This window comes from Streptomyces sp. NPDC028289 (assembly GCF_055565975.1).
In genome coordinates this window covers 697114-925485 of sequence record NZ_JBVHTI010000001.1, presented here as the reverse complement: position 1 = coordinate 925485, position 228372 = coordinate 697114, and the positions used below count along the sequence as shown (strand labels likewise).

The window sequence follows — 228372 nt, the reverse complement described above, 5'->3', positions numbered from 1 at the left end:
GACATTCCGGTCAAGGGCGTCACCGAGGGGCCCAACGGGCTCGAACCGGAGGCCGTGGCCGCCGCGGTGCGCGCCGTGCGCGCCGAGGGCAAGCGGCCCGCCGCGCTCTACCTGGTCCCCGACTTCTCCAACCCGTCCGGCACGGTCGTACCTCTGGAGGCGCGGCGGCGGCTGCTCGCGCTGGCCGCCGAGGAGGGGTTCACCATCCTGGAGGACAACCCCTACGGGTTGTTCGCGAGCGCCGAGGAGCGGCTGCCCACGCTGAAGTCGCTGGACACCCGGGGGGACGTCGTCTACCTCGGTTCCTTCGCCAAGTCCGCCTTCCCCGGCGCCCGGCTCGGCTATCTGGTCGGCGACCGCGAGGTGGTCGGCGAGGACGGCGTCCGGCGCACCCTCGCCCAGGAACTCTCCAAGGCCAAGGCGATGTTCACGGTGGGCTCGTCGTCGCTCTCCCAGGCGGCGATCGGCGGCATCCTCGTCGACGCCGGCCACGACCTGCGCGCCGCCACCCGCGATCTGGCCGCCGTCTACCAGAAGCGGCTAGCCGCCACCCTCGACGCCCTCGCCGAGCACTTCCCGCCCGAGCGGTACGCCGAGCACGGCGTGCGCTGGAACCGGCCGCGCGGCGGATTCTTCCTGGTCGTCGAGGTGCCCTTCGAGGCCGACCTGGCCGCCATGGAACGGTCGGCGCGCGACTACGCCGTCAGTTGGGCGCCGATGAGCATGTTCCACCTCGAAGGCGGCGGCGAACGCGCCCTGCGCCTCGGCTTCAGCAACCTCACCCCCGCCGCGATCCGCGAGGGCATCGCCCGCCTGGCCCGCTTCATCGAGGACGAGTCCACGTCCACCCCGGAGGCCGTCTCATGAACAGGACACCCACCCGCCCCGTCGCCGTCGTCGTCGACGGCTACTCCGCCGGCAACTTCTACCCCGCCGCCTTCGCCGCGTACGGCACGGACGTCGTCCACGTCCAGTCCACCCCGGCGCTGATCCCGACAATGGCGCCGCCGGACCTCGCCGCGTACACGGAGAACATCGCCGGCCACGGCGACGAGTCCGCCCTTGCCGAGCGGTTGCGCGCCCTGCACCCCGTGTGCGTGATCGCCGGGCAGGAGTCGTCGGTGCCGCTCGCCGACCGGCTGAGCGAGGCGGTCGGTGTCCCCTCCAACGGCTCGGCGCTGTCACCGGCCCGCCGTGACAAGTACGAGATGATCGAGACGCTGCGCCGGGCCGGGGTGCGCTGCGCGCGGCAGTTCAAGACCGACGACCCGGACGCGGCGGTCAACTGGGCCGAGGAACACGGCAGTTACCCGGTCGTCGTCAAGCCGCTCAGCTCGGCGGCCTCCGACGGTGTCGTCGTCTGCGACGGCCCCGACGCGGTGCGCGCCGCGGCCCGGACCGTGCTCGACGCGCCGAACATGTTCGGCCTCGCCAACACCGAGATCCTCGTGCAGTCCTATCTCAAGGGCACCGAGTACATCGTCGACACGGTCAGCTGCGGCGGCGAGCGGTACGTCTGCGGCGTCTGGGAGTACGAGAAGACGCTGCTGCCGTCCGGGAAGAACATCTACAACCGCGACCTCCTCGCCGACCCGGACGACAACCCGGTGGTCGCGGCGCTCACCGGGTACGTCGACGAGGTCCTCGCCGCGCTCGGCGTCGCCTGGGGACCCGCCCACGCCGAGGTCATCGTCACCGACGAGGGCCCCGTCCTGGTCGAGATCGGCACCCGGCTCAACGGCAACATCAACGCCCCCTTCCACGACCTGTGCCTCGGCCACAACCAGGCCGCGCTCACCGCGCAGGCGTACACCCGGCCCGAAGAGTTCCGCGCCGAGCGCGCCGGCCGGACGTACGCCCGGCTGCAGCCCGCCGTCGTCTACAACACCCCGACCGAGCTGGACGGTGTCGTGGAGTCCGTCGACGAGACGGCCGTCGCGGAGATCCGGTCCCTGGAGAGCGTGTTCTTCGCGGCCGTCAAGTTCGGCCCCGGCGCCCGCATCAAGCCCACGGTCGACCTGCTGACCAGCTCCCTGCGGGTGTTCCTCACCGCACCGGACGAGGCGACCCTGGCGGCCGACTACGAGAAGGTCCGCTCGCTGAAGGACGCGGTGTACCGCGTCGCCTGACCGTCGCCCTGCTCCCTGTGTTCCTCGCACCTCTCCCGCGCACTTCCCGCGCGCACTTCTCGCGCGCACGACTCACTTCGCGTCACTTCCCGTCACATCCCGGAGGCTTCTGTCATGCACAGCCGTATCGGTCTCTTCCTGTCCCCCGTCCACGAGACCGGCCAGGACCCGCACCTGGCGATCCGCCGCAACCTGGACCTCGTCGAGTACGTCGACGACCTCAACTTCGACGAGGCGTGGTTCGGTGAGCACCACACCCTGGGCTGGGGGCTGGTCGGGGCGCCCGAGACGCTGATAGCCGCCGCCTCGCAGCGCACCACCCAGATCAAGCTGGCCCACGGTGTCGTACCGCTCTCCGGCCACCACCCCTTCCACGTGGCGAGCCGCGCCGTCCACCTCGACCACCTCACGCGCGGCCGTTACATCCTGGGCGTCGGCCCGGGCGTGCCCTTCGACGCGAAGATGTTCGGCCTGGAGCAGCCGGTGCAGCGCCGCCGCCTGGAGGAGGCCCTGCCGACGGTCCTGGAACTCGTCAACGGCGACGAGCGGATCACCCAGCAGACCGACTGGTTCGACCTGCGCGACGCCAAGCTCCAGCTGCCCCGGTTCAGTCCGCAGGGCATCGAGGTCGCCGTCGCCACCTCCGGGACCTCGCAGTCCAGCCCGCGCCTGATCGGCCGGTACGGGCTGAGCATGACGTCGTTCGCGCTCCCCTTCGCGCTGCTCACGCCGGGCGCGCCCGCCCACATCAACCTCGCCCACCAGTGGAAGTACGCGGAGGAGGCCGCCGCCGAGCACGGGCAGACCCTGGACCGCGACAAGTGGCGCATCGCGCTGCCGGTGCACGTGGCCGAGACCCGCGAGGAGGCGTACGCGGACGTCCGCGAGGGGTACGACCGCTGGCTGTTCGAGTACTTCGGCAAGGCGGCCGGGCGTGACGTCCTCAGCCCCGACGTGCCGCGCGAGAAGGCACTGGAGGCCCGGGTCGAGGCGGGCGGCGCGCTCGTCGGCTCGGTGGACGACGTGGTCGCCGGCATCGAGCGGCTGCACGAGATCACCGGCGGCTTCGGCACGCTGCTCGTCTACGTCGCCGACTGGACGTCCTGGGAGAAGACCAACCGCAGCATGCAGCTGCTGGCCCGGCACGTCGCGCCGCGCATCACCGGTTCGGCGGTGCGCCCGCAGGAGGCGGTGGACTTCGCGATCGCCAGCCGCGGGAAGTAGCCGGGCCGACGGGCCCGACGAGGCAGGCGCGCCCCTCACGTCACTCACGTCGCGTCCGGCCGGGCCGTCTCGCCGGCCCGGCCGGGCATCCCACCCGATCGGAAAGAACTCATGCTGGAGCAACGCTCGTTCCGCGACATACTCGGCCGGTTCACCACGGGGGTGGTACTGGTCACCGCAGACACGACCGAGGGCCCCAAGGGCATGGCCGTGAACTCCTTCACCTCCGTCTCGCTGACCCCGCCGCTGGTCGCCCTGTGCGCCGCGGACACCTCCTCCACCTGGCCGGCCATCCGCGACACCGGTTCCTTCGCGGTGACGATCCTCGGCGACCGGCACGCGGAACTGTGCCGCCTGTTCAGCACGAAGGGCGCCGACCGCTTCGCCGCCGGCGACTGGTCGACGACCCGTGCCGGGCACCCCATCCCGGCCGACGGCCTCGCCTGGCTGGACTGCCGTATCACCGCGGTCCATCCGGCGGGCGACCACGAACTGGTCATCGCCGAGGCTCTGGAGGGGTCCCTGAGCGAACAGGCGGACCCCCTGGTGTTCCACGCCGGCCGCTTCACGGCCCTGGCAGTGGCCTGAGCCGGACGAACACCGACGCGATTCGGGTCGATTCGCCTCAGTTCTCCGACGCGGGGTACGTGTCCGGCCGCCCGGCCGGGTCCGGGCCTCGGCCCGCGGCCCGGTCCGGCTCCTGGCGCGGCGACCCGGCGACCGGCCCGGGGCCCGGCTCAGGTCGTGGTCTCCGTCCGGGTTCCGGTTCCGGCTCGGCGGCCCGGTTCGGTTCCGTCGCGGCCCCGTGGTCCGGCGGCCGGTGCCGGCCTCCGAGCCGGCTCGGAGCCCGGCTTCGTGCCCGGCCCGGCGGCCCGGTGTGGTTCCGGTCCCGGGGCCGGCGGTCCGGGGATCTGGCGGTGTCCGGCGATCCGGGTCGGTGCGGGACCCGGCCGACGGCCGCCCGTCACCGCCCGGCTCCTCCCGTCCACCGGGCCGAGGCCACCGGAGTCCTCGGCCCGACCCGGCCCGGTCCGGTCCGCCCGGCAGGGCATCCGCACCGCTTCCGGTCCGTGCCCCCGCGTCGACGCCCACGAGAAAGGCAACCTGCGTGTCCTTCACCGATCCCACACTTACCGTGCCTCTGCCGCCGGATGCCCTGGACGAGGCCGACCTTCACTTCGTGCGGACCGCCCCACGCCATCTCGTCGACCGCAGCGCGGTGGCCGAGGTGCTGATCACGGACTGGCGGCGGCTGGGCCCCGACGCCTTCCGGCTGGGCGCGCAGTGGCCGCGCGGGCACCACTTCTACGTGCCCATCGCCGGTGCCTGGTACGACCCCCTGCTCGCCGCGGAGTCGCTGCGGCAGGCGTCCGTCCTGGTCGGTCAGACGTACTACGGAGTCCCGGCGGACCACGGCTTCACCATCGCAGAACTGGAGTTCGAGGTGGTGCCGGGTGTCATCCTGCTCGGCACCCGCCCCGCCGAGGTGCGCCTCGACGTCGCGGTCATGGACCTGCGGCATCACCACGGCACCCCGAGCGCGCTCACCCTGGAGGCCGACCTGCTGCGCGGCGCCGACTTCGCCGGCGCCGGGCGGCTGACCCTGCACACGAAGGCGCCCCGCGACCCCGCCGCAGGGGAGGGCGGCGGGTACCCGCCCCTGCCCGACCCCGTTCCGCCGGCGATCGTGGGGCGGCTCGACGAACGCGACGTCGTCCTCGGCGTCCCCGGCTCCGCCGGTGCCCGCCGGGGGCTGGCCTGGGACCTGCGGATCGACCCCGGTCACCCGGTCCTCTTCGACCATCCCACCGACGAAATCCCCGGGATGGTCCTCCTGGAGGCGGCCCGCCAGGCCGTCCAGGCGGCCTGCGCCCCGTACCGTGTCCTCCCGGTGGAACTGCGCAGCGCCTTCCACTTCCCCCTGTCCCTGTCCGCTCCCTGCCGCATCTCCGCGACCCGGCTGCCCGCCCAGGACGCGAGCGAGGACGCCGCCGTCCGGGTCACCGCCTGGCAGTCCGGCCGCCTGGCCTTCGACAGCCTGGTGGTGGCGAGCCTGTGCGACTGAGCACGGGCCCGGGCGCTACCGGCGGCGGGGCGCGGCCGGGTGGGTGACCGCCTTCGCCGTCGGCGGCCACCGGACCGCGACCCGCCCGCCCCCGCCGTCGACGTCGGCCACCGGTCCGGCACCGCGCACGGCCCGTCGGGTCTCCTGAAGAGGCGCCCGACGGGTCTTTGCCGTCGTGCGCCCGCTCGGTGTCCGCGACGTCGGCCCGGCGCTGAACTCGCGACGGCCCCGTGTTACGTTGCGCCCCATTGATCGTGAGGGTTGTGTGGGGGGCCTTTCATGAAATCCGTGCGGTTCTTGCCGTCCGTCGCCGTCTCCGTCGCCGGGGCGCTGGTCCTCGGGGCGACCGCCGTGACCGTCGTCGGTCCCGGTGCGGGGGACTCGTACGCGGCGTCGGACGTGGCACTGCCGATCACGCACTTCGCGCACCTGGTCGTGGACGCCCCGCACGGGCACCTGTACATCAGCGGCGGCGCCGGTACCGACGGCATCCTCGTCACCGATCTCGACGGCGGCGACCCGACGACGATCAGCGGTGAGCCGGGGGCGACCGGGCTCGCCCTGTCCGCCGACGGATCCGTGCTGTACGCGGCTCTCCCGGGCGAGGACGCCATCGCGGCGATCAGTACGGCGGACCTGACCGAGTCGGCCCGCTACGGCACGGGCGCCGGTACCCGCCCGGACTCGCTGGCCGTCGCCGGGGGCACCCTCTGGTTCGGGTACGGCGCCGCGGGTGCCGGCGGCATCGGTTCCGTCGACGCGGCCGGGGCGGTGCACCTCGGGCGGGATCCGGGAGGTTGGGCGGCGGCGCCGACGCTGGCGACGACCCCGGTGCCCTCCGGCGCCCTCGCGGCCGCCGTGCAGACGGGCGACACCTCCGCCGTCGTCACGTACGCGGCCGAGGGCGGCGCGCTGACCCGCCGGGCGGCGAAGTCGCTGCCCGTGCCCGACCTGAGCGACCTCGCGGTCACGGCGGACGGGCAGCATCTGGCGATCCCGTCGTTCCACGGCGCCGTCGCCAACCGGTACCGCACCTCGGACCTGGCGGTGGACGGGCAGTTCGCCACCGCGGTGTACGGCAGGGCCGTCGCCGTGGCCCCGGACGGGACCATGGCCGGTGGCGACCGCGCACTCACCACGTTCCCGGAAACCGGCGAGGGCCGGTACACCGAGTACTACTACGCCCGCGAGCTGAACTCCGCCGCGCACGGTGTCGCCTGGGCGCCGGACGAGAGCCGGGTCTACGGCGTGGCCGTCGACGGCTCCGGGGGAACGCCGACGCTCCACATCTCCCGCGACCCGGAAACCGCGCCGGTCATGCTCTACGGAGGCCCGACCACCCCGCTCGCCCCCGGCGAGACCTACTCGTTCGCGGTGTCGCCCGATTCGCCCCTCGCCCTCGGCGCCGGCGAGTCCGTGCTCCCCGGCACCGTCCGCGTCACGCGCTACGACGACGCCGATCCGGACGGAGTGCCCGTCCCGGACCCGACGGCCACCCCGGCCCGCCCCCCGGTCGACTTCTTCGGTACCTACCAGGTCTCCGGCACCGCTCCCCGCACCGGCACCCTGGGCTTCCGGGTCGACTACTCCGGCGGCGGCCACTACGGCCCGGCCACCCGGACCTTCGACGTCCCCGTCGCGAAGTACGCGCCCACCATGACGCTGAGCGGGCCGGACACCGCGGGCCGGGCCGCGCCGCTGACCGTCACCGGGCGGCTCGGCTGGCCGCACGCACACGTGGACACCGGTGCCGTGCACGTCGTCAGGACCGACCCGGCGCACCCCTCGGGCTACTCGCTGGGCACCGTGCCCGTCGCCGCCGACGGCACCTTCGCCCTCCACGACACCCCGCAGACCGGCGGCACGAACACCTACTCCTTCAGCTACGACGGCGGCACCTCCTACCTCCCGGTCACCGCGGCGCGCACGGTCCAGGTGTCCCGGGCCATCCCGGCCCTGACCGTGGCGACCGACGCGAAGTCGTACCGCTCCGGCGCGACCGTCAAGGTCACCGCGCACCTGGGGACCACGTACAACTCCCGCAGCCTGACGCTGTACGCCCAGCCCGCGGGGAAGCCGCGGACGGTCCTCAAGACCGGCGGGGCCGACGCGCACGGGAACCTCGTCGCGTCCTACAAGATCACCCGCAACACCGTCTTCACCGCGGCCTTCGCGGGCGACTACCGCTACGCACCGCGCACGGTGACCACCGGCGCGACCCTCACCCCGACGGTCCGGACGAAGCTGCAGAACGCGCTCGGGACCACCCGCATCGGATCCACCGCCTACCAGGTCTTCTACAAGTCCGAAGTCACCATGGGCTTCGAGCTCCAGGTCACCCCCCGGCAGTCCGGAGGCTGCGCGTCGGTGTACGTCGAGCACTACTCCTCGGGCGCCTGGCACCAGGCCGCCTCGCAGAAGTGCGTGGCCCTGTACTCCGACGGCTGGTACGGCTACAGCCGCGCGCTGAAGCTCTTCACGAGCAACGACCGGTACCGCGTCCGCGGTCTCTACGCGCCGCCGGCCGGGGGCGCGCAGACCGGCGGTGCGCAGAGCGGGTGGACCTACTTCACCGTCCGGCCGGGCACCGTGAAGTAGCCCGGCCGGTCCGGCTCGTCCGGCGTCGCTTGACAAAACGGGACGCTGTTCCGGATAGTAATCGGGACAGTGTTCCGTTTCGCCTGCCCGTGGCCGGACGCAGAAGGGAACCGCTCATCATGAGTGCATCCACCGACATCGCCACCGACACCACCGCCGGCTTCGGCGCGCCCGCTCCCGTCCTGTCGTACAGTCCGGTGACCCTGTCCGTGCCCGGACGGCCCGTGGACCTCCAGGTCCGTGTCTCCGTGCCCGCGACCGGGGTCGGCCTGCCCGTCGTCCTGCTCTCCCACGGGCACGGCGGCTCCAACAACCTCTCCTCGCTGAACGGGTACGCCCCCCTCGCCAACCTCTGGGCGGCCGCCGGATTCGCCGTCGTCCAGCCCACCCACCTCAGCTCCCGGACCCTGGCCCGGCGCGTCGCCGACGCCCCGGGAGCCCCGTTCTTCTGGCGCTCGCGCGCCGAGGACATGAGCCGCATCCTCGACCGGCTCGACGAGATCGAGAAGACCGTGCCGCAGCTCGCCGGGCGCCTCGACCACGACCGGATCGCGGTCGCCGGACACTCCCTCGGCGGCCACACCGCGAGCCTCCTGCTGGGTGCCCGGACCACCGACCCTGACACCGGGGCGGAAGCGGACCTGCGCGAGCCCCGGATCAAGGCGGGCGTGCTGCTGGCCGCACCCGGCAGGGGCGGCGACGTCCTCAACGGGTGGATGGCCGAGAAGGTGCCGTTCTTCCATGCCACCGACTTCTCCACGATGGCCGCGCCCACCCTGGTCGTCGCCGGTGACAAGGACGAGTCCCCGCACTTCACCGACATCGGCCCCGGCTGGCATGCCGACCCCTACCACCTCGCCCCCGCCCCCAAGACCCTGCTCACCCTCTTCGGCGCCGAGCACCTGCTCGGCGGCATATCGGGATACGACGCCGACGAAACCACCGACGAGAACCCCGAGCGCGTCGCCGCTCTCGCCCACCTCACCTCGGCCTACCTGCGCACCCAGCTCCAGTCCGACCCCTACGCCTGGCAGGCGGCGTGCGAGACGTGGACGACCGGAACCGCTCCGGCCGGACGGGTCGAGTGCAAGTAGGCCGTGCGGGGGAGTGGCGAGTTTGTTTGACGGCGTGTCAAATTCCTTGACTGAAAAGGTCATTGTCGGTCGCATCAGGGCAACGGAAGAACGTACGCGCTCCATTTCCGCGGTGTAGCTTCTACCCGTCAGTAGAGGCTTGAGCAACGGGGGACGACGCGTGGTTGCCTCTCCGCATACCGAGAAGTTCGCCGCCCGTCTTCGGATGCTGAAGGACCGCAGCGGCCGGGGATACGACCGCCTCGGCAAGGAGGCGGGCGTCAGCGGTTCCAGCCTGCATCGGTACTGCTCCGGCCTCAGCGTCCCGGTGGACTACCGCGTGGTGCACGCCTTCGCCAAGGTGTGCGGCGCCGGCCCGGAGGAACTCCGCGAACTCCACAGGCTGTGGGCCCTGGCGGACACCGACCGGGACGTGCCGGCCGCCGCGGCCGAGGCGAGCGAGCCGGACAGCGTGCCGGAGAGCGTGCAGGCGGGCGCCGTACCCGGCGACCTTCCCCCGCCGGAGGCCGAGGTCACCGCGCCGGAGACCGGGCGGCCGCGGCGGTTCCGGGTGCCCGAGAAGCTGTCCCCGCGTGTCGCGGTGCTGGCCGCCGTGGTCGCGGTGGTGCTGGTGGCCGGCTTCGTGTGGCTGCCCGGCAGCACTCCTGATGGTGCCGCGCCGGCGTCCGGTGACAGGCTGCTGGACTCCCCGGCGTGCAAGACCGTGAGCATGGGGCAGCACGACGCCTGTGTGCGCGAGGTCCAGACCCTGCTCACGCGGGCGAAGGGCAAGCTCGCCGTCGACGGCGACTTCGGGCCGGAGACCCTGCGCAGAGTGACCGCGTTCCAGGTCCTGGCCGGGCTGCCGGCCACCAACGTGGTCGACGACGCCACCAAGAAGGCTCTCTACGCGCACCAGGTGAGCATGACCACCTGGCCGCCGGCCAGGGTGGCGAAGCGGATCCGCGAGGTGTTCGTCGAGGATCCCGGCACCGCCGTGGCCGTCGCCCGCTGCGCGTCGTTCCTCGACCCGCTGTACGTACTGCCGAACACCAACGGCAGCCGCAACTGGGGCGTCTTCCAGATCTCCGACGCCCGGCTGCAGGACCTCGACGGCACCCCGCTGCGGGCGTTCGACCCGGACTGGAACATCAGGGCCGCCCACCGGCTGTGGAGCGTCCGGCACGACTTCCACGACTGGCCCTCCTGCGAGGCGGCGCTGAAGAGCACACCCGACAGCACACCCAAGAGCACACCGACGGGCTGAAGCCCGGAGCTCCGGGTACCGAAGCGGCGGTACCCGGAGCTCCGCTCCCCCGGAAGCGGCGTCAGACCGTGCCGTCCTCCCACCACCAGTCACGGCCGAGGTCGGCCCTGCTGTCGACGTGCTGGTGGTCGACGGTGTACGTCTCCAGCCCGGAGAACCCGCAGGTCTCCGCCTTCTGGTAGACGGTCTTGGTGGCCACCCCGGGCACGTCGAGGTCGGCCGCCGTGCCGTACAGGTGCATGCTGTCGCTGGCCCCGCCGATCTCGGCGTTGTGCGCGATGCTGCGGAAGCCGGAGTTGACCGTGATCGGCTTGTCGCCGAGCTTCTTGCGCAGCGCCTCCAGCTTGTACATGCAGCGCCGGACGTTCTCCTTCACCTGGGAGGCGCTCAGCTTGCCGCCGTTGAAAGTGCCGTCCGACTGGTTCACGAACTCGCTCCAGTTGAAGTGGAGCGTGGAGCCGTCCGACTGCTCCAGGGAGTTGAGCTTCGCCTGGGTGTTGGGGCCGACCTCGGCGTCGACGCTGAGACCGTACGCCGCCTGGAACCGGCGTACGGCCGCCGCGGTACCGGAGCCGAAGTCCCCGTCGATGCTCACCCGGCTGTGGCCGGCGCTGTCCGCCGCCCAGCCCGCTATCCGGATCTGCAGTTCGGTCACGTCGGCGCCGGTGGCGCCCTGGGTCAGGGTGCGTGACCAGGAATAGGCCTGAGCGGTGCCCGAGAACAGCAGCTGGCCGAAGGCGACGCCGGCGCCGGCGGCCAGCGTGCCGCGCAGCATGGTGCGGCGGTCCAGGGGACGGGAGGAGGAGGTCATGGTCGTCCTTTCGAATGCGAAGAGGTCAGTAGGCGATCTGGAACGTCACGTTCTGGGCGTCGATGTCGTAGGCGTGCACGCGCAGGACGAAGTGGGTGCCGTCCTTGACGTCGGTGGCGACGGTTCCCCACTCGGTACCGTGCGTGGTGTAGGCGTCACCGTTGTTGCACTTGCTGGTGTGGTCGACGAACACCACGCAAGCGTCCAGGTACACGCCCGGCTCGTCCGTGATGAGGCGCAGGTTGATGTCGTTGCACCGCGAGGACGTGGTGTAGGTGCCGTACTCCTTGGCGGCCGCCTGGTAGTGGTACGTCAGGGTCTTCGCGCCGCCGTAGCAGCTGGTGGCGGCGGCCGAGGCGGCCGACGTCTGTGCCGAGGCGGGCACGGCGCCCACGCCCAGCAGGGCGGCCGCGGTGCACAGGGCCGAGGCGAGCGTTCTGTTGCGGATCATGGTGGTCTCCGTACGGCCGGCGGGTCAGAAGGCGATCTGCATGACGGCGTCGTCGCCCTCCAGGGGCACGCCGTTGGGCACCGTGAACTTGGTGCCGTCCAGCACGTCGGTGGCGATGGTCGTCCAGCTCCGGCCGACCTTGGTCCAGCGGTTGCAGGTACCGGTCTTCGCGAACTTCACGCAGGCGTTCACGTAGTCCGCGGTGCCGCCGGTGACGCGCATGTTGATGTCGTTGCAGCGGCTGGTGGTCCAGTAGGGCCCGAAGTCGACGACGTCCCCGTAGCGCACCGTGACCGCCCCGCCGTAGCAGGTCGTCGCGGCCGGGGCCACCGACGCCGCGGTGGTGAGGCCGGTGGTGAGGCCCGTGGTGAGGCCGGTGGTGCGGTTGGCCAGCCGGTCCAGGTCGGCCTGGGTGCCGTTGAACACGTCCGCGGTCGCCGGGGCCTTGATGCCCGGGAACAGCGCGGCGTCGGTGTACTGCCACATCCCCCAGGTCGTCGAGCCGTTCGGCAGCGGCGGCTGGGTGATCGACTGGCGGTAGTCCGCGAGTTGCATCGGATACCGGGCGAAGGCGGTCGTCGACCCCAGGCAGTCGTCCAGGAAGGACTTCTGGGTGTAGATGATCGGAGTACGTCCGAAGGCCGCCTCCACCTTGTCGAGCCAGGCCTTGGCGTCCGCCACCGTGGCGTAGGTGGGACAGCGTCCGGTGCCGTCGTCCATGCGCTCCAGGTCGAACACCGGCGGCAGGTCGCCCGCGCGCTGCCCGGTGTAGCCGGTCGCCCGCACCGCGGCGATGAACCGGTCGGCCTGCGCGCCGCCTGTGTCGGGCGCGCTGCCCGTGTAGAAGTGGTAGGGCGCGACGGCGAGTCCCGCGGCCCTGGCCGCCGGCAGGTCGGTGGCGAGGTACTCGTCGGTGACGTTCAGGCCGCGGGTGGCCTTGACCGTCGCGAACTCGACGCCCGAGGCCCGTACGGCCTTCCAGTCGATCGGCGCACCGCCCGGGTGCTGGTACTTGGCCGTGTCCAGACCGTCGACCGGGTAGCCGGCCGGGCGCGGCGGTGTGCAGTACGCATGACGGCTCGACCAGTCCACCAGCTTCGCCCAGGTGTTGGGGCCCACGACGCCGTCGGCGCTGAGGCCCGCACAGTGCTGGAGCTCGACGACCCGGCCCTCGGTGCCGCCCCCGAAGTCGCCGTCGATCGTCAGCGGCGGGTAGTGGAAGGGCTCCATGGCCAGGTTCAGCCGGCACTGCAGTTCCTTGACCTCGACGCCGTTCGCGCCCTCGCGCAGGGTCGGGCGCGTGTCGGTGTGACCGCACACGGTCGCCTGCGCCGTGGCCGACGTGCCCTGGGTCGCGCAGGTGTGCGGCTGTGCGGCCCAGGTGTTCAGCGCGGCCCAGGTCTGCGGCCCGAGCACACCGTCCACGCTCAGCCCGGCACACGCCTGGAACTCCTTGACCCGCGTCTCCGTCGCCGGACCGAACGAACCGTCCGCCGCGATCGGCGTGTACCGGCTCGGCTTCGTCGCGAGATCGAGTTCGCACTGCGCCTCGACCGTCGGGTCCCCCGTCGATCCCCGCTGCAGCGTGGGCTGTTCGCTCGTGTGCCCGCAGACCGCGACCGCGGTGGCGGTGGTGGTCGCCGCGGACTGCGCCGCGTGCACCGCCGTGGGTCCGTACAGGGGCAGGACCGCTGCCACGGCGAGGGTCAGACCCCGCAGTAGCGTCCTCCGTCCCATCTGTGTTCCCCCTCTGTGAGTGGCCGGGAGCTCCCGGCGGGGGACATGCTGGCAGCGCCCGTCCCGAACTCCGGCCCCCTCGCCCCGGATCGGGACGCCGGGACGGTCGCGCGCCGGTGACCTGCGGGGACGGAGTGCCGCTGGGACGGGCATGGGACACGGCGGGATGTGACGGGCTGCGGAGGGAGTGGGTACATCGCGCAACTGCGTGGACGACGGGCGGAGACGACCCGGGCCGGGGGATGAGTGGGGCGCGGCTCAGGCGGTCGGACGGCGGTACCGGTTCCGCAGGGCGGTGCGGACCGGGCCCGGGCGGAGGGTGGTCTTCGCCAGGTGGAAGAGAGCGTCGTTGAGCTGCTCCGCTTCCTGGTCGTCCCGACGCACGATCCCGATCACGCTCGTCAACGACCAGAACATGTCGGTGACGCGCCACGCCTGCCGTTGCGCGGTGGCGACCGCCAACAGGATCACGCTCGCCCGGCCGCGCGTGTCGTTCTCCGGCAGACCGGACAGCACCCAGTGGTACGCGGCCATGGTCCGCTCGGCCCGTGGCGCGTCCCGGGCGGGCAGGCCCAGGTCGCCCAGTGCCCTCCGCTCGCACCAGGTGTCCTCCAGTTCGCGGTAGCGGCCGATCGCCGCGGCGGAGGCTTCCAGGGCTCGCGCCCGCCGGCGCCCGCTGCGCAGCGTCGTCGCGAGGCGTTCCAGTGCCTCGGCCTCCTTGTGCAGGTCACCACAGGCCTGGAACAGCGCGATCTCCCGTTCGTGCACCTCGGCGGCCTCGGTGAACCGGCCGGCCGCGCACAGGGCGCTGCCGAGGTCGCGGAGCACGCCGGTCAACTGGGTCTCCTCGTCGCGCTCCTCGTGGATGGCCGCCGCCCTGCGGTGGGCCGTGACGGCCTCGTCGTACCGGCCGAGCCGCTGGAGCCTGTCGGCCAGGGCTCTCAGGGCCAGGGCCTCCAGCGGGCGGTCGCAGACCTTGTGGCAGATGGCGACGACCTTCTCGTAGTTGTCCACCGCCTCCTCCGGGTCCATGTCGCTCACCCTCCACAGGTGCTGCATGGCGATGGCCTGGTGGTGTTCGTCGCCGCGCTCCTGGTAGACCGCGAGGGCGCGGCGGTAGGAGGCGACGGCGTCGTCCGACCTCTTCAACGCGAGCAACGTGTCCCCGAGCCCCAGGAGGTTGAGGCCCTCGGCATGCCAGTCACCGGTCTCGGTGAAGTGCCGTACGGCCTCGGTGAGCAGGCCGGCGGCCTCCTCGTGCTCCTGGCGGTCGCGCAGGGTGTCGGCAAGGCCCACGAGCGCCCGGCCGATCAGGTCCCGGTCGCCGAGTTCCTCGCAGAGGGCCAGGCTCTCGGTATGGGCCTTGACGGCCTCCTCGAACCGCTCGGCGCGGCGGAGCGAGGTGCCGAGCACCCGCAGCGCCGTGATCTGGCGCTTCCGGTCGGCGCGGGCCCGTGCGATGTCCAGGCTCCTGGTGGCGGCCTCCACCGCCTCGGGCAGCCGTCCGCAGTCGCCGAGGGCCTGGCTGAGGTGCTCCAGGGCGGTTGCCTCACAGCAGGTGTGACCGATCGCGCGTGCGCTGTCGACGGCGTGCTGCGCGGCCGTCACCGCCTCGCCGGCGTACCTGCGCCGTTCCAGCAGGAACAGACGTATGTGCTCCTCCAGGTCCAGCACCGCATGCGGGTGTCCGGTGGCCGCGGCCCGGGTGACGAGGGCCACCAGGTTCGCCCGTTCCGCCTCCAGCCACTGCACGGCGTGCGCGCGGTCCGGGAAGTCACCCGGCAGGGGCCCGTCGTCGTGGGTGTGCCGATGCGCGTCGGCCGCGCGCGCGAGCTTCCCGCAGTGCGTCAGCAGCCGGATGAAGGCGGCGTCCCGCCACTTGGCGCTGTCCTTCTCGACCAGCGCGGCCGCGTAGACACGGAGCAGGTCGTGCATCCGCCAGCGTCCCGAGAGCACCGGCTGCTCCGCCAGCAGCCCGGCGCGGGCGAGCGCGGCCAGGGAGTCCCGGGTCCGGCCCCGGGACCGTCCCGCGAGTGCCGCCGCGGCGTCCGTGCCGATGTCCGGACCGGGGCTGAGGGCGAGTTGCCGGAACAGTTGGCGGTGGAGCGGTGGCAGCCGCTGGTACGAGAGGTGGAACGCCGCCTGGACCGCCGTCGTGTGCCCGCCGTCCTCGAAGCTCAGCACGTCGAGGCGGGTCCGGGCGTCGGCCAGGTCGGCGGCGAGGGCGGCGATGGACCGGCCCGCGTCGGTGGTGAGCAGGCAGGCGGCGATCCGCAGGGCGAGCGGATGGTGGCCGCAGTGTCCGGCGAGCTCGGCCAGCGCGTCGGCCTCCCGCCGCGGACGCGGATCGTCGGGCCGGGCGTGCCGCAGTGCCTCGGCGATCAGGTCGGCGGCGCCCTGCGGCGTCAGTTCGTCCAGGCCGATCAGCCGCGGCTGGAAGGCGGGGCTGGTGAGCAGGTGACGGGAGGTCACCAGCAGCCGGTGCGCGGAGCGGGCGGGGACGAGCCGCTCGATCTGTGCGGCGTCGGCCGCGTCGTCGGCGATGAGCAGGACCGCCCTGTCCTCGTCGGCGAGCCGGTTCAGCGCGGCCTGGCAGAGACCCGTCTGCTCGTCCGGTGTCCTCGCGTCCTCCACGCACAGCGCCCGTGCCAGCGCGCCGACCGCCTCGTCCGCGCCGACCGGCCCGGCCGGGTCGTAGCCCCGCAGGTGCAGGAAGACCGCGCCGCCCGGGAACCAGCCCCGGGCCACGGCCCGGTGGGCGACATGGAGGGCCAGGGCGGTCTTGCCGATGCCGGGGAGCCCGGACAGCAACGAGACGACGGCGTCGGGCCGGCCGCGGGACACGGGGGCGAGCAGCGCCAGTACGGCCTCGGCCTCCTTCTCCCGGCCGGCCAGCCGCGTCGGCTCCGCCGGGAGGTGCAGCACCGGTGACCGGTGCTCGGCGCCGGACGCGCAGACCTGGTTTCCGCTGCCGCTGATCTGGATGACATGGCCGTGCCCGGAGGCCGCGGCGGCCTGTGCCTGCGCGGCCCTGCGCCTACCGGTCACCACGCCCGGGACCTGCCGTGCCGTCGTCCCCGCCGACCTGGGTGACCCGGGACCTGCCCGCCGCCCTGACGCGCTGGGCCAGCCTTCCGGGGCGTTCCGCGGGGACGCCGGGCCCGGGGTGCCGGTGCCCCGCGACCTGCGTGACCCGGGCGTCGTCCGACACCGTGGCCTCCTGCCGCACGGCCCCGGCTTCCTCGGCCCCCGCCCCCGCCCACCACCCGGCCGCCGCCCCGACCAGCGCGGCCACCGTCGTCGCGAACGCCGTCGCCACCACCCACCGGTCGGCCTCCGCGCGGGGCAGAAACCCGAACGACGCGGCCCGCGCCGCCCACAGACAGCCCACGAACGACCCGGCCCCCGCGCACACCGCGACAACCCAACGTCCTGCGCGTTGCATACGTCCCCCCTTGCCTCGACGCGTGCTGCCAGAGGTACAGCGGGGAACGCCCCATCGGGGGCGGAACATGGAAAGCGAGGACAGAGACGTCTTCTTGGGGTATATCGCTCGGTGGGTGTGGGTGTGGGTGTGGGTGTGGGTGTGGGTGGTGTTGGCGGGGTGCGTGCAGGTGGCCTTGGCGGGTGCGGGTGCGGGTGCGGGTGCGGACGGTGGGTGGGTGGCGGTGAGAGGTGGGTGGTGGTGGGACGGTGGGTGGCGGTGAGAGGTGGGTGGTGGTGGGACGGTGGGTGGCGGTGAGAGGTGGGGGATGGTGGGTGGTGGTGGGACGGTGGGTGGCGGTGAGAGGTGGGGGATGGTGGGTGGTGGTGGGACGGTGGGTGGCGGTGGGAGGTGGGGGATGGTGGGTGGTGGTGGGACGGTGGGTGGCGGTGAGAGGTGGGGGATGGTGGGTGGTGGTGGGACGGTGGGTGGCGGGGAGAGGTGGGGGATGGTGGGTGGTGGCGGGATGGTGGTGGGGTCGGCGGCGGTGGTGGGTGATGGCTGCCGGGGTCGTCTGCGGCGGCGTCGTGCGTGCGCGCAGTTCCCCGCGCCCCTGTGGGGCACGGCACGGCAGCGCCCGGAAGGGGCGCGGGGAACTGCGCGACCAGCCCCCACGGACCCGCGGACGACCGCGGCGGCCACGGCGGTGCGAGATGGCGGTGAGGCCCGCGCGGACCCAACGGCCCTTGCCGCCGCAGCGGTTCGCAGGCGTGATCTCCCTCCCCCTCGGGTAGCAACGTCCTGCTTCGCAGCCGTGTGCGGGGACGTGTGGAGGGGGATCACAGGGTGTCGGACGACGGCCCGCCGGACGGCTGGGAGGCGCACGAGCGTCGGCTGTGGGAGGCGTACCGGCGGGGCGAGTGGTGCGAGGACGTGCCGGTGGTGCGGGCCGAGGCCCTGCGGTGGCTGCTGGTCGCCGCGCCGCGCCCCGTGCCCGGGCGGCTGGCCCGGCTCCGGCTCCGCGGTGCCCGGATCACCGGCACCCTGGATCTGGCAGAGGCGGCCGTCCGGGGCGCGATCCGTCTCGACTCCTGCCGCTTCGACGACGTGCCCTGCTTCGACGGCGGGCAGTTCGGTGTGCTGCAGCTGAAGGACTGCGCCCTGCCGGGGCTGAGCGCGGCCGGGGCGCGGGTGGGCCAGGAGTGCGAGTTCGTGGGCTGCGCCTTCGACGGCACCCTGAACCTCCGCTCCCTGACCGTCGGTACGCATCTGCTGCTCGACCGCTCGACGGTGCACGCGCCCGACGGCACCGCGGCCGTCGACGCGCAGTCGCTCGCCGTCGAGGAACACTTCTCGGCGACCGGCCTGGTGTGCACCGGCCCCGTCCGGCTCATGAGCTCCCGGGTGCAGGACACCCTCGGCTTCCGCGGTGCCCGGCTCCAGGGCGACCGGGCCTGCCTCCAGGCTCCCGAACTGACCGTGGGCGGCGGCCTCTACCTCGACCGGGGGTTCTCCAGCGACGGGGGGATCAACCTCTACGGCGCCTCGGTGGGCGGTTCGCTGCACCTGGAGGACGCCACCCTCACCGGCCCGGACGCGCAGGGCGCAGAACCCGCCCTGCAGCTGCTCTGCGCATCGGTCGGCGGCGACATACAGGCCGGCTCGGGGCTCGCCGTGCGGGGGAGCGTCGACATGCGCGACACCTCGGTGCGGGGCAGCGTCGTGCTGCGGCGGGCCCGGCTGCACCATCCGGCCGGCACCGCGCTCAGGGCCCACCGGCTGCACGTCGGCGGCGACCTCGACTGCCGGGACGGCTTCGTCTCGCAGGGCACCGTGGACCTCTGCGACGCCCGGGTCGGCGGCTCGGCCCTCTTCGAGGGCGCCGAGCTGACCGGCCGCGCCGGGGCCGCCGCCCTGCGGGCCAACGGCATAGAGGTGGGGGCGGAGTTCAACTGCTGCGACGGGCTGACCGCACACGGCCGGATCTCCCTCAGCAGCATCACCGTACGGGCCAGGCTCTGTTTCGAGAACGCCCTGCTGGACGTCCCGGCGGGGGAGCGGGCCCTGATCTGCCGGCGGTCCGCGGCCGCCGAGCTGACCCTGAAGCCCCGCGAGGCACCGCACGGCATCGTCGACCTCAGCCACACCCGGGTCGGCGTGCTCCGCGACGCCCCGGCCGGCTGGCCCCGCTCGCTGGTCCTGGAGGGCCTCGCCTACGACAGCACCAAGCCGGCACTGCCCGGGCGCCGTCGGCTGACCTGGCTCGACCGCGACCCGGCCGGCTTCGCACCGCAGCCCTACGAGCAACTGGCCGCCAACTACCGGCGCCACGGCCGGGACGCCGACGCCCGCCTCGTTCTGCTCGCCAAACAGCGCCGCAGGCGGGCCACCCTGGCCTGGCCCGCCCGGATCTGGAGCCTCCTGCAGGACCTCACCGTCGGCTACGGCTACCGGCCGCTGCGCGCGGTGCTGCTGCTCGCCGTCTTCTTCACCGTCGGCACCGTGCTGTTCGCGACCTGGCCGCCGCTGCCCTACGGCGACGGCACACCCCCGGACTTCCAGCCGGCCGTGTACACCCTCGACCTGCTGCTTCCGGTGGTCGACTTCGGGCAGGAGCGGTCGTACAGCTCCCACGGCGCCATGCAGTGGGTGGTGGTCGTCCTGGTCAGCGTGGGCTGGGTCCTCGCGTCCACGGTCGTGGCGGGGGCCAACCGCGTCCTGCGCAGATCCTGATCCCCGAAAGAGCGGTGGCACCCGGCCGCCCGCTGTGAACACAGTGGGAACAACGGGGCAACCATGGCGGTCCTTCACATGTCCAGCAGACGTGACACAGCATCAGGACTCGCCGTACGGAGGCGGCGAGCCGTCGATCCCGAAGGGGGATCCCATGCGCATCCGCCCGGCCGTCGCCGCCGTATCCCTTGCCACCGGCCTCTCCGCCCTGACCGCGTCGGTGCTCCCGGCAGCCGCCCAGGCGGCGGACCGGGCCGCGCCCAGTGACACGGTGTTCTCGCACGTCGTCGTCAACGGCGGCAAGGACATCGTCCTCGGCCTCACCACCAAGAAGACCGTCACCATCACCTGGACGGCCACGGACCCGGACGGCGTCGTCGCCTCCTGGGCCTACCTGTGGCACGGCCCGAACACCGACGACGAGGACGGCATGCTGCCGCAGTACCCGCCGACGGGCACGTGCACGGTGTCGGCCACCGACCCCACCACCTCCACCTGCGCGGTGAGCATCGCCGTGGACGCCGCGCGGGACCTCGACCACAACGGTCTCGCCGGTACCTGGAAGGTGCTCGCCGGGGCCCAGGACCGCACCGACGACTGGACGGAGATCGACGAGGCCGGCACGGCCCGGGTCAAGCGGCTGGCCAAGGTGACGGTGAACGCCTCGCCCGAGCCGGTGAAGAAGGGCAGAACCGTCACCGTCACCGGCAAACTGAGCCGGGCGAACTGGGAGAGCGGCAGCTACACCGGCTACCAGGGGCAGTCCGTCAAGCTGCAGTTCCGCAAGAAGGGCAGCAGCACCTACACCACCCTGAGGACCGTCACCAGCGGCAGCGCCGGAGCCCTGCGGACCACCACCAAGGCCAAGACCGACGGGTACTTCCGGTTCGTCTTCGCCGGTACCGCCACCACCGGTCCGGCCACGGCGGCCGGCGACTTCGTCGACGTCCGGTGAGAACGGCGTCAGGGGAGAACGGCTGCCCCCGCGTGGGCCGGGAAGTGGTCCCGGTCCACGCGGGGGCGGTTCGCCGTTCGGCGGGTGGCGTCAGCCGAGGAGCTTCGTCGCCAGCGTCGAGGCGTTGTACGAGCCCCAGCCGGTGGTGAAGTCCCAGCCGGTGGCCGCGGAGTAGGCGCCGTTGCTGCCGCTGGTGATGTCGTGGAACCCGGTGCCGCTCGCCGCGTAGAGGGCGGGGTTGGCGAAGCCGAGGTTGGCCTTGCCGGCCGCCGCGGCCTGCTGGTTGTAGAGGGCCGCGAACGCCGCCCACTCGGGGGCCGCGGCGCTGGTGCCGCCGACCGAGGACCAGGAGCCCTGCGAGTAGATGGAGACACCGGGGCTCGGGTTGGCGTGCGCCGAGACGTCCGGGACCTGGCGGTAGCCGCCGCCCGCGCTCTTCTGGACGGCCGTCTGCCAGCTCGGGATCTTGAAGACGGAGGACTTGCCGCCACCGCCGCCGGACCAGGCCACCTCCTTGCTGAAGGCGTTGGCGGAGGTGACGGTCAGCTTGGTGCCGCCGACGCCCGTGACGTACGGGTCGCTGGCCGGGTAGTCGACGGAGGTGCCGCCGTCGCCCGCGTCGTCGGAGCCGTCGTCACCGGAGGCCGCGTAGAAGCCGAGGCCCTCGGCGGCGCCCGCCTTGAAGACCGCGTCCACCGCGTTGATGTTGGAGGTGGTGCGGGCGGACTCGGCCGCGCCCCAGCTGATCGAGGTGGTCGGGATGCCGCTGTCGACGATGGCCTGGTACGTGTCTACCTCGCCGGCGTCCGAGTTGGGGCCCTCGAAGACCGTCACGTTCGCCTTCGGGGCGATCGCGTGCAGGACCTCGATGTCCAGCTCGACCTCGACCTGGCCGTCGCCGAGCGCACCGGAGCCGCCGTCGACCTTGGACACGGTCGGGGTGGGCGAGCCGAGGCTGTAGTTGGTGTCGTACTTGGTGATGTTGGACTGCTGGAAGCCGTCGAACTCCAGCAGCGCGATCTTCTGGCCGCTGCCGGTGTACGTGCCGGAGACGTTGTAGCCGCCCTTGAGCTGGGCCGGGGTGTAGCCGCCGCCGGGGCCGTTGTGCGGGGAGACGGTGTGCGGGGTCGCCTGGTGGTGCAGCTGGACGCGGTTGTTGAGGCCGGCCACGTCGCTGACGATGGCGGCGAGGGAGGACGGGAGCGTCGGCGCGCTGTCGTTGGCGTAGAAGGAGCGGCCCGTCGCGGCGTCCTTCCAGGTCGACAGCCGGGTGCCGAACGCCTTCTGCAGCTGGGCGGCGGTGCCGCTGGCGTCGACCAGCAGGTTGCCGGAGTGCACCTTGCCGACGGTGACGCCCTGCGCCCGCAGGTAGTCCTTGAGCTGCCTGACCTCGGCGTCGGTCCGGCCGAACCGGGCCGCGAACTGGCCCTTCGTCAGGTAGTGGCCGTAGGCGGCCGAGTGCGGGTCGCTGACCTTCGCGATGAAGGTGTCGAGGGCGCTGCCGCCTCGGGGCGTCAGGCTGATCGCCACCGATATGCGCTTGCCCGAGGCGACCTCGCCGGTGCGGGACGCGTCGTGCTTCAGGCCGGGCAGGACGTCCCCGGCGACGGCGGCACGGGCGGTGTGCGGGGCGTCGGCCGCGTAGGCGGCGGGGACGACCGCCGTGATCAGCGCCGGCGCGGCGACCAGACCGAGCAGTTTCAGGCGTGACTTCACCGAAGTTCCTCCGGAGGGTGGGGGGTGGGGAGTGTTCCGGAAGCGGAACGGGATCACCGTAGGAACTCCGGTCCCACCCCCGTAAGCGGGGGAACCCTTGCGTTCTGTGTTAACTGCCCATGTCACGTCAACGGCGTGTGTCGAGCGGACGGGGGAGCCGGGCCCGCGCGGTCTGATTTACCGTCACCGACTGTGCGGTGGGTGCGGGTTGGTCGTCGTCGCCGGTGTCCACCGCCGCGCCGGCGGCGATGACGGCGACCGCCATCGCGTGCGCCAGCGCGGTGCGGGAGCGGACACCGACCTTGCGGTAGACCCGGGACAGCGCGCCCTCGACCGTCTTGACACTGATGAACAGCTCTGCGGCGACCTCCCTGTTGGTCGCCCCGCCGCCGACCAGTTCGGCGATCCTCGCCTCCGTGGGCGTGAGGTCGGGCCCGGCCGCGCCCGCCTCGCCGCCGCGTTCCCCGGCCGCCAGCCGGGCCAGTTCGTCCCTCGCCCGGGCCGCGAGCGGGGCCGCGCCGATCCGGGTCGCCGTCTCCAGGGCCTCGGCGAGGGCTGCGCGGGCCGCGTTCCGGCGGCGGGCGCGGCGCTCGACCGCGCCGAGCGCGATCAGGGTGCGTACCAGTTCGACGGGGAGCGGCAGCGGGCGCAGCCGGTCGACGGCGGTACGCAGCCGTACCGCGCCCTCCCGGGCCCGGCCGATCCCCGCCTCGCGCAGCCCCTCCGCCCGGTCCAGCGCCGCCAGGACGCTGCCGGGCGCCCCGTCCGGCACCCGGGCGCGGGCGTCGTGGAGCACCGCCCCGGCCGCCTCCGTCTCGCCGAGCACGACCAGGGCCTCGGCCAGGTCGCCGTACCAGTGCAGCAGCGGCGGGTCGGCGGCGCACATGGCCTCGCCGAGTTCCTTGACGCGTTGCAGCGCCTCGACGGCGGCCGCCGCCCCGCGCGGATCGCCGCCGAGGAGTTCGGCCTGCCCGAGGACGGCGAGGGCGCGCAGCAGGAACAGCCGGTCGCCGTCGGCCTCCGAGGCGCGGACCGCCCGTGCGGCCAGCTGCCGGGCCTCTTCGGGGGTGCCGCCGGTGGTCGCGGCGAGGGCCGCCGCGTAGAGCGCCGGAGCCGCCTCGGCCAGGGCGCGCGAGCAGCGGGCCGCGGTGCGCAGCGCCTCCCGGCAGTGCCCGGCGCGCACCTGGATCCGGGTCAGCGCCACCAGGGTCGCGACGGTCTCCTCGGCTCCCGCCGGTTCGCCGGTCGCGGCGAGTAGCGCGACGACCTGGTCGCGGGCCTCGGTCACCCGGTCGGAGTCCAGGGCGAGGATCGCCCGCATCCGGATCAGCCGCCTGCTCTCCGGGCCGCCGAAGCGCTCCGCTGGGAGCGCCGCGACGTGCTGTGTGTCGACTGCGGCGCCGTCGTGGTCGGCTGCGCGCACGCGGCGGCAGCCGCATATCGGATAGGGCCCCGCGCCCCTGGAGGGTGCTGCTGGGTCCGGGTGGACTTCGACTGCGGCGCCGTCGTGGCTGGTCGCGCCCACGCGGTGGCAGCCGCATATCGGATAGGGCCCCGCGCCCCTTTGGGGCGCTGCCGGGCCCGGGTGGACTTCGGGTGCGGCGTCGTTGGGGCTGGTCGCGCCCACGCGGTGGCAGCCGCATATCGGATACGGCCCCGCGCCCCTTCGGGGTGCTGCCAGCAGGGACAGGGCCTCTGTCAGGGCGGCGTCGGCGCTGGCCGGGTCGCCGGCCAGGGACTGCACCCGGGCCAGGGTGGCGAGCGCGTCGATTCTGGTCCCGGTGTCGCCCGCCGCGGCCGCCCGCCGGGCGTGCGCGGCCGCCTCGGTCAACTCCCCGCACAGCAGGCCCCGGACGGCGGCCCAGTGGTGCAGCCGGGCCTCGGAGCGCGGATCGCCGGCCGCGTCGCGCAGGCCGTCCGCGATCAGGTCCTCGGCGCCCTCCAGCGCCTGCCCGGCGCCGCGCAGCAGCACCAGCCGGGCCTGCACCCGCTGTGCCGCCGAGCCGGACCGGGCGAGTACGGCCCCGGCGGCCTCGGCCGCCTCCTCGGTGCGCCCGGCGTCGCAGGCGTACTCGGCTGCGGCCAGCAGCCGTTCGGCACGTTCCGCCGGGTGGGCGGCCGGGGTGCGGCGGGCGGCGAGGGCGGCCAGTTCGAAGGCGGTGCCGGGGGCGCCGTCGTGGCGCGCGGAGCCGGCCGCCGCCATCAGGGTGCGGGCCGTGTCCTCGTCCTCGTACGGGTGGGCGAGCGCGAGATGGCGGGCCCGCTCCACCGGCTCGGGCACCGCGCGGAGCAGCAGCGCGTGCGCCTGCCGCCGCCCGTGCTCGGAGGCGTCGGCGTGCACGGCCGCCCGCAGCACGGGGTGGTGGAAACGTACGACCCCGTCGGCGTCGGCCGTCGCGATGCCGAGCCGTTCCGCCTCCGCGAGGTCCGCGGCCGGATCCGGGAGCCCGGCGGCGCGCAGCAGGGTGAGGCTGGGGCGGGCGGCGGCGCTCGCGACGAGGAGGGTGCGCCGCACCGGCTCCGGCAGTGCACGGGCCCGCTCCAGCAGGCGGGTGCGCAGCCCCGGGGGCACCGGCGGCAGCGTGCCGAACCCGGCGGACGGCGGGGCGGTCCGGGCGGCGCGTCCCAACTCCCGTGCGTAGTAAGGGTTTCCGGCGGCGGTCCGCTGGATCGCCCGGAGCAGCGCCGGGGGCAGGTCGGCGCCGAGGTCGGTGCGGACCAGGTGGGCGGTCTCGCCGTCCGTCAGGGGCGGCACCGGGAGTTCGACGGTGCCCGGCGGGCAGCAGTGCAGCCGCTCGGGCCGGCCGCCGTCCGGCACCCGCTCGGCGGCGAGCATCCGGACTCCGGGGTCGTCGAGCCGGCGTACGGCGAAGGCGAGGACCTCGGCGGTCGGCCCGTCGAGCCACTGCAGGCCGTCGACGACCAGCAGGACGGGACCCGCGGCGGCCAGGGCGCGCAGTGCGTCGAGGACGGCGACGCGCACGGCGAGCAGGCCGCGGTCGTCCGCCGGTCCGCCGCCGCGCAGCAGGGCCGCCCGTAGCGCCGCCCGGGGCTCCGGCGGCAGGTTCTCCAGGTGGCTGTCCGGGACCCGCGCGAACAGGTCGACGAGCCCGGCGAAGGGCAGCCGGGCGTCCGCCTCGGCGGGCGAGCAGTGCAGGACGGTCCCGGCGGCCGGGTCCGCCGCGAGGGCCGCCACGAGCGCGGACTTGCCGATGCCGGCGGGACCGTGGAGGAGCAGTCCGGGGCGGGCCGCCGCCTGGCCCCGGGCGGCGTCGAGCAGCGCTCGGCGCCCGGTCAGTTGCATGTGTTCATGACAACCTTCGGTGATCGGTGTGTCAATGACGTCCGTCACTCCGCGGCGGCGGCCCCGTTGCCCGACATGGCGTAACAGGTCATGTCTTCTTCCTGAATCCCTCGTTACGGAACGCGGAAGGCTCTTCCGCCCTCCTCCTGTGCGGAAGCAACGGAGCACGGGCAGGGAAAACAGGGACTGAGTGACATGGGTTTGACCAGTCGAACGACCGTATACGCGCTGGCGGCGCTGTCCGCCCTGTGTGTGGCGCTGCTGGTCTGGCTGTGGCCGCGGCTCGCCAGGCCGGGGCTGTGGCAGGTGCTGGGGCGGCTCGGGGCCGTCGCGGTGACACAGGTGACGATCGTCGCGGCGTTCGCCTGCGCGGTGAACTCGTCGTACCAGTTCTTCGGCTCCTGGAACGAGCTGTTCGGGAACGTCGACACCGCTCCGGTCGGCGTGACCCAGGCGGCCGGCGGGAACGGCGGCGGCTCGGTGAACGGCATAAGCAGCGTCCACGGGGCGTCGCTCGTGCAGCCCGCCGGGGACCAGCAGCTGAGCAGGGTCAGCGGATTGCCCGACGGGCCGGCGGCGACCGTCGGCCGGGTGGAGTCCGTGAAGATCATCGGCCGGCGCACCGGCGTGGTCGACCCGGCCTTCGTCTACCTCCCGCCGCAGTACTTCCAGAAGGCGTACCACCGCATGCGGTTCCCGGTGATCGTCGCGCTCAGCGGCTACCCGGGCAGCATCTACAACCTCGCCCAGCACCTGCGGGTCTCCCAGACCGCGGGCGAACTCCAGCGCAAGGGCCAGATGCAGCCGACGATCATCGTGATGATCCGGCCCACCATCGCCCCGCCGCGCGACACCGAGTGCGTGGACGTCCCCGGCGGACCGCAGACCGAGACGTTCCTGGCCAAGGACCTCCCGGACGCCGTCAAGTCCGTCTACCGGGCCGGCCACGACGCCAGCTCCTGGGGCGTCATGGGGTACTCGTCCGGCGGCAGTTGCGCCCTTCAGCTCACGATGCGCGACCCCGGCGTCTACACCACGGCCGCCGCCCTGTCGCCCGACTACCGGGTCAAGGACGACCCCACCACGGGCAACCTCTTCGGCAGCGGTCCCGGCCGCCAGGCCCGGATCGACGGCCACGACCTGATGTGGCGCCTGAAGCACCTGCCCGCGCCCCAGGTGTCGGTCCTGGTCGCCAACAGCAAGCACGGTGAGAAGGGCTACGCGCAGACCGAGGCCTTCATCAAGGCCGTCAAGGCGCCCATGCGGGTCGTCTCCATCCTCCCCGAGAACGGCAGCCACAACTTCCCCACCTGGGTACGGGAGATGCCCGCCGCCCTGAAGTGGATGAACGGGCAGCTGACCTTCCCCCAGGACGTCGTGCCCCGGCACCACGCCGGGAAGCCGGTGACCGAGGCGGCGGGCACACCCACCCCCGGCCCCACTCCCGCCCACGGCCACCGCTCGCTGCGCGCGGAGGGCCCGGAGCCCAGCCCCACGGCCACGGCCCACCGCTGACCGGCCGGGTCACGGCACCGCGGCGGCCGTGGCGGAGCCCGTAGAGTGGGCAGCCGGTGCCGGACCGGTGGAGCAGGGAGTGGGGAGTGGCGATGCAGGTAGCCGTGGTCACCTTCGACGGGTTCAACGAGCTGGACTCCTTCATCGCCGCCGCGCTCGTCAACCGGTGCCGCAAGAACGGGCTGGAGGCGTTCATCACGACGCCCACCCCCGTCGTCACGTCCATGAACGGCGTCGAGGTGACCGGGCAGCGGCCGCTAGAGTTCGTGGCCGAGGCCGACGTCGTGCTGGTCGGCAGCGGGGTGCGGACCCGGGACGTCGTCGCCGACGACCGGCTGGTCTCCCGGCTGCCGCTCGACCCCGGGCGCCAGCTGATCGGCGCACAGTGCTCCGGCGCCCTGGTGCTGGCCCGGCTCGGTCTGCTGGACGGCAGGCCCGCGTGCACGGACACGGTCAGCCGGCCCTTCGTCGAGGCCCGCGGGGTCACCGTGCTGGACGCGCCGTTCCACAGCGAGGGGAACATCGCCACGGCCGGCGGCTGCATGGCCTCGCAGTACCTCGGCGCCTGGGTGATCTCCCGGACCCTCGGCGACGAGGCCGTGCGCGAGGTCATCGGCTACACGGCACCCGTCGGCGAGAAGCAGGAGACCGTCGACCGCGTCCTGCGCGCCGTCCGCACGGGCGAGGCCGCCGCACTGCGCTGAGCGCCGCAGCCGGCCCGGGCCTCAGATCCAGGTGTCGAGCCACATCCTGGACTGCCAGCCGCTGTAGGGAATCGTCTGCCCGGTGTAGATCGGGTAGAAGTAGACGAAGTTCCAGGCGATGAGGAGCACCAGCACCCCGGCCGCCACCGCGCCCCGCAGCCGCCGCCGCTCCGTCGCACCCGGCGGCCCGAGCAGGGCCCCGATCATCATCGCCACGGCCAGGCACAGGTACGGCACGAAGACCACGGCGTAGAAGGAGAACACCGTACGGTCCTGGTACAGGAACCAGGGGAGGTAACCGGCCGCCACCGCGCAGAGGATCGCACCGGCCCGCCAGTCGCGGCGCAGGGCCCACCGGTAGAGCAGGTAGGCGAGGGCGAAGCAGGCCGACCACCACAGCATCGGGGTGCCGAGGGCGAGGACCGTGCGGGTGCAGGCGGTCGCGGTGGAGCAGCCGTCCTGGCCGGGCTGCGGGGAGTCGTAGGCGAACAGCACGGGACGGCCGAGGACCAGCCAGCTCCACGGGTTGGACTGGTACTTGTGCGGCGTGTGCAGGCCCACGTTGAACTGGTACACCAGGTACTCGTAGTGCCAGAAGCTGCGCAGCGGGGCCGGTATCCACGACCAGGTGCCGCCGCGGCCGTCCGCCCAGTGCCGGCCCCAGCCGTCGTCGGACAGGAACCAGCCGGTCCAGGAGAGCAGGTACGTCAGGAGCGCGGTCGGGACGAGGGAGAGGACCGACCGGCCGAGGTCCCGGCGCAGGACCGCCCGGTACGGGTGGCGGGCCCCGGCGACGCGGCGGGCGCCGACGTCCCACAGCAGCGTCAGGACCACGAAGAACACCAGGACGTACAGGCCGTTCCACTTCGTCGAGGACGCGAGGCCGAGCAGCACGCCGGCCGCGAGGCGCCAGGGCCGCCGGCCCGTCCCGGCCCGGTCGCCGGTGTCCGCGTCCGGGCGCACCCGGCCCGCCGCGTCGGCCGGCAGCGCTGCCGCCAGCCGGGCCCGGAACCGGTCCCGGTCGATCAGCAGGCAGCCGAACGCCGCCAGCACGAAGAACATGACGACGAGGTCGAGCAGCGCGGTGCGGCTCATCACCAGGTGCAGGCCGTCGATCGCCATCAGCACCCCGGCCAGGCAGCCCAGGAACGTCGAACGGAACAGGCGGCGGCCGATCCGGCACAGCATGAACACCGACAGGGTGCCCAGGGCCGCCGTCATGAAGCGCCAGCCGACCGGGTCGAGGCCGAACAGCCACTCGCCGATGGCGATCACCCACTTGCCGGTCGGCGGGTGCGCGACGAAGGAGCCGGTGTCCGAGAGCGAGATCACCTGGGGGTGCGCCAGGATCTGCGGGTCGGCGATCTTGCGGTCCGGCCAGGTGCCCTCGTAACCGAGGTGCAGCAGTGCCCAGGCGTCCTTGGCGTAGTACGTCTCGTCGAAGATGAGGTCCCGCGGCCGGCCGAGGTGCCAGAAACGCAGGACGCCGGCCAGGACGGCGACGAGCAGTGGCCCCAGCCACTCCGTCGCCCTCGCGAGCCGCCGCGCCCGGGTTGGGCCGAGGCCCAGGAACTGCCAGAGCCGGGCGGTGGGCTCGGGGAAGGGCGGGACCAGGCGTTCCCGGACACCGGCGGGCGGGCCCGTGCGGGTGCCGGTGCGCGGAGGCCCGGCGTAACCGAACCGGCGCAGCCGGGCCGGCCACGCCGGGGACTCCGGCGCCGGACGTATGCCGTCGAGGTCGTGGGAACGCGTCGCGCTGCTGTTCGTCACCGGACGACCTTAGGCCGTGGCCGCATCCGGCCGCGAAGCGGTGGCCGGGCAGCGAGTTCCGTGCCTGTGATTGACCGTACCGGGGTGGCCACGTGTAAGGCCTGGGCCATACCCTGGACCCAGGGCTACGGCACCCGGACTGCCTTGCAACGGAAGGGACTTGGGGGGCACAGGAGCCGTGAACGGGGGACGCTTGTTCAGTGTGAGAAACGGCGGTCATGCGGCGGGGTTCGAGCATGAGCTGGTAGACCAGATGTGCGCGGTGTCGGGACTCGATGCACCGGGAGGGCGCGATCTCTTGATCGACATGCTGTCGGGCCGGTTACCCGAGTTGGCCAACGTACGGCGACACGACCGGAAGCGGCACGACATCCTGGAGATAGCCCGAGCCTGCTGGCAGCAGCCCGCGGGACTGTCGGTGTTGGTGGACACCCTCCAGGTGTACGACCCCGGGTCGATTCCCGTGCTGAGGATCGTCGAGCTCGTCTCCGGCTCGCCGGTTCTGGCGGTCCTGCCCGATGCCGAACTCCGCAGGGCCCGCACGCTGCTGGGCCGGTTACCGTATCCCGACGCGCAGGGCCTGCTGTACGCGGCGGCCGGCGACCTTCCGCTCCCGGTGCACCCGGTCACCTCCCTCCAGGAGGCCTTCGACTTCCTCGCCGGGGCCAACGCCCGCCCCGACGGCCTGCTTCCCGTGCTGGTCCTGGTGGAGCACGCGATCGCGGCGGGCACGGCGGCCGACGCCGACCGGCAGGTCGTCGACGGCCTGCGCGGCTGGATCGACGATCAGAGCACCCGACTCGACCTGGTGAAACCTCTCGAAGCGCTCCGCTCGCAGATAGCGCGCGGAGCGGCGGAACCGGCTCCCGCCTGTCTCGTTGTCCAGTTGAGCAGACACGGGATGAGTTCGGACGAGTACCTGCTGTCCCACTGGCGCCAGCGGCGGCCCGGCTCGTGGCGGCCGGAGCGAGGAGAGGACCGGATCGTGGCCTTGGACGACGTCGAGGCCGCGGTGGAGCAGCTGGTGGAGAGCGTCGAGGAGGACTGGGGCGAGCAACCCGGCCGGCCGGTCCTCGAGTTCGTACTGCCGCTCCACCTGCTGAACCGTCCCATGGAATGGCTGCCGACCGCCTCGCACTCGCCCTCCGCGACCGCCCTGTGCCTGGACTACCCGGTGGCGCTGCGGAGCCTGGAGCGGATGCGGGCCCGCCGGTACCACCGGCGCTGGCGCAACCGCTGGCAGCAGCTGGCGGCCGGTCCCCGGATCGTCTGCCACTGGGACACGACGGGGGAGCGCGGCCACGACCCCGAGCAGTGGAACAGTGCCCTCGCCGCCGACGAGCGGCTCGTGTCGGTCGCGCTCACCGGGCCCCCGCTGCCCGGACCCGGCGGCCGCCAGACCACGCTCGAAGCCGCGCTGCAGGCCGGGGTGCCGTTGGCGGTCTGGGACCGCCGGCCCACGCCCCCGGGCGACTTCCGGAAACGGGTCGACAGACTGCTGAAGGGAACGGTCGCCGAACTGCCGCAGCGCGTGAAGAAGTTGCGCAGCGAGGCGGCCACCGCAGCCGCCCCGCAACGCGATGCGCACGCAGGACGTCACCTCGCGGTGCTCCTGGACAACCCGAACCGGATGGTGGACTGGTCCGAATACCCGGCGTCGGATCCCGGCAGTGTGCGCGGCGGACACGACGACGAGGGGACCTCATGAACGGCGTCCAGCACCCGGTGGAGAACAGCCGCAACGGCGGCCCGGTCAGCCGCAGTTGGTGGATCTACCGGGGCACCGGGCAGCCGCTGCCCGACATCCGCCTGGCCGACGTGCTGCCTCCGCCGCCCGGCTGGCGGACCTTCGACGGCGGCCCGGTGCTGCCGCCCGTACCGGCCGAGAGCGCCGAGACCGACCGCCGGCTCGGCAGCGTGGGCCGCACCACCTCCCGGCAGAACCCGCACGACATCGACATGATCAACACGGCCCTGCTGCTGCGCAGGCCGCTGCTGGTGACCGGCCGGCCCGGCATCGGGAAGTCCACGCTGGCCTACCTGGTCGCCCGCGAACTGGGCCTGGGCCGCGTCCTGCACTGGGGGATCACCTCGCGCAGCACCCTGCGCTCCGGACTGTACGAGTACGACGCCATCGGCCGGGCCCAGGCCTCCCTGGGGCGGCGACCGGCAGCCGTCCCCGACGGCGAGGACACCGCCGAGGCGCCGCCGGACGGTGGCACCGGCGCCCGGATCGGGGACTTCGTGCGGCTGGGCCCGCTGGGCACCGCCCTGCTCCCGTACGAGCTGCCCCGCGTCCTGCTCATCGACGAACTGGACAAGAGCGACATCGACCTGCCCAGCGACCTCCTCCACGTGCTGGAGAACGGCTCGTACGACATCCCGGAACTGGTCCGCGCCCGTCATCACGAGGGCCGGGCACGGGTGTTCACCGACGACCCGGACACCACGGTCACGGTGACGGACGGCCGGGTACGGTGCCGGGCCTTCCCGTTCGTCGTCATCACCAGCAACGGCGAACGGCAGTTCCCGCCGGCCTTCCTGCGCCGCTGCGTCCGGCTGGACGTCTCCCCGCCCCGCGAGGACCAGCTGGCCACCATGATCGCCGCGCACTTCCGGGACCAGGAGGGCCGGCACGACGACATGATCCGGGCGTTCGTGGAACGCAGCCGGCAGAACGGCGGACTGGCGACCGACCAGTTGCTCAACGCCATCTTCCTGCGGACGGCCGGGGTCCGGGAGGACGACGAGTCCTGGGGCGAGCTGCTGGAGGCCCTCTGGCGCGAGCTGTCGGGGGCGCCCTGATGGGTGACGACCCGCGTGCCCGTCCGGAGGCCTTCGAAGTGGCGGAGGGCCTCTGGCTGCACGCGTACCAGACGCTGGCGGCCCGGCTGCCGGCGTCGGACCGCCCGCCCCAGCCCCGGCCGACCGCGCTGTCGGGGCTCTCCGGGCTGCCCGAACCGCTCGACAGGCCGCCGGTGTCCGGTGGGACGGGCGGCCGTACGACGGGTGGGACGGGCGGCGGTACGACAGCCGGGACCGGTGGCGGTGCGACGGACGGGACCGCCGGAGGTACGGCGGGCGGGGCCGCCGGTACGGCGAACGGGACCGGAGGCGGCAGTTCGGCGGAGACCGGGGACGGCACGACGGACGGGACCGCCGACGGCGCGGTGCGGGAGCCGTCCGGTGACCTGGCCGAGGTGCTGTTCCTGCCGTTGCCGCCCGCCGGAGCGGAGGGGGCCGGACCCGGTTCCGCGCCGGAGCGGGCGACCCGGTGGCTCCGTGCCGAGGCGGTCGTACCGGCCGAGCCGGCCGAGGCCGTGCCGGACCTGCGGGACGCGACGGGGATCACCCGTGCGCTGCGAGTGCTGAAGCAGCTGGTGCCCTCGGCGTCCGAGGTCGAGCTGGACGAGGAGACCACCGCCGAACGCGCCGCCGAAGACGGCCTGTGGGTGCCCTACACCCGGTCGGCGGACGAGCGCCGCTTCGATCTGGTGCTGGTGGTGGACGACCACCCGACCATGGTGATCTGGGAGCAGACGGTCGCCGAGTTCACCACCGTGGCGGAACGGCTGGGCGCCTTCCGCGACGTACGGGTGCGCCGGCTCGGCCTGCGCGAGACCCTGCGGGGGCCGGAGGCGGTGCTGCGCGGGCCGTATCCGGACCACGACGTCCTCGGCGTCCCCGGCGAACTGGTGGACCGCACCGGCCGCCGGATCATCCTCGTCCTCACCGACGGCCTGGGACCGCTGTGGCGGACCGGGGCCGGCCGGCAGGCGCTGGAGCTCTGGGCGGCGGCCGGGCCGGCGGCGGTGGTGCATCTGCTCTCCCAGCGGGACTGGCACCGCACCGCGCTCACCCCCCGGCCCGCACGGCTGCGCAGCCCCCGCGCGGGGGCCCGCACCGACGAACTGGCCGTGGACTTCCCGGCCGAGTGGCGCGACCCCTTCGATCCGCCGCCCGGCACCTGGACGGCGGCGGTCCCGGTCCTGGAGCTGGACGCCCGGTGGCTGGGCCGCTGGGCCGGTCTGGTGGCCGGTGCGGAGCCCGGCTGGGTCGAGGCCCCGGTGCTGTTACTGGGCGCGCCCGATGTGCCCGAGGAGGATGTCGACGAGCCGCCGGCCGTCGTCCCGCCCCCCTCGGTACAGGAGCGCATCCGGCGCTTCCGCAGCCATGCCACCCCCACCGCCTTCCGGCTGGCCACGCATCTGGCCGCCGCGATCCTGGAGCCCCGCCTGGTGCGGGACGTCCAGCGCAGGCTGGTGCCCGAGGCGCAGCCGGCCCATCTGGCCGAGCTCTTTCTGAGCGGCCTGCTGGAGCAGCCGACGCCCGCCGGTGCGCGCAGCGCCACCGCGCCCGCGCCGCTGGAGTTCGTCGACGGGGCGCGCGAGGCGCTGCTGGCGGGCGCGATGCGTGCGGACACCGCCCGGGTGGTGAGCTCGGTGTCCGAGTTCTACGGCGACCGGTTCGAGGCGGCCCGCGGGCTGCACGGCGCGCTGCTCGCCCCTGACGAGGAGCCGGTTCCACAAGTGACGGCGGAGAGTCTGCCGTTCGTGCGTGTCGAGCTGGCCGTGCTGCGCGCCCTGTCCGGGCCCTACCTGCTGCGCGCCCGCCGGGTCGGCGCGGCGTTGGAAGGGGCTCCTTCGGGTGCGTCGATCACTGAGAATTCGCGGCAAATGAGCCACGATATCCGTAATAAAGATGTTGTAAATTCAGACTTGGGCGGCCTGGACATGACCGACACCACTGCCAGTGAGCACCAGCATGCAGCGGGAGAATCCGCGAGCGGGACTCCAGTGCGGGAGATTCCCGTTCCGAGCACCGACGGGCTGCCGGGCGCCGACCTCTCGTCACCCGGCAGGACGGTCCCCGGGCCGGCCGCACCCCAGTCACGCTCGGCCCCGCAGCGCGCCTCCGTACCGGTGGTCTGGGGCAACGTGCCACCGAACAACCCCAATTTCACCGGGCGGGAGGAACTCCTCGCGCAGGTGCACGAGCAGTTGCTGACGGGCGACACCTCGGCGGTGCTGCCGCACACCCTGCACGGCATGGGCGGGGTCGGGAAGTCCCAGATCGCCATCGAGTACGTCTACCGGCACTCCTCCGAATACGACGTCATCTGGTGGATCCCGTCCGAACAGCCGACGATGATCCTCACCGCGCTCACCGAACTCGCCCACCGGCTCGGTCTGAACGTGGGCGCGGAAGCCAACAGGGCGGTCCCGGCGGTCCGCGAGGCGCTGCGCCGCGGGGAGCCCTTCGGCCGATGGCTCCTGGTCTTCGACAACGCCGAGAACGTCGAGGCCGTACGCCCCTACTTCCCGACCGGCGGCACCGGGAAGATCCTCATCACCTCGCGGAACCAGGAATGGGACCGGGTGGCCAGGACCCTCTCCGTGGACGTCTTCACCCGCGAGGAGAGCAAGGCCCTGCTCCGCCGGCGGGCCCGTGACCTGAGCGACTCCGACGCCGACCGACTCGCCGAGGAGCTGGGCGACCTGCCGCTCGCCATCGAGCAGGCCGCGGCCTGGCAGGCCGTCACCGGTATGGCCGTGTCCGAGTATCTGGGGCTGATCAGGGAGAAGATCGCCGAGCTGATGCTCGAACTGGTCCCCTCGCCGGACTACCCCATGTCGGTGGCCGCCGCCTGGGACGTCTCGCTACGCCAGCTCGAACAGCGCAACCCCGCCGCGCTCCAGCTCCTCCAGGTCTGCTCCTTCTTCGCTCCCGAGCCGATCTCGCGCGCCCTCTTCAACAACTCGCGCAGCACCATCTCCCCGGAGCTCGACGAGGCCCTGCGCCACCCGATCAGGCTCGGCCGGGCCATCCGCGAGATCAACGTCTACGCCCTGGCGCGTATCGAGCACCGGCACGACACCATCCAGCTGCACCGTCTGGTCCAGGCGGTCCTGGTCAACCGCATGTCCCCGCAGCAGCAGGCGGACATGCGGCACGGCGCGCACCTGCTCCTCGCCGACGCCAACCCCAACAGTCCCGGCTCCAGGGAACTGTGGCCGCGCTACCAGCAGTTGCTGCCGCACATCGTGGTGTCGCGGGCCGTGGAGTGCGACTCGCCCTGGGTGCGCAGCCTGATCCGGGACGCCGTGGACTTCCTCTACATCTGGGGCGACCACGACGGCGCGGTCGCCATGGCGCGCGAGGCGGTCCAGCTGTGGACCGGGAAGTTCGGCGCCGAGGACCAGCAGACACTGGAGATGGCGAAGACGCTGGCCTTCCTGCTGCGTACGATCGGTGAGTACGAGGAAGCCGCCGCCATGATGCAGCGCACCGCGGACACGTACATCCGGATCGCCGGCGAGGACGACGAAGGCACCCTCGACGCCCTCATCCAGCTGACCAGCGGACTGCGGCTGCGGGCCGAGATGGCCCGGGCCCTGGAGATCAACCGATCGGTCTACTCGCGCGCTCTGCGGGCCTTCGGCGACGACGACCCGGCCACCCTCCGCGCGGCCCACAGCCTGGGCGTCGGCCTGCGCCTGATGGGCCTCTACCAGGAGGCCCGGGAATACGACACGGAGACGGCCCGGCTGCGTGCCCTCGCCCTCGGCGAGAACCACCTCGACACGCTGAACACCCTGAGCGCCCTGTCCCTCGACATCCGGGAGACCGGTGACTACCTGGGATCCGTGGTCCACCAGGAGGACGTCTACGCCCGTTACGTCGCCGCCTACGGCGAGGACAACCCCGCCACCATCAGCTGCGCCCGGGTGCTCGCGGTGTGCCGGCGGCGCGCCGGCGACCACGACGGGGCGGTGCGGCTCAGCGAACTGGCGATGGCGCGGTTCGAGACCCGCTACGGCGCGGACCACCCGGACACCATCGCCTGCGCGGCCAACCTGGTCGTCGACCTCCGGCAGGACGGCCAGCTGAGGCGTTCGGCGGAACTGGGCGAGGCGACCGTCTCGCGCTACGAGGCCAAACTCGGCGCCACCCATCCCTACACCCTGTCGGCCCGTACGAACGTGGCCATCACCCTGCGCCACCTGGGCGAGCTCGACGCCGCCGGGGAACACCTGGACAAGGCGCTCGGCGGCATGCGCGAGTCGCTGACCGACGAGCACATCCTCACCGTGACCACGGCCCTCGGCATGGCCAACCACCACAGCGCGCTCGGGCGCCACACGGAGGCCCTGGAAGCGGACCGGCAGAGCCTGGACATCCTTCGGCGGACACTCGGCCCGGACCACCCGACCACCCTGGCCTGCGCCAACAACGTGGCCCTGGACCTGCGCGCGCTGGACCGCGTGGACGAGGCGACGGTGCTGCACACCGACACCCTGACCCGGTTCCGCCGGACGCTGGGCGAGAGCCACCCGGCGACCGTCGCCGCCGCCAGCAGCCAGCGGGCCGAGGCGGACATCGCTCCGGTGCCGTTCTAGCCAAGGGCTGCCGGTCGGGCGCTGGGCGCCCGACCGGCTCGGCCCGGTGGAGTCACGGCAGCGGAGTCACGGCTGTGGCCTCACGGCTGTGGCGTCGGCTCGGCGTCCACGGCCTGCCCGGTGTCCGGCGTCTGCTCGCCACCGGGGTCCGCCTCGGTGCCGGCGCGTTCGGCCGGTGAGGTGCCCTCCGGGCGATGGAGCGGGCCGATCAGCGGTCCGGCGGCGGCCGTGGTGAGCAGCGCCATCACGACCAGCAGCGCATACAGCCGGGGTCCGATCACCCCGGCCTGCAACCCCACGTTGAGCACGATGAGTTCGGTGAGCCCTCGGGTGTTGAGCAGCACACCGATCAGCAGGGAGTCACGCCAGGGCAGCCGGGCGGCGCCCCGGGCCGACAGGGCGCCGGCGGCCACCTTGCCCGCCACCGCGGCGGCACATATCACCAGCAGGAGCAGCAGGTCGGAGGCGTGCAGCCCGGTGAGCTGGACCGACATCCCGGAGATCGCGAAGAACACCGGAAGCAGCAGGCCGCCGGTCTCCTGGAGCGGGCGCAGCACCTGGCTGTCCGGAGCGCCGTCGGACTGGCGGGGCATGATGATCCCGGCCAGCAGCGCACCGAAGATCACATGCAGTCCGAGCGCGCTGGTGACCCAGGCCGAGGCCAGCGCCAGGGCGGCGGCGACCGGGACGTGATTGGTCATCAGGGCGCCGGACCGGTTCATCCACCACTTGAGCACCGGCCGCACCACCACGAACATCGCCAGCACGTAGGCCGCCAGGAGCGCCACCTTGACGGTCCAGCCGCCCAGTGAGCCGTCCTCGCCGCCGATCAGGGCGACGGCCAGTACCGGCCAGCTCAACGCGTCGATGACACCGGCGGCCGCCATCGCGATCGTGGCGGGCCTGGTGCCGGCCAGCCCCTGGTCCCTGATGATGCTGGCCAGCACGGGCACCGCCGTGATGGACAGGGCGACCGCCATATACAGGGTGAATGTCGCGTCGACCGGATGTCCGCCGTTGGCGGAATGGAAACCTCCGGGATAGAGCAGAACGATGCCCGCCCCGATCAGCATGGGAATCGCGAACCCGCTCAGCGAGACGGCGGTCACCGCGCCGCGATTGCGCAGCTGGCCGAGGTCGAGTTCATAACCGACCGCGAAGAGGAAGAGCACCAGCGCGACTTGGGCCACGGAAGTCAGAATTGGCTTGATCTGGTCCGGGAAGATGGTTTCATACACCCCGCCGGGGGCCAGTCCCAGCAGACTGGGGCCGAGGGCGATGCCGGCGAATAACTGCCCGATGACCGGCGGCTGGCGGAGCTTGCGGGCCGCCGCTCCCAAGAGCGAGGAGAGCGCGATCACCACCGCGAGAGCTGCGACGACGTGAGTGACAGTGGAGTCGATGCTCACCGGCATCCCCCTTCGGCAAGTGCCTCACCCTGTGGCGTTGTTCATACGCAGTGTAGCCGGTGTGGGGGCAACTGATCTATTCTTGCATGCGTTTGGAATATGCCGTCAGAGGGCGGGGGGTCGACGGTGGCAACGGTCTTATTCGTACACGGCACCGGCGTACGCGAGCCGGGATTCAGCGGAACCGTGGAGACCGTACGGCAAGGATTGCGGCCGTTACGGCCCGAAGTCCGTATATCTTCCTGTTATTGGGGGGGAACTGCCGGATCGGTACTGCATTCGAACGGTATTTCCGTGCCGGGGTACGCGACGGGGCGTGAATTGCCGGGAGCGGTCGCCCCCGGCGCACCGGGAGAGGACCTCGACGAGGACGTCGAATTCTGGGGCCTCCTCTATCTGGACCCGCTGCTCGAACTGCGCCTGCTCACCGCGGAAACCACCGGGAGAGCCGAGTCGGCCCCCGGCACCCGGCCGCCGGGCGAGGTCCTCTCGGCGGCGGCTTCGGCGCTCACCGCGGACGACCGGTTGCGCCGACTGCTGGACGCGGCGGGCCTCGCGGAGGACTTCGCCGCCGCCGTGTCCGCCGTGCTGACCGCCGACGACTGCCGCCGTTTCCTCCGTGCCCCGGCCGAGGGCACCGGCCCGGCCGAACTGGCCCGGGCCTTCGTGGCCGAGGCGGTACGCCGCCGGACCGAGCGGCAGGGACCGGCGACGGCCCTCGACGGCACCGCCCGCGACGAGGCGGTCGCCCGGATCGCCGGCCTGCTCCCCGGCCCCTCCGCGACCGGGGACGAGCCCGGCACACACCGCGGCCCCGTGACCCGGCGGATCAAGCGGCTGACGGGACGGCTGGCCCTCGGCCTGGCCTCCGCCCAGGCGGTCAGACGGCGTTCGGCGCTCACCGACGCGGCCCATCCGGCAGCCGGGGACGTGCTGCTCTACCTGGCCCGCGGCGGCCCGATCCGCGAGTTCGTCGCGGCGGCCGTCGCGGAGGCGGAGCCGCCGGTGGTCCTGCTCGCGCACAGCCTCGGCGGGATAGCCGCGCTGGACCTGCTGGTGCTGCGGCCGCTGCCGCAGGTCGAGCTGCTGGTGACCGTCGGCTCGCAGGCGCCGTTCCTGTACGAACTCGGGGCCCTGCCCAGCCTGGAGCCGGGCAGCCCGCTGCCCGCCCACGTACCGCGCTGGCTGAACGTCTACGACCGGCGGGACCTGCTCAGCTACCTCGGCGCCGGCGTCTTCCCCGGCCGGGTCCGGGACATCGCCCTCGACAGCCGCCAGCCCTTCCCGCTCTCCCACAGCGCCTACTGGAGCAACCCCGAGCTGTACCGCGTCCTGGCCGAGGAGCTGCCGTGACCGCCGCCCGCCCGGACCGGACCCACGCCGTCGTCGTCGGTGTGGAACGCTATGCCGCCGGCCCGTCCTGGGACCTGCCGGGTCCGGCGGCCGACGCCCGCCGCTTCACCGCCTGGCTGCGCGGCCGCGGCGTGCCCGCGGCCCACATCTCCCTGCTGCTGGGCGCCCTGCCCGGGACCGGCGGGCCCGAGGTGGACGTGACCGCCGGCAGCGCCGGTCGGGAGGCCGTGCAGGAGGTGCTGACACGCCGGCTGCCCGCGCTGGAGGGCGACCTGCTGTTCGTCGTCTGGGGCGGTCACGGGGTCACCGATCCGCAGGGACACCGAAGGCTCTTCTACGCCGACGCCACGGCCGACGACAAGCGCAACCTCGACCTGGACGCCTGGCTGACCACCCTCACCACCGACGCGCTGCCCGGCTTCCGGCGCCAGATCTGGCTGGTGGACTCCTGCCAGACCTTCGTCGAGGACCTCGGCTTCGTCCGCTCACTGCCCGGCGAACTCCCGTCCCGCGGCGACCGGTTGCCGGGCCGGGAGCAGTTCGTGCTGCTGGCCTCGGGACCGGGACAGCGAGCGGCCAACGATCCCGTGCGGCGGACCGGGGCGTTCTCCCGGGCCGTGCTGGCCGTACTGGAGGCCGCGGACGACGAGAACTGGCCACCGGACATGGGTACGGTGGCGGACACCGTGATCGGACGGTTCACCGAGGGGGGACAGCGGCCCACCTCGCTCTGGTACCGGTCCGGGGCCGGCGACGTACGCCACTACGACTTCCCGGCCACCCGGCGCCGGGCGGAACCGGTACCGGACTCGGCCCTGGCCGAACTGATCGCCCTGCTCGCGGGGTGGCCCGGCATGGCCGACCGCGACCAGCGGCAGCTCGTCATCGACATGCTGCCGGTCGACCTGGGCGGTGCCATCCCCAGGCTGGGTGCGGCACGGGCCGACATCATCAGCATCGTGCGTACCTGCCGTCTGCACCCGGGCGGCCTGGCCGCCCTCGTCGACGTACTCGCCATGATCGATCCGGGCTCGCTCGCGCGGCGCGACCTGAAGGACTGGGCGGCCCGCTGGCTGGCGCCCGAATAGGAGGCTGACCGGCCTGATCACGGCCTTCACGGCACCTGGAGCATGCGTCATCATGAAGTCAACGGGAGGACGTCCTCAGGGGGATGGCACATGAACACGCCCACGGAATCCGTGTGGTCCGAACTGCCCGATCTCAGCGAGACCACCCTTGCCGGCCTACGGGTCCAGAGCACGGACGTCTACGCGCGTGCACTGGACCGGTTGCTGCGGCAGGTCGAGCGGCCGCGGGTCAACTTCGCCGGTGACGGACCGCCCAAGCGGGCCGACTGACGACCGTCGTGGAAGGAGCCGTGTGCAGCCGGACGGACGCTCCGCACTCGCCCATGCCGCTCACCACGTCGTTCCCACGGCGTGTTTCGACGATCTGGCCGCGGGCCGGGGCGGTCCGGAGACCGTTCGTTTCCTGTGGAGCACCGAGTACAGCAGGCGCCTGCTGCTACTGAGGGCCCTGCTCGACACCGCCGCCGCGACCCCCGGAGCGCTGGGCCCGCTGCCGCCCGTGGACGACGCGTGGGACATCCTCACGGCGGCCCAGCAGCGCGCCCCGCGCGCGTTCGGGGAACTGCTGCTGCACCCGCAGATCGGCACCTGGCTGGGGCACGGCCTGCGCCGGCTCAGGCACACGGCCTGGGGCGACGGGCCGCTCTGGACCGACCTCGGCCATCTGCACGCGGTGTGCGCGGTCGCCGCGCTGCGCGCCGGGCTGCCCCTGCGCACCACCGTGCCGTTGCGGGACGGCACCGCGATGTTCCCCGCCCTCGGACTGGCCCGCCTGCCGGGCCGCCCACGGTGGGGGACGGCGGAGGTGGCGGTGGAGGCGGGGCGGCTGCGGGTCGACCCGCACGGCGCCGGCGTGGGCCCGCCCGAGCCGCCCGGAGGCCCCGACGGCGATGCCCCCGGCTGGCAGGGGCTGCGCAGCCTGCGGGCCGGGCCGGCGGAGCGGCTGGTGACCGTCTGGCTGGACGACATCGACCCGTACCGGGACCTGAGTGAGCCACTGCCCCCGCAGCGCCTCGGCAAGGACGAACTCGCCCGCTGGCAGGAGCGGTTCGGTCTCGCCGTGGACCTGCTCGGGGCCAGCGATCCGGGCATGGCCGCCGCCATGGCGGAGGGACTGCGCACGGTCGCAGAGGTCCGGTCGGCACACACCTGGACGGTTGCCAGCGCCTCCTCCGGCGACGCCTTCGGCGGCCTGCTCTCCTCGCTGCCCCCGGACCCGGTCAGTTTCGCGGTCACCCTCGTCCACGAGTTCCAGCACACCAAACTGGGCGCGCTGCTCCACCTGCTGACGCTGGAGCGGGACGGCGGGGCCGAACGGCACTACGCCCCCTGGCGCAACGACCCGCGCCCGCTGAGCGGCCTGCTCCAGGGCGCCTACGCCTTCCTGGGCATCACCGACTTCTGGTGCAGGTACCTGGACCACGCACCGCCGGCCGCGCGCCAGGAGGCGGAGTTCGAGTTCGCGCTGCGCCGGCGGCAGACCCAGGAGGCGGTACAGGCCCTGCGCGCGGACCCCGGCCTGACCGCGCACGGGCGCCGTTTCCTGCGGGGCATGGCAGCGCGGTTGCCGGCCTGGTGGTCGGACCCCCGGGTCCGGCCGGACGTCGCCGCGCTGGCCGAGCTGGCGGCCACCGACCACCGCACCGGCTGGCGGCTCCGGCACCTGGCCCCCGCCCCGGACGACGTCCGCGCCCTGGCCAGGGCCTTCACCGCCGGTGCCGCGGCCGACGGGCCCATCGCCGCGTCCGCCGTCGTCCCCGATCCCGCCGCGCCCTGGTCCCAGGCCCGCAACGGACTGATCCGGCAGCGCCTCGCCGTGCCGGACGCCGGCGACTGGCCCGTACCGTCCGCCGCCGACCGTGCCCTGGTCGCCGGGGACCCCGACGCCTCCGACGCCTACGCCCGCCTGCTGGCGGGCGACCCCGAGGACGCCGACGCGTGGACCGGCCTCGTCCTCGCCCTCGCCGAGCGCCCGCTGCTGCAGCGTCCGGAGCTGCCGCGCGCGGTGCACCGCGAACTCCGCCTGACCGGCACGGCCGCCGACCCGCGCGACGTCGCGCGCTGGCTGGCGGCCGGCCCGGCCGTCTGAGAACAGTGTCGACACCGCGCCCGCCCGGAGCACGGTCTCGATGGCGGCCGACGGGGAGCCGACCGCCATCGAGCCGGGCGGGGACTGCAGCGGGGCGATCTCCCTGGCCGTGTCCTGACGGCCTGGCGTGATCAGCCGCACGAGCCGGTGAGCACGTCCACCGCGTCGTCGCTGCTGCTCGCCACCAGCAGGTCCTTGGTGCCGTCTGACGTCACGTCGGCGGCGGCCGCCTCGCAGGCGCCGCCCGCCGACAGTTCGGTCAGTTCGGTCAGCTCGCTCAGCGAGCCGCCCGAGGTGCCGGTGCAGACCGAGACCGAGTTGCCGTTGAGGGACGACACCAGGACGTCCGGGATGCCGTCGCCGTTGACGTCGGCCGAGTTTGGCACGGGAACCTACGGGCGCCGCCTGGGAGTCACGTGTTGTCGGACCGCGGTTTCCCGGAGTTCCGTGGCCGGAGGGGTACGGCGACGGTGGCCGTCCCTCCGTCGTCGTCGCTGACGGTGACCACCGGCCGGTGCCCGCCGGGCCTCCGGTACAGGTGCTCGGCACGGCAGACGGAGCCGCGGACCTTGCCCTGCGTCGGGCGGGTGCCGTCCTTCCAGTCGACGACGCAGGTGTGGGTGTCGGAGGCGCCTGGGTCGGTGAAGCGGACGGTGACGGTCACCCGCCGGTCGCCGTGGCCGTGCGCGTCGGTGATGGTCGGCGGGGCGTTGGAGACGGCCACGGTCGTGGTGTCGGTGCTGCGGCCGCCGGTCAGGGTGAGGGTGAAGGTGCCGTTGTCGGTGCAGGTGACGGTGGTGGCGGCCGATCCGGGGTCCGCGATCGTGCAGGGGGCACCCGCGGGGAGGGTCCACTTGCCGGGACCGGCCCCCGACACCGTGCCGGCGAGTGGGATCGCGTCCCCTTCCGTCCCGTCGGCGTCCGGTCCCGCGTGCACGACGGTCACCGGATCGATGCTCGTCAGCGTCGGGACGACGGGCTTGATCAACCCGTCCGCGTCGAACTCCAGCTTGTCGACGGTGGTTTCGCGGTGGGTGCCGTCGCCGCCGGGGATGGCGAACCGGTGGTAGGCGATGTACCAGTCGTCGGTGTTCGGGACGTGTACGACGCTGTGGTGGCCGGTGCCCTTGATGCCCAGGGAGAGGTCCTTGGAGAGGATCACGCCCCGCTTGGTCCAGGGGCCGGTGGGGGAGGGCCCGGTGGCGTAGGCGACGCGGTAGTTCTCGTCCCGGGTGTCGTTCTCGGACCACATGAAGTAGTAGATCCCGTTGCGCTTGATGACGAACGAGCCCTCGTTGTAGCCGCTCGGCGTGATGTCCCTGACCTTCGCCGTGTCGATGGACGTCATGTCGGCGTTCAGCGGGACCACGTAGGCGTGGCCGTTGCCGAAGTAGAGGTACGACTGCCCGTCGTCGTCCGTGAAGACGGCCGGGTCGATCATCTGGCCGCTGAAGTCACCGGACTTGAGGAGGGGTTTGCCCAGGGCGTCCTTGAACGGGCCGGTCGGCGAATCGGCCACCGCCACCCCGATGTTCGCGTCGGCGCAGAAGTAGAAGTAGTACTTGCCGTCCTTCTCGGTGATCGTCGGCGCCCAGGCCCTGCTGTCCGCCCAGCTGACGTCGGGACCGAGGTCGAGGACGACGCCGTGGTCCGTCCAGTGGACGAGGTCGGTGGAGGAGTACGCCTTGAACTGGGTGCCGCTCCAGCCGTCGTAGCCGTCGGTGGTCGGGTAGAGGTAGAAGGTGTCGCCGAAGCGGACGATGTTCGGGTCGGCGTTGAGCCCCGGCAGCACCGGGCTCTTCATGATGAGAGCCGAGACCGTCCAGGTGCGCTTCCTGCCGTCGGAGCCCGTCACCTCGTAGGTCACCGGCTTGCTGAAGTCCTGCACGCTCCCGGAGGCCGGGCTGATCGCGGCGCCGTGGGCGAGGGTGAACTCCGGTGCCAGAGAGGTGAGATCGGTGCCCTCGGTCATCGGCAGCGTGATCCTGCTCTCCGCGTCGTCGACGATGGCGTCGACCTTCAGACCGGTCTCGGCCGCCTTGGCGATCCCGGCAGTGTTGCCGCTGAGCTCCATCACCTCGGCGGCCGAGAGGGCCCGGTCGTAGATGCGGAAGTCGTCGACCTCACCGCCGAAGTACGGGTCGGCCGAGTACAGGGAGCGGCCGATGTAGCCGGTGTAGTCCTTGCTCGCGTCGTACAGCTCGGACGGCTTGATGGTGGTCGTCGTGCGGGCGGCCTGGATGCCGTCGACGTAGAGGACCATCGTGCCGGTCGCGCCGTCCAGGGTGACGGTGACGTGCTTCCACTCGCCGGGCGTGAGCTGCGAGCCGGCCGTCAGCTTGGACTCCGCCGACCAACTGGCTTTCGTGATGGCCGAGTAGAGGCTGGAGCCGCCGTTGGACGGGGTCGCGAAGAGATACCTGTCGCTGTCGGGGCCCAGCCCGAACAGCCACTGGAAGCTGTCGCCGCCCTTCCACTTGGCGTACGTCGACACGGTCACGCTGTCGGCGTTCTCCAGCACCCCGTTCGGGATCTTCACGTACGGCGAACTCGTCGCGTCCCCCGACATCTTGAAGGAGCCGCCCTTCACCCCCGTACTGAACGCGGGCGTGCGGACGTACGTGCCGTGGTAGCCGTGCCCGCTGGAGTCGACGGCGATGTTGCCGCCGGTGTCGTCGAAGTCGTAGTGCAGCAGCAGGTCGGCCGGGACGTCGGGACCCTCCTCCGACACGGTGACCTCGGCCTGGACCGGGATGGCGGTGCCGTCCGGGAGGCTGCCGGTGACGGTGAAGGTGCCGGGCTGCGCGTACGCGGACGCCGGGACGTCGTCCCAGGTGACGGCCACGGGCCGGTCGACGCCGTCGGCGTAGGTCGCGATGACGGTGGCGGGGAGGACCGGGGCCTGCCCTGTCCTCGTCTTCACCCTCACGCTCGCCACGCTCTCCACCAACTGGTCCGGCTGGTAGGCGCGGAGGAGCCGGTCGTACTCGGCCTGGGTGACCGGGAGCACGGTGCCGTGGCGGGGCTTGGCGGGCAGGTCGTAGTCGGCGACCGGGGTCCAGACCCCGGAGTCGAGATCGTCGGTCTCGAACGGGATGTATCCGCGCCCGCCGAACTCGTCGAGGAACGCGTACCACTTGTCCTCCGTGTTCGACTTGAACACCAACGGTCCCTCGGCCGCGCTCATGGCCCCCTTGCCGATGCCCTCCGCGACCGGGGTCCAGTCGGTGCTGAGGATCGAGTCGCTCTTCTCCTCGAAGATGAACTTGCTGTTGGGGGTCGAGGAGGTGTTGTTCCGCTCGTCCTTGGAGAGCCGGTAGTAGGTCCCGTCCTTCTGGATCATCGTGGAGTCGATGACCGACCAGCCGCGGTCGATCCACACCTTGGGCTCGCTGAAGGTGTAGAAGTCCCGGGTGGTGGCGTACATCATGCGGTTGTACGTGTCGCCGGAGTGCGCCTCGTCGTCGTACAGCTTCGACGCCCAGAAGACGACGTACTCGCCGAGCTTCGCGTCGTAGAACGCCTCGGGCGCCCAGGTGTTGCCCGCGCTGTCCGGGGCGACCTTCACCAGCCGCTGGTCCGTCCAGTGCACGAGGTCGGTGGACTCCCAGACCATGATGGACCTGCTGCCGGTGCGCTGGGCGGCGTCCCAGTCGCCGTTGCCGTAGATCCTGAGGTCGGTGGCGATCTGGTAGAACTTGTCGCCCTCGGGGGAGCGGATGATGAACGGGTCGCGCAGGCCCTTCTCGCCGAGCGTGGAGGTCAGGACGGGCTTCCCGTCGTTCAACTCCCGCCAGTTCAGCGGGTCGTTCCCCTTGCTGAGGGCCGCGTAGAGCTGCTCGCCGTCGGCGGTGCCCTCGCCGGTGAAGTAGCTGAACATGTAGCCCTTGAGGGTTTCCCTGGCGGGGAGTTCGGGGACCCGGGCGGTGAAGGTGCGGGTGCTGTGCGCCTCGCCCCTGGTGACGGTCGCGGTCAGGTCGACCGTCGTGGCTCCGGCGCCGTGCGCGGGGCGGTGGACCGTGCCGTCGGCGGCGATGACGTCCGGGTCGGCGGAGGACCAGGTGACGGCGGTGCCGTAGGGGCCGTCGGCGGGCAGGGTGAGGTTGCCGCGGACGTCGTCGACGTTGTGGACGGTGAGGGCGCCGGCGGCCTGCTCGGCGGCGGTGGGGTCGTCGAAGTCGGCGCGGACGGTGATGTCGAAGGTCCTGGTGTCGGTGACCGTGCCCTTGGTGAGGGTCGCGGTGAGCGTGGCACGGGCGTCGGGGGAGCCGGCGGCGGGCCGGGTCACCTTGCCGGAATCCGACACGGCCTCGGGGTTGTCGCTGGACCAGCTGATGGCCGACCCGCCCGCCGTACCGGTCTTCGGCAGGTCCAGGTCGGCGGTCACGGCACCGGTGTCACCGAGGCTGAGGGCCGCCTTGTCGTCGGCGACGCCCTGGGTGTCGACGGGCAGGGCGAGCTGCCCGACCTCGGAGCCGTCGAGGGCGCGGTCGTATACGCGGAAGTCGCGGATGCGGCCCTTGAAGAGCTTGTCGCCGGAGTAGACCGACTTTCCGATGTAGTTGGCGACGGTGCTGCCCGACCCGATGGCGCCCGGGGTGATGGTGACCGAGGTGTTGCGGCCGACCTCGACGCCGTCCTCGTAGAGCACGCCCGTGGTGCCGGTCTGGGTGTAGGCGACGTGCTTCCACACCGCGCGGGTGAGGTTGTGGGAGTCGGACGGCCTGGTCGTCTGCTCGGTCGACCAGTTGCCGGTGGCGAGGGAGGTGCGGAAGGAGTTGCCGGTGGTGAAGAGGTAGCCGTTGCCGCTGCTGCCGCTGGAGTTGCCGAAGCCGTAGAGGAAGTACGGGGTGGACTGGGCGGAGTCGATCCGCACGTCCATGGACACCGTGATGGCGTCCATGCCCTTCATGACGTCGTCCGGGACCTTGACGTAGGTGCCGGAGCCGTCGAAGCCGAGGCCCTGGCCGGAGGCCGACCAGTCGGCGGTGCCGTTGAGGGTGCCGTCACGGCCGTTGCCGGAGGCGTCGGGGACGGTGGTGCCGGTGTCGGCGTCCAGGGGGTACCAGAGGGCGAGGCCGTCGGTGAGAGCGGCGGGATCGGCGACGGCCTCGGTGGTGGCCCGGGCCGGAAGGGCGGGGCCGAGGAGTGCCAGGAGGGTCGAGGCGGCGGTCAGTCCGGCGAGCTGCCCCGCCCGGCGTCTCGCGCGGCCGCGCAGGCGTGAGGTGTGCGTCATGTGCGGCTCCCTGCCAAGTCCTCAGCGGTTACACGGAGATGACATTGCGTTGCGAGAGTGTCAAACGATGTCCACGGGGCCGTCAAGAGTTTTCGAACAACGTCCGACTGGTCGAACGTCCTGTCCGGCCCCCGCCTCGGTGGCCCCGCCAACTTTGCTGCCCCGCACGAGGCTTGGACCTGCCATGCGCGGGGCAGAGCCCTCCTACCGGACAGCAGGCACCGGTCAGGGCTCGGCAAGAGGAGGGCGTCATGGACGGTCGGATCCGCGTACGCGTTGTTCGTCGGCCCGCTCCCCGCGGGCAGGAGATCGACCGCAGGACGCCTTCCGGGCGCATCCTGCCGTACTAGTGCGGGTGTGCGGGCGGGCGGTACGCGCCGGCCGCACCCGCGCCCCGCGCCCGTGGCCGCGCGGGCCGGTTTGGACCGGCGGCCACGGGGCACGTGTGTGAGCCGGCGGCAGGAAGGCGGGCACCGTGACCATCCGGGAGCCGGTACGGCGTGCGGCGACGCCGTCATGACCGGCACGCCCGGCCCCTTCGCCCACCCCGCCCTGTTCTACGGCGACGAGGGCGAGTACCTGGCCGGGACGGTGTCCTTCGTCCGGGCCGCACTGGCTGCCGGCGATCCGGTGACCGTCGCCGTGCCCGGCGAGAACCTCCGCCTCATCCAGGACGCGCTGGGCGCCGACGCCGGGCCGGTGCGCTTCCTCGACATGCGGGAGGCCGGCCGCAACCCGGGGCGGATCATCCCCGGCGTCCTGCACGCCTTCGCCGACGCACAGCCGCCCGGCCGCCGCGTCCGCATCATCGGCGAACCCGTCTGGCCCGGCCGCACCACCGCCGAGTACCCGGCCTGCGTCCAGCACGAGGCCCTGATCAACGCGGCCTTCCGGGACCGTACGGCGACCGTCCTGTGCCCGTACGACACCCGGCGCCTCGACCCGCAGGCCATCGCCGACGCCCACGTCACCCACCCCACGCTGCGGCAGGCCGGCGGCGGACCGGACCAGGACAGCCACGCCTACGCCCCCGCCGACGCCCTCGCCCGCTACAACGAACCCCTGCCGCCGCCCGACGCCGTCCCGGCGGTCTGCTTCGAGCCGGGCTCCCTCTCCGAGGCCCGCCACCTCGCCGCCGCCGAGGCCGCCCGGCTCGGCCTGACCGGCGGCCGGCTTGCCGACCTGACGCTCGCCGTCGCCGAGCTGGCCACCAACAGCGTGGTGCACGGCGGGGGTTCGGGCACGCTCGCGGTGTGGGCCGAGGACGGCGTCGTGGTGTGCGAGGTCCGCGACAAGGGCCACCTCTCCGACCCCCTGGCCGGCCGCCGCCCGGCCTCCCGCGACCGCTCCGGCGGCCGCGGCCTGCTCCTCGTCAACGTCGTGGCCGACCTGGTCCGCCTGCACACCGGGCCGGAGGGGACGACGGTGCGGTGCTGGTTCGCGCGCTGAGCGGCGGGGACCGACCCCGGGGGGCTCACACGCCCAGCGGCTCCAGGACCCGGTACACCCGCCGTTCCTCCAGCACGAAGCGGGTGATGCCGTTGTTCTCGCCGAGCTGCCGGCGCAGCCCCTGCAGCCTCCCGACCGCTTCGTCGCGCAGCGCGCGGGCCTCGTCCGGGCGGCCGAGGGCGGTCAGGGTGAGGGCGCCGTTGCTGACGACGGCGAGGGTTTCGGGATGCCGGGCGCCGAGGTCGGCGCGGAGCGCGTCGGCGCTGCGCTGCTCCCGCTCCCAGGCCTCCTCCGGGCGGCCGGTCTCGGCGAGCACGATCGCGTAGTTGGCGGAGCAGAACCGGGTGTGCGGGTGGTGGGCGCCGAGTACGGCGGTCATGCGGTCGAGCACCTTCAGGAAGACCTCCTCGGCCTGCGCACTGTCACCGCAACCCCAGTGGAAGACAGCGAGGTTGTTCATCGCGGCCTGCGTGTAGGGGTGGGCCTCGCCCGGCGTCTTCACGTACTCGGCGAGCACTTTCTGGGCGACGTCGCGCGCGCCTTCCCGGTCCTCGGCCGCGAACAGGTCGGCGGCGAGGTTCAGTTCGCAGGCGAGCGAGTCCGGGGTGGGCGCGGTGTACTGTGCCCGGTACTGCTCCAGGGTCGCGGAGGTCAGCCGCCGCGCGTCCTCCAGCTCGCCTGCCCTGCGCAGCGACACCGCGAGCGACCGCGCGCACCGCAGGGTGCCCGGGAAGTCCTTGCCGAGCACGCGCTTGTGCTGTTCGTACGCGCGGGACAGCACGGCCACGGACTCGGTGTACTCGCCGACCTCGCGCAGGTCGCGGCCGAGGTTCTCGGCGGACGAGAGCGTGTAGATGTGATCGGCGCCGTGCACCTGGGTGCGGCGGGCGAGGGTGAGCTCGTCGATCTGCCGGGCGTCCCGGTACCTGCCGGCCATGCGCAGTGCCAGGGCGAGATTGCCGGCCGCGTTCAGGGTGCGCGGGTGGGCCTCGTAGAGGAGGTCGCTGAAGCCGTCGTGCGCTTCCTTCGCCAGCTCCACGGCCCTGGTGTACTCACCGAGCGCCGCGAGGTCGCCGGAGAGGCCGGAGGTGGTGATCAAGGTGTGCGGGTGCCGGTCGCCGAGCAGCCGGCGCTGCCGCCCCAGCACGTCGTCGTCCAGCTCCCGCGCCTCGACGTACAGCCCCTGGGAACGCAGCACGTGGGCGAGCTGGCAGCGCAGGTACAGGTACTGCTCGTCGTCCTCGCCGAGGGGCTCCCTCCAGTGGTCGAGGAGTTCCTCGGCGAGTCGCCGCGCCCGCGGGAACTCGCCGCGCTTCCACAGGTAGCGGACGCGGTCGATCAGCAGCCGGCGCGGTTCCGCCTCGGTGCAGTTGCGGAGGTCGGAGGCACCGAGATGCGGCCAGATGATGTCGAACCGCGGCCAGTTCTGCCGGTCGTCGACCGGCTCGTCGCCCCTGGGACGGGCTCCTCCGAGGATTTCGTGCACCGTGTGCCGGGCGATGCGCCGCTCATCCTCCGACATCTGGGAGCGGACCACCGCCTGCACGAGCCGGTGCACCTGGATCGAGCAGGAGATCTGGTCGACCTTGGCGAGGGCGAGCCGGCCGATCTCCCGTACCAGCCGACCGATCAGCAGGCTCTCCGTCAGGGTGGGGTCGAAGGGGCGCAGCGCGGCGAGCATCTCGTCGCTGCCGTAGAGCAGTCCGGAGGAGATCGGCTCCGCGGCGAGGAACGCGCACAGCTGCAGCAGCCGTACCGAGGCGGGCGACCGCTCCTTCAGCCGCTCGATGGAGACGTTCCAGGTGGCGGCCACCGTATCGGGGTGGTCGGCGGGCTGGTTGAGCCCCATCACCGCGGCCGTCTCCTCGGTGAGGCGGCGCAGGTACTCGGCCGTCGGCATGGCGGTCTCGGCCAGCCAGGACCCGGCCTGCTCCACCGCGAGCGGCAGGTCGCCCACGGCGTCCGCGACCTGGTCGGCCTCCGCCGGGGTCAGGCCCGGGGCGCGCCGGGACAGGTGCTCGACGCTCTCCTGCCGTGGGAAGACGTCCACCTGCAGCGTCTCGCCCGTGTCCGACCACGCCTGGTTCCGCGAGGTGATGAGGATGTGCCCGACGCCGGTGCTGGGCATGTACCCGGCGAGGCCGTCCGGGTCGTCGGCGTTGTCGAAGACCAGGATCCACCGCTGGGTGGGGTTGCCCCGGGAGAGCATGCGGACGGTTTCCTTGCCGACCAGCGCCATGTCCTCGCCGCCGGGCGCGCCGATGCGGGAACCGAGTTCGGCGAGCGAGGCCACCACGCTCTCGACGCTTTCGGCCGGCACCCACCACACCAGGTCGTAATCGGCGCTGAACCGGTGCACGTACTCCAGCGCGATCTGCGTCTTGCCGACCCCGCCCGTCCCGAACAGCGCCTGGTGCTGGGGCAGTACGGCGGTCGTGCCGCTGCGCAGCTGCTCCCGCAGCCTTTCGATGATGTAACCCCGGCCGGTGAAGGTGCTGTTGCGCTGCGGCACGTTCCAGTGATCCGGTTCGTGGCCGGGGAACCGGGGCGCCGCCGGTCCGCCCTTCGGCACCTGTCCGGGCAGCCCGAGCGCGCCGAGCAGCGCGTCCTCGCAGCCCGCTTCGTCGAGTCCGTGCAGGTCGATGACGAGATCGGTCCGGTCCCGGTACGACTCCGGCAGCCGGACCTCGTCGACCTGCACCGGCACCAGTGATCCCGGTGCCCCGCTGTCGGCCGCAGGGTCCAGCAGGCTCCCGGTGTGCCGGGAGCCGTACAGTGCCTTGGACCACAGCACCAGGGTGCGGGTGCCGGGAATGGCGGGGCTGTCGGGCGCCCCGGCGGCCACGTCGTGCGGCGTGACGGTGCAGCCCGCCCGCTTCAGCAGCGACTCGATCCAGTCGGCCCACATCCGGTTCTCCGCCGCGTACACGATCGCCACCCGCGCCCCGTTGGCCTGCGGCCGGCGCCGGGTGAACGCGTCCCGGCCGCGCAGCCGCGCCTGTTCCGGGATCTGCGGCAGCGCGGTGACCTCGTCGTCGGTCACGGCCGCGGTGAGTCGTTCGAAGGCGGCCAGCAGCGACTTGGGATCGCCTTTCCTGTCCCCGACGACGGCGAGGGTCTCCTCGTACGCGTAGTACGGCTTGTACGGAATTTCGACGCTGCCCCAGTAGGCGGTGACCTCGTCGGCGCTCAGCCGCTCCCCGTCCGGGCCCTTCGGCAGCCCGGCGAACTTCAGCCGGGCCACCGCGCGGCCCGCCTCGACCTTGTCCTTCTCGCCGTCGTCGACGCGCATCGGTACGGGCAGCACCCGGATCCGCCGCTCGCGGTGCTCGTCGGCGACGCTGTGCGCGACCTCGGCGGCGCCGTCGATGGACTGGTCGCTGAGGGTGAAGCAGTCCACGAGGACGTCGGGCATCTGGCGGGTGCAGATGTCCGCGGTGTCCGACAGGCCGGTGCGCGAGTCGATCAGGACGTAGTCGTAGCGCCCTTTCATGTTGTCGCGCAGCGCCTCCAGGAACATGCCGCCGTCGAGGCGGTCGTAGAAGTTGTCCCACTCCAGGGAGGAGGCCGTGCCGGTGTAGGCGCGGAACCGGCGGCCCGCGGACAGGAAGTCGAGCGAGCCGCCGGGCCCGAAGGCGAGTCCCTGGCGTTCCGGGGAGAGCGAGACGGCGTGCTGCTCCACGTCCGCGAACTCCAGGTGCCACGGGCCCGTGCGGCTGATTCCGTCGGTCGCCGCCCAGGCGTAGTCCTGCAGGATGTCGATGACGCCGCCGGTGGCGGTGAGCACGTCGGGGTCCAGGAACGGATGGAAGAAACGATGCAGCCCCGGGGCCTCCAGGTCCCAGTCCACGGCGAGGACCCGCTTGCCGTTGGCGGCGAGGATCCACGCCGTGTTGGCCAGCGCCATCGTCCGTCCGGTGCCGCCCCTGTACGAGTAGAAGGTGATGATGCGTCCGTCCCCTGCGGCCGTCATGCCTCTCCTCCGGGATCGTCTCCCGCGTCCGGGCCGGACGGCAGGTAGGGGTCCGTCAGACGGGGTCCGGGGAAGTGCGGGCCCGGCGGCAGCCGGACCTCCGCGCCGCTCCAGTTCCTCGTCGGTGGTCCCGTCGTCGAAGGCGGCCATGGCCGGCCGGATCCGCCGGGGGCCGGTGCCGTGTGATCCGAAGGCGCTTGGGGTGTTCTCGTACTCCCGGGGGCGCCCGGGCGGCAGCCGGGTCTCATGGGCCGCCTGCACGATGCGCTCGGCGAGGCCGAACACGGTCTCGTCGTACTCGTCGCGCAGCCGGCCGAGCTTGATCAGTCCGTAGATCCCTCTGCTGCGGCTGCGTCCGCCGGACGAGAGGTCCTCGATACCGATGTGCCTCACGGAGTCCGGAAGTTCGTGTCTTTCGACGCGTGTCCACAGGACGGGCACGATGGCCGGGGCGGTGGCCGTCCCGGTGGTCCCGGCGCTCTGCATCCGCTCGTGGAACGCGTACCACTCGCGGCCGCACTTCTCGCTGGAGAAGTAGTGCGGCGAGAACAGCGGCACGAACACCCGGCAGACCGCGAGGTTCTCGCTCAGCTTCTCGGGCCGGCCCTCCCCGGAGCGCGTCTCCCGGTCCATGAAGCCGGCCGGGGAACCCGCGGGCAGGCCGATGAGCGCCCCGACGTGGTTGCACAGGTCGTCGAAGAGGACGCGCACCCAGTGGTCCGGGTCGCCGCCGTCCGGGCCCCACTGCGGGGTGTGGGCGTACGACAGGAAGAAACAGGGCCGGTTGCCCGCAACCCGATCCTGCACCCGTTCGCCTGTACCCACGCATCCCCCTGTCCGCTGACAGGCCGTCGCCTGTTCCCGCCGACGGTGCCCCACGGCCGGAACCAACAATGTGCCCGACCGCACGTCATACGGTTGGTTGCTTTCAGGACAAAGGATGGCCATATCTGGACATGTGGATCCTTACCTGTTCAGGCAGGACGGTCCGCCCACTGCGCCCACATGCGGGCCACCAGCACGGCGCCGGTCAGCGTCAGCTCGTTCTCCGGCAGCAGGGTGAGTGCGGTGAGGGCCGCTGCCGCCCTCTCGTACGCCTCCCGGCCGAGTTCCTCGTCCGCCAGATCCAGCAGGGAGCCAGCGGGGCTGCCAGGCCGGTGCAGGTCGGCCGTCTCGCGCAACGCCGTGAGGCGGGCCCGGCGGCCGACGCGCGGGAGGTCCCGGGCGAACTCCTCGGGGGTCACGTCGACCGCCACGCCCAGCGCCCCGAACCCGTGGCTGCCGAGGACCAGGCCGCCGCCCGCCGCCAGCGGGGTGAGGACGGTGGGGCGGAACGCGTCCGGGCCGGAGTGCCGGTCCGGTGCGTCCTTGGCCAGCAACTCGTAGGCACGCGCCATCCGTTCGGCGAACTCGCCGCACTCCAGCGGCGGGGCGACGGGGCAGGGATAGCAGTCGCGGTAGGGGTCGGCGTCGTCGACCAGCGGGCCGTCCCGGACCGGCAGCCGGTCGACGGGGCGCCAGCGCGTGGAGACGGGGACCTCGTCGAGGCGCACCCAGCTGCCGTCGGCCGCGTGCTCTGCGCGCACCCGGAAGGCGTCCGGCGCCACGGTGACCTCGATACGGCCGGGGGCGTCCAGGCGGTAGGTGCCCCAGGTCGGCAGGTGCAGCCGGGTGCCGGGCTGGTCCCAGGACAGCGTGGCAGGTACCCCTGCCCGCAGGGCCGCCGCGGCGGCCAGCGACATGAACCGGGCCGTGTCGGCGGGGCCGCGCAGGGACCGCCGGAGGCTGGTGCGCACATAGGGGTGCGCCAGCACCTCGTCCAGGTGCGGGGCGGTGCCGGGGTCGGCGTCCAGGGCCAGCAGCAGCCGCCAGGCCTCCGCCCAGTCCGGTTCGGACGCCAGGTGCTCCTGCGTCCGGCGCAGCAGCACCCGGTCCAACTCCAGCTGGGCCCAGGCGAGCCGGTCCGAGCCCAGCACCGCGGGCGAGAACGCGTGGTCGGTCATCCGGTCCGCGATGCCCTCGACCAGGGAGCGAAGGTCGCCGCAGAAGACACTGGGGTTGTCGAAGCCGTTCTCCGGGCGGTACCGGTGCCCGTACAGGCCGCCGCCGCAGGACCCCACCACCGGGCAGCCGCGGCAGGTGTCGCTGAGTCCGTCGACGCCCCGCTGCCGGGCCTGCACACCGGGGTGCGCGGCGAACTCCGCGAAACCGTGCCGGAAGACGTCGTAACCCGTCTCGGGAGCGCCCGCGTAGGCGGTCTTCAGCCAGTCGGCCTGCTCGAAGGTGCCGTCCGTCTCGATCACGGCGAGGTCGCTGGGCGCCAGCCCCAGCGCCTCGGTCAGGGGCGGTCCGCCGCGCAGCGTGCTGAGCACCGAGTCGAAGGTCCGCACCGGCATCGGACGGCCCTGCTGCTCCCAGCGGTCGAAGACCGCGAGCAGCCAGTCGGCGTACGGCGTCGGCGTCCCGGCCGGGTTGGGCGGCGGGCTGTCCCAGGTGGAGTGCGGAAGCAGGTAGTCGATCCGCGGCGGGTCCAGCCCGGTGAGGGCGTCGTGCACGGCGACCGGGTCGTTCGCCACGTCCACCGTGCACAGCACTCCGCTGAACAGGTGACGGTACTCGGGCTCCTGGAGCAGCCGGATGCCGCGGACCACGCGGTCGTGGCTGCTGCGGCCCCTGCGGTCGAGCCGGTGCCGGTCGTTGGCCGCGCGGTCGCCGTCGAGCGACACGCTGACCCGGACCCCGAACTCCCGGCAGACGTCCAGGTGCCGCCGGTTCAGGGTGACCGCGTTGGTGTGCATGCGCAGGTCGAGCGCGGTCACCGGGGAGAGGGCGCGGGTGAGTTCCGCGCAGATGTCCCGCAGCCGGGCCGGGCCCACCAGCAGCGGTTCGCCGCCGTGCAGGATCACCGACACGGAGTCGAGGGCCCGGGATTCCACGTGCTCGGCCAGCCGGGCGGCGACGGCGCGCACGGTCTCCGGACGGATGAAGGTCGGGCGGGACCGCCAGCTCTGGTCGGCGTGCTGGTACACGTAACAGTGGTCACAGAGCAGATCGCACCTGCTGTGGATCTTGAGGACCAGCTGTCTCAGAGGCGGGCTGCCGGGAAGCTCCGGGCGTCCCGCGGCTGTTGATGCCCCGTCGGCGCGTTGCCCCACGTCAGCCCTCCCCGCTCAGCAGGCCGAGTTGAACGTGACGGGTCGGTTCGGACGGTTGTCGGGGCAGGTCACGCGGCCCGCGGTGCGCGCGGCGGCGGCCGTGCACGGTCCGATGTCCCTCAGGTGTGTGCGTCCCGACGTGTTCGTGGTGGTGGGGGAAGGGCGCCTCGCCGGCGTCACCGCAAGGATCATGGTGTCTCTCAGCTCCGGTTCGGATGGGTGCAGCCGCTGTCGTCCCAGTGACTGTCGCACACGCAACTCCTCGGCGGCTCACAGGATTTACGGACGTCCGCGCCAGTCTGGTCGTGCTGACGCGGAACCATATATCAGGAATGCCTCACTTGTGCGCGGGACTGGTTTCCGCACCCGGGGACTTCTTACGCTGGTTCTTCGGAGGCGCGCGGAAGACTGTCGGGGGCGCGCAGCGAATCCAGGGGGCGTCATGGGGGCGGCTGTCACTCCTGTACCGCGGACCACGTTGAGCGACGGGGACCTGCCACCGCTGTTCCAGGTGAGTGACCGGTGGGCGTTACGCCACCAGAGTGACTCGTTCCGGGCGGTGCGTACGCATCTGATCCTGCTTCTGCTGGCCACCACGGCGGCGGTCCTGACCGAACAGGCGTCGGGGCACGTCATGACGGTGCTCGCCGCCGTGCTCTACGGGCTGACGATAGCCCTCGGCCTGAGCACCTCGCGCCGCCGGTCCCGCGCGCACTGGCAGGCGCACCGGGCGGCCGCCGAACTGCTCAAGTCGCTGGCCTGGGAGTACATGGTGCACGGCGGCCCCCTGCACTCCCATGTCGCCGACCCGGACGCGGTGTTCGCCGAACGCCTCGAACAACGCCTGCGCGAGCTGCGCACCTGCGGCTGGGAGGACTCCCGCGAACCCGGGGAGCGGGGGAAGGGGCAGATCACCCCGCGGATGCGCGCGGAGCGCGCCAAGTCCTACGCGGCCCGCCGGGACCTCTACCTGCGCGACCGGCTCCTCGAACAGGCGGTCTGGTACAAGAACCGGGCCGCCCGCGCGCACCGCGCCGCCGCCCGCTGGTCCTCCGTCACCGCGGCGCTGACCCTGTGCGCCCTCGCGGCCGCCCTGCTGCGCACCGTCGGTCTGCTCGGCGGCGCCGACCTCGCGGGGCTGCTCAGCGCGGCCGCCGCGGCGGGTGTCGCCTGGCAGGAGGTACGCCGGCACGGCCCGCTGACGCAGGCCCACTCCCTCATCGAACAGGATCTGGAGACCACCCGGATCGCCATGGCCACGACGGTGACGGAGGCGGGCTGGGCCGAGGCGGTGGGGGAGGCGGAGCGCCTGATGTCCCCGGCGCACACCGAGTGGCTGGTGCGCTTCGGCACCTGACGCCCCCCGCACGCCCGCCCGCAGCCCCGCACGCCCGCGCCACGGCGGGCGGGCCGGCGTCAGTCCCGCCGTACCCCCGCCTGCCACAGCACCGTCACCGGCACTCCCTTGCGCCGCGCGTAGGCCACCACGTCGCCGGTGCCGCCGAGGCCGCGCGCCGGGCGGCCGTCCCAGACGGCGATCAGGTGGTCGGAGTGGTCCACGACCCAGCAGCCCGCCGCGAAGTACGCCTGCTCGTGCGTCGGCTGGACGGGCAGCTCGACGCGGTTCCGGCAGGACCGCAGGAGCCTGCGGTACGCGGTCCGGGCCTCCTCGTCGCCCAGGTGGGCCTCGTAGTCCATGCCGGGGATCACGGCCGTCACCGGGACGCCGTGGGCCAGGGCGATGTCGGCGAACAGCTGGTCGGCGCCGGCCGCGAGACAGCTGAGGGCCTCCCACCGCACGTCGCTGCGGCTGAACTGGCGGCGCAGGGCGGAGCGGACGAAGGGCAGGACGGACGGTGGGATCGCGCGGTGTCCGGTCACGCCGACGCGGGTGACGGCGAGGCGGGGGACCGGTGCCGTCTCGGCGAGGTACTCGGTGAACATGGCGATATCGGCTGTCACGGAACGTCCCCTCCCGTCACCATCGGTGAGTCCACCCTAATCGAGGGGCGCCAAGGTGCGCAGGGGGCGCGTCGACTCACGTCGGTGCCGCGCGCGGCATACGGGGTGTTCAGGCGGCCAGCGGGTCCAGCACCAGGGGCTCGATCCGGCCCTCCAGCATCGCTCCGATGCCCTGGACGGCGCACACGTCCGGCCGCTCCGCGATGTGCACCGGCATGCCGGTGGCCTCCCGCAGCAACTGGTCGAAGCCGGGCAGCAGCGCCGATCCGCCGACCATCATGATGCCCCGGTCGGCGAGATCGGCGACCAGGTCGGGCGGGCAGTCGCGGAGCACCTTGCCGATCCCGTCCAGGACGGACATGAGGGGCGTCTGGATGGCGTCCCGGACGGCGGCGGTGTCGACCCGCACGCTGCGGGCGAGCCCGGTGACCACGTCCCGTCCGTGGATCTCCGTGGAGGCCGGGCCGTACGGGGTGAGGCCGTTGTCGTCCAGGGCCAGCTGCAGGGGCCGTACCGACTGGTTCGGCAGCATCAGCTCGTGCTCGTGGCGCAGGTGCTGGACGATCGCGTGGTCCACGGCCTCCCCGCCGACGGGCATCCGCTCGGCGCAGACGATCGAACCGAGGGAGAGCACGGCGACCTGCGTCGCGGCGGCCCCGCAGACGAGGATCATGCTCGCTTCCGGCCGCTCGACCGGCAGCCCGCACCCCACGGCGGCGGCGATCAGCGTGTCGACCAGCTCCACCCGCCGCGCCCCCAGCCCCACCAGCGTCTCGATGGTCGCCCGCTGGGCCAGCGGGTCGGCGTCGTGCGGGGTGCAGGCCGCCGCCCGCAGCCGGGGCCTGCGGCGCAGCGAACGGCGGATCTTGTCGCCGAGCAGATGGCGCAGCATGCGCTGGGCCATCTCGATGTCGACGACGGTCCCGCCGGAGACGGGCCGCACGACACGGATGTAGTCGGGGGTACGGCCCGTCATCTTCTCCGCGAACTCGCCGACGGCGATCAGGGCGCCGGTACGTGTGTTCATCGCGGCGACGGAAGGCTGGTCGACGACCAGGCCCATGCCCCTCACGTACACCCGGGTGCGTGCGGCCCCCAGATCGACGGCGAAATGGCAGCGGCGCAACTGCTCCAGACTGACGGTCACGGCAGATCCTCCCGGTGCGCGGGCCGTGTGGGGTGGTACCGCCGGTCGGCGGCCTGCTTCGCATCCTCCGGGGGATCCGAGCGGCGCGCCTGCGGGGAGGGGCCGGGCGGGGCGCGGCTGAACGGGGGGTTTCGGGCCGGCCGGGCCGCCCCGGAGGTCAGCCGGGCGGGGTGAGGCCGTCCGTGGAGTGGCCCACGATGCCGCGGACCACCCCCAGCTCCACCAGGTCCTGGGGGCGGATGCGCAACTGGCCGGCGGTGGTCTCGACGTCCTCCGGGGGGCGCTTCAGGATCGCCGCCGCCAGTTCCGGGGCGATGACGGAGAAGTAGCTGTCCGGGGTGGCCCAGGTGTTGCCGGGCGCGGCCAGTGCCAGGGCGCCGCCCGAGCCGCCCTCCCCGACGACGAGGGTGGTGATCGGCGTCCGGGCCGCCGCGACCTCGCCGAAGAGCTCCGCGATGGCGGCACCCGCGCCCTGGCGTTCCGCCTCGGCGTCGTTCGCGGCGCCCGGCGTGTCGACGAGGGTCAGCACGGGGATGCCCAGCCGGTCCGCGAGCCGTATCAGGCGGGCGGCGGTGCGGTACCCGGCGGGCCTGGTCGCCGTCCCGGTCTGCGCGGCGAAGGCGACCGTACGGCCGTCCGCCCGCTCGCCGAACCCGCACAGCATCCCGCCCGGGTCCGCCCCGCCGCACCGGTCGCCGGTCAGGGCGACCCGGCGGGTGAAGTACGCGTCCAGGTAGGCCTCGGCGCGCGGGCGGTGCGGGGCGCGGGCGCGCCGTACGGCCTCCCAGCCGGTGGCGGGCAGCGCGGCGGAGCCGAGGGCGGCCGGCGGGTCGGCGGGTATCGGGGCGGGGGCGGTCAGCAGCCGCAGCCACAGTCCGAGCGTCGCCTTCAGCTCCGCCGGGGGCACCACGGCGTCCGCCGACCCCGCCGCGAGCTGCGCCTCCGCCGTGTACGCGGCCGGGTCGGCGTCCGGCGGGCGGACCCGGGAGCCGGCGAAGCCCACCTGGGCGCCGGGCAGCGCCAGGATCACGTCGGCGCCGGCGCCCAGGGTGGCCCAGCCGCCGCCGGTCGTCGGGTCGCGCAGGACCGCGACCTGCGCCAGCCCCGCCTCCCGGGTGAGCGCCGACTGGCGGGCCACGCGCTGGAGCTGGGACAGGGCGAGCATGCCCTCCTGCATCCGGCTGCCGCCGGTGGCGACCAGCGGCACGACCGGGAGCCGGTGGGCGCGGGCATGGACGTACGCCGCCTCCAGCCGGTCCCCGGTCCGCTCGCCGAGCGAGCCGCCGAGGAAGCCGAACTCGAACGCGATCAGCACCGCCGCCGTGCCCTCGACGCGCGCGGTGCCGACGACGACGGACTCCTCCTCGCCGATGCGCTCGGCGGCGCGGGCGCGCGAGGCGTCGTACCCCTGCCAGCCGAGCGGGCCGTCGGGCGGCGACTGCAGGGCCGGATGCGGGAGTTCGGCGAAGGTACCGGGGTCGGTGACGAGGCCGAGGACCTGCCGGGCGGAGAGCCGCTCGGGCGTCGGCTCAGGCACCGAGGGCCCGCTTCATGATCTTCCCCATGTCGTTGCGGGGGAGGGCGTCGAGGTAGTGGACGACACGGGGCCGCTTGTGCGGCGCGAGCCGCCCGGCCACGTGGTCCGCCAGCTCCTCGGCGGAAGGCGGCGACTGGGGCTCCGCCGGTACGACCCAGGCGACGACCCGCTCGCCCAGGTCCGCGTCCGGCTCCCCGGTGACCGCGGCCTCCCGCACCCCCGGATGTTCCAGCAGCGCGTTCTCGATCTCCCCGGCGCCGATCTTGTAACCCCCGCTCTTGATCAGGTCGGTGGCCTTGCGCCCGACGATCCGCACATAGCCGTCCGGCTCGCGCACCGCCATGTCCCCGGTGCGGAACCAGCCGTCGGCGGTGAAGGCGGCGGCGGTCGCGTCGGGCCGGTTGAGGTACTCGGTGAACAGGTTCGGGCCGCGCACCTGGATCTCCCCGACGCTCTCCCCGTCGTACGCCGCGATCGCCGTCCCGTCCTCCTCCACCAGCCGCAGCTCCACCCCCGGCAGCGGCACGCCCACGGTCCCCGCCCGGGCCTCCCCGTCCGCGCGCACGCTGGTGTTCATCAGCGTCTCCGTCATGCCGTACCGCTCGACGACCCGCCGCCCGGTCGCCGCCGCGATCCGCTCGTGGTCGTGGACGGGCAGCGCGGCGGAGCCGGAGACCAGCAGCCGGGCCCGGCCGAGCGCCTTCGCCAGGCCGGGGTCGGCGGGCAGCGCCTCGGCGATGCGGTGGTACATGGTCGGGACGCCGAAGAGCATGGTCGCCCCGTCGTTCAGCTCGCGCGCGACCCCGTCGGTGTCGAACCGCCCCAGGTGCCGGACCGAGCCGCCGCGCCGCAGCGGCCCGAGGATCCCCAGCACGAGCCCGTGGACGTGGAAGAGCGGGAGGCCGTGCACGAGGACGTCCTCCCCGGTCCACTGCCAGGCGTCGGCGAGCGCGTCCAGGGTGGCGGCGAGCGCCCGGCGCGGGATGACGGCGCCCTTGGGCGGGCCGGTGGTGCCGGAGGTGTAGACGACGAGGGCCGGGTCGGACTCGGCGGTACGGTCCTCGGGCAGCACCCCCACGGCCGCCGCGTCGACCTCGATCCGCTCCAATCCGGCCAGCGCGGCCGGGAGTTCGGCGCCGGGCGCGGCCAGCACCGCGGCCGGCGCACTGTCGGCGAGGATGTGCGCGAGTTCCTTCTCGCCCGACTTCGGGTTGAGCGGCACGGCCGCCCGCCCGGCCAGCAGCGTGCCGACGACGGCCACCGCCGTCTCCAGCTCCGGCGTCGCCCACACCGCGACCCGCTCGGCGCCCCGGACCCGGCCGGCGACGGCCCCGGCCGCGGCGGCGAGCTGTCCGTACGTCAACGACCGCGCCCCGAACCGCAGGGCCAACCGCTCGCCCGGACCGTCCACCAGGGCCGGAAACAGAAACGACACGCGACGACTCCTCACCGTCCGGAACCTCGACAGCCTCTTCCTACACCAGCCGCCACCCTCCAGGGCCGCCCCACTCGCGTTCCGCACCACGACGTTGATCACATCACCCGGCCCGCACCGCCGCCGCGTCCCGACGACCGCGCACAAATCGGGCGCGAGCCGCACCTCCACCGCCCACGGCCCGCGAGCTCCAGCCAGTGCAGCCGCGCCCGGTCGACCCTCCGGCCCACGGTCGGCGTGCTCGCCCCGCGGTCGCCCTCCCGCCCCGGTCCCCCCGGCCCTGCGGTCGGCGCGCTCGCTCCGCGGCCTGTCGTCGGTCGGGCCGGGGGGCCTGGGCGGCGGCTTTTCACTCCGGTCGGGTCTCGTTCTGCCCTGGACTCCTGTCCGACCGAGACGGGTGGGTGGGCGACACGACGTCGGCGACGACCGCGCTCACGTTGTCGGTGCCGCCCGCCTCGTTGGCCGCCCCGACCAGTACCCGCACCGCGTCCCCCGGCTCGCCCCCGCCCAGCAACTCCCTGATCCGCTCCTCCGAGACCTCCCTGGTCAGCCCGTCCGAGCAGACCAGGTACCGGTCGCCTGCCCGGGCCTCGTGCAGTTTCAGGTCCGGGGTGTCGGCGGTGTCACCCGGCAGGGCCTTCGCCAGCAGCATCCGCTGCGGATGGCTCTCGGCCTCCTCCGGCGTCAGCCGGCCCTCGTCGATCAGCGTCTGCACCACACTGTGGTCGTGCGTGATCCGGAACAGCTCCCCGTCCCGCAGCAGATACGCCCGCGAGTCCCCGATGTGCACCAGGGCCAGCCGGGACCCGGTCCACAGCAGCGCGGTGAGTGTCGTACCCACATCCGCACTTCCCTCCGCCACCCCCCGTACGGCCTCGGCCGCCGAACGCACCGCGTCCTCCAGGAGGTTCAGCACGTTCCCGGCCGGAAGCTCCGCCTCCTCCAGGGGCTTGAGCGCCGCCACGGCGGCGGCACTGGCCGATGCCCCGGCCGGCCCGCACCCGTCGGCGACGGCCAGCAGCCGGCGCCCCGCGTACGCGGTGTCCTGGTTGGACGGCCGGACATGCCCCCGGTCCGAGTGGGCGGCATAACGCAGTTCCAGCATGTTCGTCGTGTCCCTTCTCGACTCTCCGGACAGGTGGTCGACGAGGAACGCGGCCAGGTCCCGCCGTACGGCGGTCTCCGCCTCGACGCGGGCCCAGTACGCCCGCACCTCGCGGGCGGCCGGTCCGGGCGGCAGCGCGCACACCTCCCGGATCCGCGCCAGCGGCATGCCCAGCCGCCGCAGCCAGGCCACCAGCCGGGCGCGTTCCAGCTGCGCGCCGGCGTAGTACCGGTAGCCGGTCTCCGGATCGACCCGGGCGGGCTTCAGCAGGTCCAGCTCGTCGTACAGCCGCAACGCCTTCGGCGACAGCCGGCACGCCTTCGCGAAGGCCCCGATGGTCAGCCACTCCATGCCGTCTCCCCGCCCGTCTCACGTTCCTCGACGTCCGCCACCGATGCTGGGGCTTCACCGAAGGTGAAGGTCAACAGCGTTCCCGTTAGCCTGCCGGGGATACGCGGTCGCCGTCAGCCAAGGGAGCTCCACCGTGCCTCGCATAGCCCTCGCCACCTACGACCCCGGCACGGAACTGAACAGGGACCAGGACCTGCCGGTACTGCTGCGGGCGTTGGCCGACGCGGGGGCCGAGGCCGTCGCCCGCCCGTGGGACGACCCGGAGACGGAGTGGGGCGCCCACGACCTGGTCGTCATCCGCTCCGCCTGGGACTACAGCTGGCGCGCCGACGAGTTCGTGCCGTGGGCGGAGCGGGTGGGGAAGGCGACCCGGATCGCGAACCCGGCGGAGGTCGTGCGGTGGAACACCGACAAGCGGTATCTCGGTGACCTCGCGGCGGCCGGTGTGCCCGTCGTGCCGACCCGGTACCTGGCCCCCGGTGACCCGGCCGGTCCCGCCCTCCCCGCCGACCGCGACTTCGTCGTCAAGCCCACCTTCGGCGCCGGTGCCCGGTTCGCCGCCCGCTACACGCCCGGCGAGCACGGTACGGCTGTACGGCACCTCGCCCGGATGCACGAGGAGGGGCTGACCGCGATGGTCCAGCCGTACGTCTCCGGGATCGACGTCAGCGGGGAGCGGGCGCTGCAGTTCTTCGGCGGGCGGCTGCTGCACGCCAGCCGCAAGCGGGCGGTGCTCACGCCGGGCACGGCGTACGACGCGGACAAGGTCGCCCACCCCGATCTGGAGACCTGGACTCCGACTCCGGCCGAACTCGCCGTGGCGGAACGCGCGTTGGCCGCCGTACCGGATGCGCCCGAGCTGCTGTACGCCAGGGTGGACCTGGTCGACGGCGCGGACGGGCAGCCGCAGGTGATGGAGCTGGAGCTGGTCGAACCGAACCTGTTCCTGTTCCTGCACCCGGGATCGGTGGCCGGGGTGACCGAGGCGATCCTCACCGCGGCTCGTCGGTGACGGCGGTGCGCTGCAGCAGGCCCCAGGTGAACTCGGCGACCACCTGACGGCCGTCGGGCACCTTGAAGGTGAGCCCTGGGGGTCCCCCCACGAAGTGGGGGAGGGCCGGGGCCGTGCCCTCCAGGGGGCGGGCGGGGGCGAAGGCGCGGGCGGCCTCGTCGACCGTGCAGGACCAGGGGGTGAGGTCGTCATAGGTCTCCAGCCTCGGGGCGGGGGCGCCGGGTGCGCGGACCAGCCATTCGTTCCAGACCGCGCCGCCGGGGCCGACCACGACCTCGAAGCGCAGGGTGGGCCAGAGGGGGAGCGGCCACTGCCAGGCCGCGCACTCCAGGTCTCCGACGGTGAGTTTGGTCTCCCGCTCGGGCGGCCCGAGGACCGACCGGTAGCGGGCCGCCGCCGAGCGGGAACGGGGCGAGCGGGCCATCGCCTGCCAGCGTTTGTTGGCCTCCCGCATGTCCGCGATCGACGCGCCCAGCGTGCGCCGGGCGTCCTCGACCAGGTCCGGGTTGTGGTCGGCCATGCGGCGCAGCAGCACCAGCTGGAAGTCCAGTTGCATGCCACCCATGGTGCACGCGCCGCTACCCGGCTTCTTCCAGGCCATTGCCCGTGGAATCCCAGATGGCTAGCCTGTGTTCGTCATGCCGATCGCCTGTTGATATCTCGAACGGCTCCGCAGCTGAGACGCGCGCCGCACCGATATCCGGCGCCTAGACCCAAGGGAGGGGGCCGGACGTGGGACGCCTCGTGCCTGCCGTGACCCGGGCTCTCGACATTCTTGAGCTCTTCCTCGACGGGGACGGGACCCTCTCCGCCCCCGACATAGTCCGCAAACTCCAGCTGCCGCGGACCACCGTGCACGAGCTGGTGACCACGCTCTCCGCCCGGTCGTACATCGTGCCCGTACCCGGACAGCCCGGACGTTACCGGCTCGGCGTCCGTCCGTACCAGCTCGGCAGCCGGTACGCCGAGCAGCTCGACCTCGCCGCCGAGGGCCAGCAGGTGGCCCGGTCCGTCGCCGAGACCTGCGACGAGACCGTCCACGTGGCGATCCTCGAGGGCACCGACGTCATCTACATCGCCAAGGTCGACTCCACGCACGCGGTCCGCATGGTCTCGGCGGCCGGCCGCCGGCTGCCCGCCCACTGCACCTCGGTCGGCAAGATGCTGCTGGCCTCGCTGCCGGAGCCGGAGCTGACCGCGCGCATCCCGGACGACGCCGACCTCGTCGCGATGACCCCGAACAGCATCACCGAGCCGGGCGCCCTGCGCGAGGCCCTCACGGAGATCCGCGCGCGCGGTATCGCCGTGGAGAGCCGCGAGTCCAACCCGGACGTCTCCTGCGTCGCCGCGCCGGTCCGCGACCGCACCGGCCAGGTCGTCGCGGCGCTCTCCATCTCCGTCCCGATGATCCGCTGGAGCGACGAGCGCCGCGCCGAGCTGGAGCAGCTCGCGGCCAAGGGCGCCGCCGAACTCTCCGAGCGCCTCGGCCACCGGAGCGTGGCATGACGACGGTGACGACGACGGCGTACGAGGTCGCGGTCGCCACGGAGGCGACCCTCGGCGAGGGTCCCACCTGGGACCCGGCGACCGGACGCCTGATATGGATCGACGTCCTCGGCTCACGGATCCACACGTACGACCCCGCCACCGGGCGCCGCACGATCCGTACGACGGACCAGCACGTCGGCGCGGTCAAGCCCCGCGCGGGCGGCGGCCTGGTCCTCAACCTCCGGGACGGCGTCGGCCTCCTCGACCCCGACGGCACGTTCCGCTGGCTGCACCGCGAGCCGGTCCCGGGCCGCCGCGCCAACGACGCGGCCGTCGCGCCCGACGGCTCCCTGTGGGCGGGCACGATGCGCTACGACGAGGCGACCGGGGGCGGCACGCTTTCCCGGGTGGCACCCGACGGCACGGTGACGACGCTGCTGCCGGACGTCACCGTCAGCAACGGCATCGGCTGGAGCCCGGACGGCAGCCGCGTCTACTACGTCGACACGCCGACCCGCCGGGTGGACGTCTTCGACCACGCCGACGGACTCCCCACCAACCGCCGCCCGCTGGTGACGATCGAGGAGGACGCCGGTTTCCCGGACGGCCTGACGGTCGACGCGGACGGCTGCGTCTGGGTGGCGTTGTGGGGTGGGGGAGCGGTACGGCGTTACACGCCCGACGGCGACCTGGACCGGATCATCGCCCTGCCCGCCACGCTCACGACGGCGTGCGCGTTCGGCGGCGCCGATCTGACCGACCTGTACGTCACGACGGCCCGCGTGGGGCAGAAGGCGCCGCACCCGACGGCCGGGTCCCTGCTGGTGATCCCGGACGCGGGCAGGGGCGTGGCCCAGCCGGCCTTCCAGGGCTGACCTAACGGCAGCGCCCCGTCAGGGGTGCGGGGCCGCATGTGATGTGCGGCTGCGGCCGCGTGGCCGCGATCAGCCCCCGCAGGCTGCCGACGGCCGTTCGGCAGGCTCCGTCAGGGGTGCGGGGCTGCGTGTGATGTGCGGCTGCCGCCGCGTGGCCGCGATCAGCCCCCGCAGGCTGCCGACGGCCGTTCGGCAGGCTCCGTCAGGGGTGCGGGGCTGCAATGAATGTGCGGCTGCGGCCGCGTGGCCGCGATCAGCTCCCGCAGGCTGCCGACGGTCGTGCGACAGCGCCCCGTCAGGGGCGCTGGGGGTACCCCCGGCCGAAGGCTGGGGGAGGAACTGCGCGATCAGCCACGACGGCGCCGCAGACGGTCGACTGCCCAGCGCGGCAGGGTGGTCTTTCGCCTGCGGGTGCGTGGGGGCTGGTCGCGCCCACGCGGCGGCAGCCGCACATTCACCACAGCCCCGCGCCCCTGACGGGGCGCCTCGCAGCGGCTCTACTGCAAGCCCGCCCTCTTCAACTCCTCCGCGGTGAGCGGTGGGCCGGTCAGGGCCGGTTTCAGGGGGCCCGCCAGGGCTGCCAGCAGGACGGACGGGGTGAGGAGTACCTCTGCGCGGCGCTCGAGTGAGGTCACGTCCGTGACGCGGCGGGCGATGCGGCCGTTGCCCGTGGCCGTGTACATGAGGCGGGAGACGTAGGCGGACAGGATGCGGTCCCGGGCCGTCGGCCCGTTCTCCGTCGCGCCGGGATAGAACACGTCCTGCCCGATGGCGAGGTCCCAGGCCGCCCCGACCGGCCGGGCGACCGCCTTCTGGACGCGCCGGGACAGGCCGGGCGTGCCGAGGCCGTGACGCCGGGTCAGGTCCCGCAGCAGCAGGGCGCTCTGCGCGCCCACGGCCAGTCCGTGGCCGTAGACGGGGTTGTACGCGGCCAGGGCGTCGCCGAGGACCGTGAAGTTGTCGGGCCAGGCGCGCATGCGTTCGTAGAAGTACCGGCGGTTGACGGTGGCGCGGGTGACGGCGACGTCGGAGAGCGGCTCGGCCTGTGCGAGCAGCTCGCCGATGAGCGGGTGCCGCAGCCGGTCGCGGGCGAACGGGACGAAGTCGTCGGCGGAGGAGCTCGGTTCGCCCCCGCGGGTGCCGTTGAGGGTGACGATCCAGCGGCCGTCCTCGATGGGCAGCAAAAAGCCCGCCCGGCCGGGGCCGGGGTCCCGCGGGTCCGGCTGCACGTTGATCACCGGGAAGCCGGCGCGGGCCTGCTCGGGTGCGAGGTAGAGCCGGCTGGCGTAGGCGAGACCGGTGTCGACCTCGCGGCGCTCCGGCGCGGGCAGCCCGAGCGCCGCGAGCCAGCGGGAGGCTCCGGAACCCCGGCCGGTGGCGTCGACGACCAGGTCCGCCTCGACGGTCCGCTCCCGGCCTTCGCGGTCCCGCACCCGGACCCCGGTGACCGCCGCCGCGCCGCCCGTGAGCCCGAGCACCTCGGTGCCTCCGAGCACCTCGACGCGCCCGTCCGCGAGGACCCGCGCGCGGACCGTCGCGTCCAGCAGGTCCCGCCCGGCCAGCAGCACGTGGTGGGACTCGGGCCAGCGGCGGAACCAGCCCTGTGCCGAGAGGGCGACCATGTCCGTGGTGACCGGGGCCCGGCGCGCCCCGGCGTCCAGGAGGGCCGCGGTGACGCCCGGCAGCAGTTCCTCCATCGCCCGTACGCCGCCCGACCAGAGCATGTGGGCGTGCCGGGCCTGCGGAAGTCCCTTGCGGGGAGCCGGCGTCACGGGCAGCTCGTCGCGTTCCACGACGACGACCCGCTCGGCGAGGCCGGCCAGGGCCCGGGCCGCGAGCATGCCGGTGTGTGATCCCCCCAGGACCACGGCGGCTCTGGCGGGGGAGGGACGTTCACTCATGCGCGGACATGCTCTCTGCCGGGACGGTCGCACGGGTGCGTACCGCCGTGATCTCGTCGGGGTGGCCCAGGACCTCGGAAACGGCCTGGATCTCCTGGAGCAGGTACGAGGTGTCGGTCTCGCCCGTGCCGCCGTCGTCCGGGGCGTGCCGTCCGCTCGCGACGGCCTCCAGGATCGCCACGGCGGCGGCGAGGGACTGGGCCCGGCCGGGTTCGTGGCCGAGGGCGAGAGCGGCGTCGTAGGCCCGGCCGCGGAGCTTCTCGTCGAGGAACCGGGACAGTTGCAGGAGCGCGTCCCGGATGTACGTCTCGCGGCGGATCAGGCGCATCTCGGCGGTGGCGCGCAGCGCGAGCGGTTCGCGGTCGCCGGTGACGGTCCGCATCAGCCGGGCGAGCGGCTTCAGGGCGCGGTGCCGGCGGCGCAGCAGCCAGCGGTCGTGGAAGTACTGGCCGGCGTGCGGGACGATGAAGCCGATCGCGACGAACGTGGCGGCGATGCAGGCGGCCGACGGTGCGATGTTGGTGTTGAGCCAGTCCAGGTCGTGACCGGTCCAACGGGCCACCACGGCCGTGAACTTGGCCGCGCTGAAGAGCAGGTTCGTCGCGTAGCCGATGCCCAGGAACCTGAGTCCCCAGCGCAGCCAGGCGTCGAGGCCGTCGGTGCGGATCCAGTTCCACACCAGCCGGGTGGTGATCGCGCAGGCCACGGTGTGGGCGAGGAGGTAGAGCAGGATCTCCTCGCGCATGAACGGCGTACTGGCGTAGTAGGTGTCCAGGTTCCGGACCTGTTCCACGGGCACGTCGGAGAGCGCGAACAGCACCCAGAGCGCGACGACCACGGCGGCGTAGACGCAGACCACCCAGCGGGTCGCGCGCCGGGTCTGCTCCCGGCGGTCGGTGTGGCCGTTGCGCCAGTGCACGACCAGCAGCAGCCAGGACGCGGACAGCGCGGTGATCAGGGAGTACACCAGGGGCGCCGAGATGTTCGGCACGCCGGTGACCCGGTTCGTCCAGGCGATGGTGGCCGGGGCGGCGAAGGCGAACACCGCGCAGGCGAACAGCAGCAGGCCGCCGACGGCACGCAGCAGCGGGTCCCGCCAGAGTTTGAGGATGCTGGGCAGCTTGATCACCAGGGCCGCGGTGAGCACGAGGCCCGGCAGCCAGAAGGAGACGTACAGACCGGTGAAGAACGCGGTCGGGCCCTCGGCCAGTGGGGAGTACGTCACCGCGGTCCGCCTTCACGTCCGGGGTAGCCGAGGGACCGCTGGACCGGGTCGGGCGCGGCCTCGCCGCCCCGTCCGGGCAGGAAGGGCCGGAGCGCGGCCGCGAGCCGGTGCCCGAAGTCGTCGGCCTCGGCCTCGTCGGCTTCCCGGGAGCCGTTGCGGGCGGCCACGGTCAGGGCGACGGAGTTCCAGTCCGGCCGCCCGGCGAGGGCGTTCGCCGCGGCCGAGCGGTGATGCGTGTGACGCGCGTGCATGTGCCACAGCTCATGGCCGAGGATGACCAGTTGCTGTACGGCCTCGGCCCGCTCCTCGACGATCACCAGGTCGAAGTCCTGGAACTCCACCCACACTCCGGTGACCTCGATCTCGTCGGGGAACCGTTCGAACCGCAGCTCGACGGGCCGGCCCTCGCGTCCGAGGCTCATCTCGTCGCACAGCGCCCGGCACAACTCCCGTACCCCGTCCGGCTTCTGGGACCTGGTGCGGACGGCGGCGGTGAGGTCGGCGGCGAGCCGGCGCATCCGCGTGTTCGCCCGGGACCGCCGCAGCCCCGCGGCCGGCCGGGAGCGCCGCAGCCCCGCGGCGATCCGGGCCCACCGGTGCCGCGCGCCGGCCAAGTCCATCGCTCCCCCTTCGCACCGCCCCGACGGCGGTCACCGCGCTGCGTCGGCTCGTCCGAGACTACGCGGCCGGATGTGTCCGCGTCATGCCATCCGGGGCCGGTAGTTCGAGCGGTAGTTCATATGGCAACAGCTGCCCGATGCACGAAAGTCACGCGCGACCCATTGACGCGCAAGCGCTTCGATTTTACGGTCCCGTTCGAAGTTACGAGCATGAGCCGATATTTCGAACAAGGATCACGCACGAGTACGACGGATCCCGAAGGTAAGGGCAGGCAATGGGACGACCTGGCCTCAGTCGCAGGCACCTACTGGGCACGGCGGGAGGGTTGGCGGTGGCGGCGAGCTTCGGCTTCGCGGCCCTCGGCACCGGCGCCGACGCACTGACATCGAGCGCGCGCACCCGCGTCCGCTACTGGAACCTCTTCTCCGGCGGCGACGGCGCCAACATGCGGGCCATGGTGGACGCCTTCCACACGGCCCACCCGGACACGGACGTCAAGGCGTCCACCCTCACGTGGGGCGACCCCTACTACACCAAGCTCGCCATGGCGGCCGCCGGCAACCGCGCCCCCGACCTGGCCGTCATGCACCAGGGCCGGGTCACCGGCTTCGCGCCGGGGCGCCTCCTCGACCCCTGGGACATCGGCAAGCTCGCCGAACACGGCGTCCACGAGGCCGACTTCAACCCCACCCTGTGGAAACGCGGCATCGTCGGCGGCCAGTTGTACGCGCTGCCCCTGGACGTCCACGTCCAGCTGAACTTCTACCGCAAGGACGTCTGCCGGAAGGCGGGCCTGCTCGACGCGGACGGCAGGCTCCCGCACGCCACCTCCGAGGACGACTGGTTCGCCATGCTCAAGGCCGCCAAGTCCAAGCTCAAGGGCGGCCTGCAGACCCTCGGCATGCACGCCAACGACCAGAACTTCTCCTGGTGGTTCTTCGTCGCCTTCTACCAGCAGCTCGGCGGCGGCTATTTCAACGCCGACCAGACCGGCGTGGTCTTCGACACCGACAAGGCCACCCGGGTCCTGGAGTTCTTCCGCAAGCACGTCACCGACGGCTACGCGATCGCGGGCTCGGACGACGCCGCGATGTTCCTGGCCGGGGCCCCCTTCGTCTGGGAGGGCGACTGGTCGGTCCCGGTCTACACCCCCGCGAAGATCGACTACGGCGCCACGCCCCTGCCCCCGGTCTTCGGCACCCCCGGCACCCACGCCGAGTCCCACTCCTTCGTCCTGCCCCACCAGGCCGACCGCGGCGGCGCCGCGAACGAGGGCGCCTACGCGCTCGCCGCCTACCTGGTGAAGAACGCGGCGACCTGGGCCCAGGGCGGCCACGTCCCCGCCTACCTGCCGACCTTCAAGGACCCGGCGTACACGAAGCTCTCGCCGCAGCGCGAGTACTCCCAGGACGCCATGCAGCACCTCGCGACCGAGCCGCACATCTGGTTCGCCGGCTCCACCGGCACCCTCTCCAAACGGGTGGGCCCCCTCATCGCCGGCTCGAACCTCGGCTCCACCAAGCCCGACGCCACCGCCCGCGCCATGAAGAGCGCCCTGGAGGCCCTGCTCGCCTCGAAGAACCCGATGGACGGCAAGACCGCCGCCCAGGAGCTGAAGGGAGCCGGCGCATGAGCTCCACCGCCTCCACCACGGCCCTGCCCTCCGCCACCCGCGCGGCCCGCACCGCCACCGGCACCGACACCCTGCGCCTGCGCTGGGGCCGCCGCCTCCAGCACGGCGGCTGGTTCGTCACCCCGTTCTTCGTCCTCTACGGCCTCTTCGTCCTCGTCCCCATCGTCCGAGGGCTGTACCTCTCCTTCACCGACGCCAACATCTCCGGCGACCACACCAGCTTCATCGGCCTCGACAACTACCGGGAGGCCCTCCAGGACGACCTGGTCTGGCAGTCCCTCTGGCACAGCGTGAAGTTCACCCTGTGGGTCGTCCCGCTGATCGTCGTCATGGCCCTCCTGATGGCGCTGATCGCCCACCACACCGTGCACTTCAAGTGGCTGTGGCGGTTCTGCTTCTTCGCCCCGTTCCTGCTCCCGTCGGCCGTCGTCGCCAATCTCTGGTGGTGGCTCTTCCAGCCGGTCAACGGCCTGGTCAACCACACCCTCGGCCTCGACACCCCCTGGCTCACCCAGAAGTCCACGGCCCTGCTGGCGAGCGTCATCGCCACCCTCTGGTGGACCGTCGGCTTCTCCTTCCTCCTCTACCTGGCCGCCCTCCAGAACATCCCCCAGCACCTCTACGAGGCGGCCGAACTGGACGGCGCCAACGCCCTCCAGCGCATGATCCACATCACGGTCCCGAACCTGCGCAACATCACCGGCCTGGTCATCGCGCTCCAGATACTGGCCTCGCTCCAGGTCTACGACCAGGTCGTCATCATGTTCCAGTTCGGCTCCGGGCCCGAGAACTCCACCCGCACCTTCGTCCAGTACATGATCGAACAGGGCTTCACCGGCTACCGCGTGGGCTACGCCTCCGCGATCTCCATGATCCTCTTCATCATCATCGCCGCCGTCGCCCTGGCCCGCATGTGGCTGCTGCGCACCCGCGAGGAGGCCACCCGATGACCAGCCCCACGCCCCCCGTCCTGCGCACACCGCGCTCCACGTGGACCCCGGCCCAGATCGCCCTCACGATCGTCGCCGCCGGCCTCTCCCTGGTCTGGATCGCCCCGCTCTTCTGGGCCCTGTCGACCTCGCTCAAGACCTCCACCGAGTCGGTCGCCTCCCCGCACTGGATCCCGGACCACCTCACCTGGGACTCCTGGAAGGGCATCTTCGACGCCGGCAACATCCCCAACTGGTTCGTCAACTCGGTCGTCGTCTCGGTCTGCGTCACCTTCATCGTGCTGCTCGTCGCGTCCCTCGCCGGATACGGCTTCGCCCGCACGGAGTTCCGCGGCAAGGGCGTCCTGCTCTCGCTCACCATGGCGGGCCTGATGTTCTCCCCGGCCATCCTCGGCGTCCCGCTGTTCACCACGGTCCAGTCGCTCGGCATGGTGGACACCTACTGGGGCATGATCCTTCCCCAGTGCGCCCCGGCCGCGATGGTCTACATCCTCTACAAGTTCTTCCAGTCGCTCCCCAAGGAACTGGAGGAGGCCGCGTTCATCGACGGCGCCGGCCGCTGGCGCATCTTCTTCACCATCGTCCTCCCGCTCTCCAAGCCGTCCCTCTCGGCGGTCGGCATCTTCACCTTCATCGCCTCCTGGAACAACTTCCTGTGGCCGTACATGGTGACCAACAACCCCGACCTGATGACGATGCCCAACGGCATCGCGACCGTGCAGAACGCCTTCGGCATCATCTGGCCGCAGCTGATGGCCGGCGGCCTGATCGCGGGCCTCCCGCTGATCATCGTGTTCGTCTTCTTCCAGAGCCAGATCGTGCGCGGCGTGGCCCACACGGGCCTGGCCGGCCAGTGAGGAGCCGGAGTTGAAGCGCTTCCCCAGACTCGCCGCGCTGCTCGCGGCCGCGACCATCGCCCTCCTCCCCACCACCGCGACCGCCGACGTCACCTACCCCGACCCGCTGCCCCTCACCGGCCAGCAGATCATCCACGACCCGACGGTCCACCAGCTCAAGAACGGCCAGTACGTCGCCTACTCCACCGGCGGCATCATCGGTGCCCGCCTCTCCCCGAACCTCCGCGACTGGACCGACGCGGGCAACGCGTTCACCACGCCCCCGAGCTGGTGGTACGACTACAACTCCACCGCCGACCCCTGGGCCCCCGACCTCTCCTACCGCGACGGCCGCTACTGGCTCTACTACGCGGTCTCCTCCTGGGGCACCAACCACTCCGCGATCGGCGTCGCCACCTCCCCGACCGGCCTCCCCGGCACCTGGACCGACCACGGCCCCGCCTTCACCTCCGACACGACCGACTCCTGGAACGCCATCGACCCGGCCCTCGTCCGAGCCGACGGCAAGCTGTGGATGGCGTTCGGCTCGTACTGGACCGGCATCCGCATGGTCGAACTCGACCGGAGGACGGGCAAGGCGATACCGGGCGCCCCGGTCGCCCACCTGGCCACCCGCCCGGACGCCCCCTACGCCGTCGAAGGCGCCTCGATCCTCCACCACGGCCGCTACTACTACCTCTTCGCCTCGTACGACGCCTGTTGCGCGGGCGTGAACTCGACGTACAAGATCAGAGTGGGCCGCTCGACGACGGTGACGGGCCCGTACGTGGACAGCACGGGGGCACCCATGCTCCAGGGCGGCGGCGACCTCCTCCTCGCCTCCCACGGCCGCTACATCGGCCCCGGCGGCGAGTCCACCTTCCGCACCCACGGCAAGACCTGGCTGGCGTACCACTACTACGACGCCGACGACAACGGCACGCCAAAGCTGGGTCTGAACCCTTTGGGTTGGACAAGGAACGGCTGGCCACAACTCACTTAGGGGCAGCCAACCCAGGGGCGCGGGGAACTGCGCGACCAGCCACAGACCACCCGTACTCGCCCACGATTCAGCAACAACCCACCCCGAAAGGCGAACATTGCGCACCGCCCGCTTCACCCTCGACCCCGCCTTCACCACCGGCGAAGTCACCCCCCGCCTCTTCGGCTCCTTCGTCGAGCACCTAGGCCGCTGCGTCTACACCGGCATCTACGAGCCGACCCACCCCACGGCCGACGCCGAAGGCCTCCGCACGGACGTCCTCGACCTCGTCCGCGAACTCGGCGTCACCACCATCCGCTACCCCGGCGGCAACTTCGTCTCCGGCTACAAGTGGGAAGACTCCGTCGGCCCCGTCGAGGACCGCCCCCGCCGCCTCGACCTCGCCTGGCGGTCGACGGAGACCAACCGCTTCGGACTCGCCGAGTACATCGCCTTCCTGAAGAAGGTCGGCCCGCAGGCCGAGCCCATGATGGCGATCAACCTCGGCACGCGGGGCGTGGCGGAGGCCCTGGAACTCCAGGAGTACGCCAACCACCCCTCCGGAACCGCCCTCTCCGACCTCCGCGCCGCCCACGGCGACAAGGACCCCTTCGGCATCAAGGTCTGGTGCCTGGGCAACGAGATGGACGGCCCCTGGCAGACCGGACACAAGACGGCGGAGGAATACGGCCGCATCGCCGCCGAGACCGCCCGCGCCATGCGCCAGATGGACCCGTCCGTGGAACTGGTCGCCTGCGGTTCCTCCAGCCAGTCCATGCCGACCTTCGCGGAGTGGGAGGCGACGGTCCTCGCGGAGACGTACGACCTGGTCGACTACATCTCCCTGCACGCCTACTACGAGCCCCAGGACGGCGATCTCGACTCCTTCCTGGCCTCCGCCGTCGACATGGAGTCGTTCATCGAGAACGTGGTCGCCACCTGTGACCACGTGGGCGCCAGGCTGAAGTCCCAGAAGAAGATCAACCTCTCCTTCGACGAGTGGAATGTCTGGTACACGTCGAGGTGGCACGAGATCGAGAACTCCGCCGCGCGGGACTGGGCCGAGGCCCCCCGCCTCCTGGAGGACAACTACAGCGTCCTGGACGCGGTGGTCTTCGGCTCCCTCCTCATCGCCCTGCTCCGCCACGCCGACCGCGTCACCGTCGCCTGCCTGGCCCAGCTGGTCAACGTCATCGCCCCGATCATGACCGAGCCCGGCGGCCCGGCCTGGCGCCAGACGACGTTCTTCCCCTTCGCCCAGGCGTCGCGGTACGGCAGGGGCCAGGTCCTGGACGTCCGGGTCGACTCCCCGACCCACGAGACGAAGAAGTACGGCGAGACCGACCTGCTGCACGCCACCGCCGTCCGCGCCGACGACGGCACGGTCACCGTCTTCGCCGTGAACCGCAGCCGGACGGAACCGCTGCCGCTGGAAATCGCCCTGAACGGCCTCGACCTGACGCAGGTCACGGAACACAGCGTCCTCGCGGACGCCGACACCGACGCCCGCAACACCTTGGCGGAGCCGGAGCGGGTGACGCCTCACCCGGCCGAGGGCACATCGCTGGACGACGGCACGCTCACGGCCCTTCTTGAGCCCTTGTCATGGAACGTGATCCGACTGGCCTAAGGGGCAGCGCCCCTTGCTTTTAGGGGCGCTGGGGGTACCCCCGGCCGAAGGCTGGGGGAGGAACTGAGCGAGCACCCCCCCCACAACCCGCAGTCAACGGCCGGGGGAGTCCACCCCCACAACCTCGACTCCTCCGACCGCACTCCCCAGCAACTCCAGCCGCACAACCCCCGGCCCGACCTCGCTCGTCCCATCCGAAAGCACGGCCAGCGCCAACGTGTTGGAACCCCGGGTCCGCAGAATCCCGTTCGGCAGCACGAACGTATGCTGCGGCCCCACGTCATTGACGTACTGCCCGAGGTTCCACCCGTTCAAGAAGATCTGCACCCGATACGCCCGCGCCGGATCGTCCTCCAGCACCAGCCCCACCGACGCGTCCACCCCGCCCGGCACGGACAGCCGGAACCCGGTCCGGTACCAGGTGACCCCCATCCCCTGGTCGGCGCGGGGAAACGCGGCCGCCTCCCACCCCGCGTCCGCGAACCCGGGCAGGTGCCAGCCCTCCCGCTCCCCGTACAACCCGCCGTTGTTCTGCGGCCCCCGCACCGGATCCGGTGCCGCGGCCCCCTGGATCCGCCAGCTCACCTTCGGCGTGACGCCCTTGAAGGAGACGGCGGTCAGTCCACGCGCCACCTTGTGCGTGTCCAGCGACCCGCCGTCCATGTCGTGCTGCATCCGCCGCACCAGCACGGACAGCACGTGTCCCGGCTTCTTCCGCCGCTTCTTCTTCAGCCCCTCGGCGGAGAACTCGGCCGTGGCCGCCCAGCTCCCCTTCCGTACCGTCCTCGCATCCGGCACCGGCATCCGGTGCGAGCCCAGCGGCACCCCGTCCAGCCAGGCCATCAGCATGCCCTGGGTGCCCGTGCTGTAGGCGAGCGAGACCGACTCCAGGTCCGTCAGGTCGCCCTCCACCCGTCCCCGGTACCAGACGTCCCCGTAGTGGAAGCCGTAGTCGTCGGCGAAGAGCACCGGCTGACCCGCCGGGACGGCCGTCGTGCTGAACGACGTCTTCTTGTCGGCGGCCGTCCACGCCGAGTCGTCGAAGCCGCTCGCGGCCTCGGGGTTCTCGGTCTTCCGGCGCCAGCCGGCGAGGACCGGCAGCGCCGGCCGCGGCGCCGCCGGCATCTCCGACAGGGCGACCAGGCTCTCCGAGACGGTCACCCGCGTCGGTACCGGCTGCCCGTTCCAGGTGACCGAGGTGATCCCGCGGGGCCCCCAGACCTCCACGCCGCTCGTCCCGACGATGTCCCCGGTGAGCCGGACGGCCGACCCGTCGAGCTTCGCGTGGCGCAGCAGCGCCGGGCCGTAGACCAGGAGCGTGCCGGACGGGGTGTCGTACGGGAACAGCCGTACGGAGGTCGTGTCGTCGGCGAAGAGGAGGAGCAGCGGGGTGTCGGACTCGCCGCGCTGGACCAGGACCCGGGTGAGGCCGCCCTGCCCGAGCGGAGCGGTGACGTGCAGGACGCCCTGGTCGTAGACCCAGGCCGCCTCGGCGTCGAGGCGTTGGACGAACGGCTCGGTCGGGCACTCCAGCACGAGGTGCGCCATCTCGCCGTAGCGGCCGGTGAACAGGGCGATGTCCTGGCGTCCCGCGGTGAGCACGAACATCGGCTGGGCGGTGCAGTAGCGCAGCTTCCGCTTGCCGAGGGAGAGGCCGGTGGTGACGAGCCGGGCGTCGTGGGCCGCGACGGTCAGTTCGACGTCGTCGCCGTCGGCGGTCCGCAGCGTGGAGGTGACCTCGTCGGCGCCGTCGTTGCGCAGGACGTAGACGTGCGCCTGGGTGTCGGGGTTGGTGAGGTGGTACGCCTTCAGCCCGGCCACGTGGACGTCGGCCGCGCGGTCCAGCTTCGCGAAGTCCGGGACGCGTTGCAGGAGATGGCCGAGCTGGTGCATCGGCGCGATCTTCGTGGTGACGTTGCGGGCCTCGTCGATGGCGGCGCCGTAGTCGTACGACGTGTAGACGACCGGCGCCGGCAGCCAGCCCCAGGTGGTGCCGCCGTAGGTCATGTAGACGTTGTGGAGGGTGAGGCCGTTGGCGAGGTTGGTGAGGTAGAAGCGGCGTTCGTAGGCCGCGTCCCGGGTGCGGCGGGACTCGGCGTACCCCTTGCCGCCGAACTCGACGCCGCCCCACGGGTCGAACCAGCCGCCCCCGTACTCCGGCACGAACCCGGGCGTACGCGGGCTGGCGGTCGCGCCGCCCTTGAGGCCGCCGATCCCGAAGTCGCCCCAGTCCGGCGGGGGCTGGGAGGGCGACGGGTAGCCGTCGAAGCCGTACAGCCACTTGCCCTTCTCGCCGCCGGTGTCGAAGGAGCCGGGGATCCAGTAGCCGTTGCGGCCCTTGTCGTTGTGGAAGAGGGGGACGTGGATGCCGTCGGCCCGCACCTTCCGGTAGAGGTGGGACATGTAGGCGGGGCCGCTGGGGTCCGTGACGTGGCCGTCGTACTCGTTCTCGATCTGGTAGAGCAGGACGGTGCCGCCGCCGTCGGTGTGCTGGTGGCGGCGGACGATGCGGTTGACGGCCGTCAGCCACTGGTCGACGTGGCCGAGGTAGGTGGGGTCGGTGCCCCGGGCGGCGCCCTCGGTGGCGGTGAGCCAGCCGGGGAAGCCGCCGGCGTCGACCTCGGCGTTGATGTAGGGGCCGGGGCGGACGATGACGTACAGGCCGGTCTCGGCGGCGGTGCGCAGGAACAGGTCGAGGTCGCGGACGCCGGTGAAGTCGTACGTGCCGGGTGCGGGGGAGTGGTAGTTCCACGCCACGTAGATGCTGACGGTGTTGTAGCCGTGCGCCCGCATCTTCTCCAGGACGTCCCGCCACAGGGAGGGGCTCGGGAGGCGGAAGGGGTGCATCTCGCCGGACCAGACCACCAGCCGCCGCCCGTCCACCACGAGGGAGTGGTGGTCGTAGCCGATGGTGTGCCGCTGTCCGTCGGCTCTCGGCGCGGCCGGTGCCGGGCCGGTCGGCACACTGCGTGCCGCGTAGGCCGCGGGCGCCCCGGGGCCGCCGCTGCCGCCCAGGGCGAAACCGAGCGCGGCCGAGCCGGCGAGGGCACTGAAGGTACGTCTGCTGAGCGCCAAGGGATCCTCCCGGGCGATCTTACGGGGCGCGGGTGCGGCCATTGTCCACGGGAGGACGCCCCACAATGGACGCATGAGGATCTCGGCACGAGCGGATTACGCGGTACGGGCGGTTCTGGAGCTCGCCGTACGGCAGGGTGAGGGCCCCGTGAAGGCGGAGGAGATCGCCGGCGCCCAGGACATCCCGCACAAGTTCCTTGAGGGCATTCTGGGTGACCTCCGGCGCGCCGGGATCGTCGACAGCCGGCGGGGCGGGGGCGGCGGCTACCGGCTGGCGCGGGAGGCGTCCGCGATCACCGTGGCCGACCTGATCCGCGCGGTGGACGGCCCGATCGTCTCGGTGCGCGGCGAGCGCCCGACGGGGCTGGCCTACACCGGCACCGCCCAGCCGCTGCTGCCCCTGTGGATCGCCCTGCGCGCCAACGTCCGCAGGATCCTCGAAGGTGTCACGGTGGCGGACATCGCGGCGGACGCCCTGCCGGAGCCGGTCCGGGCGCTGGCGGCGGAACCGGCGGCCTGGGAGAACCCCTGAGCCTTCGGCGAGGTGTGAAATCCGGCGTTGTGAATGGCCGGAGTTCACCCTGACCGGTTCGCGTGGGGCTTCCTACGATGCGAGCGCCCCGGCCTTCACAGGAAACTCACAGTTTCTTCAAAGATGAACTACGGACGGCCGCGGGTGCAACCCCCCACTCGATCACCGAACCGGAGAAACCATGGGATCCAGGAGGCACGGACTCCTGCTCGGCGGAGCGCTCGCCGCGCTGCTCACCACCGGGCTGCCCGCTCAGGCCCAGGCCTCGTCGTCGCCCGTCTTCGACGACCCGCCGCCGGACAAGATCGTCATCAACGTCGCCACGGTGAACGGCTCCGGCTGTCCGCAGGGGACCACGGCGGTCGCCGTGTCCGAGGACAACGAGGCCTTCACCGTCACCTACAGCGCCTACCTCGCCCAGGCCGGCGGCAACTCCGACCCGACCGTCTTCCGCCGCAACTGCCAGCTCAACCTGGTCGTCCACGTGCCGGGCGGCTTCACCTACGCCATCGCCAGCGCCGACTACCGCGGCTTCGCGTCGCTCCAGCCGGGCGCCACCGGCACCCAGCGGGCCTCGTACTACTTCCAGGGCTCCTCGAACACCGCGTTCGCCAACCACCCCTTCACCGGCCCCTACAACGACAACTGGCAGGCCACCGACACCACCGACTGGGCCCAGCTGGTCTGGGCGCCCTGCGGGGTCCAGCGCAACTTCAACATCAACACCGAGCTGCGGGTGAACGCCGGGAGCGCGAACCCCGGCAAGGTCAGCTTCATGACCATGGACTCCACCGACGGCGAGATCAGCACCGTCTACCACCTCGCCTGGAAGCAGTGCCCGGGCAAGTAGCCCGCCGGCCCGAGTCCGGCTCGCCCCGGCGCGACGCGTCCCGGTGACGGGACCTCGCGCCGGGGCGAGTCCCTGCCCGCTCAGGCCTTGCTCACCGCCGTGGCCCGGAACGTGTTCCGGTAGGCCTGCGGGGAGACCCCGATCGCCGCGTGCAGGTGCTGCCGCAGCGACGTGCCCGTGGCGAAACCGACCTCGGCGGCGATGCGGTCGACCGACAGCTCGCTGGTCTCCAGGAGGTCGCGGGCGCGCCGTACCCGCTGCTGGATCAGCCAGCGCCCGGGGCTCGTCCCCGTCTCCTCCTGGAAGCGGCGGGCGAAGGTGCGCCGGCTCATCCGGGCGTGCTCGGCCAGCTCCTGCAGCGCCAGCGGCCGTTCCAGGTTCTCCAGGGCCCACGCCCGGGTGGCCGCCGTACCCGTGGCCCCCTCGTCCGGCACCGGCAGCTCGATGTACTGCGCCTGGCCGCCGTCCCGCCACGGCGGTACGACACACTGCCGGGCCACGCTGTTGGCGACCGCGCTGCCGTGGTCGGAGCGCACGATGTGCAGGCACACGTCGACGCCGGAGGCTGCTCCCGCCGAGGTCAGGACGTCCCCGTCGTCGATGAACAGCACATCCGGATCCAGCGCCACCTGCGGGAACATCCGCCGGAACCGCGGCGCCAGCGCCCAGTGCGTCGTCGCCGGCCGCCCGTCGAGCATCCCGGCCGCCGCGAGCGCGAACGCCCCCGTACAGATGGACACGATCCGGGCCCCGGGCCGGATCCGCGCCAGCGCGGCGGCGACGGGCGCGGACAGCTCCTGTGAGATCCGCGCCATGTCGTACGGCGGCACGACCACGGTGTCCGCACTCTCCAGCGCCTCGGGCCCGTGCCCGACGGTGACGCTGAAGTCGGCGCTGGTCGCCACCGTACGGTCCGCCGTCGCCGCGCACGTCACCACGTCGTAGGCACCGGGCACGCAGGGAAAGACCCGGTTCGGGATCCCCAGCTCGAAGGGGTAGACCCCGTCGAGAGCGAGCACGACGACGCGGTGCGGGCGGCTGGGCAGGAAGTCGATGTCGGCGGACATGGCACGATCCTATCGCTTGCGGCCTATCCTGCCATCGGACGGGTGACCCTACTCAGCGGGGGCTTGATGAAACTGCTCCTCACCGACTCCGGTGTCCGGAACGAAAGCATCCGGGCGGCGCTGGTCGATCTCCTCGGCAAACCGATCGCCGAGGCCGACGCCCTCTGCATCCCCACCGCCGGCTACGGAGGCCCGTACGGCGATCCGGGCGGCCCGTGGCATTTCATCAGCGGCCGGTCTCCCAGTCCCATGACCGGGCTGGGGTGGCGGTCGGTGGGCGTGCTGGAGCTCACCGCACTGCCCGGCATCGACCGGGAACGCTGGGTCTCCTGGGTCCGGGCGGCGGACGCCCTGCTGGTGAACGGCGGCGACGCGCTGTACCTGTGCCACTGGATGCGGGAGTCCGGACTCGCCGACCTCTTCCCGTCGCTGCGCGACACGGTCTACGTGGGGCTCAGCGCCGGGAGCATGGCGCTGACGCCCCGCGTGGGGGAGTTCTTCGTCGGCTGGGAGCCGCCCACCGGCGACGACGCCGCGTTGGGAGTCGTCGACTTCTCCCTCTTCCCGCACGTGGGCAGCCCGGACTGCCCGGAGAACACCATGGCCGCGGCGGAACGGTGGGCCGCCGGTCTGGCGGGTCCGGCGTACGCCATCGACGCCCAGACGGCCATCAAGGTGACCGACAGCGGCGTGGCCGAGGTCGTTTCCGAGGGGAACTGGAAGCTGTTCGACCCGGCGGGATGAACCTCGGCGCGGCTCTCTCTGGCCGCCTATCCGGCCATCGCGCGCAGCAGTGCCGCCGTACGCGCGTCCGCCGGGAAGAACGTCTCGACGGCGATCTCGTCCAGTGTCACGTCCCTCGGTGATCCGAACACCGTGGTGGTGTAGAGCAGGGCGAGGTCGCCGTGCTCGGACGACAGCCGCAGCGGAACCACCAGATCGTCGTGGAACGATCCGCCGTCCCGGGCCTCGTCCCTCCCGGGCGCCGGGTAGCCCTCCAGCTCCGCGAGCAGTTCGGCGAGCCCCGTGGCCGACGTCCGGTCCAGCTGGCGGCGGACCCGGCGCAGTACGTGCGCACGCCACTGCGCGAGGTTCCGGATGCGTCCGGACAGGCCGTCGGGGTGCAGGGTCGCCCGCAGTACGTTCAGCGGCGGCCCGGTCACGTCCGCCGGGACGTCACCGAGGAACAGTCCCATGGCGCGGTTCGCGGCCAGCAGCTCCCACCGCACGTTGACGGCGAGCGCCGGATTCGGCTCGTGCCCGGCGAGCACGGCCTCCACCGCCTCGCGCGCCGCGCCCAGATCGGCGTAGGCACGTTCTTTGTGCACCGGAGCGAACCCGGCTGCCAGGTAGAGCGCGTTGCGTTCCCGCAGCGGCACGTCCAGCTCCTCGCACAGCCGCCGGACCATGTCCCGGCTGGGGTTCGCCCGCCCGGTCTCGATGCAGCTCAGGTGCCGGGTCGACAACTCGGCGGCGAGGGACACGTCGAGCTGCGAACGCCGGCGCCGCTCCCGCCAGCGGCGCACCAGCACCCCGACCGGTTCGGTGGTGGTCGTCGTCATGTCCCTCAGGCTGCCCGGCGGCACGGGCCACGGCAATGACCTCGCAGGTCATCGACAGCGCGCGCCTCTCGCCCGCAAAGTCGGGACGAGGCAACGCAGTTCGCAGCGAAGGGAAAGTCACCATGACCGAAACCGCCGAACAGCTGGAGCAGTACGTACGGTTCTGGAACACCGGCACGGAGCAGGAGCAGCGCGCCTACGCGGAAGCCGCCTTCACCGACGGCGTCGAGTACCGCGCCCGGATCGGAATCCTCAGCGGGGCACAGGCGTTGATCGACTTCCGCAACCAGTTCGCCGCCCACATGGGCACGGTCACGTTCCGCCTGCGCGAACAGCCCCAGGTCCACCACAGCCGCGCGAGGCTCCAGTGGGAGATCCTGACCGGCGAGGACGAGGGCACGCCCTTCGCCACCGGAACCGACGTCCTGCACCTCGACGAGGACGGCCGGATCAGCTCCGTCACGGTCTTCCTGGACCGGGCGCCCGAGGGTTTCGACCCCGCGGCGCACGACTAGACCGCGTTGTGCCGCCGGGTCCGTACGAGTACGGCCCTACGCCCAGCGCCCTAGTCCCGCCGCCGGATGTGACCGGGTGCGTCACGTCATAGCCTCGCCGCATGGCATCAGTTGACTCTCGCCGCAGCGAACCCCGAAGCCAGGAGCAGCGCAAGCACGAGGCCCTGGAACGGCTCGCGCGGGACAATGACGTATGGGTCGCCACGGCCGACGGCACCGGCGAGCCGTGCCTCGTTCCGCTCGCCTTCTGGTGGGACGGCGAGAGCGTGTGGCTGGCCACCCGCGACACCAACCCGACCGGGCGCAACCTCCGTGCCTCGGGCCGGGTCCGGCTCTCCTTCGGCCATACCCGGGACGTGGTCCTGGTCCACGGCACCGCGCGCATGCTGACCAGGGAGGAGCTTCCGGTCGGGGTGGGCGACGCCTTCGCCGCCAAGGACGGCTGGGACCCTCGCGAGGACCACCCGTCGTACGTCTTCTTCCAGGTCACCCCGCAGGTCCTGCAGGCATGGGGAACCGTTCCCGAACTGGCCGGGCGGACCCTGATGCGCGACGGGAAGTGGCTGGTCTAGGGCTTCAGCCGGTCACGGGCTTGCCGAGGCGGATCCGGGTGTCGCAGCCGATGTCCTCGTGGTGCGTGGTGGAGCCCTGCCGGTACTCGTAGCGGCAGTTGGTCAGGTCACCGTGCACGGTGCCGGTCACCTTGATCCGGGCCTCGTAGTAGAGGTGCGACAGGGTGTGCGCCGGGATCCGGAACGAACTGCCCTTGTGAGCGAGGGCGCTGTCGTCCGTGACGCCTACGGGTACCACCCCGATGGGATGAGGGCCGGCGCCGTCGCTGACCACCCGGTACGTCGTGATCCGCAGCCCGGCCGGCACGTGAACGATCTTCCCGCTGAGGACGCTGAGCGGCTTCCCCGACGTGTTCTCCATCTGCGGCATGGTCACCCAGTACTCCTTGCCGACCTGGGTGTGCTCGTACCCGACCAGGTTGCTGCTCTTCCCGGCACCGTCCAGGGCCGTCCCCCCGCCGTCGGAGCACGAGGTGAGGGTGGCGGCGCTCAGCGCCAGGAACACGGTGAAAAGGCGTCTGGACATGGCTGGATCTCCCCCGGTGGACTCGCAGTACCGGGATCAAATCACGCCGTTCGCGACATGTGCAGGTCGGATGGGGGAAGAGTGTGCACGCCCGTTGGAGAAGGACCGTCGGGCAGCCCGCTTCTCCGGCCAGTGTCGTGCTTCCGCGCACCGAGTAAAGGGCGCTGCGCGTCGCCTTCGGCGATGGGCCTGCGGCCCACCCTTGACTCGGTGCGCTCCAGCACGGGAGAGAAGCGCGCGGGCGGCCGGAGGGGAACGGTGGCCGACCGGGGTGTTCCCAGCCGTGGGCCAGGTCCGCATCGGAGGTTAGGGGGCGCGGTAGCGCCTCGCCGGCACGCCGGGCGGGCAAAGCGGCGAACGGCCGGTGGGGGAGGTGGGAGGCGGACCGCTCTGCCCGCCTGCGGGCCCCCGCCGTTCCGGCGTCACGGGTGGATTGGAGGATTCGTGCCATCCGCACCCCGGTCCATCCCCGCCTCACCTGGGAAAACACCGCCCCTGCCTGGCACATATCCTCCACTCGCCACTCCGGACGGTGCGGGAGGGGGTGCGACGGCCGATGCGGAGCCGATGGCTCCGGCTCTTGCTCCGGCCCTGGGCTGCGGCCACTCGCCACCCGCCGTTCGCCGCTTGGCCGGCCCGGCGTGCCGCCGAGGCGCGATCGCGTCCCTTCACGCCGGGCGCGTACGCAGCCGACCGTGGGGCCCTGTTGGCCTGAGCCGCCCACTTTCCCGGGCTGCCCGCTCGCTTCTTCCCCGTGGTGGAGCGACCCGTGTCAAGGGTGGGCCGCAGGCCCATCGCCGAAGGCGACGCGCAGCGCCCTTTACTCGGGTCGTGGAGACACGACCATGAAAGAGAAGCGGGCGTCCCCGCGGTCACTTTCCGGCGTGCGTAAGGAAGTCGGCCCAGGCGTCGGGGGAGACGGCGAGCCGGGGGCCCTGGCGGTTCTTCGAGTCGCGGATGTGGATGGTGGTGGGATGGGTGGCGACGTCGACGCAGTCGCCGGAACCGCTGATGCTGTAGATGGACTTGCGCCAGGAGAGGGCCACTTCGACGCAGTCGTCGCCCGAGCCGCCGCTGTAACTGCTCTTGAACCAGGCCAGGTTGGTGGTGCTCATAAGTCCCCTCGCATCCGCTTCAGCAGGCCGACTGAGTCTCTAATAGTGTGAGCCTGCGAGCGCATCCTGGCATACCGCATCTGGAGCATGCTGACCACTTTTGGATCAGCGATCAACTGGCCGCTCTCCTGACCCTCGCAGTACGCGAACCAGCGGTTCTCCGATGTCTCCAGGAGCCGCATGGGGCCGTCGAGGCCAGCGTGCGTCTCCTGCACCTGCGGCATGACCTGAACCTCGACATTCCGCAGCTCCGCCAGCCGCAGCACATGATCGATGAGCTCCCGGGTGACCTCCGCCCCGCCGGTCCGGCGCAGGAAGACCCCCTCCTCCAGGATGAAGCTGAACGCCGTGTTGGGGCGCTCGTGCAACAGTCGCTGCCGGTCCGCTCGGGCCATCCACTGCGCCTCGATCTGCTCGTCGTCCAGCGGTGGCAGCTGCTGTGTGAACAACGTGCGCGCGTATGCCTCCGTCTGCAACAGGCCCGGAAGCAACCGGCATTCGTACGTATACAGCGTGATCGCCGTCGCCTCCATCCGCGCCCACCGCCGAAACCAAGCCGCCAACCCCGGCTGCCGAGCCACATGCCCCGCCGCCCGCCGTAAGGCCCCCGTGTTGCCGAGCGCGTCCTCCGCCGCCTCCACGAACGACTCGTCCGGCATGCGGCGGCCCAGCTCCACGGACGCCACCGTGTGTTTCGAGAACCGCACCCGTTCCCCGAACTCCTCCCGGCTCAGCCCGGCGTGTTCGCGCAACGCCTGGACCACCGCCCCGAAGGTCCGCAGACTGTCCGACGACTCCGGCTCCGCTCCATCGCCCACGTAGGCCACCTCCCGGCCCCATGGTGACGGCGAGTCACCAGTACGGTCCAGTCCGTGACCGCGTACGCGGGCCCGGCGTACGTGGCTCTCACCTGGAGAACCGCCCGTTCCAGGCGGCAGATTGGGGGCATGGACGCACCCCCCACCACCGTCACCGTCAGTCGAACACTCGCCCAGCGGCTCAGTGGCACCCCGCGGGGTGCCCGGCTCGCGCGGCATCTCGCCGTGGCCCAACTCCACGCGTGGGGCGGTCGGTTCGCGGCGGCGGAGGTGATCGACAAGGTGTCGGTGATCGTCGCGGAGCTGGCCGCGAACGCCGTGACGCACGGGCGCGTGCCGGGGCGGGACTTCGAGCTGCGGCTCTCGCTGGTGACGGGGAGCGTGCGGGTCGAGGTCACCGACACGCGGGCCGAACGGCGGCCGCCCGGCCCCCGGGACGTGCGGCCGTCGGGGCCGCTGGACGCCGGGGGGCGCGGGCTCGTGCTCGTGGACGCGCTGGCCGATCGGTGGGAGGTGCTGGAGCGGGACTGCGACGGCGCACCGGGCAAGACCGTACGGGCCGAGGTGGACCTGCCGCTTCGTCGCAGACCCTGAGCGGGCCCCGGGGTGCGCATGCCCCCCCGGGGCCCGGGGGCGTCAGGTCGAGACGCCCAGGGTGAGGGTGCCGGTGTAGCCGGCGGACGTGGAGCCGGTGACGGTCATGAGGCCCGACGAGGCGCCTCCGTCGTCGTAGATCCCGTCCTGGGCGAGCGTCGTGCGGGTGACCGTGTTGGTCGAGTAGGGCGAGACCTTGGCGACCGCCGTGGTGATGGTCTCGTTGATGAAGAGCTGGCCCGTGTGCAGGGTCGAACCGCCGGTGAAGGAGCCGTCGGAGGTCAGGGTGACGCCCGTGTGGACCTTCACGTGGATGTGGACGCAGCGGCCCCGGTACCAGCCCGGGTAGATGGTGGTGATGTTGGCGACGCCGTTGGAGTTGGTGAGGACACCGCCGCGCAGGAAGGTGCCGTCGTCGGTCTCGTTGTGGCCGTTGGCGCCGACGTAGCCGGAGTACTCGCCGAGCGCGTCGGCGTGCCACACCTCCACGAGGGCGTTGGGGATGACGGTGCAGGCGGAGTCGACGACGGTGAGGGCGAGGTTGAGGGTGATGCCGGACTTGGCCTCGGTGATGTTGGAGCGGATCAGCGCGCCGTCGAGGTAGTAGGGGCCTTGGGTCTGTTCCTCCGTGAGCGTGCAGACCGCCGCCGCGGCGGCCGGCCGGAGGTCGGGGGCGGCGGCTGCCGCGGGGGCCTCGGTCGAGACCGCTGCGCCTACGGCCAGGGCAGCGGCGGTCGTCCCGGTGGCGACGAGTACGGTACGGCGGCCGACGGAGCGGGCGCCGTCTGAGGTGTCTGTCATGAGCACGGCACCGTAGGAACGGCACCTGTCGGTGAGCTGTCAGTTCCGTAAAACGGCCTTCCGTCAAGTCCCGTGTTGAGACAGGTGAGTTGACGCGTGATGCCTGTGAAGACCGTTGACGGCAAAACGATTCGATTCTACGGTCCGTCCGAATTGACGATCGACGTTCGGCATGTCGAACAAAGTCACAAGGAGGCCCAGCGTGCCCCGCACCCGCACCGCACTCCTCGCCCTCCCCGCCGCGATCCTGCTCGCCCTGGTCCCGACGAGCGCGTCGGCCTACCCCAACCCCGGCACGGTCGCCGGTGACGTCGTCGTCCACGACCCGACGATGATCCGTACCTCCGCCGGCCGCTACCTGCTCTACTCCACCGGCGGCGGCCTGGCCTACAGGACCTCCACCGACCGTGTCGCCTTCACGGCGGGCTCCGACGCGTTCACCACCAAGCCGAGCTGGTGGTCGACGTACGCCACGGAGGCGTGGGCGCCGGACATCTCGTACCACGGCGGCAAGTACCTGATGTACTACGCCGTCTCCACCTTCGGCTCCAACACCTCGGCCATCGGACTGGCCGGTTCCACCACGGGCCTGCCCGGCTCCTGGTCGGACTACGGCATCGTCTACACGTCGAACTCCGCCAGCGACTACAACGCCATCGACCCCAACCTCTTCGTCGACGACGACGGCACCTGGTGGCTGTCGTTCGGCAGCTGGTGGACGGGCATCAAGATGATCCGCATCGACCCGTCGACCGGGAAGCAGTACGCGGGCAACACCACCCGCTACTCCCTCGCCGCGCGCCCCACCGGCAGCAAGGCGGTCGAGGCGCCGTACGTCGTCAAACGCAACGGCTACTACTACCTCTTCGCCTCCTACGACCTGTGCTGCCAGGGCACGAGTTCGACGTACAAGGTGAAGGTGGGGCGGGCGACGTCGGTCACCGGGCCCTACTACGACAAGAGCGGCGTGGCGATGACCGGCAACGGCGGCACGGCGGTCCTGGAGTCCCACGGCAGTGTCATCGGCCCCGGCGGCGAGTCCGTCATGAACGACGTCGACGGCGACCTGATCGTCTACCACTACTACGACGGCAACGACGGCGGGACCCCCAAGCTGGGCATCAACCTGCTGGACTGGAGCTCGGGATGGCCGGTGGCGTACTGAGACGTCACCCGCACGTCGCCCGGACGAAGCGTCCCCGGCAGTCGGCGTTTCCCCGGTGGCACAGCCTGCGTTGATACCGTCCCGGTACCTCGTCCCCTTGTCGTCCGACCGAGAGAGACCTGATGTCCCCGACGATCCGCAGGGCCGTGATCCCCGCCGCAGGACTGGGCTCCCGCCTGCTGCCCCTGACCAAGGCCACGCCGAAGGAGATGCTCCCGGTCGGTGACAAGCCGGTGATCGAGCACACCGTGCGGGAGCTGGTGGACTCCGGGATCACCGACATCACCATCGTCGTCTCGGGCGGCAAGAGCCTGATCCAGGACCACTTCCGGCCCAACCCGGCCCTCGTCGAGCAGCTGCGCAGCGACGGCAAGACCGCCTACGCGGACGCCGTCGAGGAGGTCGCCGAGCTGGCCCGCAAGGGGCACATCACCTACCTCGACCAGTACGGGCCGTACGGCAACGGCACGCCCGTGCTGAACGCCGCCCGTTCCTTCGGCGACGAGCCCGTCCTCGTGCTCTGGCCCGACGACGTGTTCGTCGCCGAGGTGCCCCGCGCCCAGCAGCTGATCCGCGCCTACGAGCAGACCGGCTGCCCGGTGCTGGCCCTGCTGCCGATGGACCCCGCCGACTCTCAGCGCTACGGCGTGCCCATCGTCAAGGAGGACCTCGGCGACGGCCAGCTGCGCATCACCGGCCTGGTCGAGAAGCCCGCGCCGGCCGACGCGCCGTCGCCGTACGCGGCCATCGGCGGCTATGTCGTCACCCCCGGCATCATCGACGAGCTGCGCGAGCAGACCCGCCGCTGGTACGAGCACCGCACCGGCGAGGTGTACCTCACCGACGCCATCAACGCCTACGCCGGCAGCCGGGCCGTGTACGGGCAGGTCATCCAGGGCCGCTGGTACGACACCGGCAACCCGGCCGACTACCTCGTCGCGCAGATGGCCTTCGCCCTCGCCCACCCCGAGTACGGGCCCGTGCTGCGCGGTCTGGTCAGCAAGCTCGACGAGGGCGGGAGCCAGGGCGAGTTGCAGGGCGACGTGCAGCGTACGGTATGATCGTTTCAGAGCTGGTCGCCGTAACTCACGGTGGCTGGTGCTGCGTTGGTGGTCCAAGGAAAGACGCCCCGCTTCCTGCGGGGAAATGCAGGTGCAAGGCCTGCCCGGCGCTCGATCCGGTGCCCGTTCGCATTCGATGCGGACGGGCACCGTGCCGTTTCCCCCGGTTTTCGGCAGCTCTCGTCACCTCAGGCAACCCTTTAGGGGTAATTAGTCCGCTTCTTCCCCTTATGTAAGGGATGTGGCTGATAAGAAACCTTCTGGACAGAGGGCAACTCCAGGGGTGGGGAATGACAACAGCACAGGTCGGTGTAGTGATCGTCGGCGCCGGCCCGGCAGGGCTCGTACTGGGGAACCTGCTGCTGGACCGGGGCATCGACTGCGTGATCCTGGAGCGGCGCGACCGTGCCGCGGTGGAGGGCAGGGCCCGCGCCGGATACCTCGCGGCCCACTCCGTGCGCGTGCTGACGGAACACGGCCTGGCCGGTGGCCTGTCGGCCCGCGGAAAGACCCACAGCACCTGTCTGTTCCGCAGCGACCGCGGCGAATTCACCCTGGACTACGGCAAGTCGGGCCTCGGTGAACCGCACACCGTCTACCCGCAGCAGGAACTCGTACGGGACCTGGTCGCCGAGTACCTGCGGCGCGGCGGGGAGATCCGGTTCGGCGCCGAGGCCGCGGAAGTGGCCGAGGAGTTCGCGGCGGCCCGGGTGCGGGTGCGCGGCGGTGCGGACGTCACCGGGCGGTACGTCGCCGGCTGCGACGGGCACCGGGGGATCGGCCGCGCCGCACTGACGGCCCGCGGCACCCGGACCGCCCGCCGGGACCACCGGGTCTCCTGGCTGGCCGTACTGGTCGCGGCACCGCCCAGCCTGGCGGCCGTCGGATACGCCCTGCACGAGCGCGGGTTCGCCGGCCACATGGCGCGCACGGACACCGTCACCCGGTACTACCTCCAGTGCCCGCGCGGCACCGATCCCGCCGACTGGAGCGCGGACCGGATCTGGACGGAGCTGGCGACCCGGCTGCGGACCGCCGAGTTCGGGCCGCTGCGGCACGGCCCCGTCCTGGAGAAGGCGGTCGTCGACCTGCGCTCCGACGTCCTGGAGTCCCCGGGCACCGGACGGCTGTGGCTGGCCGGCGACGCCGCCGGACTCATCAGCCCCTCGGCCGCCAAGGGCGCCAACCTCGCCGTCCTCCAGGCCGAGTTGCTGGCCCGCGCCCTCGAAGGGGCGCTGGCCCACGGCGACGGGACCGGCCTCGCCCGCTACGCCGCCGACTGCCTGCCCCGCGTCTGGCGGGCCCACGAGTTCTCGCACTGGATGGGCGGCCTGCTGCACGGCCCGGCCGGCGAGGACGACGAGGCCCGCTACGGGCGTGCGCTGCAGTACGCCCGCCTGGAGAGCCTGCGCACCTCCCGCGCCCACCAGGACTTCTTCGCCGAGAACTACACCGGCATCTGACCCCCGGGGCCCCTAGTCCCCGGTTCTTCCTGCCCCACGATCACCGGGAATTCTTCATGAACCTCTCCGTCGTACAGGCATGTCTGACGGAAACCGACCTGGACCGGATCCGGCGCGCGGCCGACCACGTCCGCGACCACGACACGGACCAGGTCCTCGCCGGGCTGCTGCCCGGCCTGACGGACGACGAGCGGGCCGACGCCGCCCGCCACCTCGGCTACGACCACACCGCCGTACTGGTCTTCCCCGCCGCCCTCGACGGGCTCCGCGACGAACTGCGCGGCGCCGGCCTCGACCCGGGCCCCGTCACCCCCAGCGTGGTGGTGCGCGGACGGCTGGCCCGCCGCTACGGCGCCGCCCTCGCCGACAGCCAGGTCGGAATCGTGCACGTGCCGGTGGCCGGGCGGACCGTGGAGATCTTCGCGCTGCCCGTGCCGCCCGGCTCCCCGCTGGAGACGGTCGCCGCCGACGAGCGGACCAACGGCCACGAGTCGCACCACGCCTTCGCCGTGACCGCACCGGGCCGGGTGATCCCCGCCGGACTGCGCACCCTGCTGACGGAACGCGGCGGCGCGGTCCCGGACGGCGGCGGCTACAACAACCACGAGAACGTCACCGTCCTCTACTTCCGCACCACCGACCACCGGCGCTTCGAACTCCGCCTCCCCGGCCGCCAGGAACCCCTCCCCGACCCCACCCTCGCGCTCCTCGGCGTCATGACCGGCGCCTGGGCCACCCAGGCCGTCCGCACCATGGCCGAACTGGGCATCGCCGACCACCTGGCCGCCCACCCCGCCCTCGACACCACCACCCTCGCGAGCCTCACCGGCACCGACGCCGACGCCCTCCGCCGCCTCCTCCGCTACCTCGCCACCCTCGGCCTGCTGACGTCCTCCCCCGACGGCACCCACCACCTCACCGCCCTGGGCGAACCTCTCCGCACCAGCGCCGAGCACTCCCTCCACCCGCTCGCACTGCTCTACGGCGGCCCGTTCTACGACTCCTTCGCCGGGCTCCCGTACGCCGTCAGCACTGGGAAGGAAGCTTTCGCCCACCGCTACGGCGAGCACCACTTCCCCTACTTCGCCGCCCGCCCCGAACTCGGCGACCTCTTCCACCGGGCGATGGCGGCGAGCGCGGAGATGTTCACGCCGGTACCGGCCCTCGTCGACTTCTCCGCGGTACGACGTGTCGTCGACGTCGGCGGCGGCAACGGCGCCCTGCTCGGCCGCATCCTCCGCGCCCACGGCCATCTGGACGGCGTCCTGCTGGAACGCCCCGAGGCCCTGGCGGCGGCCCGCCCGGAACTGGCCGACCTGTCCGGCCGCTGCACGTTCCTCGCCGGGGATTTCACGGAGGGCGTCCCGCCCGGCGGCGACGTCTACCTGCTCTCCCGCGTCCTGCACGACTGGACCGACGACCGCTGCCGCACCATCCTCCACCGCTGCGCGGAGGCGATGCGCCCGGGCGCCGAACTCCTCGTCGTGGAACGCCTCCTGCCCAGCGACACGGCCGCGGCCTGGGACCTGCACATGCTGTGCAACGTGGGCGGCCGGGAACGCGATGAGCCCCACTACGGCCGCCTCCTGAAGGAAGCAGGCTTCAAGCCGACGTCCTGCCACGCCCTGCCCCTGGGAGCCGCGCTCCTACGGGCCACGCGCAGCTGAACGCTCCGCTGGTTGCGGCCGGTTCCTTCACCGCGGGCCGGTGGGGGGCCGGCCGCGCAGTTCCCCGCGCCCCTGAAGGGGCGCGATTCCGCAGCCGACGTCATCCGGTGGGACGGAGCTGATCAGCACGCGGTTCGTTCCCCGCGGGCCGGTGGGGGCTGGTCGCGCAGTTTCCCGCGCCCCTGAGGGGCGCGGCGCTCCGTTCGTCCACCGCGGGCCGGTGGGGGCCGAGCGCACAGTTCCCCGCGCCCCTTTCGGGGCGCTTGATCCCGCCGGCATCACCAGTCACCGTGGCTGGTCGCGCCCCTTCAGGGGCGCGGGGAACTGCGCGACCAGCCACGATGGTGGTGCACCCGGCAGCGCACCGGATCCCTGCGGCGGCTAGCCGGCCTGTCCCATCCCCGCCGCGTTGGGCCAGCTCTGGGCGTTCGGCCAGCCGGTGGCCGGGGCGGGGGCCAGGTTGGGGGCCGGGGGCGCGGGGGCCGTCATGCCTCGTACCTGGGCGGCCGTGAGACCACCACGCGCGGGGACCCCGGGCGGGGTAGGCCCGGCCGGGGCCGGGGCCGGGGCCGGGGCCGGGGGCTGCATCTGCATGGGCATCGGGGCCGGGGCGGGAGCCGGTGCCGGTGTCATCGGAGTCACCGGCGCCATCATCGGCTGCTGCATCTGCTGAGGCTGCTGCATCTGCATGGCTGCCGCCGGCATCGGCATCCCGACGCCCTGCTGCGCGGCGACGGGGAGCGGCATGCCGACACCGGCGGCGGGAGCGGCGGCGAGCCCCGGGACGGGCCCCGCGCCGACGGCCTGCGCGAGCTGGATGCCCGCCCCGTTGGTCTCGCTCACCAGCCGGTCCACCGCCGCCGTACCCGAGCTGTAGCTGGTCCCGGTGCTCAGCTCGGGCACGGCGGCTCCCCTCCTGGTCCCGTAGAGCACCTGTTCCATGGCGGACACCAGGCGACGCACGTCCACTTCGGGGCGCACCACGAGACGCAGGAAGCGGCTGGAAGACCCGATCTTGTTGCCGCACTCACGGACCAGGATCCGGTGCTCGGTGAGCATCCGGTCCCGCACCACGGTGCCCTCGGCGCCGACGGGAAGGCGCACGAAGAGGAAGTTGCCCTGCGAGGGGTAGACCGTCAGGCCGGGCAGGGTGGCGAGCTGGCTGGCCATCTCCAGCCGGTCCTTGCGGACCTGCAGCAGGCTCTGCGCGTACTCGGCGCCGTGCTCCTTGAGCATGAAGACGACGTACTCGGCGAACGCGTTGAGGTTCCACTTCGGGAGCATCGAGCGGACCTTGCCGGCCAGCGAGGGGTTGGCCACCATGTAGCCGAAGCGGACGCCGTGCAGGCCGAAGTTCTTGCCGAGGCTGCGCAGGACTATGACGTTCGGGCGGAGCATCGCCTCCTGGACGACGCTGGGCTCGGCCTCGGCGTCGGCGAACTCCAGGAACGACTCGTCGATGACGATCAGGTCCAGGTCGGCCATGGCGTCCATGAACTGCACGAGGGCCTGCTTGTGGATGAAGCCGCCGTCGGGGTTGTTGGGATTGCAGATGACCGCGACCTTGGTGCCCCGCTTGCGGATGAACTCGGCGTACTGCGCGAGGTCGAGCGCGAAGCCGTTGGACTCCTGGAGCGGGAACATGTCGACGCGCTTGCCGGTCTCCATCGGCTGGTCGGTCCAGCGGCCGAAGGTGGGGACGGGGACGGCGAGGGACTCGCGGACCAGCAGGTGGTCGATCCAGGTGATCAGCTCGGTGGACCCGTTGCCCATGGCCACGGCCTGCGGCGGGAGCTGGAGGAGGTTGCAGAGCTCGGCGGTGATGGTGTCGGCGCTGCTCGGGTAGAAGGTGATGATGTCCTTCAGCCGGGCCGCCATCGTTTCCATCATGGCCGGGGTGGGGAAGTAGGGGTTGCAGGGAATGCAGAAGTCGACCGGGCCGGTTCCGTCGCCCCCCTCGCGTGCCAGCGCCGCCATCGACGGGCTGTGCGCACCGCTGCGGAACAACGAGGTGACGTTGCCGGCCATTTAACCTCCGTATGAGGCGGGCCCGATGGGGACGTCCGGGCCCGTCGTCTTGGGCGGCCCGCGCGGGGGAGCACGGGCCGCCCTTGAGTACGGGGGCGGGTGCGGCGCTGTTCAACCGGTGTGAAAAAAGTGTGAGTTTACGTTTCTTCCCCGGCGTGGGCGCGACCAGCCCCTTACCGGCCGCGCCCACGCGCCTCAGGCGTCGAACGAATGAACCGTCCGCGTCCTGTAGACCTGCCCCGGCCGCAGCACCGTCGACGGGAAGTTCGCGTGGTTCGGAGAGTCCGGGAAGTGCTGGGTCTCCAGGCACAACCCGTCGCCCTGCCGGTAGGTGCGCCCGGAGGTGCCGATGAGGGTGCCGTCGAGGAAGTTGCCCGAGTAGAACTGCAGGCCCGGCTGGTCCGTGGCGATCTTCAGGGTGCGGCCGGAGCGCGGGTCGCGCAGCGTGGCGATGTGCTCCGGCTTGGCCGTGACGCCCTTGTCGAGGACCCAGTTGTGGTCGAAGCCCTTGGCCTGCACCTGCTGGGGGTGACCCGCGCGGATGTCCCGGCCGACCGGCTTGCCCTTGCGGAAGTCGAAGGGGGTGCCGGAGACCGTGGCCAGCTCGCCCGTCGGGATCAGGCCCGAGTCGGTGGGCGTGTAGCGGCCGGCGGCGATCGTCAGCTCGTGGTCCTCGATCGTGCCGTTGCCCTCACCGGCGAGGTTCCAGTAGGTGTGGTTGGTGAGGTTGACCACGGTCGCCTTGTCGGTGGTGGCCTCGTAGTCGATGATCCAGTCGCCGTGCCGGTTCAGCGTGAAGGTCACCTTGGTCTTGAGGGTGCCCGGGTAGCCCATCTCGCCGTCGACACTCGTGTAGTGCAGGTGCAGGCCGACGTCCGAGCCCGAGGTGAAGCCCTCGATGTCCCAGACCTTCGTGTTGAAGCCCTTGGCACCGCCGTGCAGGCTGTTCACGCCGTCGTTGACGGAGAGCTGGTAGGTCTTGCCGTCGAGGGTGAACTGTCCCTTGGCGATCCTGTTCCCGTACCGGCCGATGGTCGCGCCGAAGAAGGTGGTCCCGGCGACGTACGCGGCGAGGTTGTCGTAGCCGAGCGACACGTTGGTGTACCTGCCGTGCCGGTCGGGGATCTCCAGGGACTGGATGATGCCGCCGTAGGAGAGGACCTTGAGGCGGGTGCCGCCGTTCTCCAGGGACCAGCGGTAGACCTTGGTCCCGTCGGCGAGGGTGCCGAAGAGCTCCTTCACCGGCTTCCTGCCTCCCGAGGCGGCCTCGGCGGTACCCGTGCCGAGGGTGGTGGCGGCGATACCCGCCGCCGCGGCTCCTGCGATGACCGTGCGTCTGTTCAGTTCCATGTGCGGCTCCCACAAAGGTGGGGCCCCGCCTTCCGGCGGGGCCCGAGCGACTTACGAACCGGACTTGCGCTTGTTCCACACGTCGAAGCCGACCGCCGCGAGGAGGGCGAGGCCCTTGATGACCTGTTGCCAGTCGGTGCCGACGCTGAGGAGGTTCATGCCGTTGTTCAGCACGCCGAGGACGAGACCGCCGATGATGGCACCGAGGATGGTGCCGACACCGCCGCTCATGGAGGCGCCGCCGATGAACGAGGAGGCGATCGCCTCCAGTTCGAAGCCGTCGCCCGCCTTCGGCGAGGCCGCGTTCAGCCGGGCCGCTACCACCAGGCCGGCCAGGGCCGCGAGCACGCCCATGTTCAGGAAGACGTAGAAGGAGACCTTCTTGTCCTTGACGCCGGACAGCTTGGCCGCCGGCAGGTTGCCGCCGATGGCGTAGATGTGCCGGCCGAAGACCGCGTTGCGCATCACGTAGCCGTAGCCGACGACCAGCGCGCCCAGGACGATCAGGATGATCGGGGCGCCCTTGTAGCTGGCGAGCAGCATGGTGAGGACGAGGATCGCGGCGACCAGCGCGGTCAGCTTCAGCAGGAACAGCCGGGTGGGCGGCACCTCCAGGGCGAACTCCTGCTGGCGGCGCCGGTCCCGGAACTCCTGCCAGACCACGGCGGCGATCAGCACGATGCCCAGCAGCAGCGTGATGTTGTGGTAGTTGGTGTTCGGGCCCACCTCGGGGAGGAAGCCGTTGCCCAGGTTCTGCAGCCCGTTCGGGAACGGGCCGATGGTCTGGCCCTGGAGCAGGATCTCCGTCAGACCGCGGAAGAGCAGCATTCCGGCGAGGGTGACGATGAACGACGGTATGCCCAGGTAGGCGATCAGGAACCCTTGCAGCGAGCCGGCCACCGCACCCATCACCAGGCACAGGATCAACGCGACCGGCCACGGCACGCCGTGGTTGACCGTCAGTACGGCCGCGAAGGCGCCCACGAACGCGGTCAGCGAGCCGACCGAGAGGTCGATGTGCCCGGCGATGATCACCATCATCATGCCGATGGCCAGGATCAGGATGTAGCTGTTCTGGAGGACCAGGTTGGAGACGTTGCGCGGCAGCAGCAGGTCGCCGTCGGTCCAGACCGCGAACAGGGCGACGATCAGACCGAGCGCGATCAGCATGCCGTACTGGCGCATGTTGCGGCGCAGCCCGTCCAGGACCAGCTGGAGCAGGTTCCCGTCGGCGGCCGATCCGCTCTTGCCCGGCGGCGCGGGCGCCGGGCTCTTGGCGGTGACATCCGTGCTCATCGCGTTACCTCTTTGTCCTTCGTCATATGGCGCATCAGCACTTCCTGCGTGGCCTCGGCCCTGGGCACCTCACCGGTCAGGCGGCCCGCGGCCATGGTGTAGATGCGGTCGCACATGCCGAGCAGTTCGGGCAGCTCGGAGGAGATGAAGACGACCGCCTTGCCCTGGGCGGCGAGCTGGTCGATGACCGTGTAGATCTCGTACTTGGCGCCGACGTCGATGCCGCGGGTCGGCTCGTCGAGGATCAGCACGTCCGGACCCGCGAAGATCCACTTGCTGAGGACGACCTTCTGCTGGTTGCCGCCCGACAGCTTGCCCACCGGCTCGAAGACCGTGGGCGCCTTGATGTTCATGGACTTGCGGTAGCCCTCGGAGACCTGCCGCTCCTCGTGCTCGTCCACGATCCCGCGCCGGGCGACCTTGTTCAGCGCGGTCAGCGAGATGTTGCGGTTGATGGTGTCGATGAGGTTGAGGCCGTAGTGCTTGCGGTCCTCGGTGACGTAGGCGATGCCGTGCCGGACCGCCTCGGCGACCGACTTGGTACGGATCTCCGTGCCGTCCTTGAGGACCGTGCCGCCGTCGTAGCGGCCGTAGGTCCGCCCGAAGACGTTCATCGCGAGTTCGGTGCGGCCGGCGCCCATCAGGCCCGCGATGCCGACGATCTCGCCGCGCCGGACGTGGATCGACACGTCGTCGACGACCTTGCGCTCGTGGTCGATCGGGTGCCGCACGGTCCAGTCGCGGATCTCCAGGGCCGGCGCCGCGTCCTCCTCGCCCTCGTAGGGGGTGCGCTCGGGGAAGCGGTGGTCCAGGTCGCGGCCGACCATGCCCGCGATGATCCGCTCCTCCGTCGTCTCCTTCGACTTCACGTCGAGGGTCTCGATGGAGTGGCCGTCCCGGATGATCGTCACCGAGTCGGCGACCCGGCGGATCTCGTTGAGCTTGTGCGAGATGATGATCGAGGTGATGCCCTGGTTCTTCAACTCCAGGATCAGGTCGAGGAGTTTGCCGCTGTCCTCGTCGTTCAGAGCCGCGGTCGGCTCATCGAGGATGAGCAGTTTCACCTTCTTCGACAGCGCCTTCGCGATCTCCACCAGCTGCTGCTTGCCCACGCCGATGTCGGTGACGCGGGTCTCCGGGTGGTCGTCGAGACCGACCCGGCGCAGCAGCTCGGTGGCGTGCCGCAGGGTCTCCCGCCAGTCGATGAACCCGCCCTTGGCGTGTTCGTTGCCGAGGAAGATGTTCTCCGCCAGCGAGAGGTACGGCGACAGCGCCAGCTCCTGGTGGATGATGACGATGCCGCGCTGCTCGCTCGCCCGGATGTCACCGAACTTGCAGAGCTCACCCTCGAAGAGGATGTCGCCCTCGTAACTGCCGTGCGGGTGGACGCCGGAGAGGACCTTCATCAGGGTCGACTTGCCGGCGCCGTTCTCCCCGCAGATGGCGTGGACCTCGCCCTGGCGGACGGTCAGCGTGACGTCCGACAGCGCCTTGACGCCGGGAAAGGTCTTGACGATCGAGCGCATTTCCAGGACGGGTCCCGCCATGGTCTGCCTTCCAATCAGTGCTTGTCGATCAGGGGTCGGCGGATTACTTGAGCTCGGCGTCCGTGTAGTAGCCGCCCTTGACCAGGACGTCCTCGTAGTTGGTCTTGTCGACGCTCACCGGCTGCAGCAGGTAGGCGGGGACGACCTTGGACCCGTTGTCGTACGTCTTGGTGTCGTTGACCTGCGGGGTCTTCTTGTTCAGGACGTCGTCGACCATGGTCGCGGCGACCTTGGCGAGCTGCCGGGTGTCCTTGTAGACGGTCTGCGTCTGCTCACCCGCGATGATCGACTTCACCGAGGCCAGCTCGGCGTCCTGGCCGGTGATGACGGGCAGCGGCTGGCTGCTGGAGCCGTAGCCGTCCGACTTCAGCGCGGCGATGATGCCGATCGAGATGCCGTCGTACGGCGAGAGCACCGCGTCGACCTTGGCGGACTTGTACGAGGAGGTGAGGATGTCCTCCATGCGGGACTGCGCGGTCGCACCGTCCCAGCGCAGGGTGGTGACCTTGTTCAGCGCGGTCTGGCCGGACTTGACCACCAGCTGCTTCTTGTCGATGTACGGCTGGAGCACGCTCATCGCGCCGTTGAAGAAGTACTTGGTGTTGTTGTCGTCGTTCGAGCCGGCGAACAGCTCGATGTTGAACGGGCCCTTCTTGCCGCTGTCCAGGCCCAGCTTGTGCACGATGTACGTGCCCTGTTCGACACCGACCTTCTCGTTGTCGAAGGACGCGTAGTAGTCGACGTTCTTGGTGCCGAGGATCAGGCGGTCGTAGGCGATGACCGGGATGTTGGCGTCCGCGGCCTCCTGGAGCACGTTGTTCAGGGACTTGTTGTCGATGGCCGCGATGATCAGGCCCTTGACGCCCTGCGTGATCAGGTTCTCGATCTGGGAGACCTGGGTGTCCGGGTCGTCCTCGCCGTAGACCAGCTTGGTCTTGTAGCCCTTGGACTCCAGGTCCTTGACGACGTTCTTGCCGTCCGCGATCCAGCGCTCGGAGGACTTGGTCGGCATCGCGATGCCGATCGTGCCGCCCTTGGCACTGCCGCTGTCCTCCTTGCTGCCACCCTCGCTGCTCTGTCCGCACGCGGACAGGGTCAGAGCGAGCGAGGCGGCCCCGGCTATGAGGGTGAGGGCGCTTCTGCGAGTACGCATGGTGATCGATCCCTGTTCTTCTCGTCGTTGAGAGGTTTCAAGCAAGGTCGGTGGAGCGCCCCGTAAGGGGCGCGGGGCTGCGATTGATTTGCGGCTCCGCCGCGCGGGCGCGACCAGCCACGGTGGACTCGCAGTCCCCAACGTTCGTCAGGCAGAACCCTCGGTGGGGAACCGGCGGAGAGAACCCGGCAACCGCGACCCCAGCGGTGCCATCTCCCCGTCCGCCCCGTGCCGCGCCAGCAGGTCCAGGGCGAGCCGCCCCCGCCGCACCCGCTCCTTGGCGGTGCTGAGGGTCACGTCCCGCAGGTGGTTGCCCCACGGGTAGATGCCGGGGGCCTTGGACAGGCCGAACTTCAGGTACACCGGCGCGCCGCGCCGGATCAGCTCGGCGACCTCGTACATCCGGATGTAGCCGCCGAGGTCGTCGGGAGCCTCGATGTACATGTCCATGGGGGCACCCGACACCCGCCGGATCTCGGTGAGGTGATCGAGCGTCAGGTCGCTCGGCACGTTGATGGAGTCGGCGCCCAGGTGCTCGAAGACGGAGTACGAGGCGGGGTTGACGGGACCGACCAGCGCCGAGACCTTCAGGGTCGTGTCGGCCGGGATGATCCCCGACTGCCGGGCCCGGTGCAGCGTCCACAGCACGCCTTCGTCGGCGACCAGCAGGCACTTGACGCCCAACTCGGTCGCCCGGACCGCGTCCTCGACGCAGCCGGCGACGGCGTCGTGGCCGCGGGCACGCAGTCCGGCCCCCCGCGAGTCGGAGCGCACCGAGCCGCCGATGTCCCAGGTGCCGCGCGGTCCGGTGAACAGGCAGAGCTCGATGTCCCGTTCGTTCGTCGCCTCGACCATCTCGGTGATCTCGGCGTCGGTGAGCATCCACACCCCGCTGCCCTGGCTGATCCGGTGGATCGGCACGTCGAGCCGCGAGGACTCCTTGAGGACGACGGCCAGCGCCTCGGGCCCCTCGCAGGAGGGGATCTCGGTGCGCCACTTGCCGCCGCCCGGGAAGCTGTGGGCGGAGGCGTCGGCGGGGTCGAGAGCGGGCGCGCCCAGGCCGAGGGCGGCGAGCGCCTGCTCACCGGGGCGGCGGGCCGCCGTAACGGAAGCGTCGGTCGTCACAAGCTGTCCTTCGTGTTCGGTATTTCGGACAAGGTTCGCGGCTCGGGGCAGAAAAAGGCTTTGGTGGTACGCCGGTCACGGCGAGGTCAGGGCACGCCGCGACCGGCGTACGACTAGGGGCGGAGCAGCACCTTGCCCACCTTCGGATCACCGGCCCCCACCAGCTCGATGGCCTGCGGGAACTCGGTCAGCGGCAGCTCGTGCGTGACCAGCGGCAAAGGGTCGAGGAGGCCGGCCCCGAAGACGCGGACCGTGTGCGACCAGGCGTCCGGCGGTGCCCCGAAGACGGTGTGCACCTCCAGTTGCCGTACGACGAGATCGGTCGGGTCCAGGCCGTCGGCGCCCGCGGCCGGGATCCCGGTCAGGACCAGGCGTCCGCCGCGCCTGAGCAGGGAGGCGGCGGTGCGCGCGGCGGACGCGGACCCGGCGGTCTCGATGACGACGTCGAAGTCGTCGGGAAGTTCCTGGTCCTTGGTGCGGAAGTCGGTGGCCCCGAACTGCCGGGACAGCGCCTCCCGGTCGTTGCGCGTCCCGACCACCAGCAGTTCACTCGGCGAGATCGCGCGCAGGAACTGCACGGCGAACATCCCGAGCGTCCCGGTGCCGACCACCGCGACCCGCTCGCCCGGCTGCGCGTTGCCCTTGAGCGCGGCGGCCGCGATGCAGGCGGCCGGCTCGAGCAGGGCGGCGGCGGTGAGGTCGGCGTCGTCCGGGAGGGCGTGCAGCAGGCGGGCGGGGAGGGTGAGGGTGGCGGCCATGGCGCCCGGCTGGGTGAAGCCGGTCTCCTCGTAGCCGTCGGTGCACAGGGTGGTCTCCCCGGCGTGACAGCGGTCGCACACCTGGCAGTTCCGGAACCCCTCGCCGACCACCTTGCGGCCGACGAGCGAGGCGGGCACTCCGGCGCCGACCGCCCGTACCGTCCCCGACCACTCGTGGCCCGGCGTCAACGGGTAGCGCACATACCCCTCGGGCCGGTTCCCCTGGTACACCTCACGGTCGCTTCCGCAAATCCCGACCGCGTGCACGGCGACCAGCGCCTCGCCGGGACCCGGCTCGCGGGGCGTGTGCTCCTCGACCCGGTGGGCGCCCGGAGCCTCGACGACGACCTGGGAGCTCACTTCGACGTCCCCTTGGGCTTGCGCTGCTCCCAGCCCTCGGCCCACAGGTCGAACCGGGCCTGCTGCTGCGGGAACTCGGCGGCCGCGTCGGCGTCGAACTCGACCCCGAGCCCCGGCTCGTCGGACAGGTGGAAGTAGCCGTCCACGACCTCCGGCGCCCCCTTGACTACCTTCTTGATCTCGGCGTCGGCGAAGTCGTTGAAGTGCTCCAGGATCTTGAAGTTCGGGGAGGTGAACCCGACCTGGAGGGAGGCGGCGGTGAGCACGGAGCCGCCGACGTTGTGCGGGGCGACCAGTACGTAGTGCGTCTCGGCGGTCGCGGCGAGCTTCCGGGTCTCCCAGATTCCGCCGATATGGCCGACGTCCGGCTGGATGATGTCGACGGCCTGGCTCTCGAAGAGCTCGCGGAACTCGATGCGGTCGTGGATGCGCTCACCGGTGGCGACCGGGATGTCCACCTTGGCGGCGACCTTCTCCAGCGCCTTCAGGTTCTCCGGCGGGCACGGCTCCTCCAGCCAGGCCGGCTTGAAGGGCGCGAGCTCGCGCACGAGCCGTACCGCGGTGGAGGGCGAGAACCGGCCGTGCATCTCCAGCATCAGCTCGGCGTCCGGCCCGATGGCGTCCCGGACGGCCTCGATGAGCGACACGGCGTACAGGGTCTGCTCGTGGTCCAGCTCGAAGTGCCCGGTGCCGAACGGGTCGATCTTCAGCGCCTTGTACCCGCGCTCCATGACCCCCTGCGCGGCCTTGTGGTAGGCCTCCGGGGTCCGCTCGGTGGTGTACCAGCCGTTGGCGTACGCCTTGACCTTGTCGGTCACCTTCCCGCCGAGCAGCTGCCACACGGGCACGCCCAGCGCCTTGCCCTTGATGTCCCAGCAGGCCATCTCGATCACGGCGATCCCGGACATCACGATTTCACCCGCCCGGCCGTAGTCGCCGTACTTCATCCGGCGTACCAGGTCTTCCACCGCGAACGGGTCCGAACCGAGAATGTGGTTGGCCTCGGCCTCTCGCAGGTAGCCGATCAGCGCGTCGGTGTGACCGAGCATCCGGGTCTCGCCGACTCCGGTGATCCCCTCGTCGGTGTGCACCTGGACGTACGTCAGGTTGCGCCACGGCGTCCCGACCACGTGTGTGCTGATTCCGGTGATGCGCACGGCGGTTGCCCCTCAGCTGTTCGAGATTTCGTCACACGTTCGAAATGCTGGCGTGACAGTAAGGACGGGGCGGCGGGGGTGTCAATGGGTCGAACAGGTAACGGTTTCGGCAAGGCTTTCGACAGCTTTTTCGGTCCCCCACAGAACCTTCACAGAGGTGCCTGGTTATGTGACCGGTGGGGAACTTAGTCTTCCCGCGTCATGGACTACTGCCACCCGTGCCGACGGCACCTCAACGGCGCCCTCGCCTGCCCGGGGTGCGGCACCGCCGCCGAAACACTACGCGCGTCAGCGCCGGGGGCGGCCCCCTCCGGATCGGTCACGCCCGGTGAAGCGCCGTACACGGAGCCGGAGTTCGCCGACGGCGGATACGGCCCCGGACCGGCCGGCGACGAGGACGCCGAGGCCGACGGACCGTCGGCGGGCGGCCGGGCCGAGCGGCGGCGGGCGGCGCGCGGGCGCGGCGGCCGGAGCCGGGGGCAGACCGCCGAGAGTTTCGCCGGGGATCCCGAGGAGCCGCTGTCCGCCCCCGACGGAAGCCGTCGCGACCGCAAGGCCGCGGCCCATCGCCGACGGCGCCGCAGGGTCCTGCTGGTGGCCGCGGCGTGCGTGCTGGCGGCGGGCGGGCTGAGCCTCGCCGAACTCGGCACGGACGCGATACCGTTCACCAGCCCCGGCCCGGCCTCGGCGGGCGGCGACACGACCGACGGCGGCACGTCGACGTCGTCCCCCGGCGCGACGGCCCAGCCCCTGGACGACACCTCCGGCACGACGGGCGCCACGGGCTCCGCCTCGGCCACCCCCTCCACGTCCCCGTCCCCCTCCTCCTCGAAGGACAAGGCGTCCGGCTCCCCGTCGGCGTCCCCGAAGGACACGGACGCCCAGTCGGCGACGACGGGCCCGGTCAGCAGCAAGCCGACGGCGACGGCGACATCCACGGCGGGCTCCACCCCGACGGCGAACCCGACGACGTCGGACCCGTCCCCGGCCCCGTCTCCGAGCGAGACGTGCAACCGGTTCTTGTGGTGGTGTACCTGAAAGAAGCGCCCGCTGGAGCGCCCCGTAAGGGGCGCGGGGCTGTATCGATCTGCGGCTCCGCCGCGTGGGCGCTACCAGCCCCCACCGGCCCGCACCCAAAGAACCCACCAAAGCAAATCCAGCAAACGTGTCACATTCGACGAACCCGCTCCGTCGTAGGGGTGCAACCCACTGAGCCACACCACAGGGAGCACCCCATGGAAGCCCGTCTGAATCTCTTCGCCGGCCCCGCCGGCAACAGGCTGATCAAGGCCTTCAACGGCGCGGGCAAGGCCGCCGAGGGGACGTCGATCCCCGCCGCCACCCTGGAACTGGTCAAGATCCGCGCCAGCCAGATCAACGGCTGCGGCTTCTGTCTCGACATGCACACCAAGGACGCGGCCGAAGCCGGCGAGACCCAGCAGCGCCTCCACATGGTCGGCGCCTGGCGCGAGGCGGCCGTCTTCACCGAGGCCGAGCGCGCCGCCCTGGAACTCGCCGAGCAGGGCACCCGGATCGCCGACGCGGCGGGCGGTGTCCCCGACGAGGTGTGGGAGAACGCGGCCAAGCACTACACCGAAGAGGAACTCGTCGCGCTGGTGGCGACGATCGCCCTGATCAACGCCTACAACCGGCTGAACGTCATCTTCCGGCAGCCGGCCGGCGACTACCGGCCCGGCCAGTTCGCGTAACCCGCTCCGAGAGGGCCGGCACCGTGAGGGGCCGGCCCCTAGGCGTCCAGCATCCTGCGCAGCAGATCCCGCAAGGACAGCCGCTCCTCGTCCGACAGCCCGGCCAGCGGCTCGCGCGCGAAGCGCAACCCCTCGCGCAGGTCACGGGCGACCCGGCGCCCCTCGTCCGTCGCCGCGGCCAGCTTCACCCGGCGGTCGGCCGGGTCGGGCCGCCGCTCCACGAGTCCGCGCGCCTCCAGCCGGTCCACGATCCCCGTCACGTTGGACGGCTCGCACTTCAGCTTCTGCGCCAGCTTCCGCATCGGCAGCGGCTCCAGCGAGAGCAGGCTGAGCAGCCGCGCCTGCGCCCCGGTGAGCGCGTGCTCGCCCGCCGCCTCCTCGTAGTCCGCGTAGAAACGGGCCACGACGTCCCCGATGAGCTCGACGACCTCCAGGGTCAGGGCGTCGGGGCGGCGGGTCTGCGCTGGGGTGGACTGTGTGGAGGACATGCGCTCCAGGGTACCGCGTTACTTGACATCCTGAAATATTCAGGAGCATGGTTGTTTCAGGTACTGAAGTAATTTTGGAAAGGCGCATGTCATGATCAACCGCGAGTGGCACCTGCTCAGCCGTCCCGTCGGCTGGCCGAAGCCCGAGGACTTCGCCCTGGTCGAGGCGGAGGTCCCCACGCCGGGTGAGGGGCAGGTGCTGGTACGGAACAAGTACCTCTCCGTCGACCCGTACATGCGCGGCCGGATGAGTGCCGCGAAGTCGTACGTCGCCCCCTTCGAGCTGGGCAAGGTCATGCAGGGCGGCGCGGTCGGCGAGGTCGTCGAGTCGAACGCCGAGGGCCTCGCGGCCGGCGACCACGTCCTGCACTTCTTCGGCTGGCGCGAGTACGCGGTCGTGGACGCGAAGAACGCGGTCAAGGTCGACGCCGGCGCCGCGCCCCTGTCGACGTACCTCGGCGTCCTCGGCATGACCGGCCTCACCGCCTACGCGGGCCTGCTGCGCACCGCCTCCTTCAAGGAGGGCGACTCCGTCTTCGTCTCCGGCGCGGCCGGCGCGGTCGGCAGCCAGGTCGGCCAGATCGCCAAGCTCAAGGGCGCCTCGCGGGTGATCGGCTCGGCCGGCTCCGACGAGAAGGTGAAGCTGCTGGTCGAGGAGTACGGCTTCGACGCGGCCTTCAACTACAAGAACGGCCCGGTCGGCGAGCAGCTCCGCGCGGCGGCGCCCGACGGCGTCGACGTCTACTTCGACAACGTCGGCGGCGACCACCTGGAGGCGGCGATCGGGCAGCTGAACCGGGACGGCCGGATCGCCGTCTGCGGCATGATCTCCGTCTACAACAGCACCGAGCCCGTCCCCGGCCCGAAGAACCTCGCCCGCCTCATCCAGACCCGCGGTCGGATCGAGGGCTTCCTGGTCGGCGACCACTACGACCTGCAGCCGCAGTTCGTCGCCGAGGTCGGCCCGTGGGTGGCCTCCGGACAGCTCAAGTACCGCGAGACGGTCGTCGAGGGCATCGAGAACAACCTGGAGGCGTTCCTCGGGGTCCTGCGCGGCGACAACACCGGAAAGATGATCGTCAAGCTGTAGGCGGAGATTCCGGGCGTCGGCGAGGGGGTGCTCGGGTCTGCCTCTACTCGAAGGCGACGCGGGAACATCAGCGTGACGCCGGCCTGACGGTTGTCGTTGGCGTAGTGCGGAGGCCGCACCCTTGGACGTGGGGTGCGGTCTCTCGTCTGCCGGGTGCGGGTGCGTTGTGGCTCTCGCGCAGTTCCTCCCCAGCCTTCGGCCGGGGGTACCCCCAGCGCCCCTTGGGCGGGTTGCGCTCAGCGGGTTTCAAGTGCGGCCCTGTTGACGGCCAGCGCCAAGCGGTCGTTCTCCGGTGCGGCGCCGCCTGGGAAGGCGAAACGGCGCCGCGTGTAGCCGTAGGCGATGCCGCTCCTCGGGTCCGCGAACGCCTGCGAGCCCGCCGCACCGCTGTGGCCGATCGTGCCCGCGCCGAGGAACGGGTGCCAGGTGTCGGCCGTCGCCTGGAAGCCGAGGCCGTACGACTTGTGGGTGCGGGCCACCAGGTCGTAACCGACCGAGTGGACCTGGCCGAACTCCGCAACCGTGTCCTCCTTCAGCAGCGGCGCCTTGCCGTCGATCTCGCTGAGCAGGGCCGCGTACATCCCGGCCAGGCCGCGCGCGGACGCCACGCCGCCGAAGGAGGCCGGCCCCTTGGCGCGGACCAGGCGGTCGTTCGGGAGGAGGGTCAGGTCCGCGGGCTCGGCGGCGTGTTCGTTGAAGGCGATCCCCGCGAGGGTCTGCGGGCCGGACGGGACGGAGTCGAGCAGGGACTGCTGGTCGGGGGTCGGCAGCATCGGCTGGGTGGTGCGGAAACGCGGCTCGTGCGCGGCCGGCAGGCCCAGGAAGAAGCCGATGCCGTACGGCGCCCGGACCCGCTCCTCGTACACGTCCTGGAGCGTACGGCCGGTCGCGCGCCGTACCACCTCGCCGGTGAGCGCCCCGATGACGAGGGCGTGGTAGCCGAAGGCCGTGCCCGGGCGCCAGAACGGCCGCTGGTCGGCGAGGCGTTCGGCCATCGCGCGGTCGTCGGACAGCTCCTGCGCGCTGAACCCGGTGTCGGTGCCGACCAGGCCCGCCCGGTGCGCGAGCAGGTCCCGCAGGGTCAGCGTGCCCTTGCCCTCGGCGCCGAACTCCGGCCAGTAGTAGGTGACCTTGCGGTCCAGCTCCAGTGTGCCGTCCTGCACCAGCATCGCCACGACCAGATGCGCCGCCCCCTTCGTGGACGAGAACACGCCGTACAGGGAGTCCCCGCCGGCCCCCTCGCCCGCCCACAGGTCGACGACCCGCCGGCCGTGGACGTACGCACACAACTGCCCCTCGTAGTCGGCCGGTCCGCCGGCGACGAAGGCGGCGAACTCCTCGCGCACCGCCTCGAAGCCCTCCGCGACCGTGCCCTGGACGGTGATCTCCTGCGTCATCCGTTCTCCTCAACCGAGCCGCCGGGGCAGCTCCCACTGTGAACAACGCCCTACCCACCTGGGCGACCTACCCCTTCCTGCGATCGGTACGGCGAGATGTACCTGTTCGACTCAACCGGGGCATGCTGAGGGCGGACACACCGCGGACAGACCCCACAGCGGCGGGAGGGCCCCGGCCCATGGCGACGATTCCCTCACTTCCCGGCAGGGCGGACGTGCTGCGCATGGCCCGCAGCACCACCGACATCACCGGCCAGCTCCTGGACACCGCCCAGAACCTCACGAAGATCGCGATCAACACCCTGGACCCGCGCGAGGGCTCGGCCCCCGAACTGCTGCGCGTCCTGCGCCGTACGACCGCGGAGCTGGCCGAGGCCAGTGCCGCACCGGGGGCGCAGGAGGCCTTCTACCGCGTCGTGGAGACCCTCACCCGGCTCGGCACCAGCGGCGCCCCGCTGGCCGTGCACCCGGTGGCCGAACCGCTCCTGACGGCCCTCAGGGACAGCCTGCTGCCGATGCTGGACGCGGTGGAGCCGGCGGTGGAGGAGTTCGCGGCGGCGCTCCGTGAACTGACCGAGGCGCTGTCCCCGTTGCTGCCGGCGGCCGCGGGCGGGGCGGCCGGCGTCCTGCTGGCCCTCACCCCGCTGCTGCGCACCGCGGCCGAGGTCCTCCGCGACTCCGCCCCCGAACTCCACCGCATCGCCGACGCCGTCACCTCGGCCGTGGCCCCGCTGCTGCCCCTCCAGGCGGCCCTGGCCGAGCGTGCGACCGCCGCGGGCGCGGGCGTGGTCCGGGCCGCGCTGCCGCCGCTGGCGGACCTGACGGAGGCGGCGGCGAAGACGGCCAGGGCGGCCGGCCCGGCCCTGATCGCCGCCGAGGAACTCGCCGTGACCGGACTCGAACAGCTCCAGCCCCTCCTGCTGGCCGGTGCGGCCCGTGCGGGCCGGGTGGCCAGGGCGACGGCGGTACGGGTGTCGGCGGCGGCCAGCCCGGCGGCGGACCGGGGTCTGGTGGTGGCGGTGACGCCCGCGTAGGCGCTCCGCCGGGATGGCCGCACATGCGCCGTCGTTCGTCCGCGGCGCCGTCGTGGCCGGTCGCGCAGTTCCTCCCCCAGCCTTCGGCCGGGGGTACCCCCCCCAGCGCCCCGTAAGGGGCGCTGCAACGTCCCCGGTAAAGTTTTGGCCATGCGTGATCTCGGGGTGGGCTTCGGATATCTCCTCAAGGGCCAGCGGTGGGTCGGCCGGCACGGCAGGCAGTTCGGTTTCGGCCTGCTGCCCGGCCTGGTCACCCTCGTCCTCTACGCGGCGGCCCTGGTCGCCCTCGCGATATGGGGAGCGGACTTCGTCGCCTGGGCCACCCCGTTCGCCGACGACTGGTCCAGCCCCTGGCTCGGCCTCTTCCGCGGCTTCCTCACCGCAGTCCTGTTCGCCCTCGGCCTCCTCGGCGCCGTCCTCACCTTCACCGCGGTGACGCTGCTGGTCGGCCAGCCGTTCTACGAGAACCTCTCCGAGAAGGTCGACGCGGACGTCTCGCCCGACGGCACCGCGCCCGAGTCCGGGCTGCCGTTCTGGCGCGAACTGTGGATCTCGGCCCGGGACAGCCTGCGCATCCTGGTCCGGGCCGGCCTCTGGGGCGTCCTGCTCTTCGCCCTCGGCTTCCTGCCCTTCGTCGGCCAGACCGTCGTCCCGGTCATCGGCTTCTTCGTCACCGGTTTCTTCCTCACCGAGGAACTCACCGCCGTCGCCCTCCAGCGCCGGTGCGTCGACCTGCGCGCCCGGCTCACCCTGCTGCGCTCCCGCAGGACCCTGGTGTGGGGCTTCGGCACCCCGCTGGGCCTGGCCTTCCTGGTCCCGTTCGTCGCGGTGTTCCTGATGCCGGGCGCGGTCGCGGGCGCCACCCTCCTCGCCCGCGACCTGCTGGGCGAGGAGACGGCGGCGGAGGACGAGCGGGCGGACGAACCCGTCAGTTCCTGAGGCTCGCGTCCGCCGCCACGGTCACGATCGCCCGCACCTGGTCGATGATGTCCACCCGGTTCCGCACGAACTCCGGGTCGGTCACCTGTGTCGTGTTCCCGGCACCGAACTGCAGCACCGGCGTGTGCACATGGCCGCCGGGCAGCGTGTCGTGCAGCCCGAGCCGGTCGCGCAGCAGCGTGGCCCGGTAGGCGATCTCGTTGGACAGATAGTCCCCGCCGCCCCCGGCCCGCGCGGTGGACCCGGCGGTCGGCCCGTCCGGCCGGACGACGGGATCGCCGCCCCCGGCCGGGATCTCGGTCACCTCGGTGTGGTCGTAGACCGGGAACCGCCCCGTGTCCGCCGCCGTGATCGCCGCGTACGGGAGGGTGGTGGTCGTCCACTGCGGCTGCGAGGCCGGGTCGGTGACCGGCACGGTCCCGGTCCGGCCGATGTTCTCGTTGTCGGGGAACCCGCCCCGCCAGGCGCCGTTCGTCCGCTCCACGTCGAACCGCCCGACGCGCCCCTGGCTCACGGTCGTGAACAGGTCCACCTTCGGCAGGTACGGCCGGAGCGTCCGCTCGACGGTCCCGGCCGCGAAGTCGTCCCACCGCACCGGGAACACGGCCGTCTCCACCCGCGCCGGCCCCTCGTCGGTCTCGATCACGGTCCCGTCCAGGGCCAGCGCGCTCGCCCCGGACGGGTTGGAGATCCGGATGTCCCGGTCCAGCGTGAACGGGTCGAACCCGGTGACGAGGATCCGCCGCACGTCCTTGCCCGGGTACCGGATGCCGGTCTGCCCGCGCGAGGTCCGCTCCAGCAGGTCCAGCAGCGCGGCCCGCTGCCGCTCGCTCACCCCGAACCCGGGCTCCCAGGTGCGCACCTCCCGCGTCATCCCGAGCCGCGCCCAGTACAACGGCCGGTCGTCGTCCCGGCTCAGATCACCCCCGGCGGGCCCGCGCCCCTGGGCGCGGGCCACGGCCCGCCGCCACAGCGCCGACCCCTGCCGTTCCACGGCCTGCCGGGCCTGTGCGTAGGAGTGCGCGTTCTCCAGCGCACGGGCGAACCCGGGTGCCACGGCGTCGAACCCGGACCGCCGGAGTATCTCCTGCGGCACCGGCTGGTCGAGCCGTTGTTCCTCGACGGTGAGGGAGGGGGTGGTGGTCGCGTGCGCGGCGGTGGGGACGAGTGCCCCGGCCAGCAGCGCGATGCCGAGAATGCCGATCCGAACACGTGGGGAAGTCAAGGGAGTTGGCCTTCCGTCGCAGTGGGGTGCGTGGTGCCGATCGGGCGCAGTATCGCGTGTGGGCTGCGATGTGGTCTACACCATGGAGCGCCCCCACGAGCCCGTGGGCGTTTGTGAAGGGTTCGTACGAGAACGCGGCGCGGCGCCCGATGACCGGCCGTCGGCTCACAGCCGCGGCTAAGGTCGGAGCCGGGACGCGTCCCCCTTGAGCAGCCCCGGTCCGGGACCTGACCCCTGGACCGGGGCTTGCGTGTCGATGGACGGCGTCAGTGAGTGGCGTCGGCGGGTGGCGTCAGTCCCGCACCCCGAAGCCGTACACCGTCGCCGAGCGGTAGGTCCCGCCCGGGTCCAGCCGGGTGCTCGGGAAATCGGGGCGGTTGGGGGAGTCCGGGAAGTGCTGGGTCTCCAGGGCGACGCCGTCGCCGGGGGCGAAGGGGCCGGTCAGGTGCTCGGCGGTGTAGAGCTGGATGCCGGGTTCGGTGGTGGCGACGGTGAGGGTGCGGCCGGACACCGGGTCGTACAGCTCGCCGATCTCCACCGGGGTCTCCGTCACCCCCTTGTCCAGGACGAGGTTGTGGTCGTAGCCGGAGCCGACCTTGCGGGCGGTACGGAAGTCGAAACGGGAGCCAGAGACGTCCTCCGGCACTCCTGTCGGAATGAGATCCCCGTCCACGGGGGTGTAGCGCGAGGCCGCGATCCGCAGCTCGTGGCCGCCCGCGTTCCCGGAGCCCGCCAGGTTGAAGTAGCTGTGGTTGGTGAGGTTCACGACGGTCGGCGCGTCGGTGACCGCCTCGTAGGAGATGTGCAGCGCGCCCGACTCGTCCAGCGAGTACGTCACGGCGACCTTCAGCCGCCCCGGGAACCCCTCCTCCCCGTGCGGGCTCACCCGCGACAGCCGCACCCCGTGCTCGACGGCCGCCACCTCCCACACCCGCTTGTCGAAGCCGCGGGCGCCGCCGTGCAGGGAGTTGGGGGCGTTGTTGGGCTCCAGGGCGTAGGTCACGCCGTCCAGCGGGAAGCGGGCGTGCGCGATCCGGTTGGCGTACCGGCCGACCAGGGCGCCGAAGTAGGGCCCCGGGTTCTCCAGATACCCGTCGAGATCGGCGAACCCCAGCACCACGTCCGCCGTCCGCCCGTCCCGGTCCGGGACCTCGGCCGACTGCACGATCCCGCCGTACGACAGCACCCGCACCCGGGTCCCCGCGCGCTCCAGCGTCCAGCGGTGCACCTCGGTGCCGTCGGAAAGTGTGCCGAAAAGTTCGCTCATGGGGAAACCCTAAGCCAAGGGTCTAGTCCACCGGGTCCTTGGCGGTGATGGCCCGGTAGGCGATCGCGGCGAGCTTCGACTGGCCGTCGGTGCTCGGGTGGAACCAGTCCCAGTGACTCAGCTGGTCGGTCCCGAACCGGTACGCGTACACCGCCCCGCCGTCGAAACGGCACCGCCGGTCCTTGGCGCAGACGTCCGCCAGCACCTTGTTGTAGTCCTCGACCCGCTGCTGCACCCTGTCCCGGCGCACGGTCGCCACGCTGGTCAGGTTGTCCGCGTCGGACAGCATGGACGGGCAGATGCCCAGCTTCCACACCTGCTTGCCCAGCGGGTTGGTCCGCCCCTCCGACCACAGCCGCTTCAGGTTCGGCACGCTCGCCACGTACACCTGCGTCTTCGGCAGCGCCTTGTGGAGGGTGCCCAGCGCGTCCTCGAACTCGCTGCGGAAGTCCGTCACCGAGGTCATCGCCCGCACCGACGTACGACAGGCGTCGTTCGCCCCCACCATCACCGTCACCAACTGCGGCTTGCGTACCACCGCGTCGGCCATCTGCGCCGGCAGGTCGGCCATCCGGGCGCCGGTCTCCGCGTAGTTCCAGCTGTGGTCGGCCGCCTGCGCCCGCCCCAGCAGCCGTACCGCAAGACTGTCCACCCGGTCACTGGTGCCGGTCGCCCAGGACACCTCGGGGCAGTCCGAGAGGACCGTGCAGGCATCGAAACCGCGGGTGATGGAGTCGCCGACGGCCGCGATCGAGGCCGGGCTGCGGTCCCACACCTGCACGGCCCGCGAGGCCCGCGTCTTCTCGCTCTTCGTCGCGGCGGAGGAACCGCCCAGGACACCGCACCCGGCCACCCCCAACGCGGCGGTGACGGCGACGGTGCCTGTCAGGGCACGCGAACGCCGGCGTCGCTGCTTGCGCATACCCCGTCGGTCCTCTCCGTTTGCCCGATCGTCCCCCGTAATGACAACGCACGGGAGTTCCCGCCCCGCGCCCTGCAACGGACCACCCCCGTACAAGCGTCCCCCTGGGTGAATGGCGGGGGTTTCCTGGCCGCGGGACCGACGGTACGTCACACTCCTTGCGCCACCGCACGGTAGCCTCGCCATCAAGGCGGCCGTCGTGCCACTGCCGCCGGCCAGCCAGCAAGATGTCCCGCTCAGCCCGGAGGTTCCGGTGACGACACGTGGAGTTCTGTACGTGCACTCCGCGCCCCGCGCGCTGTGCCCGCACGTCGAGTGGGCCGTCGCCGGGGTGCTCGGCACGCGCGTCAACCTCGACTGGATCCGCCAGCCGGCCGCCCCCGGCACCTGGCGCTCCGAGTTCTCCTGGCAGGGCGAGGTCGGCACGGCCTCCAAACTCGCCTCCGCCCTCCGCGGCTGGCACCTGCTCCGCTTCGAGGTCACCGCCGAGCCCTGCGCGAAGGCCGAGGGCGAGCGCTACAGCTGCACCCCCGACCTCGGCATCTTCCACGCGGTCACCGGAATCCACGGCGACATCCTCATCCCCGAGGACCGCCTGCGGGCCGCCCTGACCCGCTCACAGCGCGGCGAGACGGCCCTGGAGGCGGAGATCGCCAAGCTGCTGGGCAAGCCGTGGGACGACGAACTGGAGCCCTTCCGCTACGCGGGCGAGGGCGCGCCGGTGAGGTGGCTCCACCAGGTGGTCTGAGCGCCGTGGCAGCTGCGCGACAAGCCCCCACCGGGCCGTCGGCCGACAACGAAACGCACTGTGGCCCGAACTCCACCTGGGGAGTCCGGGCCACAAGCCTTGGTGCGACGCTTCTCACACGGTCCGGAACGCCAGGACCACGTTGTGCCCGCCGAACCCGAACGAGTCGTTCAGCGCGGCGATCCTGCCCTCGGGCAGCTGCCGTGCCTCGCCCCGCACCACGTCCGCGTTGACCTCGGGGTCGAGGTCGTCGAGGTTGATGGTCGGCGGCGCCGTCCGGTTCACCAGCGCCAGGATCGACGCGACGGTCTCGATACCACCGGCACCACCGAGCAGGTGACCGGTCATCGACTTGGTCGCGGAGATCGCCATGTGGTCGACGTCGTCGCCGAACACCTTCCGCAGCGCCTTGATCTCGGCCACGTCACCCTGCGGCGTCGACGTCGCGTGAGCATTCACGTGCACGATCTCGGCCGGCTTCAGATCCGTGTTGTCGAGCAGGTTCTGCAGCGCCTGCGCGATCCCGTTGCCCGACGGCTCCGGCTGCGTGATGTGGTGCGCGTCGGCCGAGATGCCCTGGCCGACCGCCTCCGCGTAGATCCGCGCCCCGCGCGCCTTCGCGTGCTCCTCGGACTCGAGGACGATCACGCCCGCGCCCTCGCCGAGGACGAAGCCGTCACGGCCGGAGTCGTAGGGACGCGACGCGCCCTCGGGGTCGTCGTTGTTCTTGGACATCGCCATCATGTTGCCGAACGCGGCGATCGGCAGCGGGTGCACCGCGGCCTCCGTACCGCCGGCCACGACGACGTCCGCACGGCCGGTGCGGATCATCTCGATGGCGTACCCGATGGCCTCGGCGCCGGAGGCGCAGGCCGACACGGGCGTGTGCACACCGGCCCGCGCACCCAGCTCGATACCGACGTTGGCGGCCGGTGAGTTGGGCATCAGCATCGGCACGGTGTGCGGGGAGACACGGCGTACGCCCTTCTCCTTGAGCACGTCGTACTGGTCCAGCAGGGTCGTCACACCGCCGATGCCGGAGGCGATGACGGCGCCGACCCGGTCGGGGTTGGCGGACGCGTCCTCACCGGCCTTGGCGGTGAAACCGGCGTCCTTCCAGGCCTCCTTGGCGGCGATCAGCGCGAACTGCGCCGACCGGTCCAGCTTGCGGGCCTGGGGGCGGGGGATGATCTCGCCGGGCTCCACGGCAATCTGCGCCGCGATGCGGACGGGCAGCTCGGCCGCCCAGTCCTGCTCCAGGAGGCTGACGCCGGACTTGCCGGCGACCAGTGCCTCCCAGAACGAAGCTGCGTCGCCACCCAGCGGTGTGGTTGCGCCGATACCGGTGACGACCACGGTGCGATTGGTCGGGCTCACGGGAATTCTTTCTCCAACGGATACGGGATTCGACGGCGCCACCGCCGGGTGGCGGGGCATTGCAGCCGGAGGCTAGTTAACTGCCTCAGGCCTGGTGCTTGAGGATGTAGTCGGTCGCGTCGCCGACGGTCTTGAGGTTCTTGACGTCCTCGTCCGGGATCTTGACGTCGAAGCGCTCTTCGGCGGCGACGACGACCTCGACCATGGACAGCGAGTCGACGTCCAGGTCGTCGGTGAAGGACTTGTCCAGCTGGACGTCCTCAACCGGGATGCCGGCGATCTCGTTCACGATCTCGGCGAGACCTTCGACGATCTCTTCCTGAGTGGCGGCCATGTCAGGCGCTCCTTCTTAGATGTTCCAGACGGTTGCTGCGGTACTGCGGACGGCGACCCGTACCGGATGCATGATCCGGCACGGAGTGCCTAGGGGAGGGTAACGACAGTGGCGGCGTAGACGAGACCCGCCCCGAACCCGATGACGAGTGCGGTGTCGCCGCTCTTCGCCTCGCCGGTCGCCAGGAGCCGCTCCATGGCGAGCGGGATCGAGGCGGCCGAGGTGTTGCCGGTGGTGCGGATGTCACGGGCGACCGTGACGTGCTCCGGCAGCTTGAGAGTCTTCACCATCGAGTCGATGATCCGCACATTGGCCTGGTGCGGGATGAAGACGTCCAGGTCGTCCGCGCTGATCCCGGCCGCGTCCAGCGCCTGCTGGGCGACCTTCGCCATCTCGAACACGGCCCAGCGGAACACCGCCTGGCCCTCCTGCGTGATCGCGGGGAACTTGATGTTGCCCTGGCTGTCCACCGGCAGCCCGGACCTGTCACCGAAGTGGAAACGGTCCCAGGGGATGGTCTGCTTGATGGTCTCCGACTTGTCGCCCTCGGAGCCCCAGACCGTCGGGCCGATCGCCGGCTCCTTGGAGGGGCCGACCACGACCGCGCCCGCGCCGTCGCCGAACAGGAAGGCGGTGGCCCGGTCCTCGAGGTCGGTGAGGTCGCTGAGCCGCTCCACGCCGATGACGAGCACGTACTCGGCGGAGCCTTCCACGATCATGCCCTTGGCGAGGGTGAGGCCGTAGCCGAAGCCCGCGCAGCCGGCCGAGATGTCGAAGGCGGCGGCCTTGTCCGTGCCGAGCTTGTCGGCGATCTCGGTGGCGACGGCCGGGGTCTGGCTGAAGTGCGAGACGGTCGAGACGATCACGGCGCCGATCTGCTCGGCGGAGATGCCCGCGTCGGCGATCGCCTTGCCGGAGGCCTCGATGGACATCGCGGCGACGGTCTCGTCCGGGCCCGCCCAGTGCCGGGTCTCGATGCCGGAGCGCGACCGGATCCATTCGTCGGACGAGTCGATCGTCTCCAGGATCACCTCGTTGGGCACCACACGGATCGGGCGGTAACCGCCGACGCCGAGGATGCGCGCGTAAGGAGCACCCTTGCTGGGATTGATCTTCGACATCGCTGTGCGCTCCTAGTTCAGCTGTGCTCGGCGATGAGCTCGCGGGCCGCGTCGAGGTCGTCGGGGGTCTTCAGCGCCAGCGTCTTCACGCCGGGCAGGGCGCGCTTGGCCAGGCCGGTCAGGGTGCCGCCGGGGCACACCTCCAGGAGGGCGGTGACGCCGAGCTCCTTGAAGGTCTCCATGCACAGGTCCCAGCGGACCGGGTTGGCGACCTGGCCGACGAGGCGCTCCACGATCTCGGCGCCGGACGCGACGGCCTGCCCGTCCTTGTTGGAGACGTAGGTGAACTTCGGGTCGAGCGGCGTGAGTTCCCTGGCGGCCTCCGCCAGCTTCTCGACCGCGGGGCCCATGTGGTGCGTGTGGAAGGCACCGGCGACCTTGAGGGCGACGACCTTGCGGACACCCTCGGGCTTGTCCTCGTTCAGCGCGGCGAGCTGCTCCAGGGTGCCGGCAGCGACGATCTGTCCCGCGCCGTTGATGTTCGCCGGGGTCAGACCGAGCTTCTCCAGGTGCGCGACGGAGACCTCCGGGTCGCCGCCGAGCAGCGCCGACATGCCGGTCTCGGTGATCGCGGCGGCCTCGGCCATCGCCAGGCCACGCCTGCGGACGAGGCTCAGCGCGGCGGTGTCGTCCAGGACGCCCGCGAAGGCGGCGGCGGTGATCTCGCCGACGCTGTGCCCGGCGACCGCACCAGGGGCGACGTTCGCGATGTCACCGAGTGCCGCGCCGGACAGGATCCCGGCGGCGACGAGCAGCGGCTGGGCGATCGCGGTGTCCCGGATCTCGTCCGCGTCGGCGTGCGTGCCGTAGTGCACGAGGTCGAGACCGATGGCGTCCGACCAGGCACGCAGACGGTCCTCGACACCGGGAAGGTCGAGCCAGGGGGTCAGGAAGCCAGGGGTCTGGGCGCCCTGGCCGGGAGCGACGAGTACGAGCACTCTCACACTCTCTCTTGGGGACGGCCACGGCCGCCCGTGGGGACAGGGACGAAGAACACGAGGGGGTTTTGTGGGCCCCCGACAAAATCCTATGACTGGGGATCTCCATCGACCAGACGCCCCAGGATCAGCGCGATCCGCAGTGTGAACGCGGATCGTACATCGGAAGGTGACCATCCGGTGACGTCAGTCACACGTCGGAGCCGGTAGCGCACGGTGTTCGGGTGAACGAAGAGCATCCGGGCCGCACCCTCCAGGCTGCTCGCCTGTTCCAGATAGACGCTCAGCGTTTCCAGCAGCGCCGAACCGGCTTCTTCCAGCGGTCTGTAGATCTCCTCCACCAACTGCTCGCGCGCACTCGGATCGCCCGCGATGGCGCGCTCCGGGAGGAGATCGTCCGCCAGCACCGGCCGCGGCGCGTCCTGCCAGGCGGAACAGGCCTTGAGCCCGGCGGCGGCGGCCTGCGCGGACCGGGTGGCCGCCAGCAGGTCCGGCACCACCGGCCCCGCGACGACCGGTCCCGCCGCGTACGGCCCGATCAGCGACTTGGCCACGGCCAGCGGATTGTCGTTGCCGCCCGCGATGACGACGAGGCGGTCCCCGAGCACCCCCGTCAGCACCTGCAGTTTGGCGTGCCGGGAGGCCCGCCGGATCGCCTCGACGGTCAGCTCGCTGTCCCCGTCGGGCGCGGTCCCGAGCACGACGCACACATGGTCGGGCGAGTTCCACCCGAGCGCCGCGGCCCTGCTCACCGCCCCCTCGTCGGCCTCTCCGCTCAGCACGGCGTTGACCACCAGCGACTCCAGCCGCGCGTCCCAGGCACCGCGTGCCTCGGCGGCCTGGGCGTACACCTGGGCGGTGGCGAAGGCGATCTCACGGGCGTACACCAGCAGCGCCTCCCGCAGCACGCTCTCGTCGCCCGGCGCCGCGACCTCGTCGATCGCGCTCTCCATCACCTCGATGGTGGTCCGCACCATCTCCACGGTCTGCCGCAGCGTGATCGCCCGGGTCAGCTCCCGCGGCGCGGTCCCGAACACGTCCGTCGAGATCGCCTGCGGGGCGTCCGGGTGCCGGAACCACTCGGTGAAGGCCGCGATACCCGCCTGGGCGACGAGCCCGATCCAGGAGCGGTTCTCCGGAGGCATGGCCCGGTACCACGGCAGGGTCTCGTCCATGCGTGCGATGGCCTGGGCGGCGAGGCTGCCGGACGACTTCTCCAGCCGCTTCAGGGTCGCGGAGTGCGGGTGGACCGGACGAGCCGAGGGGTCGGACTTGCGCATTACGGGTTCGGGCACGGGGACAAGACTGCCTTATCCGGACGGGAGCCTGCGCCGCCGGGTGCCGACTGCGGTCTACCGTGGTGCTGTGATGGACGTCAGGCGCGCGGCGCAGCGCTATCCGGGAGGCGACCCGGCGACCGGCATCGAGTCGTCGCACGCCTTCTCCTTCGGCCCGCACTACGACCCCGACAACCTGCGCTTCGGGGCGGTCATCGCCTGCAACGAGGAGCGCCTGGCACCGGGCGCCGGCTTCGGCGAGCATCCGCACAGCCACACCGAGATCGTGACGTGGGTGGTCGAGGGCGAGCTCACGCACCGCGACTCGGCGGGCCACGAGACGGTGGTCCGGCACGGGGACGTCCAGCGCCTCAGCTCGGCGGGGGGCGTCCGTCACGTGGAGCGCAACGACGGGCCGCTGCCCCTGACCTTCGTCCAGATGTGGCTGGCCCCGGTGCGGCCCGGCGGTGAGCCCTCCTACGACGTCGTCCGCGGCATCGCCGACTCCACCCCGTACGCGGTCCCCGAGGCCGGCGCGATGCTCCACGTCCGCCGACTCGGCACGGGGGAGCGGACGGCGGTGCCGGACGGGGCGTACGTGTATGTGCACGTGGTGCGGGGGGATGTACGGCTGGGGGACGAGGAGTTGGGGCCGGGGGATTCGGTTCGGGTCACCGGCGCGAAGGACTTGGAGGCGTCGGGGATCACGGACGCGGAGCTGTTGCTGTGGGAAATGGCGGGGTAGCGACGGTCGTTGTCCGGCTGCGGCCGGGTGGGGGCTGATCGCGCAGTTCCTCCCCCAGCCTTCGGCCGGGGGTACCCCCAGCGCCCCTTATGGGGCGCTGCCCAGCCGCGTCCCACATAGCCGCGCGGCCGTGTCGGCTACCTAGCCGCGGGCGGCCGTGTCGGCTACTCAGCCGCGGGCGGCCGTGTCGGCTACTCAGCCGCGCGTGGCCGTGTCGGCTACTCAGTTGCGGGCGGCCGTGGCAGATACCCAGCTGCGGGCAGGCGTGCCGCAGGGCGGCACGGGTGGGCGCAGCGGCACCCTGCAAGCGCCGGTAAGCGACCCCCCCGCCCCCGCCGGCCTCAGCCTCGCAGCTCCGCCAGCACCGCGTCCGTGAACGCCGGCCACGCCTCGATCGCCCATGGGCCGAACGCCCTGTCCGTCAGCGCGACGCATGCCAACCCCACCTCAGGGTCCACCCACAGGAACGTGCCCGCCTGCCCGAAGTGCCCGAACGTCCGCGGCGAGGACGAAGCCCCCGTCCAGTGCGGCGACTTGGAGTCGCGGATCTCGTAGCCCAGCCCCCAGTCGTTCGGGTTCTGGTGTCCGTACCCCGGCAGCACGCCCTTCGTCCCCGGGTACTGCACCCTCAGCGTCGCCTCCGCCACCGTCCGCGGGTCCAGCAGCCGCGGCGCCTGCAGCTCGGCCGCGAAGCGGAGCAGGTCCGACACGGACGACACGCCGTCCTTCGCCGGGGAGCCCTCCAGCGACGTCGACGTCATGCCCAGCGGCTCCAGCACCGCCTGCCGCAGGTACTCCGCGAACGGCATCTCCGTCGCCTTGGCGACATGCTCCCCGAGCACCTCGAACCCCGCGTTCGAGTACAGCCGCCGCTCCCCGGGCGGCGCCATGACCCGGTGCTCGTCGAAGGCCAGCCCCGAGGTGTGCGCGAGCAGGTGCCGTACCGTCGCCCCCTCCGGCCCCGCCGGCTCGTCGAGCTCGACCGCCCCCTCCTCGTACGCGACGAGCACCGCGTACGCCGCCAGCGGCTTGGTGACGGAGGCCAGCGGGAAGCGGTGTCCGACCGGCCCGTGGGTCCCGGGGACCGTCCCGTCGGCGCGTACGACACCCGCCGCGGCGGTGGGGACGGGCCAGTTCTCGATCGACGCGAGGCTGTTCAAGGACATGCCCACGACCCTAAGCGGCTCAGAGCCGCAGCATCATCGTGGGGTCCGGCTTGTGGACGAAGCCCAGAGCGGCGTAGAGCGGCTCGGCCTCCGCGGACGCGGTCAGCATGACCTGCCCCGCACCCCGCTCACGGAACCAGGCCAGCAGCTCCTCCATGCACGCGCGCGCGTACCCGCGCCGGCGGGCGTCCGGGTCGGTCGCCACGCTGAACACGTACCCGGAGCGGCCGTGCGGGCTGCCCGCCTTGCCGATCCGGTAGTCGACGGTCCCGGCGACCAGCGCCGCAAGCGCCCCCGGCCGGTCCGGATGGTCGACGACGAACGCGGCGAAGTCCCCGTCCGGCTCGCCCAGTCTCTCCGCCAGCGCCGGCCGCGCCTGGGCATGCCATCCTGTGGAGCTGTCCCCGCCGGGCAGCGCGTCGATCATCACCTGGCGCAGACGCAGCACTTCCGCGGCGTCCCCGGCCGTGGCACGGCGTACGAGACTCATGCCCGCACGCTAGTCACCGTCCGGCCCGCCCGTCGCGCGTATTTCTTACCGGGTTCCGCTTGCTTCGAGTGCACTCCAAGGCCATAGCGTGGGCGCATGACGGTGATGCAGACCACGACCGCGGCCCCCACCCAGCAGCCCGACCGAGCGCCCGCCGACATCTGTTCCGCCCCGCCCCGCCGGCATCCGCGCCCCGAGGGCCAGGACCGCTACACGATCAGCGAGGTCGTCGCCTTCACCGGACTGACCGCCCACACCCTGCGCTGGTACGAGCGGATCGGCCTGATGTCCAGCATCGACCGCTCCCACACCGGCCAGCGCCGCTACAGCAACCGCGACCTGGACTGGCTCGACTTCGTGACCAAGCTCCGCCTGACCGGCATGCCGGTGGCCGACATGGTCCGTTACGCGGAACTGGTGAGGGAGGGCGAGACGACCTACGCCGAGCGCCGAGAACTGCTGGAGCAGACGAGAAGGGACGTCGTGGCCCGCATCGCCGAGCTCCACGACACCTTGTCGGTCCTGGACCGGAAGATCAGCTTCTACGAAACCGGCGGCAACTGAAAAGCGCCCCCTTGGGGGGCGCGGGGAACTGCGCGACCAGCCCCTACCGGCCGGCAGCCGAACAACCGCTCCTCACAACTCCGCCAGCAACTCCGCCTTCTTCGCGGCGAACTCCTCATCGGTCACCAGCCCTGCCTGATGCAGCTCCACCAGATGCCGGATCCGCTCCGCGATGTCCGCGGGATCCCGCCGCCCCGCCGGCACCGGCACCGCCGCGGCCCCCTTGGCCCGCAGGGCCTCCAGCACCGCCGCGGCGAACGGCAACGACTCGTGCACCGGGCCGTATCCCAGCCCGAACACCACGGTCGCCGGATCCTGGTCGGCCGGGACCGTCGGCGCCGCCCCCGCGAGGTCCCGCCGCAGCAGTCGCAGGTGCCCCTCGAAGACCTCGGGCGACCGCCACTCCACACCCCCGAGGTCGGCGACGGCGAAGCTCTGGTCGCCGGCCTTCCACTTCGCCGTGGACGCGCCCGTCCACGACCACCGGAAGTGCACGGCCCTGCCGTCGAAGCTCGCCTTCCCGTCGTACGCCTTGAACTGCCGGGGCCCCTCGGGCGCGGCGACCAGGAACCGTTCCGCCGGTCCCGACGCGGTGAGCAGCGGTCGCAGTTCGTCGGCGTAGTACTCGGCGAGGGTCGCCCGCTCCGCCGGGACCACCAGGCGGTACGGGTCGCTGCCGTCCTTCAGCTGTCCGGCCGCCGCCTCCAGCAGGGGGTCGGCACCGGGGCGCGGCTCGGCCTTCAGTACGACCGTGCCCCGCTTCCCGGGCGTGAGCGTCACGCCCTCCAGCGCGGCCAGCGGCACCCGGCGTTCACCCAGGCTCTGGAACAGCTTGGGTGTTCGAATCCCCCGTTCGTAGCGGATGAGCACGGAGTCGGACTCGAACTCCCAGGCAGCATGAAATCCGGCCAGTACGTCACCCATGCGGCTCATCGTATGCGGCACGTGCTTCCCAGTCCCATCCCCGCGCATACCGCACTTCCTGCTGTCTCTACGCGCGTCCGGCCATCAACGTGCCGGACAAACCCGCCCGGCACCCGTCATCGTCGTGGGCGCAGGTCACCGCGCCGTATGCGCCGACCCCGACGTCCGCGAGGTTGCGCAGGCTGTCCGTGCCCGGCTCGAAGTAGCCGGCGTGTCCCTTCGCGTCGTGCGCCGACAGCACCCGGGCGCCGAAGGAGGAGGAGACGGGGTCGGCGCCGTGGCCGAGTCCGCCGAGCTCCAGGTAGGGGACGTCCTGGATCCAGTCGGAGGCGTCCCGCATCGCCCACACCCGGGCCGAGGTGCCCAGGTGGGAGGCGTTCTCGACGCGCATCCCGGGGCTCGCGGCCACCGCTATGTCGGCCACCCGGTCCGGCATGGCGTGCGCGGCGACCCCGCAGACCACCGAGCCGTAGCTGTGGCAGAACATCGACACCGGCGCGTCCCCGGGCAGCGCGCGCAGCAGCGCGTTGAGGCGTACGGCACCCTGCTCGGCGGCCGTCCCGGTCGCCGCACCCACGCCGAGGCCGTCGGGTGCGGTGTAGTCGGCCCAGGCGATCACCGCCGTACGGGTCGAGGGGCTCGCCGTGCGCTCCGCCCGGTACAGCGCCCTGGACATGCCGACCGGCGCGGTGTACTGCCGGTTCGTCTTCTGGAAGGTGAGCAGGTCGGTATCGACGCCGGGGACGACGACGGAGATCCGCTCGGCCTTCGTGAGGTCGCCGAACACCTCCGCGACCCGGCCGCTGCCGTCCGGGTCGAAGGCGAGGATCTGCCGGCCCTTCGTCATCAGCGCCTCGTAGCGGTGCATACGACGGCCGGCGTCCTGGTGGCCGGCCGCGCTGAGCCGTGGGTCGTGCATACGTTTCTTCTCGACGGCGCGCTGCTGGTCGAGGGCGATGTCGTTGGCGCGGTAGCGCAGTTCGACCGGGGCGCCGTTCATGTTGCCCACGGCGAGCGGGTAACGGTGCACGAGCCGGTCGCGCTCCTGCGCGGTGAGCGACGCGAAGAACCGGGTGAGCAGCGCGGGCGACGCCTCCGGGTCCGGCAGGCGCAGGCCGTGGACACTGCCGTGCTCCCACTTGGCGAGGGAAGCCTGCAGGGCGGTGGTCTCACGGTGCGCGCGCAGGGCGGTCCAGCCGGTGGTCGCGAGCATCACGAACACGACGGCCAGGGCAAGCAGTGCGCGCCAGACGTTGAGGGGCGGGGAGGTGTCGAAGGAAGTCACTGGGAGGACACACTAGGAGAACGAAGGGGTCTCGCGGTAACTGAGTGACAGTTATCACGTTTCGGCAAACGTGAGGCCTGTCTCAGGGCCGTGTGAAAAGGCGTCAGACCTCGCGCCAGTTCCCGGTGAGGGCCGGTCCCACCTGATCGAGGTACGACGCGGTGAGTTCGCGGATCGCCGTGACGCTGAAGTCGTCGCCGACCGACCAGTGCCGCTCGGTGACCCGGATGACCGCGCCGAACACGGCGACCACGAGCCGGGGCCGGGGGTCGGTGTCCGGGTCGACGCCCTCCCGCTCGGCGACGATCCGCGCGATCTCCTCCTCCGTCTCCGACTGGCGCCGCAGCCGGGCGGCGAACAGGGCCGGGGTCGCCTCGATCATCTTGTACGTGCGCAGGAACAGCTCGACCGGGACGTACCGCTCGATGGCCTCCTCGATGGTGTCCCAGCTGTCCATGACCGACCGGCGCAGCACCTCCAGCGGGGGCTCTCCGGGCGGGCGGCGGCGCACCGCCTCCACGTAGTGCTCCTCGGTGAGCCGCGGCACGAAGAAGGCCACGTCCTCCTTGCTGGCGAAGTAGCGGAAGAAGGTGCGCTGCGAGACGTCGACGGACGCCGCGATCTCGTCGACGGTGGTGTGCTCGTAGCCCTGGGTCACGAACAGTTCGAGTGCGGACCGCAGCAGCATGTCCCGGGTGCGCTGTTTCTTGCGTTCGCGCAGCGTTTCCATGCCTGACAGTTACTGACTAGTGAATTTGTTTGTCAACTGTCAGCGGCTGTCACTAGCCTCGAACGCATGACTAGTCAGACCACGATCGACACGACGGGGTCGGGGGACAAGGCGCCAGCAGCCCTGCCGGAACAGCCGCCGGCCTCCGGCCTGCGCGGCCACCCCTGGTTCACCCTGATCACCGTCGCCGTCGGGGTCATGATGGTCGCCCTCGACGGCACCATCGTGGCCATCGCCAACCCCGCGATCCAGAAGGACCTCGGCGCCACCTTCGCCCAGGTCCAGTGGATCACCAACGGATACTTCCTCGCCCTCGCGGTCTCCCTGATCACCGCGGGCAAGCTCGGCGACCGCTTCGGCCACCGGCAGACGTTCCTGATCGGCGTCGTCGGCTTCGCCGCGGCCTCCGGGGCCATCGGCCTGTCCGACAGCATCGGCCTGGTCGTCACCTTCCGCGTCTTCCAGGGCCTGTTCGGCGCGCTGCTGATGCCGGCCGCGCTCGGCCTCCTGCGGGCCACCTTCCCGGCCGAGAAGCTCAACATGGCGATCGGCATCTGGGGCATGGTCATCGGCGCCTCCACCGCGGGCGGCCCGATCCTCGGCGGTGTGCTGGTCCAGCACGTCAGCTGGCAGTCGGTGTTCTTCATCAACGTGCCGGTCGGTGCGATCGCCCTGGTCCTCGGCGTGGTGATGCTGCTCGACCACCGCGCGGAGAACGCGCCGCGCTCCTTCGACCTGCTCGGCATCGGCCTGCTCTCCGGTGCCATGTTCTGCCTGGTCTGGGCGCTCATCAAGGCACCGAGCTGGGGCTGGGGCGACGGCAAGACCTGGGCGTTCATCGCCGCGTCGGTGCTGGGCTTCGCCCTCTTCTCCTTCTGGGAGACGAGGGTGAAGGAGCCGCTCATCCCGCTGGGCCTGTTCCGCTCGGTCCCGCTCTCCGCGGGCGTCGTGCTCATGGTCCTGATGGCCATCGCCTTCATGGGCGGCCTGTTCTTCGTGACGTTCTACCTCCAGAACGTGCACGGCATGGACCCGGTCGACGCAGGCCTCCACCTCCTCCCGCTCACCGGCATGATGATCGTCGGCTCCCCGCTGGCCGGCGCCGCGATCACCAAGCTCGGCCCGCGCATCCCGCTGGCCGGTGGCATGGCGGCCACCGCGATCGCCATGTACGGCATGTCCACGCTGAAGGCGGACACCGGCAGCGCGCTCATGTCCCTCTGGTTCGCCCTGCTCGGCCTCGGCCTCGCGCCGGTCATGGTCGGCGCCACCGAGGTCATCGTCGGCAACGCGCCGATGGAGCTGTCCGGCGTGGCCGGCGGTCTCCAGCAGGCCGCGATGCAGATCGGCGGCAGCCTCGGTACGGCCGTCCTCGGCGCCGTGATGGCCTCCAAGGTCGACGGCGACCTGCCGGGCAACTGGGCCGACGCGGGGCTGCCGAAGCTGACCGACGCGCAGCTGGCGCAGGCCTCGGAAGCCGTCCAGGTCGGTGTCGCGCCGGTGGCCGAGGGCACGCCGGCGGAGATCGCCGCGAAGATCACCGGCGTCGCCCACGACACGTTCATCTCCGGCATGAGCCTCGCCTCGCTCGTCGCGGCGGGGGTGGCGGCGGTCGCGATCGTGGTCGCGCTGTTCACCAAGCGCGGCGAGAACGCGGGTGCTGACGCGGGCGTGGGCCACATCTGAGGCATCTCCAGGCGGAGTTCACCTATCAGGGTGACTCCGCTAAAGATTCCTCGCCCTCGGCACGCGCCGCAGGTCACAGTGGGTCAAGTCCTCCGCAGGGCATGGGGGGACAGCCGGGCCGCGGCGCGCTGCCGGAGGGGGGCAGCGCGCGGGCAGGTCTGCGGACGCGGAACAGGGGTACCCGATCGTCAACCCGAACAGGTCACGGAGACCGAGGAGTTGATGATGGCGAGCTTCGGGCAACGAACACGCGGGTACCCCCGTTCACGTGGCGCCGCAGGCCCACGATGGGGGTCCCCCCGCTCGAGCGCAGCCGAGAGTGGGGGAGGGCTGGACCGCGACACGCTGGGAATCATCGGCACGATCTGCGCCGTCGCCGGCTTCTTCACGCTGGGGATCGTGCTGGGGCCTGCGGCGCTGGTGTGCGGCTGGCTCTCCATGGGCCGGTCGTGGAACCCGAAGAGTTCCATACCGGCGCTGGTGGCAGTGGTACTGGGAGCGATCGACACGCTGCTGGCGCTGCTGTGGCTGGGTGGCGTATCACCGCTGTAGCCCGCGCCCCGGTGGGGGTTGCTCGCGCAGTTCCTCCCCCAGCCTTCGGCCGGGGGTACCCCCAGCGCCCCTTACGGGGCGCTCCCCAGCCGCATCCGTCTTCCCAGCTGCGGGCAGTCGTGCCGCTGGGGCGGCGCCCACCCACGAAGCGGTACCCGTGCAAGCGTCTCAGCTGCGGGCAGTCGTGCCTCCCCCAGTGCCCGAAAGGCCTGGGGGGACCCCCAGGCGGCACGGGTGGGCGCAGCGGCACCCGGCCGGCGCCGGTGAGCGCAACGCCGTCACCTCAGCCCTGAGCGCCCGTACCTCCTCCGTCAGCAGAGCGATCGCCTCCGTCTGCCGGCGCTCCTCCACGTCGTCCTTCTCGAAGCGCGCGATGAACCAGGTGGCGATGTTCGCCGTCACCACACCCAGCAGGGCGATCCCGGAGAGCATGAGGCCCACCGCGATCATCCGGCCCAGCCCCGTCGTCGGCGCGTGGTCCCCGTACCCCACCGTCGTCATCGTCGTGAACGACCACCACAGCGCGTCACCCAGCGTCCGGATGTTCCCGTTCGGCGAGTCGCGTTCCACCGACAGGACGGCCAGCGAGCCGAACATGAGCAGGCCGACGACCGCGCCGACGACATACGTCGTCAGCCGGATCTGGGAGGCCATCCGCGCCCGTCGCCCGACCAGCATCAGCGTCGCGACGAGCCGGAGCAGCCGCAGCGGCTGGAGCAACGGCAGCACCACCGCGCACAGGTCTATCCAGTGCGTCCGCACGAACTCCCGGCGCCGGGGCGCCAGGGCCAGCCGTACCAGGTAGTCCAGGGCGAAGGAGCCCCACACCACCCACTCCGCGACCGTGCACGCGGACGTCAGGACGTGCCCCGCGGAACTGTCCACGATCGGCAGCGCATAGGCGATGGCGAAGACCACCGCGAGCGCCAGCAACGGCCGTTGAGTGACCTGCTCCCAACGGGCCTGCGCCGACTGTCGTTCCATGGGGGCATCGTAGGCAACTCCCGCGCCCCGAAGGGGGCGCTGGGGGTACCCCCGGCCGAAGGCTGGGGGAGGAACTGCGCGATCAGCCCCCACCGGACCCGCAGCTCCCCACCGTCTGCACCGGCCGAAGCCGAGCGCAGCGACTACGCGGCTACGCGTCGCCGCCCGCCGCGCCCGGGTGCGCCGCCGTGACGTCCAGCAGCTGGTACCGGTCGATGGCCTGCTTGAGCACCGAACGGTCGAGCTTGCCCTCGCGGGCCAGCTCGGTCAGCACCGCGACCACGATCGACTGCGCGTCGATGTGGAAGAACCGGCGCGCCGCGCCCCGCGTGTCGGCGAAGCCGAAGCCGTCGGCGCCCAGCGACTGGTACGTGCCCGGCACCCAGCGCGCGATCTGGTCCGGAACCGACCGCATCCAGTCGGACACGGCCACGAACGGACCCTCGGCGCCGCTCAGCTTCTGCGTCACCCACGGCACCCGCTGCTCCTCCTCCGGGTGCAGCAGATTGTGCTCCTCGCAGGCCACGGCCTCGCGCCGCAGCTCGTTCCAGGAGGTGGCGGACCAGACGTCGGCCTTCACGTTCCAGTCCTCGGCGAGGATCTTCTGCGCCTCGACCGCCCACGGCACCGCCACGCCCGACGCCATGATCTGCGCCGCGACCGTGCCCGCCGTGCCCGCGCTGATCCGGTGCACGCCCTTGAGGATGCCCTCGACGTCCACGTCGGCCGGCTCGGCCGGGTGCTGGATCGGCTCGTTGTAGACGGTCAGGTAGTAGAAGACGTCCTCGCCGTGCGGGTGCTCCGCGTCGCCGCCGTACATGCGCCGCAGGCCGTCCTGGACGATGTGGGCGATCTCGTACGAGTACGCCGGGTCGTAGGCCACGCACCCCGGGTTCGTCGAGGCGAGCAGCTGGGAGTGGCCGTCGGCGTGCTGGAGGCCCTCACCGGTCAGGGTCGTACGGCCGGCGGTCGCGCCCAGGACGAAACCGCGCGCCAGCTGGTCGGCCATCTGCCAGAACTGGTCGCCGGTGCGCTGGAAACCGAACATCGAGTAGAAGACGTAGACCGGGATGAGCGGCTCGCCGTGTGTCGCGTACGCCGAACCCGCGGCGATGAGGGAGGCCGTGCAGCCGGCCTCCGAGATGCCGTCGTGCAGCATCTGTCCGGTCGGCGACTCCTTGTAGGCGAGCAGCAGGTCGCGGTCGACCGCCTCGTACTGCTGGCCGAGCGGGTTGTAGATCTTCGCGCTCGGGAAGAAGGAGTCCATGCCGAAGGTGCGGTACTCGTCCGGCGCGATCAGCACGAAGCGGCGGCCGAGCTCCTTGTCCCGCATGAGGTCCTTGAGGAGACGGACGAAGGCCATCGTGGTCGCGATCGACTGCTGGCCCGTGCCCTTCTTCACGGTCGCGTACGTCTTGTCGTCGGGCAGCGCGAGCGGCTTGGAACGTACGACGCGGGTCGGGACGTAGCCGCCCAGGCCCTTGCGCCGGTCGTGCATGTACTGGATCTCCTCCGAGTTCCGGCCCGGGTGGTAGTACGGCGGCAGGCCGGACTCCAGCTCCTTGTCGGAGATCGGCAGGTGCAGCCGGTCCCGGAAGCCCTTGAGGTCGGCGACCGTCAGCTTCTTCATCTGGTGCGTGGCGTTGCGGCCCTCGAAGTTCGGGCCCAGCGTCCAGCCCTTGATCGTCTTGGCCAGGATGACCGTCGGCTGGCCCCGGTGCTCGGTGGCCGCCTTGAAGGCCGCGTAGATCTTGCGGTGGTCGTGGCCGCCGCGGCCCAGGTGCAGGATCTGGTCGTCGGTCATGTGCTCGACCATCGCGCGCAGCCGCTGGTCGTCGCCGAAGAAGTGGTCGCGGATGTACGCGCCGGACTCGGTGGCGTAGGTCTGGAACTGACCGTCGGGGGTCGTGTTCATCTTGTTGACGAGCACGCCGTCGCGGTCCTGGGCGAGCAGCGGGTCCCAGGTGCGGTCCCAGACCAGCTTGATCACGTTCCAGCCGGCGCCCCGGAAGACCGACTCCAGCTCCTGGATGATCTTGCCGTTGCCGCGCACCGGGCCGTCGAGCCGCTGCAGGTTGCAGTTGACGACGAAGGTCAGGTTGTCGAGGCCCTCGCGAGCCGCGATGGACAGCTGGCCGAGCGACTCCGGCTCGTCCATCTCGCCGTCGCCGAGGAACGCCCACACGTGCGACTTCGAGGTGTCGGCGATCCCGCGCGCGTGCATGTAGCGGTTCATCCGCGCCTGGTAGATCGCGCCGATCGGGCCGAGACCCATCGACACCGTCGGGAACTCCCAGAAGTCCGGCATGGAGCGCGGGTGCGGGTAGCTGGAGAGGCCGTCCGGGTACTTCGACTTCTCCTGGCGGAAGCCGTCGAGCTGGGCCTCGCTGAGCCGGTCGAGCAGGAACGCGCGGGCGTAGATGCCGGGGGAGGCGTGCCCCTGGAAGAAGACCTGGTCGCCGCCGAGGCCGTCGTCCTTGCCGCGGAAGAAGTGGTTGAAGCCGACGTCGTAGAGGGACGCCGAGGACGCGAAGGTGGCGATGTGGCCGCCGACGCCGATGCCCGGGCGCTGGGCGCGGGAGACCATCACCGCGGCGTTCCAGCGGGTCGCGTTCAGGACCTTGCGCTCGATCTCCTCGTTGCCCGGGAAGAACGGCTCGGCCCGGGTCGGGATCGTGTTGACGTAGTCCGTGCTGCGCATCTCGGGCACCGCGACGCGCCGCTCGCGGGCGCGCTCGATCAGGCGGAGCATCAGATAACGGGCCCGCTCCCGGCCGCGCTCGTCCACGGCGGCGTCGAGCGAGTCGAGCCACTCCTGGGTTTCCTCGGGGTCGAAGTCAGGAACCTGACTCGGAAGGCCGCCAATGATGATCGGGTTGCGATCGGATCCGGAAGCCACGCTGTTCCTTACCTGTCAGAGGGGCACTGATTCCCTGGTTTTTTCTGTTTTCGCCGTTTTTCCCTGCGTTTTGCCTGCACCGCTGTCCATCGTCCACCCCGGGGCTGTGCACGTCATCTCTACCGCGGGGTAACTCGGGACCGGCCAAAACGCAACGATACGCCCGGGGTGTGACGCGCTCGGCAAACTCGTTCGACCGTCGTATGTGAGGATGATTCCGAAAGCGGCATAGCGGGCAAAAGGGAGTGGTGTGTGTCACGCCCGTCCGCGATACGGTGCCGGGAGTTGCGGCGACACGGCCGGGATCGTCACCGTTTCGGCGGTCCGAACGGCCGGGTACTTGCGCGATCCGTCCCGCCCGTGTGGACTACGGCCAATGCTTCGCGCACGCGCGTGGCTGAGTTCATCACCAAGACATGATCAGGAGGCAACCCGTGAGCGCGACCGCGGACCACGCGGAGGAGCGGACCACCCCTGCCGTCAGGCTGGGGTTCCAGCCAGACCAGGTGGTCCAGGAGATCGGCTACGACGACGACGTCGACCAGGAGCTCCGCGAGTCCATCGAAGAGACCATCGGCAACGAGCTGATGGACGAGGACTACGACGACGTGGCCGACGCCGTGGTGCTCTGGTTCCGTGAGGATGACGGCGACCTGACGGACGCGCTGGTCGATGCCCTCGGCTTCCTCGAGGAAGGTGGCTCGATCCTGCTGCTGACGCCGAAGACCGGCCGCGACGGCTACGTCGAGCCGAGCGACATCGGCGAGGCGGTCACGACCGCCGGCCTCTCGCAGACCAAGAGCGTCAGCGTGGGCAAGGACTGGAACGGCAGCCGGCTGAACACGCCGAAGGCCGCCGCCAAGAAGCGCTGAGCTCCGCCGGTGGACGGACCGGACGCCGGTCCGTCCACCGGCCTGCCGTGATCGCCGCGCAGGAGTCGCCGCATAGGGTGTCCCCACCCGAACAGCCCCTTACGAAGGGATGCAGCGATGGCGATCCAGATCGGCGACAAGGCGCCCGACTTCGAGCTCAAGGACAACCACGGCCGGGCCGTGAAGCTTTCCGACTTCCGCGGCGAGAAGAACGTGGTGCTGCTCTTCTACCCGTTCGCCTTCACGGGTGTGTGCACCGGTGAGCTGTGCGAGCTGCGCGACAACCTGCCGAGGTTCGAGGACCGCGACACCCAGCTGCTGGCGGTCTCCAACGACTCCATCCACACCCTGCGCGTCTTCGCCGAGCAGGAGGGCCTGGAGTACCCGCTGCTGAGCGACTTCTGGCCGCACGGCGAGACCTCCCGCGCCTACGGCGTCTTCGACGAGGCCAAGGGCTGCGCCGTGCGCGGCACCTTCGTCATCGACAAGGAGGGTGTCGTGCGCTGGACCGTGGTCAACGGCCTGCCGGACGCCCGCGACCTGAACGAGTACGTGACGGCGCTCGACGCGCTGTGACCCCCTAGGGGTCCGCATGGCCGACACCCCGTGATTCTTCGGGGTCCAGGGCCTGCGTGCGGCGGGAACCCGTCACTAGGATCGAGTCGTTGATCCGGTATCCGAAGCACGACGGGGCTCCCCGCCCCTGGACACACATGGGAGGACTCGTGGGAGTCAGCCTCAGCAAGGGCGGCAACGTATCGCTGACGAAGGAGGCCCCCGGCCTGACCGCGGTCCTCGTCGGTCTGGGCTGGGACGTCCGGACCACCACCGGCACCGACTTCGACCTGGACGCCAGCGCACTCCTGTTGAACTCGGCGGGCAAGGTCGCCAGCGACCAGAACTTCGTCTTCTTCAACAACCTCAAGAGCCCCGACGGCTCGGTCGAGCACACCGGTGACAACCTCACCGGTGAGGGCGAGGGCGACGACGAGGTGATCAAGGTCAACCTGGCCACGGTCCCCGCCGACGTCGACAAGATCGTCTTCCCGGTGTCGATCTACGACGCCGACAACCGCCAGCAGTCCTTCGGGCAGGTCCGCAACGCGTTCATCCGCGTGGTCAACCAGGCCGGCGGCGCCGAGATCGCCCGCTACGACCTGTCCGAGGACGCCTCGACCGAGACCGCGATGGTCTTCGGTGAGCTCTACCGCAACGGCGCCGAGTGGAAGTTCCGCGCCATCGGCCAGGGCTACGCCTCCGGCCTGCGCGGCATCGCCCAGGACTTCGGCGTCAACGTCTGAGCCAGGTGAACGCCCCTGGGGCGTTCGAAAGTCCGCTCTGTCCGGCGCCGCACCGTTTACGGTCGGCGCCGGACGTGCAGGACAACCGGAGAAACACCGCTAGGGGAGGACCATCACCATGGGCGTCACGCTCGCCAAGGGAGGCAATGTCTCCCTCTCGAAGGCCGCACCGAACCTCACCAACGTCATGATCGGACTCGGCTGGGACGCCCGCTCCACCACCGGCGCCCCCTTCGACCTGGACGCCAGCGCATTGCTGTGCCAGGGCGGGCGGGTCCTCGGCGACGAGTGGTTCGTCTTCTACAACCAGCTCAAGAGCCCGGAGGGCTCCGTGGAGCACACCGGCGACAACCTCACCGGTGAGGGCGAGGGCGACGACGAATCGATTCTGGTCGACCTGCCCAAGGTGCCGGCCACCTGCGACAAGATCGTGTTCCCGGTCTCGATCCACATGGCCGACGAGCGCGGCCAGACCTTCGGCCAGGTCTCCAACGCGTTCATCCGGGTCGTCAACCAGGCCGACGGCCAGGAGCTCGCCCGCTACGACCTGTCCGAGGACGCCTCCACCGAGACCGCCATGATCTTCGGCGAGCTCTACCGCTACCAGGGCGAATGGAAGTTCCGCGCCGTCGGCCAGGGCTACGCCTCCGGCCTGCGCGGCATCGCGCTCGACTTCGGTGTGAACGTCTCATAGCACCGCACAGTCCGGATGTAGGGCCCGACCCACCCGTAGGACACCGGCGCCCTCTACACTTCGTGGTCAACAGTAGGTAAAGCCGAGTACGGCGCGAGCGAGACCCGTACACACAAGATTGGGTAGCCAGTGCTTCTGAAAACCTTCGGCTGGTCGTTCGCGATCACCGCGCTCGGCCTGGTCGCCGCGGTCTTCTACGGGGGGTGGGAGGCCTTCGGCATCGTGGCGATCCTCGCCGTCCTGGAGATCTCCCTGTCGTTCGACAACGCGGTCGTCAACGCCGGGATCCTGAAGAAGATGAACGCCTTCTGGCAGAAGATCTTCCTCACGGTCGGCGTTCTCATCGCGGTCTTCGGCATGCGGCTGGTCTTCCCGGTCGTCATCGTCGCGATCACCGCCAAGATGGGCCCCATCGAGGCCGTCGACCTCGCGCTCAACAACAAGGACCGCTACCAGGAGCTGGTCACCGACGCCCACCCGGCGATCGCCGCGTTCGGTGGCATGTTCCTGCTGATGATCTTCCTGGACTTCATCTTCGAGGACCGGGACATCCAGTGGCTGCGCTGGATCGAGCGCCCGCTCGCCAAGCTCGGCAAGGTCGACATGCTGTCGGTCTGCATCGCCCTGATCGTCCTGCTGATCACCTCCTTCACCTTCGCCACCCACGCCCACCAGCACGGCGGCGGTCACGTCGACAAGGCGCAGACGGTCCTGATCGCCGGCATCGCCGGCCTGATCACCTACATGATCGTCGGCGGCCTCTCCGGCTTCTTCGAGGACCGCCTCGAAGCCGAGGAGGAGCGCGAGCACGAGGAGGAGGAAGAGGCCGAGCGCACCGGCAAGAAGAAGTCGGCGGTCCTGCTGGCCGGCCAGGCAGCGTTCTTCATGTTCCTCTACCTGGAGGTCCTGGACGCGTCCTTCTCCTTCGACGGCGTGATCGGCGCGTTCGCCATCACCAACGACATCGTGCTCATGGCCCTCGGCCTCGGCATCGGCGCGATGTACGTCCGCTCGCTCACCGTCTACCTGGTCCGCCAGGGCACCCTGGACGACTACGTCTACCTGGAGCACGGCGCCCACTACGCGATCGGCGCGCTGGCCGTGATCCTGATGGTCACCATCCAGTACGAGATCAACGAGGTCATCACCGGTCTCGTCGGCGTCGTCCTGATCGGCTGGTCCTTCTGGTCCTCCGTACGGCGCAACCAGCGGCTCGCGGAGGCCGAGGGAAACGCCGGGTCGGACGACAAGGCTGAGGTCTCCTCCGGGGTCTGAACCGGCTCGCCGGGCCGAAAACGGAGGGTGTGACGCCCTCCTCGACGAGGAACGCTCTGATGGGGGCGGCCGACCGGTCGGCCGCCCCCAGGCGTTTTCAGGAGTTACTGGGGGCGGGAATGGGTTTCTTCGACGGGCTGCTGGGCGGGAAGGCGGCCGAGTTCGACTCGGGCAGCGCCGCGTCCAACTCCATCGAGCTCACCAGGCGGCACCAGCAGGTGTCCCTCACCAAGCAGGGCGCGGCCACCGGCAACCTGCGGATCAACCTGAGCTGGCGGATGCGGACGTCCGACTTCGACGGCGAACAGCGCACGAGTCTGCTGCGGCACCCCTTCAAGGCGCTCAGGCCGCCGGAGGTGATCGGGCACGGGCAGAGCATGGTCAACGTCGACCTCGACCTCGGGGCGCTGTACGAGCTGGCCGACGGGACGAAGGGGGTGGTCCAGCCGCTCGGCGGCCTGCTCGGGGACGTGAACGCACCGCCGTACGTCAAGCTCAGCGGCGACGACCGGTTCGGGTCGGCGTCCGGCGAGACGATGTACGTCAACCTCGACCACCGGGACGACATCAAGCGGCTGCTGGTGTTCGTCTACATCTACGACCAGACACCGGCCTTCGACCGCACCCACGCGATCGTCACGCTGTACCCGAGCAACGGGCCGCGGATCGAGATAGGCCTCGACGAACGGCATCCGCAGGCCCGGTCGTGTGCGGTGGTGATGATCGAGAACGTGAAGGGCGAGCTGGTCGTCCGGCGTGAGGTGAAGTTCGTTTACGGGTTCCAGGGGGAGCTGGACCGGTTGTACGGGTGGGGGTTGCAGTGGGGGCGGGGTTACAAGACGGCGGAGCGGTAGTTCGCTACCGGGGCGTGGGCGCTGTGAGTGCGCGAGTGCGGGTGGTTCGTGGTTGCTCGCACAGTTCCTCCCCCAGCCCTCGGCCGGGGATACCCCCGGCGCCCCTGGGCAGGGGCAGTCACCGCCCGATGAATTGCGGGCCCTGGGGCGGCAGCCGGAAGTCCGCGTTCGGGACCGTTGCCACCGGGATCGGGGCCGGGGGCGGGTAGCCGTAGCCCGACTGGGGCTGCTGCTGGGTGTAGGCGGGCTGCGGGTAGCCGTAGGTGGCCGGCTGGGGGTAGCCGTACGCCGGCTGGGTGGGTACCGACGTCGGCTGCTCGGGCGGGAGCGGTAGGGACGTCAGGGGTTCCTCCATCGGTTCGGACTCGTCCACCGAGATGCCGAAGTCCGTGGCCAGGCCCTTCAGGCCGTTGCTGTAGCCCTCGCCGAGCGCACGGAACTTCCAGCCCTCGCCCCTGCGGTACAGCTCGCCGCAGATCAGGGCCGTCTCGGCGCCGGTCTCCGGCTTGATGTCGAAGTGGGCCAGCGGTTCGGCGTCGGGTGCCGAGGCGTCGTACAGCAGGATGCGCAGGGCGGGTACGTGTTCGAACGGGACGCCGTCCGCCGACGCGACCAGGAGGATTCGGCCGACACTGGGCTCGACACCGGGGAGATCTGTCTGGATCGTGTCGGTGAGGCCCTCGGCCACCCGCTTCTTGCCGAGCCGCCAGACCTTCCCGGAGGGGTGCCGGGGCTGGTTGTAGAAGACGAAGTCCTCGTCGGAGCGCACACGTCCGTCGGGGCCGAGGAGCAGCGCCGAGGCATCCACGTCCGGAACTCCCTGCCCGGGCGTCCAGCGCAGCACGGCCCGGACCGTGGTGGCTTCCACGGGGACGTTCGACCCCTTCAGCATCGCGTGCGTCATGCGGTCATCCTGCCCTCTCGGTCCTGGTCACGACAACGCGGGGGGCGTCGCGACCGACACAGGCGGGTTACCTGAAATTCATGCCCGGCGGGAACCCCGGACATGGCTTTGTACGTACTATTACCGGCCACCCTTTACCAATTTCACAGGCTCGGCCCATGCCACGGGGGAGTTCTATGCGTCATTTCGGGCACATCGCACCTGAGGTGCGGCAGCGCCTCTTCCACCAGGAGCCGTGCGAGTTCACCGCCGACTCCCCGGCCCGGCTGCTCTCCGCGGCCCTGGGCGCCACGCTGTACAGCCCGGCCACCCGGCCGCGGCTCGCCGACGACATCGTCAAGCAGGCGGCGCTCGGCGTGGTCTCGATGGTGCTGTGCCTGGAGGACTCGATCGGCGACGAGGACGTGCCGGCGGGCGAGGAGAACCTGGTCCGGCAGTTCGCCGACCTGGCCGGGCGCGAGCGCGCGGGCGTCGAGCTGCCCCTGCTCTTCATCCGGGTGCGCGAGCCCGAGCAGATCCCCGATCTGGTACGACGGCTCGGCGGCAGCGTGTCGCTGCTGTCCGGATTCGTGTTCCCGAAGTTCACCGAGGAGCGCGGCATCCCCTTCCTCCAGGCCCTGGACGGCGCCACGCTGCGCAGCGGCCGCCGCCTCTTCGGCATGCCGGTACTCGAGACGCCCGAGCTGATGTACCGGGAGACGCGTGTGGACGCCCTGGAGGGCATCGCCCGCGCCGTCGACAAGTACCGCGACAAGGTGCTGGCGCTGCGCCTCGGGGTGACCGACTTCTGCTCGTCCTACGGGCTGCGCAGGGCCCCCGACATGACCGCCTACGACGTGCAGATCATCGCCTCCGTCATCGCCGACGTCGTCAACATGCTGGGCCGGGCCGACGGCACCGGGTTCACGGTGACCGGGCCGGTGTGGGAGTACTTCCGGGTCCCCGAGCGCATGTTCAAGCCGATGCTGCGGACCAGCCCCTTCCTGGCGGAGCAGGCCGTGGAACTGCGCGACCGGCTCATCGAGCACGCCATGGACGGCCTGCTGAGGGAGATCTCCCTCGACCAGGCCAACGGACTGCTCGGCAAGACCTGCATCCATCCGTCCCACGTCATTCCCGTGCACGCGCTGTCCGTCGTCAGTCACGAGGAGTTCTCCGACGCCCAGGACATCCTGCGGCCGGAACGCGGCGGCGGGGGTGTACTTCGCTCGGCCTACACGAACAAGATGAACGAGGTGAAGCCGCACCGCGCCTGGGCCGAGCGGACCATGCTCCGCGCCGAGGTGTTCGGCGTGGCCAACGAGGACGTCGGCTTCGTGGAGCTGCTCGCCGCCGGGATACCGGCTTGACGGACGCTACGGGACGACACAGGGAACCCATGAACATCGCAGCGAACAACGGGGTCTGGTCCGGCAGCTGGGTCGCCGAGCGGCTCGGCGTCGAACTCGTGGGCGACGACGGCCTGACGGCCCTCCTCGGCCTGGCCCTGCGCCGCAACCCCAGACGCGCCCACCTCCTGGTCTCCAACGTGCTCGGCAAGCACGTACCGCAGTCGCCGTCCGTGGTGTACGGGCATGGGTTCAGTCTGGGCCGACGGGTGCGTGACCTGCTCGGAGAGTCGGAGGCCGGGCAGGCGGTCGTGCTGGGCTACGCCGAGACGGCCACGGGCCTCGGGCATTCGGTGGCCGACGGAATCGGCCTCGCCCCGTATCTCCACTCCACGCGCCGGCCGGTCGCCGGGGTCGCGCCCGCGGGCGGCTTCGAGGAGTCCCACTCGCACGCGACCTCGCACCTGCTGCTCCCCGAGGACCCCGCCCTGCTCTCCGGCGACGGCCCCCTGGTCCTCGTCGACGACGAGTTCTCCACCGGCAACACGGTCCTGAACACGATCCGCGACCTGCACGCCCGTTATCCGCGGAAACGTTACGTCGTGGTGGCTCTGGTGGATATGCGGTCGGCGGCGGACGCGGGGCGACTGACCTCGTTCGCCGAGGAGATCGGCGCCGGGGTGGACCTGGTGGCGGCGGCGTCCGGCATCGTGAAGCTGCCGGAGGGTGTTCTCGAAAAGGGCCAGGAGCTGGTGGCGCGGTACGAAGAGATTGCCGCGACAGGTGTTTCGTCGTCTGCGGCAGCGCCGGGGCTGGTCGCGCAGTTCCCCGCGCCCCTTCCCGGCGTTGCCCCTGAAGCCGGCTTCAAGTCCAGCCCCCTGGGGGCGCGGGGAACTGCGCGACCGGCCCCCACCGGCCCGCAGGCGACCGACAACCGCACCGCCCCTCACCTCACCCGCGTCGACCTGCACTGGCCGCACGGCCTCCCCGACGGCGGACGGCACGGGTTCACCCCGGCCCACCGCATACGCCTGGAGTCGGCCCTCCCCCTCATGGCCGCGAGGCTCGCCGAAGCCCTGCCCCCCGACGCCCGCCGCGTGCTCACGCTCGGCTTCGAGGAGCTGATGTACGCCCCCCTGAGGATCGCCCGCGAGCTGGAGGCCCTGGTCACCGCCGAGGTGCGGTTCTCCACCACCACCCGCTCGCCCGTCCTGGCCGTCGACGACCCCGGCTACGCCATCCGCAGCCGCCTCGTCTTCCCGGCCCACGACAACCCGGCCGACGGCCCCGGCGAGCGCTACGCGTACAACGTCGCCGGCGCCGGCTTCGACGCCGTCGTCCTGTTCGTCGACTCGGCCGGTGACACCCCCGAACTGCACGCGCCCGGCGGCCTGCTGGACCGGCTCGGCGCGCATGCCCCGCACGTCCTGCTCGCGGTTGTACCGTCGTACGTCCCCGCGCTGACCGAAGAGAGCCCCGCCATGCTGCCCGAGCCCCTCCGCGGTCCCGCCTTCTCCTCGTACCCGGCGGAGGACGTCGGCTGGCTGCTCCAGGACCTCTCGGACGTCACGCTGGAGGCGCCGACCGAGGAGCGCGAGGAGGCGATCCAGAGCGGCGGCGCGCACTACGCCGAGTCGCTGCCGGTGGAGTACCAGCCGAGCGACCAGTACCAGGCGCTGTTCCACGCCGCCCTGGAGACCTCGGCGGCACGGATCGCGCAGGCGGTCGGGGTGGTCACCGAGACCGTGATGGCCGAACTCCCCCACTCTCGGCTTCGCTCGAGCGGGGGGACCCCCATGCCGCGGCCGGTACTGGTGTCGCTGGCGCGGGCCGGCACCCCGGTGGGCGTGCTGATGCGCCGCTGGGCGCAGTTCCGGTACGGCCTCGACCTGCCGCACTACGCGGTGTCGATCGTGCGCGGCCGCGGCATCGACGCGAACGCGCTGCGCTGGCTGGCCGCCCACCACGACCCGCGGGACGTCGTGTTCGTGGACGGCTGGACGGGGAAGGGCGCGATCACCCGGGAACTGGCGGACGCGGTCGAGGAGTTCGAGGCGCGGGAGGGGGTCTCCGGGTTCGATCCGGAGATCGCGGTGCTCGCCGACCCCGGGTCGTGCGTGCGGACGTACGGCACCCGGGAGGACTTCCTGATCCCCTCCGCGTGCCTCAACTCGACCGTCTCCGGGCTGATCTCGCGGACCGTGCTGCGGGCCGACCTGGTGGGTCCCGGCGACTTCCACGGCGCGAAGTTCTACCGCGAACTGGCCGGCGCCGATGTCTCGGTGGCCTTCCTGGACGCCGTCGCGGCGCGGTTCGCCGAGGTGGCCGACGCCGTGGACGCATCCGTGAAGGAGCTGGCCGTCGCCGACCGCACGCCGACCTGGGAGGGCTGGGCGGCCGTCGAGCGGATCAGCGAGGAGTACGGCATCCACGACGTGAACCTGGTCAAGCCGGGTGTCGGCGAGACCACCCGGGTGCTGCTGCGCCGGGTGCCCTGGAAGATCCTGGCGCGGGCCGGGGCGGGGGCCGACCTGGACCATGTGCGGCTCCTTGCGGAGCAGAGAGGGGTGCCGGTGGAGGAGGTCGGCGAGCTGCCGTACACCTGTGTCGGGCTGATCCATCCCAAGTACACGCGCGGGGCGACCGGTGCCGACGGCCGGGCGGTGAACGTCTGATGGCGGTGCTCGTCGCGAGCGACCTCGACCGTACGCTCATCTACTCGGCGGGTGCCCTGGCGCTGACCATGCCGGATGCGCGGGCGCCCCGTCTGCTCTGCGTCGAGGTGCACGAGAGCAGGCCGCTGTCGTACCTGACGGAGACGGCCGCGCGGTTGCTGACCGAGCTGGGGGACGCGGCCGTCTTCGTGCCGACCACCACCCGGACCCGTAAGCAGTACGAGCGGATCAACCTGCCGGGGCCCGCGCCGAGGTACGCCATCTGTGCCAACGGCGGGCATCTGCTGGTCGACGGGGTGTCCGACGGGGACTGGCACGGACGGGTGCTGGCGCGGCTGGCCGACGAGTGCGCGCCGCTGGACGAGGTGCGGGCGTATCTGACGGAGCACGCCGACCCGGTGTGGCTGCGCAAGCAGCGGGTCGCCGAGGACCTGTTCGCCTACCTGGTCGTGGAGCGGGAGCTGCTGCCCGAGGAGTGGGTGAAGAGCCTCGCGGTGTGGGCGGAGAACCGCGGCTGGACGGTGTCGTTGCAGGGACGGAAGATCTACGCCGTGCCGAAGCCGCTGACGAAGAGCGCGGCCATGCGGGAGGTCGCGCGCCGGACCGGGGCCGAGCTGACGCTGGCCGCCGGTGACTCCCTGCTCGATGCCGACCTGCTGCTGGCCGCGGACCGCGGCTGGCGGCCGGGGCACGGGGAGTTGGCCGACGCCGGGTGGGCCGGGCCGGCCATTGCCGCGCTGCCGGAGCGAGGGGTGCTTGCCGGTGAGCGAATCGTGCGGGAATTCCTGAAGGCGGTCCGTGCCGGGAGCTAGCCGCAGCAACCGCCGCCGCAACAGCCCCCACCGGAGCCGGCGGGGGCGCCGGAGCCGGCGGCGGACGCGGAGGCCGTACCCCCCACCGCCACTGTCGACAAGAGCTTTACCGTGTCTTGATGTCCCTCCGGGCATGCTGCCGGAGCCGATGACTCGGCCATGGGGCGGGACAGTTCGAAAGTGTCGCCGCAGGTGCGGCAGCGGTACTCGTAGCGGGGCATGAGGGACAGGCTAGCGGCAGCGATGCGGGAGTGACGGGCATCACTGCACCTCAGAATTTCATGAGTGTTCCTTTCTGTCCGATACTTGTGCGGAGATATTGAAAAGATCGCTGATAATTTGAGCTGGCCGCGAGGAGCCAAAAGACCGGGGGAAGAGGGGGGCTCGAAGCGCCGCGCCCGCCGCGGCCCTGCCACCCGTCGTGTCTACCTGCGCGCGCAAGACCGAGTGCGAGGGGAGACGCAGTCGTGACGGACGCAACGGAGCGGACGGGCGACCCGGAGGACGGCCGTGACCAGGCCAAATCCCGGGATCGAAAGCCGTTCGAGCCGGACGCGACGCTGCATCTGAAGGTCGACGGCCTGCGTGCGGAGCATGCTCTGTGGCAGAAGGGCGACGACGCTCAGCGTGCACAGGAGGCCGCACGGCAGAAGGCGGAGGCTCTGTGGAACGAGTTGCACGCGCTGCGGGCCTCGGATGCCGATGCCGCGAAGGCGGGCGAGAGCAAGGGAAGCATCCCCGCGCCTCGTGAGGGGGTCCGGCGGAACAAGCCGGATCTGCCGGTGCACGACGAGACCCTGCATCTGAAGGTGGACGCCCTGCGGGCGGACGTCACGATGCAGATCCGGGTGCCCGAACAGCGGCAGACGGAGCCGGAGCCGACGGCCTCCGGCGGCCGTGCGGAGCGGCGCCGCAGCGCCCGCCCGTCGCCGCGTGAGCGCGTGCTGGAGGCGGTGGCGGGGTTCCGGGCTCTCGTGGGGCCCCGGCTCGAGCCTCTGGCGCCGTACGCGCGGAAGCTGCGGCCGCTGTACCCGCGGCCCGGCCGGAGCGGCTGGCGGCGCTGGGTGCCGTCCTGGCGGCAGTGGCTGGGGGCCTGGCTGGGGGGTATCGGGCTGACCGGGCTGTTCCTCGTGGTCGCCTACGCCGCGACGGACATACCCTCCAACCTCAACACGTACGCCACCCAGCAGGACAACGTCTACTTCTGGTCCGACGGGACGCCGATGGCCCGGACCGGCTGGGTGCAGCGGCAGGACATGCCGCTCAAGGACATACCCGTGGACGTGCGCTGGGCGGTGCTCGCGGCGGAGAACGAGAGCTTCTACACCGACCCCGGCATCTCGGTCAAAGGCATCGCCCGGGCCCTGTACCGCACGGTCGGCGAGGGGGACACCGAGGGCGGATCCACCATCACCCAGCAGTACGTGAAGAACGTCTACCTGACGCAGAACCAGACCATCAGCCGCAAGTTCACCGAGGCGATGATCTCCCTCAAGCTCGACAACAAGATGAGCAAGGACCAGATCCTGGAGGGCTACCTCAACACCAGCTGGTTCGGCCGGGGCACGTACGGCATCCAGCGCGCCTCCCAGGCCTACTACGGCAAGGACGTCAGCCAGCTGAACGTCAGCCAGGCCGCCGTGCTCGCCTCGCTGCTCAAGGGCGCCGGCCTCTACGACCCGACGCTCGGCAAGGCCAACCACAAGCGGGCGGTGGAACGCTGGTCCTGGATCCTTGACCGGATGGTCAAGATCGGCAAGCTGTCGCCGGCCGAGCGCGCCAAGTACACGAAGTTCCCCGAGCCGATCGCGACCAACAAGGTGTACGACACCGGCAGCCAGAGCGACTACCTGGTGGAGCTCGCCCAGCAGTACGCCAAGAAGTCCGCCCATATCTCGGACAAACAGTTCGACCTGGGCGGATACCAGATCTACACCACCTTCGACCGGAAGAAGGAGAACACCCTCACCAAGGCCGTGACCAAGGCCCGCAAGGACGCCAAGGCGAGCGACCCCAAGAACGCCGCGGCCGCCCACTACGGCGCCGCCTCGGTCGCGACCGACGGGCGGATCGTCGCCGTGTACGGCGGACCCGACCACCGGACCCAGGGCTACAACGAGTCCAACGCCACCACCGTCCCGGCCGGCACCGCCTTCCTGCCCTTCGTCTACGCGGCCGGGCTGCAGAACGGCGTCCACAAGGAACGCGGCGGGGCCGCCACCGACGTCCTGCCCGAGACGCTCTACGACGGCGACGACAAGGTCCCGGTCACCACACCCGACGGACCGTACTGGGACCGCAGCGGCAAGAAGGTCTACGCCAAGAACGACGACGACAAGTCCTACGGGCAGATCAGCCTGGACAACGCCCTCGCCCGGTCGGTGAACACACCGTTCATGCAACTCGGCATGGACACCGGACTCGACAGGGTGCGCGCCACCGCGGTGGCCTCCGGGCTGCTCTCCGAGAGCATGGGACCCCAGGTGCCCGCGCTGTCCATCGGCAGTTCCACGCCCAGCGCGATCCGGATGGCGAGCGGATACGCCACGTTCGCGGCCGGCGGCGACCACACCGAGCCGTACTCGGTCTCCAAGATCACCCGCAACGGCCAGAAGATCCTCCTGGACACCCCCCGGCCGACCCGCGCGGTCCGTGACGACGTGGCCGAGGACGTCGAACAGGCACTCTCGGAATCGTTCCGCCTGGCCCACCCGACCCCCGCCCTCACCAACGCGGCGGCCGGAAAGGCCGGCAGCACCTACGCCGGCGGCAAGGACACCGCCGCCTGGTACACCGGCACGCTCTCGAACGTGACGACGTCGGTCGTCGTGTACCGCATCGACCTGAACAAGTCCCTGGAGCCACTCCCGCTCAAGGGAATCGCCGGATCCGGCACCGACAACGTCCCGTACACGGTCTGGGCACAGGCCATGGGCCTCGACTGACCCCCGAGGCCACGAAGCTCCCCACGCCACCCACCCGCAGAATGAGCCGAGCATGAAGCCCCGCACGAAGCCGACAGCCGGCGGCCACCGCCGCAAGGCGCCCGCCCGTGACCGCCGTCCAGCCCGCCCGGAGGTCATGACCCTGGCCGCCTTCCTGGTCGTGGCCTCCCTCGTCGCGGGCTACCTGGTGCTCACCAGACAGGACGACACCGCGCCCACCGCCGCCGGGACCACGAAGGCCTCCCCGTCGGCGTCGGCGTCGCCGAAGTGGGACGGCAAGACCCACGTCCTGGGCGACGGCTCGACGTCCTACACCGGGCCGCAGAAGGACCAGCTGAAGCCCGAGAAGCTCAAGCCGGGGGAGAAGCCGCCCCAGTTCGTGGTCTTCTCCTGGGACGGCGCCCTGGAGGGCTCCGACCATCTCTTCTCGCACTACCGGGAGATGGCCAAGGAGTACAACGCCCACATGACCTTCTTCCTCACCGGCATCTACCTGCTGCCCAAGAGCAAGAAGACCCTCTACACCGGTCCGATGCACCAGCCCGGCGACGCCGCCATCGACTACGCCACCGACGAACACATCCGCACCACCCTGGAACAGCTGCGCGAGGCCTACAACGACGGCAACGAGATAGGCACCCACTTCAACGGCCACTTCTGCGAGAAGAAGGGCGGCGGCGAGTGGAGCGTCGAACAGTGGAAGAGCGAGATCGACCAGTTCTACAAGTTCGTGGAGAACTGGAAGACCAACACCGGCTTCAAGGACATTCCCGCCCTGCCCTTCGACTTCAAGCAGGAGGTCGTCGGCGGCCGCGCACCCTGCCTGGAGGGCCAGCCCAACCTGCTGAAGGCCCTGCAGAAATACGGCTACAACTGGAAGTACGACGCCAGCTCCCCCGGCGACTTCCAGATCTGGCCCTCGAAGAAGGACGGCCTCTGGAACTTCCCGCTGGAGATGCTCCCCTACCCCGGCGGTGACTACCAAGGCCTGTCCATGGACTTCAACTTCCTCTACAACCAGTCCAACGGCGAGACCGACGGCGACCCCTCCAAGTACGCCGATTGGGAGCAGCAGACCGTCGACTCCTACATGGACGGCTTCAACCGCGTCTACTACGGCAGCCGCGCCCCGCTGTTCATCGGCAACCACTTCGAGGACTGGAACGGCGGCATCTACATGAAGGCCATCGACCAGGTCATCCCGAAGATATGCACCAAGAAGGGCGTCAAGTGCGTCTCCTTCAAGGAACTCGCCGACTGGATGGACGCCCAGGACCCGGCCACCCTCGCCCGGTTGCGCACCCTGGACCCCGCCCAGGCCCCGGCGGACTGGTCGAGCATCGTGAAGTGAGCCTTGTACCGACTTATGACAGGCGGTTCAAGTCGGCGCGGCAGCAAGCGGATTCCAATCCTGCAACCCCCTTCACAGGAGTCACACACGCCGTGCGAAGATGCCGTCGCCCGGTAGGAGTACCGGCGTAGAGGGGAACATCATTGAAATCCAGAAAACTGAGCCGTAAGCGCAGCCGCGCGGCCATAGTCACGGCGACGGCAGCCTCGGTCGTCGCGGGCGTCGCCTTCGCGGCGAACTGGAGCGCGGGCGCGGCCGTCGTCGACGACCCGACCGTGAACGCCGCGACCAAGGCGACTTTCCAGAAGCTGGCCGACGCGGTCTTCACCGACCGCACCCAGGCCCTCGTGCAGGGTGCCTCGCAGAAGAAGCAGACGTCCCGCTTCTCCGGTGACGTCCGGCTCTCCGGCACCCAGTCGCGCGACGAGAACGCGGCGCTGACCCAGCTGCGCGGCCGCCAGAGCAGCATCGCCAAGGCCGGCGAGACGTACAGCGCCGGCAGCACCCAGGTCACGCTCGACGCGACCCGCGTGACCGGCCGCACCGCCAAGGCCGACGTCACCGAGACGACGACGCTGACCTACGCGAAGGCCGCCTCCGGCACGCCGAAGACCACCGGCTTCCAGGCCCACCACGAGCTGACCTTCAAGGCCGACCGGCAGGGCACCTGGCAGCTGACGAACATCCAGGACACCGACGACGGCGGCCTCGCCGTCAACACGCTGTCCAAGCCCTCGGTCAAGGCGCCCGCCACCGGCGACGACGGCAACACCACGCCGGACGCCCCGCGCGCGGCCATCACGCGCAACCCGACGCCCGTGCCGAAGACCCTCACCGGCGGCACGTACGACTACAAGGCGATGGCCGCCTACGCCGAGAAGTACGTCTACAACTACAACCCGGCCTACCCGGACTACAACAACGAGACGGCCGGCGGCGACTGCACCAACTTCGTCAGCCAGTCGCTCAAGGCCGGCGGCTGGAAGCACGTCCCGGGCTACGTGTACGACTACACGAAGTGGTTCGGCACCGCCGACATCCAGTCGGACTCGTTCGTCGGCGTCAACGAGTGGTCCTGGTTCGCCCAGAACTCCAAGCGGACCACCCCGCTCGCCAACGTCTTCCAGGCGCAGGTCGGCGACGTCATCCAGATGGACTTCGACCGGGACGGCTCGAAGGACCACACGATGATCGTCACGTACGTGGCCAACGGCATCCCGTACGTGACCTACCACTCCAACAACACCTACCGCAGGTCGCTGGCGAGCCTCGTCGCGTCGTACCCGAACGCGTACTACTACGCCTACCGCACCTGATCATCGGCAGCTGTCACGGCCCGCTGCTCCGCCTCGGGGTGGCGGGCCCGCCAGTACGGGTTGTCGTGCGGCAGGTTCGTACTGACCCTGCCGTACATCCCGAACACCATCAGCACGAGACCCACCACGAAACTGAACAGCACGTTCTGGATCTTGAAGGCCAGGAAGTCCGAATCCGTGTCCAGCAGTCCCAGGAACAGGAAGCCGTTCAGGATGAACAGCACCCCGAGGACCATGTTCAGCGTGGACGCGAAGTTGCCGCCGATCACCATCCCCACGAACAGCAACAGCCCGACACAGATCGACAGCACACTCAGCGCGCCGTTGGTGTTCAGGCCGATCGCGGAGTTCCCGCCCGTGTCGAAGAAGCCGATGTTGTCGGTCAGCCCGAGGATCCCGAAGGCCAGCAGGAACAGGCCCATCAGCCCCGCCCCGATCCGGTAGACCCGGTTCAGCCGGTGATCGACGGGCAGCGCCTCGTCGAAAACGATCCGCGGCCGCGACATCCCCGAATGTGCTGAGTGTCCCGAATGAGCCGTGTGTGAGGCCATCTCCGCCTCCCCATCTGGATTGCGGGTCGCCTCCCAATATCCGCCTGCGCCGACCGGACGGCAAACGGCTCACGGGTGACCGGTGCCGCGGTCCTCCCGGATCTGCGCCACCGTCCGTGCCACCGACTGCCGCACCGCCTCCGTCTCCGTCAGGAAGTGCCAGTAGTCGGGATGCCGCCCCTCCAGCGTCCCCACCGCCCGGTCCAGCCGCGCCACCGCGTCGTCCAGCGGCCGCGCGTGCCGCGGATCCGGGCTGGACCGCCCGGCCATCGCCAGCCGCTGAGCGTCCCGGATCGCGAACCGCGTCCGCTCGATCTCCGCCTGCGGATCCTTCTGTACGGCGTTCAGTCGGCCCAACCGGTCACCGGCCGCGGAAACCGCCTCGTCCGTACTGTTCAGCAGCGCCCGCACGGTCGACAGCAGCGACGTGGCGTCCGCCCACCTCTGCGCGTCCCGCGCGGCCTGCGCCTCCCGCAGCTTCACCTCGGCCTGCCGCACGTTCTCCGCCGCCTGCTGCGGCACCTGCTGCAGGTCCTGCCAGCAGGCCGCCGAGAACCGCCGCCGCAGCTCGCTGAGGACCGGGTCCACCTGCCCGGCCCGCGTGGTCAGCGCCTGCGCACGCGTCCGCAGGCTCACCAGCCGGTGATCGATCTCCGCGGCCTGCTCCGGCAGCCGCTCGGCCTCGACCCGGATCGCCTCGGCCTCCCGCTGCACCCGCCCGGCCCGCTCCAGCGTCGCCTGCACGCCATGCTGCCCCGCGCCCTGGTTGAGCCTGGTCAGCTCGGGCGACAGCGCGGCCAGCCGGGCCGCCAGCTCATCGGCCCTGAGGGGGGTCTTCCGCACCGCATCCAGCGCATTACTGGCCGCCAGCAGCGCCTGCCGGGCCCGCTCCACGGCGGGCGCCAGCCGCGCCAGCTGCGTCTCGGCCTTGCCGAGCAACGGCCCGAGCGACTCCCCGAACCGGTCCAGCTCCCCCCGGACCCGCACCAGCTCGTCCTTGGCCCCGGAGATCTCCCCCCGCGCCCGCGCCGCCGTGGCGGCCTCCAGGTCGTCCCGGTCCAGGTCATAGGCGTCGATGGCCTGGATGTACCGGTTGCTCACCTCGTCGATCCGCCGGCCCAGCGCCTCGAAGTCGGAGACGGCACGACGGGCCGCCGGCGAGTCGTCGACGGCGGAGATGGTCTCTATCGAGATCCGCAGGTCCCGCTGGGCGGTGTCCAGCTCGTAGAACGCGGCGGCCGCGGCGTCCTTGGCCGCCTGCGCCTCCGCCCGCTGACTCTCCGCGCGCCCCCCGAACCACCGCCGGGTCCCGCCACCGGCGAACGCCCCCGGCACCACCAGCACCGCCAGCAACGGCAGGCTCACCAGCCCGAGAACATCCCGGAGCGGCGTGCGCCGGGCCCGTACGGGAGGCGGGTACGACTGCTCGGATACCGCCGAAGTCGCCGATGTCCCCGTCACTTCTCCCTCTCCCGTACCACGCTGCGCCCTCTGTCCTGGCGGTCGCTGCAATTCTCCCACCGATCTTTCCGGGCAAGGGTGCCCGGTTCTTCAGGGCTGCAGTGAATGCCCGTTCCCGCGTAGCGGGGAAGGGGTTGCAGGGTCGCCGCCGGGGCGATCCGGCGTACCTGAGGACTCGGTGGCACGCCGCAGGTACCACAACATCTGCCCATGGGCGGAGCGTCCGTCACGTTCGGCCGCTGCCTTGATGGCCGCATGAAGGTCGTCGGGGAGCCGGAGATTGAAGTTCACCATGCACCCAGAGTAGACCCGGATCGGGTTTGGCCGAGGATCAAAGTGCACCCATAATGGGTGCATGAGTCGTTTCCGGATGTACCCCACGGGCGAGCAGGAGCAGCAGATGCTGCTGCACTGCGCGCACGCTCGGTACGTCTGGAACCTCGCTGTCGAACAGCACTCGCACTGGAAGCCGGGCCGCAAGTCCGCCCCTGGCTTCGTCGAGCAGTGCCGCCAGCTCACCGAAGCCTGACACGGCAACGAGTGGCTGCGCGCCGGCAACCAGACCGTCCAGGCCCAGGCTCTCAAGGACTTTGCCCAGGCCAAGAACGCGCGTGTCACCTCCGGGTTCGGGGAACCGACCTGGCGCAAGAAGTTCCGGCAGGAGGGCTTCCGCGTCATCGGCGACGAGCGCGTACCCGAGTACAACGAGGACGGCACGCCGAAGCTGAACGCGAAGACCGGCAAGCAGGTCATGGGCCGGTCCGTCGTGGTGCAGAAACTGAACCGCCGCTGGGCGCAAGTCAAGGTGCCCGGCTGCGGCTGGGTACGCTTCCGCCTCGGCGTCAAGGGAAACGGTGCCGAGCTCCCGTCGGCGAAGACGTTCCGTGTGACGCTCAAGAACGGGCAATGGCACGCCGCGTTCGCCGTCATCCCCGACCCCATCGACGCGCCGGGCACGGGCGAGGTCATCGGTATCGACCGGGGCGTGAAGATCACCGCCGCTCTCTCCGACGGCCGCACCCTCAACTGTCCCCGGCTCACCACCAAGGAACAGGCGCAGGTCCGCAAGCACCAGCGGCGCGCGGCACGCGCGCCCAAGGGCAGCGAACGCAAAACGGCCGAGTACGCCAAGGTCGCCAGGCTCAAGGCGCGGGAATCGGACCGGCGTAAGGACTGGTGCGAGAAGACAAGCACCATGCTCGCCCGGTCGTACGACCTGGTGCGGTTCGAGAAACTGAACATCACGTCGATGACCGCCAGGGCCAGAGCGAAGCCCGACCCGGACCGGCCCGGCCAGTACCTCAAGAACGGCCGGGCAGCCAAGGCGGGACTCAACCGGGCGATCCTCGCCCAAGGGTGGGGGCTGCTGCGGCAGCGCGGGCACAAGGCCCCCGGCCGGGTCGAAGACGTACCGGCCCCGTACACCAGCCTGCGATGCAGCGCCTGCGGATGGATCGAGAAGAAGTCGCGCAAGAGCCAAGCCGACTTCGAGTGCGTATCCTGTGGGTTCACCTGCAACGCAGACACCAATGCATCAACCAACGTCGCGGCAGGACAGGGCGGCATTCTTCGCCCCCGGCGCTCAGCCGGTGCCGGAGGGACGACACCGCCCCATCAGCGGTCGAGCGTCCGTGAACTTCAACCCACCTGGGTTGGAATCCCCCTCTTTTGAGAGGAGGAGGATGTCAATCGTGAAAGACGAACACACGCGACACGCGGGCGAAATGCGATGAGCCGGGCACGGTTCGAACGTCCGGTCGGCGACGGCACGCGCGGTCGGCCTGGATACGGGTTTGCGGGACAGCGGCCCTGGCAATGTAGGCTGTCGACTCGTCTCGGGTGCGTAGCTCAGGGGTAGAGCGCCTGCCTTACAAGCAGGATGTCGGCGGTTCGAAACCGTCCGCGCCCACGTGAACAGAGGACCCCGGCCGATTCGGCCGGGGTCCTCCGGTGTTCTCAGCCCTTCTCGTGCGCGTGCTTGAGCCGGCTCCGGGCGTCCATGCGGTCCGGGGCCGTGACCTCAGCCCAGAAGCGGTGGCCGCTGACGAACACCGCGAGTTCGTGCTCGCGGCGGCGCAGCTTCTCCACCTCGGCCTGTTCGTCCTCGGTCCAGCCCGGGGAGGCGGGGCGCTCCACCTTGCGCCAGCCGCCCTCGTCGCTGAATCCGTCCAGCGGCTCGACCGACCAGGGGAGCCGCTTCAGCAGGGCCGACAGCTCGGCCCGGACCTGATGCAGCTCCTCCTGACCGGCGAGGAGGTCACTCGGAAAGTCATAGGTCGCAGCCACGCGGCAATGGTACGCCTGTTCGATTTTAGGTGGCGAGTTTGTTCGTGGGGTTCATGTGTTCGACGCGTGGTGCCCTCGGACCGCATCGTCACGCGCCGCCCCAGAGGTCGATCACCACCACCAGGCAACCCCCGGTGACCAGCCCCTGCACTACCGCCATGACCCACATGCGTACGCTCCACGCCGCGGCCGCCAAGATCCCCGCACACAGGGCGAGACCTCCCAGGCACGCCAGCGGGACCCACGCCGCCGCGAACGTGTAGAACGTCAAAATTGCGAGGACTCCGAACAGTGCGACCGCCTCGACCACCACCATGGCCACCGCCGCGACCGCGTCCCCGGCCCACTTCGCGCACCGTCTGATTCCGCTGTCCACGGCGGCAGCGTCTCCCGGAGCCGTGGACTCCGTCGGCCACGCCCTCATACCGATACCGGACCGGGACCCCACCGGTGGGTGGAGGCCCTCTCCATCGACCCGTGGGTGGTGGTGACCGGCCGGGTGCCGGAGGAGCCTTGAGGCATGGGATCACTGCACTCGGCACTCGTCGCTCTCACCGGTGTCTGCGTCCTGGTCTTCGTCGTGGCCTGGATCGCGGGTGCCGTCTACTTCGGCATGAAGAGCCAGGCCGGTGCACGCGGTTGGGTGCGCGGGCTGCGCCGTACGCTGCCCCGCCGGGTGCTGCTGGTCGCCGGGGTCTGGCTGTTCTCCTGGCTGGTCGGGCACACCGCCGGGTTCTGGCACCGGCTGCAGTACTGGCAGCCCGGACTCGCGCTGTTCGGCGCCCTGCTCGTCGTCGCCGCCACCGCTCTGCTGCTGTGGGCCCGCTGGGTCCTGGGCACGATGTGGGCCAGCGTCCCGACGGTCCTGGAGCACCACGAACTGCGCACCGACGGGCCCTACGGGCTGGTTCGCCACCCTATATACACCGGCCTGCTCGGACTGGTCGTCGGCGCCATGCTGGCCTGCGGCTTCGGCGTCTGGACAGCCGTCCTGGCGGTCGTCGTCCCGTGGCTGCTGAGCCGGGTACGGACCGAGGACGCGCTCATGGCCGGCCGGTTCGGGGCCTCGTACCAGGCCTACCGCCATCGCGTCCCGGCCCTCATACCGTGGACCCGGCCGACGCGGGTCCGTACCCGCCACGTATAGCGCAGGGCGGCGGGAGTCCTCCGCTACGGCCGGTGCGGCACCAGGCGGACGGTCATGTACGACTCGCCCGGGCCCGGGGCGCGGTTCCAGGGGCGGGTGCGGAGGGCGTGCAGGCGGCCTTGGGTGAGTGCGAACCGGGGCAGGCGGACGCCGAATTCGGTTCCGAGGGCCTCCAGGACACGGCGCTCGTGCTGCCGGTGCTCGTCGGGGCCGTCCGGTGGGAAGCGGAGGGGCTCCGGGACGGGACCCCGGTGTTCGGTCGTGGTGCCGAGGGCGGTCACGCCGTACCGCTCCTCGCCGTTCTCGGCCACGGAGAGGTGGAAGACGGCCGGGCGGTGGTCGCGCGACGGCCGGCTCCACACCGTGACCGTGCGAGTGTCCCGGGAAGCTGCCAGGCCCGGGGAGACGAAGCGCCGTTCGTCGAAGTTCCCATGTGACCGTGCTTCGAACACGAAGCTCCAGCCGGGGCCCGCCCGGCCGACGGCGGTCAGCGCCGTGTCTGCCCACGGCGGGATGCTCTCGACGGCGCGGAAACGCGTCTGGGCCTCCCACGGCGTCGTCGGGGCGTAGAGGGCGGTGGGTTCGCCGGCGGCGATGCGGGACGGCAGGTCGGCCGGTGCCACACCCTCCACGAGGACGAAGCGGTACGAGGCTCGCGAGGTGCCGGGGGTCTCGTCGGTCAGCCAGGTCAGGCCCGGGGGGTCCAGGTCGGCGGTGGGCGGCGGGGTGTCGCCCGGCTGTCCGGCGCGGGGTGTGGCGAGGAGTTCGCGGCCCCGGTCGGGTGTGATCAGGGGGCCGAGGAGCGGGTCGGCGCACAGGCCGAGCGGGGCGAGGTGCTCGGGGCTCAGCGGCCGCCAGTCGGGCAGGGCGGCGCGCAGGGTGTGCCAGGCCGCGTCCGTCTCGCCCCAGCGGGCCAGTTCCCGGGCCTCCTCGACGGCCCGGCCGAAGGGGCCCTCGGCGGTGTACTGGTAGGTGCCCTCCTGTATCTGCCGCAGGACCTCGTCCGCTGCCGCGCGCACCGTGTCGGAGGCGCCCGGCAGGTCGTGGGCCGCCAGACCGCCGTGCCGGCGCATGCGGGCGTGCTCGGCCGCCAGCACGGGCACGATCTCCGGGACGTACACCGGGTCGGCCGTCAGGCCGCGGAAGGACACCAGGTACGTCTCCCCGAGCAGCCGGCGGATCTGGTCGTGCAGCCCCTTGGCGCGTGGCCTGCCGTAGGCGACCGCCTCCGCCAGTGCCGCTGCTGCCTGCTCGTACCTCCCGCCCAGCGCGTCCAGCCGTGCGGCTGACACGGAGGCGTCCAGGGCGCGTGTCGTCGCGTTGTCGAACACCGGCCCGCCCTGCTGCGAGTCGCCCGCCCACAGGTGGTGGAACTCGCGGTACATCGTCTCCATGAACGTACGGAACGACCCGTACCGAGTCGGTACGTCCGCATGCCACGGCGCCCACGTGTACACGGCCCACTCGCCCGCGTCGTCCACGTCCCCGGGGTCGAGCAGGACGTAGAGGGCGTCCGACTCCACGTCCAGCTGCAGTGCCCGCCCCCACATCCCGGCGAGGAGTTCGTCCTCGGGGGTGGGGTCGTCGTCCAGCTCTCCCGGGAAGTCTTCGGACAGGCCCGCCGCGTCCTCGTGCCACCGGGCCTGGCCGGTGCCGGCGAGCACCCAGACGAACCCGCCCGCATGCCGCCAGCCGTCGCTCACCGCGAGGAAGGACCGGTACGACGGCGGCAGCCGGTGCCCGAGCCGCTCCTCCAGCTCGCGTATGCGCTCCTCCGATGCGGGCGGGAACCCCAGCCAGCGCGTCCGCAGGGGTTCTTCGTCCCGCTCCGTCGCGTCGCCGCCCTGCGCGTCCGCCCACTCCTGGCTCCAGCGGACCAGGAACGACCGCCAGTCCTCGCTCGTCTGCGTCATGCCGGTGATCCTGGCAGCCACCACTGACAAACGGCCCGGCCCGCGGGCTGAGAAGCTGGGGGACAGGGACAGGGACAGGATCGTGTTCCCGCCGGGCGGGAGAACGGAGCAGGGACAGGATGAGCGGGCAGCGGCAGCCGGCGTTCGTGAAGGTGTGCGGGCTCACCCGGGAGGAGCAGATCGACTGGGCCGTCGAGCTGGGGTACGACGCGGTCGGGATCGTCGTGACGCCGAAGAGCAAGCGGTACTGCCCGCCCGAACGGGCCGTGGCGCTGGCCGGATACGCCCGGGGACGGATCCCCGTCTTCGCGGTGGCCCTGACGCACGCAGAGACGGCCGCCGTCGCCGACCACGTCGACGTCGTCCAGATCTACGAGCCGGCCGACATCCCGAACCTCGCGCTCGCCTCCGGCACCCCGCCCGAGAAGCCGGAGGCGCTCCGGTACTTCTTCTACGACGCCAGCGCGGGCAGCGGCGTGTTCGCGGACATCCCCGACTGGGTCGGCGAGGTGCCGGGGAGGGTGGTGATCGCCGGCGGCCTCGACGAGCACAACGTCGCCGGTGTCATCGAGGAGTTCGGGCCCTACGGCGTGGACGTCTCCAGCAGCGTGGAGACCGCGCCGGGGGTCAAGAGCCGCGAGAAGATGGCCGCCTTCCTCGCCGCCGCCCGCACCCCGGGCGGAACAGCCGCTAGCGTCCGGCCTCGCGCAACTCCCTGACGATGCGGGCCGTCACCGGCACGGGTACGCCGTGCCGGTCCGCCGCGCGCAGCAACGCGCCGCCGATCGCGTCGAGTTCGAGCGGGCGTCCGGCCTCCGCGTCGCGTTGCATCGAGGACTTGGCGGCGGGCGGGAAGGCGTCGTACCGGGCCAGGGCCTGGGCCGGGTCGACGGGCGCGCCGCAGGCACGGCTGACGGCTGCGGTCTCCGCCACGAGGGAGGCCAGTTCCTCGCGGTGCCGGGTGCGGGCCTCGCCGAGGGGGAGGGCGTAGCGGGTGGTGAGGAGGGCGAACGGGGCGAGGAAGGACATCTTCGCCCAGAGGGCGGTGGTTTCGTCGTCCAGGACGCGGGTGGCCGGGCCGGCGGCGGTGAGTGCTTCGGCCAGGGACTCCAGGCGGGGGCGGGGGACCTTGTCGCCGGTCAGGTCGATCTCCGCGAAGGGGCTGGTGTGTTCGATCAGGCCGGGGGCGGTGCGGGTCGACTCGACGCGGATCACGGAGGGGGCCACGCGGTCGGGGGCGTACCGGGCGCGCAGGAGCGCGGGGTGTTCCACGCCGTTCAGGAACGGGACGAGGAGGGCGTCGCCGAGGGCCTCGGGCGGGATCCGGGTGAGGGCCGCGTCCAGGGCGGTGGCCTTGACGGTGATCAGGCAGGCGTCGACGGGTTCGCGGAGGGCGGTGTCGGCGTCGACGGGGGCCGTGAAGTCGCCGAACCGGGCGCTGCGGACCTGGATTCCGGTGGTACGGAGGGTGCCTGCCGTCTCCTCGCCCGCGAGGCAGAGGACGCGGTGGCCGGAGCGGGAGAGCAGGGCGGCGAGCAGGCCGCCGACGCCGCCGGGGCCGAGGACGGCGACGGTGAGGCGGGGGACGGGGGTGTTCGGGGTGTTCGGCATGAGTTGTCCTCTCGTCGGTCGGCCCCGGGAGCGGTGGCCGCCTCTGGAAGATCCTCGCAGGAAGGAGGGGGTCTGCGGGAGACTGGGGACATGTGCCGGAGTATCAAGACCCTGCGTCCGCCTCAGCTGGCCGAGGAGGCCACGGAGGAGGAGATCCGTGCTGCCGCGTTGCAGTACGTGCGGAAGGTGTCCGGGTTCCGGGCGCCGGCCGCGCACAACCGGGAGGTGTTCGAGCGGGCGGTGGACGCGGTTGCGGAGGCCACCGCTGCGTTGCTGGGGGGACTGGAGGTGAGGGGGCAGGGGGCTGTGAGCGGGGGCTGAGGTGGGGGTGGGGACGCTTACCGGCGCCGGCGGAGGCACGACTGCCCGCGGCTGAGGAGCTGCGACGTCGCCCGCGGCCGGAGGCGGTGGGTACTACGCCGGGCGGCGTCTTCGCATGAGGTAGCCGGCCCCGGCACCCGCGCCGAACAGTGCCGCCACCGACACCGCCGTTGCCATCCAGGTCGCGCCCAGCCACTGGGCGCCCAGCCAGCCGAGGGCGACGCTGTAGACCGCCCAGGTCAGGCCTGCCAGGGCGGACCAGGGGAGGAAGTCGCGGACGCTGCGGTGGGTCGCGCCGGCGCCGAGGGAGACGATCGAGCGGCCGGCCGGGGCGAAACGGGCCAGGACCACCAGTGCGCCGCCGCCCCGGGAGAGGGCCTCGCCGAGACGTTCCTGCGCGTTGGTCAGGCGTCGGGAGCGGGCGATCGCACGGTCCAGGCGGGCCCCGCCGCGCCGGGCCAGCCGGTAGGCGAACAGGTCGCCGAGGACCGACGCGGCGGCCGCGCAGAGGGTCAGCGCCAGGATGTCGGGCAGGGCGTGCGGCGGGACCCGTCCGGCCGACGCGCCGGTGCCCGCCGCCGCTGCCGTGGCCGCGGTGATGACCAGCACTCCGCTCGGCAGGACCGGCAGGAACACATCAAGGAGCACGGAGAGGGCCACCATGGCGTATATCCATGGTCCGGCCTCCAGCGACCCCATGCTTTCCCACACGACGGTTCCCCCGCGATTGTCCTGTTGTGCCCCCCGGCGACAGCCATACAGCGTACGCGGGGGGTGTGACAGGAGTGTCACGGGGGGCTCGTATGTTCGGCAAAGGGTTATCGGCGAACGGTCATGCGGGTGTCGTGCGGCGTCATACGGCGACCGGCGCCGGCCGTTCGGCCGCCGCCGGCCGCTCCCGGTCCGCCGCCGTCCGTGATTCCCCCTCGGCCGCCGTCCGCAGCACCGCCCGTGCTATCGCGTCCGCGTCCGACAGGGTCACCGAGTCCACACCCGGCCGGGCTCCCGCCGCGGTCACCCAGTGCACCCCCTCGGTGGGCACCCCGAAGGCGAACCGCCGTGCGTGCGGGCGGCCGTGGCGGTCGACGAGGCGGTACGGGCGTGGTGTGACGTCGACGCCGCCGGTCTCGTGGCCGTCCACCACGTGCGGGCGGCACGCGCCCTCGCGAAGCAGGCCGGCCAGCAGTGGGTCGGCGGTGCGGCGCAGGTCCGGCTCCGGGAGGCGGGCCTCCACGACGGTGGTCACCCGGACCTCCGAACCGGGGACCTCGGGGGAGCGGGCCACCCAGGCGCCGTCCGCGTGGTACACCTCCACCCCCGGTCCGAGCACGTCCACCACGCCCGCGGCCAGCAGCGCGGCGAGCTCCTCGATACGGCGGCGGGGCGGGCCGATGGACAGGAACGCGTTGAGCGGGGTGTACCAGCCGTCCAGGTGGGCCCGCCGGGAGGCGCCGGCCAGGCCGCCGTGGTCGACGATCAGCCGTATCTCGTTGCGCAGGTCGCGCAGCACGTCCAGGGCGGCCTTGAGAGGGCCGCGCACGTTGCCGAGGGCGGCCTGTGCCGCGTCCTCGCGCAGATACCCCAGGAGCCAGGCCCGCCACTGCGCGGGACCGGCGAACGTCCGGTCCCCGTACGGGTGCTGGAGGCGAGCCCAGGACCAGCGGTCCGGCTCCGGCATGCCGTGGGCGTCGAGTACGGCCGTCTCCGCGCGCCGGCCGGCGGCCGCGAGGAAGCGGGCGGTGAACCGCGGGTCGCCGGTCAGGGCGGCGTAGTAGACCGTCTCCACCTCCTTCGCGACCAGCGGCCAGATCTCCGTGAGGAAGTCGGGCGCCGCGCCGGAGTCCGCGCGTTCACGGAAGCCCGCGATCACCTCGGGAGTGAGCAGGAGCGGGGTGTGGCGGCCGTACGGGCCCTTCGCGTTGTCGCCGCGTGCCTGGTACGGGACGCCGCGCCGGGAACCCGCGTACAGGCGGGGCTCGCGGCCGGAGGGGGTGTAGTGCAGGGCGCCGTCGGGTGTGCGGGTGAAACGGCCGCCGCGGCCGGTGGTCAGCAGGGCCAGGTGGTCGAAGAAGTTGAGGCCGAGGCCGCGCAGCAGCACCGGTTCGCCGGGCGCGAGCGGGGTGAGGTCGACGTCGGCGGGGTTGGCGGGCGGGATGTGTCTGAGGCCGTGCCGGGCGGCGTGCGCGGCGAGCCGGCGTTCCGTGGTGGACGCCGTCGCCGGGAGGTGGCCCTGGGCCAGCACCACCGCCGCCAGGCCGGGCAGGGTGCGGCCGTCGTCGAGGGTGAGGGTCTGACGACGGCCGTCGGGGTCGTCGTCGAGCCGTACGGCACGGGCGCGGTGGGTCTCGACGTGGACGGCCGCCGGTGCCCGGGAGACCGTCCGCGCGAACACCCACTCCAGGTAGCGGCCGTAGTGGGCGCGGGTCGGATAGTCGTCGGGGCCCAGTGCGCCGCCGGCCGCACCGGCCGCCCACGCGTGCAGGCTGGGGCCGGGCCGTACGGGGCCCGCGCAGTCCACGCTGTCGTCGGTGAACAGGGTGACCTGGCTCGCCACGGTGTTCATCAGCAGCTCGGCCGACTGCGTCGTACGCCAGACCCGGCCCGGGCCCGGTGGCGCCGGGTCGATCACGTGGACCGTGAGACGGCGTCCCGGGGGCAGCAGTTCGGGGGCGGAGGCACAGAGGCGTTCCAGGACGCTGGTGCCGCGCGGGCCGGCACCGACCAGGGCGACGGAGACCGGCTCGGACTCCTGGACGGATTCCCGGACGGACTTCTGGGGGGACTCCTGGGGGGAGGAGGACAAAGACGTGACTCCCGGGCGAGTGGGGGCGCAGGGCAGTGACACCGCCCGCACGGGATCAGGAAGCGGACGGTCCGCCTCATCATGCCGTCGCGGTCAACGGTTGCCAACGCGCCCCCCACGTAACGCAGTTGTCACTCGGCTGACCTCATCGGGCGGTGAGGACGGACTCCGCCACGGTCTCCAGGGTCCCGTCCCGCCGGGCCCGCTCCAGCCGCAGCCGGGCCGAACGGCCGTGCAGCGTCAGCGTCATGAGCTGGTTGCCGAACCACGGGCCGCCCCTCCTGCGCCACGTCACCGGAGGCCGCGCGCACCGCCCGTGCCGGACCAGCCACCGCCCGAGGAACCGGGCCAGGGCGCTCCAGCCGAACCGGAAGCCGATCCGGATCGTCGGCGGCACGGAGTTGTGGACGGGGGAGCAGGTGAGTTGCAGCACGCGGGATTCGGGCGCGGTCCCGGCGGGCCATGCGGGCTCGGCGACGTAGGCGTGGTGGACGTCTCCGGAGAGCACGCAGACGGAGGCGGGTGCCCCGGGCCCGGAGCCGGTCCGGGCGAACAGGCCGGCCAGTTCGGCGAAGGACGCGGGGAAGGCCGCCCAGTGCTCCAGGTCGGCCGCGCGGCGCAGCCGTTCCCCGAACCGGGCCCAGCGGACGCCCCGTTCGCCCCGGCACAGTGCCGCGTCCCAGGTCTCGAGGTCGTGTATCAGGTGCGGCAGCAGCCAGGGCAGCGAGGTGCCGACGAGGAGATGGTCGTACGACTCCCGGGCGTCCAGGGCCTGTTCGCGCAGCCACTCGGCCTCGCCGGGGTCGAGCATGGCGCGGTTCTGCTCGTCCAGGACCCGGGCCGCCCGGGTGTCCACCATCAGCACCCGCACCCGCCCGAAGTCACGCCGGTAACTCCACCGTACGGAGGCCGGGTCGGCGTCGGCCCCGGCGGCGAAGGCGCGCAGCTCGTCCGTGCCGTCCGGTGCGTCGCACACGGCGGTGTACAGCGGGTCGGCGGCCAGCTCGGCCGGGGAGAGGTTGCCCAGGTGCTGGTGGACCCAGTACGACATCAGCCCGCTCAGCAGCCGCTCCTGCCACCAGGGCGTGGCGCGCAGGTCGGCCAGCCAGGCCGCGGAGGTGTTCCAGTCGTCGATCAGGTCGTGGTCGTCGAAGATCATGCAACTGGGCACGGTGGAGAGCAGCCAGCGCACCTCGGGGTCGAGCCAGGACTCGTGGTAGAGGCGGGTGTACTCCTCGTAGTCCGCGACCTCGGCGCCGGGCGCGTCCGAGAGGTCGCGGCGGGCGGCCAGCCAGCGCCGGGTGGCCGCCGAGGTCTCGTCGGCGTACACCTGGTCGCCCAGCAGCAGGAGCACGTCCGGCCGTTCACCACCGGCGGCGATGCGCGCGGCGAGGCTGTCGAGGGCGTCCGGACCTACCGGGTCCCGGCCGTCGGCGGGCGGCGCGGCCCAGCGGCAGGAGCCGAAGACGACGTGCAGGGGCTCGCCCGCGGCCGGGGTGCGGATCACCGGGGGCGGGAAAGGGGAGCCGGGCGGCGGCCACACGCGGGTGCCGTCCAGGAGGACGTCGTACGACGGTGCGGTGCCCGCAGTCAGCCCGGTGACCGGGACGAGGGCGTAGTGGTGGCCGGCCACCTGGAAGGTGCGCGCGGTGCCGCCGGCGCCGTCCGAGCAGCGCACCTCGGCGGTACCCGGACGGCTTGCCTCGACCCAGACGGTCGCCGACGAGCCGTCGGTGTACCTCAGCAGCGGTCCCAGGCGCAGTCCGGCCACAGTCCCCTCCTCCGTCGCCCCGTACGGTACGGAACGACGGAGGCCCGCGGGGAGGTTCCGGTGCTCAGCAGGCGGAGAGGTAGCTGGTGAGCGCGCTCTTCTCGGCGGAGTCGACCGAGAGGTTGTAGTAGTACTTCACCTGGACCCAGGCGCGGACGTAGGTGCAGCGGTAGGACGTGAGGGAGGGCATCCACTCGGCCGGGTCCTTGTCGCCCTTGGACTGGTTGACGTTGTCCGTGACGGCGAGGAGCTGGGGGCGGGTGACGTCGTTGGCGAGCGCCTCGCGCTGGGCGGTGGTCCACTTGCTCGCCCCGGAGTCCCAGGCCTCGGCCAGCGGGACGAGGTGGTCGATGTCGACGTCGGAGGCGGCGGTCCAGGTGGCGCCGTCGTAGGGGGAGTACCAGGAGCCGCTGGTGGCGGTGCAGGCGGAGTTGGTGACGACGTTCGTACCGTCGCGCTTGAGGATCCACTCACGGGTGTTGCAGGTGCCGCTGATGGTGTCCCAGGTGGGGAAGAGGTCGCGGTCGTAACCGGTGCGGTTCTCGGTGGCGACGGTGAGCGAGGCGAGGTAGGTGCGGGCGGTGGCGGCGCTGACCGGGGTGGGGAGGGCGGCGGAGGCGCTCGGCGAGTTGAAGAGGGCGACAGAGGCTATGAGTCCGGTAAGAGCCGCGAGTATGCTGACTCGTCGACGCGCGTAGAACGTTGAGTTGCGTGCCATGCGAACTCCCTGGTGGGGGTGGGGTGTTGGAGCGCGAGCGAGGGAATGCTCGCGCCGCCGTGTTGCCGGTGGGTGAGCGTTCGGTAAGAAGCTAATGACGCGTTCATGACATGACAAGCCGTGCGACGTGACTCACAGGCGGGACTCCCGGCCTTGGGACCGATGGCGCGGTCACGTACTCTTGACGGCGTTGAAGGGGAGTAGCTCTTCGCCGGACCGTCGACATACTGCTCAGCCCGTCTGAGCCGGCGCCCGGAGGCGGACCTCGGTCATTTCGGCCACGGCGCCGCCAGCGAGACCTTCGGCAAGCAGTGCACGCCCGTGCCCCACGGCACGGGCGACCGTGTGTGCTGCCGTGCCGAGGTGTGTCGTCTGCGAAGTGCGGTGCTCTCGGTGGGGTGGCCCCGACCGATTGAGGACCCTTGATCAGCATCACCGTGACGGCGATCGTCTTCGGCGTCATCTTCCTCGCCGAACTGCCCGACAAGACCGCGCTCGCCGGTCTGGTCCTGGGTACGCGCTACCGGGCGTCGTACGTCTTCGCCGGCGTCGCCGCGGCCTTCCTGCTGCATGTCGTGCTCGCCGTCGCGGCGGGCAGTGTCCTGACCCTGCTCCCGCAGCAGATCGTGCATGCCCTGACCGGCGTGCTCTTCCTCGGCGGCGCGGCCGTGCTGCTGATGAAGAAGGACGAGGAGGACGAGGAGATCCGCAAGCCGGCCGACCAGTCCTTCTGGAAGGTCGCCGGCACCGGGTTCACGCTCATCCTGGTCGCCGAGTTCGGGGACCTCACGCAGATCATGACGGCGAACCTCGCGGCGCGCTACGACGACCCGCTCTCCGTCGGCCTCGGCGCCGTGCTCGGCCTGTGGGCGGTGGCAGGACTCGGCATCGTCGGCGGCAAGGCGCTGATGAAGAAGGTGCCGCTGCGGCTGATCACGCAGATCGCGGCGGTGCTGATGCTGGCGCTCGGCGGGTGGAGCCTGTGGGAGGCGATCGCGGGCTGAGCGGGGGCTCGCTGCGGTCCGGTCGGGTTGAAGAGTGGGTGAACGGTCGGCGAAGGCGGTGGCGGGATCGGCGTTCTGTTTTGTACCGTAGAGAAACAAAGTGGCTCCCGCCCGTTTTCCCTGACCGGCGGGCGGGGCCGCCTTGTTCTTCCCGGCCTGCTTTCGGCCTGTGCACTAGGAGCTGCCCGATGACGGCCACCGTCCTCACCGCCCGCGCCCTCCTGCTCGACATGGACGGCACCCTCGTCAATTCCGACGCCGTCGTCGAGCGCATCTGGCGGCGCTGGTCCGAGCGGCACGGGCTGGACGGCGACGAGGTCATGAAGGTGGTGCACGGGCGCCAGGGGCATGCGTCCATGGCCGTGCTGCTGCCGGACCGGCCGATGAAGCAGAACCTCGCGGACAACGCGCGCATGCTGGCGGAGGAGACGGCCGACGTGGAGGGCGTGGTGGAGGTCCCGGGCGCCGCGGCCTTCCTCGCCTCCCTCCGGGGGCTGCCGCACGCGCTGGTGACCTCGGCGGACGTGGCGCTGTCCACGGTGCGGATGGCTGCCGCCGGGCTGCCGATGCCGGCGGTGCGGGTGACCGCGGAGTCGGTGGGCGCCAGCAAGCCGGACCCCGAGGGCTTTCTGAAGGGGGCGGCGGAGCTGGGGGTCGCTCCGGCGGACTGCGTGGTGTTCGAGGACTCGGGCGCGGGGATCGCGGCGGGGCGGGCGGCCGGGATGCGGGTCGTCGGCGTCGGCGCGCGGGCCGGGGCGCATGGGCCGGACGCGGTGGTGCGGGACCTGAGGGAGGTGCGGGTCGAGGCGGTGGCCGACGGATCGATCCGGGTGCACGTCGGCGAAGCCTGAGGCCGGAGGCAGGGACGCTCACCGGCGCTGGCCGGGCACCTCCCCCAGCCTTCGGCCGGGGGGACCCCCAGCGCCCACCCGTGCCCCCCTAGGGGCACCTCCCAGGCCCTTGAGGCACTGGGGGAGGCACGACTGCCCGCGGCTGGATCAAAGACACGGCAGGACAGCGCCCCGTAAGGGGCGCTGGGGGTACCCCCGGCCGAAGGCTGGGGGAGGAACTGTGCGACCAGCCCCCACGCACCCGCAGTCACACCACCACCGCAACCACCCCGAACCGCTCCACCCACCCGCGGACACCCACCACCGCACCCCACCCCACCACCACAACCGTCCCGACCCGCACCACTCACCGACCCCCCGGCAACGAACCCCCCTCGGCCCGCCCCCCTACGGCTTCGTCGTCTCCGACTCCAGTGCCGCCCGGGTAGCCGTCCCGTACACCCCCGACTCGTCGGTCAGGATCCCCCGCGTCAGCTGGTACGTGCGCACCGCGCTCTCGGTCTTGCTGTCGTAGTGGCCGTCGGCGGTCCCCGAGTAGAGGCCCACCTGCTTCAGCCGGAGCTGGAGTTCCGTGACCTGCGCACCGCTGTCGCCGGGGCGGAGGATCGGCGGTGCGGAAGGCCGGGCCGTTGCTGACGTGCTGGTCGCCGGAGTCGACCGGGTGGGGGAGGCCGAGCGGGAGACGGTCGGCGAGGGCGTCGCGCTCGACGCCGTGGCGGAGGGGCTCGGGCTCGCCGACGCCGACGCGGACGCCGACTCCGAAGGGCGCGACGAGGCCGTCGGCGCCGCGGCCGAAGGCGACGCCGTGCTCGGCGTCACGTCCGGGACGCTCTCCCGTACGTCCTGCGGCGCCGCCCCGTCCCGCTCCGGTGTCAGCCGGGAGAAGAGGCCGCTCACGAAGCCCGCCGCGGCGAGCACCGCCACCACGGCTCCGGCGACGGACAGCAGCAGGGCCCGCCGGGAGCGCCGGCGAGGTTCCTCCGGGGAGGCCGTCGGCTCGGCGTCGGAGACCGGCCCGCGCTCCGGCCCCGTCACCGCCGGCAACGGGATCGTCGGCTCCCCCACCGCCCGGACCGGTTCGGTCTCCGCGCCGCCGGCGCGCTCTATGTCGATGTACGGCCGTATCCGCAGCGGGTCGAAGTCCTCCGCCGCCGCCTGTTCGGCCGTACGCGCGTCGCGCAACGCGTCGGCGGTCCGCTGGTTGCAGTCGCAGGCGGGGGAGCCGTCCGGCCCCTTCGGCGTCCCGCACTCCGGGCACTGGTGGCCCCCGCTCCCCGTCGTGTCCGTCACGGCGTTCGCCCTCCCCTCACAAACTCCACAGATTATGCAGAGCACCCACACGTACGTTCCCCCGAACCCCTCGTCTCAGGGGCACCGAAAAGGACCCGACGGGCCATACCGGGTGACACCGTCCACGATGGAAGATGGCCCAAAGCCCCGGGAGGTCTCCATGGCCCTGGAAACGACGCACACCCAGGCGAAGGACGCGGAGCGCGTACCCGGCAACGTGCTGGTCCCGATCGGCGCGCTGCTGCTCGGGCTGCTGCTGGCCGCGCTGGACCAGACGATCGTGTCGACGGCGCTGCCGACCATCGTCAGCGACCTCGGGGGGCTGGAACACCTGTCCTGGGTGGTCACCGCCTATCTGCTGGCCTCCACCGCCGCCACCCCGCTGTGGGGCAAGCTCGGCGACCAGTACGGGCGCAAGCGGCTCTTCCAGCTCGCGATCCTGATCTTCCTCGTCGGGTCGGCGCTGTGCGGGATGGCCCAGAACATGGGGGAGCTGATCGGCTTCCGCGCCTTGCAGGGTCTGGGCGGCGGCGGGCTGATGGTGCTGTCGATGGCGATCGTGGGGGACATCGTGCCGCCGCGGGAGCGGGGGCGGTACCAAGGGCTGTTCGGCGCCGTCTTCGGTACGACCAGCGTGCTCGGGCCGCTGCTCGGCGGGGTGCTCACCGAGCATCTGAGCTGGCGCTGGGTGTTCTACGTCAACCTGCCCGTCGGCGTCGTCGCGCTCGCGGTGATCGCCGCCGCGCTGCACATCCCGCGCCGGACCGCCCGTCACGTCATCGACTACCTCGGCACCCTCCTGATCGCCGCCGTCGCCACCTGCCTGGTGCTGGTGGCCTCGCTCGGCGGGACGACGTGGGCGTGGGGGTCGGCGCAGATCATCGGGCTCGTGGTCGTCGGGGTGGTGCTCGCCGTCGCCTTCGTCGTCGTCGAGCGGCGGGCCGCCGAACCCGTGCTCCCGCTGAAGCTCTTCGGCATCCGCACCTTCACCCTCGCGGCCGTGATCAGCTTCGTCGTCGGGTTCGCGATGTTCGGCGCGATGACCTATCTGCCGACCTTCCTCCAGGTCGTTCAGGGCATCTCGCCGACCCTGTCGGGTGTGCACATGCTGCCGATGGTGGTCGGTCTGCTGCTGTCCTCGACCGTTTCCGGGCAGATCGTCAGCCGTACCGGGCACTGGAAGGTGTTCCCTGTCGCCGGCACCGGCGTGACGACCATCGGTCTGCTGCTGCTCCACCGGCTCGACGAGCACAGCTCGACCGCCGAGATGAGCGGCTACTTCTTCGTCTTCGGCCTGGGCCTCGGGCTGGTCATGCAGGTGCTGGTGCTGATAGTCCAGAACTCCGTCTCGTACGAGGACCTCGGCGTCGCCACCTCCGGCGCGACCTTCTTCCGCTCCATCGGGGCCTCCTTCGGCGTCGCCGTCTTCGGTTCCGTCTTCGCCGGCCGGCTCGCCGACAAGCTCGCCGACGCCTTCCGGGGCGTCCGCCTCCCGCCCGGCGTCACCCCGTCCGCCCTCAAGGCCGACCCGCGGGGCATAGCGACCCTGCCGCCCGCGCTGCGCCCGGCGGCCCTGCACGCGTACGCGTCCTCGATCACCGACGTCTTCCTGTACGCCGCTCCGGTCGCCGTCCTCGGCTTCGTCCTCGCCTGGTTCCTCAAGGAGGACCCGCTGCGCGGCTCGGTCACCGCGCCGGACGCGTCCGAGACCATCCCGCCCAACCCGGTCCAGCGGTCGTCGTACGACGAGTGCTCCCGGGCGCTGTCCCTGCTCGGCACCCGGGAGGGGCGCCGGGAGGTCTACCAGAAGATCAACGCCCGGGCCGGGTACGCCGACCTGCTGCCCGCGTCCGGCTGGCTGCTGCTGCGGATCCGGAAGTACGGCTCGGTGGAGCCGGGGCGGCTCGCCGAGCGCGGCCCCGTCCCGATGAACGTCGTCCTGGCGGGCGCCCGCCAGCTGGAGGAGCGGCACCTCGCCGACCGCCTGGGCCTCGACCTGACCCTGACCGAGGAGGGCCGCGAGGTCGCCGCCCGGCTCGCCCGGGCCCGCGAGGAGTCCCTCGCCGGCCTCCTCGGCGACTGGTGGAGCCCGGACCGGCCCACCGACCTGGACCGCCTGGTGCGGGAGCTGACCGACGAACTGTGCGGCACCGAACGCGAGCAGCCGCAGCACCCCGCCGCGGGCCAGGTCAGCTGACGAGCTCCTTGCGGAACCAGTGCTCGGCGTAGACGTCGTCGTTGTGCCGCGCGGTCTCCGTGTAGCCGAGCCGCGCGTACAGGGCGCGGGCCTCCACCAGGTCGGTGCGGGTGTCCAGGACGATCCGCGCGGCCCCGAGGGCACGGGCCGCGTCCTCGGCCGCCGCGACGAGGGGCGCGGCGCCGCCCCTGCCGCGCAGCTCCTCGTGCACGAAGACCCGGGTGAGCTCGGCGGTGGCCGGGTCCAGGAGCCGTACGCCCGCGCAGCCGGCCGGCTCACCGTCGTACCGCGCGATCAGCAACCGTCCGGTGGGCGGCGCCAGTTCGGAGCCCGGACGGGCGGCGATCTCCCGTTCCAGCTCGGCCGGGTCGGTGCGGTGGCCCTCGTGGTGCAGGTACCAGCGGTCGCTGACCTCCGTGTAGTACGCCCGCCACAGGGCGACGGCGGCGGGGGAGTCCGGGCGTTCCGGGGTGATCGTCCAGGAGGTCATGGGCCGTAGTCTCCGGCGGACCGGGGTGTTCCACGCAACCGGATATCTGCGGTCTCGGGCCGGCTCCGTCCGGCCGGGCCGTTTGCGCGGCGGCGTGCGGGTCACCCGGACGCGGAGACGGCCCGTCGGGCCGAGACACCGGAAGGCAACCATGTCCACAGGCTTGATCATCGTGATCGTGGCCGCCGTGGTCGTCGTCGCGGCCCTGCTGGCCGTGCGCGCCAGGGGCAGCGGCCCGCAGGGTCTGAAGCGGCGCTTCGGGCCCGAGTACGAGCGGACGGTGGCCCAGCACGGCGGCGACACCAAGGCGGCCGAGCGGGAACTCGCCGAGCGGGTGCAGCGCCACGGCGGACTGCACGAGCGTGATCTGGAACCGGCGGAGCGCGAACGCTACGCGGCGCGCTGGACCACCGCGCAGGAGCACTTCGTCGACTCGCCCCGGGAGTCCGTGACCGAGATCGACCGGCTGCTCGCCGAGGTGGCGGCCGCCCGGGGCTTCCCGGCCGGCGCCCAGTACGACGACCAGGTCGACGCCCTCTCCGTGCACCACGCGGACCACGTCGACGGCTACCGCCGCGTCCACCGCGCCGCCCTGGCACCCGCGGGCGGCTCCCCGCTGGGCCGGGCCGGGACCGAGGAGATGCGCACGGCCATGATCGAGGCCCGCTCCCTCTTCGACGACCTGGTCACCCCGTCGTCCCGCGAGCACGGCCGGCACCGCGCCGGTGTCGGTGCCGACACCGGCGGACACCTGCCCTGGTCCGCCGACCAGAGCCGCCCGAAGGAGAGTTGACCGACATGACCGACGCCAGGACCGGATCGGGCCGCCGCCCCGTGGGCGGCGACGTGTATCCCGGCGGTACCGCGATGCCCCCGGGACGTGAGGAGGGGACGACCGACTGGGGCGACGCCTCCGTGAGCGGTGTCACCCCGGGACGGGAGGAACCCGAACGCATGGACGACCGGGACGACCGGGGTGCGCCCGGACAGGCGGTGCTGGTGGCCGGTGACGGCCCGGGGCACGAGAGGGACGCGGGCCGCGGCGGCGGGCAGCTGATGCCCAGCGAGGAGTGCGGACAGCTGGAGCGCCGGCTCCAGCACGCGGTCACCGGTTTCGTCGACGAGCCGCGGACGGCCGTCGAGGAGGCCGACCGGGCCGTCGAGGAGATCACCGCCCGCTTCACCGACGCCGTCGACCGGCGCCGCCGCACCCTGCGCGGCAGCTGGCAGTCCGCCGACGCGAACCACCCCGGCAGCGCCGACACCGAGCAGCTCCGGCTGGCCCTGCGCGACTACCGCGAACTGGCGGACCGGCTGCTGCACATGTGAGCCGCCCGAGCCGCCCGGGGAGTCCCGGGACCCGGAGTCACCCGTGCGGGTCCGGCTCCGGGTCCCGCTCCGCCCCGGCCGCCGTCCGGCGCTCCCGCCACTCGCGTACGACCTCCTCGACGTCGTACGGCTTCTTGCCCAGCGGGGGCCCGGGCGGCGGCTTGAACATCATGTCGCGGATCTTGACGTTGACGTCCGTGATGATCTTGCGGACGATCCGCTCCGAGGGCGCCGCCCAGGCGGCCGCCAGCGCGTCCTCGGCCTCCTTGCGCAGGGCGAGCGTCGGAGGCAGCATCGCCAGGCCCTCCCGGGCCATCTTCCGCTTGATCCACCACAGTTCGTCGTACGACGTCTCCAGGGCGGCCGGCAACGGCTCGCCCGCGCCCGGCAGTTGATCGAACTCACCGCGCCGCTGGGCGTCTTGGATCTGCTTGTCGACCCAGGACTCGAACGGCACCCCGGGTGGCTTTCGCTCGGTCATGACTCCATTGTGCCGGACGTGGCCCGGCCGGGCGTTTTATCATGCGCCGGAGATCCACGACGGATCACGAAGGATCCAGGAACCGCGCAGGGGGAACGCACGTGCTCGAACTCACCATGGCCTCCGTGTCCGGAGAAGCGGGCGAGACGGCCGGAATGCTCATGGCCGACGCGCCCAGCGACCCGGGTGCCGTGCTGCGGGTGGGCCGCGACGCCGCCGCCTGCCGGCTCGCCACGCCCGACGACTGGCTGTTCGTCTCCCGGGTGCACCTGGAGTTCCTGTGCGGGCCCGAGGGCGGCTGGCAGGTCACCTGGCTGCGCGGCTCCCAGACCGAACCGTCCTCCGAGGTGCTGCTGACCGTCGGCGAGTACGCCCAGGCCATCGCCTACGGCGGCACGGTCGCGCTGCCCCGGGGCGGCTCCGGCGAGATCGTCATCCGGGACCGCACCGCCCCGCGCAGCGTCAACGTGGGGTTCTACCAGGAGGGTTGAGCAACGTCTCCCGGCCGGCTCGGCCGGGTCAGTCGAGGACCCGCGCCAGCGCGAAGCCGTCGTAGCCCTTGCTGCCGACCGTCTGGATCGCCGTGCCGGTCAGCCTCGGGTGCGCCGCGATCAGCTCGATCGCGGCGCGGGTGCCGACCACGTCCGGCTCGGCGCTCTCGGCGTCGACGACCCGGCCGCCGCGCACCACGTTGTCGACGATGATCAGGCTGCCGGTGCGGGTGAGCCGGAGCGCCCACTCCACGTAGTGCGGGTTGTTGGCCTTGTCGGCGTCGATGAAGACCAGGTCGAAGGGGGCCGGGTTCTCGTCGGCGAGCTTGGGCAGCGACTCCAGGGCGGGCCCCACCCGCACCTCGACCACCTTCTCCAGGCCCGCGCGGGCGATGTTGCGGACCGCGATCTCGGCGTGCCGGGCGCTGTACTCCAGCGAGATCAGCCTGCCGTCGGCGGGCAGGGCGCGGGCCAGCCAGATGGTGCTGTAACCGCCGAGGGTGCCGATCTCCAGGATGTTCCGGGCGTCCTGGATCTGGGCGAGGAGCTGGAGAAGTTTGCCCTGGTTGGCGGTGACGTTGGCGTGCGGGAGCTCGTTCGCCTCGCTCTCCCGCAGGGCCGCCTGGAGCGACTCGTCGTCCGGTGACAGGTGGCTGGTGAAGTAGAAGTCGACGTCGTCCCAGAGCTGAGAGCCGCTCATGCTTCCGCTGCCTTTCGCCTATGCAGATGGCTGTCCAGTGACAGCTACCTGGATAGCACTACTCAGGCGACGGACGCGCCGGTGATCGACCGCCCCGGTGCCGTACGGAACTCAGCCGATCGGCGCAGGGGGCGTGGGGGGCTGCGTCGGAGGCGGCGGGGCCGGGTGGCGGGAGCGGCGTACGGCCGCGAGCGAGGTGACGGTGACGACCAGCAGCAGCGCGGTGCCGACCGTCAGCAGCCAGGCCGGGATCCCGGCCACCTGGCGCAGCCGGTCCTCGTAGACGACCTGCTGGAACGGGGTGTCCGAGGCTGCCCGCCGCAGCACCAGGTCGGCGGAGATCTGGGACGGGTACGGGAACTCCTGGCCGATCGCCGTCAGGTACGGGGCGCCTGCGGCCAGCTCGCCCAGGTCGCCGGCCGGGCGGCTGAGCCGGCCGGCGTAGACGACCCGTGGGCGGTCGCCGCCGATCGCCGAGCGCGGCTCCATGCGGTGCGCGGCGAGGACGTACAGGCCGAGTGACTGCGGGGTGGCCGCGAGCCGGGACAGCCGCATCGGGTAGACCGGGCGGCTGCTGGCGAAGGCGAGGTGGAGCGGGTCGAGGGCGCCGCGCAGCGCGGTGTCCGCGGTCTGCGGGGCGAGTCTGACCGCGACGTACTCCCAGTGGTCCGCGACGTAGGGCTGGAGCGCGGTGTTCAGGCGGGGCGGGAAGGGGAAGCCGTTGCTGCGCAGCCAGCCGTCCAGGGCGCCGGAGTCGGTGGCGGTCAGCTGGGCCACGTCGAACGGGCCGAGCCGCTGGCGGCCGACCACGCCGACGCGGGGGGCGGTGGCGCCGGCGCCGGGCGGGCCGGTGGCGGTGCCGCCGCCGGTGGTGAGGGGCCAGTCGCCGTCCTCGGGCCAGAAGTGCGAGCGAGTGCGGTGCACCGGGGCGGTGAGGGTGTGCAGCTGGTCGAAGAGGGCCGGGTCGGCGAGGGCGACGGTGGCGCGGTGCGGGACGGGCATGATCCAGGCGGCGCGGTCGGCGTCGCCGCCGACCGTCAGACGCATCACGATCTGTTCGCGGGTGCCGTCCCAGCGCAGGACGGATTCCTCGCGGCCGACGGTGACCCGCTGGGCGGCGTCGGGGACGAGGGCGCCGCAGGCGCAGGCGAAGGCGGGGGCGGCGAGCCGGCCGAGCTGGATGCCGGTGAGGATGAGGAGGACGGCGAGCAAACGTGTGCGTCGGCGGGGTCGCCGCTGGCCGATCATGAACCGATGCCCTCCGCCCTACCGTCGATCAGGACTACAGACGGTATAGCGGAGGGCGTGGTTCCTGGGCCGTTCCGGACAGCCACCGTCTGTCTACCGACGGTACGGGCGGAGGGGGCCGATCGTTCGAACGTGCAGGTGAGTGGGGGATTTGCGCAGTTCCCCGCGCTTCTGGAGGGGGGCCGCCGGGTTCTGTGGGTGCGGGCCGGTGGGGGCTTGGCGCGCAGTTCCTCCCCCAGCCTTCGGCCGGGGGTACCCTCAGCGCCCCGTCGGGGCGCTTCCTTCGGGACGCTTCTATCGGGGCGCTTCTACGGAGGGCGCCGAGCCCGGCAGGGGCTTGCCCGCTGTTTCTGCCATCCGCCAGGCGGCGAAGCCGCCCACGATTGCCGCGGCCATCATGTAGTACGCGGGCATCATCAGGTTCCCCGTCGCTCCGATCAGGGCCGTGACCGCCAGGGGGGTCGTGCCGCCGAAGAGGGAGACCGAGATGTTGAAGCCGATCGACAGGGAGCCGTAGCGGACCCGGGTGGGGAAGAGGGCCGGGAGGGCGGCCGGCATGGCCGCCGTGAAGCAGACCAGGAGGAGGCCCAGGGCGCCCATGCCGAGGGCGACCGCGAGCAGGCTGCCCTGGCGGATCAGGAGGAGGGCGGGGACGGAGAGGAACAGGAAGCCGGCGCAGCCCGCCGCGATCACCGGGCGGCGGCCGACACGGTCGGTCAGGGCTCCGGCGAACGGCTGGACGATCATCATCAGCGCCATCACGCCGAGGACGACCAGCAGGCCGTGCGTCTCGTCGTACTTCAGCTCGCTCGTCAGGTAGCTGGGCATGTACGACAGCAGCATGTAGTCGGTGACGTTGAAGACCAGGACCAGGGCCATGCACAGGAGCAGGGCCGGCCACTGGCTGGTGATCATCTCGCGCAGGGGGACCTTCGGGCGGGACGACTCCGCCTTCTCGACCTCCGCCGCGAACGCCGGGGTCTCCTCCAGGCGCATCCGCAGGTAGAGGCCGATGATGCCCATCGGGCCCGCGATCAGGAAGGGGATGCGCCAGCCCCAGGAGGTCAGGTGGTCCGAGGACAGCAGGGCCGTCATCAGGGTCACCAGGCCGGCGCCGCCGATGTAGCCCGCCAGCGTGCCGAACTCCAGCCAGCTGCCGAAGAAGCCGCGCTTCTTGTCCGGCGCGTACTCGGCGATGAAGGTGGACGCGCCCGCGTACTCGCCGCCGGTGGAGAAGCCCTGGACCAGGCGGGCGGCGAGGAGCAGGAGCGGGGCGCCGACGCCGATCGTCGCGTAGGAGGGGATCAGGCCGATCGCGAAGGTGCCCGCCGCCATCATGATCATGGTGAGGGCGAGGACCTTCTGGCGGCCCACGCGGTCGCCGAGCGGGCCGAAGACCATGCCGCCCAGCGGGCGGACCAGGAAGGCCGCGGCGAAGGCGCCGAACGTGGACAGCAACTGGGCGGTCGGGCTGCCGGACGGGAAGAAGACCTTGCCCAGCGTCACCGCGATGTAGCTGTAGACGCCGAAGTCGAACCACTCCATGGCGTTGCCGAGCGCGGCCGCCTTCACGGCGCGCTTCACCAGCGCGGGGTCGGTGACGGTCGGGGCGGGGGCACCGGCCGCACGGGGGCCGGGGACCTGGACGGACGGGGTGACTGCTGTGACGGTCGCCAAAACGGGGCTCGCCTACCTTTCGTGGGGGACAGGGGCGCGGCCCGTACGGCGGCGGACGGGACGAAAAGCGACGATAGGAGTACTTGGGGGCGTTACGTCGCGTACGCGCTTACCTGCACAGTGCAGCCAAACGCGCTGTACGCAGGGACGTCTGCCCGCTCCCGCGGGGGCATGCGTGTTGCGCAGTGTGATCCTTGTCGCGCTCCGTGGTGTCAACCCTGCCCCCGGGGCACGGTCGTCTTCCGGACAAAAGGCGGAGGGACGTCAGGTGAAGTGGGGGTTGCCTGCGTCTCTGTCCAGAGGTGATGGGAGCCTCGTAGGGTTCTCGGAGCGATCGAGCGGACCAGCGGGTGTGCGTAACGGGGCGGGAGGCCGGCGAGGCGTGGCGAACGTGGAACACGGAGGACGAGCGGGGGAGGCTTTCGGCGGGGCGGAGGCCGGAGCACGGTTCAGAATGGCCCGGCTCGGCCTGTGGGCGGTGGCCGCGATCCTCGTCGTACGGCAGCTGGCCGCCGTCCTCGGCACCCCGAGCGGAGAACGGCTGACGGACCTGGAGACCTGGGTCGGCCCCGACGGCGTGCTGCACGTCAAGGGTTCCCTGTACGACTCGACGCAGTTCACCGGCACCCCCTTCGGCGGGCTGGTGCTCAAGCCGCTCACCAGAGCCGCCGAGCAGGCCCTCGGCTGGGGCTGGACCTTCGGCACGCTGCTGCTGGTGGTCGCCCTCGGCCTGGTCGCCGCCCGCGCGCTGCCCCAGCCGGTGAGCCGCCGCACCTCGCTGCTGGCCGCGCCGGTCGCGATCAGCCTGCTGCTGCTCTCGCTGCCCGTCCGCAACACCCTCTGGCTCGGCCAGACCAGCATCATCCCGGTCCTGCTGGTGCTGCTCGGCTGCTTCGCCGCCCGCGGGCAGCGCGAGAGCGGAGTGTGCGTCGGGCTGGCCGCCGCCCTCCAGCCGGCCCTGCTGCTCTTCGTCCCGCTGCTGTGGTTCACCGGCCGCCGCCGGGCCGCCGTCGCCGGCGGCGCGACCTTCGCCGTCTGCACGGTACTGGCCTGGGCGGCGATGCCGCACGACTCGTACACCTACTGGATCCACCACATGGCCGGCACCGGCCTCGGCGGCGAGGCGGACGCGCTCGCCAACCAGTCGCTGCACGGCGCCCTGCTGCGGTTCGGGCTGAGCGGCCCGCTGGAGATCGTCCTGTTCCTGGCGCTCGGCGCGGCCGTGGCCGTCGTCGCGCTGCGCCGCGCGGTGCGCTACGCCCGCGACGGGCAGCTGCTGCTGGCGGTCGCGATCACCGGTTGTGCGGTGATCGCGGTGTCGCCGACGGCCTGGCAGCACCAGCTGCTGTGGGTGCTGCTCGCGGTGGTCGGCCGGGCCGGGCGGCGTGCCGCCGACCGGACCGTGTGGCCGGTCGTGGTCGTCCTCGTGATGACGCTGCCCGCCAAGGCGATGCTGCCGAACCAGTCGCTCTTCATACCCGTGCGCGACAACGTGATCCTGTTCGCCGCCCTGGCCGCGGCCACGGTCGTCCCGTTCCTGTCCCGCAGCGCCCCGGAGTTCGCCCGCCCGGTCCCGACGGACTACGCCGAGCCGGTCCCGGCCCGCCTCCGGCAGGTCCCGCTGGCCCCCTCGCTGGGCCGGGTGCTGACCCGCCCCAACCTCTTCCTCGAACTGGTCGCGATGCGGCTGGTCTACTTCGTCTACCAGCAGATCCGGCTCGCCGCCGCCGGGGACGGGAACGGCACCTCCGGGCGGGCCCGTGCCGAGCGGCACGGGCACCAGATCCACGACATCGAGCGGTTCCTGCACCTCGACATCGAGCACTGGGCCAACCACACCGTGTACGGCATCGGCTGGCTGCGCGGCTTCCTCGACTTCTACTACGAGTCCTTCCACTTCGTCGTCCCGCTGACCGTCCTCGCCGTCCTCTACGTCCGCCGCCCGGTCGACTACCGCTGGGCCCGCACCGCCCTCGGCTTCGCCACCGCGTTCGCCCTGATCGGCTTCTGGCTCTACCCGCTGGCGCCGCCCCGTCTGATGCCGGGCCTCGGCATCATCGACACCGTGCACGGCCCGCAGGACTTCGCCAAGCCGGACTACGGCACCCTCACCCAGCTGACCAACCAGTACGCGGCGATGCCCTCGCTGCACTTCGGCTGGGCGCTGTGGTGCGGGATCGTCATCGCCGTCGTCGCCCCGAGGTGGTGGCTGAAGGCGCTCGGCCTGATCCACCCCCTCTTCACCGTCTCGGCGATCATCGGCACCGGCAACCACTGGGTCCTGGACGCGGTGGGCGGCGCCGCGGTGGTCGGCGCGGGCTTCGGCGTGGGGTATCTGCTGCAGGGGCCGCGGGCCCTGCGGGTGGCTGGGGCCGACAAGGAGGTCCGGGAGCCCCGGGAGCCGGTGACGGCACCGGCTCCCGGGTGAACGTGCGGTTGTAAGTGGTGCGGTGGGACGTCGTTCGGCTGCGGCGCCGTCGTGGCTGGTCGCGCAGTTCCTCCCCCAGCCTTCGGCCGGGGGTACCCCCAGCGCCCCTTTCGGGGCGCTGAACTCCGGGCGCTTTTCAGAGCCGCTGGATGATCGTCCCGGTCGCCAGGGCGCCGCCCGCGCACATGGTGATGAGGGCGAACTCCTTGTCGGTGCGCTCCAGTTCGTGCAGGGCGGTGGTGATGAGGCGGGCACCGGTGGCCCCCACCGGATGGCCGAGGGCGATCGCGCCGCCGTTGACGTTGACCTTGTCCAGGTTCTGCTCGAAGACCCGGGCCCAGCTCAGCACCACCGACGCGAACGCCTCGTTGATCTCGACGAGGTCGATGTCCCTCAGGCTCATGCCGGCCTTGCCGAGCACCGCGCGGGTCGCGTCGATCGGGCCGTCGAGGTGGAAGTGCGGGTCGGCGCCGACCAGGGCCTGGGCGACGATCCGGGCCCGGGGCCGCAGCTTCAGCGCACGCGCCATCCGCTTCGACGCCCACATGATGGCGGCGGCACCGTCCGAGATCTGGGAGGAGTTGCCCGCCGTGTGCACGGCCGTCGGCATCACCGGCTTCAGGCCCGCCAGCGCCTCCGCCGAGGTGTCCCGCAGCCCCTCGTCCTTGTCGACCAGGCGCCACATGCCCTGCCCGGCGTGCTGCTCCTCCTCCGTCGTCGGCACCTGGACGGCGAAGGTCTCCCGCTTGAAGCGTTCCTCGGCCCAGGCGTGCGCCGCCCGCTCCTGCGAGAGCAGGCCGAGCGCGTCGACGTCCTCCCTGCCCAGGCCCCGGTTGCGGGCGATCCGCTCGGCGGCTTCGAACTGGTTGGGCAGGTCGACGTTCCACTCGTCGGGGAACGGCTTGCCCGGCCCGTGCTTGGAGCCGGAGCCCAGCGGCACCCGGGACATCGCCTCGACCCCGCAGCTGATCCCGACGTCGATGACCCCGGCGGCGATCATGTTGGCGGTCATGTGCGAGGCCTGCTGGGAGGAGCCGCACTGGCAGTCGACGGTGGTGGCCGCGGTCTCGTACGGCAGCCCCATGGTCAGCCAGGCGGTACGCGCGGGGTTCATGGACTGCTCGCCGGCGTGGGTCACCGTGCCGCCGACGATCTGCTCGACCGCGTCGGCGGGGATGCCGGTGCGGCCGAGGAGTTCACGGTAGGTCTCGCCCAGGAGGTAGGCGGGATGCAGGTTGGCGAGCGCGCCGCCGCGCTTGCCGATGGGGGTGCGTACGGCTTCGACGATCACGGGTTCCGCGGCCATGGGGGCTCGGTCCTCTCCTCGGTCACCCGCGCGGCGCAGGGGCGTCCCGGCCCGGCCCGCCACGCAGAACTAGAACGCGTACTAGTTCTGGGTGCAGTCTGCTGACAGGCCGTCCACAATCGCAAGAGGGGTGCATGCAATTGGGGTGACCGTGCCCCTTGCGAGTTGTAGAACCCGTTATTACCTTCTCGGCAACCGGCATTTCTGATGGTCCGTCAGAACGGCTGTCGGAACGGCCGCAGGAACGCCGACACGTCCAGGTCCGTACACGGTGGGAGTGAGTCGCCATGCCCTGTCCCGCGCTGCCCGACGGGTTCGACCTCACCGACCCCGATCTGCTCCATCACCGGGTGCCGCTCCCGGAGTTCGCAGCCCTGCGCCAGGCCGAACCGGTCCGCTGGATCGAACAGCCGCACGGCATCGCCGGCTTCGCGGACGACGGCTACTGGGCCGTCACCCGGCACGCGGACGTCAAGTACGTCTCCACGCACCCCGAGCTCTTCTCGTCCTGGCTCAACACGGCGATCATCCGCTTCGGCGAGCACATGCAGCGGGACGCGATCGACGCCCAGCGGCTGATCCTGCTGAACATGGACCCGCCCGAGCACACCCGGGTCCGCCAGATCATCCAGCGCGGTTTCACGCCACGCTCCATCCGCGCCCTGGAGGAGCGGCTGCGCGCCAGGGCGGGGGCGATCGTCGAGGCGGCCCGTGCGCACTCCGGCCCCTTCGACTTCGTCACCGAGGTCGCCTGCGAGCTTCCCCTCCAGGCGATCGCGGAACTGATCGGCATCCCGCAGGACGACCGGGCCAAGATCTTCGACTGGTCCAACAAGATGATCTCGTACGACGACCCGGAGTACGCGATCACCGAGGAGGTGGGCGCAGAGTCGGCCACCGAGCTGATCGCCTACGCGATGAACATGGCGGCCGACCGCAAGCAGTGCCCGGCCAAGGACATCGTCTCCACGCTGGTCGCCGCCGAGGACGAGGGCAACCTCAACTCCGACGAGTTCGGCTTCTTCGTGCTGATGCTCGCGGTGGCCGGCAACGAGACCACCCGCAACGCCATCACCCACGGCATGCACGCGTTCCTGACCCACCCCGAGGCCTGGGACCTCTACAAGCGCGAGCGCCCGGCGACCGCGGCCGAGGAGATCGTCCGCTGGGCCACACCGGTCAACTCCTTCCAGCGCACCGCGACCCAGGACACCGAACTGGGCGGCAAGCTGATCCGCAAGGGCGACCGGGTCGGCGTCTTCTACGCCTCCGCCAACCACGACCCCGAGGTCTTCACCGACCCCGACGCCTTCGACATCACCCGCGACCCCAACCCCCACCTCGGCTTCGGAGGCGGCGGCCCCCACTACTGCCTCGGCAAGTCCCTGGCCGTCCTCGAAATCGACCTGATCTTCACCGCGATCGCCGACGCGATGCCGAACCTGCGCCTGACCGGCGACCCGGACCGGCTCCGCTCGGCATGGATCAACGGTGTGAAGCACCTCCAGGTCACCACCGCGTAGGCCGCCTCGGACCCGAGGCGCGCCGCACGACACCCCTCCGACCCGGGCCGACGGCTCCCGGCGCCGCCGGCCCGTCCCGAGGGAGGCAGGAGCACCCCCTCCCTACGCCCCGTTCCTGCCTCCCCCGAGACGCCGGTCACCGCCCTCTCCGGCGGTGTCCGGACATACGTCGGCACCCTCGCCCAGGAGAAGGGGCGAGGGTGCCGGGGTTCAGGGGCGCGCGGCGCCGGGGATCAGCGGCGGGTGCGCGGCTCGGCCGCGATCGACCGCGGGTGCGCGCGGGTCGGCCGGCTCAGTACCAGCCGTTGGCCTGCCAGAAGCTCCAGGCGGCGGTGGGGCTGCCGTAGCGGGAGTTCATGTAGTCCAGACCCCACTTGATCTGGGTGGCGGGGTTGGTCTTCCAGTCGGAGCCGGCGGACGCCATCTTCGAACCGGGCAGGGCCTGGACCAGGCCGTAGGCGCCGGAGGAGGAGTTGGTGGCGGAGGGGTTCCAGCCGCTCTCGTGCGAGACGATCTTGCTGAACGCGTTGAACTGCGCGGCGTCCGGAATCATCTTGTGCGCGATCGCCTGGGCGGAGGAGGCCGACGTGGTGGCGGCCTGGGCGGGCGCCGCGGTCAGGGCCATGCCGGCGGCGGCAGCGGCCACGGCGGCGGTGGTGAGGGCCTTCTTCGGGGAAGCGATGCGGCGGATGAAGGACACGGACACGGAGAACCTCGTTCGTCGGGGACAGGGAGTCGCCGTGTGCTCCGGAACCACCTGTGGGGGCTGTCCGTATGCGTCGGCGCCGCGGCCCGCTGTGGGCTCGTGGCGCCTGGCGACGTCGTCCAGACAAGCAGGCCCGGAAGTCGTCCGCAATCACCCCTTTTACTAGTGGTGGTCGCATAGGCGGATTTGGTCCGTTGTGTGGCGTAGCTCTCAAACCGCAGGTCAATGGGGGTGGCAAAACGGACATAGTGGCAAAGCCCGACTACTGTTCCGGATCGTAGGTGACGTGCGTCATGTGGGGTGCTTCACCGGTCGCGTCACCGGCCGCGTACGACGGCTCACGTCCCGGGACCGTCGAATGTGACCGCGGTCTCGAAAGCGGCCCGCCTGGTGGCTCGGCGCAGCGCCCGCAGCAGTGCCGGACCGAGGAGGAGGGTGAGGACGACCGTGCACAGGGCCCGGCCCAGGTTCCAGCCCATGGCGGTGGCCAGGCTGTAGGCGAGGAAGCGGGCCAGGTTGGCGGCGGGCCCGGCGTGCGGGTCGAAGGCGAGGTTCGAGGCGTTGCCGGCCAGCAGCGGCCAGCCGGCCAGGTCGACGACCAGGCCGTAGGCGAAGGCCGCCAGGAAGCCGTAGCCCGCCAGCAGCGCCAGCTCACCGCGGCCGCGCAGCCGCCCGGCACCCGGCAGCAGCCCGGCCCCCATGGTGAACCAGCCCATCGCCAGCATCTGGAACGGCAGCCACGGCCCCACCCCGCCCGTGAGCAGCGCCGACGCGAACATGGTGAGTGAGCCCAGGGTGAACCCGAAGCCCGGTCCGAGTACCCGCCCGCTCAGCACCATCAGGAAGAACATCGGCTCGATCCCGGCGGTCCCGGCGCCGACCGGCCGCAGCGCCGCCCCGGTCGCGGCCAGCACGCCCAGCATGGCGACTGCCTTCGGACCCAGCCCGGACTCCGCGATCGTCGCCGCCAGCACGGCGACCAGCAGCACCAGCAGACCCGCGAAGAGCCAGGGCGCGTCCTGGGCGTGCGAGGCGATCCGGGAGGACGGCGGGGCGAGGAACGGCCAGCCGACGGCGACCACCCCGACCGCGCTGACGAGGAGCAGAGCGACGAGGGAGCGGGGGCCGAGCCGCACCGGGCCGGTCACGCCAGGGCCTCGCGGACCTGGGCCACGGTGAGCCACCGCTCGGGCGCGAGGACCTTCGTCACCTGCGGCGCGAAGGACGGCGAGGAGACGACGATGTCGTCGGTCGGCCCGTCCGCGATGACCTCGCCCTCCGCGAGCAGCACCACCCGGTGCGCGAGCTCCGCGGCCAGCTCCACGTCGTGCGTGGCCAGCACGATCGCGTGCCCGTCGGCGGCGAGCCCGCGCAACACGCCCACCAGCCGGGCCTTCGCCGCGTAGTCCAGGCCCCGGGTCGGCTCGTCGAGCAGGAGCAGCGGCGGCCGGGCGGTGAGGACGACGGCCAGCGCGAGGGCGAGCCGCTGCCCCTCGGAGAGATCACGGGGGTGCGTGTCGTCCGCCACCCCGGGCAGCAGGCCGGACACCAGCCCGCGGCAGGTCCCCGGCGCCGCCCCGGCGTCCCGGTCGGCGGCCGCGCACTCGGCACCGACCGTGTCGGCGTACAGCAGGTCACGGGGTTCCTGCGGGACCAGCCCGACGAGGCGCACGAGGTCGCGCGGGCGGGTGCGGTGCGGGACCGCGCCGCCGACCCGCACCGCGCCCGAGCCCGGCTCGACCAGCCCGACCAGGGCGCCCAGCAGCGTGGACTTCCCGGCGCCGTTGCGCCCCATGAGGGCGACGGTCTCCCCGGCGGCGACGGTGAGATCGACGCCCCGCAACGCGTCGACCCGGCCCCGGCGGACGCCGAGGGAACGGACCTCGGCGAGGGGAGCCGCGGGGCCGGCCGCGGCGGTCGCGGGCCGCTGCTCCGGGACCCGCCCGCCGAGGCGCTCCCGCAGCCCGGTCGCCGTCGCCCGGCGCCGGGCGTCCCGCACGGTCATCGGCAGCGGCGACCACCCGGCCAGCCGCCCCAGCTCCACCACCGGCGGACACACCGGCGACACGGCCATCACCTCGGCGGGCGTCCCGCACACCGGCGCGGCCCCGGCCCCCGGGAGCAGCACGACCCGGTCGGCGTACTGCACGACCCGCTCCAGCCGGTGCTCGGCCAGCAGCACGGTCGTGCCCAGGTCGTGCACCAGCCGCTGCAGCACGGCCAGCACCTCCTCGGCGGCGGCGGGGTCGAGGGCGGAGGTCGGCTCGTCGAGCACCAGGACCGCGGGATGCGGGGTGAGCACCGACCCGATCGCGACCCGCTGCCGCTGCCCGCCCGAGAGCGTGGCGATCGCCCGGTCCCGCAGTTCGGCGAGCCCCAGCAGGTCGAGGGTCTCCTCCACTCGCCGCCGCATCACGGCCGGGGCGATCCCCAGCGACTCCATCCCGTAGGCGAGTTCGTCCTCCACCGTGTCGGTCACGAAGTGGGCGAGCGGGTCCTGCCCCACCGTGCCCACCACATCGGCGAGTTCACGCGGCCGGTGGGTCCGGGTGTCCCGGCCGGCGACCGTCACCCGCCCGCGCAGGGTGCCGCCGGTGAAGTGCGGCACGAGCCCGCTCACGGAGTTCAGAACCGTCGACTTCCCGGTCCCGGACGGGCCCACCAGCAGGACGAGTTCCCCTTCCGGCACCTCGAAGTCGACCCCCTGCACGGCGGGTCGGGCCGCGCCGTCGTAGGTCACGGAGACGTCCTCGAAACGGATCACGACGGCTCCTCCTCGGGACCCTCGGGAACGATCAGGGCGGGCAGCAGGCCGAGCAGCACGGCGGCCGCGGGCCAGAGCGGAAGCGTGGGGGCGACCAGCGGTACGACACCGGGCTGCAGGGCCGCCGGGTCGCGGACGGACGCCAGGGTGAGCAGGGCGGCGACGGCGGCGCCCGCCCCGGACACCAGCCAGGCCCGCGCGTCCCACGGGTCCGGCCGGTACCGGGTGCGTGGCGAACGCCGGCCGCCCAGCCGCAGCCCCGCCAGCGCGGCGGCCACCCCGGCCGGCAGGACGGGCAGCCCGTAGCCGCCGCCCTCAGTGGTGAGCAGCCCGTACAGCCCCGCGCAGACGCCGAGCAGACCGCCGAGGGTCAGCCCGGCCGTCGTACGGCGGACCCGGTCCGGGACGTCCGCGCTGCGGCCGTACCCGCGCGCGTCCATCGCGGCGGCGAGGGCGACCGACCGTTCCAACGCGCTCTCCAGGACCGGGAGCGCGACCTGGAGCAGGCCGCGGATGCCGGAGTCGGGACGGCCGCGCAGCCGCCGGGCGGCCCGCAGCCGCTGTACGTCGGCGACGAGGTGCGGGGCGAAGGTGAGCGCGACGACGACGGCCACGCCCAGCTCGTACAGGGCCCCGGGCAGGGACTTGAGCAGCCGGGCCTGGTTGGCGAGCGCGTTCGCGGCACCGACACAGATGAGGAGGGTGGCGATCCGGAGCCCGTCGTAGAGGGCGAAGACGAGCGCCTCCGCGGTGACCCGGCCGCCGAGGCGGATGCCCTGGGCCCAGTGCGGGAGCGGGACTTCGGGGAGGGTGACGAGGGTGTGCGCGCCGGGGACGGGCGAGCCGAGGACGACGGTGAACGCGAGCCGCACGAGGAGGACGGCGAGGCCGAGCCGCGCGAACGCGGCGTAGGAGCGCGCCCAGGGGGCGGTCCGGCTGCGACAGGCGGCCACGACGTAGGCGGTGACCGCGATGAGCAGCCCGAGGAGGAGCGGGTTGGTGGTCCGCGACGCCGCGACCCCCATCGAGAGCGACCAGAGCCACCAGGCGCCGGGGTGTACGGGTGAGCGGCGCTGGTGCCGGGGGACGGCGGGTTTCACTCGCCCGCGCTCGCGGGGTGCCTCCCCCAGCCTTCGGCCGGGGGGACCCCCAGCGCCCACCCGTGCCGCCCCAGCGGCACGACTGCCCGCAGCCAGAACGTGCCCCGCAAGGGCCGCGAGCCCCCACCGGCCCGCGGTGGCGTGACTGCCTGCGGTTGGGGCGTGCCCCGTCAGGGGCGCGGGGAGCTGCGCGGGAAGCTCCCACCGGCCCGCGGTGGCGTGACTGCCTGCGGTTGGGGCGTGCCCCGTCAGGGGCGCGGGGAGCTGCGCGGGAAGTTCCCACCGGCCCGCGGTGGCGTGACTGCCTGCGGTTGGGGCGTGCCCCGTCAGGGGCGCGGGGAGCTGCGCGGGAAGTTCCCACCGGCCCGCGGTGGCGTGACTGCCTGCGGTTGGGGCGTGCCCCGTCAGGGGCGCGGGGAACTGCGCGGGAAGTTCCCACCGGCCCGCGGTGGCGTGACTGCCTGCGGTTGGGGCGTGCCCCGTCAGGGGCGCGGGGAGCTGCGCGGGAAGCTCCCACCGGCCCGCGGTGTCAGGCATTTCTGCGCCGCCGTGTCTGCCAGAAGGCTCCCGCGGCGAGGAGCACGACAACTCCCACACCGGCCGCCGGCCCGAGCGACGGTCCGCTGCCCGGCGTACCCCCGGCCCCCGCCGTCGCCGTCACCTTCTCGCCGCAGCCCCGGGAGGGATACCCCCCGATCGCGCACAACAACGCGTTCGTGTCGTACCGCAGCGGCTTCGCCACCGCCGCCAGTGCCGCCGCCGTCGTCGCGTCCTCGGACACCACCGCGCAGGCTGTCCGCCGCGCAGGCGGCCGCTCTCCCGAGGGCGCGTCCGCCGTCGTACCGAAGTCGACGACCAGCCCCACCCGTTTGCGGCCACCGACGGCGGGGGTGTCCGCACAGATCGTCCCGAAGTCCGCCGTGCCGCGCGGCTGCGACGCGTCCGCCGAGTCCTCGCTCACCGCGAAGCGGAACCCCTCGACCGACCCGTCGGCGGGCTGAGCGGTAGAGGGGCCCTGCGTGGCGTACGTCCAGTGCGCGCCGTCCCGCTCCCAGAAGGACCAGTAGCGGTAGCCGGTGGCCGCCGCAGGCCCGGCGGCCGTCGCGCACAGCGTCAGCGCGGCCAGGAGCAGCAGCGCCGCACGACGGACCGCGGTCACGGCTGCTGCTGCTTCCGGCGGCCGCTGAACAGGAAGCCGATGCCGATACCGGCGACGAGCCCGGTGCCGACGATCCACCACACGCTGTTGCCCGACTTCTTCCCCTCGCTGTGCTTCTCGGCGTGCTTCGCGGTGGCGGCCTGCGGGGCCGGTCCCGTCGCGTCCAGCGCCGTCACCAGGTTCGTGCCGCCGAAGTCGCGCGGGTCCGCACCCGTCGCGTGCGCGGCGAGGACCAGCTCGGCGTAGGCCGCGGGCCCGCTCTGCGCCGCCCACGGCGCGGCGTGCGCCTCCAGCCAGGCGTACGGCTTCCGCGCCTGCGCGGTCCAGCCCTGCGCGGCCAGGGCGACGACCGCGTCGGCGGTGTTGCCGTAGTCCGGCTGCGGGGTGGCGCCGGGGAGCGCGGAGACGAGGTGGCCGGTCGTGGACATGGCGTCCGCCAGGTACGCGGCGCCGTTGCGGGCCACCTCCTCCCGCGTGAGCGTCTTGCCGGAGTCGGCGCACGCGGGGCCCTTCGCCGGGGCCTTCCCGGCCGTCGTCACGAACCCCTTGCCGAGGGCTCCGAGCACGCCGGCCGCCGTCGCGTCCGCGTTGGCGGCCAGCTTCCCCTGCTTGTCCGGCTGGTAGGCGAGAGCACCGCCACCGTCCTGGCCGCACGGGAGGGACCACTTGGCGAGGAGGTCGTACGGCGACCTCGGCGCGCTCGCGCCGGCCGCCGCGAGCGCGCCGACGACCACGCCGGTGGAGTTGGTGTCGCTGGGCGAGCCCGGGGTGTAGCCCCAGCCGCCGTCCTTGTTCTGCTGCGACTTCAGCCAGGTCACGGCCTTGTCCGCGGCGGCGTCGTGCCCGCCGACCGCTTTCAGTGCCTGTACGGCGGCGGCCGTGCTGTTCGTGTCGACCGTCACCTTGGCGTCACAGGCCGCCGTCGGCTCGGCGCGGAACGCGGCGAACGCGCCGTCCGCGCACTGCTGCCCGGCCAGCCAGTCCACCGCCTTCACGGCCGGGGTCACCCCCACCGCGCGCTGGGCCAGCAGAGCGAGGGACTGGCGCCAGACGCCGTCGAACTTGGGGTCCGTAGCGCCGTACAGCCCCGACGGGAGCACCGCCGACGCGGACGGTGACGGGGACGTGCTGCCGGCGGCCAGTGCGGTCGTCGCGGGCGTGGCGGTACCGATGACGGCGGTGGCGGCCAGCACTCCGGCGGTGCGGCGGAGAACGGTCATGGTCGGCGGGTGCCTCTCCCTGCGGGGAGCCGGGCAGCGCGGGAGACCCCGGCGGCTCGGCTCCGTAAACCTCGACGGTGCCGTGCGACGACGGGTGCCGGCGCACACGAGCCGATCAACGTCCCGGGCGCGGCGGTCCGGCTTGCCACGGGGCGTGTGGCTCACGGTTGCGGGTCAGCGCCGGAATTGCACCGGCTTCCCCCCGTACGGGTGATGACGACCCGGCTACTTTACCGGCCGCCCCGGGGAAGCTGAGAGGGGGCTGTGCGGGGACCGTTTCGTTATGGTCCTGCCATGACGGGGAGACTGCTCGGTTCAGGGCGTTCGGCCGACGTGTACGAGCTCGACGAGGCCTGGGTGCTGCGCCGGGACCGGGACGGCTGGGGGGACGCGGCCGCCGAGGGCGCGGTGATGACGTACGTACGGGAGTACGGGTACCCGGCGCCCCGGGTACGGCCCACCGGGTCCCGTACCGAACTGGTCATGGAGCGGCTGTCCGGGCCCACCATGCTGGCGGCGCTGCTGGCGGGGGAGACGGGCCCGGCGGAGGGCGGTGCGCTGCTCGCCTCGCTGCTGCGGGAGCTGCACACCGTGCCCGGCCGGGACCCGGCCGACCCCGGCGTCCGGGTCCTCCATCTCGACCTGCATCCGGACAACGTGATGATGACCCCCGACGGTCCCCGGGTCATCGACTGGAGCAACGCCGAGGACGGGCCGCCCGGACTCGACTGGGGCATGTCCGCGGTGATCCTCGCCCAAGTGGCCCTCGGCGCGTACCCGTTGGCCCATGACATGCTGACGGCCCTGCTCGCCGACCCCGGCGAACTGACAGAGGAGGGACTGACGGAGGCCCTGCGCCGCCGGGCGGCCAATCCGACGATGAGCCGAGGGGAAGTCGAAGTGCTCGGTGCGGCGGGGCAGTTGATACGGTCGATCGCCTTCTAGCCTTCGAGCACCGATCCCCGCGTGAAACCGTGGCTCCGCTCCACTTTCGCCACGTGCAGGGTGTAGCTCTCGTACCACTCGGCCCGCCCGCGCTGCTGCGCCGCGCGATGCTCGGCGTCGGTCCGCCACCGGGTGAGCGCCTCGGCGTCGCGGAAGTACCCGACGGTGATGCCCAGCCCGCCGGGAGTCTGCGCGTGGTCCATCCCCAGGTAGCCGGGGATGTCCTTGACCAGGTCCTCCATGCGTGCGTTGGTCTCGCTGTAGCCGCTCTGGTCCTGGGTCCGCACCGTGGTGAAGACGGCCACGTAGTAAGGGGGTTCGTAGGCCTCGACGGGCGCGACAGGCGCTTCCGGGTGATTGCTCATGGCGGCACCGTAGGGCGGGACGCGCCCGGCGATCCAGTTTCTTTCCCGAACGGGATGCACACGGGATCGAACTCCTGACTCTTTGCCAAAACCCTTAGGCCGCGTTCGCGAGCGGGGTGATCTCCGCCGACAGGTGGCGGGCCATGCGGCGCAGTGCGTCGTCGCAGGCGTTCGGGGTCTCGCCCAGCGCCACCCAGAGGGCCAGCCGGTCGGCGGCGGTGGCGTGCGGGCCCGCGGTGACGTGGGTGCCGGTGTGCTGGGTGAGGAGCATGCGGTCGGCGCCGGACTCGTGGGCGGCGTCGGGGGAGAGGTCCAGGCGGTCGAGGCGGCCGGTGGCGGCAGGGTAGGCGAACTGGATCGCGGCCGCCCGCTGCCGGGTGGGCGTCGTGTCGGGCACCTCGCCGGTGGCGAGGGCGGCCGCGGCCTGGGCGAGGTCGACACCGGTGGCCCGCTTGACGAGGAGCGGGATCAGGTCGCCCGGCAGATGCGGGGCGACGTCGGTGACCCGGGGGCCGCGGTCGGTGAGGGTGAGGCCGATGTGCAGGACACCCCGGTCGACGCCGAGGGCGTGCACGGTGCGGTCGACGGCCAGGCGCAGGAAACGGTTGTGCAGCAGGCCGTCGTGGGCGTGCACGGTGTGCCGGAGCGGCTGCCGGGCGGGCGCCGGGCCCAGGGTCGTACGGGTGATGGCGGCGATGCGGATCTCGCCGTCGAGGACGACCGTCTCGGCGGAGACGCGGGGCGCGCCGGGGGCGTCGAGGTCGCCGGGGTCGCCGGTGGGAACGGTGCGGGCGGCCAGCAGCGCGCGCAACGCGGGCGGGTCGGTACAGGCTTCGGCCGCGGCGAGGGAGGGGCCGGGCAGCCCCAACTGCCCGGCGATCCTCGCGGCGGCGACCGCGTACTCGCCCGAGTAGGTCAGCACGCCGCGGACCCGGTGCCGGGCCGCGAACCGTACCACCGCCGACGCTGTCGCGCCGCCTTTGCCGGGGTCCGCCGCGAGGTGACCGGCCAGGCACGACTGTGCCCAGGCGGGCGGCGCGGCGTCCACCAGCAGCACCGGGCGGGCCGCGGCGATGCGCGTCAGCACGAACTCGTCGTACGCGCACCGGTGTCCGGCACCGAGGAGCAGCACGGGCTGCGGCATCGGTCGCCTCACCTTCCGGGAGGAGGCGGGGCGGCTGGTCGCCCCGGATGCCACTCCCCCATAGGCGGCACCCGGGGCGGGTCGGTTCGACCGTGGCCTGGTGACGTGATCCTTTCGTGTCGGTCCGTCATATGTCAACAATTGCTGCCCTCTTGGGCAGCGGTTCTTGTCATGTCTGGTGGGCGGGACCGGTGATTCGATAGCCTCGCGTCTGCCCGGCCCCGCTCGGCCGGCCGACCGATCACGCGCGTCCAGGGGGACCTTGGTGAGTGACGCCCATGCCCCGCTGACCGGCGTACTGGAACGGCTCGGGGAGCTGACCGGACGTCCGGGACGGCTCTCCGAGGCGCTGGACGTGGCCGACCTGTCGTACCGCACCGGGATCCCGGTCGGGGTGGTCGCCGAACTTCTCGCAGGCGGGGCCGCGCCCGAGGCGGGGCTCGCCGAACGGGTGCGGCAGCGGTTGGACTTCATCCGCGAGAACCGGCGCCGCCCGGACGGCAAGCGGTACTCGCTGGGCGAGCTCGCGGCGATCGCCGGCACCAGCCGGCAGTGGCTGAGCGAGTGGCGCAAGAGCGGGCTGCCGAGCCTCGAACACACCGACCGGCTGCGGCGGTTCTTCGGACTCCCGCCCGGCTTCTTCACCGCCGACGAGCCCGAGGCACTGTACGAGGCGCTCCAGCCGGTGCTCCAGAGCCTGGAGGCCCGGGCCGACCCGCTCTCCCGCCTCCGCGAAAGCGGCCTGGTCCGCCTCGCGGCCCGCGCCCCCCAGATGAACCCCCGCCAACTGGCCACCCTCGCCGACCTGGCGGAAATGCTGATCACCGCCGAGGGTGCGGTCAACTGAGCCGCATCGCCTGCACCGCCACGTAGGTCACCGGCTCGCTCCCCGCCACCGCCTCCGCCCGGCCCAGCTTCACCAGGCGCCGCAGATGGGCCTCGGCCTCCGAGACGGCGATGTTGCGGGAGCCGTAGGGGATCTGGTCCCACGGGCGGTTCCACTCCATCCGCACCGCCAACTGCCAGGGCGTGAGCGGCTGCTGGAGGAGGGAGAGCAGGCCGGCGAGGCGTTCCTCGTGATGGGCCAGCAGTGCGCGTACCCGGGCCGGTGCGTCGGTGAAGGTGTACTGGTGGGCCGGGAGGACCTCGGCGGGGGCGAGGCGGCCGACGCGTTCCAGGGAGTCGAGGTAGTCGCCGAGGGGGTCGGTGACGGTCGCGTCGTCGGGGTCCTCGTAGAGGCCGATGTGCGGGGTGATCTCGGGGAGCAGGTGGTCGCCGGAGAACAGGCGTCCGTGGCCCGGCAGCTGGGCGGGGTGCTCCTCCTCCAGGTGCAGGCAGACGTGACCGGGGGTGTGCCCCGGCGTCCAGACGGCGCGCAGCCGGCGGCCCGGGAGGTCGAGGAGTTCGCCGGGGAGGATCTCGCGGTCGGGGAGGGCGGGGGCCAGGCCGGGCGGGGTGCTGCGGCGGGGTCCGCCGCGCAGCGGCGCCACGTGCTCCTCCGGCGCCCCGGCGGCCGTCAGCTTCGCCGCCATGTACGTGAACCACCGCTCCGGCCGGGTCTCCCGGGCCCGCCGCACGATCGCCGCGTCGGCCGCGTGCATCGCGATCCAGGCCCCGGACGCCTCGCGCACCTTCCCCGACAGGCCGTGGTGGTCGGGATGGTGGTGCGTGATGACGACCCCGTGCACCTCGCCGACGCCCGTACCGCACGCCTCCAGCCCCGCCACCAGCACGTCCCACGATTCGGGGTCGTCCCACCCGGTGTCGACCAGCACCGGCCCCCGGTCGGTGTCCATCACGTACACCAGCGTGTGGCCGAGTGGATTGTCCGGGATGGGCACCGCGACCGAGCGCACACCCCCGCCGAGATCCCGCACCGCGACCTCCGGCCGCACCTCCGCCGACTCGCCCAGACCGTCCGTCATCAGCCTTCCTCCGCCCCCGCCCGGTCCCGCCGGCCCCACGGCCACTGCCCACTATAACGAGACCTGATGACGCGTCAGACAGGCGGTGGGCGAAGTTCACTTGACGACGCTCCGGCCTGCGGCGGCCACAAAACGGTTTGCCGCCGGCCGGCCCGGCCGGATAGGAAGCACGCATGCTCAGAGGCAGCACGGTCGGGCTCCGGGCCCGGCACGAAGAGGACATCCCGGTCCTGCGGGCCGAGCTCTACGACGACGTGGTCTACTCCTCGCTGGTCGACAGCGATCCGTGGCGGCCGGTACCGGCCGGGTCGAAGGACCCACGGCTCACGGTGGACCACAAGGACGACGGGAGCGTCAGGTTCTCCGTGGTGGAGCTGGCGGGCGGCACGCTGGTCGGCACCGCCACGCTGTGGGGCATCGACACCCACAACCGCCTCGCGCACCTCGGACTGGGCCTGCTGCCTGCCGCCCGCGGCCAGGGCTACGGCACCGACGTGGTCGCGGTCCTGTGCCACTACGGCTTCGTCGTGCGCGGCCTGCGCCGCCTGCAGATCGAGACCCTGGCAGGCAACGCCGCGATGCTGCGCGCCGCCGAGCGCAACGGCTTCGTCCGCGAGGGCGTGCTGCGCTCCTCGGCCTGGGTGATGGGCGAGTTCGTGGACGAGGTGCTGCTCGGACTCCTCGCCGAGGAGTGGCAGCAGGCCTCGAAGTCCTAGGTCTGGGGCCAGGCCCGGACCTCAGGTCCAGGTCTGTGTCTGGGCCTGGGGCCTGTACAGGGCCCGTACTCGGGGTGATCAACGGGCGGTCGCGATATTCCGTGCCGTCGTCCCGGACGAATGACACAGTGCCGGGCATGGTGACTTCCCCGCTGCTGCGACAGATCGCCCGCACCCGCCGCTTCACCCTCGGCGCGCCCGCCCGTTTCACCGTGGCGCCGGACGGTGCCTGTGTCCTGTTCCTGCGGAGCCGGGCCGGGGACGACCCGGTCGGCTGCCTGTGGAGGCTCGATGCGGCGACCGGCGCGGAACGGCTGCTGGCCGACCCCGCCGGACTGCTCGGCGACGCGACCGACGAGGTGCCGGAGGAGGAGCGCGTCCGGCGCGAGCGCGCCAGGCAGCAGGGCGCCGGGATCACCGACTACGCCACCGACGCGGCCGTCCGGACGGCCGCGTTCGCGCTCTCCGGACACCTGTGGGTGGTGGACACGGTCTCCGGCGCCGTACGGCAACTGCCCGCCCGGCAGCCGGTGGTGGACCCGCGCCCGTCCCCGGACGGCCGGTACGTCGCCTACGTCTGCGGCGGTGCGCTCCGGGTGATCGGCGCCGACGGCGGCGGCGACCGGGCGGTGGCCGCGCCCGAGCCGGCGGAAGGCCCGGACGTCTTCTTCGGCCTGCCGGAACATGTGGCGAGCGAGTCGATGAACCGCCACCGCGCGTACTGGTGGGCACCGGACGGGGAGCGGCTGCTGACGACCCGGGTGGACAACCGCGAGGTCGGGCTGTGGTACCTCGCCGATCCGGCCGACCCCGCCAAGCCGCCGCGCACGATGCGGTACCCGCGCGTCGGTACCGCCAACGCCGACGTCACGCTGTGGATCGCCGACCTGGCGGGCAACCGCACCGAGGTCCGCTGGGACCGGGCCGCCTTCGAGTACCTGCCCGCGGCCGGCTGGGACGGGCACGGCCCGTTCGCCGCCGTCCTCAGCCGCGACCAGCGCACGCTCCGGGTGCTGGCCGTCGACCCGGGGGACGGTGCGACCGGCCTCCTGGCCGAGCGGCGCGACGAGCGATGGGTGGAGCTGCTGGTGCCCGGAGTGCCCGCGCGGACGGCCGGCGGCGCCGTCGTCGACTACCTCGACCGGGGCGAGACGCGGCACCTGGGCATCGACGGCACACCGGTCACGCCGGAGGGCCTGCAGTTGCACGAGGTGCTCGCGGTGGACGGGGAGACGGTGTTCTTCACGGCGGCCGCTGAGCCCACCGAGCGCCATGTGTGGAGGTACCGTCCGGGCCAGGGCGTACAGCGGTTGACCGAGCAGCCTGGCGTGCACTCCGGCGCGTTCGGCGGCGGCACGTTCGTCCGCGTCACGCGCACACCGGATCTGCCGGGCTCGCGCACCACCGTGCACCGGCTGACCCGGGACGGCCTGCCGGAGCCGGACGGCCCCGCGCCCGTCAAGATCGGCTCGCACGCCCAGCGACCACTGCTGAGGCTGCGTGCCGAGTCCGCCGTCGTCGGGCCGCGGGAACTGCGCACCCGCCTCTTCCTGCCGTCCTGGCACCAGGCCGGTGACGCCCCGCTGCCGGTGCTGGTCGACCCCTACGGCGGCCCCGCCATGCAGAAGGTGCTGGCCGAACAGGCCTCGCACGCCTTCGTCTCGCAGTGGTTCGCCGAACAGGGCTTCGCGGTGCTGGTGACGGACGGCGCCGGTACGCCCGGCCGCGGGCCGCGCTGGGAGAAGGAGATCTTCGGCGACCTGATCGGCCCGACCCTGGACGACCAGGTAGCCGCGCTGCACGCGACGGCGGAACGCCACCCGGAGCTGGACCTCGGCCGGGTCGGTATCCGCGGCTGGTCGTTCGGCGGGATCCTGGCCGCCGCCGCGGTGCTGCGCAGGCCCGACGTCTTCCACGCCGCGGTGTCCGGCGCCCCACTCACCGACCAGCGGCTCTACGACGCCTGCTGGAAGGAGCGTTTCCTCGGCCTGCCCGACCGGTACCCGGAGCACTACGAGCGGTCCTCGCTGCTCGCCGACGCTCCGAACCTCAGCCGTCCGCTGCTGCTGGTGCACGGGCTGGCGGACGACAACGTCTTCGTGGCCGGCACGCTGCGGTTCTCCAGCGCCCTGCTGGCCGCCGGGAAACCGCACGAGGTGCTGCCCCTGAGCGGCATGACCCACGCCGCACCGACCGACGACACGTTCGCCCGGTTGCTGGGGCACCAACTGGAGTTCCTCCGCCGTCACTTGACCGACTGACCGGGCACGGCGCCCGGTCAGCGCGCATGGCGGCCCTTTCGAAGGCGTCAAAAGTGCTGGTGGGAGCCTATTCGGCCCTGCCCCTGGCTTAGTTCAACTAGAACTGGTATCAGTTCTGAGACATCGTCAGGAAGGGTGGCGGGGCGCCATGACCGAGTTCCTGGAACACGGACAGCTGTTCATCGGCGGGGAGTTGACCGACCCCCTGGGCAAGGACGTCATCGAGGTGGTCTCTCCGCATACCGAGGAGGTCTTCGGGCGGGTGCCGCACGCCTCGCGGGAGGACGTGGACCGGGCGGTGGCGGTGGCGCGGCGGGCCTTCGACGAGGGGCCCTGGCCGCGGATGACGCTCGACGAGCGGATCGAGGTCGTCACCCGCATCAAGGAGGCGATCGCCGTACGGCACGAGGAGATCGCCCGGGTGATCTCCTCCGAGAACGGTTCGCCGTACTCCTGGAGCATCCTCGCGCAGGCGCTCGGCGCGATGATGGTGTGGGACGCGGCGATCAGGGTGGCGCGTGACTTCACGTACGAGGAGACCCGCGACGGGGTGCTCGGGAGGATCCTGGTGCGGCGGGAGCCGGTCGGGGTGGTGGCGGCCGTGGTGCCGTGGAACGTGCCCCAGTTCGTGGCCGCCGCCAAGCTCGCCCCGGCGCTGCTCACCGGCTGCACGGTGGTGCTGAAGCCGTCCCCGGAGTCGCCGCTGGACGCGTACATCCTCGGCGAGATCACGAAGGAGGCCGGGCTGCCGGAGGGCGTGCTCTCCATCCTTCCGGCGGACCGCGAGGTGAGCGAGTACCTGGTCTCCCACCCGGGCGTCGACAAGGTCTCCTTCACCGGCTCGGTCGCGGCCGGCAAGCGCGTGATGGAGGTCGCCTCGAAGAACCTCACCCGGGTGACCCTGGAACTCGGCGGCAAGTCGGCGGCCGTCGTGCTGCCGGACGCGGACGTGGCCGCCGCCGTCGCCGGCATCGTGCCCGCGGCCTGGATGAACAACGGCCAGGCGTGCGTCGCCCAGACCCGCATCCTCGTCCCGCGCTCGCGCTACGACGAGTTCGCCGACGCCTTCGCGGCCGCGGCGAGCGCCCTGAAGGTCGGCGACCCGCTGGACCCGGCCACCCAGGTGGGCCCGCTGGTCGCGCGCCGCCAGCAGCAGCGGAACCTGGACTACATCCGCATCGGCCAGGAGGAGGGCGCCAAGATCCTCACCGGCGGCGGACGGCCGCCGGGCCTGGAGAAGGGCTGGTACGTCGAACCCACCCTCTTCGGCGACGTCGACAACTCCATGCGGATCGCCCGCGAGGAGATCTTCGGTCCGGTGATCTGCCTGCTCCCGTACGGCGACGAGTCCGAGGCGCTGAAGATCGCGAACGACTCGGACTACGGCCTGAGCGGCAGCGTCTGGACGGCGGACGTGGCGCACGGCATCGAGGTCGCGCGGCAGGTCCGTACCGGGACCTACTCCGTGAACACCTTCAGCCTCGACATGCTGGGCCCCTTCGGCGGCTACAAGAACTCCGGTCTGGGGCGGGAGTTCGGGCCGGAGGGCTACGGCGAGTTCCTCGAACACAAGATGATCCACCTCCCGGCCGGCTGGGAGGGGTGAGCACGCATGGGGGACCGCTGGCACGTCGAGGTCGACCGTTCGATCTGCATCGGCTCGGCCCAGTGCGTCCACCGCGCCACCGGGGCCTTCCGCCTCGACTCCGCCATGCAGTCCCACCCCGTGGACCCGGAGACGGACGCCAGCGGAAGGGTCCTCGACGCGGCGGAGAACTGCCCGGTGGAGGCGATCACCATCACCCTGCTGGACAGCGGGGAGCCGGTGTTCCCGCCGGAGGACTGAGCGGGCCGGAAGGGGCTAGCCGGCCTGCAGGGCCGCGAACAGGCCACGGGAGCGGGTGCCGTCCGGCTGTTCCCAGGCACCGGTGACGTGCCCGACCGCACCGTCGGGCGCCGTCGAACCGGCGGTCAGCACCCGCCGCAGCCGCAGCACCAGCCCGCCGTCCGGTACGGCGAACTCGGTGCTCTCGTCGGTGTCGACGGGGGCACCGAGGCCGGGCACGGGGCCCGCACCGGCGTAGGACCGCGCGACCTCGCGGTCGGGGGTGTCGGTGACGCTCTGTGCCTGGGCCTCGGCGCGGCCCTCGATCAGGGCGAGCAGCCCGGCGGTCAGGACCGGGTCGTGGCACCCGTCGTAGGCCCAGCGGGTGCCGAGGACCCCGTGCTCCATGGTGCCGACGAGCGCGTCCTCGGCGCCGGGCAGCGGGGCGCCGCGGTAGGTGAGCGGTACGAGATAGGCCGCTGAGCCCTCCGTGACGACCATGAACTCGATCCCGACCTCGCCCGCCGGGTCGTCCAGCCGGAAGCCGCCGGCCTTCGCCAACTCCGGCGCGGCGGAGCCGTGGTACCAGGGGCGGGTGGGGAGCCAGCCGGCGAGGAGCTCGACCTTGGTGGGCTTGAGGGTGGTGTGGTGGATGAGTGCCATGGGGGGATTCTGCGTTCGGGTGGCGGTTCCTCGCCAGGCGGTTTCCGCCCCGGCGGCCGCCCTCAAACAGAAAAGTCCAAAAAATCACTCTTTGGGGGTTTTCTTCTGCTCCAGGTGTTCTATTCTGGAATCAGCCTACGAGGCGAGTGAGGGAGTCCGAGCGGAGTAGCCGACTCAGGCGTGACGCAGATGCAGAAGCATCCGCCGGTGCCGACGTCGACGGTCGGGCTGAGAGGCCGGAAGGCAGCAGCAAGGCCGGACGGCGACCCCCAGCACCTGATCCGGACCATGCCGGCGAAGGGAACCCGTCTCGTAGGTCTTCGCATGCCCTGCGGCGGCTGCGGCTTCTCTTACGGCTGCTGCTTCTCCGGCTCCGTCGGGTCGATGGCTCCCTCAGGTCGATGGCTCCGTCAGGTCGATCAGGCGGCACACCGTCTCGATGTCGATCTTCACCTGGGCGATGGAGGCGCGCCCCGAGAGCCAGGTGATCAGCGCCGAGTGCCAGGTGTGCTCGATCACCCGGACGGCGGACAGCTGGGCCGGGGTGGGGTCGGTCAGGCCCATCGCGTCCAGGATGATCGCCGTCGTCTGCCGGGAGACCTGGTCCACCTCGGGGGAGACGCTGCGGTCGGCGAAGGTGAGGGCGCGGACCATCGCGTCGGCCAGGTGCGGCTCGCGCTGGAGGGCGCGGAAGGCCCGCATCAGGGTCTCGGCGACCCGCTCGGACGCCGTCTCGCCCGCCGGCGGCTTCTTGCGCAGCGTGCCGTGCATGTGTTCCAGCTGGTCCTGCATGGTCGCGACCAGTAGGTGCACCTTGGACGGAAAGTAGCGGTAGAGCGTCCCGAGGGCCACCTGGGAGGACTCGGCCACCTCCCGCATCTGCACCGCGTCGAAGCCGCCCCGGCTTGCCAGCTGGGCGCTCGCGTGCAGGATCCGGCGGCGCCGGGCCTCCTGCCGCTCGGTGAGCGGCGGGGTGGCCGATCTGGCGCCGATGTCCACCTTGGCTTCCGCAGGCATGGGTCCCGTCCGTGACAGTCGGTGAGGGCAGTGCTCAGGGCGAGTGATCAGACAGCATGGCAGGGGTTCCCGCCGTGGCGCGAATCACCCGATCCACTGCTCACTCCGCCCCTACCTGCCGGTAGATTCAGAGGCTCTTGAACGATCAAGTCTGAAACTTGTTCTAGATTAGCGTCCCGGCGTAATCTCACGGGAAAGTGCAGGGAGAAGGGGGCCCGGAGTGACCGCTGAGGCCAGTCGGGCGGGTGCCGACGAGGAACCCGCCGCCGACGGCGAGCGACCGCTCGGCATCGCGCTCCTCACCTATAAAGGGAACCCGTTCTGCGGCGGCCAGGGTGTCTACGTACGGCACCTGTCGCGCGAGCTGGCCCGGCTCGGGCACCGGGTCGAGGTGATCGGGTCGCAGCCGTACCCCGTCCTGGACGAGGGCTACCCGGGCCTCACCCTCACCGAGCTGCCCAGCCTCGACCTGTACCGCTCCCCGGACCCCTTCCGGACGCCGAAGCGGGACGAGTACCGGGACTGGGTCGACGCCCTCGAAGTCGCCACCATGTGGACCGGCGGCTTCCCCGAACCGCTGACCTTCTCGCTGCGCGCTCGCCGTCAACTGCGCGCCCGCGCCGGGGAGTTCGACGTCGTCCACGACAATCAGACGCTGGGCTACGGCCTGCTGGGGGACATCGGCGCCCCCCTGGTCACCACCATCCACCACCCCATCACCGTCGACCGGCAGTTGGAGCTGGACGCCGCCGAGGGCTGGAAACGGCGGTACTCCGTACGGCGCTGGTACGCCTTCACCCGGATGCAGAAGCGGGTCGCCCGCCGGCTGCCCTCCGTGCTCACCGTGTCCGGCACCTCCCGCCAGGAGATCGTCGACCATCTCGGCGTACGCGAGGACCGCATCCACGTCGTCCACATCGGCGCCGACACCGACCTCTTCGCGCCGAATCCCGCCGTCCCCCAGGTGCCCGGCCGGATCGTCACCACCTCCAGCGCGGACGTGCCCCTCAAGGGCCTGGTGTACCTCGTGGAGGCGCTCGCCAAGGTACGGACCGAGCACCCCGCCGCCCACCTCGTCGTGGTCGGCAAGCGGCCCACCGAGGGCCCGGTCGCCACGGCGATCGAGCGCTACGGCCTCGAAGGCGCCGTCGAGTTCGTCAAGGGCATCTCCGACGCCGAGCTGGTCGACCTGATCCGCTCGGCCGAGGTCGCCTGCGTGCCCTCCCTGTACGAGGGCTTCTCGCTGCCCGCCGCCGAGGCCATGGCCACCGGCACCCCGCTGGTCGCCACGACCGGCGGCGCGATCCCCGAGGTCGCCGGCCGTGACGGGGAGACCTGTCTGGCCGTACCGCCCGGCGACGCGGGCGCGCTGGCCGCCGGGCTCGGCCGACTGCTCGGCGACCGTGAGCTGCGGGTGCGGCTCGGCCACGCGGGCCGTGAGCGGGTGCTGAAGCACTTCACGTGGGCCCGAGCCGCCGAGGGGACCGTCGCCCGATACCGCGAGGCCATCGCCCGCTCCGCGGGCCCCCGCCGCGCCGCGGCGACCGCCGCCCGCTCCGCGGCCCAGACTCCCGGCCGCTCCGCGGCCCCGGCAAGTGTTGCAGGCGTCTCCTCCGAAAGCAGGGCCACGTGCTGACCGTCGACTTCTCCCGGTTCCCGCTCGCGCCGGGCGACCGCGTCCTGGACCTCGGCTGCGGGGCCGGCCGGCACGCCTTCGAGTGTTACCGGCGCGGCGCCCAGGTCGTGGCCCTCGACCAGAACGGCGAGGAGATCCGCGAGGTCGCCAAGTGGTTCGCGGCGATGAAGGAGGCCGGCGAGGCCCCGGAGGGCGCGACCGCCACCGCCATGGAGGGCGACGCCCTGGCCCTCCCGTTCCCCGACGAGTCCTTCGACGTCGTCATCATCTCCGAGGTGATGGAGCACATCCCCGACGACAAGGGCGTGCTCGCCGAGATGGTGCGGGTGCTCAAGCCCGGCGGCCGGATCGCCGTCACCGTGCCCCGCTACGGCCCCGAGAAGGTCTGCTGGGCGCTCTCCGACGCCTACCACGAGGTCGAGGGCGGCCACATCCGCATCTACAAGGCCGACGAGCTGGTCGGGAAGATCAGGGAAGCCGGTCTGCGGCCCTACGGCAGCCACCACGCGCACGCGCTGCACTCGCCGTACTGGTGGCTGAAGTGCGCGTTCGGCGTCGACAACGACAAGGCGCTGCCGGTGCGGGCGTACCACAAGCTCCTGGTCTGGGACATCATGAAGAAGCCGCTGGCCACGCGCGTCGCCGAGCAGGCGCTGAACCCGGTCATGGGCAAGAGCTTCGTCGTCTACGCCACCAAGCCGCACCTGCCCAGGCTCCCCGAGCAGACCGGGAGAGCCGGGAAGGCCGCGAAGACCGGGGTGGCCGCCAAGTGACCACCCCCCGGACAGAACACCTCGTCCTGCCCGGGGTCCTCACCGCCGAGCAGGCCGCCGCGACCGTCCGCGGCATCCTCGCCGTGCAGCGGGAGGACGGCGCGATCCCGTGGTTCCGGGGGCACCACCTCGACCCCTGGGACCACACCGAGGCCGCGATGGCGCTGGACGCGGCCGGTGAGCACGCGGCCGCCGAGCGGGCGTACACCTGGCTGGCCCGGCACCAGAACGAGGACGGCTCCTGGTACGCGGCCTACGCCGACGGCGCGCACGACGACGTCACCGACCGCGCCCGCGAGTCCAACTTCGTCGCGTACATCGCCGTCGGCGTCTGGCACCACTACCTGTCCACCGGCGACGACACGTTCCTCGACCGGATGTGGCCCGCCGTCTACGCGGCCGTCGAGTGGGTGCTGCGGCTGCAGCAGCCGGGCGGTGAGATCGGGTGGCGCCGCGAGGACGACGGCACGCCCACCGACGACGCGCTGCTGACCGGGAGTTCGTCCATCCACCACGCGCTGCGCTGCGCGCTCGCCATCGCCGAGCAGCGGGAGGAGCCGCAGCCGGACTGGGAGTTGGCGGTGGGCGCGCTGCGGCACGCGATACGGCTCCACCCGGAGCGGTTCCTGGACAAGGACCGGTACTCGATGGACTGGTACTACCCGGTCCTCGGCGGGGCGTTGACGGGTGCGGAGGCGGGTGCGCGGATCGAGAAGGACTGGGAACGTTTCGTCGTGCCCGGGTTCGGGGTGCGGTGCGTCGTCCCCAATCCGTGGGTGACGGGCGGCGAGTCGGCCGAGCTGGCGCTGGCGCTGTGGGCGGTGGGGGAGTCCGACCGGGCGCTGGAGATCCTCCAGTCCATCCAGCATCTGCGGGACGCCGAGTCGGGGCTGTACTGGACCGGGTACGTCTTCGAGGACGACGCGGTGTGGCCGCGGGAGCTGACGACGTGGACGGCGGGGTCGTTGCTGCTGGCCGTTGCCGCGCTGGGCGGGCATGACGCGACGTGTGCGGTGTTCGGGGGCGAGCAGCTTCCTTCGGGGCTTGAGGTGGATTGCTGCGCCTAGCGGGGCGGGGGGTTCTGTGCTATGGCGGGTGCGGCGCCGTCGTGGTTGCTCGCACAGTTCCTCCCCCAGCCTTCGGCCGGGGGCACCCCCAGCGCCCCTGACGGGGCGCTCCACCGACCGGCGTTTGTCAGTGCCGGTGCATGCGGTTCGCGATCGCGTGGCCGACGAACAGGTAGACCACCGCGGCCAGGCCGTAGCCGGCCACCACTCGCGCCCATGCCTCGTCGAAGGTGAACAGGTCGTGTGACCAGCCGGCGAGCCAGCTGGCCGCGTCGTGGACGAACTGGACCAGGCTGTTCGCCCGGTTCGCGTCCAGCAGATACATCAGGATCCAGAGGCCCAGGATGAGGGCCATGACGTCGGCGACGATCGCGACGACCCTACCGGCCTGATTGGCACCGCGTTCAGAGGACATACCCTGCGGCTTGCCGCTGAACGGTCCTTGAAACCTGAAGCGCGTGCTCCCCGAGTGGCGAGGTGCCGCCATCTGGGTGAGGCTGCCGGAGGAAGCAACCCGCTCGGGGACGACACCGAGACACACGGGAGGACCCCGTGCCCGTACCGATACGGCGCCTCGTCGTCACGCTCACCCTCTGCTGCGCCCTGGTCGCCGGTGTCACCGCCTGCGCCGGCAGTACCCGGAGCAAGTCCGTCGACACCGGCGTAGCGGCGGCCCCGGTGGCCGGCACGCCCAGTCCGAGCACGTCCGCGGAGAAGCAGAAGTTCGCCAAGACCCGGTTCGTCGCCAACGCGGGGCTCGCCGCGGGTGCGACCTACCAGTGGATCGTGAAACCGTGGAAGGCCGGCAAGTTCAAGAAGGGCGCCCACGGCCGCACCTTCGCCCTGATCAAGGCGGCCGCCGCGGGCGGGTTCGCGTACAACAGGCTCAAGGCCGCCAAGCGGAACGCCCAGGGCGACCCGTTGCTCTCCAAGGCCCTCGCACCGCTCTCCGCCGGTATCGACGGGCTGAAGGACCTGCCGGCCAAGCTCCGCAAGGGCGACGGGAACGCGGCCGGTGCCTTCGACGACATCATCAACAAGGTCAAGTCGGCGGGACAGAGCGCCGGTGCCCCGGTGCACAACCAGGTCCCCTCGGCCGGTCAGCTGACCGGAGGCTAGGAGTTCAGCTCGGCGAGCACCCGCAGGGTGTGAGGGTCCGGGGCCAGGGCCAGCAGGTCGGTCACCGGGCCCTTGCGCCACAACTCCAGCCGCTCGGCGATGCGTTCGCGGGGGCCGACCAGCGAGATCTCGTCGGCGAACGCGTCCGGTACCGCCAGCACGGCCTCCTCGCGCCGCCCGGACAGGAACAGCTCCTGGATCCGCCGCGCCTCCTCCTCGTAACCCATGCGGGCCATGAGGTCGGCGTGGAAGTTGCGGGCGGCGTGACCCATGCCGCCGATGTAGAAGCCGAGCATGGCCTTCACGGGGAGGAGCCCGGCCGCCACGTCGTCGCAGACCCTGACCTGGGCCATGGGGGCGACCAGGAAGCCCTCCGGGAGATCGGCGACCGCGGGGCCGTACACCTCGGGCCGGCTCGGCGCCCAGTACAGCGGCAGCCAGCCGTCGGCGATCCGGGCCGTCTGGGCCACGTTCTTCGGCCCCTCGGCACCGAGCAGGACCGGCAGGCCGGCCCGGAGGGGGTGGGTGATCGGCTTCAGCGGCTTGCCGAGACCGGTGGCGTCCGGCCCCCGGTAGGGGAGGGGGTGGAAGCGCCCGTCCACCGTCACCGGTCCCTCCCGGCGCAGCACCTGCCGTACGACGTCCACGTACTCCCGCGTCGCGGTCAGCGGCGACTTCGGGAACGGGCGGCCGTACCAGCCCTCGACGACCTGCGGCCCGGACAGCCCGAGCCCGAGCAGCATCCGGCCCCCGGACAGGTGGTCCAGGGTGAGCGCGTGCATCGCGGTGGTGGTCGGCGACCGGGCCGCCATCTGGGCGACTGCCGTACCCAGCTTGATCGTCGAGGTCTGCGCGGCGATCCAGGTGAGCGGGGTGAAGGCGTCCGAGCCCCAGGACTCCGCCGTCCACACCGAGTCGTACCCGAGCCGCTCCGCCTCCCGCGCCAGCGGCACATGGTCGGGGGAGGGCCCGCGCCCCCAGTAGCCGAGTGCCAACCCGAGCCGCATGGCCGCCTCCTGACGTCACGTCAGATGATGTGCCGGGTGACTGTACGACAGCGGCCCCTCACCCGGAAGGGCAAGGGGCCGCACGTGCGGGGCTGTTCAGCCGCGCTGGATCCCGGAGGTGTCCTGGAGCACGCCGCGGCGGCCGTCCTGGGTCTGCGCCACCAGGGCGGCACCGCGCTGCTCGACCGCCAAGTACCAGGTGCCGGGCGCCAGTTCGGCGATCGGCGCGGTCGAGCCGTCCTCCGCGAACAGCGGCCGCGACACCGGTACGGCGAACCAGAACGGCGAGAAGTCGGGGGCCGGCGGCTGCTGCGCGGCGGCCGGGGGCTGCTGCTGGCCGAAGGGCTGACCGGGCTGCGGCTGCGCGCCGTAGGGCTGGCCGGGCTGCGGGGCGCCGGCGCCGGGGTAGCCGTAGCCGCCGGGGGGCTGGGCGCCGTAGGGCTGCGGGGCCTGCGGCTTGGGGGCCGGGACCAGGGCCGCCTGGAGCGCCGGGACCAGCGGGGTGGCGATGGCGGCCGCCGCCAGGACCAGCGTCGCGATCAGGCCGAGGATCAGACCGGAGCCCGCGCCGACGTCGGCGCCGCCCAACTGGTCGGAGAACGCGCCCAGCGGGTCGATGGTCGACCAGAACGCGGTCCACAGCGAGAACACCGTGAGGCCGACGCCGATCTGGCCCAGGTCGAGCCCGGCGAACTTGAACGGCTGCGGCAGTGCGCGGGCGAGGACGATCAGGACCGCGCCGGCGATGCCGCCGACGTACATGCTCATCACGAGGCCGAGGTTGTCCCAGGCATTCGGGCCGGACTTGTCGAACGTGTCGAGGAACGACGCGATGAACAGCAATACCGCTGCTCCGATCACCGCGCCGTCGCCTCTAGTGAGGGAGCGGATATTCACTTCAGGTCCTTCGTGGGTCGTCTCGGCGGAGGAGGCGTCGCGCGTGGCCTCTCATCGTAGGAAGGACACTATCGTCAGGTCGATCAGGGTGTCCGCCCGGTCCTGCCCGCCAATGGCCACCTCGCGCAGGAAACTCACGATTCCGTCACCCGGGACTCAGTGATTCCTCAGCATCCCGGCGGTTCCCGGTACTGACGGACCGCTCGGCAGCCGGCGACTATTTCCCGAGGAAGTGGGCGATGCCGTCCGAGATGCCCTGTGCCGCCTTCTGCCGCCACGCTCCACTGGTCAGCAGTGCCGCGTCCTTGCTGTCGCGCATGTTGCCGCACTCGATGAACACCTTGGGAACCGTCGACAGATTGAGGCCGCCGAGGTCCTTGCGCACGTCGAGACCTGTGCCGTTGCCGACGTAGTTGGACGGCGCGCTGCCCGTGACCTTCGCGAAGTCGCTCTCGACGTGCTCGCCGAGGGTGCGGGAGGAGTCGACGATCGGGCGGGTGTCGGCGGCGCCCGCGTGCACGGAGGCCGGGAGGATGACGTGGAAGCCGCGGTCGCCCTCGGCAGCGCCGTCGGCGTGGATGGAGATGGCCGCGTCGGCGTGCGCGGCGTTGCCGATCTCCGCGCGCTTCGTCACGCACGGCCCCCAGGCCGGCTGGTCCCCGTCGTGCGTCAGCTTCACGGTGGCGCCCTGCTTCTCCAGCAGGGTGCGCAGCCGGTGCGCGACGTCGAGGGCGAAGCGGGCCTCGCTGTACCCGGCGTTGGTGGAGGTGCCCGTCGTGTCGCACTCCTTCCAGTTCGTCCCGATGTCCACCTTCTGGTTGATCTCGGACGTGTGCTGGAAGTTCCCCGGGTTGTGCCCCGGGTCGATGACGACGACCTTGCCCTGCAGCGGGCGGGCCGCACTCGGGCTCGCGGTCGGCACCTTGGCGTCGTCGCCCGGCACCGCGGCCGCCGACTTGGGCGTCGCCGCGTCCGCCTGCCCGGCATTGCTCCCGCCGGGCCTGCCCACCCCCTCGTACACCACCCATCCGAGCAGCGCACCGGGCACCAGCGCGGCGAGACCGACGGCGAGCGGCGCCCGCCGGAACCGGCGCTGCTGCGGGGAATGGAAGTCCGGGCCTGTGTACGACACGTCTGCGACTCTAACCGCGACCTCAGATCCCCGCCCCCGTTCGCCGCAGGACACGCAGCGAGTCGTGGGCCGAGACCTCCGTGAAGGCGCCCGACTCCAGGGCGCGGAGGTAGACGCGGTAAGGGGCCTGGCCGGTGAATTCGTCCTTCGGGTCCGGGAAGACGTCGTGGATCAGGAGGAGCCCGCCTTGGGCCACATGGGGGGCCCAGCCCTCGTAGTCGGCGGTGGCGTGCTCGTCGGTATGGCCGCCGTCGACGAAGACGAGGCCGAGCGGGGAGTTCCAGAACGCGGCGATCTGCGGGGACCGGCCGACGACGGCGACGACGTGGTCCTCCAGGCCCGCCCGGTGCAGGGTGCGCCGGAAGGTGGGCAGCGTGTCCATCAGCCCGATCTCCGGGTCGACCGTCTCCGGGTCGTGGTAGTCCCAGCCCGGCTGCTGCTCCTCGCTGCCCCGGTGGTGGTCGACGGTGAGCGCGGTGACCCCGGCCGCACGGGCCGCGTCGGCGAGCAGGACGGTCGAACGCCCGCAGTACGTCCCGACCTCCAGCAAGGGCAGGCCGAGCCGCCCCGCCTCGACGGCGGCCGCGTACAGCGCGAGTCCCTCGCCGACGGGCATGAACCCCTTCGCCGCCTCGAAGGCGGCCAGGATCTCGGGCTTGGGGGCTGCCGCGGTCATGGGCGTCCTCTCACTCGTTCACTCGTACGACTCTCCGGGCGTCCATGCTGCCGCACGCGCTTCGCCGACCGGTCGACCGGGGGTGCGCGGGCGGCACCGCCGGCCCGCCCCGGGCGCCGGTGCCCGGGGCCGTCATGGCGGGCCACGGCCGCCAAGTCTGTTGTGGATCAGTGAAGTTGGCCGCGGGAGCTGGCTTTCAAGTGCACTCCAGCACCTACACTGACGCCGCCAACCCACCCCACCTGCGACGGAGCACCGACATGCGTTATCGCGTCCTCGGCAAGACCGGCATCGAGGTCAGCACCCACTGTCTCGGCACGATGATGTTCGGGGGCATCGGCAACCCCGACCACGAGGACGGCGCCCGCATCATCAACGCGGCGCTCGACGCCGGCATCAACTTCGTGGACACCGCCGACATGTACTCGGCCGGTGAGTGCGAGGAGATCGTCGGCAAGGCGCTCAAGAGCAGGCGCGACGACGTGGTGCTCGCCACGAAGGTGCACTTTCCGCTGGGGGAGGGCCGCAACCGCAGCGGCAACTCGCGGCGCTGGATCCTCAAGGCCGTCGAGGACAGTCTGCGGCGGCTGGACACCGACTGGATCGACCTCTACCAGGTGCACCGCCCCGACCACACCACCGACATCGACGAGACCCTGTCCGTCCTCGGTGACCTGGTGACGGCGGGGAAGATCCGGGCGTTCGGCTGCTCCACGTTCCCCGCCGAGGACCTCGTCGAGGCGCACCACGTGGCGGAGCGGCGCGGGCTGATGCGGATGCGCACGGAGCAGCCGCCGTACTCGGTTCTCGCCCGCGGCATCGAACGGGCCGTGCTGCCCACCGCGCAGCGCCTGGGCATGGGCGTGCTGACCTGGTCGCCGCTCGCCTCGGGATTCCTCTCCGGTTCCCACCGCGAGGGCCGGCCCGTCGACCTCACCACCGGCCGGGCCAGGCTCTCCCCGCAGCGCTTCGACCCCGCCGCCCCCGGCAACGCCGCGAAGTACGCGGCCGTCGAGCGGCTTGTCGCGCTCACCGAGGAGGTCGGCTGCACCCTGCCGGAGCTGGCCGTCGCCTTTCCGCTGGTGCACCCGGCCGTGACGTCGGTGATCATCGGCCCGCGCACGATGGACCAGCTCACCGCGTCGCTCAAGGGGGCCGAGCTGGTCCTCGACGACGAGGTGCTCGACCGCATCGACGAGATCGTGGCCCCCGGCACCGACCTCTACCGCGCAGACGGCGTCTGGCAGCCCCCGTCCCTCACCGACCAGTCCGCCCGCAGGCGCCCGACCGGGGAACGCGCGGCGGCGGGCTGACACCGGTTCGTCCGGCAGCGCCCCTTCAGGGCGCTGGGGGTACCCCCAGCCGAAGGCTGGGGGAGGAACTGCGCGACCTGCCATGACGGCGCCGCGGCCGGCAGTCGGCGCAGTGTGGCACTTCGCGGCGGAGCACGTGGGTCCGGCAGCGTCTTGAAGGGGTGCTGGGGGTACCCCCAGCCGAAGGCTGGGGGAGGAACTGCGCGACCTGCCATGACAGCGCCGCGGCCGGCAGTCGGCGCAGTGTGGCACTTCGCGGCGGAGCACGTGGGTCCGGCAGCGTCTTGAAGGGGCGCTGGGGGTACCCCCAGCCGAAGGCTGGGGGAGGAACTGCGCGACCAGCCACGACGGCGCCGCGGCCGGCAGACGGCGCGTCGCGGCACCTCCCACGGGAGCGCTCGGGCCCCGTAGCAAGTGGGGGCGGCCGCGTCGTACCAGCGGCCGCCCCCCACGGAGTGTCACGCGCTGACCGTCTCCCCGGGGAGCGCGAGGTCGAGGTCGACCGCCCGGTCGTCCCCGGCGTGGGTCGCGGACGAGGCGAGCGGGCCGTGGCCCGCCGCCTTCGCGGCCAGCACGTACGCCCCCTCGGCCGGCACCGCGAGCGCGTACGTGCCGTCCTCCGCGGACAGCGTCGCCCCCGCCTGCCGCCCGCGCCGGTCGATCAGGGTCACCTTGGCGCGGGCCACCGGCACGCCCGTGGCGTCCACGACGCGGCCGCGGAAGCCGCGCAGCACCGCCTCGGCGCCCGCGAGCACCGCCTCCTCCTCGCTGCTCGCCCGCAGCTGCGTGTGCTGGGCGACCTCGGCCGGCCGGCCCCGCTTCGGCAGGAGCAGGGCGAGCACCAGACCCACCGCGACCGCCCCGGTGGCGATCAGGAACGAGACCCGGAAACCGTGCATGGTCGGGATCGCGACGCCGCCCACGTGGTTCGCCGTGTTGGCCAGCACCATGCCGATGACGGCGCTGGACACGGACGTGCCGATGGACCGCATCAGCGTGTTGAGACCGTTCGCCGCGCCCGTCTCCGAGGCCGGGACCGCGCCGACGATCAGCGCGGGCAGCGAGGAGTAGGCGAGGCCGATGCCCGCGCCGAGGACGACCGCGATGACCAGGCTCTGCCAGGGCGCGCTCATCAGGCCGAGACCGGCGCCGTAGCCGATGCCGATGATCAGCATGCCGAGGATCAGGGTGGTCTTCGGGCCGTACTTGGCCGACAGGCGGGCGTAGACGGGGGCCGTGAACATCATCGTCAGGCCCAGCGGGGCGACCAGCAGGCCGGCGGTGACCATCGACTGGCCGAGGCCGTAGCCGGTGGCCTTCGGGAGCTGGAGCAGCTGCGGCAGGACCAGCGAGACGACGTAGAAGCTGACGCCGACCATGATCGAGGCGAGGTTGGTGAAGAGCACGGCCGGGCGGGCCGTGGTGCGCAGGTCGACCAGCGGGGCCGAGTGGCGCAGTTCGAAGACGCCCCAGAGGAGGAGGACGGCCACCGAGGCGGCGAACAGGCCGAGCGTGGTGCCGGACGACCAGCCCCAGTCGCTGCCCTTGGTGATGGGCAGCAGGAGCAGCACCAGACCGGCCGACAGGCCGATCGCGCCGGGCACGTCGAAGGAGCCCTCCGCGCGCATCGGGGATTCCGGTACGACGAGGAGGGTCAGGGCTATGGAGAGCACACCGAGGCCGGCGGCGCCGTAGAACAGGGCGTGCCAGTCCATGTGCTGCGCGACCAGGGCCGCGGCGGGCAGCGCGAGGCCGCCGCCGACGCCGATCGAGGAGCTCATCAGCGCCATGGCCGAGCCGAGCTTCTCGCGCGGCAGCATGTCGCGCATCAGGCCGATGCCCAGCGGGATCGCGCCCATGGCGAAGCCCTGGAGGGTACGGCCCACGATCATCGTGAGCAGGTCGCTGGTGAGCGCGCTGATCAGCGCGCCGACCACCATCACGGCGAGGCTCAGGATCAGCATCCGCCGCTTGCCGTAGAGGTCGCCGAGGCGGCCCATGATCGGGGTGGCCACGGCGCCCGACAGCAGCGTCGACGTCAGGACCCAGGTGGCGTTGCTGGGTTCGGTGCCCAGCAGCTGCGGGAGGTCCTTGATGACCGGAACGAGCAGGGTCTGCATCACCGCGACCACGATGCCCGCGAAGGCGAGGACCGGGACCACGGCCCCGCTCGCGCCCCGGGCGGGCTGGTCGGTCGTGTGCGTCATGGGGTGGGGCCTCCGGGCCGAGAGAGTGACGGGAAGTACGGCATGCGTGCGGGATAAGTGCTCGGTAAACCTCGTATGCACAGGCAACTATTCCGTTGCTTCGAGCCGCTAACGAATCCTTGACCCTCCCATGGGTTTCTGACTCACCGTCAAGGTCTGGTCTGTTGGTGGAACGTGTTCTACTCTTCCGCGTCATGGCTGCTGCGAAGGCGTACGTCGCCGGGGTCGGAATGACCAAGTTCGAGAAGCCCGAGAGCCGTGACTGGCAGTACTGGGACATGGTCCGGGAGGCCGGCGGCTCCGCGCTCGCCGACGCCGGGATCTCCTACGCCGATGTGGAACAGGTTCCCGTCGGCTACTGCTTCCAGCCCTCGACGGCCGGTCAGCGCGCCGCCTACGAGCTGGGCCTCACCGGCGTCCCCGTCTACAACGTCAACAACAACTGCGCCACCGGCGCGACCGCCCTGATGCTCGCCCGCCAGCTGGTCGAGGGCGGGGCGGCCGACTGCGTCCTGGCCCTCGGCTTCGAGAAGATGAAGCGGGGCGCCCTGGGCGGCGGGGCCGACGGCGGCGACTTCGCCACCTCTCCGGTCGCCCGGCACTACGGCGTCATGGCCGCCCGGCACGGCTTCGAGATGACCCCGCCCACCGCGCAGATCTTCGGCGACGCGGCCCGCGAGCACATGGAGCGGTACGGCACGACCGAGGCGCAGCTCGCCGCCGTGGCCGCCAAGAACCACCGGCACTCCGCGGACAACCCGTACGCCCAGTTCCAGGACGTGTACGACGTCGCCGGCATCCTCGCCGCCCGCACCGTGCACCGCCCGCTCACCAAACTCCAGTGCTCGCCCACCTCCGACGGCGCGGCGGCGGCCGTGGTCGTCTCGGAACGGTTCGCCGAACGGCGCGGCCTCACCGGTCTTGTCGAGATCGTCGCGCAGGCGATGACCACCGACACCGAGGAGTCCTTCGCGTCGGGCTCGTGCATCGACGTCGTCGGACAACCCATGTCACGGGTCGCGGCCCGGCAGGTGTACGACCGCTCCGGCCTCGGCATCGAGGACGTCGACGTCGTCGAACTCCACGACTGCTTCTCGGTCAACGAGCTGCTGACCTACGAGGCGCTCGGCATGTGTGCCGTCGGCGAGTCGGGCAAGCTCGTCGAGTCCGGCGCGACCACGTACGGCGGCCGGTGGGTGGTGAACCCCTCCGGCGGGCTCATCTCCAAGGGGCATCCGCTGGGGGCGACCGGGCTCGCGCAGACCGCCGAACTGGTCTGGCAGCTGCGCGGCACGGCCGGCGACCGGCAGGTGCCCGGGGCCCGGGTGGGGCTCGCGCACAACATCGGGCTGGGCGGCGCGGCCGTGGTGACCCTGTTCCGGCGGGCGGCGTAGGCCGTACGACCGAGGGCCGGGGACCGAGGGCCGGGCGGGTCGCATGGGCCGAAAAGCCGATGCAAGGACCGTAACCGGCTTGAGAGCATGACGCCCATGCTCGAAGCCGCGGACACCTCACACATATCCCGCCGTGTCGCGCCCCCCACCTGGCTGGTGGTGTCGCTCGCGTGCGCCGGGCAGTTCCTGGTCGTGCTCGACGTGTCCGTGGTGAACGTGGCGCTGCCGTCGATGCGGACCGACCTGGGGCTGAGCGCCTCGGGCCTGCAGTGGGTGGTGAACGCGTACGCCATCGCCTTCGCCGGGTTCATGCTGCTCGGCGGCCGGGCCGGTGACCTGTACGGGCGCAAGCGGATGTTCCTGGTGGGGCTGGGCCTGTTCACGCTGGCCTCGCTCGGCGGCGGGCTCGCCCAGGACGGCTGGCAGCTGCTGCTCGCCCGCGCCGTGCAGGGGCTGGGCGCCGCCGTGCTGGCGCCCTCGACGCTGACCCTGCTCACGGCCGCCGTGCCGGAGGGACCGGCCCGGGCACGGGCGATCGCCACCTGGACGGCGGTCGGCGCAGGCGGCGGCGCGGCCGGCGGACTGGTCGGCGGCGTCCTGGTGGACGTGCTGTCCTGGCGCTGGGTGCTGCTCATCAACGTGCCGGTGGGCGCGGTCGTCCTCGCCGGGTCGTTGCGGTGGCTGACGGAGAGCCGGGCCGGGGACGGCCGGCGACTCGACCTGCCCGGCGCGCTGCTGGTGACGGCCGGCCTCGGGACCCTGGCGTACGGCATCTCGCAGACCGAGGCCGAGGGGTGGACGGCCGCCGCCACCCTGGTCCCACTGGCCGCCGGACTCGCGCTGCTCGGGCTGTTCCTGGCGGTCGAGGCGCGTACGGCGGCCCCGCTGATGCCGCTCGGGCTGCTCGGCAGGCGGCCGGTGGCCTCCGCCAACGCGGCCATGCTGGTCTCCGGTTCGGCCATGTTCTGCATGTGGTACTTCATGACGCTCTACGCCCAGAACGTCCTCGGCTACAGCCCGCTGGAGGCGGGTCTCGCCCTGGTGCCCAGCTCGGTCGCGGTGCTCGTCGGCTCCAAGGCGGCGCCGCGGCTGATGCGGCGGGCGGGGGCGCGGACGGTGGCGGTGTCCGGCACGCTGGTCGCGGCGGCCGGGTTCGCCTGGCAGTCGACGATGGGCCCGCACGGCGCCTATGCGACGGCCATCATGTTCCCCGGCATCCTGATGCTGCTCGGCGCGGGCCTGGCCGCGACCCCGCTGGCCGCGCTGGCCACGTCCGGGGCAGCGCCGGCGGAGGCCGGACTGCTCTCCGGGCTGGTCAACACCTCGCGCACGATGGGCGGTTCGCTGGGGCTCGCGGTGATGTCGACGGTCGCGGCGGCCCGGACGGGCGGGGGCGAGGGGGCGGCCGCCCTGACGGCGGGGTACGCGGCCGTCTTCCGCGTCGGCACCGGGGTGCTGCTGGGCGGGGCGGTGCTGATGCTGCTGTGGCTGCCACGCCGGAGGGTCCCCGCGAAGTAGGGCGGAAATTCCGGGACGGCGGGCAACGGTCCGGGCGGCTCGTGGACTCCTTTGTGTATCTAGGAGGTGCCCATGGGGGAGCGGAAGGATGCTCGGAACGAGGAGTTCCAGAGCTTCATGATCGGCCGCTGGCCGCGGCTGATGCGTACGGCATTCCTCCTCACGGGGGAGCAGCACGCCGCCGAGGACCTGGTCCAGTCGACGCTCGAACAGGTCTTCGTGGCATGGCGGAAGGTCGGTTCGGCCGACGACCCGGAGGCGTACGTACGGCGCGTGATGATCAACGCGCACGCACGCAGGCACAGAAGGAAACTCAAGGAGTTCCTCGCGCCGAAGGACGACTCGGGCCTGGTGCGCGAGGTGCCGGACACGGGTGACCGGATCGCCCAAGCCGACGACCGCAGCGCCCTGATCGAGGCACTCGCCCAACTGCCGCCACGGCAGCGGGAGGCGGTGGTGCTGCGCTACTGGGAGGACCTGACGGAGACCCAGGCGGCGCAGGCGATGGGCTGTTCGGCGGGCACGGTCAAGAGCAACGCGGCCAAGGGCATCGCGAAACTCCGTGCCATACCGGGACTGGCCGACATGGTGACGCAGGGAGGGCGTAACTGATGAGCGCGGACCGGGAGAACCACGACATGACACAGGCGGAGTCGGACATCGCCCTCCTCCTCGCGGACGCCGCGGACGAGGTCGAGATCGGCATAGCCCCCGTACAGGCGGTGCTGCGCGGCGGCCGGCGGCGCAGGTCCCGGCGGTGGGCGGTGGCGGCGGCCACGGCGGTGGCGGTGCTGGGCGGATCGGCGGGGGTGACGCTGGCGTTCGCCGGGCTGCCCGGGGAGCACCGGGCGCAGGAAGTGGCGAAGCCGGCGTCTCCCGAGGCACGGCACGTGTACGAGCCGCAGGTCACCGAGCTGTCGAGGGGCGTCTACAAGGGTCAGGAGTGGCACGTCTCGGTGCAGGTCTGGGGCGCGCCGCGTACCAGGGCGGAGGCAGAGCGGCAGTGGCATGCCATGTCCGCGCTAGGCATGGCGCCGGCCGTCGGCAAGCCCGCGGAACTGGTCGGAAAGATCTCGTACTTCGCGGTCCGGGCCAATGGCGGTGACCACCCGCAGCAGTTGATGTTCAACTCGGTGAGTGCACCGGAGCCGCAGGTCGGCACGGACCTTCAGTCCATGGCGACCCGCTTCACGCCCGACGCAGCCAGCTCCGGCCAACTGGTGATCGGCGAGGTGGCCACGACTGCGCGGGAAGTCACCTGCTGGTGGAAGGACGGCACCTCGACCGTCGCCCGGGTGGCGACCGGCCATACCCCGGGCGACCCCGTGTCGGCGATCCGGCCGGCCGCCGGCTCCTCGTGGGCCGACTGGTTCGTGTGCGTCTCCCCGGAGGGCAAGACCTTCAAGGAGGTGAAAGTGACGAAGTGATGCCGTCGGCGACCCGCCGGGAGGTCACAGCCACCCCTGCTGCCGGGCCTCCCGTACCGCCTCCGCGCGGTTGCGGGTGCCGGTCTTGCCGATCGCGGCGGAGAGGTAGTTGCGGACCGTAGACTCCGACAGATGCAGCTTCGCCGCGATGTCGGCGACGGTCGCGCCGTCCACCGACGCCTTCAGCACGTCGCACTCGCGGGCGGTGAGCGGGTTCGGCCCGGCGCTGAGCGCGGCGGTGGCGAGCGCCGGGTCGACCACGGTCTCCCCGGTGAGCACCCGCCGGATCGCCCGGGCCAGTTCCTCCACCGGCCCGTCCTTGACGAGGAACCCGGCCGCCCCGGCCTCCATCGCCCGGCGCAGATAGCCGGGCCGGCCGAAGGTGGTGAGGATCAGGACCCGGCAGTCCGGCGCCTGCTCGCGCAGCTCCGCCGCCGCGTCCAGGCCGCTCATGCCCGGCAGTTCGATGTCGAGGAGAGCCACGTCGGGCCGGTGGACGACCGCGGCGTCCACGATCGCGTCGCCCGTCCCGACCTGGGCGACGACCTCGATGTCCGGCTCCATCCCGAGCAGTAAGGCGAGAGCCCCGCGCATCATCCCCTGGTCCTCGGCGAGGAGCACCCTGATGGACTTGGCGGGCCGGTGGTCCCGGGGCATCTCGTTCGCAGGCTCGTACACAGCCCAAGCGTAGCCTCGGGCCCGGCAATTAAAGAATAGCCATTGTTCCGCGCCGTAGGTCTTGACGGCGGTTGACGGTGCTCAAACAATCACCTCTGCAATTCCCCGAATGGTCGGCGAATGGTCGGCATTTCGACAGCTGAATAGGTTCGGTATTTCGATCGAACGACGTTCGGGATACCGGACGCCCAGAACCCGCACCGCCCTACGAGGAACCAAGAAGAGGTGCACCGTGTTCTCAGTGCCTGTACGAGCCCTGCGCTCCTGTCCGCCGCGCATCCGGAGAGCCGTCCTGTCCGTGCTCGCCGCGTTCGCCACGATCGCCGCGCTCGTCGTCGGGGCCGGTGCCCCCGAGGCGTCCGCCGCGAGTTCGCTGCCCTGTGACGTCTACGCCGCCGCCGGCACCCCGTGCGTCGCCGCGCACAGCATGGTCCGGGCGCTGTACTCGTCGTACAGCGGCTCCCTCTACCAGGTGCAGCGCGCCTCGGACGGCGCCACGGCCAACATCGGCCTGCTGTCCACCGGCGGCTACGCCAACGCGGCCGCGCAGAACTCCTTCTGTGCCGGTACGACCTGCATCATCACCAGGATCTACGACCAGTCGAGCAAGCACAACGACCTCACGGTCGAGGGTGCGGGCGGGGCCGGCGCGGCCGATGTCGGGGCCCCGGCGGACGCGCTGCCGGTGACCGTCGGCGGGCACCAGGTCTACGGCCTGGAGATCTCGGCCGGCATGGGCTACCGCAACGACGCCACCTCGGGAGTCGCCACCAACGGCGCCGCCGAGGGGATGTACATGGTCACCTCCGGCACCCATGTGAACGGCAGCTGCTGCTTCGACTACGGCAACGCCGAGACCAACAACAAGGACACCGGCAACGGCCACATGGACGCCATCAACTTCGGCACCGAGTGCTGGTTCTCGCCCTGCTACGGCTCCGGCCCCTGGGTCCAGGCGGACCTGGAGAACGGGCTGTTCGAGTCCAACCTCGGCTACAGCACCAACTCCTCCAACACGGGCACCGGCGCGATACCGTTCGTCACCGCGCTGCTGAAGAACAACGGGCAGAACCATTTCGCACTGAAATGGGGAAACGCACAATCGGGCGGTCTCACCACCACCTATTCCGGCAGTGAGCCCAGTACCAGCAGCGGTTACTCGCCGATGCACCAGGAGGGCGCGATCGTCCTCGGCACCGGCGGTGACAACAGCAACGGCTCCATCGGCTCGTTCTTCGAGGGCGTGATGACCTCCGGCATCCCGACCGACGCCGCCGACGACGCCGTCCAGTCCGACATCGTCTCCGTCGGCTACGGCGGCGCGACCGGCTCCACCGGCAGCCTCGGCTCCGCCTCGGAGATCTCCCTGAAGGCCACCACGTCCTGCTGCACCACCGACTACGTCCGCCACCAGAACAACGCCGGCGTGCTGTCCGCCATCACCTCCAGCAGCGCCACCCTCGAGAAGAACGACGCCACCTGGATCGTCCGCCCCGGCCTCGCCGACAGCTCCTGCGTCTCCTTCGAGTCCCGGAACTACCCCGGCGACTACCTGCGCCACTACAACTACAAGATCTACCGGCAGCCCATGGACGGCACCACCACGTTTCGACAGGACGCGACCTTCTGTCCGACGACCGGCAAGAGCGGCACGGGCACGTCCTTCGCCTCGTACAACTATCCGACGAAATACCTGCGCCACTACAACTACAACCTCTACATCGCGAGTGACGGCGGCTCCAACGCCTGGGACAGCGCCACGTCCTGGACCGACGACGTGAGCTGGGTCGTCAGCTCGCCCTGGGCGCCGTAGCGGCCGCCGAGGCCAGCAGTTCCAGTGCCTCGGTGGGAAGTTCCGCGGTGACCGTGAAGCCGCCGCGCGGCGCCGGGCCGGCCGTGAGGGAGCCGCCCGCCGCCGCGAGGCGCTCGGTCAGCCCCTTCAGGCCGGTGCCGCCGATGCCCTCCGGGCAGGGCTCGGCGGCCACCGCGCCCGAGCCGTCGTCGGTGACCGTCAGCCGGGCTCGCCCGGCGGCGCTGTCGACGGTGATCTCGCAGCGCGTGGCGTCGCTGTGCCGGACCACGTTGGTGACCGCCTCGCGCACCACCCAGCCGAGCAGCGTCTCGGTCTGCGGGACGAGCGGTGCCCCCGTCTGCCGGACCACCGGCTCGACGCCCGCCGCCGTCAGGGCCGAGCGGGCCCGGACGAGATCGGCGGCCAGGCTGCCCTCCCGGTAGCCGGTGACCGCCTCGCGGATCTCGGTCAGCGCCTGCCGGCCGACCGACTCGATGTCGGAGATCTGCGTCAGCGCCGCGTCCAGGTCCCGGGGCGCGACCCGCCGGGCCGCCTCCGACTTCACGACGATCACCGACAGGGTGTGCCCGAGCAGGTCGTGCAGATCCCGCGAGAAGCGCAGCCGCTCCTTCTCCACCGCCCGCCGGGCCAGCTCCTCGCGGGCGGCGCGCAGCTCCCGCACGGCCTCGGAGAGGGAGAGGATCGCGGCGGTGATCATCGTCGACAGGAAGGTGCCGTAGGCGATGGTGATGGCGTCGGAGCCGTCCCGGTACCAGGAGACCGCGCCCGCGAAGCAGGCCAGCAGGATGCCGGTCCGGCCCAGCCAGGGCCCGCGCAGTGCCGCGCCCGCGGCCAGGCCGAGCAGCGGGAAGAACATCAGCCAGCTGCCGCCGTAGCCGAGGGCCAGGCCCGTGGTCAGCAGGCCCATCAGCAGCAGGGCGACACGGGTGGAGGCGGCCTCCCGGGCCTCCTTCCGGAAGGAGCGGAAGGTCACGTAGATGTAGAGGGAGTTGAAGGCGAGCAGGCCGACCCCGCCGATCCACGGGTCGGCCGTCTTGCCCTGGAGCAGGTTGGACAGGGAGCCCAGCCCCATCAGCAGCCACGGGAGCAGGGCGAACCCGGAGGGCGGCGGCCCCGCGTGCTCGGGCACCTCACCGTTCTTCCGGGCGGCCTTCTGCTGCTCCTTGAAGCGGGTCATGTCCTCCCGCCACTGGGCACGGGCCGTCCGCCACCCGTCCGCCTGACACTTCACCTGCTGCCACCACGCCATGCCACTCGTCCCCCGATCTGTACGGATCTGACCTGCTGTGCTCCATCCGGCCGTACTGTCCGGCGGTACGACCCTACGGAAGGCGGCGCGGGTTCGGCAGAGGCGGATGTACGGCGGCGGGCAGGACAAATGTCATGGTCCGGCGGCGCAGTATCTGACACTACGTCAGGAGCCTTCACAAGTGCGGAGCGCTGGGCTATACAAGGTGCGCTGGAATGGAACGCGTTCTAGATCTGCACCCGTGGACGACCTCGGTGCGGCCGACGGTGCGGACGGCCGTGCCGAGGTCTTGAGACATCTCAGGAGCCGTATGCCCATCGACGCCGCCAAGGCCCTCGCCGCCGAACCCAGGTCAGGGGAGATCCGCTGGGAGCGCCGGGACGTCCAGCTCTACCACCTCGGCATCGGCGCGGGCCGCCCCGCCACCGACCCCGACGAACTGCGCTACACCCTGGAGACCCGGCTGCACGTCCTGCCCAGCTTCGCCACCGTCGCGGGCGCCGGCTCCCCCGGGGTGATCAGCGGACTGTCCATGCCCGGCGTCGACGTCGACCTCGCCAAGGTGCTGCACGGCGGCCAGTCCCTCACCCTGCACCGCCCCATCCCGGCCGCCGGCACCGCCACCGCCACCGGGCGCATCGCCGCGGTCTACGACAAGGGCAAGGCGGCCGTCCTGGTGATGCGCACCGAGGTCGCGGACGCCGACGGCCCGCTGTGGACCAACGACGCGCAGATCTTCGTACGAGGGGAGGGCGGCTGGGGCGGCGACCGCGGCCCCTCGACCCGGCTGGAGCCGCCCGCCGGTGAACCGGACCGGACCGTCGAGCGCCCGGTCCGCGAGGACCAGGCCCTGCTCTACCGCCTCTCCGGCGACTACAACCCGCTGCACGCCGACCCCGAGTTCGCCAAGCTCGCCGGCTTCGACCGCCCCATCCTGCACGGGCTGTGCACCTACGGGATCACGCTCAAGGCGGTCGTGGACACGCTGCTCGGCGGGGACGTCGGCCGGGTGCGGTCGTACACGACGCGGTTCGCCGGGGTGGTGTACCCGGGGGAGACGCTCCGGGTCCGCATGTGGCGGGGCGACGGGCGGATCCGGGTCGCCGTCAGCGCCGTAGAGCGCGAGGACGCGCCCGTCCTCGCCGACACGATCGTCGAACACTCTTGATCAGTTGAGCAGCTGAGCAGTTGAGGGGAGCCGCACCATGCGCGCAGCCGTACTGCACGAGATCGGCCAGGAGAAGCTGGACGTCCTCGACGACGTCGAGGCGGTGGGATTCGGGCCCGGCAGGGTGCGGATCCGGGTGCGCGCCACGGGGCTGTGCCACTCGGACCTGTCGGCGATGAGCGGGGTGCTGCCGCAGCCGGGACCGTTCGTGCCGGGCCACGAGGGCGCGGGCGAGGTCCTGGAGGTGGGCGAGGGCGTCACCCGGGTGAAGCCCGGCGACCGGGTGGTCGTCTGCTGGCTGCCGGCCTGCGGCGCGTGTCCGGCGTGCAAGCGCGGGCAGACCGAGCTGTGCCTCGCCGGGTTCATGAACGCCGGCACCCCCAACTTCCGGCGCCCCACCGGCGACGTCTTCGGCTTCGCGGGCACCGGCACCTTCGCCGAGGAGGTCGTGGTCGACGCCGGGTGCGCGGTGCCGATCCCGGACGACGTGCCCTTCGACATCGCCGCGCTGATCGGCTGCGGGGTCACCACCGGACTCGGCGCGGCCCTCAACACGGCCGACCTGGAGGCGGGTTCGTCGGTCGCCGTCATCGGCTGCGGAGGCGTCGGGATCTCGGCGATCCAGGGGGCGCGGCTCAAGGGTGCGGCCGAGATCGTCGCCGTCGACCCGGTCGAGTCGCGGCGCGAGTCGGCGCTCAGGTTCGGGGCGACGAAGGCGGTGTCGCCGGACGAACTCCCCGGCGCCAAGCAGGAGGTCACCGCGGGCGAGGGCTTCGACTACGTCTTCGAGGTCGTCGGCAAGTCCGCCACCGCCCGGACCGCGTACGAGAACACCCGGCGCGGCGGCACCCTCGTGGTCGTCGGCGCGGGAGCCATGGACGACTTCCTCCAGCTGAACATGTTCGAGCTGTTCTTCGACGAGAAGCGGATCCTGCCGTCCATGTACGGCGGCGGGGACGTGGTCCGCGCCTACGAGCGGACGATCGCCCTGTGGCGGGCGGGCCGGATCGACCTGGAGGGCCTGATCACCCACCGGGTGCCGCTGGCCGACATCAACGAGGCCCTGGACCAGATGCGCACGGGCACCTCCCTGCGTACCTGCATAGAGATCTGAGGGGCCGCCGTATGCAGGAGAGGCCGCTGGAAGGACTGACCGCCGTCGTCACGGGGGCGGGCCGGGGCCTGGGCCGGGCCGAGGCGCTCGAACTGGCCCGGCTGGGCGCGGCCGTCGTCGTCAACGACTTCGGCCAGCCGGGCCGGGACGGCTCGGGGGCGGCCTCCGCGGCGCCCGCCGAGCAGGTCGCCGAGGAGATCCGCGCGGCGGGCGGCCGGGCCGTCGCCCACACCGGGGACGTCGCCGACTTCTCCCAGGCGCGAAACCTTCTCGCCCTGGCGACGGCCCATTACGGAAAGCTGGACATTCTCGTCAACAACGCCGGGATCCTGCGCGACCGCATGGTCTTCTCCATGACCGAGGACGAGTGGGACTCGGTGATCAGGGTCCACCTCAAGGGCCACTTCAACACCACCCACTTCGCGGCCGCGCACTGGCGGGACCGCGCCAAGGCGGCGGGGGGCGGGAAGGTCTACGGCCGGATCGTGAACACCTCCTCCGAGGCCTTCCTCGCCGGCTCCGCCGGCCAGCCCAACTACGCGGCCGCGAAGGGCGGCATCGTCGGCCTTACCACCTCCACGGCCCTCGCCCTCGCCAAGTACGGCGTCACCGCCAACGTGATCTGCCCGCGCGCCCGCACCCGGATGACCGAGGACGTCTTCGCCGGCTTCGAACAGCCCGCCGAGGGCCTCGACCCGCTGGCCCCCGAGCACGTCGCCCCACTCGTGGGCTACCTGGCCTCCCCGGCCGCCGGACGGATCAACGGGCAGCTGCTCGTCGTGCACGGCGGCATGGTCGCGATCGTCGAACGACCGCGCGTGCAGGCCAAGTTCGACAGCAAGCAGGACACCTTCGACTACGCCGAACTCGACGCCGTGCTCACGCCGCACTACGCGGAGCGGCCGGCGGGGGAGACGTTCGCGGCGGCGGAGGTGCTGGGGCTGAAGCGCCAGTGACATGTGACATACCACCGGTTGGTATGCCGCAGTGAGCGAGGCGCGGAACGCGCGCAAGACACAGAACGTGCGCACGACACAGAGGAGGGGCCCACCGGTCACCCGGTGGGCCCCTCCTCCTTACGTACCGTCAGGCCGCCGACTCGACCGGCTCCGGCTTGCGGTGCCGGCCGCTCGGGGCCGTCTCGCTGTCCTGGGCCGAGACGTGACCACGGTGCTTGCCGTGGCCGTCCGTCTCCGGAGGCTCGGCGGACAGCTGCTGGGACGTGCTGGCGTCGTTCATCGGAAGAATTCACCCCGTCAACATGATCTTTCTTACAGCGCGGCGAGTCTAACCGGCCCACCACGGGGCGAATCCAGGCGGCCACGCCGACCGCAGCTAGTTCGTTACAAGCCGTGCCAGCGGAGCCTGTTGGAGGGGTACCGGCCGGGCCGCGACAGGTCCCGGAGGATCCGGTTCCGCCGGCTCCCCGGGCGTACCCGACGCCCCGGCAGCCGTGCCGTCCCGAACCGGATCCCCCGGGCCCGCGTCCCCCGGCCCCCCGTGTTCCCCCGTCTCCCCCCAGGGCACCGCCACCGCCGCCACGCCGCACGGGACCTCCCCCGTGGCGTACGGCAGTCGCAGCACCCCGTCCTGCGTCCACACCCCGGCGCCCGTCAACCACCCCTCGGGCGCCGGGAGATGCCACATCCTGCGCGCTCTGGGCCGCCAGGCCCCCACCCAGCTGCCGAGCGGACCGTCGATCCGCAGCGCCACCGCGCAGCTCTCCGGCACCAGCACCTGCCCCGGCTGGGCGGCGAACGGGGTGACCACGCAGTCCGGGCACTCCGGCACCCGCAGGCTCTCCGGGAAGCGCACCGGCAGCGTGGAGCCGAGGACACCCCAGCCCAATCGTTCCTGCCCGGGGCTGGGTGCGTCCGAGCCGACCAGGATCAGCCCGCTGTCCGGGTCGGCGAGCAGCAGCCGGTCGTCGCTGTCCGCCGCGATCTGCAGCAGTGGCGACACCTCGCCGGCGCGCTCCAGATCGACCACGACCGCCTTGGTCCGCCCGCCCAGCTCCCGGTCCAGGGCCAGCATCCGCCGGGCCCGGTCCAGCCAGACCCCGCCCGAACACCGCCCCGGCACCACCGCGAGCTGCTCCGGCCCGAAGGCCCCGCCCGCCACCAGCCAGACGGCGGAGGAACGCGGCCCCACCGCGAGCGCGTAGGCGTGCACGCCCCCCGGCGCCGGCGGCAGCAGCCGTAGCGAGGCACCTTCGTCCCGGCACTCCACCGCGCCCAGCGGCAGCTCACCGGTGCCCGGTCCGGTCGGATAGAGGAGGGCGAAGTGGTGCCGCCCGTCCACCAGCCGGCGGATGAGCACCCGCCCGTCGCCCAGCGGCTGCACCTCCGTGTCCGGCTCCTCCGGCTGGTTGCAGGGGAGCGGTACGGCGTAGGGCTCGGGGCCGTCCAGCGTCCACCGCTCCGGGTACCAGGAACCTTCCTGCTGGGTCAGCCGGGCCGCGTACGCCCCGTCCACCGTGATCGTGCAGCCCGCCCCCGGCATGCTGTCTTCCTCGTCCGCAGCCGGGGGTTCGATCGCACAGGCCGTCATCGTTCGGTCACCTCCGGCCACGAAGCTAGTTTTCGTACGCACAGGCGGGGCACCAGCTGCAGACGGCTTCACACATACGGGTGCACACTCGACGATTCGCCTGAGGAAACCGGGGCGGGTGTGCTGGGCGTCGCCTCCGGTGGGCGAGCAGGTACAGCCCCGCGGAACAGGCAGGTAGCCTTTTCCCCGTGCCCCGTCTGTCAGAAGTCATCGCCGCGCTGGAGAACCTGTGGCCCGCCGAGCGGGCCGAGTCCTGGGACGCGGTCGGTACGGTCGTGGGCGACCCCGACCAGGAGGTCACGCGGGTCCTCTTCGCCGTCGACCCGGTCCAGCCGATCGTCGACGAGGCGGTGAAGCTCGGCGCCGACCTGCTGGTCACCCACCACCCCCTCTACCTGCGCGGTACGACGACGGTCGCGGCCTCCCACTTCAAGGGCCGGGCGGTGCACACCCTGATCAAGAACGACATCGCGCTGCACGTCGCCCACACCAACGCCGACACCGCCGACCCGGGCGTCTCCGACGCCCTCGCGGGCGCCCTGGACCTGCGCGTCGTACGGCCCCTCGTCCCGGACCCGACCGACCCGGAGGGCCGCCGGGGCCTCGGCCGCGTCTGCGAGCTGGACCACCCGGTGACCGTCCGCGAGCTCGCCGACCGGGCCGCCGCCCGCCTCCCCGCCACCGCACAGGGCATCCGCGTCGCCGGCGACCCCGAGGCCCTCGTCCGTACGGTCGCCGTCAGCGGCGGCTCCGGCGACAGCCTCTTCGACGTCGTACGCGCCGCCGGCGTGGACGCCTTCCTCACCGCGGACCTGCGCCACCACCCGGCGTCGGAAGCGGTCGCCCACAGCCCCCTCGCGCTGCTCGACGCGGCGCACTGGGCCACCGAATGGCCCTGGTGCGAGCTGGCCGCGACCCAGCTCGACGAAATCTCCGACCGCCACGGCTGGGACCTGCGCGTGCACGTCTCCAGGACGGTCACCGACCCCTGGACCAGCCACTCTCCCTCCCTTGGAGCCCCCAACTGAACGCAGCGCCCGCCGACCAGATCCGACTCCTCGACGTCCAGGCCCTGGACGTACGCCTCCAGCAGCTGGCGCACAAGCGGAAGTCGCTGCCCGAGCACGCCGAGATCGAGTCGCTGACCAAAGACCTGACCCAGCTGCGCGACCTGCTCGTGGCCGCGCAGACCGAGGAGAGCGACACCGCCCGCGAGCAGACCAAGGCCGAGCAGGACGTGGACCAGGTGCGCCAGCGCGCCGCCCGCGACCAGCAGCGCCTGGACTCCGGCGCGGTCACCTCCCCGAAGGACCTGGAGAACCTCCAGAAGGAGATCGTCTCCCTCGCCAAGCGCCAGGGCGACCTGGAGGACGTCGTCCTGGAGGTCATGGAGCGCCGCGAGTCCGCGCAGGAGCGGGTCGCCGAGCTGACCGAGCGGGTCGGCGCGGTCCAGGGCCGGATCGACGAGGCGACCGGCCGCCGCGACGCCGCGTCCGAGGAGATCGACGCCGAGGCGGCGACGGTCACCAAGGAGCGCGGGGTCATCGCGGGCTCGGTCCCGGCCGACCTGCTCAAGCTCTACGACAAGCTGCGCGAGCAGCAGGGCGGCATCGGCGCGGCCAAGCTCTACGCCCGCACCTGCCAGGGCTGCCGCCAGGAGCTCGCCATCACCGAGCTGGCCGAGGTCCGCAAGGCCGCGCCCGACACCGTGGTCCGCTGCGAGAACTGCCGCCGGATCCTGGTGCGCACGTCCGAGTCGGGCCTGTAGAAACAGTCGAGGTCTTAAGGGGCGTACGTGGCAAGGGAGTTCATCGTCGAGGCGGACGGCGGCTCCCGGGGCAACCCGGGGCCGGCCGGCTACGGCGCGGTGGTCGTCGACGCGGCGACCGGCGAGACGCTGACGGAGGCGGCCGAATACCTCGGCGTCGTCACCAACAACGTCGCCGAGTACCGCGGCCTGCTGGCGGGCCTGCGCGCGGCCCACGACCTGGACCCGGCCGCCACGGTCCACGTCCGCATGGACTCCAAGCTGGTCATCGAGCAGATGTCCGGCCGCTGGAAGATCAAGCACCCCGACCTGAAGCCGCTGGCGACGGAGGCGTCCCGGGTCTTCCCGCCGGGCCAGGTCACGTACGAGTGGATCCCGAGAGCCGAGAACAAACACGCCGACCGCCTGGCGAACGAGGCGATGGACGCGGGCAAGCGGGGCGAGCAGTGGTCGCCCGCGGCGTCTACGGCGGAGCTCGACGTTCGATCCGCGGCGACTGCGGCGCTCCGAGAGGGGCGCGGGGCTGAGACATGTGCGGCTCCGCCGCATGGGCGCGACCAGCCCCCACCGGCCGGCACGGTGACGACTGCCGAGACGCCCCGCGTCGACTCCGGCGCCGCGCGCAACGTAGCGACAGCGCCCGTACCCAGGCCCACCGTCGGCTGGGCCTCGTCGCCAGACATGGGCGCCCCCGCCACTTTCGTCCTCCTCCGCCACGGCGAAACCCCCCTCACCCCCCAGAAACGCTTCTCCGGCAGCGGCGGCACCGACCCGGAACTCTCTCCCGTCGGCCTGGAGCAAGCGCGGCGCGCGGCCGTCGCCCTCGCCCGCCGCGGCACGATCGAGACGATCCTCGCCTCCCCCCTCACCCGCACCCGCCAGACCGCGGCGGCCGTCGCCGAGCGCCTCGGCCTCGACGTCACGATCGAGGAGGGCATCAAGGAGACGGACTTCGGCGCCTGGGAGGGCCTCACCTTCGGCGAGGTCCGCGAGCGCTACCCCGACGACCTGACCGCCTGGCTGGCCGACCCGTCGGCCCACCCCACCGGCGGCGGCGAGAGCTTCGCCGAGACCGCCACCCGCATCGCGGCCACCCGCGACAAGCTGATCGCGGCCTACGCGGGCCGCACGGTCCTGCTCGTCACGCACGTCACGCCGATCAAGACGTTCGTGCAACTCGCCCTCGGCGCCCCGCTCCAGTCCCTGTTCCGGATGGAACTGTCGGCGGCCTCGTTGTCCGCGGTGGCGTACTACGCGGACGGCAACGCGAGCGTACGGCTCTTCAACGACACGTCCCACCTGCGTCCCTGAGGCCCGCCGCCGTCCGGGCCAGCGCCTCGACGCGGGCCCAGTCCCGGGCGGCCACGGCATCGGCGGGGACCATCCAGGTACCGCCCACGCAGCCGACGTTCGGGAGGGCGAGGTACTCGGGTGCGTTGTCCGGGCCGATCCCTCCCGTCGGGCAGAACCGGGCCTGTGGCAGCGGTCCGGCAAGGGACCTCAGATACGCCGTGCCGCCCGCGGCCTGCGCCGGGAAGAACTTCATCTCCCGCACCCCGCGTTCGAGCAGCGCCACCACCTCGGAGGCGGTCGACACCCCCGGCAGGTACGGCACCCCGGACGCGGCCATCGCCGTCAGCAGCCCGTCCGTCCAGCCGGGACTGACCAGGAACCGCGCCCCGGCCGCGACGCACTCCGTCACGTGCGCGGGCGTGAGGACCGTACCCGCGCCGACCACCGCGTCCGGCACCGCGGCGGCCACGGCCCGGATCGCGTCGAGCGCGGCCGGCGTCCGCAGCGTCACCTCGATGACGGGCAGCCCGCCGTCCACCAGCGCCCGCGCCAGCGGTACGGCGTCGGCGGCGTCCTCGACCACGACGACGGGCACGACGGGCGCGAGATCCAGCACGGAGGTGGGCATGGCGAACATCCTGCCGACGCGATGCAGGGTGCGCAAAGGGCATTGCGTATGTTGCAATGCGACATACGGAGGCCTCAGTGGACCTCTGTCACCAGCACGTCCAACGCCCACGGCTGCCCCGCCTTCGCGGGCGCCTCCGCCTCCACCTCGTACCCCAGCTCCCGCAACGCCTCCACCAGCTCGCCCGGACCGGCCGGCGCGATCCCGGCGGCCAGCAGACTCCGCACCATCCGCCCCTTCGTCGCCTTGTTGAAGTGGCTGACCACCTTCCGCGTCGGCGCGTGCAGCACCCGCACGGTCGCCGTCCGCCCGGCCACCTCGCCCTTCGGCTTCCACGCCGCCGCGTACGCCGCCGACCGCAGGTCCAGCACCAGCCCCGTCCCGGCCGCCTCCGGCAGCACCTCGGCCATCGGCCCGCGCCAGTGCGTGCCCAGCGCGCCGAGACCCGGCAGCCTGACCCCCATCGAGCAGCGGTACGACGGGATCCGGTCCGTCACCCGGACCGCGCCCCACAGTCCGGAGAAGACCAGCAGCGACCGCGCGGCCCGCCGCTTCGCGGCCGCGTCGAGGGAGGCCAGGCCCAGGGCGTCGTACAGCACCCCGGTGTAGATCTCCCCGGCCGGCCGGGCGCCCGCCGTCCGCAGCGCCGCGTTCTTCGCGACCTCGCCGCGCAGCCCCTCGCTCAGCCCGAGCACCTCGCGCGCCTTCTCCTCGTCACCGGCGCACAGGTCGGCCAGCTCGCCGAGCACCGCCTCGCGCGCCGCCGCGAGTCCAGGCAGGGACAGCGACTCCGGCTTCAGCGGGGCGCCACGGCCCGAGGACGCCTTGCCTTCCGACGGCGGCAG

The 228372-nt window shown here is 72.0% G+C and carries 193 protein-coding genes, 1 tRNA gene and 1 riboswitch (2 of these 195 cut by a window edge); of the genes, 97 read left to right on the top strand and 97 right to left on the bottom strand.

Annotated features, from left to right (window positions below):
- From ACZ4UV_RS04055 to ACZ4UV_RS04020, 8 genes are all read left to right on the top strand, one after another.
- Positions 1-867 carry the 3' portion of an aminotransferase-like domain-containing protein gene (locus tag ACZ4UV_RS04055; RefSeq protein WP_451019626.1) on the top strand. 477 nt of this gene lie to the left of the window's left edge, so the window shows 867 of its 1344 coding nt (coding positions 478-1344); the start codon falls outside the window, past its left edge; it ends in the stop codon at positions 865-867.
- Entirely contained in the window at positions 864-2129 is a 1266-nt protein-coding gene (locus tag ACZ4UV_RS04050) for an ATP-grasp domain-containing protein (RefSeq protein ID WP_467835727.1), read from the top strand. Before ACZ4UV_RS04055 ends, ACZ4UV_RS04050 begins: the two co-directional genes overlap by 4 nt.
- Positions 2130-2243: 114 nt before the next feature.
- Positions 2244-3353 (top strand): LLM class flavin-dependent oxidoreductase, encoded by a 1110-nt coding sequence (locus ACZ4UV_RS04045; protein WP_390045116.1) that lies wholly within the window; start codon positions 2244-2246, stop codon positions 3351-3353.
- Positions 3354-3464: 111 nt separating this feature from the next.
- The gene (locus ACZ4UV_RS04040) at positions 3465-3941 is read left to right on the top strand and encodes a flavin reductase family protein (protein ID WP_390045118.1); all 477 of its coding nucleotides are present in this window, start codon (positions 3465-3467) and stop codon (positions 3939-3941) included.
- A gap of 547 nt (positions 3942-4488) precedes the next feature.
- Positions 4489-5418 carry a ScbA/BarX family gamma-butyrolactone biosynthesis protein gene (locus ACZ4UV_RS04035; protein ID WP_451019624.1) on the top strand — a complete coding sequence of 310 codons (930 nt, stop codon included), beginning with the start codon at positions 4489-4491 and terminating at the stop codon, positions 5416-5418.
- A gap of 288 nt (positions 5419-5706) precedes the next feature.
- Positions 5707-8016: a hypothetical protein gene (locus ACZ4UV_RS04030; RefSeq protein WP_451019623.1), complete on the top strand. Its 2310-nt coding sequence runs from the start codon at positions 5707-5709 to the stop codon at positions 8014-8016.
- A 119-nt stretch (positions 8017-8135) separates the two neighbouring features.
- A complete protein-coding gene (locus tag ACZ4UV_RS04025; protein WP_451019622.1) occupies positions 8136-9110 on the top strand; it encodes an alpha/beta hydrolase family protein in 975 nt (324 codons plus the stop codon).
- A 160-nt stretch (positions 9111-9270) separates the two neighbouring features.
- Positions 9271-10356, top strand: coding sequence for a helix-turn-helix domain-containing protein (locus ACZ4UV_RS04020; protein ID WP_451019621.1), 1086 nt, complete (start codon positions 9271-9273; stop codon positions 10354-10356).
- A 61-nt stretch (positions 10357-10417) separates the two neighbouring features.
- Here the strand turns inward: ACZ4UV_RS04020 and ACZ4UV_RS04015 are convergent, their stop codons facing one another.
- The 5 genes from ACZ4UV_RS04015 to ACZ4UV_RS03995 all read right to left on the bottom strand — a co-directional run bounded on the left by ACZ4UV_RS04015 (position 10418) and on the right by ACZ4UV_RS03995 (position 16800).
- Positions 10418-11167 carry a D-Ala-D-Ala carboxypeptidase family metallohydrolase gene (locus tag ACZ4UV_RS04015; protein WP_451019620.1) on the bottom strand — a complete coding sequence of 250 codons (750 nt, stop codon included), beginning with the start codon at positions 11165-11167 and terminating at the stop codon, positions 10418-10420.
- Between the two features lie 25 nt (positions 11168-11192).
- On the bottom strand, positions 11193-11618 hold the full coding sequence (locus ACZ4UV_RS04010) for a hypothetical protein (protein ID WP_351499418.1): 426 nt from the start codon (positions 11616-11618) through the stop codon (positions 11193-11195).
- A gap of 24 nt (positions 11619-11642) precedes the next feature.
- Positions 11643-13355, bottom strand: a complete 1713-nt coding sequence (locus ACZ4UV_RS04005) for a GH25 family lysozyme (RefSeq protein WP_467835725.1) — start codon at positions 13353-13355, stop codon at positions 11643-11645.
- Positions 13356-13613: 258 nt separating this feature from the next.
- Entirely contained in the window at positions 13614-16406 is a 2793-nt protein-coding gene (locus ACZ4UV_RS04000) for a tetratricopeptide repeat protein (protein ID WP_467835724.1), read from the bottom strand.
- Complete coding sequence (locus ACZ4UV_RS03995) at positions 16393-16800, bottom strand: hypothetical protein (protein WP_467835723.1); 408 nt, start codon at positions 16798-16800, stop codon at positions 16393-16395. The genes ACZ4UV_RS04000 and ACZ4UV_RS03995 overlap by 14 nt, the downstream gene beginning before the upstream one ends.
- 825 nt (positions 16801-17625) lie before the next feature.
- Here ACZ4UV_RS03995 and ACZ4UV_RS03990 point away from each other — a divergent pair.
- A complete protein-coding gene (locus ACZ4UV_RS03990; protein WP_467835722.1) occupies positions 17626-19512 on the top strand; it encodes a hypothetical protein in 1887 nt (628 codons plus the stop codon).
- 154 nt (positions 19513-19666) lie between these two features.
- On the top strand, positions 19667-20467 hold the full coding sequence (locus ACZ4UV_RS03985) for a hypothetical protein (RefSeq protein WP_451019582.1): 801 nt from the start codon (positions 19667-19669) through the stop codon (positions 20465-20467).
- A 90-nt stretch (positions 20468-20557) separates the two neighbouring features.
- On the opposite strand, the gene ACZ4UV_RS03980 is transcribed toward ACZ4UV_RS03985, so the two are convergent.
- Positions 20558-22183 carry a S53 family peptidase gene (locus tag ACZ4UV_RS03980; protein ID WP_451019583.1) on the bottom strand — a complete coding sequence of 542 codons (1626 nt, stop codon included), beginning with the start codon at positions 22181-22183 and terminating at the stop codon, positions 20558-20560.
- 127 nt (positions 22184-22310) lie between these two features.
- Entirely contained in the window at positions 22311-25487 is a 3177-nt protein-coding gene (locus tag ACZ4UV_RS03975) for a helix-turn-helix transcriptional regulator (protein ID WP_467835720.1), read from the bottom strand.
- Between the two features lie 195 nt (positions 25488-25682).
- Here ACZ4UV_RS03975 and ACZ4UV_RS03970 point away from each other — a divergent pair, with 195 nt between their 5' ends.
- Positions 25683-27002, top strand: coding sequence for an alpha/beta hydrolase (locus ACZ4UV_RS03970; protein ID WP_451019585.1), 1320 nt, complete (start codon positions 25683-25685; stop codon positions 27000-27002).
- A 92-nt stretch (positions 27003-27094) separates the two neighbouring features.
- Positions 27095-27706: a DJ-1/PfpI family protein gene (locus tag ACZ4UV_RS03965; protein ID WP_390045478.1), complete on the top strand. Its 612-nt coding sequence runs from the start codon at positions 27095-27097 to the stop codon at positions 27704-27706.
- Between the two features lie 21 nt (positions 27707-27727).
- Here ACZ4UV_RS03965 and ACZ4UV_RS03960 read toward each other — a convergent pair whose 3' ends face one another.
- A complete protein-coding gene (locus ACZ4UV_RS03960; protein WP_467835718.1) occupies positions 27728-29476 on the bottom strand; it encodes a dolichyl-phosphate-mannose--protein mannosyltransferase in 1749 nt (582 codons plus the stop codon).
- 253 nt (positions 29477-29729) lie between these two features.
- On the opposite strand from ACZ4UV_RS03960, the gene ACZ4UV_RS03955 reads away from it, so the two are divergent.
- From ACZ4UV_RS03955 to fxsT (ACZ4UV_RS03945), 3 genes are read left to right on the top strand one after another with little or no spacing between them, the layout of a single operon-like run.
- Positions 29730-31184: a VMAP-C domain-containing protein gene (locus ACZ4UV_RS03955; protein ID WP_451019590.1), complete on the top strand. Its 1455-nt coding sequence runs from the start codon at positions 29730-29732 to the stop codon at positions 31182-31184.
- Positions 31181-32281 carry an AAA family ATPase gene (locus ACZ4UV_RS03950; RefSeq protein ID WP_467835717.1) on the top strand — a complete coding sequence of 367 codons (1101 nt, stop codon included), beginning with the start codon at positions 31181-31183 and terminating at the stop codon, positions 32279-32281. Before ACZ4UV_RS03955 ends, ACZ4UV_RS03950 begins: the two co-directional genes overlap by 4 nt.
- On the top strand, positions 32281-36876 hold the full coding sequence (fxsT, locus tag ACZ4UV_RS03945; RefSeq protein ID WP_467835716.1) for an FxSxx-COOH system tetratricopeptide repeat protein: 4596 nt from the start codon (positions 32281-32283) through the stop codon (positions 36874-36876). The genes ACZ4UV_RS03950 and fxsT (ACZ4UV_RS03945) overlap by 1 nt, the downstream gene beginning before the upstream one ends.
- Positions 36877-36956: 80 nt before the next feature.
- On the opposite strand, the gene ACZ4UV_RS03940 is transcribed toward fxsT (ACZ4UV_RS03945), so the two are convergent.
- Positions 36957-38285 carry a cation:proton antiporter gene (locus ACZ4UV_RS03940; protein ID WP_451019856.1) on the bottom strand — a complete coding sequence of 443 codons (1329 nt, stop codon included), beginning with the start codon at positions 38283-38285 and terminating at the stop codon, positions 36957-36959.
- A gap of 294 nt (positions 38286-38579) precedes the next feature.
- On the opposite strand from ACZ4UV_RS03940, the gene ACZ4UV_RS03935 reads away from it, so the two are divergent.
- From ACZ4UV_RS03935 to ACZ4UV_RS03920, 4 genes are all read left to right on the top strand, one after another.
- Positions 38580-39638: a hypothetical protein gene (locus tag ACZ4UV_RS03935; protein WP_451019857.1), complete on the top strand. Its 1059-nt coding sequence runs from the start codon at positions 38580-38582 to the stop codon at positions 39636-39638.
- Complete coding sequence (locus ACZ4UV_RS03930) at positions 39635-40726, top strand: effector-associated domain 2-containing protein (protein ID WP_451019858.1); 1092 nt, start codon at positions 39635-39637, stop codon at positions 40724-40726. Before ACZ4UV_RS03935 ends, ACZ4UV_RS03930 begins: the two co-directional genes overlap by 4 nt.
- Before the next feature lie 90 nt (positions 40727-40816).
- Positions 40817-40996, top strand: a complete 180-nt coding sequence (locus ACZ4UV_RS03925) for a hypothetical protein (protein WP_390045156.1) — start codon at positions 40817-40819, stop codon at positions 40994-40996.
- A gap of 22 nt (positions 40997-41018) precedes the next feature.
- Positions 41019-42815, top strand: a complete 1797-nt coding sequence (locus ACZ4UV_RS03920) for an aKG-HExxH-type peptide beta-hydroxylase (RefSeq protein ID WP_467835714.1) — start codon at positions 41019-41021, stop codon at positions 42813-42815.
- A gap of 131 nt (positions 42816-42946) precedes the next feature.
- Here ACZ4UV_RS03920 and ACZ4UV_RS03915 read toward each other — a convergent pair whose 3' ends face one another.
- Together ACZ4UV_RS03915 and ACZ4UV_RS03910 are read right to left on the bottom strand one after the other, a co-directional pair.
- Positions 42947-43201: an FG-GAP repeat domain-containing protein gene (locus tag ACZ4UV_RS03915; protein WP_467835713.1), complete on the bottom strand. Its 255-nt coding sequence runs from the start codon at positions 43199-43201 to the stop codon at positions 42947-42949.
- A gap of 26 nt (positions 43202-43227) precedes the next feature.
- Positions 43228-48051 (bottom strand): family 43 glycosylhydrolase, encoded by a 4824-nt coding sequence (locus tag ACZ4UV_RS03910; protein WP_467835712.1) that lies wholly within the window; start codon positions 48049-48051, stop codon positions 43228-43230.
- Between the two features lie 516 nt (positions 48052-48567).
- On the opposite strand from ACZ4UV_RS03910, the gene ACZ4UV_RS03905 reads away from it, so the two are divergent.
- Positions 48568-49500 carry an anti-sigma factor RsbA family regulatory protein gene (locus tag ACZ4UV_RS03905; protein WP_467835711.1) on the top strand — a complete coding sequence of 311 codons (933 nt, stop codon included), beginning with the start codon at positions 48568-48570 and terminating at the stop codon, positions 49498-49500.
- Between the two features lie 25 nt (positions 49501-49525).
- Here the strand turns inward: ACZ4UV_RS03905 and fxsT (ACZ4UV_RS03900) are convergent, their stop codons facing one another.
- Both fxsT (ACZ4UV_RS03900) and fxsBH read right to left on the bottom strand, forming a co-directional pair.
- Positions 49526-54280, bottom strand: a complete 4755-nt coding sequence (gene fxsT / locus ACZ4UV_RS03900; protein ID WP_467835709.1) for an FxSxx-COOH system tetratricopeptide repeat protein — start codon at positions 54278-54280, stop codon at positions 49526-49528.
- Between the two features lie 167 nt (positions 54281-54447).
- On the bottom strand, positions 54448-56562 hold the full coding sequence (gene fxsBH / locus ACZ4UV_RS03895; protein WP_467836535.1) for a radical SAM/SPASM protein FxsBH, inactivated beta-hydroxylase extension form: 2115 nt from the start codon (positions 56560-56562) through the stop codon (positions 54448-54450).
- 508 nt (positions 56563-57070) lie between these two features.
- Here fxsBH and ACZ4UV_RS03890 point away from each other — a divergent pair.
- Positions 57071-57985: a DUF4231 domain-containing protein gene (locus tag ACZ4UV_RS03890; RefSeq protein ID WP_390045167.1), complete on the top strand. Its 915-nt coding sequence runs from the start codon at positions 57071-57073 to the stop codon at positions 57983-57985.
- Between the two features lie 59 nt (positions 57986-58044).
- Here ACZ4UV_RS03890 and ACZ4UV_RS03885 read toward each other — a convergent pair whose 3' ends face one another.
- The 5 genes from ACZ4UV_RS03885 to ACZ4UV_RS03865 all read right to left on the bottom strand — a co-directional run bounded on the left by ACZ4UV_RS03885 (position 58045) and on the right by ACZ4UV_RS03865 (position 64165).
- Positions 58045-58572, bottom strand: coding sequence for a hypothetical protein (locus ACZ4UV_RS03885; RefSeq protein WP_451020264.1), 528 nt, complete (start codon positions 58570-58572; stop codon positions 58045-58047).
- 127 nt (positions 58573-58699) lie between these two features.
- Positions 58700-59737 carry a rod shape-determining protein gene (locus ACZ4UV_RS03880; RefSeq protein WP_351499533.1) on the bottom strand — a complete coding sequence of 346 codons (1038 nt, stop codon included), beginning with the start codon at positions 59735-59737 and terminating at the stop codon, positions 58700-58702.
- A gap of 157 nt (positions 59738-59894) precedes the next feature.
- Complete coding sequence (locus ACZ4UV_RS03875) at positions 59895-61274, bottom strand: carboxyl transferase domain-containing protein (protein ID WP_467835707.1); 1380 nt, start codon at positions 61272-61274, stop codon at positions 59895-59897.
- Complete coding sequence (locus tag ACZ4UV_RS03870; protein ID WP_451020259.1) at positions 61267-62709, bottom strand: acyl-CoA synthetase; 1443 nt, start codon at positions 62707-62709, stop codon at positions 61267-61269. The genes ACZ4UV_RS03875 and ACZ4UV_RS03870 overlap by 8 nt, the downstream gene beginning before the upstream one ends.
- A 346-nt stretch (positions 62710-63055) precedes the next feature.
- A complete protein-coding gene (locus tag ACZ4UV_RS03865) occupies positions 63056-64165 on the bottom strand; it encodes a MerR family transcriptional regulator (RefSeq protein ID WP_451020258.1) in 1110 nt (369 codons plus the stop codon).
- A 133-nt stretch (positions 64166-64298) separates the two neighbouring features.
- Between ACZ4UV_RS03865 and ACZ4UV_RS03860 the strand changes: the two genes are divergently transcribed.
- On the top strand, positions 64299-65177 hold the full coding sequence (locus ACZ4UV_RS03860; protein WP_467835704.1) for an ATP-grasp domain-containing protein: 879 nt from the start codon (positions 64299-64301) through the stop codon (positions 65175-65177).
- On the opposite strand, the gene ACZ4UV_RS03855 is transcribed toward ACZ4UV_RS03860, so the two are convergent.
- Positions 65158-65733 carry a hypothetical protein gene (locus ACZ4UV_RS03855; RefSeq protein ID WP_451020256.1) on the bottom strand — a complete coding sequence of 192 codons (576 nt, stop codon included), beginning with the start codon at positions 65731-65733 and terminating at the stop codon, positions 65158-65160. The genes ACZ4UV_RS03860 and ACZ4UV_RS03855 overlap by 20 nt on opposite strands.
- A gap of 176 nt (positions 65734-65909) precedes the next feature.
- Here ACZ4UV_RS03855 and ACZ4UV_RS03850 point away from each other — a divergent pair, with 176 nt between their 5' ends.
- A complete protein-coding gene (locus ACZ4UV_RS03850) occupies positions 65910-66683 on the top strand; it encodes an IclR family transcriptional regulator (RefSeq protein WP_451020255.1) in 774 nt (257 codons plus the stop codon).
- Complete coding sequence (locus ACZ4UV_RS03845) at positions 66680-67540, top strand: SMP-30/gluconolactonase/LRE family protein (protein ID WP_467835702.1); 861 nt, start codon at positions 66680-66682, stop codon at positions 67538-67540. Before ACZ4UV_RS03850 ends, ACZ4UV_RS03845 begins: the two co-directional genes overlap by 4 nt.
- Before the next feature lie 497 nt (positions 67541-68037).
- Here ACZ4UV_RS03845 and ACZ4UV_RS03840 read toward each other — a convergent pair whose 3' ends face one another.
- The 3 genes from ACZ4UV_RS03840 to ACZ4UV_RS03830 are packed head-to-tail and all read right to left on the bottom strand — an operon-like array spanning position 68038 to position 71286.
- Complete coding sequence (locus tag ACZ4UV_RS03840) at positions 68038-69441, bottom strand: FAD-dependent monooxygenase (RefSeq protein WP_467835701.1); 1404 nt, start codon at positions 69439-69441, stop codon at positions 68038-68040.
- Complete coding sequence (locus ACZ4UV_RS03835; protein ID WP_451022016.1) at positions 69434-70666, bottom strand: MAB_1171c family putative transporter; 1233 nt, start codon at positions 70664-70666, stop codon at positions 69434-69436. Before ACZ4UV_RS03835 ends, ACZ4UV_RS03840 begins: the two co-directional genes overlap by 8 nt.
- Positions 70663-71286 carry a toxin-antitoxin system, toxin component family protein gene (locus ACZ4UV_RS03830; RefSeq protein ID WP_451022017.1) on the bottom strand — a complete coding sequence of 208 codons (624 nt, stop codon included), beginning with the start codon at positions 71284-71286 and terminating at the stop codon, positions 70663-70665. The genes ACZ4UV_RS03835 and ACZ4UV_RS03830 overlap by 4 nt, the downstream gene beginning before the upstream one ends.
- A gap of 275 nt (positions 71287-71561) precedes the next feature.
- Here ACZ4UV_RS03830 and ACZ4UV_RS03825 point away from each other — a divergent pair, with 275 nt between their 5' ends.
- The 5 genes from ACZ4UV_RS03825 to arfA all read left to right on the top strand — a co-directional run bounded on the left by ACZ4UV_RS03825 (position 71562) and on the right by arfA (position 77318).
- Entirely contained in the window at positions 71562-72920 is a 1359-nt protein-coding gene (locus tag ACZ4UV_RS03825; protein ID WP_467835698.1) for an extracellular solute-binding protein, read from the top strand.
- Positions 72917-73870 carry a carbohydrate ABC transporter permease gene (locus tag ACZ4UV_RS03820; RefSeq protein WP_451022019.1) on the top strand — a complete coding sequence of 318 codons (954 nt, stop codon included), beginning with the start codon at positions 72917-72919 and terminating at the stop codon, positions 73868-73870. The genes ACZ4UV_RS03825 and ACZ4UV_RS03820 overlap by 4 nt, the downstream gene beginning before the upstream one ends.
- Positions 73867-74727 carry a carbohydrate ABC transporter permease gene (locus ACZ4UV_RS03815; protein ID WP_451022020.1) on the top strand — a complete coding sequence of 287 codons (861 nt, stop codon included), beginning with the start codon at positions 73867-73869 and terminating at the stop codon, positions 74725-74727. The genes ACZ4UV_RS03820 and ACZ4UV_RS03815 overlap by 4 nt, the downstream gene beginning before the upstream one ends.
- A gap of 10 nt (positions 74728-74737) precedes the next feature.
- The gene (locus ACZ4UV_RS03810) at positions 74738-75709 is read left to right on the top strand and encodes an arabinan endo-1,5-alpha-L-arabinosidase (RefSeq protein WP_451022021.1); all 972 of its coding nucleotides are present in this window, start codon (positions 74738-74740) and stop codon (positions 75707-75709) included.
- 97 nt (positions 75710-75806) lie between these two features.
- Positions 75807-77318: an arabinosylfuranosidase ArfA gene (arfA, locus tag ACZ4UV_RS03805; RefSeq protein WP_467835695.1), complete on the top strand. Its 1512-nt coding sequence runs from the start codon at positions 75807-75809 to the stop codon at positions 77316-77318.
- 93 nt (positions 77319-77411) lie between these two features.
- On the opposite strand, the gene ACZ4UV_RS03800 is transcribed toward arfA, so the two are convergent.
- On the bottom strand, positions 77412-80393 hold the full coding sequence (locus ACZ4UV_RS03800; protein WP_467835693.1) for a glycoside hydrolase family 35 protein: 2982 nt from the start codon (positions 80391-80393) through the stop codon (positions 77412-77414).
- A gap of 73 nt (positions 80394-80466) precedes the next feature.
- Between ACZ4UV_RS03800 and ACZ4UV_RS03795 the strand changes: the two genes are divergently transcribed.
- Together ACZ4UV_RS03795 and ACZ4UV_RS03790 are read left to right on the top strand one after the other, a co-directional pair.
- Positions 80467-80925 (top strand): RrF2 family transcriptional regulator, encoded by a 459-nt coding sequence (locus ACZ4UV_RS03795; RefSeq protein ID WP_093503415.1) that lies wholly within the window; start codon positions 80467-80469, stop codon positions 80923-80925.
- 181 nt (positions 80926-81106) lie between these two features.
- Entirely contained in the window at positions 81107-81775 is a 669-nt protein-coding gene (locus ACZ4UV_RS03790) for a DUF4360 domain-containing protein (protein ID WP_390045195.1), read from the top strand.
- Between the two features lie 80 nt (positions 81776-81855).
- Here ACZ4UV_RS03790 and ACZ4UV_RS03785 read toward each other — a convergent pair whose 3' ends face one another.
- The gene (locus ACZ4UV_RS03785) at positions 81856-82842 is read right to left on the bottom strand and encodes a GlxA family transcriptional regulator (RefSeq protein ID WP_467835691.1); all 987 of its coding nucleotides are present in this window, start codon (positions 82840-82842) and stop codon (positions 81856-81858) included.
- Positions 82843-82908: 66 nt separating this feature from the next.
- Here ACZ4UV_RS03785 and ACZ4UV_RS03780 point away from each other — a divergent pair, with 66 nt between their 5' ends.
- The gene (locus ACZ4UV_RS03780) at positions 82909-83586 is read left to right on the top strand and encodes a Type 1 glutamine amidotransferase-like domain-containing protein (protein WP_451021696.1); all 678 of its coding nucleotides are present in this window, start codon (positions 82909-82911) and stop codon (positions 83584-83586) included.
- Positions 83587-83612: 26 nt separating this feature from the next.
- Here the strand turns inward: ACZ4UV_RS03780 and ACZ4UV_RS03775 are convergent, their stop codons facing one another.
- Positions 83613-84404, bottom strand: coding sequence for a helix-turn-helix domain-containing protein (locus ACZ4UV_RS03775; protein ID WP_451021695.1), 792 nt, complete (start codon positions 84402-84404; stop codon positions 83613-83615).
- A 122-nt stretch (positions 84405-84526) separates the two neighbouring features.
- On the opposite strand from ACZ4UV_RS03775, the gene ACZ4UV_RS03770 reads away from it, so the two are divergent.
- Together ACZ4UV_RS03770 and ACZ4UV_RS03765 are read left to right on the top strand one after the other, a co-directional pair.
- Positions 84527-84919: a nuclear transport factor 2 family protein gene (locus ACZ4UV_RS03770; protein ID WP_451021694.1), complete on the top strand. Its 393-nt coding sequence runs from the start codon at positions 84527-84529 to the stop codon at positions 84917-84919.
- A 101-nt stretch (positions 84920-85020) separates the two neighbouring features.
- A complete protein-coding gene (locus ACZ4UV_RS03765; RefSeq protein ID WP_351700991.1) occupies positions 85021-85491 on the top strand; it encodes a pyridoxamine 5'-phosphate oxidase family protein in 471 nt (156 codons plus the stop codon).
- A 4-nt stretch (positions 85492-85495) separates the two neighbouring features.
- Here ACZ4UV_RS03765 and ACZ4UV_RS03760 read toward each other — a convergent pair whose 3' ends face one another.
- From ACZ4UV_RS03760 to ACZ4UV_RS03750, 3 genes are all read right to left on the bottom strand, one after another.
- Positions 85496-86017, bottom strand: a complete 522-nt coding sequence (locus ACZ4UV_RS03760; RefSeq protein WP_467835688.1) for a hypothetical protein — start codon at positions 86015-86017, stop codon at positions 85496-85498.
- Between the two features lie 872 nt (positions 86018-86889).
- Positions 86890-87132: a DUF397 domain-containing protein gene (locus ACZ4UV_RS03755; RefSeq protein WP_467835687.1), complete on the bottom strand. Its 243-nt coding sequence runs from the start codon at positions 87130-87132 to the stop codon at positions 86890-86892.
- Positions 87129-87950 carry a helix-turn-helix domain-containing protein gene (locus ACZ4UV_RS03750; protein WP_467835685.1) on the bottom strand — a complete coding sequence of 274 codons (822 nt, stop codon included), beginning with the start codon at positions 87948-87950 and terminating at the stop codon, positions 87129-87131. The genes ACZ4UV_RS03755 and ACZ4UV_RS03750 overlap by 4 nt, the downstream gene beginning before the upstream one ends.
- Positions 87951-88079: 129 nt before the next feature.
- Between ACZ4UV_RS03750 and ACZ4UV_RS03745 the strand changes: the two genes are divergently transcribed.
- Positions 88080-88544 carry an ATP-binding protein gene (locus ACZ4UV_RS03745; RefSeq protein ID WP_351493884.1) on the top strand — a complete coding sequence of 155 codons (465 nt, stop codon included), beginning with the start codon at positions 88080-88082 and terminating at the stop codon, positions 88542-88544.
- 42 nt (positions 88545-88586) lie between these two features.
- Here ACZ4UV_RS03745 and ACZ4UV_RS03740 read toward each other — a convergent pair whose 3' ends face one another.
- Entirely contained in the window at positions 88587-89345 is a 759-nt protein-coding gene (locus tag ACZ4UV_RS03740; protein ID WP_467835683.1) for an intradiol ring-cleavage dioxygenase, read from the bottom strand.
- Positions 89346-89517: 172 nt separating this feature from the next.
- Between ACZ4UV_RS03740 and ACZ4UV_RS03735 the strand changes: the two genes are divergently transcribed.
- From ACZ4UV_RS03735 to ACZ4UV_RS03720, 4 genes are all read left to right on the top strand, one after another.
- Positions 89518-90510: an arabinan endo-1,5-alpha-L-arabinosidase gene (locus tag ACZ4UV_RS03735; RefSeq protein WP_451018258.1), complete on the top strand. Its 993-nt coding sequence runs from the start codon at positions 89518-89520 to the stop codon at positions 90508-90510.
- Between the two features lie 122 nt (positions 90511-90632).
- The gene (locus ACZ4UV_RS03730; RefSeq protein WP_451018257.1) at positions 90633-91571 is read left to right on the top strand and encodes a UTP--glucose-1-phosphate uridylyltransferase; all 939 of its coding nucleotides are present in this window, start codon (positions 90633-90635) and stop codon (positions 91569-91571) included.
- Positions 91572-91861: 290 nt separating this feature from the next.
- On the top strand, positions 91862-93034 hold the full coding sequence (locus tag ACZ4UV_RS03725) for a 4-hydroxybenzoate 3-monooxygenase (RefSeq protein WP_467835681.1): 1173 nt from the start codon (positions 91862-91864) through the stop codon (positions 93032-93034).
- A 56-nt stretch (positions 93035-93090) separates the two neighbouring features.
- Entirely contained in the window at positions 93091-94701 is a 1611-nt protein-coding gene (locus tag ACZ4UV_RS03720) for a methyltransferase (RefSeq protein ID WP_467835679.1), read from the top strand.
- A gap of 381 nt (positions 94702-95082) precedes the next feature.
- On the opposite strand, the gene ACZ4UV_RS03715 is transcribed toward ACZ4UV_RS03720, so the two are convergent.
- The 8 genes from ACZ4UV_RS03715 to ACZ4UV_RS03680 form a co-directional block, all read right to left on the bottom strand.
- On the bottom strand, positions 95083-96729 hold the full coding sequence (locus tag ACZ4UV_RS03715; protein ID WP_467835677.1) for a pyridoxal phosphate-dependent aminotransferase: 1647 nt from the start codon (positions 96727-96729) through the stop codon (positions 95083-95085).
- Between the two features lie 195 nt (positions 96730-96924).
- Entirely contained in the window at positions 96925-98079 is a 1155-nt protein-coding gene (locus tag ACZ4UV_RS03710; protein ID WP_467835676.1) for an aldose epimerase family protein, read from the bottom strand.
- A gap of 51 nt (positions 98080-98130) precedes the next feature.
- Positions 98131-99375, bottom strand: coding sequence for a multiple monosaccharide ABC transporter permease (gene mmsB, locus ACZ4UV_RS03705; RefSeq protein ID WP_390045223.1), 1245 nt, complete (start codon positions 99373-99375; stop codon positions 98131-98133).
- The gene (mmsA, locus tag ACZ4UV_RS03700; RefSeq protein WP_451021105.1) at positions 99372-100922 is read right to left on the bottom strand and encodes a multiple monosaccharide ABC transporter ATP-binding protein; all 1551 of its coding nucleotides are present in this window, start codon (positions 100920-100922) and stop codon (positions 99372-99374) included. Before mmsA ends, mmsB begins: the two co-directional genes overlap by 4 nt.
- Before the next feature lie 43 nt (positions 100923-100965).
- Positions 100966-102075: a multiple monosaccharide ABC transporter substrate-binding protein gene (gene chvE, locus ACZ4UV_RS03695; RefSeq protein ID WP_451021104.1), complete on the bottom strand. Its 1110-nt coding sequence runs from the start codon at positions 102073-102075 to the stop codon at positions 100966-100968.
- Positions 102076-102222: 147 nt separating this feature from the next.
- On the bottom strand, positions 102223-103200 hold the full coding sequence (locus ACZ4UV_RS03690; protein WP_451021103.1) for a hypothetical protein: 978 nt from the start codon (positions 103198-103200) through the stop codon (positions 102223-102225).
- 113 nt (positions 103201-103313) lie between these two features.
- A complete protein-coding gene (locus ACZ4UV_RS03685; RefSeq protein WP_390045231.1) occupies positions 103314-104318 on the bottom strand; it encodes a zinc-dependent alcohol dehydrogenase in 1005 nt (334 codons plus the stop codon).
- On the bottom strand, positions 104315-105475 hold the full coding sequence (locus ACZ4UV_RS03680; RefSeq protein ID WP_351493909.1) for a mandelate racemase/muconate lactonizing enzyme family protein: 1161 nt from the start codon (positions 105473-105475) through the stop codon (positions 104315-104317). The genes ACZ4UV_RS03685 and ACZ4UV_RS03680 overlap by 4 nt, the downstream gene beginning before the upstream one ends.
- A gap of 201 nt (positions 105476-105676) precedes the next feature.
- Between ACZ4UV_RS03680 and ACZ4UV_RS03675 the strand changes: the two genes are divergently transcribed.
- Both ACZ4UV_RS03675 and ACZ4UV_RS03670 read left to right on the top strand, forming a co-directional pair.
- The gene (locus ACZ4UV_RS03675) at positions 105677-106513 is read left to right on the top strand and encodes an SCO2400 family protein (protein WP_467835673.1); all 837 of its coding nucleotides are present in this window, start codon (positions 105677-105679) and stop codon (positions 106511-106513) included.
- A 197-nt stretch (positions 106514-106710) separates the two neighbouring features.
- Positions 106711-107184, top strand: coding sequence for a carboxymuconolactone decarboxylase family protein (locus ACZ4UV_RS03670; protein WP_451021101.1), 474 nt, complete (start codon positions 106711-106713; stop codon positions 107182-107184).
- Positions 107185-107222: 38 nt separating this feature from the next.
- Here the strand turns inward: ACZ4UV_RS03670 and ACZ4UV_RS03665 are convergent, their stop codons facing one another.
- Complete coding sequence (locus ACZ4UV_RS03665; RefSeq protein WP_451021100.1) at positions 107223-107672, bottom strand: MarR family winged helix-turn-helix transcriptional regulator; 450 nt, start codon at positions 107670-107672, stop codon at positions 107223-107225.
- 91 nt (positions 107673-107763) lie between these two features.
- On the opposite strand from ACZ4UV_RS03665, the gene ACZ4UV_RS03660 reads away from it, so the two are divergent.
- On the top strand, positions 107764-108762 hold the full coding sequence (locus tag ACZ4UV_RS03660) for an NADP-dependent oxidoreductase (protein WP_467835671.1): 999 nt from the start codon (positions 107764-107766) through the stop codon (positions 108760-108762).
- A 236-nt stretch (positions 108763-108998) separates the two neighbouring features.
- Here the strand turns inward: ACZ4UV_RS03660 and ACZ4UV_RS03655 are convergent, their stop codons facing one another.
- Entirely contained in the window at positions 108999-110159 is a 1161-nt protein-coding gene (locus ACZ4UV_RS03655; protein ID WP_467835669.1) for a serine hydrolase domain-containing protein, read from the bottom strand.
- Between the two features lie 179 nt (positions 110160-110338).
- Between ACZ4UV_RS03655 and ACZ4UV_RS03650 the strand changes: the two genes are divergently transcribed.
- Both ACZ4UV_RS03650 and ACZ4UV_RS03645 read left to right on the top strand, forming a co-directional pair.
- A complete protein-coding gene (locus tag ACZ4UV_RS03650) occupies positions 110339-111193 on the top strand; it encodes a hypothetical protein (RefSeq protein ID WP_390045245.1) in 855 nt (284 codons plus the stop codon).
- Positions 111194-111343: 150 nt separating this feature from the next.
- Positions 111344-112132: an EI24 domain-containing protein gene (locus ACZ4UV_RS03645; protein ID WP_467835667.1), complete on the top strand. Its 789-nt coding sequence runs from the start codon at positions 111344-111346 to the stop codon at positions 112130-112132.
- On the opposite strand, the gene ACZ4UV_RS03640 is transcribed toward ACZ4UV_RS03645, so the two are convergent.
- The 3 genes from ACZ4UV_RS03640 to ACZ4UV_RS03630 form a co-directional block, all read right to left on the bottom strand.
- The gene (locus tag ACZ4UV_RS03640; protein ID WP_467835665.1) at positions 112122-113357 is read right to left on the bottom strand and encodes a pyroglutamyl-peptidase I; all 1236 of its coding nucleotides are present in this window, start codon (positions 113355-113357) and stop codon (positions 112122-112124) included. The two genes, ACZ4UV_RS03645 and ACZ4UV_RS03640, sit on opposite strands and share 11 nt — an antisense overlap.
- A gap of 292 nt (positions 113358-113649) precedes the next feature.
- Complete coding sequence (locus tag ACZ4UV_RS03635) at positions 113650-114624, bottom strand: aldose epimerase family protein (RefSeq protein WP_451022702.1); 975 nt, start codon at positions 114622-114624, stop codon at positions 113650-113652.
- A gap of 22 nt (positions 114625-114646) precedes the next feature.
- Positions 114647-115546: an SGNH/GDSL hydrolase family protein gene (locus ACZ4UV_RS03630; RefSeq protein WP_467835663.1), complete on the bottom strand. Its 900-nt coding sequence runs from the start codon at positions 115544-115546 to the stop codon at positions 114647-114649.
- A gap of 253 nt (positions 115547-115799) precedes the next feature.
- On the opposite strand from ACZ4UV_RS03630, the gene ACZ4UV_RS03625 reads away from it, so the two are divergent.
- Complete coding sequence (locus ACZ4UV_RS03625) at positions 115800-116294, top strand: DUF3145 domain-containing protein (protein ID WP_093503479.1); 495 nt, start codon at positions 115800-115802, stop codon at positions 116292-116294.
- Positions 116295-116408: 114 nt separating this feature from the next.
- Here the strand turns inward: ACZ4UV_RS03625 and fabF are convergent, their stop codons facing one another.
- The 5 genes from fabF to fasR all read right to left on the bottom strand — a co-directional run bounded on the left by fabF (position 116409) and on the right by fasR (position 121359).
- Positions 116409-117671, bottom strand: coding sequence for a beta-ketoacyl-ACP synthase II (fabF, locus tag ACZ4UV_RS03620; protein WP_451022776.1), 1263 nt, complete (start codon positions 117669-117671; stop codon positions 116409-116411).
- A gap of 85 nt (positions 117672-117756) precedes the next feature.
- Entirely contained in the window at positions 117757-118005 is a 249-nt protein-coding gene (locus ACZ4UV_RS03615; RefSeq protein ID WP_046425089.1) for an acyl carrier protein, read from the bottom strand.
- An 89-nt stretch (positions 118006-118094) separates the two neighbouring features.
- Positions 118095-119126 (bottom strand): ketoacyl-ACP synthase III, encoded by a 1032-nt coding sequence (locus tag ACZ4UV_RS03610; RefSeq protein WP_390045257.1) that lies wholly within the window; start codon positions 119124-119126, stop codon positions 118095-118097.
- A 17-nt stretch (positions 119127-119143) separates the two neighbouring features.
- Complete coding sequence (locus tag ACZ4UV_RS03605) at positions 119144-120064, bottom strand: ACP S-malonyltransferase (RefSeq protein WP_467835662.1); 921 nt, start codon at positions 120062-120064, stop codon at positions 119144-119146.
- Between the two features lie 89 nt (positions 120065-120153).
- Positions 120154-121359 (bottom strand): fatty acid biosynthesis transcriptional regulator FasR, encoded by a 1206-nt coding sequence (fasR, locus tag ACZ4UV_RS03600; RefSeq protein ID WP_351500088.1) that lies wholly within the window; start codon positions 121357-121359, stop codon positions 120154-120156.
- Positions 121360-121432: 73 nt separating this feature from the next.
- On the opposite strand from fasR, the gene ACZ4UV_RS03595 reads away from it, so the two are divergent.
- Positions 121433-122086 (top strand): pirin family protein, encoded by a 654-nt coding sequence (locus ACZ4UV_RS03595; protein ID WP_467836527.1) that lies wholly within the window; start codon positions 121433-121435, stop codon positions 122084-122086.
- Between the two features lie 341 nt (positions 122087-122427).
- On the opposite strand, the gene ACZ4UV_RS03590 is transcribed toward ACZ4UV_RS03595, so the two are convergent.
- Together ACZ4UV_RS03590 and ACZ4UV_RS03585 are read right to left on the bottom strand one after the other, a co-directional pair.
- Positions 122428-123252, bottom strand: coding sequence for a serine hydrolase domain-containing protein (locus tag ACZ4UV_RS03590; protein WP_451022536.1), 825 nt, complete (start codon positions 123250-123252; stop codon positions 122428-122430).
- A 19-nt stretch (positions 123253-123271) separates the two neighbouring features.
- Positions 123272-123742: a GNAT family N-acetyltransferase gene (locus ACZ4UV_RS03585; protein ID WP_451022535.1), complete on the bottom strand. Its 471-nt coding sequence runs from the start codon at positions 123740-123742 to the stop codon at positions 123272-123274.
- A 96-nt stretch (positions 123743-123838) separates the two neighbouring features.
- On the opposite strand from ACZ4UV_RS03585, the gene ACZ4UV_RS03580 reads away from it, so the two are divergent.
- On the top strand, positions 123839-124306 hold the full coding sequence (locus ACZ4UV_RS03580; RefSeq protein WP_467835660.1) for a MerR family transcriptional regulator: 468 nt from the start codon (positions 123839-123841) through the stop codon (positions 124304-124306).
- Positions 124307-124378: 72 nt separating this feature from the next.
- On the opposite strand, the gene ACZ4UV_RS03575 is transcribed toward ACZ4UV_RS03580, so the two are convergent.
- The 3 genes from ACZ4UV_RS03575 to ACZ4UV_RS03565 form a co-directional block, all read right to left on the bottom strand.
- Complete coding sequence (locus ACZ4UV_RS03575; RefSeq protein WP_390045278.1) at positions 124379-125230, bottom strand: DUF4429 domain-containing protein; 852 nt, start codon at positions 125228-125230, stop codon at positions 124379-124381.
- Positions 125231-125297: 67 nt separating this feature from the next.
- Complete coding sequence (locus tag ACZ4UV_RS03570; protein ID WP_451022534.1) at positions 125298-126515, bottom strand: alpha/beta hydrolase; 1218 nt, start codon at positions 126513-126515, stop codon at positions 125298-125300.
- 103 nt (positions 126516-126618) lie between these two features.
- Positions 126619-127245, bottom strand: coding sequence for a TetR family transcriptional regulator (locus tag ACZ4UV_RS03565; RefSeq protein ID WP_390045282.1), 627 nt, complete (start codon positions 127243-127245; stop codon positions 126619-126621).
- 66 nt (positions 127246-127311) lie between these two features.
- On the opposite strand from ACZ4UV_RS03565, the gene ACZ4UV_RS03560 reads away from it, so the two are divergent.
- A complete protein-coding gene (locus ACZ4UV_RS03560) occupies positions 127312-128931 on the top strand; it encodes an MFS transporter (protein ID WP_451022533.1) in 1620 nt (539 codons plus the stop codon).
- 222 nt (positions 128932-129153) lie between these two features.
- Positions 129154-129483 carry a small hydrophobic protein gene (locus ACZ4UV_RS03555; RefSeq protein ID WP_467835657.1) on the top strand — a complete coding sequence of 110 codons (330 nt, stop codon included), beginning with the start codon at positions 129154-129156 and terminating at the stop codon, positions 129481-129483.
- A gap of 168 nt (positions 129484-129651) precedes the next feature.
- Here ACZ4UV_RS03555 and ACZ4UV_RS03550 read toward each other — a convergent pair whose 3' ends face one another.
- Complete coding sequence (locus ACZ4UV_RS03550) at positions 129652-130467, bottom strand: potassium channel family protein (protein ID WP_451023417.1); 816 nt, start codon at positions 130465-130467, stop codon at positions 129652-129654.
- A 151-nt stretch (positions 130468-130618) separates the two neighbouring features.
- Positions 130619-133366: a pyruvate dehydrogenase (acetyl-transferring), homodimeric type gene (gene aceE, locus ACZ4UV_RS03545; protein WP_390045288.1), complete on the bottom strand. Its 2748-nt coding sequence runs from the start codon at positions 133364-133366 to the stop codon at positions 130619-130621.
- Between the two features lie 434 nt (positions 133367-133800).
- On the opposite strand from aceE, the gene ACZ4UV_RS03540 reads away from it, so the two are divergent.
- The 6 genes from ACZ4UV_RS03540 to ACZ4UV_RS03515 all read left to right on the top strand — a co-directional run bounded on the left by ACZ4UV_RS03540 (position 133801) and on the right by ACZ4UV_RS03515 (position 138362).
- Complete coding sequence (locus ACZ4UV_RS03540) at positions 133801-134238, top strand: DUF3052 domain-containing protein (protein ID WP_207921612.1); 438 nt, start codon at positions 133801-133803, stop codon at positions 134236-134238.
- A 117-nt stretch (positions 134239-134355) separates the two neighbouring features.
- Positions 134356-134814 (top strand): peroxiredoxin, encoded by a 459-nt coding sequence (locus ACZ4UV_RS03535; RefSeq protein WP_293998302.1) that lies wholly within the window; start codon positions 134356-134358, stop codon positions 134812-134814.
- Between the two features lie 149 nt (positions 134815-134963).
- Positions 134964-135539 (top strand): TerD family protein, encoded by a 576-nt coding sequence (locus tag ACZ4UV_RS03530; protein WP_093503512.1) that lies wholly within the window; start codon positions 134964-134966, stop codon positions 135537-135539.
- Between the two features lie 118 nt (positions 135540-135657).
- The gene (locus ACZ4UV_RS03525; protein WP_093503514.1) at positions 135658-136233 is read left to right on the top strand and encodes a TerD family protein; all 576 of its coding nucleotides are present in this window, start codon (positions 135658-135660) and stop codon (positions 136231-136233) included.
- A 129-nt stretch (positions 136234-136362) separates the two neighbouring features.
- Complete coding sequence (locus ACZ4UV_RS03520; protein ID WP_467835655.1) at positions 136363-137508, top strand: DUF475 domain-containing protein; 1146 nt, start codon at positions 136363-136365, stop codon at positions 137506-137508.
- Positions 137509-137627: 119 nt separating this feature from the next.
- Complete coding sequence (locus tag ACZ4UV_RS03515; protein WP_390045292.1) at positions 137628-138362, top strand: TerD family protein; 735 nt, start codon at positions 137628-137630, stop codon at positions 138360-138362.
- A gap of 118 nt (positions 138363-138480) precedes the next feature.
- On the opposite strand, the gene ACZ4UV_RS03510 is transcribed toward ACZ4UV_RS03515, so the two are convergent.
- Positions 138481-139266: a TerD family protein gene (locus ACZ4UV_RS03510; RefSeq protein WP_451019646.1), complete on the bottom strand. Its 786-nt coding sequence runs from the start codon at positions 139264-139266 to the stop codon at positions 138481-138483.
- Between the two features lie 176 nt (positions 139267-139442).
- Here ACZ4UV_RS03510 and ACZ4UV_RS03505 point away from each other — a divergent pair, with 176 nt between their 5' ends.
- From ACZ4UV_RS03505 to ACZ4UV_RS03495, 3 genes are read left to right on the top strand one after another with little or no spacing between them, the layout of a single operon-like run.
- The gene (locus tag ACZ4UV_RS03505; RefSeq protein WP_390045296.1) at positions 139443-140615 is read left to right on the top strand and encodes an HpcH/HpaI aldolase/citrate lyase family protein; all 1173 of its coding nucleotides are present in this window, start codon (positions 139443-139445) and stop codon (positions 140613-140615) included.
- A 29-nt stretch (positions 140616-140644) separates the two neighbouring features.
- Positions 140645-143269 (top strand): phosphoribosyltransferase, encoded by a 2625-nt coding sequence (locus ACZ4UV_RS03500; RefSeq protein ID WP_467835653.1) that lies wholly within the window; start codon positions 140645-140647, stop codon positions 143267-143269.
- Positions 143269-144081, top strand: coding sequence for an HAD family hydrolase (locus ACZ4UV_RS03495; protein WP_467835651.1), 813 nt, complete (start codon positions 143269-143271; stop codon positions 144079-144081). The genes ACZ4UV_RS03500 and ACZ4UV_RS03495 overlap by 1 nt, the downstream gene beginning before the upstream one ends.
- Here ACZ4UV_RS03495 and ACZ4UV_RS03490 read toward each other — a convergent pair.
- Positions 144078-144302, bottom strand: coding sequence for an FmdB family zinc ribbon protein (locus ACZ4UV_RS03490; RefSeq protein ID WP_293997744.1), 225 nt, complete (start codon positions 144300-144302; stop codon positions 144078-144080). The genes ACZ4UV_RS03495 and ACZ4UV_RS03490 overlap by 4 nt on opposite strands.
- Before the next feature lie 615 nt (positions 144303-144917).
- On the opposite strand from ACZ4UV_RS03490, the gene ACZ4UV_RS03485 reads away from it, so the two are divergent.
- From ACZ4UV_RS03485 to ACZ4UV_RS03475, 3 genes are all read left to right on the top strand, one after another.
- The gene (locus ACZ4UV_RS03485; RefSeq protein WP_467836523.1) at positions 144918-147026 is read left to right on the top strand and encodes a transglycosylase domain-containing protein; all 2109 of its coding nucleotides are present in this window, start codon (positions 144918-144920) and stop codon (positions 147024-147026) included.
- A 52-nt stretch (positions 147027-147078) separates the two neighbouring features.
- Positions 147079-148377 carry a polysaccharide deacetylase family protein gene (locus tag ACZ4UV_RS03480; RefSeq protein ID WP_467835650.1) on the top strand — a complete coding sequence of 433 codons (1299 nt, stop codon included), beginning with the start codon at positions 147079-147081 and terminating at the stop codon, positions 148375-148377.
- Positions 148378-148520: 143 nt separating this feature from the next.
- Positions 148521-149693 (top strand): amidase domain-containing protein, encoded by a 1173-nt coding sequence (locus ACZ4UV_RS03475; RefSeq protein WP_390045304.1) that lies wholly within the window; start codon positions 148521-148523, stop codon positions 149691-149693.
- Here ACZ4UV_RS03475 and ACZ4UV_RS03470 read toward each other — a convergent pair.
- The 3 genes from ACZ4UV_RS03470 to ACZ4UV_RS03460 all read right to left on the bottom strand — a co-directional run bounded on the left by ACZ4UV_RS03470 (position 149681) and on the right by ACZ4UV_RS03460 (position 152062).
- Positions 149681-150244: a DUF4383 domain-containing protein gene (locus tag ACZ4UV_RS03470; RefSeq protein ID WP_451019650.1), complete on the bottom strand. Its 564-nt coding sequence runs from the start codon at positions 150242-150244 to the stop codon at positions 149681-149683. The two genes, ACZ4UV_RS03475 and ACZ4UV_RS03470, sit on opposite strands and share 13 nt — an antisense overlap.
- Positions 150245-150313: 69 nt before the next feature.
- Entirely contained in the window at positions 150314-151705 is a 1392-nt protein-coding gene (locus ACZ4UV_RS03465; RefSeq protein WP_451019651.1) for a hypothetical protein, read from the bottom strand.
- A 90-nt stretch (positions 151706-151795) separates the two neighbouring features.
- The gene (locus ACZ4UV_RS03460; protein WP_467835647.1) at positions 151796-152062 is read right to left on the bottom strand and encodes a type II toxin-antitoxin system antitoxin; all 267 of its coding nucleotides are present in this window, start codon (positions 152060-152062) and stop codon (positions 151796-151798) included.
- Here ACZ4UV_RS03460 and ACZ4UV_RS03455 point away from each other — a divergent pair.
- The 3 genes from ACZ4UV_RS03455 to ACZ4UV_RS03445 all read left to right on the top strand — a co-directional run bounded on the left by ACZ4UV_RS03455 (position 152061) and on the right by ACZ4UV_RS03445 (position 153614).
- Positions 152061-152234, top strand: a complete 174-nt coding sequence (locus ACZ4UV_RS03455) for a helix-turn-helix domain-containing protein (protein WP_467835645.1) — start codon at positions 152061-152063, stop codon at positions 152232-152234. The two genes, ACZ4UV_RS03460 and ACZ4UV_RS03455, sit on opposite strands and share 2 nt — an antisense overlap.
- 15 nt (positions 152235-152249) lie before the next feature.
- The gene (locus tag ACZ4UV_RS03450; RefSeq protein WP_467836517.1) at positions 152250-153377 is read left to right on the top strand and encodes an RNA-guided endonuclease InsQ/TnpB family protein; all 1128 of its coding nucleotides are present in this window, start codon (positions 152250-152252) and stop codon (positions 153375-153377) included.
- A gap of 165 nt (positions 153378-153542) precedes the next feature.
- Positions 153543-153614: transfer RNA gene (locus ACZ4UV_RS03445), tRNA-Val, on the top strand.
- 47 nt (positions 153615-153661) lie between these two features.
- On the opposite strand, the gene ACZ4UV_RS03440 is transcribed toward ACZ4UV_RS03445, so the two are convergent.
- Complete coding sequence (locus ACZ4UV_RS03440) at positions 153662-153991, bottom strand: hypothetical protein (RefSeq protein WP_390045310.1); 330 nt, start codon at positions 153989-153991, stop codon at positions 153662-153664.
- An 88-nt stretch (positions 153992-154079) separates the two neighbouring features.
- Entirely contained in the window at positions 154080-154367 is a 288-nt protein-coding gene (locus ACZ4UV_RS03435) for a hypothetical protein (RefSeq protein WP_451019654.1), read from the bottom strand.
- Positions 154368-154511: 144 nt separating this feature from the next.
- Here ACZ4UV_RS03435 and ACZ4UV_RS03430 point away from each other — a divergent pair, with 144 nt between their 5' ends.
- Entirely contained in the window at positions 154512-155138 is a 627-nt protein-coding gene (locus tag ACZ4UV_RS03430; RefSeq protein ID WP_451019655.1) for a methyltransferase family protein, read from the top strand.
- A gap of 23 nt (positions 155139-155161) precedes the next feature.
- Here the strand turns inward: ACZ4UV_RS03430 and ACZ4UV_RS03425 are convergent, their stop codons facing one another.
- On the bottom strand, positions 155162-157051 hold the full coding sequence (locus ACZ4UV_RS03425; RefSeq protein ID WP_451019656.1) for an SMI1/KNR4 family protein: 1890 nt from the start codon (positions 157049-157051) through the stop codon (positions 155162-155164).
- 119 nt (positions 157052-157170) lie between these two features.
- Between ACZ4UV_RS03425 and ACZ4UV_RS03420 the strand changes: the two genes are divergently transcribed.
- On the top strand, positions 157171-157770 hold the full coding sequence (locus tag ACZ4UV_RS03420; RefSeq protein WP_390045316.1) for a phosphoribosylanthranilate isomerase: 600 nt from the start codon (positions 157171-157173) through the stop codon (positions 157768-157770).
- Here ACZ4UV_RS03420 and ACZ4UV_RS03415 read toward each other — a convergent pair.
- Entirely contained in the window at positions 157742-158662 is a 921-nt protein-coding gene (locus tag ACZ4UV_RS03415; protein WP_451019657.1) for a ketopantoate reductase family protein, read from the bottom strand. The two genes, ACZ4UV_RS03420 and ACZ4UV_RS03415, sit on opposite strands and share 29 nt — an antisense overlap.
- A gap of 90 nt (positions 158663-158752) precedes the next feature.
- Between ACZ4UV_RS03415 and ACZ4UV_RS03410 the strand changes: the two genes are divergently transcribed.
- Complete coding sequence (locus tag ACZ4UV_RS03410) at positions 158753-158983, top strand: DUF2277 domain-containing protein (RefSeq protein ID WP_351494278.1); 231 nt, start codon at positions 158753-158755, stop codon at positions 158981-158983.
- A gap of 93 nt (positions 158984-159076) precedes the next feature.
- Here the strand turns inward: ACZ4UV_RS03410 and ACZ4UV_RS03405 are convergent, their stop codons facing one another.
- From ACZ4UV_RS03405 to ACZ4UV_RS03390, 4 genes are all read right to left on the bottom strand, one after another.
- Entirely contained in the window at positions 159077-159646 is a 570-nt protein-coding gene (locus ACZ4UV_RS03405; RefSeq protein ID WP_451017985.1) for a DedA family protein, read from the bottom strand.
- Between the two features lie 190 nt (positions 159647-159836).
- The gene (locus tag ACZ4UV_RS03400) at positions 159837-161708 is read right to left on the bottom strand and encodes an FAD/NAD(P)-binding protein (RefSeq protein WP_467836511.1); all 1872 of its coding nucleotides are present in this window, start codon (positions 161706-161708) and stop codon (positions 159837-159839) included.
- Positions 161709-161931: 223 nt separating this feature from the next.
- The gene (locus ACZ4UV_RS03395; RefSeq protein ID WP_467835641.1) at positions 161932-163557 is read right to left on the bottom strand and encodes an alkaline phosphatase D family protein; all 1626 of its coding nucleotides are present in this window, start codon (positions 163555-163557) and stop codon (positions 161932-161934) included.
- 64 nt (positions 163558-163621) lie between these two features.
- Positions 163622-164275, bottom strand: a complete 654-nt coding sequence (locus tag ACZ4UV_RS03390; protein ID WP_451017987.1) for an HNH endonuclease family protein — start codon at positions 164273-164275, stop codon at positions 163622-163624.
- 422 nt (positions 164276-164697) lie between these two features.
- Between ACZ4UV_RS03390 and ACZ4UV_RS03385 the strand changes: the two genes are divergently transcribed.
- Together ACZ4UV_RS03385 and ACZ4UV_RS03380 are read left to right on the top strand one after the other, a co-directional pair.
- Complete coding sequence (locus ACZ4UV_RS03385) at positions 164698-165279, top strand: TMEM165/GDT1 family protein (RefSeq protein WP_451017988.1); 582 nt, start codon at positions 164698-164700, stop codon at positions 165277-165279.
- Positions 165280-165467: 188 nt separating this feature from the next.
- Entirely contained in the window at positions 165468-166130 is a 663-nt protein-coding gene (locus ACZ4UV_RS03380; protein ID WP_451017989.1) for an HAD-IA family hydrolase, read from the top strand.
- Positions 166131-166517: 387 nt separating this feature from the next.
- Here the strand turns inward: ACZ4UV_RS03380 and ACZ4UV_RS03375 are convergent, their stop codons facing one another.
- A complete protein-coding gene (locus ACZ4UV_RS03375) occupies positions 166518-167420 on the bottom strand; it encodes a peptidoglycan-binding domain-containing protein (protein WP_467835638.1) in 903 nt (300 codons plus the stop codon).
- Positions 167421-167580: 160 nt separating this feature from the next.
- On the opposite strand from ACZ4UV_RS03375, the gene ACZ4UV_RS03370 reads away from it, so the two are divergent.
- Positions 167581-169617 (top strand): MDR family MFS transporter, encoded by a 2037-nt coding sequence (locus tag ACZ4UV_RS03370; RefSeq protein WP_467835636.1) that lies wholly within the window; start codon positions 167581-167583, stop codon positions 169615-169617.
- On the opposite strand, the gene ACZ4UV_RS03365 is transcribed toward ACZ4UV_RS03370, so the two are convergent.
- A complete protein-coding gene (locus ACZ4UV_RS03365; protein ID WP_451021976.1) occupies positions 169610-170107 on the bottom strand; it encodes a GNAT family N-acetyltransferase in 498 nt (165 codons plus the stop codon). The genes ACZ4UV_RS03370 and ACZ4UV_RS03365 overlap by 8 nt on opposite strands.
- A 151-nt stretch (positions 170108-170258) precedes the next feature.
- On the opposite strand from ACZ4UV_RS03365, the gene ACZ4UV_RS03360 reads away from it, so the two are divergent.
- The gene (locus tag ACZ4UV_RS03360; protein WP_451021977.1) at positions 170259-170900 is read left to right on the top strand and encodes a hypothetical protein; all 642 of its coding nucleotides are present in this window, start codon (positions 170259-170261) and stop codon (positions 170898-170900) included.
- Positions 170901-170905: 5 nt separating this feature from the next.
- Positions 170906-171436 carry a hypothetical protein gene (locus tag ACZ4UV_RS03355; protein ID WP_451021978.1) on the top strand — a complete coding sequence of 177 codons (531 nt, stop codon included), beginning with the start codon at positions 170906-170908 and terminating at the stop codon, positions 171434-171436.
- Positions 171437-171473: 37 nt separating this feature from the next.
- On the opposite strand, the gene ACZ4UV_RS03350 is transcribed toward ACZ4UV_RS03355, so the two are convergent.
- Complete coding sequence (locus ACZ4UV_RS03350) at positions 171474-171917, bottom strand: DnaJ family domain-containing protein (protein WP_467835633.1); 444 nt, start codon at positions 171915-171917, stop codon at positions 171474-171476.
- 101 nt (positions 171918-172018) lie between these two features.
- Between ACZ4UV_RS03350 and ACZ4UV_RS03345 the strand changes: the two genes are divergently transcribed.
- A complete protein-coding gene (locus tag ACZ4UV_RS03345) occupies positions 172019-172408 on the top strand; it encodes a hypothetical protein (RefSeq protein WP_390045341.1) in 390 nt (129 codons plus the stop codon).
- Positions 172409-172436: 28 nt separating this feature from the next.
- Here the strand turns inward: ACZ4UV_RS03345 and ACZ4UV_RS03340 are convergent, their stop codons facing one another.
- From ACZ4UV_RS03340 to ACZ4UV_RS03330, 3 genes are all read right to left on the bottom strand, one after another.
- Positions 172437-173108, bottom strand: a complete 672-nt coding sequence (locus ACZ4UV_RS03340) for an O-methyltransferase (protein ID WP_451021980.1) — start codon at positions 173106-173108, stop codon at positions 172437-172439.
- 111 nt (positions 173109-173219) lie between these two features.
- Positions 173220-174356 (bottom strand): DUF2330 domain-containing protein, encoded by a 1137-nt coding sequence (locus tag ACZ4UV_RS03335; protein ID WP_451021981.1) that lies wholly within the window; start codon positions 174354-174356, stop codon positions 173220-173222.
- Between the two features lie 294 nt (positions 174357-174650).
- Positions 174651-176033 carry an MFS transporter gene (locus ACZ4UV_RS03330; protein ID WP_467835631.1) on the bottom strand — a complete coding sequence of 461 codons (1383 nt, stop codon included), beginning with the start codon at positions 176031-176033 and terminating at the stop codon, positions 174651-174653.
- Positions 176034-176415: 382 nt separating this feature from the next.
- On the opposite strand from ACZ4UV_RS03330, the gene ACZ4UV_RS03325 reads away from it, so the two are divergent.
- On the top strand, positions 176416-178461 hold the full coding sequence (locus tag ACZ4UV_RS03325) for a bifunctional glycosyltransferase 87/phosphatase PAP2 family protein (protein ID WP_451021983.1): 2046 nt from the start codon (positions 176416-176418) through the stop codon (positions 178459-178461).
- 136 nt (positions 178462-178597) lie between these two features.
- On the opposite strand, the gene ACZ4UV_RS03320 is transcribed toward ACZ4UV_RS03325, so the two are convergent.
- The gene (locus ACZ4UV_RS03320) at positions 178598-179767 is read right to left on the bottom strand and encodes a steroid 3-ketoacyl-CoA thiolase (protein ID WP_451022423.1); all 1170 of its coding nucleotides are present in this window, start codon (positions 179765-179767) and stop codon (positions 178598-178600) included.
- 287 nt (positions 179768-180054) lie between these two features.
- Between ACZ4UV_RS03320 and ACZ4UV_RS03315 the strand changes: the two genes are divergently transcribed.
- The gene (locus ACZ4UV_RS03315) at positions 180055-181290 is read left to right on the top strand and encodes a cytochrome P450 (RefSeq protein ID WP_467835629.1); all 1236 of its coding nucleotides are present in this window, start codon (positions 180055-180057) and stop codon (positions 181288-181290) included.
- Between the two features lie 292 nt (positions 181291-181582).
- Here the strand turns inward: ACZ4UV_RS03315 and ACZ4UV_RS03310 are convergent, their stop codons facing one another.
- The 6 genes from ACZ4UV_RS03310 to ACZ4UV_RS03285 form a co-directional block, all read right to left on the bottom strand.
- Entirely contained in the window at positions 181583-181996 is a 414-nt protein-coding gene (locus tag ACZ4UV_RS03310) for an aggregation-promoting factor C-terminal-like domain-containing protein (RefSeq protein WP_217551566.1), read from the bottom strand.
- Between the two features lie 338 nt (positions 181997-182334).
- A complete protein-coding gene (locus tag ACZ4UV_RS03305) occupies positions 182335-183144 on the bottom strand; it encodes an ECF transporter S component (protein WP_351494314.1) in 810 nt (269 codons plus the stop codon).
- Positions 183141-184760, bottom strand: a complete 1620-nt coding sequence (locus ACZ4UV_RS03300) for an ABC transporter ATP-binding protein (RefSeq protein WP_390045359.1) — start codon at positions 184758-184760, stop codon at positions 183141-183143. The genes ACZ4UV_RS03305 and ACZ4UV_RS03300 overlap by 4 nt, the downstream gene beginning before the upstream one ends.
- On the bottom strand, positions 184757-185785 hold the full coding sequence (locus tag ACZ4UV_RS03295) for a CbiQ family ECF transporter T component (RefSeq protein WP_467836509.1): 1029 nt from the start codon (positions 185783-185785) through the stop codon (positions 184757-184759). Before ACZ4UV_RS03295 ends, ACZ4UV_RS03300 begins: the two co-directional genes overlap by 4 nt.
- 604 nt (positions 185786-186389) lie before the next feature.
- Entirely contained in the window at positions 186390-187019 is a 630-nt protein-coding gene (locus ACZ4UV_RS03290; RefSeq protein WP_451020464.1) for an SCO2322 family protein, read from the bottom strand.
- On the bottom strand, positions 187016-188239 hold the full coding sequence (locus ACZ4UV_RS03285; RefSeq protein WP_467835627.1) for a prenyltransferase/squalene oxidase repeat-containing protein: 1224 nt from the start codon (positions 188237-188239) through the stop codon (positions 187016-187018). The genes ACZ4UV_RS03290 and ACZ4UV_RS03285 overlap by 4 nt, the downstream gene beginning before the upstream one ends.
- Positions 188240-188353: 114 nt before the next feature.
- Positions 188354-188496: riboswitch (cobalamin riboswitch) on the bottom strand.
- A 37-nt stretch (positions 188497-188533) separates the two neighbouring features.
- Here ACZ4UV_RS03285 and ACZ4UV_RS03280 point away from each other — a divergent pair.
- Entirely contained in the window at positions 188534-189184 is a 651-nt protein-coding gene (locus ACZ4UV_RS03280) for a phosphotransferase family protein (RefSeq protein ID WP_451020466.1), read from the top strand.
- Here ACZ4UV_RS03280 and ACZ4UV_RS03275 read toward each other — a convergent pair.
- Positions 189181-189549, bottom strand: a complete 369-nt coding sequence (locus ACZ4UV_RS03275) for an antibiotic biosynthesis monooxygenase family protein (RefSeq protein WP_451020467.1) — start codon at positions 189547-189549, stop codon at positions 189181-189183. The genes ACZ4UV_RS03280 and ACZ4UV_RS03275 overlap by 4 nt on opposite strands.
- A 94-nt stretch (positions 189550-189643) precedes the next feature.
- The gene (locus tag ACZ4UV_RS03270; protein ID WP_467835625.1) at positions 189644-190693 is read right to left on the bottom strand and encodes a hypothetical protein; all 1050 of its coding nucleotides are present in this window, start codon (positions 190691-190693) and stop codon (positions 189644-189646) included.
- 265 nt (positions 190694-190958) lie between these two features.
- Here ACZ4UV_RS03270 and ACZ4UV_RS03265 point away from each other — a divergent pair, with 265 nt between their 5' ends.
- A complete protein-coding gene (locus ACZ4UV_RS03265; protein ID WP_390045373.1) occupies positions 190959-191540 on the top strand; it encodes an XRE family transcriptional regulator in 582 nt (193 codons plus the stop codon).
- On the opposite strand, the gene ACZ4UV_RS03260 is transcribed toward ACZ4UV_RS03265, so the two are convergent.
- Positions 191533-192618, bottom strand: coding sequence for an MBL fold metallo-hydrolase (locus ACZ4UV_RS03260; RefSeq protein WP_451020469.1), 1086 nt, complete (start codon positions 192616-192618; stop codon positions 191533-191535). The genes ACZ4UV_RS03265 and ACZ4UV_RS03260 overlap by 8 nt on opposite strands.
- A gap of 173 nt (positions 192619-192791) precedes the next feature.
- On the opposite strand from ACZ4UV_RS03260, the gene ACZ4UV_RS03255 reads away from it, so the two are divergent.
- The 4 genes from ACZ4UV_RS03255 to ACZ4UV_RS03240 all read left to right on the top strand — a co-directional run bounded on the left by ACZ4UV_RS03255 (position 192792) and on the right by ACZ4UV_RS03240 (position 197441).
- Positions 192792-193334, top strand: coding sequence for a GNAT family N-acetyltransferase (locus ACZ4UV_RS03255; RefSeq protein ID WP_451020470.1), 543 nt, complete (start codon positions 192792-192794; stop codon positions 193332-193334).
- 137 nt (positions 193335-193471) lie between these two features.
- Positions 193472-195595, top strand: coding sequence for a S9 family peptidase (locus ACZ4UV_RS03250; RefSeq protein ID WP_451020471.1), 2124 nt, complete (start codon positions 193472-193474; stop codon positions 195593-195595).
- Positions 195596-195743: 148 nt separating this feature from the next.
- Positions 195744-197201, top strand: coding sequence for an aldehyde dehydrogenase (locus ACZ4UV_RS03245; protein ID WP_467835622.1), 1458 nt, complete (start codon positions 195744-195746; stop codon positions 197199-197201).
- Between the two features lie 6 nt (positions 197202-197207).
- Entirely contained in the window at positions 197208-197441 is a 234-nt protein-coding gene (locus ACZ4UV_RS03240) for a ferredoxin (protein WP_293997878.1), read from the top strand.
- Positions 197442-197456: 15 nt separating this feature from the next.
- On the opposite strand, the gene ACZ4UV_RS03235 is transcribed toward ACZ4UV_RS03240, so the two are convergent.
- Positions 197457-198083, bottom strand: a complete 627-nt coding sequence (locus ACZ4UV_RS03235; protein WP_451020472.1) for a maltokinase N-terminal cap-like domain-containing protein — start codon at positions 198081-198083, stop codon at positions 197457-197459.
- 393 nt (positions 198084-198476) lie between these two features.
- Entirely contained in the window at positions 198477-199100 is a 624-nt protein-coding gene (locus ACZ4UV_RS03230; protein WP_451020473.1) for a TetR family transcriptional regulator, read from the bottom strand.
- 220 nt (positions 199101-199320) lie between these two features.
- Between ACZ4UV_RS03230 and ACZ4UV_RS03225 the strand changes: the two genes are divergently transcribed.
- From ACZ4UV_RS03225 to ACZ4UV_RS03215, 3 genes are read left to right on the top strand one after another with little or no spacing between them, the layout of a single operon-like run.
- Entirely contained in the window at positions 199321-200736 is a 1416-nt protein-coding gene (locus ACZ4UV_RS03225; protein WP_390045386.1) for a glycosyltransferase family 4 protein, read from the top strand.
- Positions 200730-201509, top strand: a complete 780-nt coding sequence (locus tag ACZ4UV_RS03220; RefSeq protein ID WP_467835621.1) for a class I SAM-dependent methyltransferase — start codon at positions 200730-200732, stop codon at positions 201507-201509. The genes ACZ4UV_RS03225 and ACZ4UV_RS03220 overlap by 7 nt, the downstream gene beginning before the upstream one ends.
- Complete coding sequence (locus tag ACZ4UV_RS03215; RefSeq protein ID WP_451020475.1) at positions 201506-202576, top strand: prenyltransferase/squalene oxidase repeat-containing protein; 1071 nt, start codon at positions 201506-201508, stop codon at positions 202574-202576. The genes ACZ4UV_RS03220 and ACZ4UV_RS03215 overlap by 4 nt, the downstream gene beginning before the upstream one ends.
- Before the next feature lie 127 nt (positions 202577-202703).
- Here ACZ4UV_RS03215 and ACZ4UV_RS03210 read toward each other — a convergent pair whose 3' ends face one another.
- Entirely contained in the window at positions 202704-202991 is a 288-nt protein-coding gene (locus ACZ4UV_RS03210; RefSeq protein ID WP_451022783.1) for a hypothetical protein, read from the bottom strand.
- A 137-nt stretch (positions 202992-203128) separates the two neighbouring features.
- Here ACZ4UV_RS03210 and ACZ4UV_RS03205 point away from each other — a divergent pair, with 137 nt between their 5' ends.
- On the top strand, positions 203129-203695 hold the full coding sequence (locus ACZ4UV_RS03205) for a hypothetical protein (RefSeq protein ID WP_451022784.1): 567 nt from the start codon (positions 203129-203131) through the stop codon (positions 203693-203695).
- On the opposite strand, the gene ACZ4UV_RS03200 is transcribed toward ACZ4UV_RS03205, so the two are convergent.
- The 4 genes from ACZ4UV_RS03200 to ACZ4UV_RS03185 all read right to left on the bottom strand — a co-directional run bounded on the left by ACZ4UV_RS03200 (position 203692) and on the right by ACZ4UV_RS03185 (position 207407).
- Entirely contained in the window at positions 203692-204702 is a 1011-nt protein-coding gene (locus ACZ4UV_RS03200; RefSeq protein WP_467835619.1) for an LLM class F420-dependent oxidoreductase, read from the bottom strand. The genes ACZ4UV_RS03205 and ACZ4UV_RS03200 overlap by 4 nt on opposite strands.
- A 96-nt stretch (positions 204703-204798) precedes the next feature.
- Positions 204799-205599: a hypothetical protein gene (locus ACZ4UV_RS03195; protein ID WP_451022786.1), complete on the bottom strand. Its 801-nt coding sequence runs from the start codon at positions 205597-205599 to the stop codon at positions 204799-204801.
- 217 nt (positions 205600-205816) lie between these two features.
- On the bottom strand, positions 205817-206731 hold the full coding sequence (locus ACZ4UV_RS03190; protein WP_467835618.1) for an N-acetylmuramoyl-L-alanine amidase: 915 nt from the start codon (positions 206729-206731) through the stop codon (positions 205817-205819).
- A gap of 22 nt (positions 206732-206753) precedes the next feature.
- A complete protein-coding gene (locus ACZ4UV_RS03185) occupies positions 206754-207407 on the bottom strand; it encodes a class I SAM-dependent methyltransferase (protein ID WP_451022788.1) in 654 nt (217 codons plus the stop codon).
- 260 nt (positions 207408-207667) lie between these two features.
- On the opposite strand from ACZ4UV_RS03185, the gene ACZ4UV_RS03180 reads away from it, so the two are divergent.
- Positions 207668-208720: an aldo/keto reductase gene (locus ACZ4UV_RS03180; protein ID WP_467835616.1), complete on the top strand. Its 1053-nt coding sequence runs from the start codon at positions 207668-207670 to the stop codon at positions 208718-208720.
- 458 nt (positions 208721-209178) lie between these two features.
- Here the strand turns inward: ACZ4UV_RS03180 and ACZ4UV_RS03175 are convergent, their stop codons facing one another.
- Positions 209179-210927 carry an MFS transporter gene (locus ACZ4UV_RS03175; RefSeq protein WP_467835614.1) on the bottom strand — a complete coding sequence of 583 codons (1749 nt, stop codon included), beginning with the start codon at positions 210925-210927 and terminating at the stop codon, positions 209179-209181.
- Between the two features lie 194 nt (positions 210928-211121).
- Between ACZ4UV_RS03175 and ACZ4UV_RS03170 the strand changes: the two genes are divergently transcribed.
- The 4 genes from ACZ4UV_RS03170 to ACZ4UV_RS03155 all read left to right on the top strand — a co-directional run bounded on the left by ACZ4UV_RS03170 (position 211122) and on the right by ACZ4UV_RS03155 (position 215266).
- Complete coding sequence (locus ACZ4UV_RS03170) at positions 211122-212321, top strand: lipid-transfer protein (RefSeq protein WP_467835612.1); 1200 nt, start codon at positions 211122-211124, stop codon at positions 212319-212321.
- Between the two features lie 87 nt (positions 212322-212408).
- A complete protein-coding gene (locus ACZ4UV_RS03165) occupies positions 212409-213839 on the top strand; it encodes an MFS transporter (RefSeq protein WP_467835609.1) in 1431 nt (476 codons plus the stop codon).
- Positions 213840-213911: 72 nt separating this feature from the next.
- Complete coding sequence (locus ACZ4UV_RS03160; protein ID WP_351490808.1) at positions 213912-214451, top strand: SigE family RNA polymerase sigma factor; 540 nt, start codon at positions 213912-213914, stop codon at positions 214449-214451.
- Positions 214451-215266: a hypothetical protein gene (locus ACZ4UV_RS03155; protein ID WP_451019607.1), complete on the top strand. Its 816-nt coding sequence runs from the start codon at positions 214451-214453 to the stop codon at positions 215264-215266. Before ACZ4UV_RS03160 ends, ACZ4UV_RS03155 begins: the two co-directional genes overlap by 1 nt.
- A gap of 24 nt (positions 215267-215290) precedes the next feature.
- Here ACZ4UV_RS03155 and ACZ4UV_RS03150 read toward each other — a convergent pair whose 3' ends face one another.
- The gene (locus ACZ4UV_RS03150) at positions 215291-215923 is read right to left on the bottom strand and encodes a response regulator (protein WP_451019616.1); all 633 of its coding nucleotides are present in this window, start codon (positions 215921-215923) and stop codon (positions 215291-215293) included.
- Positions 215924-216185: 262 nt separating this feature from the next.
- On the opposite strand from ACZ4UV_RS03150, the gene ACZ4UV_RS03145 reads away from it, so the two are divergent.
- Entirely contained in the window at positions 216186-217757 is a 1572-nt protein-coding gene (locus ACZ4UV_RS03145) for an alpha-L-arabinofuranosidase B (RefSeq protein ID WP_467835605.1), read from the top strand.
- Here the strand turns inward: ACZ4UV_RS03145 and ACZ4UV_RS03140 are convergent.
- The gene (locus tag ACZ4UV_RS03140; RefSeq protein ID WP_467835603.1) at positions 217735-219006 is read right to left on the bottom strand and encodes a sensor histidine kinase; all 1272 of its coding nucleotides are present in this window, start codon (positions 219004-219006) and stop codon (positions 217735-217737) included. The two genes, ACZ4UV_RS03145 and ACZ4UV_RS03140, sit on opposite strands and share 23 nt — an antisense overlap.
- Before the next feature lie 310 nt (positions 219007-219316).
- On the opposite strand from ACZ4UV_RS03140, the gene ACZ4UV_RS03135 reads away from it, so the two are divergent.
- From ACZ4UV_RS03135 to ACZ4UV_RS03125, 3 genes are read left to right on the top strand one after another with little or no spacing between them, the layout of a single operon-like run.
- On the top strand, positions 219317-220174 hold the full coding sequence (locus tag ACZ4UV_RS03135) for a MaoC/PaaZ C-terminal domain-containing protein (RefSeq protein ID WP_351490814.1): 858 nt from the start codon (positions 219317-219319) through the stop codon (positions 220172-220174).
- A gap of 37 nt (positions 220175-220211) precedes the next feature.
- Entirely contained in the window at positions 220212-221288 is a 1077-nt protein-coding gene (locus ACZ4UV_RS03130) for a Zn-dependent alcohol dehydrogenase (RefSeq protein ID WP_351490816.1), read from the top strand.
- 11 nt (positions 221289-221299) lie between these two features.
- Positions 221300-222244 (top strand): 3-oxoacyl-ACP reductase, encoded by a 945-nt coding sequence (locus ACZ4UV_RS03125; RefSeq protein ID WP_467835599.1) that lies wholly within the window; start codon positions 221300-221302, stop codon positions 222242-222244.
- Between the two features lie 130 nt (positions 222245-222374).
- On the opposite strand, the gene ACZ4UV_RS03120 is transcribed toward ACZ4UV_RS03125, so the two are convergent.
- Entirely contained in the window at positions 222375-222527 is a 153-nt protein-coding gene (locus ACZ4UV_RS03120; RefSeq protein ID WP_390045418.1) for a hypothetical protein, read from the bottom strand.
- 96 nt (positions 222528-222623) lie between these two features.
- A complete protein-coding gene (locus ACZ4UV_RS03115) occupies positions 222624-223838 on the bottom strand; it encodes a hypothetical protein (protein ID WP_467835596.1) in 1215 nt (404 codons plus the stop codon).
- A 188-nt stretch (positions 223839-224026) separates the two neighbouring features.
- On the opposite strand from ACZ4UV_RS03115, the gene ACZ4UV_RS03110 reads away from it, so the two are divergent.
- The 3 genes from ACZ4UV_RS03110 to ACZ4UV_RS03100 are packed head-to-tail and all read left to right on the top strand — an operon-like array spanning position 224027 to position 226917.
- Positions 224027-224866 (top strand): Nif3-like dinuclear metal center hexameric protein, encoded by an 840-nt coding sequence (locus ACZ4UV_RS03110; RefSeq protein WP_390045421.1) that lies wholly within the window; start codon positions 224027-224029, stop codon positions 224864-224866.
- Positions 224863-225606, top strand: coding sequence for a zinc ribbon domain-containing protein (locus tag ACZ4UV_RS03105; protein WP_451016028.1), 744 nt, complete (start codon positions 224863-224865; stop codon positions 225604-225606). The genes ACZ4UV_RS03110 and ACZ4UV_RS03105 overlap by 4 nt, the downstream gene beginning before the upstream one ends.
- 27 nt (positions 225607-225633) lie before the next feature.
- Positions 225634-226917 carry a bifunctional RNase H/acid phosphatase gene (locus tag ACZ4UV_RS03100; protein ID WP_467835593.1) on the top strand — a complete coding sequence of 428 codons (1284 nt, stop codon included), beginning with the start codon at positions 225634-225636 and terminating at the stop codon, positions 226915-226917.
- Here the strand turns inward: ACZ4UV_RS03100 and eda are convergent.
- Positions 226889-227536 (bottom strand): bifunctional 4-hydroxy-2-oxoglutarate aldolase/2-dehydro-3-deoxy-phosphogluconate aldolase, encoded by a 648-nt coding sequence (eda, locus tag ACZ4UV_RS03095; protein ID WP_451016029.1) that lies wholly within the window; start codon positions 227534-227536, stop codon positions 226889-226891. The genes ACZ4UV_RS03100 and eda overlap by 29 nt on opposite strands.
- A 65-nt stretch (positions 227537-227601) precedes the next feature.
- Positions 227602-228372 carry the 3' portion of a peroxide stress protein YaaA gene (gene yaaA / locus ACZ4UV_RS03090; RefSeq protein ID WP_451016005.1) on the bottom strand. It continues 12 nt past the right edge of the window, so only the last 771 of its 783 coding nucleotides appear in the window; its start codon lies beyond the right edge, outside the window; the stop codon is at positions 227602-227604.

Bases quoted from the DNA above. Each gene is read 5' to 3' on its own strand.
- ACZ4UV_RS04050 (WP_467835727.1), top strand. From the start codon at position 864: ATGAACAGGACACCCACCCGCCCCGTCGCCGTCGTCGTCGACGGCTAC.
- ACZ4UV_RS04045 (WP_390045116.1), top strand. From the start codon at position 2,244: ATGCACAGCCGTATCGGTCTCTTCCTGTCCCCCGTCCACGAGACCGGC.
- ACZ4UV_RS04040 (WP_390045118.1), top strand. From the start codon at position 3,465: ATGCTGGAGCAACGCTCGTTCCGCGACATACTCGGCCGGTTCACCACG.
- ACZ4UV_RS04025 (WP_451019622.1), top strand. From the start codon at position 8,136: ATGAGTGCATCCACCGACATCGCCACCGACACCACCGCCGGCTTCGGC.
- ACZ4UV_RS04015 (WP_451019620.1), bottom strand. From the start codon at position 11,167: ATGACCTCCTCCTCCCGTCCCCTGGACCGCCGCACCATGCTGCGCGGC.
- ACZ4UV_RS04010 (WP_351499418.1), bottom strand. From the start codon at position 11,618: ATGATCCGCAACAGAACGCTCGCCTCGGCCCTGTGCACCGCGGCCGCC.
- ACZ4UV_RS04005 (WP_467835725.1), bottom strand. From the start codon at position 13,355: ATGGGACGGAGGACGCTACTGCGGGGTCTGACCCTCGCCGTGGCAGCG.
- ACZ4UV_RS03995 (WP_467835723.1), bottom strand. From the start codon at position 16,800: ATGCAACGCGCAGGACGTTGGGTTGTCGCGGTGTGCGCGGGGGCCGGG.
- ACZ4UV_RS03985 (WP_451019582.1), top strand. From the start codon at position 19,667: ATGCGCATCCGCCCGGCCGTCGCCGCCGTATCCCTTGCCACCGGCCTC.
- ACZ4UV_RS03975 (WP_467835720.1), bottom strand. From the start codon at position 25,487: ATGCAACTGACCGGGCGCCGAGCGCTGCTCGACGCCGCCCGGGGCCAG.
- ACZ4UV_RS03970 (WP_451019585.1), top strand. From the start codon at position 25,683: ATGGGTTTGACCAGTCGAACGACCGTATACGCGCTGGCGGCGCTGTCC.
- ACZ4UV_RS03965 (WP_390045478.1), top strand. From the start codon at position 27,095: ATGCAGGTAGCCGTGGTCACCTTCGACGGGTTCAACGAGCTGGACTCC.
- ACZ4UV_RS03955 (WP_451019590.1), top strand. From the start codon at position 29,730: ATGTGCGCGGTGTCGGGACTCGATGCACCGGGAGGGCGCGATCTCTTG.
- ACZ4UV_RS03950 (WP_467835717.1), top strand. From the start codon at position 31,181: ATGAACGGCGTCCAGCACCCGGTGGAGAACAGCCGCAACGGCGGCCCG.
- fxsT (WP_467835716.1), top strand. From the start codon at position 32,281: ATGGGTGACGACCCGCGTGCCCGTCCGGAGGCCTTCGAAGTGGCGGAG.
- ACZ4UV_RS03925 (WP_390045156.1), top strand. From the start codon at position 40,817: ATGAACACGCCCACGGAATCCGTGTGGTCCGAACTGCCCGATCTCAGC.
- ACZ4UV_RS03910 (WP_467835712.1), bottom strand. From the start codon at position 48,051: ATGACGCACACCTCACGCCTGCGCGGCCGCGCGAGACGCCGGGCGGGG.
- ACZ4UV_RS03905 (WP_467835711.1), top strand. From the start codon at position 48,568: ATGACCGGCACGCCCGGCCCCTTCGCCCACCCCGCCCTGTTCTACGGC.
- ACZ4UV_RS03890 (WP_390045167.1), top strand. From the start codon at position 57,071: ATGGGGGCGGCTGTCACTCCTGTACCGCGGACCACGTTGAGCGACGGG.
- ACZ4UV_RS03885 (WP_451020264.1), bottom strand. From the start codon at position 58,572: ATGTTCACCGAGTACCTCGCCGAGACGGCACCGGTCCCCCGCCTCGCC.
- ACZ4UV_RS03865 (WP_451020258.1), bottom strand. From the start codon at position 64,165: ATGGAGTGGCTGACCATCGGGGCCTTCGCGAAGGCGTGCCGGCTGTCG.
- ACZ4UV_RS03855 (WP_451020256.1), bottom strand. From the start codon at position 65,733: ATGCAACTGGACTTCCAGCTGGTGCTGCTGCGCCGCATGGCCGACCAC.
- ACZ4UV_RS03845 (WP_467835702.1), top strand. From the start codon at position 66,680: ATGACGACGGTGACGACGACGGCGTACGAGGTCGCGGTCGCCACGGAG.
- ACZ4UV_RS03840 (WP_467835701.1), bottom strand. From the start codon at position 69,441: ATGAGTGAACGTCCCTCCCCCGCCAGAGCCGCCGTGGTCCTGGGGGGA.
- ACZ4UV_RS03830 (WP_451022017.1), bottom strand. From the start codon at position 71,286: ATGGACTTGGCCGGCGCGCGGCACCGGTGGGCCCGGATCGCCGCGGGG.
- ACZ4UV_RS03825 (WP_467835698.1), top strand. From the start codon at position 71,562: ATGGGACGACCTGGCCTCAGTCGCAGGCACCTACTGGGCACGGCGGGA.
- ACZ4UV_RS03820 (WP_451022019.1), top strand. From the start codon at position 72,917: ATGAGCTCCACCGCCTCCACCACGGCCCTGCCCTCCGCCACCCGCGCG.
- ACZ4UV_RS03815 (WP_451022020.1), top strand. From the start codon at position 73,867: ATGACCAGCCCCACGCCCCCCGTCCTGCGCACACCGCGCTCCACGTGG.
- ACZ4UV_RS03795 (WP_093503415.1), top strand. From the start codon at position 80,467: ATGAGGATCTCGGCACGAGCGGATTACGCGGTACGGGCGGTTCTGGAG.
- ACZ4UV_RS03790 (WP_390045195.1), top strand. From the start codon at position 81,107: ATGGGATCCAGGAGGCACGGACTCCTGCTCGGCGGAGCGCTCGCCGCG.
- ACZ4UV_RS03785 (WP_467835691.1), bottom strand. From the start codon at position 82,842: ATGTCCGCCGACATCGACTTCCTGCCCAGCCGCCCGCACCGCGTCGTC.
- ACZ4UV_RS03780 (WP_451021696.1), top strand. From the start codon at position 82,909: ATGAAACTGCTCCTCACCGACTCCGGTGTCCGGAACGAAAGCATCCGG.
- ACZ4UV_RS03775 (WP_451021695.1), bottom strand. From the start codon at position 84,404: ATGACGACGACCACCACCGAACCGGTCGGGGTGCTGGTGCGCCGCTGG.
- ACZ4UV_RS03770 (WP_451021694.1), top strand. From the start codon at position 84,527: ATGACCGAAACCGCCGAACAGCTGGAGCAGTACGTACGGTTCTGGAAC.
- ACZ4UV_RS03765 (WP_351700991.1), top strand. From the start codon at position 85,021: ATGGCATCAGTTGACTCTCGCCGCAGCGAACCCCGAAGCCAGGAGCAG.
- ACZ4UV_RS03760 (WP_467835688.1), bottom strand. From the start codon at position 86,017: ATGTCCAGACGCCTTTTCACCGTGTTCCTGGCGCTGAGCGCCGCCACC.
- ACZ4UV_RS03755 (WP_467835687.1), bottom strand. From the start codon at position 87,132: ATGAGCACCACCAACCTGGCCTGGTTCAAGAGCAGTTACAGCGGCGGC.
- ACZ4UV_RS03745 (WP_351493884.1), top strand. From the start codon at position 88,080: ATGGACGCACCCCCCACCACCGTCACCGTCAGTCGAACACTCGCCCAG.
- ACZ4UV_RS03740 (WP_467835683.1), bottom strand. From the start codon at position 89,345: ATGACAGACACCTCAGACGGCGCCCGCTCCGTCGGCCGCCGTACCGTA.
- ACZ4UV_RS03735 (WP_451018258.1), top strand. From the start codon at position 89,518: ATGTCGAACAAAGTCACAAGGAGGCCCAGCGTGCCCCGCACCCGCACC.
- ACZ4UV_RS03730 (WP_451018257.1), top strand. From the start codon at position 90,633: ATGTCCCCGACGATCCGCAGGGCCGTGATCCCCGCCGCAGGACTGGGC.
- ACZ4UV_RS03725 (WP_467835681.1), top strand. From the start codon at position 91,862: ATGACAACAGCACAGGTCGGTGTAGTGATCGTCGGCGCCGGCCCGGCA.
- ACZ4UV_RS03720 (WP_467835679.1), top strand. From the start codon at position 93,091: ATGAACCTCTCCGTCGTACAGGCATGTCTGACGGAAACCGACCTGGAC.
- ACZ4UV_RS03715 (WP_467835677.1), bottom strand. From the start codon at position 96,729: ATGGCCGGCAACGTCACCTCGTTGTTCCGCAGCGGTGCGCACAGCCCG.
- ACZ4UV_RS03710 (WP_467835676.1), bottom strand. From the start codon at position 98,079: ATGGAACTGAACAGACGCACGGTCATCGCAGGAGCCGCGGCGGCGGGT.
- mmsB (WP_390045223.1), bottom strand. From the start codon at position 99,375: ATGAGCACGGATGTCACCGCCAAGAGCCCGGCGCCCGCGCCGCCGGGC.
- mmsA (WP_451021105.1), bottom strand. From the start codon at position 100,922: ATGGCGGGACCCGTCCTGGAAATGCGCTCGATCGTCAAGACCTTTCCC.
- chvE (WP_451021104.1), bottom strand. From the start codon at position 102,075: ATGCGTACTCGCAGAAGCGCCCTCACCCTCATAGCCGGGGCCGCCTCG.
- ACZ4UV_RS03675 (WP_467835673.1), top strand. From the start codon at position 105,677: ATGGACTACTGCCACCCGTGCCGACGGCACCTCAACGGCGCCCTCGCC.
- ACZ4UV_RS03670 (WP_451021101.1), top strand. From the start codon at position 106,711: ATGGAAGCCCGTCTGAATCTCTTCGCCGGCCCCGCCGGCAACAGGCTG.
- ACZ4UV_RS03665 (WP_451021100.1), bottom strand. From the start codon at position 107,672: ATGTCCTCCACACAGTCCACCCCAGCGCAGACCCGCCGCCCCGACGCC.
- ACZ4UV_RS03660 (WP_467835671.1), top strand. From the start codon at position 107,764: ATGATCAACCGCGAGTGGCACCTGCTCAGCCGTCCCGTCGGCTGGCCG.
- ACZ4UV_RS03655 (WP_467835669.1), bottom strand. From the start codon at position 110,159: ATGACGCAGGAGATCACCGTCCAGGGCACGGTCGCGGAGGGCTTCGAG.
- ACZ4UV_RS03650 (WP_390045245.1), top strand. From the start codon at position 110,339: ATGGCGACGATTCCCTCACTTCCCGGCAGGGCGGACGTGCTGCGCATG.
- ACZ4UV_RS03645 (WP_467835667.1), top strand. From the start codon at position 111,344: ATGCGTGATCTCGGGGTGGGCTTCGGATATCTCCTCAAGGGCCAGCGG.
- ACZ4UV_RS03635 (WP_451022702.1), bottom strand. From the start codon at position 114,624: ATGAGCGAACTTTTCGGCACACTTTCCGACGGCACCGAGGTGCACCGC.
- ACZ4UV_RS03630 (WP_467835663.1), bottom strand. From the start codon at position 115,546: ATGCGCAAGCAGCGACGCCGGCGTTCGCGTGCCCTGACAGGCACCGTC.
- ACZ4UV_RS03615 (WP_046425089.1), bottom strand. From the start codon at position 118,005: ATGGCCGCCACTCAGGAAGAGATCGTCGAAGGTCTCGCCGAGATCGTG.
- ACZ4UV_RS03610 (WP_390045257.1), bottom strand. From the start codon at position 119,126: ATGTCGAAGATCAATCCCAGCAAGGGTGCTCCTTACGCGCGCATCCTC.
- ACZ4UV_RS03595 (WP_467836527.1), top strand. From the start codon at position 121,433: ATGGACGTCAGGCGCGCGGCGCAGCGCTATCCGGGAGGCGACCCGGCG.
- ACZ4UV_RS03590 (WP_451022536.1), bottom strand. From the start codon at position 123,252: ATGTCCTTGAACAGCCTCGCGTCGATCGAGAACTGGCCCGTCCCCACC.
- ACZ4UV_RS03585 (WP_451022535.1), bottom strand. From the start codon at position 123,742: ATGAGTCTCGTACGCCGTGCCACGGCCGGGGACGCCGCGGAAGTGCTG.
- ACZ4UV_RS03580 (WP_467835660.1), top strand. From the start codon at position 123,839: ATGACGGTGATGCAGACCACGACCGCGGCCCCCACCCAGCAGCCCGAC.
- ACZ4UV_RS03575 (WP_390045278.1), bottom strand. From the start codon at position 125,230: ATGGGTGACGTACTGGCCGGATTTCATGCTGCCTGGGAGTTCGAGTCC.
- ACZ4UV_RS03565 (WP_390045282.1), bottom strand. From the start codon at position 127,245: ATGGAAACGCTGCGCGAACGCAAGAAACAGCGCACCCGGGACATGCTG.
- ACZ4UV_RS03560 (WP_451022533.1), top strand. From the start codon at position 127,312: ATGACTAGTCAGACCACGATCGACACGACGGGGTCGGGGGACAAGGCG.
- ACZ4UV_RS03555 (WP_467835657.1), top strand. From the start codon at position 129,154: ATGATGGCGAGCTTCGGGCAACGAACACGCGGGTACCCCCGTTCACGT.
- ACZ4UV_RS03550 (WP_451023417.1), bottom strand. From the start codon at position 130,467: ATGGAACGACAGTCGGCGCAGGCCCGTTGGGAGCAGGTCACTCAACGG.
- ACZ4UV_RS03535 (WP_293998302.1), top strand. From the start codon at position 134,356: ATGGCGATCCAGATCGGCGACAAGGCGCCCGACTTCGAGCTCAAGGAC.
- ACZ4UV_RS03525 (WP_093503514.1), top strand. From the start codon at position 135,658: ATGGGCGTCACGCTCGCCAAGGGAGGCAATGTCTCCCTCTCGAAGGCC.
- ACZ4UV_RS03515 (WP_390045292.1), top strand. From the start codon at position 137,628: ATGGGTTTCTTCGACGGGCTGCTGGGCGGGAAGGCGGCCGAGTTCGAC.
- ACZ4UV_RS03510 (WP_451019646.1), bottom strand. From the start codon at position 139,266: ATGACGCACGCGATGCTGAAGGGGTCGAACGTCCCCGTGGAAGCCACC.
- ACZ4UV_RS03505 (WP_390045296.1), top strand. From the start codon at position 139,443: ATGCGTCATTTCGGGCACATCGCACCTGAGGTGCGGCAGCGCCTCTTC.
- ACZ4UV_RS03500 (WP_467835653.1), top strand. From the start codon at position 140,645: ATGAACATCGCAGCGAACAACGGGGTCTGGTCCGGCAGCTGGGTCGCC.
- ACZ4UV_RS03495 (WP_467835651.1), top strand. From the start codon at position 143,269: ATGGCGGTGCTCGTCGCGAGCGACCTCGACCGTACGCTCATCTACTCG.
- ACZ4UV_RS03490 (WP_293997744.1), bottom strand. From the start codon at position 144,302: ATGCCCCGCTACGAGTACCGCTGCCGCACCTGCGGCGACACTTTCGAA.
- ACZ4UV_RS03485 (WP_467836523.1), top strand. From the start codon at position 144,918: ATGCAGATCCGGGTGCCCGAACAGCGGCAGACGGAGCCGGAGCCGACG.
- ACZ4UV_RS03480 (WP_467835650.1), top strand. From the start codon at position 147,079: ATGAAGCCCCGCACGAAGCCGACAGCCGGCGGCCACCGCCGCAAGGCG.
- ACZ4UV_RS03470 (WP_451019650.1), bottom strand. From the start codon at position 150,244: ATGGCCTCACACACGGCTCATTCGGGACACTCAGCACATTCGGGGATG.
- ACZ4UV_RS03455 (WP_467835645.1), top strand. From the start codon at position 152,061: ATGAGTCGTTTCCGGATGTACCCCACGGGCGAGCAGGAGCAGCAGATG.
- ACZ4UV_RS03460 (WP_467835647.1), bottom strand. From the start codon at position 152,062: ATGCACCCATTATGGGTGCACTTTGATCCTCGGCCAAACCCGATCCGG.
- ACZ4UV_RS03430 (WP_451019655.1), top strand. From the start codon at position 154,512: ATGGGATCACTGCACTCGGCACTCGTCGCTCTCACCGGTGTCTGCGTC.
- ACZ4UV_RS03425 (WP_451019656.1), bottom strand. From the start codon at position 157,051: ATGACGCAGACGAGCGAGGACTGGCGGTCGTTCCTGGTCCGCTGGAGC.
- ACZ4UV_RS03420 (WP_390045316.1), top strand. From the start codon at position 157,171: ATGAGCGGGCAGCGGCAGCCGGCGTTCGTGAAGGTGTGCGGGCTCACC.
- ACZ4UV_RS03415 (WP_451019657.1), bottom strand. From the start codon at position 158,662: ATGCCGAACACCCCGAACACCCCCGTCCCCCGCCTCACCGTCGCCGTC.
- ACZ4UV_RS03410 (WP_351494278.1), top strand. From the start codon at position 158,753: ATGTGCCGGAGTATCAAGACCCTGCGTCCGCCTCAGCTGGCCGAGGAG.
- ACZ4UV_RS03405 (WP_451017985.1), bottom strand. From the start codon at position 159,646: ATGGTGGCCCTCTCCGTGCTCCTTGATGTGTTCCTGCCGGTCCTGCCG.
- ACZ4UV_RS03390 (WP_451017987.1), bottom strand. From the start codon at position 164,275: ATGGCACGCAACTCAACGTTCTACGCGCGTCGACGAGTCAGCATACTC.
- ACZ4UV_RS03380 (WP_451017989.1), top strand. From the start codon at position 165,468: ATGACGGCCACCGTCCTCACCGCCCGCGCCCTCCTGCTCGACATGGAC.
- ACZ4UV_RS03370 (WP_467835636.1), top strand. From the start codon at position 167,581: ATGGCCCTGGAAACGACGCACACCCAGGCGAAGGACGCGGAGCGCGTA.
- ACZ4UV_RS03365 (WP_451021976.1), bottom strand. From the start codon at position 170,107: ATGACCTCCTGGACGATCACCCCGGAACGCCCGGACTCCCCCGCCGCC.
- ACZ4UV_RS03360 (WP_451021977.1), top strand. From the start codon at position 170,259: ATGTCCACAGGCTTGATCATCGTGATCGTGGCCGCCGTGGTCGTCGTC.
- ACZ4UV_RS03355 (WP_451021978.1), top strand. From the start codon at position 170,906: ATGACCGACGCCAGGACCGGATCGGGCCGCCGCCCCGTGGGCGGCGAC.
- ACZ4UV_RS03350 (WP_467835633.1), bottom strand. From the start codon at position 171,917: ATGACCGAGCGAAAGCCACCCGGGGTGCCGTTCGAGTCCTGGGTCGAC.
- ACZ4UV_RS03340 (WP_451021980.1), bottom strand. From the start codon at position 173,108: ATGAGCGGCTCTCAGCTCTGGGACGACGTCGACTTCTACTTCACCAGC.
- ACZ4UV_RS03335 (WP_451021981.1), bottom strand. From the start codon at position 174,356: ATGATCGGCCAGCGGCGACCCCGCCGACGCACACGTTTGCTCGCCGTC.
- ACZ4UV_RS03320 (WP_451022423.1), bottom strand. From the start codon at position 179,767: ATGGCCGCGGAACCCGTGATCGTCGAAGCCGTACGCACCCCCATCGGC.
- ACZ4UV_RS03315 (WP_467835629.1), top strand. From the start codon at position 180,055: ATGCCCTGTCCCGCGCTGCCCGACGGGTTCGACCTCACCGACCCCGAT.
- ACZ4UV_RS03295 (WP_467836509.1), bottom strand. From the start codon at position 185,785: ATGGGGGTCGCGGCGTCGCGGACCACCAACCCGCTCCTCCTCGGGCTG.
- ACZ4UV_RS03285 (WP_467835627.1), bottom strand. From the start codon at position 188,239: ATGACCGTTCTCCGCCGCACCGCCGGAGTGCTGGCCGCCACCGCCGTC.
- ACZ4UV_RS03280 (WP_451020466.1), top strand. From the start codon at position 188,534: ATGACGGGGAGACTGCTCGGTTCAGGGCGTTCGGCCGACGTGTACGAG.
- ACZ4UV_RS03275 (WP_451020467.1), bottom strand. From the start codon at position 189,549: ATGAGCAATCACCCGGAAGCGCCTGTCGCGCCCGTCGAGGCCTACGAA.
- ACZ4UV_RS03270 (WP_467835625.1), bottom strand. From the start codon at position 190,693: ATGCCGCAGCCCGTGCTGCTCCTCGGTGCCGGACACCGGTGCGCGTAC.
- ACZ4UV_RS03260 (WP_451020469.1), bottom strand. From the start codon at position 192,618: ATGACGGACGGTCTGGGCGAGTCGGCGGAGGTGCGGCCGGAGGTCGCG.
- ACZ4UV_RS03255 (WP_451020470.1), top strand. From the start codon at position 192,792: ATGCTCAGAGGCAGCACGGTCGGGCTCCGGGCCCGGCACGAAGAGGAC.
- ACZ4UV_RS03250 (WP_451020471.1), top strand. From the start codon at position 193,472: ATGGTGACTTCCCCGCTGCTGCGACAGATCGCCCGCACCCGCCGCTTC.
- ACZ4UV_RS03245 (WP_467835622.1), top strand. From the start codon at position 195,744: ATGACCGAGTTCCTGGAACACGGACAGCTGTTCATCGGCGGGGAGTTG.
- ACZ4UV_RS03240 (WP_293997878.1), top strand. From the start codon at position 197,208: ATGGGGGACCGCTGGCACGTCGAGGTCGACCGTTCGATCTGCATCGGC.
- ACZ4UV_RS03235 (WP_451020472.1), bottom strand. From the start codon at position 198,083: ATGGCACTCATCCACCACACCACCCTCAAGCCCACCAAGGTCGAGCTC.
- ACZ4UV_RS03230 (WP_451020473.1), bottom strand. From the start codon at position 199,100: ATGCCTGCGGAAGCCAAGGTGGACATCGGCGCCAGATCGGCCACCCCG.
- ACZ4UV_RS03210 (WP_451022783.1), bottom strand. From the start codon at position 202,991: ATGTCCTCTGAACGCGGTGCCAATCAGGCCGGTAGGGTCGTCGCGATC.
- ACZ4UV_RS03200 (WP_467835619.1), bottom strand. From the start codon at position 204,702: ATGCGGCTCGGGTTGGCACTCGGCTACTGGGGGCGCGGGCCCTCCCCC.
- ACZ4UV_RS03185 (WP_451022788.1), bottom strand. From the start codon at position 207,407: ATGACCGCGGCAGCCCCCAAGCCCGAGATCCTGGCCGCCTTCGAGGCG.
- ACZ4UV_RS03180 (WP_467835616.1), top strand. From the start codon at position 207,668: ATGCGTTATCGCGTCCTCGGCAAGACCGGCATCGAGGTCAGCACCCAC.
- ACZ4UV_RS03175 (WP_467835614.1), bottom strand. From the start codon at position 210,927: ATGACGCACACGACCGACCAGCCCGCCCGGGGCGCGAGCGGGGCCGTG.
- ACZ4UV_RS03170 (WP_467835612.1), top strand. From the start codon at position 211,122: ATGGCTGCTGCGAAGGCGTACGTCGCCGGGGTCGGAATGACCAAGTTC.
- ACZ4UV_RS03165 (WP_467835609.1), top strand. From the start codon at position 212,409: ATGACGCCCATGCTCGAAGCCGCGGACACCTCACACATATCCCGCCGT.
- ACZ4UV_RS03160 (WP_351490808.1), top strand. From the start codon at position 213,912: ATGGGGGAGCGGAAGGATGCTCGGAACGAGGAGTTCCAGAGCTTCATG.
- ACZ4UV_RS03155 (WP_451019607.1), top strand. From the start codon at position 214,451: ATGAGCGCGGACCGGGAGAACCACGACATGACACAGGCGGAGTCGGAC.
- ACZ4UV_RS03150 (WP_451019616.1), bottom strand. From the start codon at position 215,923: ATGCCCCGGGACCACCGGCCCGCCAAGTCCATCAGGGTGCTCCTCGCC.
- ACZ4UV_RS03140 (WP_467835603.1), bottom strand. From the start codon at position 219,006: ATGGCGTGGTGGCAGCAGGTGAAGTGTCAGGCGGACGGGTGGCGGACG.
- ACZ4UV_RS03135 (WP_351490814.1), top strand. From the start codon at position 219,317: ATGCCCATCGACGCCGCCAAGGCCCTCGCCGCCGAACCCAGGTCAGGG.
- ACZ4UV_RS03130 (WP_351490816.1), top strand. From the start codon at position 220,212: ATGCGCGCAGCCGTACTGCACGAGATCGGCCAGGAGAAGCTGGACGTC.
- ACZ4UV_RS03125 (WP_467835599.1), top strand. From the start codon at position 221,300: ATGCAGGAGAGGCCGCTGGAAGGACTGACCGCCGTCGTCACGGGGGCG.
- ACZ4UV_RS03120 (WP_390045418.1), bottom strand. From the start codon at position 222,527: ATGAACGACGCCAGCACGTCCCAGCAGCTGTCCGCCGAGCCTCCGGAG.
- ACZ4UV_RS03115 (WP_467835596.1), bottom strand. From the start codon at position 223,838: ATGACGGCCTGTGCGATCGAACCCCCGGCTGCGGACGAGGAAGACAGC.
- eda (WP_451016029.1), bottom strand. From the start codon at position 227,536: ATGTTCGCCATGCCCACCTCCGTGCTGGATCTCGCGCCCGTCGTGCCC.